This window comes from Sphingomonas bisphenolicum, from assembly GCF_024349785.1.
Classification (GTDB): domain Bacteria; phylum Pseudomonadota; class Alphaproteobacteria; order Sphingomonadales; family Sphingomonadaceae; genus Sphingobium; species Sphingobium bisphenolicum.
Window position 1 is genome coordinate 2,446,413 of sequence record NZ_AP018817.1, and the last position, 226,305, is coordinate 2,672,717.

219 protein-coding genes, 6 tRNA genes and 1 pseudogene (2 of these 226 running past the window's edge) are annotated in these 226,305 nt (G+C 64.5%); 110 read left to right on the forward strand and 116 right to left on the reverse strand.

Annotation, left to right across the window (positions count from 1 at the left end; translation table 11 throughout):
- From SBA_RS12100 to SBA_RS12165, 14 genes are all read right to left on the reverse strand, one after another.
- A protein-coding gene (locus tag SBA_RS12100; protein ID WP_261934612.1) for a hypothetical protein crosses the window boundary here: on the reverse strand, positions 1–73 show its 5' portion. 152 nt of this gene lie to the left of the window's left edge; only the first 73 of its 225 coding nucleotides appear in the window; the start codon lies at positions 71–73; the stop codon falls past the left edge of the window.
- Between the two features lie 113 nt (positions 74–186).
- Entirely contained in the window at positions 187–699 is a 513-nt protein-coding gene (locus SBA_RS12105; RefSeq protein WP_261934613.1) for a hypothetical protein, read from the reverse strand.
- Between the two features lie 60 nt (positions 700–759).
- Entirely contained in the window at positions 760–1,026 is a 267-nt protein-coding gene (locus SBA_RS12110; RefSeq protein ID WP_261934614.1) for a hypothetical protein, read from the reverse strand.
- Positions 1,027–1,064: 38 nt separating this feature from the next.
- Positions 1,065–1,376: a hypothetical protein gene (locus SBA_RS12115; RefSeq protein ID WP_261934615.1), complete on the reverse strand. Its 312-nt coding sequence runs from the start codon at positions 1,374–1,376 to the stop codon at positions 1,065–1,067.
- Positions 1,373–1,960: a host-nuclease inhibitor Gam family protein gene (locus SBA_RS12120; protein WP_261934616.1), complete on the reverse strand. Its 588-nt coding sequence runs from the start codon at positions 1,958–1,960 to the stop codon at positions 1,373–1,375. The genes SBA_RS12115 and SBA_RS12120 overlap by 4 nt, the downstream gene beginning before the upstream one ends.
- A complete protein-coding gene (locus SBA_RS12125) occupies positions 1,957–2,124 on the reverse strand; it encodes a hypothetical protein (protein WP_261934617.1) in 168 nt (55 codons plus the stop codon). Before SBA_RS12125 ends, SBA_RS12120 begins: the two co-directional genes overlap by 4 nt.
- On the reverse strand, positions 2,121–2,348 hold the full coding sequence (locus tag SBA_RS12130; protein ID WP_261934618.1) for a hypothetical protein: 228 nt from the start codon (positions 2,346–2,348) through the stop codon (positions 2,121–2,123). The genes SBA_RS12125 and SBA_RS12130 overlap by 4 nt, the downstream gene beginning before the upstream one ends.
- A gap of 24 nt (positions 2,349–2,372) precedes the next feature.
- The gene (locus SBA_RS12135; protein ID WP_261934619.1) at positions 2,373–2,621 is read right to left on the reverse strand and encodes a hypothetical protein; all 249 of its coding nucleotides are present in this window, start codon (positions 2,619–2,621) and stop codon (positions 2,373–2,375) included.
- 123 nt (positions 2,622–2,744) lie between these two features.
- Positions 2,745–2,927, reverse strand: coding sequence for a hypothetical protein (locus tag SBA_RS12140; RefSeq protein WP_261934620.1), 183 nt, complete (start codon positions 2,925–2,927; stop codon positions 2,745–2,747).
- On the reverse strand, positions 2,924–3,586 hold the full coding sequence (locus SBA_RS12145) for a hypothetical protein (protein ID WP_261934621.1): 663 nt from the start codon (positions 3,584–3,586) through the stop codon (positions 2,924–2,926). Before SBA_RS12145 ends, SBA_RS12140 begins: the two co-directional genes overlap by 4 nt.
- The gene (locus SBA_RS12150; RefSeq protein WP_261934622.1) at positions 3,525–4,004 is read right to left on the reverse strand and encodes a LexA family protein; all 480 of its coding nucleotides are present in this window, start codon (positions 4,002–4,004) and stop codon (positions 3,525–3,527) included. The genes SBA_RS12145 and SBA_RS12150 overlap by 62 nt, the downstream gene beginning before the upstream one ends.
- Positions 4,005–4,160: 156 nt before the next feature.
- Positions 4,161–4,349, reverse strand: a complete 189-nt coding sequence (locus SBA_RS12155; protein WP_261934623.1) for a hypothetical protein — start codon at positions 4,347–4,349, stop codon at positions 4,161–4,163.
- A 10-nt stretch (positions 4,350–4,359) separates the two neighbouring features.
- Positions 4,360–5,502, reverse strand: coding sequence for a hypothetical protein (locus SBA_RS12160; protein WP_261934624.1), 1,143 nt, complete (start codon positions 5,500–5,502; stop codon positions 4,360–4,362).
- 17 nt (positions 5,503–5,519) lie between these two features.
- Complete coding sequence (locus SBA_RS12165) at positions 5,520–6,002, reverse strand: helix-turn-helix domain-containing protein (protein ID WP_261934625.1); 483 nt, start codon at positions 6,000–6,002, stop codon at positions 5,520–5,522.
- 44 nt (positions 6,003–6,046) lie between these two features.
- On the opposite strand from SBA_RS12165, the gene SBA_RS12170 reads away from it, so the two are divergent.
- Both SBA_RS12170 and SBA_RS12175 read left to right on the forward strand, forming a co-directional pair.
- Positions 6,047–6,322: a DNA-binding protein gene (locus tag SBA_RS12170; protein WP_261934626.1), complete on the forward strand. Its 276-nt coding sequence runs from the start codon at positions 6,047–6,049 to the stop codon at positions 6,320–6,322.
- Entirely contained in the window at positions 6,319–6,600 is a 282-nt protein-coding gene (locus tag SBA_RS12175) for a hypothetical protein (protein ID WP_261934627.1), read from the forward strand. Before SBA_RS12170 ends, SBA_RS12175 begins: the two co-directional genes overlap by 4 nt.
- Here the strand turns inward: SBA_RS12175 and SBA_RS12180 are convergent.
- Positions 6,563–6,748 (reverse strand): hypothetical protein, encoded by a 186-nt coding sequence (locus SBA_RS12180; RefSeq protein WP_261934628.1) that lies wholly within the window; start codon positions 6,746–6,748, stop codon positions 6,563–6,565. The two genes, SBA_RS12175 and SBA_RS12180, sit on opposite strands and share 38 nt — an antisense overlap.
- Positions 6,749–7,186: 438 nt before the next feature.
- Here SBA_RS12180 and SBA_RS12185 point away from each other — a divergent pair, with 438 nt between their 5' ends.
- From SBA_RS12185 to SBA_RS12245, 13 genes are all read left to right on the forward strand, one after another.
- Positions 7,187–7,645 (forward strand): hypothetical protein, encoded by a 459-nt coding sequence (locus tag SBA_RS12185; RefSeq protein WP_261934629.1) that lies wholly within the window; start codon positions 7,187–7,189, stop codon positions 7,643–7,645.
- 110 nt (positions 7,646–7,755) lie between these two features.
- Positions 7,756–7,914: a hypothetical protein gene (locus SBA_RS12190; protein ID WP_261934630.1), complete on the forward strand. Its 159-nt coding sequence runs from the start codon at positions 7,756–7,758 to the stop codon at positions 7,912–7,914.
- On the forward strand, positions 7,911–8,309 hold the full coding sequence (locus SBA_RS12195) for a helix-turn-helix domain-containing protein (protein ID WP_261934631.1): 399 nt from the start codon (positions 7,911–7,913) through the stop codon (positions 8,307–8,309). The genes SBA_RS12190 and SBA_RS12195 overlap by 4 nt, the downstream gene beginning before the upstream one ends.
- Positions 8,299–8,520: a hypothetical protein gene (locus tag SBA_RS12200; protein ID WP_261934632.1), complete on the forward strand. Its 222-nt coding sequence runs from the start codon at positions 8,299–8,301 to the stop codon at positions 8,518–8,520. Before SBA_RS12195 ends, SBA_RS12200 begins: the two co-directional genes overlap by 11 nt.
- A 2-nt stretch (positions 8,521–8,522) precedes the next feature.
- Entirely contained in the window at positions 8,523–8,789 is a 267-nt protein-coding gene (locus SBA_RS12205) for a hypothetical protein (RefSeq protein ID WP_261934633.1), read from the forward strand.
- The gene (locus tag SBA_RS12210) at positions 8,786–9,076 is read left to right on the forward strand and encodes a hypothetical protein (RefSeq protein ID WP_261934634.1); all 291 of its coding nucleotides are present in this window, start codon (positions 8,786–8,788) and stop codon (positions 9,074–9,076) included. The genes SBA_RS12205 and SBA_RS12210 overlap by 4 nt, the downstream gene beginning before the upstream one ends.
- Positions 9,073–9,471: a hypothetical protein gene (locus tag SBA_RS12215; RefSeq protein WP_261934635.1), complete on the forward strand. Its 399-nt coding sequence runs from the start codon at positions 9,073–9,075 to the stop codon at positions 9,469–9,471. The genes SBA_RS12210 and SBA_RS12215 overlap by 4 nt, the downstream gene beginning before the upstream one ends.
- A complete protein-coding gene (locus tag SBA_RS12220) occupies positions 9,471–9,629 on the forward strand; it encodes a hypothetical protein (protein WP_261934636.1) in 159 nt (52 codons plus the stop codon). The genes SBA_RS12215 and SBA_RS12220 overlap by 1 nt, the downstream gene beginning before the upstream one ends.
- Positions 9,630–9,807: 178 nt before the next feature.
- Positions 9,808–10,287, forward strand: a complete 480-nt coding sequence (locus tag SBA_RS12225; RefSeq protein WP_261934637.1) for a hypothetical protein — start codon at positions 9,808–9,810, stop codon at positions 10,285–10,287.
- On the forward strand, positions 10,284–10,469 hold the full coding sequence (locus SBA_RS12230) for a hypothetical protein (RefSeq protein WP_261934638.1): 186 nt from the start codon (positions 10,284–10,286) through the stop codon (positions 10,467–10,469). The genes SBA_RS12225 and SBA_RS12230 overlap by 4 nt, the downstream gene beginning before the upstream one ends.
- Positions 10,466–12,832 carry a ParB/RepB/Spo0J family partition protein gene (locus SBA_RS12235; RefSeq protein WP_261934639.1) on the forward strand — a complete coding sequence of 789 codons (2,367 nt, stop codon included), beginning with the start codon at positions 10,466–10,468 and terminating at the stop codon, positions 12,830–12,832. Before SBA_RS12230 ends, SBA_RS12235 begins: the two co-directional genes overlap by 4 nt.
- Complete coding sequence (locus tag SBA_RS12240; protein ID WP_261934640.1) at positions 12,829–13,149, forward strand: hypothetical protein; 321 nt, start codon at positions 12,829–12,831, stop codon at positions 13,147–13,149. Before SBA_RS12235 ends, SBA_RS12240 begins: the two co-directional genes overlap by 4 nt.
- A complete protein-coding gene (locus SBA_RS12245) occupies positions 13,146–13,379 on the forward strand; it encodes a helix-turn-helix transcriptional regulator (protein ID WP_261934641.1) in 234 nt (77 codons plus the stop codon). Before SBA_RS12240 ends, SBA_RS12245 begins: the two co-directional genes overlap by 4 nt.
- Before the next feature lie 98 nt (positions 13,380–13,477).
- On the opposite strand, the gene SBA_RS12250 is transcribed toward SBA_RS12245, so the two are convergent.
- From SBA_RS12250 to secA, 8 genes are all read right to left on the reverse strand, one after another.
- Complete coding sequence (locus tag SBA_RS12250) at positions 13,478–14,179, reverse strand: response regulator (protein WP_261934642.1); 702 nt, start codon at positions 14,177–14,179, stop codon at positions 13,478–13,480.
- A complete protein-coding gene (locus tag SBA_RS12255; RefSeq protein ID WP_261934643.1) occupies positions 14,176–16,842 on the reverse strand; it encodes a sensor histidine kinase in 2,667 nt (888 codons plus the stop codon). The genes SBA_RS12250 and SBA_RS12255 overlap by 4 nt, the downstream gene beginning before the upstream one ends.
- Positions 16,839–17,429: a potassium-transporting ATPase subunit KdpC gene (gene kdpC, locus SBA_RS12260; protein ID WP_261934644.1), complete on the reverse strand. Its 591-nt coding sequence runs from the start codon at positions 17,427–17,429 to the stop codon at positions 16,839–16,841. Before kdpC ends, SBA_RS12255 begins: the two co-directional genes overlap by 4 nt.
- Before the next feature lie 17 nt (positions 17,430–17,446).
- Complete coding sequence (kdpB, locus tag SBA_RS12265; RefSeq protein ID WP_224546202.1) at positions 17,447–19,480, reverse strand: potassium-transporting ATPase subunit KdpB; 2,034 nt, start codon at positions 19,478–19,480, stop codon at positions 17,447–17,449.
- A 12-nt stretch (positions 19,481–19,492) separates the two neighbouring features.
- Positions 19,493–21,196, reverse strand: coding sequence for a potassium-transporting ATPase subunit KdpA (gene kdpA / locus SBA_RS12270; RefSeq protein ID WP_261934645.1), 1,704 nt, complete (start codon positions 21,194–21,196; stop codon positions 19,493–19,495).
- A 12-nt stretch (positions 21,197–21,208) separates the two neighbouring features.
- Positions 21,209–21,298 (reverse strand): potassium-transporting ATPase subunit F, encoded by a 90-nt coding sequence (locus SBA_RS12275; RefSeq protein ID WP_224546205.1) that lies wholly within the window; start codon positions 21,296–21,298, stop codon positions 21,209–21,211.
- A 259-nt stretch (positions 21,299–21,557) separates the two neighbouring features.
- Complete coding sequence (locus SBA_RS12280) at positions 21,558–21,914, reverse strand: PilZ domain-containing protein (protein WP_224546206.1); 357 nt, start codon at positions 21,912–21,914, stop codon at positions 21,558–21,560.
- A 128-nt stretch (positions 21,915–22,042) separates the two neighbouring features.
- A complete protein-coding gene (secA, locus tag SBA_RS12285) occupies positions 22,043–24,778 on the reverse strand; it encodes a preprotein translocase subunit SecA (protein WP_261934646.1) in 2,736 nt (911 codons plus the stop codon).
- A 283-nt stretch (positions 24,779–25,061) separates the two neighbouring features.
- Here secA and SBA_RS12290 point away from each other — a divergent pair, with 283 nt between their 5' ends.
- From SBA_RS12290 to SBA_RS12305, 4 genes are read left to right on the forward strand one after another with little or no spacing between them, the layout of a single operon-like run.
- Entirely contained in the window at positions 25,062–26,609 is a 1,548-nt protein-coding gene (locus tag SBA_RS12290) for an ArnT family glycosyltransferase (RefSeq protein WP_261934647.1), read from the forward strand.
- Between the two features lie 32 nt (positions 26,610–26,641).
- Positions 26,642–27,868, forward strand: coding sequence for a bifunctional glutamate N-acetyltransferase/amino-acid acetyltransferase ArgJ (argJ, locus tag SBA_RS12295; protein ID WP_261934648.1), 1,227 nt, complete (start codon positions 26,642–26,644; stop codon positions 27,866–27,868).
- Complete coding sequence (locus SBA_RS12300) at positions 27,868–28,662, forward strand: inositol monophosphatase family protein (protein WP_390902334.1); 795 nt, start codon at positions 27,868–27,870, stop codon at positions 28,660–28,662. Before argJ ends, SBA_RS12300 begins: the two co-directional genes overlap by 1 nt.
- A gap of 11 nt (positions 28,663–28,673) precedes the next feature.
- Positions 28,674–29,282, forward strand: coding sequence for a glutathione S-transferase family protein (locus SBA_RS12305; RefSeq protein WP_261934649.1), 609 nt, complete (start codon positions 28,674–28,676; stop codon positions 29,280–29,282).
- A gap of 55 nt (positions 29,283–29,337) precedes the next feature.
- On the opposite strand, the gene trxA is transcribed toward SBA_RS12305, so the two are convergent.
- The 9 genes from trxA to SBA_RS12350 form a co-directional block, all read right to left on the reverse strand.
- Positions 29,338–29,658: a thioredoxin TrxA gene (gene trxA / locus SBA_RS12310; RefSeq protein WP_261934650.1), complete on the reverse strand. Its 321-nt coding sequence runs from the start codon at positions 29,656–29,658 to the stop codon at positions 29,338–29,340.
- A 28-nt stretch (positions 29,659–29,686) separates the two neighbouring features.
- Positions 29,687–33,124 (reverse strand): double-strand break repair helicase AddA, encoded by a 3,438-nt coding sequence (gene addA / locus SBA_RS12315; RefSeq protein ID WP_261934651.1) that lies wholly within the window; start codon positions 33,122–33,124, stop codon positions 29,687–29,689.
- A complete protein-coding gene (gene addB, locus SBA_RS12320; protein WP_261934652.1) occupies positions 33,105–36,074 on the reverse strand; it encodes a double-strand break repair protein AddB in 2,970 nt (989 codons plus the stop codon). The genes addA and addB overlap by 20 nt, the downstream gene beginning before the upstream one ends.
- Complete coding sequence (locus tag SBA_RS12325) at positions 36,067–36,777, reverse strand: nucleotidyltransferase family protein (protein WP_261934653.1); 711 nt, start codon at positions 36,775–36,777, stop codon at positions 36,067–36,069. Before SBA_RS12325 ends, addB begins: the two co-directional genes overlap by 8 nt.
- Positions 36,774–37,760: an aminoglycoside phosphotransferase family protein gene (locus SBA_RS12330; RefSeq protein WP_261934654.1), complete on the reverse strand. Its 987-nt coding sequence runs from the start codon at positions 37,758–37,760 to the stop codon at positions 36,774–36,776. The genes SBA_RS12325 and SBA_RS12330 overlap by 4 nt, the downstream gene beginning before the upstream one ends.
- Positions 37,757–38,176: a tRNA (adenosine(37)-N6)-threonylcarbamoyltransferase complex ATPase subunit type 1 TsaE gene (gene tsaE / locus SBA_RS12335; RefSeq protein WP_390902451.1), complete on the reverse strand. Its 420-nt coding sequence runs from the start codon at positions 38,174–38,176 to the stop codon at positions 37,757–37,759. Before tsaE ends, SBA_RS12330 begins: the two co-directional genes overlap by 4 nt.
- A gap of 31 nt (positions 38,177–38,207) precedes the next feature.
- The gene (locus SBA_RS12340) at positions 38,208–40,556 is read right to left on the reverse strand and encodes a sensor histidine kinase (RefSeq protein ID WP_261934656.1); all 2,349 of its coding nucleotides are present in this window, start codon (positions 40,554–40,556) and stop codon (positions 38,208–38,210) included.
- 172 nt (positions 40,557–40,728) lie between these two features.
- Entirely contained in the window at positions 40,729–42,147 is a 1,419-nt protein-coding gene (ahcY, locus tag SBA_RS12345; protein ID WP_224546218.1) for an adenosylhomocysteinase, read from the reverse strand.
- A 142-nt stretch (positions 42,148–42,289) separates the two neighbouring features.
- A complete protein-coding gene (locus SBA_RS12350; protein WP_261936728.1) occupies positions 42,290–42,850 on the reverse strand; it encodes a YqgE/AlgH family protein in 561 nt (186 codons plus the stop codon).
- 142 nt (positions 42,851–42,992) lie between these two features.
- Here SBA_RS12350 and SBA_RS12355 point away from each other — a divergent pair, with 142 nt between their 5' ends.
- Together SBA_RS12355 and SBA_RS12360 are read left to right on the forward strand one after the other, a co-directional pair.
- A complete protein-coding gene (locus SBA_RS12355) occupies positions 42,993–43,475 on the forward strand; it encodes a peroxiredoxin (RefSeq protein WP_261934657.1) in 483 nt (160 codons plus the stop codon).
- Between the two features lie 93 nt (positions 43,476–43,568).
- Positions 43,569–45,023, forward strand: a complete 1,455-nt coding sequence (locus SBA_RS12360) for an AMP nucleosidase (RefSeq protein ID WP_261934658.1) — start codon at positions 43,569–43,571, stop codon at positions 45,021–45,023.
- A gap of 5 nt (positions 45,024–45,028) precedes the next feature.
- Here the strand turns inward: SBA_RS12360 and SBA_RS12365 are convergent, their stop codons facing one another.
- From SBA_RS12365 to SBA_RS12395, 7 genes are all read right to left on the reverse strand, one after another.
- Positions 45,029–46,177 (reverse strand): GGDEF domain-containing protein, encoded by a 1,149-nt coding sequence (locus tag SBA_RS12365; protein WP_261934659.1) that lies wholly within the window; start codon positions 46,175–46,177, stop codon positions 45,029–45,031.
- 31 nt (positions 46,178–46,208) lie between these two features.
- Positions 46,209–48,032, reverse strand: coding sequence for a M2 family metallopeptidase (locus SBA_RS12370; protein ID WP_261934660.1), 1,824 nt, complete (start codon positions 48,030–48,032; stop codon positions 46,209–46,211).
- Between the two features lie 53 nt (positions 48,033–48,085).
- Positions 48,086–48,847, reverse strand: coding sequence for an alpha/beta fold hydrolase (locus SBA_RS12375; protein ID WP_261934661.1), 762 nt, complete (start codon positions 48,845–48,847; stop codon positions 48,086–48,088).
- A gap of 44 nt (positions 48,848–48,891) precedes the next feature.
- Positions 48,892–49,530, reverse strand: a complete 639-nt coding sequence (locus SBA_RS12380) for a DUF2238 domain-containing protein (RefSeq protein ID WP_261934662.1) — start codon at positions 49,528–49,530, stop codon at positions 48,892–48,894.
- Between the two features lie 8 nt (positions 49,531–49,538).
- Complete coding sequence (locus tag SBA_RS12385; protein WP_224546225.1) at positions 49,539–50,564, reverse strand: aspartate-semialdehyde dehydrogenase; 1,026 nt, start codon at positions 50,562–50,564, stop codon at positions 49,539–49,541.
- A 112-nt stretch (positions 50,565–50,676) separates the two neighbouring features.
- The gene (locus tag SBA_RS12390) at positions 50,677–52,896 is read right to left on the reverse strand and encodes a S9 family peptidase (protein ID WP_261934663.1); all 2,220 of its coding nucleotides are present in this window, start codon (positions 52,894–52,896) and stop codon (positions 50,677–50,679) included.
- A gap of 116 nt (positions 52,897–53,012) precedes the next feature.
- A tRNA-Val gene (locus tag SBA_RS12395) sits at positions 53,013–53,087 on the reverse strand.
- Positions 53,088–53,223: 136 nt separating this feature from the next.
- On the opposite strand from SBA_RS12395, the gene SBA_RS12400 reads away from it, so the two are divergent.
- Positions 53,224–53,352: an entericidin A/B family lipoprotein gene (locus SBA_RS12400; RefSeq protein WP_224546229.1), complete on the forward strand. Its 129-nt coding sequence runs from the start codon at positions 53,224–53,226 to the stop codon at positions 53,350–53,352.
- A 5-nt stretch (positions 53,353–53,357) separates the two neighbouring features.
- On the opposite strand, the gene SBA_RS12405 is transcribed toward SBA_RS12400, so the two are convergent.
- Positions 53,358–53,546: a hypothetical protein gene (locus tag SBA_RS12405; protein ID WP_224546231.1), complete on the reverse strand. Its 189-nt coding sequence runs from the start codon at positions 53,544–53,546 to the stop codon at positions 53,358–53,360.
- A 201-nt stretch (positions 53,547–53,747) separates the two neighbouring features.
- On the opposite strand from SBA_RS12405, the gene hslV reads away from it, so the two are divergent.
- Together hslV and hslU are read left to right on the forward strand one after the other, a co-directional pair.
- Entirely contained in the window at positions 53,748–54,290 is a 543-nt protein-coding gene (gene hslV, locus SBA_RS12410) for an ATP-dependent protease subunit HslV (RefSeq protein ID WP_201785510.1), read from the forward strand.
- Positions 54,291–54,333: 43 nt separating this feature from the next.
- Entirely contained in the window at positions 54,334–55,635 is a 1,302-nt protein-coding gene (gene hslU / locus SBA_RS12415) for an ATP-dependent protease ATPase subunit HslU (RefSeq protein WP_261934664.1), read from the forward strand.
- A 106-nt stretch (positions 55,636–55,741) separates the two neighbouring features.
- Here the strand turns inward: hslU and proS are convergent, their stop codons facing one another.
- From proS to phaR, 3 genes are all read right to left on the reverse strand, one after another.
- Positions 55,742–57,268: a proline--tRNA ligase gene (proS, locus tag SBA_RS12420; RefSeq protein WP_261934665.1), complete on the reverse strand. Its 1,527-nt coding sequence runs from the start codon at positions 57,266–57,268 to the stop codon at positions 55,742–55,744.
- Between the two features lie 101 nt (positions 57,269–57,369).
- Positions 57,370–57,714 (reverse strand): hypothetical protein, encoded by a 345-nt coding sequence (locus tag SBA_RS12425; protein ID WP_261934666.1) that lies wholly within the window; start codon positions 57,712–57,714, stop codon positions 57,370–57,372.
- Between the two features lie 4 nt (positions 57,715–57,718).
- Positions 57,719–58,309, reverse strand: a complete 591-nt coding sequence (gene phaR, locus SBA_RS12430) for a polyhydroxyalkanoate synthesis repressor PhaR (protein WP_224546238.1) — start codon at positions 58,307–58,309, stop codon at positions 57,719–57,721.
- Between phaR and SBA_RS12435 the strand changes: the two genes are divergently transcribed.
- Together SBA_RS12435 and SBA_RS12440 are read left to right on the forward strand one after the other, a co-directional pair.
- A complete protein-coding gene (locus tag SBA_RS12435; protein WP_224546240.1) occupies positions 58,308–59,396 on the forward strand; it encodes an alpha/beta hydrolase in 1,089 nt (362 codons plus the stop codon). The genes phaR and SBA_RS12435 overlap by 2 nt on opposite strands.
- Positions 59,397–59,443: 47 nt before the next feature.
- Positions 59,444–60,616 carry an acetyl-CoA C-acetyltransferase gene (locus SBA_RS12440; protein WP_224546242.1) on the forward strand — a complete coding sequence of 391 codons (1,173 nt, stop codon included), beginning with the start codon at positions 59,444–59,446 and terminating at the stop codon, positions 60,614–60,616.
- A 58-nt stretch (positions 60,617–60,674) separates the two neighbouring features.
- Here SBA_RS12440 and SBA_RS12445 read toward each other — a convergent pair whose 3' ends face one another.
- The 10 genes from SBA_RS12445 to SBA_RS12490 all read right to left on the reverse strand — a co-directional run bounded on the left by SBA_RS12445 (position 60,675) and on the right by SBA_RS12490 (position 71,929).
- On the reverse strand, positions 60,675–60,824 hold the full coding sequence (locus SBA_RS12445) for a DUF2256 domain-containing protein (protein WP_261934667.1): 150 nt from the start codon (positions 60,822–60,824) through the stop codon (positions 60,675–60,677).
- Positions 60,825–60,837: 13 nt separating this feature from the next.
- Positions 60,838–62,427, reverse strand: coding sequence for an MFS transporter (locus SBA_RS12450; RefSeq protein WP_261934668.1), 1,590 nt, complete (start codon positions 62,425–62,427; stop codon positions 60,838–60,840).
- Positions 62,428–62,508: 81 nt separating this feature from the next.
- Positions 62,509–62,880: a tRNA-binding protein gene (locus SBA_RS12455; RefSeq protein ID WP_261934669.1), complete on the reverse strand. Its 372-nt coding sequence runs from the start codon at positions 62,878–62,880 to the stop codon at positions 62,509–62,511.
- Positions 62,881–62,890: 10 nt separating this feature from the next.
- Positions 62,891–63,790 carry a class I SAM-dependent methyltransferase gene (locus SBA_RS12460; RefSeq protein ID WP_261934670.1) on the reverse strand — a complete coding sequence of 300 codons (900 nt, stop codon included), beginning with the start codon at positions 63,788–63,790 and terminating at the stop codon, positions 62,891–62,893.
- Between the two features lie 50 nt (positions 63,791–63,840).
- On the reverse strand, positions 63,841–65,841 hold the full coding sequence (locus SBA_RS12465; protein WP_261934671.1) for an acetyl-CoA carboxylase biotin carboxylase subunit: 2,001 nt from the start codon (positions 65,839–65,841) through the stop codon (positions 63,841–63,843).
- The gene (locus tag SBA_RS12470; RefSeq protein WP_261934672.1) at positions 65,841–66,593 is read right to left on the reverse strand and encodes an HNH endonuclease; all 753 of its coding nucleotides are present in this window, start codon (positions 66,591–66,593) and stop codon (positions 65,841–65,843) included. The genes SBA_RS12465 and SBA_RS12470 overlap by 1 nt, the downstream gene beginning before the upstream one ends.
- Positions 66,590–67,594, reverse strand: coding sequence for a biotin synthase BioB (gene bioB / locus SBA_RS12475; RefSeq protein WP_261934673.1), 1,005 nt, complete (start codon positions 67,592–67,594; stop codon positions 66,590–66,592). The genes SBA_RS12470 and bioB overlap by 4 nt, the downstream gene beginning before the upstream one ends.
- Positions 67,591–69,744, reverse strand: a complete 2,154-nt coding sequence (gene scpA, locus SBA_RS12480) for a methylmalonyl-CoA mutase (RefSeq protein ID WP_224546256.1) — start codon at positions 69,742–69,744, stop codon at positions 67,591–67,593. The genes bioB and scpA overlap by 4 nt, the downstream gene beginning before the upstream one ends.
- A 102-nt stretch (positions 69,745–69,846) precedes the next feature.
- Positions 69,847–70,284: a methylmalonyl-CoA epimerase gene (gene mce, locus SBA_RS12485; protein ID WP_224546257.1), complete on the reverse strand. Its 438-nt coding sequence runs from the start codon at positions 70,282–70,284 to the stop codon at positions 69,847–69,849.
- A gap of 112 nt (positions 70,285–70,396) precedes the next feature.
- Entirely contained in the window at positions 70,397–71,929 is a 1,533-nt protein-coding gene (locus SBA_RS12490; RefSeq protein ID WP_224546258.1) for an acyl-CoA carboxylase subunit beta, read from the reverse strand.
- A gap of 136 nt (positions 71,930–72,065) precedes the next feature.
- Here SBA_RS12490 and SBA_RS12495 point away from each other — a divergent pair, with 136 nt between their 5' ends.
- Complete coding sequence (locus SBA_RS12495) at positions 72,066–73,496, forward strand: helix-turn-helix domain-containing protein (protein ID WP_224546260.1); 1,431 nt, start codon at positions 72,066–72,068, stop codon at positions 73,494–73,496.
- Position 73,497: 1 nt separating this feature from the next.
- On the opposite strand, the gene SBA_RS12500 is transcribed toward SBA_RS12495, so the two are convergent.
- Both SBA_RS12500 and SBA_RS12505 read right to left on the reverse strand, forming a co-directional pair.
- On the reverse strand, positions 73,498–74,340 hold the full coding sequence (locus SBA_RS12500) for a putative phage abortive infection protein (protein ID WP_261934674.1): 843 nt from the start codon (positions 74,338–74,340) through the stop codon (positions 73,498–73,500).
- Between the two features lie 36 nt (positions 74,341–74,376).
- Positions 74,377–75,273 (reverse strand): LysR family transcriptional regulator, encoded by an 897-nt coding sequence (locus tag SBA_RS12505; RefSeq protein WP_261934675.1) that lies wholly within the window; start codon positions 75,271–75,273, stop codon positions 74,377–74,379.
- A 103-nt stretch (positions 75,274–75,376) separates the two neighbouring features.
- On the opposite strand from SBA_RS12505, the gene SBA_RS12510 reads away from it, so the two are divergent.
- Together SBA_RS12510 and SBA_RS12515 are read left to right on the forward strand one after the other, a co-directional pair.
- Positions 75,377–76,156, forward strand: a complete 780-nt coding sequence (locus tag SBA_RS12510; protein WP_261934676.1) for an SDR family NAD(P)-dependent oxidoreductase — start codon at positions 75,377–75,379, stop codon at positions 76,154–76,156.
- 88 nt (positions 76,157–76,244) lie between these two features.
- Positions 76,245–76,958 carry a 2OG-Fe dioxygenase family protein gene (locus tag SBA_RS12515; RefSeq protein ID WP_261934677.1) on the forward strand — a complete coding sequence of 238 codons (714 nt, stop codon included), beginning with the start codon at positions 76,245–76,247 and terminating at the stop codon, positions 76,956–76,958.
- Between the two features lie 17 nt (positions 76,959–76,975).
- On the opposite strand, the gene gor is transcribed toward SBA_RS12515, so the two are convergent.
- Entirely contained in the window at positions 76,976–78,322 is a 1,347-nt protein-coding gene (gene gor, locus SBA_RS12520) for a glutathione-disulfide reductase (protein WP_261934678.1), read from the reverse strand.
- A gap of 158 nt (positions 78,323–78,480) precedes the next feature.
- A pseudogene (gene pgi / locus SBA_RS12525) lies at positions 78,481–79,997 on the reverse strand (glucose-6-phosphate isomerase).
- Positions 79,998–80,173: 176 nt separating this feature from the next.
- Between pgi and lepB the strand changes: the two are divergent.
- The 4 genes from lepB to SBA_RS12545 all read left to right on the forward strand — a co-directional run bounded on the left by lepB (position 80,174) and on the right by SBA_RS12545 (position 83,423).
- Positions 80,174–80,998 (forward strand): signal peptidase I, encoded by an 825-nt coding sequence (gene lepB / locus SBA_RS12530; protein ID WP_261934679.1) that lies wholly within the window; start codon positions 80,174–80,176, stop codon positions 80,996–80,998.
- Positions 80,995–81,678 (forward strand): ribonuclease III, encoded by a 684-nt coding sequence (gene rnc, locus SBA_RS12535; RefSeq protein WP_224549554.1) that lies wholly within the window; start codon positions 80,995–80,997, stop codon positions 81,676–81,678. Before lepB ends, rnc begins: the two co-directional genes overlap by 4 nt.
- A gap of 63 nt (positions 81,679–81,741) precedes the next feature.
- Positions 81,742–82,650 carry a GTPase Era gene (gene era / locus SBA_RS12540; RefSeq protein WP_224549553.1) on the forward strand — a complete coding sequence of 303 codons (909 nt, stop codon included), beginning with the start codon at positions 81,742–81,744 and terminating at the stop codon, positions 82,648–82,650.
- 56 nt (positions 82,651–82,706) lie between these two features.
- Positions 82,707–83,423, forward strand: a complete 717-nt coding sequence (locus tag SBA_RS12545) for a GGDEF domain-containing protein (RefSeq protein ID WP_261934680.1) — start codon at positions 82,707–82,709, stop codon at positions 83,421–83,423.
- 2 nt (positions 83,424–83,425) lie between these two features.
- Here SBA_RS12545 and topA read toward each other — a convergent pair whose 3' ends face one another.
- On the reverse strand, positions 83,426–86,017 hold the full coding sequence (gene topA / locus SBA_RS12550) for a type I DNA topoisomerase (protein ID WP_261934681.1): 2,592 nt from the start codon (positions 86,015–86,017) through the stop codon (positions 83,426–83,428).
- Between the two features lie 278 nt (positions 86,018–86,295).
- Between topA and SBA_RS12555 the strand changes: the two genes are divergently transcribed.
- Positions 86,296–86,751 carry a PA2169 family four-helix-bundle protein gene (locus SBA_RS12555; protein ID WP_261934682.1) on the forward strand — a complete coding sequence of 152 codons (456 nt, stop codon included), beginning with the start codon at positions 86,296–86,298 and terminating at the stop codon, positions 86,749–86,751.
- Between the two features lie 47 nt (positions 86,752–86,798).
- Here SBA_RS12555 and dprA read toward each other — a convergent pair whose 3' ends face one another.
- Both dprA and plsY read right to left on the reverse strand, forming a co-directional pair.
- Positions 86,799–87,881, reverse strand: coding sequence for a DNA-processing protein DprA (dprA, locus tag SBA_RS12560; protein WP_261934683.1), 1,083 nt, complete (start codon positions 87,879–87,881; stop codon positions 86,799–86,801).
- Positions 87,881–88,489, reverse strand: a complete 609-nt coding sequence (gene plsY / locus SBA_RS12565; protein ID WP_261934684.1) for a glycerol-3-phosphate 1-O-acyltransferase PlsY — start codon at positions 88,487–88,489, stop codon at positions 87,881–87,883. The genes dprA and plsY overlap by 1 nt, the downstream gene beginning before the upstream one ends.
- A 218-nt stretch (positions 88,490–88,707) precedes the next feature.
- On the opposite strand from plsY, the gene SBA_RS12570 reads away from it, so the two are divergent.
- The 3 genes from SBA_RS12570 to hemA all read left to right on the forward strand — a co-directional run bounded on the left by SBA_RS12570 (position 88,708) and on the right by hemA (position 91,411).
- Positions 88,708–89,154, forward strand: coding sequence for a hypothetical protein (locus tag SBA_RS12570; RefSeq protein WP_261934685.1), 447 nt, complete (start codon positions 88,708–88,710; stop codon positions 89,152–89,154).
- A 42-nt stretch (positions 89,155–89,196) separates the two neighbouring features.
- On the forward strand, positions 89,197–90,000 hold the full coding sequence (gene murI / locus SBA_RS12575; protein WP_261934686.1) for a glutamate racemase: 804 nt from the start codon (positions 89,197–89,199) through the stop codon (positions 89,998–90,000).
- A 184-nt stretch (positions 90,001–90,184) separates the two neighbouring features.
- Positions 90,185–91,411, forward strand: a complete 1,227-nt coding sequence (gene hemA, locus SBA_RS12580) for a 5-aminolevulinate synthase (RefSeq protein WP_261934687.1) — start codon at positions 90,185–90,187, stop codon at positions 91,409–91,411.
- 21 nt (positions 91,412–91,432) lie between these two features.
- Here hemA and SBA_RS12585 read toward each other — a convergent pair whose 3' ends face one another.
- Both SBA_RS12585 and SBA_RS12590 read right to left on the reverse strand, forming a co-directional pair.
- Positions 91,433–92,077 (reverse strand): class I SAM-dependent methyltransferase, encoded by a 645-nt coding sequence (locus SBA_RS12585; RefSeq protein ID WP_261934688.1) that lies wholly within the window; start codon positions 92,075–92,077, stop codon positions 91,433–91,435.
- The gene (locus SBA_RS12590) at positions 92,074–93,324 is read right to left on the reverse strand and encodes a DUF3419 family protein (protein ID WP_261934689.1); all 1,251 of its coding nucleotides are present in this window, start codon (positions 93,322–93,324) and stop codon (positions 92,074–92,076) included. The genes SBA_RS12585 and SBA_RS12590 overlap by 4 nt, the downstream gene beginning before the upstream one ends.
- Before the next feature lie 144 nt (positions 93,325–93,468).
- Between SBA_RS12590 and SBA_RS12595 the strand changes: the two genes are divergently transcribed.
- The 6 genes from SBA_RS12595 (at position 93,469) to SBA_RS12620 (ending at position 100,453) form a co-directional block, all read left to right on the forward strand.
- The gene (locus tag SBA_RS12595; RefSeq protein ID WP_261934690.1) at positions 93,469–94,461 is read left to right on the forward strand and encodes a ligase-associated DNA damage response exonuclease; all 993 of its coding nucleotides are present in this window, start codon (positions 93,469–93,471) and stop codon (positions 94,459–94,461) included.
- A gap of 94 nt (positions 94,462–94,555) precedes the next feature.
- On the forward strand, positions 94,556–96,154 hold the full coding sequence (locus SBA_RS12600) for a cisplatin damage response ATP-dependent DNA ligase (RefSeq protein ID WP_261934691.1): 1,599 nt from the start codon (positions 94,556–94,558) through the stop codon (positions 96,152–96,154).
- 28 nt (positions 96,155–96,182) lie between these two features.
- Complete coding sequence (locus SBA_RS12605; protein WP_261934692.1) at positions 96,183–96,530, forward strand: GFA family protein; 348 nt, start codon at positions 96,183–96,185, stop codon at positions 96,528–96,530.
- A gap of 84 nt (positions 96,531–96,614) precedes the next feature.
- Positions 96,615–97,820: a saccharopine dehydrogenase family protein gene (locus SBA_RS12610; RefSeq protein WP_261934693.1), complete on the forward strand. Its 1,206-nt coding sequence runs from the start codon at positions 96,615–96,617 to the stop codon at positions 97,818–97,820.
- A 113-nt stretch (positions 97,821–97,933) separates the two neighbouring features.
- Positions 97,934–99,106, forward strand: coding sequence for a carboxynorspermidine decarboxylase (locus SBA_RS12615; protein ID WP_261934694.1), 1,173 nt, complete (start codon positions 97,934–97,936; stop codon positions 99,104–99,106).
- A 147-nt stretch (positions 99,107–99,253) separates the two neighbouring features.
- Positions 99,254–100,453, forward strand: coding sequence for a type III PLP-dependent enzyme (locus tag SBA_RS12620; RefSeq protein ID WP_261934695.1), 1,200 nt, complete (start codon positions 99,254–99,256; stop codon positions 100,451–100,453).
- 108 nt (positions 100,454–100,561) lie between these two features.
- Here the strand turns inward: SBA_RS12620 and SBA_RS12625 are convergent, their stop codons facing one another.
- Genes SBA_RS12625 through SBA_RS12655 form a run of 7 tightly spaced genes read right to left on the reverse strand, consistent with a single transcriptional unit; the run spans position 100,562 to position 108,443 of the window.
- Positions 100,562–101,767, reverse strand: coding sequence for a class I SAM-dependent RNA methyltransferase (locus SBA_RS12625; protein ID WP_261934696.1), 1,206 nt, complete (start codon positions 101,765–101,767; stop codon positions 100,562–100,564).
- Positions 101,764–103,155, reverse strand: coding sequence for an NAD(P)H-hydrate dehydratase (locus tag SBA_RS12630; protein WP_261934697.1), 1,392 nt, complete (start codon positions 103,153–103,155; stop codon positions 101,764–101,766). Before SBA_RS12630 ends, SBA_RS12625 begins: the two co-directional genes overlap by 4 nt.
- Positions 103,152–103,547 carry a hypothetical protein gene (locus SBA_RS12635; protein ID WP_261934698.1) on the reverse strand — a complete coding sequence of 132 codons (396 nt, stop codon included), beginning with the start codon at positions 103,545–103,547 and terminating at the stop codon, positions 103,152–103,154. Before SBA_RS12635 ends, SBA_RS12630 begins: the two co-directional genes overlap by 4 nt.
- Positions 103,526–104,242: an N-formylglutamate amidohydrolase gene (locus tag SBA_RS12640; RefSeq protein ID WP_261934699.1), complete on the reverse strand. Its 717-nt coding sequence runs from the start codon at positions 104,240–104,242 to the stop codon at positions 103,526–103,528. The genes SBA_RS12635 and SBA_RS12640 overlap by 22 nt, the downstream gene beginning before the upstream one ends.
- Positions 104,239–105,138 (reverse strand): 4-(cytidine 5'-diphospho)-2-C-methyl-D-erythritol kinase, encoded by a 900-nt coding sequence (locus tag SBA_RS12645; protein WP_261934700.1) that lies wholly within the window; start codon positions 105,136–105,138, stop codon positions 104,239–104,241. Before SBA_RS12645 ends, SBA_RS12640 begins: the two co-directional genes overlap by 4 nt.
- Entirely contained in the window at positions 105,125–106,771 is a 1,647-nt protein-coding gene (locus SBA_RS12650; protein ID WP_261934701.1) for a tetratricopeptide repeat protein, read from the reverse strand. Before SBA_RS12650 ends, SBA_RS12645 begins: the two co-directional genes overlap by 14 nt.
- 19 nt (positions 106,772–106,790) lie before the next feature.
- A complete protein-coding gene (locus SBA_RS12655) occupies positions 106,791–108,443 on the reverse strand; it encodes an electron transfer flavoprotein-ubiquinone oxidoreductase (protein ID WP_261934702.1) in 1,653 nt (550 codons plus the stop codon).
- A gap of 132 nt (positions 108,444–108,575) precedes the next feature.
- Here SBA_RS12655 and SBA_RS12660 point away from each other — a divergent pair, with 132 nt between their 5' ends.
- From SBA_RS12660 to SBA_RS12675, 4 genes are all read left to right on the forward strand, one after another.
- Complete coding sequence (locus SBA_RS12660) at positions 108,576–109,301, forward strand: uracil-DNA glycosylase family protein (protein WP_261934703.1); 726 nt, start codon at positions 108,576–108,578, stop codon at positions 109,299–109,301.
- On the forward strand, positions 109,298–111,088 hold the full coding sequence (locus SBA_RS12665) for a lytic transglycosylase domain-containing protein (protein WP_261934704.1): 1,791 nt from the start codon (positions 109,298–109,300) through the stop codon (positions 111,086–111,088). The genes SBA_RS12660 and SBA_RS12665 overlap by 4 nt, the downstream gene beginning before the upstream one ends.
- Positions 111,088–111,615, forward strand: a complete 528-nt coding sequence (moaB, locus tag SBA_RS12670; RefSeq protein WP_261934705.1) for a molybdenum cofactor biosynthesis protein B — start codon at positions 111,088–111,090, stop codon at positions 111,613–111,615. The genes SBA_RS12665 and moaB overlap by 1 nt, the downstream gene beginning before the upstream one ends.
- 111 nt (positions 111,616–111,726) lie before the next feature.
- A complete protein-coding gene (locus SBA_RS12675; RefSeq protein ID WP_261934706.1) occupies positions 111,727–112,794 on the forward strand; it encodes a PA0069 family radical SAM protein in 1,068 nt (355 codons plus the stop codon).
- A gap of 69 nt (positions 112,795–112,863) precedes the next feature.
- Here the strand turns inward: SBA_RS12675 and dnaE are convergent, their stop codons facing one another.
- A complete protein-coding gene (gene dnaE / locus SBA_RS12680; protein ID WP_261934707.1) occupies positions 112,864–116,406 on the reverse strand; it encodes a DNA polymerase III subunit alpha in 3,543 nt (1,180 codons plus the stop codon).
- Positions 116,407–116,530: 124 nt separating this feature from the next.
- Here dnaE and SBA_RS12685 point away from each other — a divergent pair, with 124 nt between their 5' ends.
- Positions 116,531–118,339 carry a diguanylate cyclase gene (locus SBA_RS12685; RefSeq protein ID WP_261934708.1) on the forward strand — a complete coding sequence of 603 codons (1,809 nt, stop codon included), beginning with the start codon at positions 116,531–116,533 and terminating at the stop codon, positions 118,337–118,339.
- Here SBA_RS12685 and SBA_RS12690 read toward each other — a convergent pair.
- The gene (locus SBA_RS12690; RefSeq protein WP_224549508.1) at positions 118,336–119,013 is read right to left on the reverse strand and encodes an ABC transporter ATP-binding protein; all 678 of its coding nucleotides are present in this window, start codon (positions 119,011–119,013) and stop codon (positions 118,336–118,338) included. The genes SBA_RS12685 and SBA_RS12690 overlap by 4 nt on opposite strands.
- Positions 119,006–120,256, reverse strand: coding sequence for a lipoprotein-releasing ABC transporter permease subunit (locus tag SBA_RS12695; RefSeq protein WP_261934709.1), 1,251 nt, complete (start codon positions 120,254–120,256; stop codon positions 119,006–119,008). The genes SBA_RS12690 and SBA_RS12695 overlap by 8 nt, the downstream gene beginning before the upstream one ends.
- Positions 120,257–120,790: 534 nt before the next feature.
- On the opposite strand from SBA_RS12695, the gene SBA_RS12700 reads away from it, so the two are divergent.
- The gene (locus tag SBA_RS12700) at positions 120,791–121,264 is read left to right on the forward strand and encodes an Hsp20 family protein (RefSeq protein ID WP_224549506.1); all 474 of its coding nucleotides are present in this window, start codon (positions 120,791–120,793) and stop codon (positions 121,262–121,264) included.
- Between the two features lie 52 nt (positions 121,265–121,316).
- Here SBA_RS12700 and SBA_RS12705 read toward each other — a convergent pair whose 3' ends face one another.
- The 8 genes from SBA_RS12705 to ccmC all read right to left on the reverse strand — a co-directional run bounded on the left by SBA_RS12705 (position 121,317) and on the right by ccmC (position 128,316).
- A complete protein-coding gene (locus tag SBA_RS12705; protein ID WP_261934710.1) occupies positions 121,317–123,245 on the reverse strand; it encodes a potassium transporter Kup in 1,929 nt (642 codons plus the stop codon).
- A gap of 122 nt (positions 123,246–123,367) precedes the next feature.
- Positions 123,368–124,012 carry a tetratricopeptide repeat protein gene (locus SBA_RS12710; RefSeq protein ID WP_261934711.1) on the reverse strand — a complete coding sequence of 215 codons (645 nt, stop codon included), beginning with the start codon at positions 124,010–124,012 and terminating at the stop codon, positions 123,368–123,370.
- Positions 124,009–124,419, reverse strand: coding sequence for a cytochrome c-type biogenesis protein (locus SBA_RS12715; protein ID WP_261934712.1), 411 nt, complete (start codon positions 124,417–124,419; stop codon positions 124,009–124,011). Before SBA_RS12715 ends, SBA_RS12710 begins: the two co-directional genes overlap by 4 nt.
- Positions 124,416–124,943, reverse strand: a complete 528-nt coding sequence (locus tag SBA_RS12720; RefSeq protein WP_224549502.1) for a redoxin family protein — start codon at positions 124,941–124,943, stop codon at positions 124,416–124,418. The genes SBA_RS12715 and SBA_RS12720 overlap by 4 nt, the downstream gene beginning before the upstream one ends.
- Positions 124,940–126,868: a heme lyase CcmF/NrfE family subunit gene (locus SBA_RS12725; RefSeq protein WP_261934713.1), complete on the reverse strand. Its 1,929-nt coding sequence runs from the start codon at positions 126,866–126,868 to the stop codon at positions 124,940–124,942. Before SBA_RS12725 ends, SBA_RS12720 begins: the two co-directional genes overlap by 4 nt.
- Positions 126,869–126,998: 130 nt before the next feature.
- The gene (gene ccmE, locus SBA_RS12730; protein WP_224549500.1) at positions 126,999–127,445 is read right to left on the reverse strand and encodes a cytochrome c maturation protein CcmE; all 447 of its coding nucleotides are present in this window, start codon (positions 127,443–127,445) and stop codon (positions 126,999–127,001) included.
- The gene (locus SBA_RS12735) at positions 127,442–127,573 is read right to left on the reverse strand and encodes a hypothetical protein (protein ID WP_261934714.1); all 132 of its coding nucleotides are present in this window, start codon (positions 127,571–127,573) and stop codon (positions 127,442–127,444) included. The genes ccmE and SBA_RS12735 overlap by 4 nt, the downstream gene beginning before the upstream one ends.
- A 17-nt stretch (positions 127,574–127,590) precedes the next feature.
- Positions 127,591–128,316, reverse strand: coding sequence for a heme ABC transporter permease CcmC (gene ccmC / locus SBA_RS12740; protein ID WP_261934715.1), 726 nt, complete (start codon positions 128,314–128,316; stop codon positions 127,591–127,593).
- A 224-nt stretch (positions 128,317–128,540) separates the two neighbouring features.
- On the opposite strand from ccmC, the gene chrA reads away from it, so the two are divergent.
- From chrA to SBA_RS12755, 3 genes are all read left to right on the forward strand, one after another.
- Positions 128,541–129,737, forward strand: coding sequence for a chromate efflux transporter (chrA, locus tag SBA_RS12745; protein ID WP_261934716.1), 1,197 nt, complete (start codon positions 128,541–128,543; stop codon positions 129,735–129,737).
- 165 nt (positions 129,738–129,902) lie between these two features.
- Positions 129,903–131,363 carry an amidophosphoribosyltransferase gene (gene purF / locus SBA_RS12750; protein WP_224549494.1) on the forward strand — a complete coding sequence of 487 codons (1,461 nt, stop codon included), beginning with the start codon at positions 129,903–129,905 and terminating at the stop codon, positions 131,361–131,363.
- 85 nt (positions 131,364–131,448) lie between these two features.
- Positions 131,449–132,171, forward strand: coding sequence for an SDR family NAD(P)-dependent oxidoreductase (locus SBA_RS12755; RefSeq protein ID WP_261934717.1), 723 nt, complete (start codon positions 131,449–131,451; stop codon positions 132,169–132,171).
- Between the two features lie 3 nt (positions 132,172–132,174).
- Here the strand turns inward: SBA_RS12755 and SBA_RS12760 are convergent, their stop codons facing one another.
- Together SBA_RS12760 and SBA_RS12765 are read right to left on the reverse strand one after the other, a co-directional pair.
- Entirely contained in the window at positions 132,175–133,440 is a 1,266-nt protein-coding gene (locus SBA_RS12760; RefSeq protein WP_261934718.1) for an SAM-dependent methyltransferase, read from the reverse strand.
- Between the two features lie 36 nt (positions 133,441–133,476).
- Positions 133,477–134,853: a cryptochrome/photolyase family protein gene (locus SBA_RS12765; RefSeq protein WP_261934719.1), complete on the reverse strand. Its 1,377-nt coding sequence runs from the start codon at positions 134,851–134,853 to the stop codon at positions 133,477–133,479.
- A gap of 232 nt (positions 134,854–135,085) precedes the next feature.
- Here SBA_RS12765 and SBA_RS12770 point away from each other — a divergent pair, with 232 nt between their 5' ends.
- The 10 genes from SBA_RS12770 to SBA_RS12815 all read left to right on the forward strand — a co-directional run bounded on the left by SBA_RS12770 (position 135,086) and on the right by SBA_RS12815 (position 145,154).
- Complete coding sequence (locus SBA_RS12770) at positions 135,086–135,571, forward strand: RNA pyrophosphohydrolase (protein ID WP_224549486.1); 486 nt, start codon at positions 135,086–135,088, stop codon at positions 135,569–135,571.
- 54 nt (positions 135,572–135,625) lie between these two features.
- Positions 135,626–136,534 (forward strand): DUF481 domain-containing protein, encoded by a 909-nt coding sequence (locus SBA_RS12775; protein ID WP_224549484.1) that lies wholly within the window; start codon positions 135,626–135,628, stop codon positions 136,532–136,534.
- 59 nt (positions 136,535–136,593) lie between these two features.
- Positions 136,594–137,838 (forward strand): hydrolase, encoded by a 1,245-nt coding sequence (locus SBA_RS12780; RefSeq protein ID WP_261934720.1) that lies wholly within the window; start codon positions 136,594–136,596, stop codon positions 137,836–137,838.
- Entirely contained in the window at positions 137,835–138,854 is a 1,020-nt protein-coding gene (locus SBA_RS12785) for an arginine N-succinyltransferase (protein WP_261934721.1), read from the forward strand. Before SBA_RS12780 ends, SBA_RS12785 begins: the two co-directional genes overlap by 4 nt.
- Positions 138,851–140,134, forward strand: coding sequence for an N-succinylarginine dihydrolase (locus tag SBA_RS12790; protein WP_261934722.1), 1,284 nt, complete (start codon positions 138,851–138,853; stop codon positions 140,132–140,134). The genes SBA_RS12785 and SBA_RS12790 overlap by 4 nt, the downstream gene beginning before the upstream one ends.
- A 29-nt stretch (positions 140,135–140,163) precedes the next feature.
- Positions 140,164–140,379, forward strand: coding sequence for a hypothetical protein (locus SBA_RS12795; protein WP_224549477.1), 216 nt, complete (start codon positions 140,164–140,166; stop codon positions 140,377–140,379).
- Between the two features lie 143 nt (positions 140,380–140,522).
- Positions 140,523–141,407, forward strand: coding sequence for a PAS domain-containing protein (locus SBA_RS12800; RefSeq protein ID WP_261934723.1), 885 nt, complete (start codon positions 140,523–140,525; stop codon positions 141,405–141,407).
- A gap of 170 nt (positions 141,408–141,577) precedes the next feature.
- Positions 141,578–142,027 (forward strand): TadE/TadG family type IV pilus assembly protein, encoded by a 450-nt coding sequence (locus SBA_RS12805; protein WP_261934724.1) that lies wholly within the window; start codon positions 141,578–141,580, stop codon positions 142,025–142,027.
- Positions 142,024–143,649, forward strand: coding sequence for a pilus assembly protein TadG-related protein (locus SBA_RS12810; RefSeq protein ID WP_261934725.1), 1,626 nt, complete (start codon positions 142,024–142,026; stop codon positions 143,647–143,649). The genes SBA_RS12805 and SBA_RS12810 overlap by 4 nt, the downstream gene beginning before the upstream one ends.
- A gap of 53 nt (positions 143,650–143,702) precedes the next feature.
- Positions 143,703–145,154: a cobyric acid synthase gene (locus tag SBA_RS12815; protein WP_261934726.1), complete on the forward strand. Its 1,452-nt coding sequence runs from the start codon at positions 143,703–143,705 to the stop codon at positions 145,152–145,154.
- A 50-nt stretch (positions 145,155–145,204) separates the two neighbouring features.
- On the opposite strand, the gene SBA_RS12820 is transcribed toward SBA_RS12815, so the two are convergent.
- Positions 145,205–145,281, reverse strand: a tRNA-Arg gene (locus SBA_RS12820).
- 56 nt (positions 145,282–145,337) lie between these two features.
- A tRNA-Arg gene (locus SBA_RS12825) sits at positions 145,338–145,414 on the reverse strand.
- 113 nt (positions 145,415–145,527) lie between these two features.
- Here SBA_RS12825 and SBA_RS12830 point away from each other — a divergent pair.
- Positions 145,528–146,007, forward strand: a complete 480-nt coding sequence (locus tag SBA_RS12830; RefSeq protein ID WP_261934727.1) for a hypothetical protein — start codon at positions 145,528–145,530, stop codon at positions 146,005–146,007.
- A gap of 61 nt (positions 146,008–146,068) precedes the next feature.
- Here SBA_RS12830 and ppdK read toward each other — a convergent pair whose 3' ends face one another.
- From ppdK to SBA_RS12845, 3 genes are all read right to left on the reverse strand, one after another.
- Positions 146,069–148,768 carry a pyruvate, phosphate dikinase gene (ppdK, locus tag SBA_RS12835; RefSeq protein WP_261934728.1) on the reverse strand — a complete coding sequence of 900 codons (2,700 nt, stop codon included), beginning with the start codon at positions 148,766–148,768 and terminating at the stop codon, positions 146,069–146,071.
- Between the two features lie 146 nt (positions 148,769–148,914).
- Complete coding sequence (gene glyS / locus SBA_RS12840; RefSeq protein WP_261934729.1) at positions 148,915–151,320, reverse strand: glycine--tRNA ligase subunit beta; 2,406 nt, start codon at positions 151,318–151,320, stop codon at positions 148,915–148,917.
- Positions 151,320–152,219, reverse strand: a complete 900-nt coding sequence (locus SBA_RS12845) for a glycine--tRNA ligase subunit alpha (RefSeq protein WP_129926437.1) — start codon at positions 152,217–152,219, stop codon at positions 151,320–151,322. Before SBA_RS12845 ends, glyS begins: the two co-directional genes overlap by 1 nt.
- A gap of 161 nt (positions 152,220–152,380) precedes the next feature.
- Here SBA_RS12845 and SBA_RS12850 point away from each other — a divergent pair, with 161 nt between their 5' ends.
- The 6 genes from SBA_RS12850 to SBA_RS12875 all read left to right on the forward strand — a co-directional run bounded on the left by SBA_RS12850 (position 152,381) and on the right by SBA_RS12875 (position 158,202).
- Complete coding sequence (locus SBA_RS12850) at positions 152,381–153,322, forward strand: TraB/GumN family protein (protein ID WP_224549468.1); 942 nt, start codon at positions 152,381–152,383, stop codon at positions 153,320–153,322.
- Positions 153,319–154,209: a TraB/GumN family protein gene (locus tag SBA_RS12855; RefSeq protein ID WP_261934730.1), complete on the forward strand. Its 891-nt coding sequence runs from the start codon at positions 153,319–153,321 to the stop codon at positions 154,207–154,209. The genes SBA_RS12850 and SBA_RS12855 overlap by 4 nt, the downstream gene beginning before the upstream one ends.
- Before the next feature lie 200 nt (positions 154,210–154,409).
- Entirely contained in the window at positions 154,410–155,027 is a 618-nt protein-coding gene (locus SBA_RS12860) for a 50S ribosomal protein L25/general stress protein Ctc (protein WP_261934731.1), read from the forward strand.
- Positions 155,028–155,103: 76 nt separating this feature from the next.
- Complete coding sequence (pth, locus tag SBA_RS12865) at positions 155,104–155,673, forward strand: aminoacyl-tRNA hydrolase (RefSeq protein WP_261934732.1); 570 nt, start codon at positions 155,104–155,106, stop codon at positions 155,671–155,673.
- 88 nt (positions 155,674–155,761) lie between these two features.
- Positions 155,762–157,390 (forward strand): alpha-D-glucose phosphate-specific phosphoglucomutase, encoded by a 1,629-nt coding sequence (locus tag SBA_RS12870; protein WP_261934733.1) that lies wholly within the window; start codon positions 155,762–155,764, stop codon positions 157,388–157,390.
- Between the two features lie 128 nt (positions 157,391–157,518).
- Positions 157,519–158,202 (forward strand): DUF2490 domain-containing protein, encoded by a 684-nt coding sequence (locus SBA_RS12875; protein WP_261934734.1) that lies wholly within the window; start codon positions 157,519–157,521, stop codon positions 158,200–158,202.
- Positions 158,203–158,351: 149 nt separating this feature from the next.
- On the opposite strand, the gene SBA_RS12880 is transcribed toward SBA_RS12875, so the two are convergent.
- Entirely contained in the window at positions 158,352–159,095 is a 744-nt protein-coding gene (locus SBA_RS12880; protein ID WP_261934735.1) for a hypothetical protein, read from the reverse strand.
- 157 nt (positions 159,096–159,252) lie between these two features.
- Here SBA_RS12880 and SBA_RS12885 point away from each other — a divergent pair, with 157 nt between their 5' ends.
- On the forward strand, positions 159,253–159,474 hold the full coding sequence (locus SBA_RS12885; protein ID WP_224549578.1) for a hypothetical protein: 222 nt from the start codon (positions 159,253–159,255) through the stop codon (positions 159,472–159,474).
- 41 nt (positions 159,475–159,515) lie between these two features.
- Complete coding sequence (gene rarD / locus SBA_RS12890) at positions 159,516–160,373, forward strand: EamA family transporter RarD (protein ID WP_390902452.1); 858 nt, start codon at positions 159,516–159,518, stop codon at positions 160,371–160,373.
- 51 nt (positions 160,374–160,424) lie between these two features.
- Here rarD and SBA_RS12895 read toward each other — a convergent pair whose 3' ends face one another.
- On the reverse strand, positions 160,425–161,756 hold the full coding sequence (locus tag SBA_RS12895) for a dihydroorotase (RefSeq protein ID WP_261934736.1): 1,332 nt from the start codon (positions 161,754–161,756) through the stop codon (positions 160,425–160,427).
- Between the two features lie 155 nt (positions 161,757–161,911).
- Between SBA_RS12895 and ygfZ the strand changes: the two genes are divergently transcribed.
- Both ygfZ and SBA_RS12905 read left to right on the forward strand, forming a co-directional pair.
- The gene (gene ygfZ, locus SBA_RS12900) at positions 161,912–162,649 is read left to right on the forward strand and encodes a CAF17-like 4Fe-4S cluster assembly/insertion protein YgfZ (protein WP_261934737.1); all 738 of its coding nucleotides are present in this window, start codon (positions 161,912–161,914) and stop codon (positions 162,647–162,649) included.
- On the forward strand, positions 162,646–163,398 hold the full coding sequence (locus SBA_RS12905) for a glutaminyl-peptide cyclotransferase (protein WP_261934738.1): 753 nt from the start codon (positions 162,646–162,648) through the stop codon (positions 163,396–163,398). The genes ygfZ and SBA_RS12905 overlap by 4 nt, the downstream gene beginning before the upstream one ends.
- Here SBA_RS12905 and SBA_RS12910 read toward each other — a convergent pair.
- A complete protein-coding gene (locus SBA_RS12910) occupies positions 163,395–163,838 on the reverse strand; it encodes a DUF983 domain-containing protein (RefSeq protein WP_261934739.1) in 444 nt (147 codons plus the stop codon). The genes SBA_RS12905 and SBA_RS12910 overlap by 4 nt on opposite strands.
- Before the next feature lie 160 nt (positions 163,839–163,998).
- Between SBA_RS12910 and ychF the strand changes: the two genes are divergently transcribed.
- From ychF to SBA_RS12935, 5 genes are all read left to right on the forward strand, one after another.
- Positions 163,999–165,099, forward strand: coding sequence for a redox-regulated ATPase YchF (gene ychF, locus SBA_RS12915; RefSeq protein WP_224549453.1), 1,101 nt, complete (start codon positions 163,999–164,001; stop codon positions 165,097–165,099).
- Between the two features lie 4 nt (positions 165,100–165,103).
- Positions 165,104–165,634: a DNA-deoxyinosine glycosylase gene (locus SBA_RS12920; protein ID WP_224549452.1), complete on the forward strand. Its 531-nt coding sequence runs from the start codon at positions 165,104–165,106 to the stop codon at positions 165,632–165,634.
- Positions 165,635–165,705: 71 nt separating this feature from the next.
- A complete protein-coding gene (locus tag SBA_RS12925) occupies positions 165,706–166,986 on the forward strand; it encodes an alkaline phosphatase family protein (RefSeq protein WP_261934740.1) in 1,281 nt (426 codons plus the stop codon).
- A 58-nt stretch (positions 166,987–167,044) separates the two neighbouring features.
- Positions 167,045–167,512 carry a MaoC family dehydratase gene (locus SBA_RS12930; protein ID WP_261936730.1) on the forward strand — a complete coding sequence of 156 codons (468 nt, stop codon included), beginning with the start codon at positions 167,045–167,047 and terminating at the stop codon, positions 167,510–167,512.
- 83 nt (positions 167,513–167,595) lie between these two features.
- Positions 167,596–168,222: a LysE family translocator gene (locus tag SBA_RS12935; protein ID WP_261934741.1), complete on the forward strand. Its 627-nt coding sequence runs from the start codon at positions 167,596–167,598 to the stop codon at positions 168,220–168,222.
- Between the two features lie 4 nt (positions 168,223–168,226).
- Here the strand turns inward: SBA_RS12935 and SBA_RS12940 are convergent, their stop codons facing one another.
- Positions 168,227–168,736 carry a hypothetical protein gene (locus tag SBA_RS12940; protein ID WP_261934742.1) on the reverse strand — a complete coding sequence of 170 codons (510 nt, stop codon included), beginning with the start codon at positions 168,734–168,736 and terminating at the stop codon, positions 168,227–168,229.
- Positions 168,737–168,740: 4 nt separating this feature from the next.
- Positions 168,741–170,531: a DNA mismatch repair endonuclease MutL gene (gene mutL / locus SBA_RS12945; RefSeq protein ID WP_261934743.1), complete on the reverse strand. Its 1,791-nt coding sequence runs from the start codon at positions 170,529–170,531 to the stop codon at positions 168,741–168,743.
- Between the two features lie 160 nt (positions 170,532–170,691).
- On the opposite strand from mutL, the gene SBA_RS12950 reads away from it, so the two are divergent.
- The 7 genes from SBA_RS12950 to SBA_RS12980 all read left to right on the forward strand — a co-directional run bounded on the left by SBA_RS12950 (position 170,692) and on the right by SBA_RS12980 (position 177,324).
- Entirely contained in the window at positions 170,692–171,738 is a 1,047-nt protein-coding gene (locus SBA_RS12950) for a rod shape-determining protein (RefSeq protein WP_066601439.1), read from the forward strand.
- Between the two features lie 17 nt (positions 171,739–171,755).
- Positions 171,756–172,670, forward strand: coding sequence for a rod shape-determining protein MreC (gene mreC, locus SBA_RS12955; RefSeq protein ID WP_224549444.1), 915 nt, complete (start codon positions 171,756–171,758; stop codon positions 172,668–172,670).
- Positions 172,667–173,194 carry a rod shape-determining protein MreD gene (gene mreD / locus SBA_RS12960; protein WP_224549442.1) on the forward strand — a complete coding sequence of 176 codons (528 nt, stop codon included), beginning with the start codon at positions 172,667–172,669 and terminating at the stop codon, positions 173,192–173,194. The genes mreC and mreD overlap by 4 nt, the downstream gene beginning before the upstream one ends.
- A complete protein-coding gene (gene mrdA, locus SBA_RS12965) occupies positions 173,191–175,275 on the forward strand; it encodes a penicillin-binding protein 2 (RefSeq protein WP_261934744.1) in 2,085 nt (694 codons plus the stop codon). The genes mreD and mrdA overlap by 4 nt, the downstream gene beginning before the upstream one ends.
- Complete coding sequence (gene rodA, locus SBA_RS12970; protein ID WP_261934745.1) at positions 175,272–176,384, forward strand: rod shape-determining protein RodA; 1,113 nt, start codon at positions 175,272–175,274, stop codon at positions 176,382–176,384. The genes mrdA and rodA overlap by 4 nt, the downstream gene beginning before the upstream one ends.
- A 106-nt stretch (positions 176,385–176,490) precedes the next feature.
- A tRNA-Lys gene (locus SBA_RS12975) sits at positions 176,491–176,566 on the forward strand.
- Positions 176,567–176,940: 374 nt separating this feature from the next.
- On the forward strand, positions 176,941–177,324 hold the full coding sequence (locus SBA_RS12980) for a c-type cytochrome (protein ID WP_261934746.1): 384 nt from the start codon (positions 176,941–176,943) through the stop codon (positions 177,322–177,324).
- 7 nt (positions 177,325–177,331) lie between these two features.
- Here the strand turns inward: SBA_RS12980 and SBA_RS12985 are convergent, their stop codons facing one another.
- Entirely contained in the window at positions 177,332–178,093 is a 762-nt protein-coding gene (locus tag SBA_RS12985; RefSeq protein ID WP_261934747.1) for a competence/damage-inducible protein A, read from the reverse strand.
- Positions 178,094–178,173: 80 nt separating this feature from the next.
- Here SBA_RS12985 and map point away from each other — a divergent pair, with 80 nt between their 5' ends.
- From map to SBA_RS13005, 4 genes are all read left to right on the forward strand, one after another.
- Entirely contained in the window at positions 178,174–179,004 is an 831-nt protein-coding gene (gene map, locus SBA_RS12990; RefSeq protein WP_261934748.1) for a type I methionyl aminopeptidase, read from the forward strand.
- Positions 179,005–179,247: 243 nt separating this feature from the next.
- Positions 179,248–179,586: a P-II family nitrogen regulator gene (locus SBA_RS12995; RefSeq protein WP_066601956.1), complete on the forward strand. Its 339-nt coding sequence runs from the start codon at positions 179,248–179,250 to the stop codon at positions 179,584–179,586.
- A gap of 84 nt (positions 179,587–179,670) precedes the next feature.
- Complete coding sequence (gene glnA, locus SBA_RS13000; RefSeq protein ID WP_224549923.1) at positions 179,671–181,083, forward strand: type I glutamate--ammonia ligase; 1,413 nt, start codon at positions 179,671–179,673, stop codon at positions 181,081–181,083.
- Positions 181,084–181,171: 88 nt separating this feature from the next.
- On the forward strand, positions 181,172–182,233 hold the full coding sequence (locus SBA_RS13005; RefSeq protein ID WP_261934749.1) for an NAD(P)H-dependent flavin oxidoreductase: 1,062 nt from the start codon (positions 181,172–181,174) through the stop codon (positions 182,231–182,233).
- A 45-nt stretch (positions 182,234–182,278) separates the two neighbouring features.
- Here SBA_RS13005 and SBA_RS13010 read toward each other — a convergent pair whose 3' ends face one another.
- Entirely contained in the window at positions 182,279–182,935 is a 657-nt protein-coding gene (locus SBA_RS13010; RefSeq protein ID WP_224549921.1) for a histidine phosphotransferase family protein, read from the reverse strand.
- A 97-nt stretch (positions 182,936–183,032) separates the two neighbouring features.
- Entirely contained in the window at positions 183,033–183,434 is a 402-nt protein-coding gene (locus tag SBA_RS13015; protein WP_261934750.1) for a M67 family metallopeptidase, read from the reverse strand.
- Between the two features lie 17 nt (positions 183,435–183,451).
- Here SBA_RS13015 and SBA_RS13020 point away from each other — a divergent pair, with 17 nt between their 5' ends.
- Both SBA_RS13020 and rpoH read left to right on the forward strand, forming a co-directional pair.
- Positions 183,452–184,405, forward strand: coding sequence for an RluA family pseudouridine synthase (locus SBA_RS13020; protein WP_261934751.1), 954 nt, complete (start codon positions 183,452–183,454; stop codon positions 184,403–184,405).
- Positions 184,406–184,480: 75 nt separating this feature from the next.
- Positions 184,481–185,395 (forward strand): RNA polymerase sigma factor RpoH, encoded by a 915-nt coding sequence (rpoH, locus tag SBA_RS13025; protein WP_224549917.1) that lies wholly within the window; start codon positions 184,481–184,483, stop codon positions 185,393–185,395.
- A 95-nt stretch (positions 185,396–185,490) separates the two neighbouring features.
- On the opposite strand, the gene SBA_RS13030 is transcribed toward rpoH, so the two are convergent.
- Together SBA_RS13030 and SBA_RS13035 are read right to left on the reverse strand one after the other, a co-directional pair.
- Positions 185,491–185,970, reverse strand: a complete 480-nt coding sequence (locus SBA_RS13030; protein WP_261934752.1) for a GNAT family N-acetyltransferase — start codon at positions 185,968–185,970, stop codon at positions 185,491–185,493.
- Positions 185,967–186,530, reverse strand: coding sequence for a TetR/AcrR family transcriptional regulator (locus SBA_RS13035; protein ID WP_261934753.1), 564 nt, complete (start codon positions 186,528–186,530; stop codon positions 185,967–185,969). The genes SBA_RS13030 and SBA_RS13035 overlap by 4 nt, the downstream gene beginning before the upstream one ends.
- An 88-nt stretch (positions 186,531–186,618) precedes the next feature.
- On the opposite strand from SBA_RS13035, the gene SBA_RS13040 reads away from it, so the two are divergent.
- Both SBA_RS13040 and mtgA read left to right on the forward strand, forming a co-directional pair.
- Complete coding sequence (locus tag SBA_RS13040; protein WP_224549914.1) at positions 186,619–187,911, forward strand: MFS transporter; 1,293 nt, start codon at positions 186,619–186,621, stop codon at positions 187,909–187,911.
- A gap of 33 nt (positions 187,912–187,944) precedes the next feature.
- Positions 187,945–188,640, forward strand: a complete 696-nt coding sequence (gene mtgA, locus SBA_RS13045; RefSeq protein ID WP_261934754.1) for a monofunctional biosynthetic peptidoglycan transglycosylase — start codon at positions 187,945–187,947, stop codon at positions 188,638–188,640.
- 129 nt (positions 188,641–188,769) lie between these two features.
- Here the strand turns inward: mtgA and SBA_RS13050 are convergent, their stop codons facing one another.
- The 6 genes from SBA_RS13050 to SBA_RS13075 form a co-directional block, all read right to left on the reverse strand.
- Positions 188,770–191,376, reverse strand: coding sequence for a TonB-dependent receptor (locus SBA_RS13050; RefSeq protein ID WP_261934755.1), 2,607 nt, complete (start codon positions 191,374–191,376; stop codon positions 188,770–188,772).
- 368 nt (positions 191,377–191,744) lie between these two features.
- Positions 191,745–193,013: an ATP-dependent Clp protease ATP-binding subunit ClpX gene (clpX, locus tag SBA_RS13055; protein ID WP_066601934.1), complete on the reverse strand. Its 1,269-nt coding sequence runs from the start codon at positions 193,011–193,013 to the stop codon at positions 191,745–191,747.
- A gap of 140 nt (positions 193,014–193,153) precedes the next feature.
- Positions 193,154–193,789 carry an ATP-dependent Clp endopeptidase proteolytic subunit ClpP gene (clpP, locus tag SBA_RS13060; RefSeq protein ID WP_261934756.1) on the reverse strand — a complete coding sequence of 212 codons (636 nt, stop codon included), beginning with the start codon at positions 193,787–193,789 and terminating at the stop codon, positions 193,154–193,156.
- A gap of 77 nt (positions 193,790–193,866) precedes the next feature.
- A complete protein-coding gene (locus SBA_RS13065; protein WP_261936731.1) occupies positions 193,867–194,856 on the reverse strand; it encodes a glycosyltransferase family 2 protein in 990 nt (329 codons plus the stop codon).
- Positions 194,857–194,993: 137 nt separating this feature from the next.
- A complete protein-coding gene (gene tig / locus SBA_RS13070) occupies positions 194,994–196,601 on the reverse strand; it encodes a trigger factor (RefSeq protein ID WP_261934757.1) in 1,608 nt (535 codons plus the stop codon).
- A gap of 59 nt (positions 196,602–196,660) precedes the next feature.
- A tRNA-Leu gene (locus SBA_RS13075) sits at positions 196,661–196,745 on the reverse strand.
- A gap of 125 nt (positions 196,746–196,870) precedes the next feature.
- On the opposite strand from SBA_RS13075, the gene SBA_RS13080 reads away from it, so the two are divergent.
- The 3 genes from SBA_RS13080 to SBA_RS13090 all read left to right on the forward strand — a co-directional run bounded on the left by SBA_RS13080 (position 196,871) and on the right by SBA_RS13090 (position 198,827).
- Entirely contained in the window at positions 196,871–197,068 is a 198-nt protein-coding gene (locus SBA_RS13080; protein WP_224549910.1) for a hypothetical protein, read from the forward strand.
- A gap of 207 nt (positions 197,069–197,275) precedes the next feature.
- On the forward strand, positions 197,276–197,881 hold the full coding sequence (locus SBA_RS13085) for a sigma-70 family RNA polymerase sigma factor (RefSeq protein WP_224549909.1): 606 nt from the start codon (positions 197,276–197,278) through the stop codon (positions 197,879–197,881).
- Positions 197,799–198,827 carry a FecR family protein gene (locus SBA_RS13090; RefSeq protein ID WP_390902335.1) on the forward strand — a complete coding sequence of 343 codons (1,029 nt, stop codon included), beginning with the start codon at positions 197,799–197,801 and terminating at the stop codon, positions 198,825–198,827. The genes SBA_RS13085 and SBA_RS13090 overlap by 83 nt, the downstream gene beginning before the upstream one ends.
- A 3-nt stretch (positions 198,828–198,830) precedes the next feature.
- On the opposite strand, the gene SBA_RS13095 is transcribed toward SBA_RS13090, so the two are convergent.
- The 6 genes from SBA_RS13095 to SBA_RS13120 all read right to left on the reverse strand — a co-directional run bounded on the left by SBA_RS13095 (position 198,831) and on the right by SBA_RS13120 (position 205,318).
- Positions 198,831–200,573 carry an MFS transporter gene (locus SBA_RS13095; protein ID WP_261934759.1) on the reverse strand — a complete coding sequence of 581 codons (1,743 nt, stop codon included), beginning with the start codon at positions 200,571–200,573 and terminating at the stop codon, positions 198,831–198,833.
- Between the two features lie 2 nt (positions 200,574–200,575).
- Complete coding sequence (locus tag SBA_RS13100) at positions 200,576–201,322, reverse strand: FkbM family methyltransferase (RefSeq protein WP_261934760.1); 747 nt, start codon at positions 201,320–201,322, stop codon at positions 200,576–200,578.
- The gene (locus tag SBA_RS13105) at positions 201,319–202,482 is read right to left on the reverse strand and encodes a glycosyltransferase family 4 protein (RefSeq protein ID WP_261934761.1); all 1,164 of its coding nucleotides are present in this window, start codon (positions 202,480–202,482) and stop codon (positions 201,319–201,321) included. The genes SBA_RS13100 and SBA_RS13105 overlap by 4 nt, the downstream gene beginning before the upstream one ends.
- Entirely contained in the window at positions 202,479–203,783 is a 1,305-nt protein-coding gene (locus SBA_RS13110; RefSeq protein ID WP_261934762.1) for an MATE family efflux transporter, read from the reverse strand. The genes SBA_RS13105 and SBA_RS13110 overlap by 4 nt, the downstream gene beginning before the upstream one ends.
- Positions 203,780–204,532, reverse strand: coding sequence for a class I SAM-dependent methyltransferase (locus SBA_RS13115; protein WP_261934763.1), 753 nt, complete (start codon positions 204,530–204,532; stop codon positions 203,780–203,782). Before SBA_RS13115 ends, SBA_RS13110 begins: the two co-directional genes overlap by 4 nt.
- Positions 204,533–204,616: 84 nt before the next feature.
- A complete protein-coding gene (locus tag SBA_RS13120) occupies positions 204,617–205,318 on the reverse strand; it encodes an NAD-dependent deacylase (protein WP_224549900.1) in 702 nt (233 codons plus the stop codon).
- Positions 205,319–205,424: 106 nt separating this feature from the next.
- On the opposite strand from SBA_RS13120, the gene dapB reads away from it, so the two are divergent.
- The 4 genes from dapB to SBA_RS13140 all read left to right on the forward strand — a co-directional run bounded on the left by dapB (position 205,425) and on the right by SBA_RS13140 (position 207,494).
- Positions 205,425–206,189 carry a 4-hydroxy-tetrahydrodipicolinate reductase gene (gene dapB / locus SBA_RS13125; protein WP_224549899.1) on the forward strand — a complete coding sequence of 255 codons (765 nt, stop codon included), beginning with the start codon at positions 205,425–205,427 and terminating at the stop codon, positions 206,187–206,189.
- Positions 206,190–206,193: 4 nt separating this feature from the next.
- Positions 206,194–206,856 (forward strand): endonuclease III, encoded by a 663-nt coding sequence (gene nth, locus SBA_RS13130; protein ID WP_261934764.1) that lies wholly within the window; start codon positions 206,194–206,196, stop codon positions 206,854–206,856.
- 101 nt (positions 206,857–206,957) lie between these two features.
- Entirely contained in the window at positions 206,958–207,344 is a 387-nt protein-coding gene (locus SBA_RS13135) for a hypothetical protein (RefSeq protein ID WP_261934765.1), read from the forward strand.
- 73 nt (positions 207,345–207,417) lie between these two features.
- Positions 207,418–207,494, forward strand: a tRNA-Arg gene (locus SBA_RS13140).
- On the opposite strand, the gene SBA_RS13145 is transcribed toward SBA_RS13140, so the two are convergent.
- The 4 genes from SBA_RS13145 to SBA_RS13160 all read right to left on the reverse strand — a co-directional run bounded on the left by SBA_RS13145 (position 207,495) and on the right by SBA_RS13160 (position 213,856).
- Positions 207,495–207,992 (reverse strand): methylated-DNA--[protein]-cysteine S-methyltransferase, encoded by a 498-nt coding sequence (locus SBA_RS13145; RefSeq protein ID WP_261934766.1) that lies wholly within the window; start codon positions 207,990–207,992, stop codon positions 207,495–207,497.
- Positions 207,993–208,067: 75 nt separating this feature from the next.
- Positions 208,068–209,480, reverse strand: coding sequence for an efflux transporter outer membrane subunit (locus SBA_RS13150; protein ID WP_261934767.1), 1,413 nt, complete (start codon positions 209,478–209,480; stop codon positions 208,068–208,070).
- Positions 209,481–209,485: 5 nt separating this feature from the next.
- On the reverse strand, positions 209,486–212,659 hold the full coding sequence (locus tag SBA_RS13155) for an efflux RND transporter permease subunit (RefSeq protein WP_261934768.1): 3,174 nt from the start codon (positions 212,657–212,659) through the stop codon (positions 209,486–209,488).
- 3 nt (positions 212,660–212,662) lie between these two features.
- Positions 212,663–213,856, reverse strand: coding sequence for an efflux RND transporter periplasmic adaptor subunit (locus SBA_RS13160; RefSeq protein WP_261934769.1), 1,194 nt, complete (start codon positions 213,854–213,856; stop codon positions 212,663–212,665).
- A 123-nt stretch (positions 213,857–213,979) separates the two neighbouring features.
- Between SBA_RS13160 and SBA_RS13165 the strand changes: the two genes are divergently transcribed.
- Together SBA_RS13165 and SBA_RS13170 are read left to right on the forward strand one after the other, a co-directional pair.
- Positions 213,980–214,567 (forward strand): TetR/AcrR family transcriptional regulator, encoded by a 588-nt coding sequence (locus SBA_RS13165; RefSeq protein WP_261934770.1) that lies wholly within the window; start codon positions 213,980–213,982, stop codon positions 214,565–214,567.
- Positions 214,568–214,714: 147 nt separating this feature from the next.
- The gene (locus SBA_RS13170; protein WP_261934771.1) at positions 214,715–214,873 is read left to right on the forward strand and encodes a hypothetical protein; all 159 of its coding nucleotides are present in this window, start codon (positions 214,715–214,717) and stop codon (positions 214,871–214,873) included.
- A gap of 30 nt (positions 214,874–214,903) precedes the next feature.
- On the opposite strand, the gene SBA_RS13175 is transcribed toward SBA_RS13170, so the two are convergent.
- The 3 genes from SBA_RS13175 to SBA_RS13185 form a co-directional block, all read right to left on the reverse strand.
- Positions 214,904–217,795 (reverse strand): M16 family metallopeptidase, encoded by a 2,892-nt coding sequence (locus tag SBA_RS13175; RefSeq protein ID WP_261934772.1) that lies wholly within the window; start codon positions 217,793–217,795, stop codon positions 214,904–214,906.
- A gap of 146 nt (positions 217,796–217,941) precedes the next feature.
- Positions 217,942–219,327: a DEAD/DEAH box helicase gene (locus SBA_RS13180; RefSeq protein WP_261934773.1), complete on the reverse strand. Its 1,386-nt coding sequence runs from the start codon at positions 219,325–219,327 to the stop codon at positions 217,942–217,944.
- Between the two features lie 311 nt (positions 219,328–219,638).
- Complete coding sequence (locus tag SBA_RS13185; RefSeq protein WP_261934774.1) at positions 219,639–220,109, reverse strand: pyridoxamine 5'-phosphate oxidase family protein; 471 nt, start codon at positions 220,107–220,109, stop codon at positions 219,639–219,641.
- Positions 220,110–220,208: 99 nt separating this feature from the next.
- Here SBA_RS13185 and SBA_RS13190 point away from each other — a divergent pair, with 99 nt between their 5' ends.
- From SBA_RS13190 to SBA_RS13225, 8 genes are all read left to right on the forward strand, one after another.
- On the forward strand, positions 220,209–220,784 hold the full coding sequence (locus SBA_RS13190; RefSeq protein WP_224549933.1) for a NifU family protein: 576 nt from the start codon (positions 220,209–220,211) through the stop codon (positions 220,782–220,784).
- Between the two features lie 99 nt (positions 220,785–220,883).
- Complete coding sequence (tsaB, locus tag SBA_RS13195; RefSeq protein WP_261934775.1) at positions 220,884–221,510, forward strand: tRNA (adenosine(37)-N6)-threonylcarbamoyltransferase complex dimerization subunit type 1 TsaB; 627 nt, start codon at positions 220,884–220,886, stop codon at positions 221,508–221,510.
- Positions 221,507–221,986: a ribosomal protein S18-alanine N-acetyltransferase gene (rimI, locus tag SBA_RS13200; RefSeq protein WP_224549883.1), complete on the forward strand. Its 480-nt coding sequence runs from the start codon at positions 221,507–221,509 to the stop codon at positions 221,984–221,986. Before tsaB ends, rimI begins: the two co-directional genes overlap by 4 nt.
- Positions 221,987–222,098: 112 nt before the next feature.
- Entirely contained in the window at positions 222,099–222,530 is a 432-nt protein-coding gene (locus SBA_RS13205; RefSeq protein ID WP_224549882.1) for a MucR family transcriptional regulator, read from the forward strand.
- A 137-nt stretch (positions 222,531–222,667) separates the two neighbouring features.
- Positions 222,668–223,090 (forward strand): Fur family transcriptional regulator, encoded by a 423-nt coding sequence (locus SBA_RS13210; protein WP_066601774.1) that lies wholly within the window; start codon positions 222,668–222,670, stop codon positions 223,088–223,090.
- A gap of 4 nt (positions 223,091–223,094) precedes the next feature.
- A complete protein-coding gene (locus tag SBA_RS13215) occupies positions 223,095–223,865 on the forward strand; it encodes a lysophospholipid acyltransferase family protein (RefSeq protein ID WP_261934776.1) in 771 nt (256 codons plus the stop codon).
- An 8-nt stretch (positions 223,866–223,873) separates the two neighbouring features.
- Entirely contained in the window at positions 223,874–225,238 is a 1,365-nt protein-coding gene (gene miaB, locus SBA_RS13220; RefSeq protein ID WP_261934777.1) for a tRNA (N6-isopentenyl adenosine(37)-C2)-methylthiotransferase MiaB, read from the forward strand.
- Positions 225,239–225,359: 121 nt separating this feature from the next.
- On the forward strand, positions 225,360–226,305 hold the 5' portion of the coding sequence (locus SBA_RS13225; protein WP_261934778.1) for a PhoH family protein. The gene runs 59 nt beyond the window's last position; only the first 946 of its 1,005 coding nucleotides appear in the window; its start codon is at positions 225,360–225,362; the stop codon falls past the right edge of the window.

A 226,305-nucleotide genomic window follows, 5' to 3' on the forward strand; every position in this document is an offset into this window, starting at 1 on the left:
GGCCAGGCGGCGCGATGCCGATGCGCAGGCACTCGCGGCACCACGGCTCCTCGATGAGCACGCGCTTGCGCATCTCATCATGGGTCGCGTCGTAGCCGCGCTGCTGCCTGCTCTTGCCCTTGCTAGTTGCCCACGGGTCCGGTGGCCGCCAGCCTGGCGGCCTGAACCGTGGGGCCTGACTGGGCATCAGGCTGCGACGGTCCGACCGAACAGGATGATGGAATAGGTGACAGCGGTTCCGCTGCCGCTGTTGGCAACCAGAAGGATATCGCCGGTGGCCGGCGTCACGGTCCAGCCCTTTTTGTTGGTGGCCAGATAGACATCGTCGGGACCGAGCGCATGCTTGGGCGTGGTGCCGCTGAGCGGCCCGTTAAAGGCGTTGCTCGCCGCACCGAACAGAACCACGTCATTGGTGTTGCCCGCATCGGCGACAACGACAATCGCCGTGATTTCTGCCGCAGTGACCGTGCCGCCCAGCAGCCCGGCCAGCGCGCCGGCCAGGTCAAGATTCTCGGTCGATGATGCCGCGATCGTGCGGGTGTCGGCCCATAGCACGTCGGCCTTGCCGAGCGCATCGGTGCCGGCGGCGATCCGCACCACCTTTTCGAGGGTCACGGGCGCGATGGGATTGCCGAGGTCGGCCGAGCCGATCAGCTTGGCGGCGACCTGAAGGGAAAGGGTGGCGACGACACCGGCCATGATGGATCCTTTACAGATGACGGCGGCGGCGCTGCGCCCGCCAGAAAATCGGGTGAGCGATCAGGCGATCAGCTTGGCCACATTGGCGCGGACGCGCGCGGCGCGCTCTGCCTCATCCGTGGCCGCGACTGCAGCCGCAGCGAGGTCGCTCGCTTCGGAGCGCAGCTGGCGGGCCTGATCGTGCAGGCGGTCGGCCTTCGCGTTCTGGCTGGCTTCCGCCGCAGCGAGCCGATCGGCGACCTTGGACAGGACGGAAACGATGACATCCACCGACTTGGTCGGAAGAAGAAGGGCGATGATACCCGCGACGATGCTGGAAATATTCATGGCGATGGTCCTCGTGATGGGCCGGCACACCGCCGGGCCTATGCTTCCTTCACCGTCTGCGCTTCGATCTCGACGAGCAGCTGCTCGCCTGTATCATCGATGGCGCCGACAGCCAGCTGCGCCAGGACATGGCCCGGCACGTGAATCGAATATTCGTCCAGCGCCTCCAGCCAGGCGCGCGCCGACAGCCCGCCAACGGCGACGATCAACCGATGATTGGCGATGACGAAGATGCTGCAGGACAGGTCGCGGCTGTCGATCGACACGACATCCATGGTGCAGCCGGCGATCTCGGCCGACTGCTCCAGCCTCCGGATCAATCTCGTGCCGGCGACAATCTGGTCGCTCACGGCTCCACGGCCCGATCCTGGCCGACACGCTCCAGGTAGAAGCTCTCGCCCTGCTTGATCGAAAAGCCGAGGATATGGAGTGGCGTGATCTCTTCCAATGGGCGATCGAGCAAATCGGGTTTACCGGCGGACAACAGGAAGAGCTGGTCGCGCTCGGCTTCCAGCGCCTTCAGGATGGCCACCTTGTCGGGCGAATGCTTGGTCCGTACATAATCGCTGAGCTCGGCCGCGCGCAGCGTCACCGCCATGTCGTCATCCTTGCCATGGGCAAAGGCGACACTGGCCTTGTCCAGCCGATAGCCAAGATAGCAACCGCCAAGCTCGATCGACTTGCGCTTGCCACCCGTCAACGCGTCATAATGCGCGGCGAAGAATGGCTTCAGCTGCTTCTCGATGTCCTTGAGTTCGGCGGTGATCGGGACAAGCTCGGTGTCCGCCACCTGGTTCGCTAACGCGATCACTTCGTCCCGCGTCTGGATGATCAGCGCCGCCTGCGCGCTGCGCTCGACGAAACGGGCGCACAGCGCTGTCGCCTGCTCAGGGGTTTGCGGCGCTCGCTGTGCGGGGGATCGAACGCGGCTCATCGTGGCCGGCTCCGCAGCGTGCGATCGACCATGTCCTGCGCGCGACGGGCTGAATCGCTCAGCGCCAGGTCAGCCAGCAAAGTGCGCATCAGCCGCTTGGACAGGCGCATCTCGCCATCGCCCTGCGCCATCTGCTGCAGCTGGGCGACGTCGGCCTGGGTCATGCCGGCATCGCCCCTGTCTGATCGACCGAGCGCAATTCGATCACGCGCGGCCAGCGATAGCCGATTGGCGCATTCTCGGGCTCCGGGCCAAGGATCAGCCCGCCGCGCGCGACGCGCACCGGACGTTCCTTGCCCTCCGCATCCTTGACGATGCGGTATGGCGTCCGCGCATAGCCGCGCGCTTTCAGGCCGCGAATCTCGATCCGGCGGAGCAGGCTGCTCATAAAGGTCTCCTGATTGACGCCCGGTCAGAACCAGGCGCTGGACTTTGCGCCCTGCGTTTCGATGGCGAGCGCCGGCGCCGATGGCGTGCGGCCGCCGCGGAAGGGGGCGACGATGGAGGCGGCGATGGCCTGGGCCCGCTCTTCAAGGTCGGCATGACGACGGTCATGGCGACGATCGGGGGACAGGCGGGCATCGCGGATCAGCAGGTCCAGCTCGTGGCTGGCACCTTCCAGCTGGTCGGCTATCGAAGGCCGGGTAGGCATCTTGGCCATGGCGAGCCTCCATCGACGCAAAAGCCCGCCGGTGTGGGGACCGACGGGCTCAGGACGCAGTTCTTGCGGGGTCGGATTTGGCACTTCCGTGGCCATTTGGGCAGGCTCGTTTTTGTAACGGCATCATTTTTCTTCAGGGCGATCGTCTTTCTGATCAGCCAGGATCGCCATTAAATGAAACAGGCCTGACCAATAGGGTCGAAACTGCAGGTTGATCCGTATCTCCTGCCCTTTCGGTACCGTCATGGCGGACGATGTCCCGACCTTGATGCCATCTACCTCAATGGCAAACGCCGGCGTCTTCACAGGATGCCGGCATGGGCTGCGGCTAGATCCGCTGGTGTCACTTCCCGCCGCACGTCGCTGTGGATCCGCATCCAAAGATGCAACGCGTCGACCAGCAGCTTGCGCGCCCGCCGCGCATGCATGCCATGGTTGGCCGCGGCGCGCGCCAGGCCGACATCATGCACCACGATATCGAGGACCGCCGCCGCCTGCCCGCCCAACTGGGTTCGCCAGCGCGAATAAGCCATCTCGTTCCACACCGCGCCTAAAGCCTCGTAAAACGCATCGCCATGTCGGCTGCTGTCCACCCGAGTTTCCATGCTGCAGGTACGCACCATTGCGTCGGCCATGATCTGTGTCGCGATCGCCGCGATCTCCTGCGACCAGGCCAGTTCGTCGTCGGTCAGATAGCCGGATGTATGCAACCTGGCGACTGCGCCCGGTCGGCGCCGGCGGTGCGCTTCGTGCGTCTCGACCGTGCCGTTGTTCTTGTGGCTCCACCGCTTGACTGTGTCGTCGCGATCCTTGCGCAACTGGCGCTGCACCCGCGTCGTGCGTTGCGCGGCCGCGCGCGCGATCGCCGCGCCCGCCTCGATCGCCACCGGCGACCGAGCCCAGCTACCCTTGGCCCCGCTCCCCGCCCCGTCTGCCCCCGCCGCGTCCGTCCCCGTCACCTGCATGCCGCTCATCTCCTGATTGAGCGGCACCATGCGCGCGCGCGATGCCGAACGGCAGGCTCGTATTTGTAACGGTCAGCCGGCCGGCCTCGTCCAGGTCGAGCAAGGGCGCGCCCGGATGGATCAACTCAAGCCGCGTCGGGTTGACCGCCCAGCCCTGCGCCTCGAGCAGCTGCAGCGCTTCCTCATGGCTCTCGGCCGGTCGGACGCCCCGCGTTTTGCCCGGTTCGCGAATAACGCGCCCCTCTTTGGCCAGCTTGCGGATGGCGTCCTGCACGCGCGATCGGTTGGTATTGCAGGCCGCAGCGATCTCGCTGAGCGACGGTCCCACGCCATGCGCACGCCAGTATAGCCTGATGAAGGCCAGCACCTGGTTCTTCCTGCTCGCCATCGCTGGCGAGAGGCGGGGTAACTCGTCCACGATGCCCTCCCGTTTCAAGAGAAGAACATAGGGAGAAAAGCACGAGGATTCCAGCGTTAGCATTCGGGACTGAATTGCGACCGCAACCGAATATGAAGGCCGCCAACAGCGACTATTACAGTTGGCTGACGTTAGATGGATAATTCCGGAAGATCATTATTTATACATGGCACGGCGTTCACCAGCCCAGGCGGCAAACTCCATGATGCCCATTTTCATAGGCTGCAGCGAGAACAGTCCTTCAACAGTGTAGACCACGTCGTTGTCAAGGATGGCTACGACCTCTCGCCATCGCGATTCGCCCCTGCGATAAGCGTTTCGAACGGCGATTTCGTTCACGTTCATGGCATCACTGCTAGCCTATTACGTCGTTGTTGGGAAAAGCCGGGTGCCTTGTCCGCACTAGTGGAGCGAGCGTGCCCCCCCGTTTGAACTTACGGAGTTCTGGTTCCAACCTTTGCCAAACCGTATCATACTGCTTTAATCGGTTATCGCAAAAATCCAAAAATCCAGGAACATGGTCTTTTTGGGGTAGGTGACCACGAAACAGCGATAGCCACGAAGGGATAATTGACGAGGCATTCGCAAGATGAGCGTCAGCCTCTTTTTCGGTCGTGCCACTTCGGAAACTGATATTAAGGGTGATGGCAGATATGATGCTCGCCATCCGGATAGCAGGATGAGGATGCGATCGAGGCTCTAAATCCCACCATAAACTGCTTTCTACCGATGCAAAATATGCCCCACATAAGAAGAAAGCAGCGACAACACAGGTAACGGCGTCGCCTACATCACCAATTGAATTTCTATTTGGGATTTTCCAGGCCGTCCTGCCATCAATCGTGAACATTTCCGGGTTTAGGGCAATTTTTAAGACATGCGTAATGGCGGTGCTGTCCGCGTCCCACTCTAGGGTTTCACGCTCCATTCCTTTGGTGGATTCAAGGTGCCCATCGTCCATTTCAATAATGAGGGCCAATTTACGTTGGGATCCAATCCAGCTCGTATGTCCATTAGAAATATGCGCAAACTCGTGCTGAATTATAAAGTGTGCAGCCAAACGGGTTATATGAAGTGCCAGGCGATCCCGCTCAATATCTTCGAGCGGATCGTCGCATAAATCTATTTCGTTGGTCAGCACCTGCCTTGGGGGTCCAGAAAAATGCCGTGATTTAACTATGTTATTTTCGGCTCCGATATGGGGTAGTAAAAGCCCCTGCGACACGAGTCCTCGCGCTGTCGCCCTTATCAGTCGAACTGTATCACGATAGAGACATATAACGTCCGCGTCATCGAAGCTGGCAGCAAACGCGTTAAGCCCTGGCCGGTCAACCAAATGAATATCTAAGATCATTGGCTCACCAGAACGCAAACAGTTACCGATAAACGGGGTCATGTTAGCGTAGAACTCCGCCACTGCATCCAACCAATCAGGATGATCATCATACGCTAACAACTGCATGCCCTCAGTTGCGGCAAACTCTTCGAATGTGGGCATATTCTCTCGCTCCGCAATCAAACGTCTCGTTCGGCTTTGAACTCTGGTTGGCTTTCATGAACCGTGCCAGCTGCGGCTGGCCCGACCCCGCCGACACCCTGGACTGCTGCCACGATCTGCTCGACGACTGCGGCCGGCGTAAAATGGACCGCCCCCTCGGGCGCCATGCGCATACCGCTGAGCAGGATCGTACACTGGCTGATATCGTCCAAGGCGCGAAACATCGACAGCAACATTGATTCGCGCTGATCGAGCCGATCGCCTCCACGTTGGCCGGTGAGAATGTACGAAACATCGAGGCCATGGCGGGCAATGAGCTCCAAATATTCGCTCCGCATTTCGCGTTCGCCGTTTTCGAAGAAGCTCTGCCGATTGCGAGAAATGCCTATTCTCGCACAGAATTTTCCTTGATGAGGCTCCACGCGCACGCGCTCTTCACGCAGCCGAGACGCATACGGCTCCGTTTTTGAAGAATCTGATTGACGATTCTCCATTTTCATAGAATATTGCACCATAGTTCCACACTTTGAGTGCATCGCACATCATGACCGAGTCTCCAACTGCCTCCGCTGCGCGGAGCGACGACGCACGCGGGTTTACGCCGCAGGCCGTCGCTCAGGCGAAAGCGCGCCTCACTGCGCAGGGGGTCACCTATGCGCAGTGGGCGGACGAGCATGGTTTCTCGCGCCGGCTGGTCTACGAAATTCTGGCCGGCCGCCGCGCCTGCAGGCGGGGCGTGTCGCACCGCGTGGCGGTCGCGCTCGGCCTGAAGAACCCGCAGGCGGCGGCAGCACAGCGGCTGGAAGGGGTGCGGCCATGACCCCTGCTGAAGCCGCACGACATCGCGATCTGGCCGACTCTTTGGCCCAGTTTCTCTATCCGCATGGCGAATGGCCCGTATCGCGTGGGTCATTCCTTGAAGATCGCCTGGCGACTCTTGAAACCGCCGTGCTGATCGCGCGGATCGACGGTTCGGGCAATCTGCCCATGATGAAGGCCATGCGTCAGGTGTTGCAGGGGCTGGCGGATGTCACCCGCCTTCAGATCGCGGCGGCCTCTGCTATTCAATCCGCAGAGCTTGACGGACATCGGCCGTGAGTTCCGCCGCGTCTTCAGCCCCGGCGACTTGGCTCGCCGCCAGCTCGATCTGGCTGCAAACCTCTTCCACTGTTTCCCGGCTGATGATGCCAGATGTCGCGAGCCCGGTGAGAAGTCCGCGGGCGATCGCAAAGATAGCAGGGTCCATGATTTCCGTCCTTCGTGTGTGTGTAGGAATTCACACGATAGCCGGCCGGGGTCGGGCGTCCAGCCCGGCCCCCAAAGGACAGGTGCGCCGGGCGTCCAGCCCGGTCCCTGAAGGCGCGATGCCCCATGATCTTGCGCAGCGGTCACTCCTCCGAGCTATGCAGCTCGCATTTCCCCGTCTTCCCCAAACGCCGCGTCCCTTTGGGATGCGCCAACAGCCCGTGGCCCCCGGCTCCCGTCTGCGACCCTATGCCGGGGCCATCACTGCCGCCGCCGATCCCATTATTGACCGCTCGGTATCGGCGGCGGCCTTCTTCTTACCGACAGGGCGCGCCGGCCGCCCTGGACCTGTCGCAGCCTGGCCGGGCGCGAGGTTCATCCCCTGCCTTCGGGTCGCACTGACGACGCGGGGAGCCGGCAGCATTTTCGGGTGGCGCGCATGACCAAGGTGCGCGCACCCATCTCGATCGACACCGCCCTCGCCCGCATCGCCGGTCAAGTCGATGGCGGCTGGGAGGCCATGGCCGTCCATGTCGGCTATCAGCCCCGTACGGTGCGCGCCTGGGGCGACGCCGATCGCGACGAACACATAAGCCTGCGGGCCGCAATCTTGCTGGACGTCCTTTTCCAGCAGCATGGCGGCACCGGCGCGCCTCTTTATGAAGCGCATGGCGACATGGTCACCGCCGCGCAGGCGATCGCCTTCGCCGACAAGTTGGAACTGCAGCGCGAGACGATCGCCTTCATGCAGGAAAACACCGACGCCGAAACCGCGCTGCTGGAACTCAGCCTGCCCGACGCCGGCCCGGCCGAGGAGGCCAGGGCTCAACGCGAAATGCTGCAGGTTCGCCAGAAGGCGGATGAAATCCTGACTCGCCTCGGCCGTCATCCCCCCTGACGGCCGGGGCGGGGACGCCCGCCGGCAATCAAAACACGATCAAGAAATAGACCGGCCCGGCGCTCCTGATGCGCTTTCGGGCAGGCTTTCGTGCTGCCCGGAGACTGGTGATGAAGGATCGGAAAAAATGGGCTGACGCCATGTTTCGTGGCCGACAGAACGCCACGATGGCGCGCTACGCAATGCCGCGCGATTTGCGGCCAACATTCGCTCTGCTGGCCCGCAACAGCTTCGCCACCGCTCGCTTTCACCGGACCTTCGGCCTGTGACGCCCGGAACCTATCTGCAGAAGCGCCGCATTGCTGCAGACCTGTCGATCATGGACGTGGCGGCGATGGTCCACACCAACCCGCGCCTGGGCGGCATCGACAAGGTTGCCTGGATCGACCGGATCGAGAAGGACATCGCGGCGCTCAGCCCCGATGTCATCGCCACCCTGGCGGACGCCTTCCGTTTTTCGCGCACCATCCTGCTGCAACTCATCACCATCCGCAGCTTCGGGCCTGACGCCGTCGATCCCGAACCCCGCATCTGCATCATCTGCGGTTGCAGCCAGAACGACGCGTGCGTCGATCCCGCCGCCGACACCGGCTGCGCCTGGTCGGATCGATGCGCGGATCTCTGCACCGCCTGTATCGGAAAGGATCTGCCCCATGCGGCATGACGCTATCCACCCCATGGGCTGCGCCTGCGAACGCTGCGCCCCAAGCCGGGCCAGTCAGGCCCACGGCGCCCGACCCTATCCCGCACCGGCCGTCGATCCACGCGACCTCGATGCGCTGCGCAAGGGGATGATCGCCGGCCTGTGGGTCGGCGGTCTCCTCGCGGCCGGCAAGTTCGGCCCGTCCATCATCGACTGGATGGCAGGGCAGTGACCATGGCCCTCACCGATCAGGATATCGAGGCGATCGCCATCGTCAGCCAGGCCATGTCATCCGGCTTCATCCTCGCCGGCGCCACCATCATGGCGCCTTTCGCAAGCGACCCGAAGATCAGCCCGCTGGGCATGCTCCTGGGCGTTGCACAGTCGCACATCGACGGCCTCGCCTCGGCGCTCGCCACCCTGGAACCGACCACGCGCGACAACCTCATCGCGTCCGTGCCGGCGCAGCTGAAGGCGATCATCGAAAGGGCGGGATCATGATCGAAGGGATCGCGCCTTTTTCGTCGCCCGTGCTCCTGACGGATGACGGCAGCGCATGGGTGCCCGACGCATTTGCCGCCGGCCACTATCGGTTGCTGCCCATCTGTAAAGGCATCGAAATGGGATGGGCGCCGGTCGAGCAAATCTCCAAGGCCATCATCGTTTTCGCGGGCGGCACGCCCATGTCGCCCACCGGTGAAATCGTAGCTACCGCACTGTCTCGCGACGGCTTGTCGCGCCTCATCGCCGATCTGCAGTCGATCGACCGGCAGTGGAGTGCCATGTGATGGGCGGCAAGCGGATCCTCTCAGACCAGCAGCTGGACGAGATGGCCGCGCTTCGCGAGCGCGGGTGGAGCATCGACCGGATCGCCGAATATTTCACGGCCGCCGGCACGCCGATCAGTGCGTCCTCGATCAACTGGCAATGCATGCGGGTAGGCGCCGACGCACCGCCCAGGCTGCGCGGCAAGCACACACGGCCTGGTGCTCCCTATGTTCGATATGGCTTCACGGTTCGCCCATGGACCGATGAAGATGATGCCCTGCTGGTCGAGCTCGAAGTCGCGGGCAAGAAGATGCGGGAAATATGCCGCCGGCTCGGCCGCGCCAACAGCAGTGTGCGCGGTCGGTTGCTAACCCTCGCCCGCCGCGACGCTCGCCGCGAAGAGAAGGCTGGCTGATGCGTCCGCGTCTTACCCCCTACAGCCCTGCCGAGCTACGCGCCATGCGCGCCGAAGGCGACAGCGTCGCGCAGATCCATGCGCGCGCCTATCGCCTGGACAGGTCGATGAGCAAGGATCGCATCCGCGCAATCCTGTTCGAACAGGCGGCCGCATGATGTGCCAGGGCCTGCACCACCGCCTCGCGCAAAGCCACGCCCGCCTTCGCCGCGGCATGGTGTGGTGCAAGGCCTGCGGCCGATCGGCGCCGGTCGATCCTGCTGGCGCTCTTCGCCACGGCTGGCCGCGTTGCTGCGGCGCCACAATGACCATCGATGCACCGGAGGAGCGCCTATCATGACGATTATCACGCCACAGGTCTGGCAATGCGACCGCTGCAATCATGAGACGCCGCCACTCCCGACCCGTCCCCAAGGCTGGACCCATATCTCCGTAGATATTGGAATGGTGAAGCGCTCCGATGTGCCAACGGGAGTCCGCGGAAACGAGGATCTGTGCCCCGACTGCACGCAGAATTTCTTCGATTTTCACCGGGCGCCTTGGGTCGCAAAGAGCGCACCGCCCGCTTCTGGCCGCACCGACCGCGAACTGGTCGACCGCGGGAACGCGCTCGCGCAGCGGATCGCGCGCGAGATCTTCGGCTTGCAGACGCCCGATGAACTGCGCGTCTACGAGATGCAGGATCCGCGCATGAAGCACGCGTGGAACGCCGCGACGATCGCCTTCGAGGAATTGCTGAGCACACCACTGGCGGACGCCTTGGAGAATGTGCTCGCCGATGATCCCGCGACGGCCGGCGAGGATGAGCCGACATGACCCCCAACCCGGGGCATCGTCCGGCGGAGGCCAAGGGCAAACGCATCAGGGTTTGGCTGGCGCATGGCGGCATCGGCGCGACCTATGACGACGCGCCTTCGCCGGGCTGGTCCGCGGACGATTGCAACTGGTCGATCCAGGGCTGGCCCTTCGACATAGCCTTTTATGCGGTGCTGCGATGATGCGCGCCGCGGCCGCCCTTTGCAGCTGCGCCGAATGTCGCGCGCTCGATATCGAATTTCCCAATGAGGGGCGCCAGCTCGCGCTGATTGCATCCCGTCCAGATCGCTCGTCTGCCAATCCGCACTCACCCACGGCAGACGATGCGCCCCCGCGCCGGGCGAATGCCCTGTCCCGGCGCGGGGAAACTTCCCCACCAAACCTCCCCGCAAAGGAGAATCTGCCCAGGAGAAGCCCCATGTCTGTTACGACAATGACGATCGGCGAGCTATGTGTTTCGCCGTACAACTGCCGCACCAACGAGGTTGACGCCAATGCTGTCGCCGGCATGGCGGGATCGCTCCTGAAGCGCGGTCAGCTTTATCCCTTGGTCGTTCACCCCATGACCCCCGCGAAAGGGAAAAAGCGTCAATATGGCGCGCTTGCCGGCGGCCGACGATACCGCGCGTTTAGCCTGCTCATCACCCAGGGCAAGCTCCCCGCCGACCATCCCATCGATGTCATCGTCAGGGACATTACCGACGAGGGCGAACTGCGCGAACTGAGTCTCGCTGAAAATCTCGTGCGCGTAGAACTCAGGCCCTACGAAGTCTTCGCCGCGGTCGCACGCGCCCATACCAAGGGGCGGTCGCTGAAAGAGATCGCGGAAACCAACGGCCAGACGATCGAGACCGTGCGCGGGTGGGCACGCCTCGGCGGCCTGCACCCAACGATCTTCGCGGCGCTTGAAGCCGGCACAATCAGCCAGGAACAGGCCAAGGCCTATGGGGCGACCGAGCATCAGCATTTGCAGTTGAAGGTGTTCGAACAGATCGAGCGGTCGGGCATGTCGTCCAGCGCCGCCGGCATCCGACGTCTGCTGAAGGTCGGCGACAGCGAACTGTCCAAGCTGCTCAGCTTTGTCGGAGAGAAAGCCTATGGCGAAGCGGGCGGACGCTACGAGCTCGATCTCTTCGCCGACCAGGCCGACGAGCGCGGCCGCGTGGAAGATGAAGAGTTGCTGATGCGGCTGGCCGATGAGAAGCTCGAGCGCACACGCACGCTGCTTCGCCAGCAGGTTCAGAACCATACGCCCAGTCGTATCCTCCGGTTCGAAGCCAACCCGCCACGCGATTCCAATTTTGGCGGCCCGGCACGCGATCTGGAAATCAGCGCGGATCCGGCAGACGTCGACGCGGCCGATGCGGAACGCTCGGCCTTCATCCAGAATGAAATGGCGGAACTGGAGCATCAGGCCAGACAGTTGCTTGCCGACCCGGGACTTGAACAGGCCGCATGTGCCGTGGGCATCGCCGCCATCGATGAGGACTACGAACCGCTAGAGGCGGAACTGGCCGCCATCGACTTGCGCCGCAGCCTCACCCTTCCTGCAGGCGACATCTTCGCCACCCTGGAGATCGAGCAGGATGGGAAACTCGAAACCCGTTTCTGGTGGGCCAGCCGCAAGGCGAAACGCGACGCGGAAAAGCCGCCGACGCCGGCCCGGCCGATATCGACCGGGCCGATCGCCAAGGCCGCTGCGACCGCGGCGAGCGCAGCGCTGCGAGATTTGATGCTAAGGCCAGCGCCCGGCGGCAGGGCGATCGAGCAAAGCACGGGCTTTGACGAACGGATGAAGGCTGATGCGGCGATCAGGGAAGACTATGGCCTGACAGCGGATGCCCTGCAGATTATGCGCAGTTTACGCCGCGAGGTGCTGCGCTGCGCGCTCCTCGACGATGCCGAACGCGACGGCGTCGTTGGCCGGGATTATGCCATGTGGAGCCTGCTGCGGTTCGAACTGAGCGGCGGCTACGGCCACCAGGTCGGCACACGCCGACTTGCCCCCGGCTATGAGCCGTCGATGGAGCATTCGCAGGCGGTACTGCCGCATGTGAAGCGGTCGCTTGCCGGGATGCGGTGGCGCAAGGAACTGGCCCAGCTCGGTGCCCACGCCAGCATGGCCGACAGAGATTTAGTCGCTGCCTTTCGAGCATTCAGTGCGGAGAGTGAGGAATGGAAGAACAAAGCGGTCGCTTTCCTCGCCGGCACAATGCTGGAGCGCAGTCTCGCCGCGCCAGGCTACCAGATTCCCCTTCATGATCTTCTCGCCGCGCGCGCGGATCTTAAGGACGCGGACATCCATGCTTATGCCGAGCCCACCGAAGAGCTCATCGGCCTTTTGCCTAAGGCGCACCGTCTGACCATTGCGCAACGGCATGTCGACAAAATGGCGTTCGGTACATGGGCAAAGCTGAAGGCTTCCGAACTGACAGCGCCTGTTACCCGCGCCCTGCGAAAAGGGAAGTGGGTCCATCCCCTGATGCGCTTCGAGCGGCTGCCATCGTCGGCCGCCCCGACCAAGGTACAGGAGGCAGCGGAGTGAGCAGCTTTGTCGAGTTCCTGCTGGCCGCCATCATCGACAGGTTGCCGCGGTCATCTGAAGACTGGCAGCCAGGTGACCTGGCTGTGTGCCTTGGAATTGAGGGCGGGATGAAGGATGCAATTGAACCGGCGCAGGGTGATGTGCTGCGGGTATCACGCATCTGCATGGGGGGATTGTTCCTGCACTTTGAAGGCAAGCCCGACACTCGCCATTGGCTGGCCGCGTTCTTCCGGAAGGTAAAACCAGACACCGAGCCTGCGGCCGATGAGGAATGGGTGGAGCAGCTCCAGCGCTTCAGGCGGAAGGTGCCGGCATGAGTCCCGAGGTCACGCTCGTGACGGACGTCGCGACGATCGCACCCGACGATCGCATCCTAACCTTGCAGCAGGTCAGGCAGATCGTCCCCAAAGACAAGGCGACGATCTATCGCTGGATCCAACAGGGAATCTTCCCCGACCGCTACCGGATCGGCCCGGGCAGCGTCGGCTGGCTGCAGTCGGAGGTCATGGCGTGGCTGGCCAGGCAGACCCGAAAACCACCCTCCTGACGGGGTCACAGTTGGGGGTCTTAGTATTTATCGGGGAAAACAGAAGCCATGTTTCAAGCCATTTTCAGCACTCAATTCGAAACCCACCGCTTCCGCCATCATCCCCCCTCGCCATCCGTCTTCAGCCGATAGCCGATGCCCGGTTCGTTGCCGATGATTTGCGGCCGTTGCGGATCATCCTCCAGCTTGTGGCGCAGTGTGCGGACCAGGACGCGCAGATATTCGACATGATGGTCGACCTCGCGCGGCCAGACCTGCGCCATGATCTGGCCATGGGTGATGACCCGGCCGGGAAATTTCGCCAACTGGACCAGCACGCCATATTCCTTGGGCGTCAGATGCACTTCATGGCCCCTCTTGCGCACGATCCGCGCCAGCAGGTCGATCTCCACATCACCAGCCTTCACCGCAGTCGCCCCGCCATCCCGCGTCAGCCGGTTGCGCAGCGCGACGCGGAGCCGCGCCAGCAGTTCGTCGGTGTCGAACGGCTTGGTCAGATAATCGTCGGCGCCCAGATCCAGCGCCGCCACCTTCTGCTCGGTCGCCTCGCGCGCGGACACGACCACCAGCGTCGCGTCGGACCGCTGCTTGATCAGCGGTACCAGTTCCAGTCCGTCGCGATCGGGCAGCCCCAGGTCGAGGATAACGATATCGGGCGACGCCTCGCGCAGCCGGTCGAGCGCCTCGCGCGCATCCTGCGCCTCCACCGTCTCATAATCGGCGCGAGCCAGCGCGCTATGGATCAGGCGGCGGATATGTAGTTCGTCATCGACGATCAGCACTTTATGGCGGGTGGTCATGGTCGGTCGTCCTGGGGCATATCCTTGATGATGCAATTTTCGGGGATGCGGAGGGTGAAGCAGGCGCCCGGCGGATCATCGATATTGGCGGCCTGCGCAGTCAATCCCATGGCTTGCGCGAACCCCTTGACGATGGCGAGGCCCAGACCCGTGCCATGTTTGGCGCGATCGGTCCCCTCGATACGGGTGAAACTGTCGAACAGGCGGCTTTCCGCACCCGGCGGGATGCCCGGCCCCTGGTCGATCACCGACAGCAGCAGCGCGTCGGCCGTCCGGCCACCGTGGATGGTGACGGGCGTGCCGGGATCGCCATAGCGCCCGGCATTGTCGAGCAGGTTCAAGAGAATATGGTGCAACAGGACCGGATCGACCCGGACCAGCGGAATGTCGGGCGGAATATCGACCTTCACCTCCCGACCGGCGAGCGACTGGCGGGTGTCCTGCACCGCACTGGCGACCGCGTCGAACAGGTCGGTCGCCTCGATCCGCATCGGCAGCGCCCCGGCCTCGACCCGCGCCATGTCCAGCAGGTTGGCGACGAAACGATTGAGCCGCAGCGCCTCCCCCTCGATCAGTTCGGCCAGCGGCAGCGCATGATCCCGGCGCAATTCCTGCGCCGCCGACAATATGGTGGTCAGCGGGGTGCGCAGATCGTGACTGACCGAGGACAGCAACGCCGCGCGCAGCCGGTCGCGCTCGCGCACATGGCGCACGTCCAGCATCTGTTCTTCCAGCGCCATCCGATCGAGCGCGATCGCCGCCTGGTCGAGCAGGCTGATGAGCAGCGGCATCTGGTCGGGGCGCAGCGCCAGCCCGGCGTCGTCGCGCGCGATGCCAAGCACCCCCAGCACGCCCCGCTGGGTATGGAGCGGATGGAACAGCCAGTCGGACGCGGTCAGGGTGGACGATCCGCGCCCGGCTGGCTGGACATTGTCCATCGCCCATTGTGCTGCCGCCTTCTCGATCTGCTCCATCCGGTCTTCGGGGGGAAAGGCAGCGCGCAGGGTCGGCCCGATAGCGGATGGGGTAAGCAACACCGTGCGCACGTCGAGCAGGCGGGCGACTTCGGCGCAGACGCCCTGCATGAGTTCGTCCTGGCTGGCCGCGACAGTCAGGTGGCGGGAAAAGCCCGCCAGCGCCGCATTCTGCCGCGCGCTTTCCCCCGCGAGATTGGCCTGCGCGCGCACGCCCGCGGCAAATTGCGCGGTCACGATGGCGACGCCCAGCAGCACGAGGATAGAGATGATATTTTCCGGGTTGCTTACCGTCAGCGTGCCTGTCGGCGGCAGGAAGAAGAAATTATAGGCCAGGCTCGACGCCAGTCCGCCGAACAATCCGGCGCGCAGGCCATAGGAGGCGGCCGCGAACATGACGGGGACGAGGTAGAGCAAGGCGATGTTGCCCAGGTCGATCGCCTCGACCAGCAGCCGGCTGATCGCCGTCATCGCCACGACCGCGAGCAACGTCAGGATATAATCGGCTGGCCTGCCCCACCCGCCCGTCATCGCCCTGGAACGGACCTGCGTCGGCGCATCCTCGTCCGATGGCAGTACATGCACCGCCACCCGTCCGATGTCGCGCACCAGCCGGTCGACCACCGATCCATGCCGCAATTCGAACCACCAGGACCGGGTGGATTTGCCGATGACGATCTGCGTCGCGCGCGCCTCCACCGCAAAGCGGCGCAGCCCTTCGACCACATTGCGTGCCGGGATGCTGGCGGTCGCCGCCCCCAGCCGCGACGCCAGCGCCAGCGTTTCGGCCAGTCCCTGCCGCTCCGAATCGGACAGGATCGCGCTGCGACGGGTTTCGATATGCACCGCGGTCCAGGGCGCGCGCAGCGCGTCGGCCAGCCGCTTGGCGGCGCGGACCAGCCCCGGCGCGCTCGGTTGCTCGCTGATCGCAACGACCACCCGCTCCCCCACCGCAAAGCTGCCGGCCAGCGCATGGGCGCGGACATAGTCCAGCATCTGTGCGTCCACCGCCTGCGCCGCCCGGCGCAGCGCCAATTCGCGCAGCGCGGTAAGGTTCGACTTTGAAAAGAAATGGGTGAGCGCCCGGCTGGCCTCCTGCGGGATATAGACTTTGCCGTCCTTCAGCCGCTCGATCAGTTCGTCGGGGGGCAGGTCCACCACCTCGATTTCCGCATCCTCCAGCACGCTATCGGGTACGGTCTCGCGCACCCGGACGCGGGTGAAGGAGGCGACGACATCGTTCAGGCTTTCGAGATGCTGGATGTTCAGCGTCGAATAGACGTCGATCCCCGCCGCCAGCAATTCTTCGACATCCTGATAGCGTTTGGGATGGCGACTGCCCGGCGCATTGCTGTGCGCCAGTTCATCCACCAGCGCCAGTTGTGGACGCCGCGCCAGAATGGCGTCGATGTCCATCTCGGTCAGGCTGTGATTCTGGTGGGGGACGATTTGGCGCGGGATCAGTTCATGGCCATGGACCAGCGCTTCCGTTTCGCGACGGCCATGGGTCTCGACGATGCCGACCACCACATCCGCTCCGGCCCTGGCGCGCTGCGCCCCTTCGGTCAGCATTTCATAGGTCTTGCCGACGCCGGGCGCGGAACCCAGGAAGATTTTCAGACGCCCGCGGCCTTCCTGCGCGGCGGCGCGCAGAAAGGCTTCGGGGTCCGGGCGCGCAGCGTCGTTCACCGCGCCTGCTTAGCGCCAATCGTGTCCAGCCGTCGATTCAGTTCGAACAGATTGACCCGCGCTTCGCCCAGAAACCCCAGCAGCGGCCGTTCGACGCTGGCCGAAACCAGCAACCGGACCTGCCGCGGGTCCATGCCGCGCGCCTTGGCGACGCGATCGACCTGATAAAAAGCCGCCTCTGGACCGATATGAGGGTCAAGTCCGGAGGCGGAGGCTGTCACCAGATCGGACGGAACGGGGCGATCGGGTGTGGCAGTCTTATAGGATGCGATATCGGCCTTCACCCGGTCGACCAGCGCCTGGCTTGTAGGGCCGAGGTTGGAGCCGGAAGAGGCGAGGCCATCATAGCCCTTGCCCGCCGCCGACGGGCGGCTGTGGAAATAGCGGTCCGACGTAAAGGCCTGGCCGACGATGGTGGAGCCGATGACGACGCCTTTGTCGCGGACCAGGCTGCCATTGGCCTGGGCCGGGAAGAGCGCCTGCCCTGCCCCCGTCAACGCCAGCGGATAGGCGATGCCGAGCAGTAGCGCGAAGAGCAAGGTCATGACGAGGGCCGGACGGATGGCGGATGTGATATCATGGAACATCGGAAAATCCTTTTCGATCAGGCGAGGCCGAGGCTGTTGACGGCCATATCGATCAGCTTGATCCCCACGAACGGCGCGACCAGTCCGCCCAAACCATATATGGCCAGGTTCCGCGCCAGCAGCGGCCCCGCGCCGATCGGCCGGTAGGTGACGCCTTTGAGCGCCAACGGCACCAGGCAGGGAATGACCAGCGCATTGAAGATGATCGCAGACAGGATTGCGCTTTGCGCCGTGCCCAAGCCCATGATGTTGAGTACCCCCAGCCCCGGATAGAGCGTCACGAACATCGCCGGGATGATCGCGAAATATTTGGCGACATCGTTGGCGACCGAGAAGGTGGTCAACGCCCCGCGGGTCATTAACAATTGCTTGCCCAGCCCCACTACCTCGATCAGCTTGGTAGGATCGCTGTCCAGGTCGACCATATTGCCCGCTTCGCGCGCCGCCTGCGTGCCCGTGTTCATCGCCACGCCGACATCCGCCTGCGCCAGCGCTGGCGCGTCGTTGGTGCCGTCGCCGCACATCGCGACCAGCCGTCCGCCCTGCTGCTCCTTGCGGATCAGCGCCAGCTTGTCCTCCGGCGTCGCCTGCGCCAAAAAATCGTCCACCCCGGCCTCGGCCGCGATCGACGCGGCGGTCAGCGGATTGTCGCCGGTGATCATCACCGTGCGGATGCCCATCTGGCGCAATTCACCGAACCGTTCGCGGATGCCCGCCTTGACGATATCCTTCAGGAAGATCGCGCCGAGCAGCCGGCCATCCTGCGCCACCGCCAGCGGCGTACCGCCCGCGCGCGCAATCTCGTCGGTGATGCGGCGCAGTTCGTCCGCATCCGCGCCCCCGTTCGAAGACAGGGCGTTCAACACGGAATCCACCGCGCCCTTGATGATCCGTGTGCCGCCAGTTTCCACGCCGGAAATACGTGTCTGCGCCGTGAAAGGAATGACTTCCGCGCCGTCGGGCAAAGCCTGCGCCGTCTGGCCAAAACGCTCGCGCGCCAGCAAAACGATCGACCGGCCTTCCGGCGTCTCGTCCGCCAGGCTGGCGAGCAGCGCGGCTTCGGCGAGTTGCGCCTGGCTGGCGCCGCCCACCGGCCGAAATTCGGTCGCTTGCCGATCGCCCACCGTGATCGTGCCGGTCTTGTCGAGCAACAGCACGTCGATATCGCCCGCAGCCTCGACCGCGCGGCCCGACTTGGCCAGCACGTTGAACCGCACCAGCCGGTCCATTCCCGCAATGCCGATCGCGGACAGCAAGGCTGCGATGGTGGTGGGAATGAGGGTGATGAACAATGCCGCCAACACCGCGACCGGGATCGCTCCGCCGGCATAATGGGCAAAGCTGGGGATTGTCGCCACCGCGATCAGGAAGATGATGGTCAGGCCCACCAGCAACAGCGTCAGCGCGATCTCGTTGGGCGTCTTCTGCCGCTCGGCCCCCTCGACCAGCGCGATCATCCGGTCGAGAAAGCCCTGCCCCGGATTGACCGTCACCTGCACCTTGATCCGGTCGGAAATGACGCGCGTCCCTGCCGTTACGGCCGAACGATCGCCGCCCGCCTCGCGGATCACCGGCGCGGATTCGCCGGTGATGGCGGCTTCGTTGACCGACGCGACGCCCCATATGACCTCGCCATCGGACGGGATCAAGTCGCCGGTTTCAACCAGCACGACATCCCCCATCCGCAACGCGCTGGCCGGGACGGCGTCGAAAGTCTCGCCGTCCTTCTTCAGGCGCTTGGCCGTCAGTTCTGCTTTCGTGGCACGCAGCGAGGCGGCCTGCGCCTTGCCCCGCCCTTCGGCGAGCGCTTCGGCAAAGGTGCCAAACAACACGGTCAGCCACAGCCAGACGACCAGTTGCAGCTTGAAGCCGAGCGACAGGCTGTCCTGCCCCACCGCCAGCAGAATGGTGAGCAGCACCGCGACAATGGCGGTGGTAAACATCACCGGATTGCGGATCAGTTCGCGCGGGGCAAGCTTGCGAAAGGCGTCGCCGATCGCAGGCAGGATCAGGTCGGCGGTGAAGAGCGATTTGGACGCGGTGCGTGCCATGGTGATGCTCCGTTAAAAGGTCTGGCCGTGGATCATCGCGAGATGATCGGCGATGGGGCCAAGGGCGAGGCTGGGCAGGAAGGTCAGGCCGCCCACGACCAGCACGATGCCGATCAGCAGCCCGGTCCAGAGCGGTCCGGTGGTGGGGAAGCTGCCGGCCGTTTCCGGCGTGTGGCTCTTGGCTGCCAGTCCGCCTGCAATCGCCAGCATCGGAATGATGATGAAGAAGCGGCCGATCCACATCGCGACGCCCAACAAGCCGTTATAGAAGGGCGTATTGGCGCTCAGCCCGGCAAAGGCCGACCCATTATTCCCCACCGCGCTGGTGAAGGCATAGAGGATTTCGGAAAATCCATGCGGCCCCTTGTTCAGCGGTCCGGCTAGCCCTGCCTGCGTGACGCTGGCGATGGCGGTCATGCCCAGAATGACCAGCGGCAGCACGGCGATGGCCAGCACGGCGAGCTTGACCTCGCGCGCCTCGATCTTCTTGCCGACATATTCGGGCGTCCGCCCGACCATCAGCCCCGCGACGAACACGGCGAGGATGGCGAATAGCAGGAAGCCGTAGATGCCCGCGCCGACGCCGCCCACCACCACTTCGCCCAACTGGATGTTGAACAGCGGGACCATCCCGCCCAACGCGGTGAAGCTGTCATGCATGGCGTTGACCGCACCACAGCTTGCCGCCGTGGTGACGACCGAGAAGAGCGCCGATGCCGCGGTGCCGAAGCGGACTTCCTTACCTTCCATATTGCCGCCCGCGACGCCCAGGCCATGCAGGATCGGGTTGCCGGCGGCCTCCTGCCAATAGGCGATGGTGACGCCGACCAGGAAGATGGTCATCATCGCCGCCAATATCGCCCAGCCCTGACGCGTGTTGCCGACCGCCTTGCCGAAGGTGAAGGTCAGGCCAGCGCCGATGACCAGGATCGACAGCATCTGGACGAAATTGGTCAGCGCATTGGGGTTTTCGAATGGATGTGCGCTGTTGGCGTTGAAGAAGCCGCCGCCATTGGTGCCCAGCATCTTGATCGCTTCCTGACTGGCGACCGGGCCGAGTGCCAGCCCCTGCTTTGCCCCCTCCAGCGTCGTCACGTCGACCGATCCTGCGAGCGTCTGCGGCACACCGCTCGCGATCAGGAACAAGGCGTAGAGAATGCACAGCGGCAGCAGCAGATAGAGCGTCACCCGCGTCATATCGGCCCAGAAATTGCCGATCGTCGCCGCGTTCCGCCGCGCAAAACCGCGAAACAGCGCAAAGGCAAGCGCAATACCGGTCGCCGCCGACATGAAATTATGGATGGTCAGGCCCAGCATCTGCGACAGGTTCGACAACGTCGATTCCCCCGCATAGCTCTGCCAATTGGTGTTGGTGGCGAAACTGATGGCGGTGTTGAACGCCAGATGCTCGCTGGTGCCGGCAAAGCCCCTAGGGTTGAGCGGCAACAGCCCCTGCAAGCGCAGCACCGCATAAGTGAAGAGCGCCAGCACAAGATTGAAGAGCAGCATATGCACGGCATAGCGCCGCCAGCCCTGCTCCTGCGCCGGGTCGATCCCCGACAGGCGATAAAAGCCTCGCTCGACCGGGCCAAGCACGGCGTGCAGCGGCGTGCGACGCCCCTCGTACAGCGCAAACAGCCACAGGCCGACCGGTTTCGCAAGCGCCAGCAACAAGCCGATGAAGGCCGCGATGAGCAACCATCCCTGAAGGGTCATGTCGTCCCTCCCCTAAAAACGTTCGGGCCGTGCGAGCACGGCGGCGAGGTAGGCGAGAAGGCCGAGCGCGGCGATGGCTGCGAGCCAGAGGTCGAGCGTCATGACGGCCGCCCCCTCACGCATGGTCGCAAAGCGCGACATAGCCAAGGCTAGCCGCCGCCAGGATCAGGATGAGGCCGATCCAGAGGATGTCCTGCATGAAAATTCTCCCGCACGCCGTCGCCGCGAAGGCGGCAGGATCGGCTGCAGGAGGTCAATTAGGCGGTCAGCGCGGTGGAATGCGAGAGGAGGAGCGCGCCGCCGGCATAGTATTTTCGTATGATTTATGCGTCAGGAGTAAATCAGGCGCGAAAGCCCGTGGTCAGGCGTAGCTGCCCGGGCCGATGCGGTGCAGCGTGATCGGGGGATGATCGACCGCATGGACGCGCGCTTCGGCGATGACGGCGAGCGGGTCGATCGCATGGCTGAGCAGCAGGCCGCAGCGATCCGGACCTTCCCAGATCACCGTCCCGCACACTTCCAGCCCATCGGCAATCAGCGTCACGCGCTCGCCGATGGTCGGGAGCCAGGCGCCGACAATCAGCGCGCCATAGATGGAGATATTGCGGATCGTGACGGGCTGACTGATCCCATCCCAGTGCAGCATCGCGCCGACCTCGGCGGCCAGGCGGCTTTCGCGTCGGCGTTCGGCGCGGGCGCGATAGGAAATGCTGTCCATGGCCTTCTCTCCCGGTATGCCCCCGGGATCAGCCTACATTCGACCGATAAAGTTGCGAAAACACTAAGCCGGCTGGTTAACGACCGGTTGGCCGCAAAGGAGGACGGGATCGCCCGTCCCCCCTCAATTCAGGCCAGCGCGCCGTGGCAATGCTTGTATTTCTCGCCCGACCCGCAGGGGCAAGGGGCATTGCGGCTGATGTCGAGATTGGCGAACTCGCCGGGCTGGCCGTTACCGACCGGCGCGCGCGGGATGGTGGTGGTGATGCCGCCAAAGCTGCCGCCATCTATGTCCGCGCTGTTGTCCTCGCCCGAAAACGGGTCGATATGGGTGGTGATGAAGTCGGGCAGCACCGGCAGGTCGAACTGCGGCATCGGCGCCTCGTCCATGCGGAACTGCACACGGGCGATCGATCCGGTCACATCCTCGCGGATATTCTCCAGCATCCGCTCGAACAGGGCGAAGGCTTCCTGCTTATATTCGTTGATCGGCGTTTTCTGGGCATAGGCGCGCAGATGCACCACCTGGCGCAAGGCGTCGAGCGTCGAGAGATGCTCCTTCCAATGATGGTCCAGACTCTGGAGCAGGATCGATTTTTCGATCATGTGCCAGTCTGACGCATCGATCTCCTTGACCTTCTCCGCGACGGCTTCGTCGGCCAGCGCCGACAGCCGTTCCTCGATCATTTCCGGATCGACGGAATCCTCGGCCAGCCAGGCGTCGAATTCCGGTTCCAGGCCCAATATCTCGGCCGTGCGGGCCTTGAGCCGCTCCATATCCCACTGTTCAGGATAGGTGCCGGGCGGGCAGGATGCGCCGACCAGGTCGTTCACCGTCTCATGGCGCATGTCGGCGACCACGTCATCAACCGTGTCGGCGTCCATGATGTCGGCGCGCTGCTCGTAGATCACCTTGCGCTGGTCGTTCATCACGTCGTCATATTCGACGACCTGCTTGCGGATGTCGTAGTTGCGCGCTTCGACCTTGCGCTGGGCCGTCTCGATCGCCTTGCTCAGCCATTTGGACGGCGGCAATGCCTCGCCATCCTCCAGATTGGAGCGGATCATCTTGGCGAACATCGTGTCCGGGCCGAAGATGCGCATCAGGTCGTCGTCGAGGCTGAGGTAGAAGCGCGACAGGCCCGGATCGCCCTGACGGCCCGAACGGCCGCGCAACTGATTGTCGATGCGGCGGCTTTCATGACGCTCGGTCGCCAGCACGAACAGGCCGCCTGCGGCCAGCACTTCGGCCTTTTCGGCGGCGATCTCGGCGCGGATGCGCTCGATCGCGGCGTCGCGCTCCGGCCCCTCGGGCATGTCGCGCAGCTCGTCCTCGACTCGCAGCTCCAGATTGCCGCCCAGCTGGATGTCGGTGCCGCGGCCCGCCATGTTGGTGGCGATCGTCACCACCCCCTTGCGCCCGGCCTGCGCGACGATATGCGCTTCGCTTTCGTGGAAGCGGGCGTTCAGCACCGCGTGCGGGACGCCGTCCTGGTTCAGGAACTCGGACAGCATCTCCGACTTTTCGATCGACACGGTGCCGACCAGCACGGGCTGGCCCTTTTCGGCATGTTCCTTGATCGTCCTGGCGATGCCGCGGAACTTGTCCTCGATATTCTTGTAGAAGCTGTCCTGTTCGTCGACTCGCTGCACCGGCTTGTTGGTCGGGATGGTGACGACGTTCATCTTGTAGATTTCATAGAATTCGGTCGCTTCGGTCGACGCGGTGCCGGTCATCCCCGAAATCTTGGGATACATGCGGAAATAATTCTGGAAGGTGACTGACGCCAGCGTCTGGTTCTCCGGCTCGATCTGGACGCCCTCCTTGGCTTCCACTGCCTGGTGCAGGCCGTCCGACCAGCGGCGACCATCCATCATGCGGCCGGTAAATTCGTCGATGATGACGACCTTGCCGTCCTTTACGATATAATCGATGTCGCGGCGGAACATCACCACGGCGCGCAGCGCCTGGTTCACATGATGCACGACCTGCGTATTTTCGAAATCATAGAGGTTGCTGCCCTGCAGCAGCCCTGCGGTTTCCAGCAGACGCTCGATCTTCTCGGTGCCGTCCTCCGTCAGCGTGACGGTGCGCTGCTTTTCATCCTTCTCATAATCTTCGTCGACCAACTGCTTCACGATCGCGTCGACCGCGACATACAGCTCCGACTTGTCGTCGGTCGGGCCGGAGATGATGAGCGGCGTGCGCGCCTCGTCGATCAGGATCGAATCGACCTCGTCGACGATCGCATAGTTGAACGGCCGCTGGACCATCGACGCGCGATCATATTTCATATTGTCGCGCAGATAGTCGAAGCCCAGCTCGTTGTTCGTCGCATAGGTGATGTCCGCGGCATAGGCTTCGCGCCGCTGGTCTTCGCTGATGTTCGGCACGATGACGCCGGTGGTCAGGCCCAGGAAGCGATAGACCTGGCCCATCCATTCGCAGTCGCGACTGGCCAGATAATCGTTCACGGTGACGACGTGGACGCCCTTGCCCTCCAGCGCGTTCAGATAGGTGGCGAGCGTCGCGACAAGCGTCTTGCCCTCGCCCGTGCGCATTTCGGCGATTTCGCCGCGATGGAGGACCATGCCGCCCACCATCTGCACGTCGAAATGCCGCATCCCCAGTACCCGCACGCCGGCTTCCCGCACCGTGGCGAAGGCTTCGGGCAGCAGGGCGTCAAGCGTTTCGCCATTGGCCAGCCGTTCGCGGAACTTCGCCGTCTGGCCGACCAGTTCCTCGTCGCTCATGGCCTGCATCGTCGGTTCGAATGCGGCGATCTGGTCGACGGTCTTGCCCAGCGACTTCACATAACGTTCGTTGGACGATCCGAAGATGGACTTGGCGAGTGCGCCGAACATGCAATTTCCTAAGCTACCGAGGGGCGCACGGCTCCCTTGTGAGGAACGCGCGCGGATATGCGCCGCGATTTAGGCACGGCACATCCTTTAGTCAATCAGACTGCGGCTGAACTCGCCCCGTCATCCGCCCTGCCATGCGCGCTGTCGCACGCCCGTCACACTATTGCGCCAGGTGGCATTGGTCGGGCGGCTTTGATCGGGCGGTGGCGTCGTGCCAACGCGAAGGCTTTGCACTTCGCGCAAGCTGCGCCACAAGAGCGCGACAAGAGCAAGGGTCGCACATTTGTTTCGTTCAATCGTCCTGGCGCGCGCGCCCAGCAGCGCCCTGCCGATCGCCACACTGGTGGCGATGGCGCTGATCCTCTGGTTCGGCCTGACCGCGATCGCGACCCCGTTCGACCATGACGAAAGCCAATATGTCGCCGGCGCCTATTTCAGCAGCCGCCTGCTGATCTTCCGCGACTTCCTCTATCTTCAGCCGCCGCTGCACAGCTGGACCTTCGCGCCGCTCGCCCTGTTCTTCCCCGACCATATGGTGGTGGCGATGCGGCTGGCCACCGCCGTCACCGCCCTGTGCACCCTGGCGACCCTGTGGGCGGGCCAGCGGATCGCGGGCATTTCGCGCGACAGCGCCGCCATCGCGACCCTCCTCGTCGGGGCGACCGCCGCCTTCCAGTTCACCGGCGCCGTCGTGCGCAACGACATGCTGCCGACGCTGTTGTCGTCCATGGGGCTGCTCGTCAGCCTGCTCGCGATGCGCCATTGCACGCCCCGCTATTGGTTCGCGGCCGGATCGCTGTTCGGCCTCGCGATCGCGACCAAACTCAATTTCGCGCCGCTGGGGCTGATGACCGGTCTGTTCGTCATCAGCGCCGGCGGCCGTTGCGGCCTGCGCGCGGCTGGCTGGCTGGCGGCGGGCGCAATGGCGGGCATGACGCCGATGCTGGTCGCCTGGGCGCTGGCACCCGATGCCTTCTTCTATGGCGTGCTGACCTTCGGCGCGACCGCTCCCCATGCCTGGTATGCGGCCAATGGCGCATTCGATGAACTGGCGACCGTCGAAAAGCTGACCGACCTGCTCAAATATCTGTGGAAGGGGCCGGCACTTGCCGCCTTGCTCCTGCTGTCGGCCAACTGGATCATGACCCGGCGGCGCGTGCGCTCGCCTGGACGGCGTTTGGCGATCTGGATGACCGCAGGCGCGCTGATCGGCGCGGCGATGCCGACGCCGTCACAGGTGCAATATGTCATGCCGCTGCTGCCGCCGCTGGCGCTGGCGCTCGGCTATCTCCTCGACGACGCGCGGCGCTGGTCGTTCGCGCCGCGTCAGGCCTCGCTCGGCCTGCTCTGTCTGGCCGCCATTCCCGGCATGTTGCCCGCTACCCGGCATATGGTGGCGATGCTGCGCACGGGATCGCCGGTCCTGGAAGCGGATGCCGCCGCGCGCTGGGCCGGGGCGACGGTCCGCGCCATGGGCCGGGGCGATGCCATCGCCACCCTGTCGCCACACATGATCCTGGGCAGCGGTCTCGATCTCGACCCGCGCTTCGCCGCCGGTCCCTTCGCCTGGCGGACCGGATGGACGATGGGGCCGGTGTTGGCGCGGCAGGTCCACGCCATGATCCCGGCGACGCTGCCCGACATGGACCGCGATCCGCCCGCCGCCATCCTGACCGGCTATGAAGCGGGCACCCGCAAATTGCCGTTGCGGCCCGATGACCCGCTGGTTGCCTATGCCCGCCAGCACGGCTATCGCATGGTGACGATGCCCGATGGCGTAGGGCAACTGTACCTGCGCGATCATCCGTCAGGCCCGTCGCGGAAAGATTGACCCCTGCCCGATTTTGACGCATTTCGCGCGGCATGACCCAGCGCTCGCCCCTTGCACCCGCCTCATTCCCCGACTTGCCCGCCATTGACGGGGTGACGCTACGCACCGCCCGCGCCGGATACAAGGCGTGGACGCGCTGCGACCTCACCTATGTCGAACTGGACGCGGGCACGGCCGTCGCGGGCGTCACGACGCAGAGCAAATGCCCCTCGCCCGAAGTCGAATGGTGCCGGGACGCCATCCCGCTCGGCTCGGCGCGGGCGCTGGTGGTCAATGCCGGCAACGCCAACGCCTTCACCGGCCATCGCGGCCGCGCAGCGGTGGAGGCGATCGCGGCCAAGGTCGCCAATCACCTCGGCTGCCTGCCTTCCGACATCTTCGTCTCCTCGACCGGGGTGATCGGCGTGCCTTTGCCCATCGACAAGGCCGAAGCGGGCCTGGAAGCCGCCTTCACCGCGGCGCCTTGCAACTGGGAAGAGGCTGCGACCACGATCGGCACGACCGACACGTTCCCCAAGGGCGCCCATGTGTCGGTGATGATCGGCGACCAGCGGGTGGAACTGGTCGGCATCATCAAGGGATCGGGCATGATCGCGCCCGACATGGCGACGATGCTGGGCTATATCTTCACCGACGCGGCGATCGATCCGGCCCTGTTGCAACAGATGCTGTCGGCGGCGAACCGCAAGAGCTTCTCCTGCATCACGGTCGATAGCGACACATCGACCAGCGACACGGTGCTGGCCTTCGCCACCGGCAAGGCGGGCCATGCGCCGATCACCAGCATGGACGATGCCGGCGCCGACGCCTTCAACGCGGCGCTGCATGACCTCTGCCGCCAGCTCGCCCATCTGGTGGTGCGCGATGGCGAAGGCGCGACCAAGTTCATCGACATCATAGTCGAAGGCGCGGACAGCGACGCCAGCGCCCATCGCATCGCGCTGTCGATCGCCAACTCGCCGCTGGTGAAGACGGCGATCGCGGGCGAGGACGCCAATTGGGGCCGGGTCGTCATGGCCGTCGGCAAGGCGGGCGAACCGGCCGATCGCGACAGGCTGTCGATCCGCTTCGGCGCGACGCAGGTGGCGACCGGCGGCCTGGCGGTCGAGGGCTATGACGAAGCGCCAGTCGCCGCCCACCTCAAGGGACAGGATATCCAGATCGGCGTCGACCTGGGGCTGGGCGAAGGCCGGGCGCAGGTGTGGACCTGCGACCTGACCCACGGTTATATTTCGATCAACGCGGATTATCGCAGCTGATGCTGGAACTGCATGATCCCGTCGTGGCGCTGATGCGATCGGTGGGCCGCGACATCGTCATGCCGCGCTACCAGAATCTGGCCAGCGACGAGATCAGCGAAAAGGCGGCGAACGATTTCGTCACCATCGCCGACAAGGAAAGCGAGATCCGCCTCGCTGAAGGGCTGGCCGCCATCCTGCCCGAAGCCGGGATCATCGGCGAGGAAGCCTGCGCCGCCGACCCCGCCATACTCGACCGGGCGGGCGAAGGGCTGAACTGGATCATCGACCCGATCGACGGCACCGGCAATTTCGCGGCGGGCCAGTCGCCCTTCGGCATCATCGTCGCGCTGGTCGACGGCGGCACGACGCTGGCGGGCTGGATATTCGACCCGCTGACCGGACGGCTCTGCCACGCGATGCTGGGCGGCGGCAGCCATGTCGATGGCGAACGGGTGCAGGCCCGCGAAACCGGCGGCGCGCTGCCGATCGCGGCGCTGGCGACCTATTTCATGTCGGAGGAAGAACGCGCCGACATCCAGCGGCGGTCGCAGGCCAGCTTCACGCTGGTGGACATTCCCCGCTGCGCCGCGGAGCAATATCCCCGGCTGGTGCTGGGGCAGAATGACGTGTCGGTGTTCGCGCGGACCTTGCCCTGGGATCATGCGGCGGGCACTTTGTTCGTCAACGAAGCGGGCGGCTGCTGCCAGCGTACCGACGGCACGCCCTATGTCGTGGGCGACCTCCGCCGCGGGCTGATGGGCGCTTCTTCGCCCCGGCTGTGGGACAAGGCGGCGGCGACGTTGTTCGGATAGAAGGACATGTGATGCTGACGATCTGGGGCCGGTTGAACTCGCATAATGTGAAGAAGATCGTCTGGTTCGCCGACGAGATCGGCCTGCCTTATGTCCGCCACGATGTCGGCGGCGCGTTCGGCATGAGCGCGGACTATCTGGCGAAAAACCCCAATGCGCTGATCCCCACGATCGAGGATGGCGACGTCACCTTGTGGGAATCCAACGCGATCCTGCGCTATCTGGCGGCGCGATACGCCCCTGCCCTGTGGCCCGCCAACCCCGCGGAACGGGCGCAGGGCGACAAGTGGATGGACTGGCAATTCGCCTTTGCCGACGCCCAGCGCGACGCCTTCCTGCAATTGGTGCGGCGCCGGCCCGAACAGCGAGATGGACAGTTGCTGGCGACATCCGCTGCCGCGTCGGGCGCGGCGATGCGGATATTGGACCGGACGTTCGCAGTCCAGCCATGGCTTTCAGGTGTCGCATTCGGTGTCGCGGACGTGCCGATGGGCGTCTATGCCCATACTTTCTTCACGCTCGACATGGAGCGGCCCGACGTGCCGCATGTGCGTGCCTGGTACGACCGGCTGCGCGCGCGACCGGCCTATGCCCAGTCGGTGATGATCCCGCTGACATAGGGGCGGGCTGTGCCGGTCGTGCCAGACCGTTCGGCCCGGCACGACCGCATGAGCATTAGAGAACGCTTTCGATCCAGCCCTTGAGCGCGCTCTTGGGCGCGGCGCCGACCTTGGTCGCCGCCGCTTCGCCATTCTTGAACAGGATCATCGTTGGAATGCCGCGCACGCCATATTGGCCCGGCGCATCGGGATTTTGGTCGATGTTGATCTTGGCGATCGTCACCTTGTCGGCCAGTTCTTCGGAAATTTCTTCCAGAGCCGGGCCGATCATCTTGCACGGCCCGCACCATTCGGCCCAGAAATCGACGAGGACGGGCTTGTCCGAATTAATGACGTCATCCTGGAAGCTGAGGTCGGTAACTGCCTTGGTGGCCATGGGTGATCTCCTTTACTTGAAACGCTATCTAGGATGCGGGGGCATCAGGCTCAACGGGCCAGAGCGGCAAATTCTCCTGCGCGGGCACATAGTTCGGCTTGTACGCAACCAGCAGCGACGGCGGCAGGACGATCAGGCGCGGCGCGCTGGTGTAGAGCAGCCCCGCCTCGATCGGCCGGTCGGGGAAGATCACGCCCAGCGCCGCGACATAGGCGGCCATCTGGCGGATATGGGCGGTCGGCACTTCGGCCAGCGTCAGCGGCGCAATCCGCCCGGTCTTGAAATCGACCAGCTGGATGCGATCCGCGCCGATACACAGCCGGTCGATGGTGCCGGCGATCACCGCCTCGCCTACCACGGCCGCGATCGGCGCTTCGGCCAGCGCATCGGGGCCGAACAGGGCCGCGAAATCCGGCGCTTCGATCACCCCGATCGCCTGGTCGATGAGGTCATGGCGCTGCGCGGCATCCTCCACGCCCTGCTGGACCAGCCAGCGATCCGCCGCATCGCGTCGCCGCTCGGCGGACAGGTCGGGCAGCCGTTCGAACAGCGCGTGGAGCCAGCGCCCGCGTTCGGCCGCGGCCCGCATCGCCTGCGTCGGTGGCGGATAGGGCACGTCATCCTCCACCGGGGCGGACGGCGCGAGCGGCCGGGGCGGGCGCGATTCGGCGGGCGCCGGTTCGCGCAGCCATGCGGGCTGGACGACCGGCATCGATGCGCGCGCCTCTTCCGCCTCCGCCTTGCGCGGTTCCAGTTGCTCCGTCCCGCGCCAGCGGCGCACCCCGCCCCAGAGCGGATCGGCTTCCCAGTCCGTGCCCAGCGATATCATCGCCCCTTCGACCGCGGCGTACCAGCTTTCCGGCTTCACCTCCCCCTTGGCGCGGGGGCCGAGCGATCCGGCGACGATCAGCTTCTCTTCCGCACGGGTCAGCGCGACATAGAGCAGCCGCCAATGCTCCTCCCGCTCCACCTGCGCAGCGGCTTCGGCGACGTCGCCGATCGGCCTCTGCCGTTCGGGCTTGCGCGGGGCGAGGATCGGCAGGCCGTTCCACAGCAGCGAATCCGAACGGTTGCCCGCATCGGGATCGAGGCAGGCGTCGGCCAGAATGACGATCGGCGCCTGCAACCCCTTGGCGCCGTGGACGGTCAGCAGGCGCAGCATGTCGCCCTGCGCCGCGGCATCGCGGACAATCTCGACCTCGCCCCGGTCGAACCAGTCGATGAAGCGCTGGAGCGAGGGATGATCGTCGCTTTCGAACGCAAGCGCGGCGTTCAGCAATTCCTCGATCGGATCGACGGCCTCTGTCCCCAGCCGCTCGACCAGACGCCTGCGGCCGTGCATCGGTCCGGACAATATCGCCTCCAGATAGCGATAGGGGGTGGTGAAGTCCGCCACTGCCAGCAGATCGCGCAGCGGCTGCAACGCCCCATCGTCCATCGTCTGGTTCAGGTGCCGCCACAGCCCGGTCTTGCGACCGATCAGCCGCATCATCAGCTCGTCCTGGGTCCAGCCGATCAGCGGCGACACCAGCAATGACGCCAGGTTCAGCTCATCTTCCGGCTGCACCGCAAAGCGCAATGCGGCGAGCAGGTCGCGCACGGCCAGCGGCGCGTTGAGCCGCAACCGGTCGATCCCGGCGACCGCCACCTTTTCCTCATAGAGGCGCGCGACGATCAGCCGCGCCAGCTCGCTGCGGCGACGCACCAGGATCATGATGTCGCCCGCGCGCACTGGCCGCCCCCGGCTTTCCAGCATCAGCCCGTCGTCGATCCACTGCTTGATCTGCCGCGCGATCTTGCCGGCCAGAACGCGCTCCTGGTCGGCGGCCCAATCCTCCTCGCCTTCCGCGTCTTCCGACAGGCCCGCGACGACGGGCTTCCACAATTGCACTTCACCCGGATGGCGATTGGCGCTGACATGGCGCACCTCGCCGGGGTCCATGCCCAGCCGTTCGGCGCGGAGCGTGGAGATGGTGCGGTCCACCACGTCCAGCACCGCCGGGGTCGATCGGAAGCTGCGATCGAGCGACAGGTTGAAGAAATCATGGCCCGATTGATCGGCGTCCCGCTGGAACAGTATGCGCGCGGCGGCGAAATTGGCCGGGCTGGTGCCTTGAAAGCCGAAGATCGCCTGCTTGAAATCGCCCACGGTGAAGATGGTGCGGACCGTCTGGCCCGGCTCCCACTCGGTCGCGAAAAATTCTTCGGCCAAGGTGCGGACGATCCGCCACTGCGCGGCATTGGTGTCCTGCGCCTCATCCACCAATATATGGTCGATCCGCTGGTCCAGCTTGTAGCGTATCCATTCGGCAATGCCGGGCTGTTCCAGCAGGGTGGCCGTGCGGGCGATAAGATCGTCGAAATCGACCGCGCCGGCCAGCCGCTTGGCTTGGGCATAATCACGCGCATAGGCCCGCCCGGCATGGAGCGCCTGACCCAGCAGCGCGGCATAATCGGCGCGCAGCTTCATCGCGATCAGCGCGCCGCACCTGTCGTAGAGCCGCGCCGCCATCTCGATATAACCGTCGATCGGCGGCACCCAGCCCTTGGCGTCGATCAGGTCTCCGTCCGCCTTGCTCCAGGCACGATGGAGATCGACCAGTGTCGTCGCCCGCCCGGCCGGATCGAGCGCGCGCCAGGCGGCGATGCGATCGCACCGCTCCACCCCCCTACCCTTGCCCCATTCCACATTGGCGCGCACGATCCCGTCCAGCGTGGGTATGTCGAACATCGCGTCCGAGCATTGGCCGGCAAGCCATTGATCGATATCGCCGTCTGGCAGTTCTAGCTCCTGCGCCAGCCAAGGCCCGATCGCGTCCGGCAGTGCATCCAGCGCATCGCCCTTCGCCGCGCAGCGCAACAGAAACTGTTCGGCCCCGCCCTCGCCCAGCCGCAGGCTGATCGCCTGCAACGCGCCGATCAGCGCTTCGTCGCCGATATCATGCGCCCGCACCGCCATGTCGGCCAGCGTCTGGCGCGCGAGGCTGGACTGTTCGCGCTGATCGAGAGGGCGGAAGCCCGGCGTCAGTTCGGCCTCCAGCGGGAAAGCAGTCAGCAATTGCTGGCAAAAGCCGTGGATGGTCTGGATGCGCAGGCCGCCGCCGGTCGATTCCAGCACTTCGGCGAAGAGGCGACGGGCATAGTCGCGTGCCTCAGGCCCGGACTCCTCGCCCAGCGCCTCCAGGTCGTTGAACAGGTCGACCTCTTCCATCTGCACCCAGGCGGCGAGGCGATCGTGAATACGGTCGGCCATTTCCGCCGCGCCCGCCTTGGTGAAGGTCAGGCAGAGGATATTTTCCGGCCGGACCCCTTGCAACAGCAGACGAAAGACGCGCGCGGTCAGCACATGGGTCTTGCCGGTGCCGGCCGACGCCGACAGCCAGACATGGGCGTCGGGCGCGGCGGCGCGCGCCTGATCTCCCAGTAACTTCTGAAGCGCGCGCGCCTTAGCCATCGTCGCGGCCATACCATTCCTCCAGCCGCATAAGCTGGTCATAATCGCCATAATTGGCGACTTCGGGGTTGATCTCCGCGCGGAAGGGCGCGGCGCCGAGCAGGAACATGTTCGCCACCTCCTCGAAATGTTCATGCGCGTGCGCGGTGAACTGGTCGGTCACGATCTTGTCGCGCTTGCCCATCGGATCGACCGGCCGTTCGCGATAGCCGAACTGGTCGCCCTTCTTGGCGAGCGACCAATATTCGAAGTCGCCCGCTTGTGGCTTTGGTCCCAGCCCCTCGAACCCGCCCAGCTCCGCGATGATGCCGAGCAGCCCCAGTTGCAGCGAAAAGCCCGCCTTCACCTGCCGCGCGCTGGGCGGCTTGCCGGTCTTGTAGTCGATGATGCCGATGCGCCCGTCGGCCAGCCGGTCGATCCGGTCGGCCTTGCCCATCAGCGTGACGCCGGCGATGTCGGCCCGCCCTTCCTTCTCCACCGCCAATATGGTGCGGCCCTCCGCCTTGTCGCTGGCGACCTCAGCCGCGATCCAGCGGATCGCTTCGATCAGGCGCGGCTGCCACAGCGCTTTGAGCAAGGGATGGACTTCGGGCTGGTCGAACATGGCGCGGGCGCGCGCTTCCAGATCGGCAGGATCGAGCGTGCCCGCTTCCGCCCAGCGCTGGAGAATGTCGTGGACCGCTGTCCCACGCCAGGCCGGGCCGGCATCGGCATCGACCGGATCGAGCCGATTGAGGCGCAATACCCGCTTGGCATAGAAGGCATAGGGATCGGCCTTCAGCCGATCGACATCGGTGACCGGAATCACATTTGGCCGAACGGACGCAGGCGGCGCGGGGGCGGGACGGTTGGCGGGGCTATGCCGGACCGGCGCGTCGATCGCCTGCGCCAGCGCCGCATAGCGGTCCGCCGTCTTCCATTGCGGCCCGGCCATCGCCTTCAGTCGCAGCCAGAAGCGCGACGCCACCGCCGGCCCACCGCTGCCCCGCCGCGCGCGGGTGATGAGGACATGCGGCGCGCCCAGCGCACCGGCGAAATCATGCGCGGCGAGGCCGATGCGCGTCTCCAGCCCCGGCAGCCCCAATTCGCGCCGGATGCGCGGGGCGAGCCAGGGGTCGGGCGATGGCAGGCCGGGCCAGGTGCCTTCGTTGAGGCCACCCAGGATCATGAGGTCCGCCTGCATCAGCCGCGCCTCGATCAGCCCCAATATGCTGATGCGTGGATGGCCGCCCTGGGGCGGGCGCACCGATACGCCGCCCAGCATATGGTCTAGCAGCACCGGCAGCGCGCGCGGATCGGCCTGCCGCGGGCCTTCGGGCGCGGCGGCTTCCATCTCGGCGAACAGGTCGGCGGCGGCATGGCCCTGATGACCAGCCCAGATGGCATCGTTGGTCAGGGCGCCGGCCTGTTCGCGCAGCGCCGCCAATTGTCCGCTCAAGTCGGCAGCGGCGGCAAAGGCGCTTTCCAGCGGCTCCAGCAACGCGCGCGCCGTCGGCCACCAGTCGCGCACCTGCTCGCGCAACACTCGCTGCCGGTCGTCCGCGCGTGGATGCATCAACAGGTCGATGCCGACCAATCCCGCCTGCGGCCGTGGCCCGCGGAGCAACAGGTCGAGCGCGCGCACCCCCTCCAGCCAAGTCAGACGCCCCTCGCCCCGCATCACCAACGGATGTTTGAGCAGGGTCAGCAAAGCCACCGGCGCGAAGCGTTCCGCCACCGCCTGCGCCATGGCGATCAGCATCGTGCCGGGCGGCAGGCGCGACAGCGGCAGGCCCGCTGTATCGTCCGCCTCGATGCCCCAGCGCCGCAGATGCGCCGACACCCGCGTCGCCAGTTGCCGGTCGGGCGTGACCAAAGCGGCGGTGCGTTCCGGCGTCTCCAGCGCCTCGCGCAGCGCGATGGCGATGGCCTGCGCTTCCTCGCCCGGCGTCGCCACTTCCAGCGCCACAACCCCCGCCAGCGACCGGTCTGCGGTCTTGAGGTCGCGCCAGCGGCTCGTCAGCCGGGGCGGCAGCATCGCGTTGGAGATGTTGCGCCCACGCACCGCCCGCGCATCATGCTCGCTGCCCCAGCGCCATAAAGCGACATCGTCCCGTGTCGCACTCATGCGGTCGAGCAGGCGCTTCAGCGCATATTGGGGATGGCTTTCATGGCCCTGCGGCGCGCGGCCGGTGGGGGGATCGGGATCGAACGGCCCGATCGCCTGCCATGCCGGATCGTCCATATGCTGGTCGAGGCCGGCGAACACCACCATGCCCTTGGGCATCGCGCCGATCCGCCGCAGCAGGCTGGCGACGGCGGGGGCGGTGGTGGACAGGCCCGCCGCGACGACGAAGCCTGACGGCGGATGGTCCTTCCAGCGCGCCGCCAGCCGATCGAACAGTTGGTTGCGCCGATCCGCCAGGTCGATGCACCCGGTCCGCGCCAGTTCGCCGGGCCAGCGGGCGATCAAAATTTCGAACATCGTCAGCGACGTCTGCCAATGCTTTGACAGTTCGTCCGACAGCGCCAGCGTGCGCAACGCCGTCATCGGCACGCGCTCCACCTGCATCTGGTCCAGCACCGCGCCCAGCGCCTGTCCCAGCAGCAGCGCCTGTCCGGCATCGATACCCGGCTGCGCATCCTGCACCATGCGCGCCAGGATCATCTGGCGGCGCATCGGCGCGATCGCCGGCGGGACGGGGTCGGCCTCCCCCAGCGGGTCGAGCGCGCCGCCCACCTGCTCGCCCAGATCAGGATCGCCGATCGCGACCAGCCGGGGCAGCAGCAGCCCACCGCCCGATTGCCGGACGAAGGCGTCGCTCACCGCCCGGACCGCGCGGTTGTTGGGCAGCAGGACCATGGCCTGCGCCAGCGCCATGGGATCACCGCGATGCTGCGCCAGCAATCCCGCCGCCAGCGCGTCGGCGAAGGCGCGATGCGCGGGTATCGTGAAGAGCGCGGGGCGCGTCTTCTCACCCATGAGCGAGCATCGACTCCACCACCGGAATAGCCTGGGGCGTGCCGACGTCGAACCAGAGGCCCTGATGCGACACCCCGTAGAGCCGCCCGGCCTCGATCGCCCGGTTCCAGAAGATATTGGTGGAAAACACGTCGCCCGGCGGATCGACCAGCAACGACGGCGACAATATCTGCACGCCGGTAAAGACGAACGGCGCGACATGGGCGGTCTTGCGCCGGCTGAGCCGCCCGTCCGCATCCATATGAAAATCGCCCGGCCCCTTATGGCAATTCGCGCGCGCCAGCGGGACCAGCAGCAACAGCGCATCCATCCGGTCGGGGTTCCAGATCCGCTGCATCACGCCCAGCGTTTCCTGCGGCCCGTCGATCCACAGATTATCGCTATTGGCGCAAATGAAGGGCGCGTCGCCCAGCAGCGGCTTCGCCTTGATAAGGCCGCCGCCGGTTTCCAGCAGCCTGGTCCGCTCGTCCGAAATGGCGAAATCCAGCCCGCATTTGCGCGCCCTAAGATGCGCTTCGACAGTGTCGGCCAGATAATGGACGTTGACGATCACCTTCCTGATGCCGCCCGCTTCCAGCCGGTCCAATGCGTGGTCCATCAGCGGCTTGCCAGCCACCTTCACCAGCGGCTTGGGCCGGGTCGCAGTGAGCGGGCGCATCCGCTTGCCCAGCCCGGCGGCCATCAGCATGGCGGTGTCGATCATATGGGCGCGAACTCTTGCAGGGCGTCATGGCGCTGGTCGGCGGGGATGTTGGCAGCGAACCAGTCGGCGACGGGTGCCAGCGCCGGGTGGGCCAGATCGCGCTCCAGCAATCCCCACATACGCGGCAGGAAGGAGAGATAACGCGGCTTGCCGTCGCGTTTCCACAACCGGGTGAAGATGCCGATGATCTTGGCGTTGCGCTGCGCGCCCAGCACCGCATAGGCGGCGTCGAAGTCGGCGGGCGGGTTGGCCATCGCCTTGTAATGGGCCAGCATCGCCGCCTCGACTTCCACCGGCACGTCGCGCCGGGCGTCCTGCAACAGCGATACGAGGTCATAGGCCGGGTGGCCCGCCAGTGCGTCCTGAAAATCGAGCAGGCCCAGCCCGTGCGAGGCGACCCGGTCGATCAGCATAATATTTTCGGCATGATAGTCGCGCAGCACCGTCACGGTCGGGCTGGCCGACTGCTCCACGACGGGCAGCACCGCATCCCAGGCGCGGACATAGGCGTCGACATCGACATCCAGCCCGATCGCCGGGCAATACCATTCGGTCAGCAGCCCGGCTTCCCGCTGATAGACGGCGCGATCATAGGGCGGCACTTGCGCCGCGGGCAGGCGATGCAGGTCGGCGAGCAGGTCGATCGCACGAGCGTAGGTCGCCATTTCTTCGGCCGGATCGGCGTCCAGATGTTCCTTGACCCGCAGGTCGCCGAAATCCTCGATCAGAACGAGGCCCTGCGTCAGATCGCGCGCCAATATCCGCGGCGCGGCGAAGCCGTCGGCCAGCAGATGCTCGGCGATGGCAATGAACGGGCGCGGGTCTTCATGCGGTGGCGGCGCATCCATCAGCACGGCGCGACGGCCGCCGTCCAGCACGCGGAAATAGCGGCGGAAGGACGCGTCGCCGGCAAGCGGTACGATAGCGGCGTCACTCCATCCCGCGTTGGCGAGGAAGGCGGGCGCGGCGGCGGGTGGGATCATATCTGCGACCATCGCTCCGTCCAAGCGTCCGGCACGTCCGCTGTCAAGCGCCGCGCGTCATCGCCTGCAAAGTCGATGCTCAACCGCAGGGCATGGGGCCACAGGGCATCGCCCAGCCGGTCGGGCCATTCGATGATGAGCAGACTGTCCATCAGATAGTCGCCCAGCGCCAGTTCCTCGGCTTCGGCCGCATCGTCCAGCCGGTAGAGATCGACATGGGCGACCGGCAGGCGCACCTCCGGCACGTCATAGGGCTGGACGATGGCGAAGCTGGGACTGGGCGCTTCGCCTTCCAGCCCCAACGCCTCCAGCAGACCGCGCACCAGCGTCGTCTTGCCCGCGCCCAGCCCGCCTTCCAGCGCGATCACATCGCCGATCCGCGCATGGCCGGCGATCCGCCGGCCCAGGCCCAGCATCGCCGCTTCACCGTCGAGGTGCACGACCGCTTCAGCCACGCGGCAGTTCGATCACGGCCATGGTCCCCTGCCCGGCTTCCGACACCAGTTGCAACGTGCCGCCATGCGCTTCGGCCAGTTGCCGCGCCAGCGGCAGGCCGATCCCCGCCCGGCCGCCGTTGCGCGCCTGTCCCGCGCGCGCCGCCGGATCGAAGATCGCCGCCTGCTGCCCGGCCGCAATGCCGGGGCCATTGTCCGACACAACGATCCGCGCCTTGTCCGCCATGCCGTCTCCATGCAGCAGGATGCGGGCGCCCTTGCCGCAATAGCGGATCGCATTTTCCAGCAGATGATCGATCGCCTGGCCGATCCGCCGGGCGTCGCCCTGCACCGCGCCCAGACTGTCTTGCAGCGTCAAATCGATTTCCATGCCCTTGGCGGTGGCATCCATCATCATCCGGCTGGCGCTGGCCCGCACCACGGTGGCCAGGTCGACGCGGACATGATCGATAGGCAGCGTGCCGACTTCGCCCTGGGTCAGGTCCAGCACATTGTCGATCAGCATCGACAGGCGGGCCGTACTTTTGAGGATGCCATCGACATATTCGGCGGCCGATGGGCTGAGTTCCCCCGCATAACCCGCGCTCATCATCTCGGCGAAACCAGAAATAGTGGTGAGCGGGGTGCGCAGTTCATAACTCATATTGGTGACGAAGGCGGTCTTGACCTTATCCGCCTGCTCCAATGCTTCGTTCCGGTCGCGCAGCACCTGTTCCACCCGGCGGCTGTCGGTCACGTCCAGCATGGTGAACAACGCATTGCCGTCGGGCAGCGGGATCGCGGCGAATTCGAAGATGCGCCCATCGGCGAAACCGACATGGCCGATACGCTGCTTGCGCTCGATCGTGGCGGCGCGCACCAGTTCGCGCACCAGATTGGCCTGTTCCGGCTTGGCCAACTGGGTCTGCACCGCCCGCATCAGATCGTCGATGCGCGGATGCCCCGCCAGCAGATCCTCACTGGCGCCCCAGATGACGCGGAAGCGGCTGTTCCACATCTGCAACCGCCCGTCGGAGGAGAAGACGCCGATCGATTCGAACAGATTGTCGAAGGTCGCCGTCCGTACCCGCAGCAGCGTGTCGCGCGCGCTCGACAATTGCACTTGCTCGGTCCGGTCCTCGAAGATCAGCAGCAGGCCGCCATCGGGCAAAGGCTGGGCATAAACGCGCAAATGGGTGCCATCCTGCAGCAGCCAGTTTTCCTCCAGCGGATCGGGCGACAGGAACCATTGCCGCCGCTCCGCCCGCCAGGCCGGAAAGTCGCGATGTTCGGGCAGCCGCCGCGCGTCGCGCATCTGGTCCAGCACCCGCTCGAACAGCGGGGCGTCGGCCAGCGCATCCTGATGCAGGCCGAACAGGCTGATGAAGGGCTGGTTCCAGAAGCGCAAGGCCCGGTCGGGGCCGAAGCGGGCGACGCCGGCGGACAGCCGGTCGAGCAGGTCGCGCTGCGCCGCCTCCAGCCGCCGATGCTCGACCCGCGCCTGTTCCAGTTCATGCTGGTCGACGGCATAGCCCGCGACGCCCGCCGCCCCCAGAGGCACATCGACAACGCGCATCGTGCGCCGTTCGCCATCGATCGTAGCGGGCACCATCCGTTCGATCGGTTCGTCGCGGGTGATCGCTTCGGCGGCGGCGGCCTCCGGCGTCAGGCCCGCGACGGTTTCCACCAGTTCGGTGCCATGGGCGATGACATCGCCCGCCCCCTGCCCGTCGACCGCGCGGACATAGGCGCTGTTGACCAGGCTGAGGCGCAGGTCGGGGGTGCGGTGCCACATCGGGAAGGGCGCGGCCTCGACCAGCCCGGCCAGCGCCTCCAGCGCATCGCGCAACTGCTCGACATGGCCGCGCAGCGACTGGATTTCCGCCTGGCTGTCGGTCGCGTCGAAAATCCATAGGATGACGCCGCCGCTGGCCGCGATGCCCGGCCCGGCCGGCGCGCCGCGTACCAGCAGCAGGCGCGACGATCCTTGGCCGCGCACCGGCAGAGCGAAGCTCTTGCCCGCACGCTGGGCCGAGGCGATCTCCTGCGCCAAAGCAGCCGCGTCTTCCGGTTCCAGCCCGCCGTCAGGCGCCGTGAGTTCGGAGGCGAAGGTCGGTACGCGCGGCTTTCCCAGCCATTTGGCCAGGCGATCGGCCGCTTCCAGCCGCCCATCGGGGTGGACGATGATCGGCGCGGCCGGCGCGGACGCCAGCAACATGGTCAGCCGATCGAGCTTGCCCTGCGCATGCGTGCCCTCACGCCGCATCCGCTGGCCGCTGACCAGCGCCCAGACGGCAGCGCCCAGCCAGCCGGCCAGCACCACGCCGAAAATGATCGCGGCATAGGGGGACAATGTCGTCATGACATTCTTGTCCGTGCGCGCTGAGCCTGGCTGTCCCTGTTCATAAGCCGGTTGGGCCTAACCCAGATCGATCGCATGGCCAAGAAGGCGCACGAGAAAAAAGGGAGGCGTCGCCGCCTCCCTCTTCCGTGTCTTGCTGTAGCGCCCCGTTGTTCAGCAGCGCCCGCGCCATTTAGTAGCGGTAGTGATCGGGCTTGAACGGGCCTTCGACCGGCACGCCGATATAATCGGCCTGACGCTGGCTCAGCTTTGTCAGCTTCACACCCAGCTTTTCCAGATGCAGTTCGGCGACCTTCTCGTCCAGATGCTTGGGCAGGACATAGACGTCGTTGCCGTAGGTCTCGCTCTTGGTCCACAGTTCGATCTGCGCCAGCGTCTGGTTGGTGAAGCTGGCCGACATCACGAAGCTGGGATGGCCAGTGGCGTTGCCCAGATTGACCAGGCGGCCCTTCGACAGGACGATGATCTTCTTGCCGTCGGGGAATTCGACTTCGTCGACCTGCGGCTTGATTTCGGTCCACTTCATGTTGGACAGGCCGGCAATCTCGATCTCGCTGTCGAAATGGCCGATGTTGGACACGATCGCCATATTCTTCATCGCGCGCATATGATCGACGGTCAGCACGCCTTCATTGCCGGTCGCGGTGACGAAGATGTCGGCGCGCGGCGCGGCCTCTTCCATCGTCACGACTTCATAGCCTTCCATCGCCGCCTGCAACGCGCAGATCGGATCGACTTCGGTCACCAGGACGCGCGCGCCGCCGTTGCGGAGCGAGGCCGCCGACCCCTTGCCGACATCGCCGAAGCCCGCGACGCATGCAATCTTGCCCGCCAGCATGACGTCGGTCCCGCGACGGATCGCGTCGACCAGCGATTCCTTGCAGCCATAGAGGTTGTCGAACTTCGACTTGGTGACGCTGTCGTTCACGTTGATCGCCGGGAAGGGCAGCTTGCCCTTCTTCGCCAGTTCATACAGGCGATGGACGCCGGTGGTGGTCTCTTCCGACACGCCCTTGATGGCGGCGACCGTCTTGGTCAGGAAACCGGGACGTTCGGCCAGCACGCGCTTGAGCACCGAGCAGAAGATTTCCTCTTCCTCGTTCGACGGCGTGAACAGTTCCTCGCCTGCCTCGACGCGCGCGCCCCACAGCGCGAACATGGTGGCGTCGCCGCCATCGTCCAGGATCATGTTGCAGACGCCGGATTCATCGGTGTGCCAGTCGAAGATGCGCTCGACATAGTCCCAATATTCCTGGAGCGTCTCGCCCTTGATCGCGAAGACCGGCACGCCCGACGCGGCGATCGCGGCGGCGGCATGGTCCTGCGTAGAATAGATGTTGCAGGTCGCCCAGCGAACTTCCGCGCCCAGCGCCGTCAGCGTCTCGATCAGCACGGCGGTCTGGATCGTCATGTGCAGCGATCCGGTGATGCGCGCGCCCTTCAGCGGCTGCGACGGGCCGAACTCGGCGCGCAGCGCCATCAGGCCGGGCATTTCGGTTTCGGCGATGTCCATTTCCTTGCGGCCAAAGGCGGCAAGGGCGATATCGGCGATGACATAATCCTGCGCCTGGGTGGCGGGTGCAGTGGCCACGAGCGTATCTCCGTCAGCTTAGAATGGAGCCACGCCAGCGACAAGGCGGGCGGTGGCGATGGAATGCGCCTTACCAACCGGCAATGCGCATGGCAACTCATATAAAGATTTCTTTATGTACCTGCCGAAGAACATCGCTCCTTCAGGCCGATCCGGCGCCGGGGACGAGGTGGGACGCATCCACACCAGCCGCAGCGTAGGCCGCCGCCCATTTGCGGGACGTCGGCACGTCGAACAGCAGGTCGGGATCGCCATCGGCGAGAAACCAGCTTTCCCCGCCCATTTCCTGTTCCAGTTGCCCCGCCCCCCAGCCGGCATAGCCGAGCGCGACCAGATAACGGCTTGGCCCCCTTCCCTGTGCGATCGCCTTCAATATGTCGAGCGACCCCGAAAGCCCCCACCGACCGCCCACCTGCACCATGTCCTGGCCGCCCCAGTCGAGCGAATGGAGGACGAAGCCACGCCTTGGTTCGACAGGCCCTCCGCGCAGGACCGGCGTGTCGGCCACCTGGCTGCCGTCGATATCGAAGCTTTCGAGCAGTTCACGCAGCGAAACGCCCTCTATCTCCTGATCGACCGCAATGCCGAGCGCGCCATTATCATCATGGACGCATAGCGCCACGACCGAATGGTCGAACCGCATGTCCGCCATGCCGGGAAGGGCGAGCAGGAAATGCCCGCCATAGAAGCGCGTCTGGATCATGTCCTGAATATAGCCCGCCTCCGGCCCTTGCCAAGGACGCATGGTCGCATCGGCAGGGCGTCGTGACATATAACTGGCCGGGCGTCTTGACAGCGGCCGTGCCAGCGCCGACCTCCCGCCCGTCATAGGCCAGGAGACAGACATGACCATTTCCAAAGGCGATCGCCTTCCCAGCACCACCTTCACCCAGATGACCGAAAACGGCCCCGAAGCCGTGGCTTCGGACGACTATTTCGCCGGCAAGACCGTCGCCATCTTCTCGGTTCCCGGCGCCTTCACCCCCACCTGTTCGGCCAAGCACCTGCCCGGCTTCATCGACAAGAGCGAAGCGCTCAAGGCGAAGGGCGTGGATGAAATCGCCTGCACCGCCGTCAACGACGCCTTCGTCATGGGCGCCTGGGGCAAGTCGGCCGGCGCGGACGGCAAGGTCACGATGCTCGCCGACGGCAATGGCGATTTCGCACAGGCCGTGGGCCTGACCATGGACGGCAGCAAGTTCGGCCTGGGCCAGCGCGGCCAGCGTTTCTCGATGATCGTCAAGGATGGCGTGGTCTCGGAGCTGAACGTCGAAGCGCCCGGCGACTTCAAGGTCTCCTCGGCCGACCATATGCTCGAACAGCTCTAGTTATAAAGGCGATCGGGCGGCGGATTTCAAGTCCGCCGCCCGATCTGCACGCTGCGTCTTCCTTCCGTCACGCAAAGGCGGTAACAGGGGGCGATGACACAAAGCATCGGCAGCGCAACGGTCACGCAACTTGACCGTATCTATCAGACATCCATCGAAAATCTGCGCGAAGCGATGCGGGCCTACGCCCGCGACGGCAGCGTCCCGCCGCCAGAGGCCAAGGCCGACCGGCGCTACTGCTATCCTGAGCTGCGCATCGTCTATCATGGCGACAGCGATGCGCCGCCGCCGGGCCGCTCCTTCGCCCGCCTCTCCAAGCCGGGACGCTACGTCACCACCGTAACCCGCCCCGCCATGTTCGCCGACTATCTCGCCGAACAGATCGACCTGCTCGTCCGCGACTATGGCGTCGATGTGGAGGCCGGGCTGAGCGAACAGCAGATCCCCTTCCCCTATGTGCTGGACGGCCTGGACATGAGCGCGCTGGATGGCACGCCGCCGACCGAACTGGCTCGCCACTTCCCCGCCACCGAACTGGCGGAAATCGGTGACGAGATCGCCGACGGCCTGTTCATGCCCGATCCGAACGGCGATCGCCCGCTTGCCCTGTTCGACGGATTGCGCACCGATTTCTCGCTGGCGCGCCTGAAACATTATACCGGCACGCCGGCCGAACATGTGCAGCGCTATATTCTCTTCACCAACTATCACCGCTATGTTGACGAATTCGTCGCCTGGGCCTGCGATGAGCTACAGCGTGAAGGCAGCCGCTACACGGCCTTGTCGGGTGCCGGCGGCGTCTATGTGACCCCGGAAACCGCCGACCCGGCGCGGATGATCGCCGACAGCGCCTGGCGCCGGCACCAGATGCCCGCCTATCACCTGATCGCGCCGGACCGCAGCGGCATCACCCTGGTCAATATCGGCGTCGGCCCGTCCAACGCAAAGACCATCTGCGATCATCTCGCCGTCGTGCGTCCGGAAGCCTGGCTGATGATCGGCCATTGCGGCGGCCTGCGTCCCAGCCAGCGGATCGGCGACTATGTGCTGGCCCACGCCTATCTGCGCGACGATCATGTGCTGGACGAGATGCTGCCGCCCGAAATTCCGGTGCCGGCGATCGCCGAAGTGCAGGTCGCCATGGCGCAGGCTGCCGAAGCCGTGCTGGGTCACAGCGATCCGGAGGATTTCAAGCGCCGCCTGCGCACCGGCACGGTCGTCACCACCGACGATCGGAACTGGGAATTGCGCTATTCCAGCTCGGCCCTGCGCTTCAGCCTGTCGCGCGCGGTCGGCATCGACATGGAATCGGCGACCATCGCGGCCCAGGGCTATCGCTTCCGCGTTCCCTACGGCACTTTGCTGTGCGTATCCGACAAGCCGATCCATGGCGAACTCAAGCTGCCGGGACAGGCCAACCGTTTCTATGAGGAAGCCATCGCCAGCCATTTGCGCGTGGGCCTGATGACCTGCGAACTGCTGCGCGAGGAAGGGGCAAAGCTGCACAGCCGCAAGCTGCGCGCCTTCAACGAACCGCCGTTCCGCTAAGTGGTTTAAGCCGCTTCCTGCCAGATGCTGATGCGGTCCTTGCCGTCCTTCTTGGCGGCATAAAGGGCTGCATCCGCCCGCGCGACCAAATCTTCCATCTGGATGTCGGCGGCGGCCAGTTCGGACACGCCGAAACTGGCGCGCAGCCAGACGTCGGGAAATCCCGGCAGCGCCAGGTGACCGACCTCGCTACGCACGCGTTCCATCACGTCTGCGGCGGCGCCGGCGCTGGTGTTCATCAGCAGCAGCCCGAATTCGTCGCCGCCCATCCGCCCCACGACATCGCCGCGACGCACCGCGCTGGTGAGCAACTGAGCGAAGCCTTTTAGCGCCTGATCGCCCGCAATATGGCCATGGCCGTCATTGAGCGCCTTGAACCCGTCGAGATCGCATACGACCAGCGCCAGCGGCAGGCTCTGCCGCCGGGCAAGCGCCATCGCCCGCGCCGCCGCCTCGTCCAGACCCCGGCGGTTCAAGACCTGGGTCAGCGGATCATGACGCATCTGCGTGCGCAGTTGCTGGGCCAGGTCGCCCGCGACCACCAGCACCGCCGTGACGGCGGTGGCCACATAGATGGTCGGCATGAAGATGCTGAAGATCAGGCGATAGAGATCCTTCCCCATCTCGGGTCCGCGAATCATCATGGCCGACCCCGCCAGCGCCAGCTGGACGATGACGAAGGCCAGCAGGGCGAGGAAGAACACCAGTTCCGGGGGCGTGAAAGACCGGTCCCTGGGCCAAAGCGACACGGCGCTCGCCGCCAGCAATGCGCCGACATAGGCGGGAATGATCAGGCCCTGCATGATCTGGCTGCCGGCCGGACCGATGGCGAACGCCATGGCCAGGATCACGATAATAGCGGGAATCACGAATCCGGCCAGCCGCAACGGTTTCCCCGATCGCTGGCGAATGCCGATCGCCAGCAACGATCCGCTGATGATCAGTCCGACGCCGGTGACGATGAACCAGCCGGGACTTTTGAGGAAGAAGCCGCAGGCATTGGCCGTCCATTGCACCATGCCGATGCCGTAGGAGGCGGTCCATGTCAGGACATGCCGTTGTCGACCGAAATGCAGCCACGCCACAGTCAGCGCGACGGTCATGACGGCAGCGGTGCCGAACAGCAGGGACAGGAGAATGGCTGGTGCGTTCATACACCAGCCATTTACCAAGATTTACTCCGGCTTACCAGCCACAGGACTTGCCTTTATTTTGCGTAATCAACCACTTCTGCAATGGTGCGAAATAATTGACCAGCGCCTTGCCTGACATTTCGCGACTGCCGGTAAAGGCTTGCAACGCGTCGGGCCAAGGCTTTGACGCGCCCATTTGCAACATGGCATCAAGTTTCGCGCCTACAGCCTTGTTTCCGTAGAAAGAACAGCGATGCAGCGGCCCTTTCCAGCCGGCCTGCTTGCACGCCGCCTCATAGAATTGGAACTGCAGCACCCGCGCCAGGAAGTAGCGCGTATAGGGCGTGTTGCCGGGAATATGATATTTGCCGCCGGCGTCGAACTTCGTCTCGTCGCGGGATACGGGCGGCGTGATGCCCTGATATTGCAGGCGCAGGTCGGTCCAGCCTTTTTCATACTGGCTCTGCGGAATCGATCCGTCGAACACGCCCCAGCGCCATTTGTCGATCAGCAGGCCGAAGGGAAGGAAGGCGACCTTGTCCATCGCCTGACGCAGCAACAGGCCCAGATCCTTGTCCGCGCCCGGCACCTTGGCCGGATCGAGCAGGCCGATCTTCACCAGATAGTCGGGCGTGATCGACAAAGCGACGAAATCGCCGATCGCTTCATGGAAGCCGTCATTGGCGCCATCCAGATAGAGCTGGCTATGCTTCTGATAGGCGCGCTGGTAATAATTATGCCCCAGTTCATGATGGATGGTGACGAAATCATCGCCATTCACCTTCGTACACATCTTGATGCGGATGTCGTTCTTGTTGTCTATGTCCCAGGCGGAGGCATGACAGATGACCTCGCGGTCGCGCGGCTTGGTAATCTGCGACCGCTCCCAGAAAGTCTGCGGCAACGGCTCGAACCCCAGCGAGCTGTAGAAACCCTCGCCCGTCTTCACCATCCTGACCGGGTCATAGCCCTTGGCCTTCAGCAGATCGGTCGTATCGAAGCCGAGATCGCCCGCGCCCTGCGGTGCGACGACGTCGTAGATATTGCCCCATTCCTGCGCCCACATATTGCCGAGCAGGTCGGCGCGGATCGGCCCGGTCTTGGGCTGCACCGCATCGCCATATTTCTCGTTCAGCTTGGTGCGCGTGTAGCAATGGAGATCGTCATAGAGCGGCTTGACCTCCGCCCAGATCTTGTCGGTCAGCTTGGCGAAATCGTCGGCCGGCATGTCATATTTGGACCGCCACATCGCGCCGGTATCGGCAAAGCCCAGCTCCTTGGCCCCTGCATTGGCGATATCGACCAGCTTGGCATAGTCGGTCCGCATCGGCGCGCCGACATTGTCGTGCCAACTGACCCACATTTCCCTGAGTTCGTCGGGGTTGCGGTTGATCCCCATCTGCTCTTCGATATCGCTGCCGTTGATCGGCTGGCCTTTCAGCGTCCCCTTCCCCTTGCCATAGGCGGACTGCAGCTTGGTCGCGAGATCGTTCAGTTCTTCGGCGGCGCCCGGCGTCGTCGGCGCGGGCAGCGTCAGCGCGGTGCGCAGCAGCGTCAGCCGACGCTTCGTCTCCATGCTCAGCCCCGGCGCGGTCGCGTATTTCGCCGCCTCCAGCGCATAATCGACCCGCTGCTTGGTGTCGATCGCGCCGAAATAGGACGCGATCGCGTCGGTATCGTCGGTGATGTAGGTCGCGTTGATCCATGCCGCGCGGCCGCTGACGATCGACTGGTCGAACAGCGCCTTCTCCGCCTTGGCGAGGAACGCGTCGGCTTCGGCCGCGGTGGGCGCGGCGGCAGCGGGCGCCTGCTGCGCCAATACCGGCGAAACAACGAGGGCGGCCGCAAGCGCGGCCATCGATATAGCGATTTTCATGAGGTTCCCCTGATCGGTTATGACGGGGAAGGTGACTTGGCTTGGCGATACAGTCAAGCCGTCAGGAAATCGACCATCGCCTGCCCCAGTTCCTTGCGGGTGACCGCATTCATATGATTGCCCGGAACCTCGACATAGCGTCCGTTTGGCAATGTTTCGGCGAGTTCCTGCGCAACGCCATTGTCGCGATCGTCCGCGCCGCAGATTACTGCGGTCGGCTGCCGGAACCCGGCGATGGTCGCTTCGTCGGTATCGACAAAGGTGTTGAGAATGTGCAGCATCGCCACCGGATCACCCTTGGTCGTCTTGAGGAACGCCTCGGTCATCCATTCCGACGTGCCGCGCTCGAACGTGCCCAGGTTGTTCAGCACATTCTTGTAATAGCCGCCCTTGTCGAGCGTCTTGGTCAGCCCGCGCAACCCCATGCCGGCCAATATCACGCGCCGCGGCGTCGCGCCGCGCGCCAGCATCCGCACCGTCGTCCGCGCGCCCAGCGAATAGCCGCCCAGATCATAGTCGGTCAGTCCCAGTTGCGCGACCAGCCCCAGATTGTCATCGGTCAGCGCGTCGGGCGGATAGGCGGTGGGATCATGCGGCTTGGCGCTTTCGCCGTGGCCGCGCAGGTCCGGCAGGATCAGGCGGAATCCCGCCTCCACCAGCCTGGCGGCATGGCCGTAGCGGACCCAATTGGTGAAGGCGTTGGAGAAATAGCCGTGGATCAGCACGAGATCACGCCCCTCTCCGACCATATGCACTGCGATCGGCAATCCGTCGAAACCCTTGATGTCGTGGCGTTCGATCGGCAGGTCGGTCATCGGGGCATTTCCTTATCGGGCTGGGACGCCCTGCCGATATGGCGTCATCCCCGGCGGCGCAAGAGCGCGATCAGCGCCAATGCGCTGCCGACCTGCGCGGCGGCCATGTCCTTCTGCGCGTCCCAGACGTCGCCCTGCTGCCCATTATAATAGTCCGCCGTTTCGCCCGCGGCCATGATCGTGAGCAGCCATTCGAATATCTCGTAAAGCGCGCTGCCCAGGCCGATCGCCGCGAACGCGAAGGCCAGGCTCCACCGCAACGGCAATCCGCCATGACGCCGCGCAGCTTCCGCGATCGGCAGTGTCAGCAATGCGCCGAAGCCAAAATGCACCAGCCGATCATAACCATTGCGGGTCATGCCGAAGAGACTGGAAATATCATGCCCGCTCAGCGCCCGCGCCCAGTCGTCATAGGGCACATAGCTATAGATCCAGCGCGCGCCCACCGTATGAAGCAGCAGGAACAGCCAGATGCAGCCGATTGACGATGTGGAAAGCGGCCAGCGGCGCAGCAGCCAGGGCGCGGTCAGGACCAGCGCGACAGTCGGTCCATGCTGGAGCGGCGCGAGATCGGGATAGGGCTGGGCGATATTGGCGAGGCCAATGGCTGCCGCCAGCAAGACGATCATCCGGCGCTGTGCGATCGGAAGAGCTTTCCACATCGCGACAGCGCCGGCAATCATGAGAGGCGTCAGCCCTTTTTGAGGTGACGACGGCCGAGCAGTTCGGCGATCTGCACCGCGTTCAGCGCTGCGCCCTTGCGCAGATTGTCGCTGACGCACCACAGGTTGATGCCGTTCTCGATCGTGGAATCCTCGCGCACGCGGCTGATGAAGGTCGCGAAATCGCCCACGCATTCGATCGGCGTGATGTATCCGCCGTCCTCGCGCTTGTCGACCAGCATGATGCCCGGCGCTTCGCGCAGGATGTCCTGCGCTTCCTTGGCCGAAATCTCATTCTCGAACTCGATGTTGATCGATTCGCTATGGCCGACGAACACCGGCACGCGCACGCAGGTCGCGGTCACCTTCACCTTGGGATCGAGGATCTTCTTGGTTTCCGCGACCATCTTCCATTCTTCCTTGGTCGAACCATCGTCCAGGAAAACGTCGATATGCGGGATCACGTTGAAGGCGATCTGCTTGGTGAACTTCTTCGGTTCGGCCGGATCGCCGACGAAGATGTTGCGGCTCTGCTCGAACAGTTCGTCCATGCCCGCCTTGCCTGCGCCCGACACCGACTGGTACGTCGACACGACCACGCGCTTGATCTTGGCGGCGTCATGCAGCGGCTTCAACGCCACGACCATCTGCGCGGTCGAGCAGTTGGGGTTCGCGATGATGTTCTTCTTCTTGTAGCCGTCGATCGCATCCGGGTTCACTTCGGGCACGATCAGCGGGACGTCCGGGTCCATGCGATAGAGCGAGCTGTTGTCGATCACGACGCAACCGGCGGCCGCCGCCTTGGGCGCATAGATTTCCGTCGGGCCGCTCCCCGCGGCGAACAGGGCGATGTCCCAGCCGGTGAAATCGAAATGCTCGATATTCTGGCATTTTATGGTCTTGCCGGTCTCACCGAAATCCACGGTCAGCCCCTGCGACCGCGACGAAGCGACCGCCGCAATCTCGTCAATAGGGAACTCGCGCTCGGCGAGAATGGTCAGCATTTCGCGGCCCACATTACCGGTGGCACCCACGACGACGACCTTGTAACCCATGACTAAAGTCTCCACTCCAATGCATAATTGCGGAGTGCGCGCCATAGCGCTGTCGCTACATTTGTCCAGAAAGAAGGGCTTCGCTGCTGCAAAGCCCTTCATCGACGCAATTTTATTCCGAAGTCGGCCCGCCGGCATGCTCCGCCAGGAAATGCTCGATCGTCTTCCACAGGTGGACGCTGATGCCCGGCCCGCCGACGCGATGGGTCTGGCCCGGATAGGCCATCATCTCGAACGGCACCGCTTCGCCCTGCATCTTCGCCATCAGCGCGGTCGCATTGTCGAACACGACATTATCATCGGACATGCCGTGGATCAGCAGCAGCGGATCGGTGATCTTCACCGCCTCGTCCACCGCGCCCGATGCCGGATAGGCGCTGGTCTTGTCCTGCGGCTGGCCCAGATAGCGTTCGGTGTAGTGGGTGTCGTAGAGCTGCCATTTGGTCACAGGCGCACCCGCCACCGCCGCGGCGAACACGCCCGGTGCCTTCTCCAGCAGCTTGAGCGACATATAGCCGCCATAGGACCAGCCATAGGTCGCGATCCGCCTGGGGTCCACGAACGGCTGGGCCTTCAACCATTCCACGCCCTTCAACTGATCCTCGACCTCGACCGTGCCCATGGCGCGGTAGAGATGATCCTCGAACGCCTTGCCGCGATCGGGGGTGCCGCGATTGTCGATCGCGAAGACGATCCAGCCGCGATCCACCAGATATTGGTTGAGCGCGCCGGACCATGTGTTGGTTACCTGCCGTCCGCCGCCCGGGCCGCCATAATGGATCATGAAGACGGGGTAGCGCTTCCCCGGCTCCATCTTGGGCGTCATGATCTTGGTGTACAGCGTCGTGCCGTCCGCCGCCTTCACCGTGCCGAACACCGTCTTCACATGGCCCGCGACATAGGGCGCATAGGGATGGCTGCCCGTCAGCGCATTTTCCGACAGCCATTGCAACTGCTTGCCGCCGCTGTCGGCCAGATAGACCTGCTTGGGCTGATCGCTATTCTGGCGCGTCACAACGACCCGGCTCGCCGCCCCGTCCATGACGGCGTCGTTCCACCAACCCTTGGACGTCAGCGCCCGCGCCTGCCCCGCCTTGCCCAGAGTCGTCACATAAAGCTGCTGCTCCAGCGGCGTTTCGCGATTGCCGGTGAAATAGACCAGCGACTTGGCCTCATCCACGCCCACGACATCGCGCACCTCCCAGTCGCCGCTGGTGAGCGCCGTCCATTTGCCGCCGCTCACGCGATACAGATGCCCATGCCCGCTCTTCTCAGACCACCAGAGGAAACTGCCATCCTTCAGCGCATGAAAATTGTTCGACAGGTTGATCCAGCTTTTCGCCGTCTCGGTCAGCGCCACCCTGGCCTTGCCGGTCGCCGGGTCGACCGCCAGCAGGTCGAGCCGCTTCTGGTCCCGGCTCTCCCGCTGGACATAGAGCGTCTTGCCGTCCTTCGACCAGTCGACGCGGGCGAGGTAGATATCCTTGTCCGCGCCCAGCTCGACCTGGACCTGGCCCGACCCGTCAGGCTTCATCACGAACAGGTCCACGATCGCATTGGGCGTGCCGGCGGCGGGATAGCGTTGCTGATAAACCTTCGTCCCCTCCCCGCCGATCGCGGTGCGGGTGACGATGCCGACCGGGCTTTCATCGACGCGGGCGACCGCTATCCGCGCGTCGTCGGGCGACCACCAGTAACCGGTGCGCCGGTCCATTTCCTCCTGCGCCACGAACTCGGCCACGCCCCAACTCAGCGTATCGCTGGCGCCCTGCGTCAACTGCCGTTCCGCGCCGCCGATCGGCTGGGCGAACAGATTGCCACCGCGCACGAAGGAGACATAGCCGCCCTTGGGGCTGACCACGCCATTCAACTCGCCATCGGGTGTATCGGTCAGGCGCGTGACCTTGCCATCCAACCCGGCAAGATAGAGGTCGCCATCCACCGGCACCAATATGCTCTTCCCGTCTGGCGCCCAGTCATAGCTGGTGATGCCGGTGCTGCCCGCCACGGAGCGATCGCGCTCGCGCTGCATCTTCTCCGCTTCGGAAAGCTCCGCGCCGCTGCCGGTCCTCTTCGAATCGACCAGCATCCGTTCCGCGCCCGTCCTGCTGTCGATCGCCCACAGGTCGAGCCGTTCCTTCTCGTCGGCGCGAGGCTTGAGCAGCGTCACCAGCGATCCGTCCGGCGACAATTTCAACGCGCGCGGCTGTGGCCCCGCCAGGTCGGGGCTGGCGAACACGCGCTCCAGCGTCAGTTGCTCCTGCGCGCTGGCGGGAAGAGGGGAGAGCAGCAGCGCACCGAGGGCTGCGCCGGCTTTCAGATAGGGGGGCATGATCGTCCTTTCCGGTCGGCGCGCAAACGCGCCGCATGATGGCGCAGATTTAGCGCGTCGGATTAGAAAAGATCAATGCCGGGAAATTATCTGTCCTGCCATGATCGCTTGGATCATGGTGGGCGCGACAGGGATTGAACCTGTGACCCCACCCGTGTGAAGGGTGTGCTCTACCGCTGAGCTACGCGCCCCCTGTAAGGAGGAGGCGGCCTTTGGCATCGGTGGCGCGCCCTGTCAACATCCCCGCATCGATTTGATGCAAAAGCGTTTCCGCCCGCGCGTATCGCCGCCTATAAGGGGCTTTCGAAATTACGGAGTTGCGCCTTCATGCCCAAAAGTCTCGCCCTTCTGATCGGAAGCCTGCTGCTCACGGCGCTGGCCGCCTGCAATACGGTGCAGGGTGTCGGGCGCGACATCGAATCGGTCGGGCGCGCCGGCAAGGACGCGATGCATTAAACAGACTATTGGAGGATGCGGCCGATCGCGGTCGCATTCTTGCGCAAGCGCACACCATCGCAATCGGGTTCGCCACATTCGCAGGCTTCGATGGTATAACGCACGCCACACATGACCAGCACGTCATGATCGAACGAATAGTTGGAAATTCCCGCGCGCTCGACCTTTTCCTGTGCTCTGGCCTTGAGAGTCATGCGTGTCCTCCCCCGTCATATGTGGGATAGCGATCATTGATGTTGCGGTGCATCAAGTCAATTGACCGGCATTTGTTCCTGCACGATTTGTAAGAATATTGTCGCTGAAATGACACGCTTCATCCCGTTGCATCGCGCGACTTGCACGCGGCGGCACAGCGTCCCATATGCCGCGTCATGACCGACCAAAGCAGCTCTTCCATGCCCGTCTGGCATGGCACCACCATCATGTCAGCCCGCAAGAATGGAAAGGTCGTCGTCGCCGGCGACGGCCAGGTGTCCATGGGCCAGACCGTGATGAAGCCCAATGCCCGCAAGGTCCGCCGCCTGCATGACGGCAGCGTGATCGGCGGCTTCGCCGGCGCCACCGCCGACGCCTTCACCCTGTTCGAACGGCTCGAAGCCAAACTGGAGCGCCATAACGGCCAGTTGATGCGATCCGCGGTCGAACTGGCCAAGGACTGGCGCACCGACAAATATCTGCGCAACCTGGAAGCGATGATGATCGTCGCCGACAAGGATGTCACCCTGATCCTGACCGGCAATGGCGACGTGCTGGAGCCGCTGAACGGCGTTGCCGCGATCGGTTCGGGCGGCAATTTCGCCCTCGCCGCCGCGCGCGCGCTGATGGAATATGAGGAAGACGCCGAAACCCTCGCCCGCAAGGCGATGGCCGTCGCGGCCGACATCTGCGTCTACACCAACGACCAGTTGACCATCGAAACGCTGGACAGCGCCGCCTAAACTAAAAAAGCCCCTCCCTTGAAAGGGAGGGGGGAGTTTTTTGATGAACGACAACCTGACCCCCAAAGCCATCGTCGCTGCGCTCGACGCACACATCATCGGCCAGCAGGACGCCAAGCGCGCCGTTGCGGTCGCGCTGCGCAACCGCTGGCGCCGCCAGCACCTGTCCGCCGATTTGCGCGACGAGGTGACGCCCAAGAATATCCTGATGATCGGGCCGACGGGCTGCGGCAAGACCGAGATCAGCCGCCGCCTCGCCAAGCTGGCCGACGCCCCCTTCGTCAAGGTCGAGGCGACCAAGTTCACCGAGGTCGGCTATGTCGGCCGTGACGTCGAACAGATCGTCCGCGATCTGGTCGAGGAAGCTGTGCGGCTGGAGAAGGACCGCCGCCGCGAAGCCGTGCGCGAAGCCGCCTCCGAAGCCGCGATGAACCGCCTGCTCGACGCGCTGACCGGCAAGGAAGCGAGCGAGGCCACACGCCTCTCCTTCCGTCAGAAGATCGAAGCCGACCAGATGAACGAGGTCGAGGTCGAGGTGGAAGTCGCCGACAGCCCCTCCATGCCGATGGAAATCCCCGGCATGGGCGGACAGGTCGGCATGATCAACCTGTCCGACATGATGTCCAAGGCGTTCGGCCAGCAACAGAAGAAGCGCCGCAAGATGCGCGTCGCCGAAGCCTGGGACAAGCTGGTCGAGGAAGAGCAGGACAAGCGGCTGGACCAGGATGACGTCGCCCGCGTCGCCATCACCAGCGCCGAGCAGAATGGCATCGTCTTCCTCGACGAGATCGACAAGATCGCGGTCAGCGATGTGCGCGGCGGCTCCGTCAGCCGCGAAGGCGTGCAGCGCGACCTGCTGCCGCTGATCGAAGGGACGACCGTATCGACCAAATATGGCCCGCTCAAGACCGACCATATCCTCTTCATCGCGTCGGGCGCCTTCCATGTCGCCAAGCCCAGCGACCTGCTGCCCGAACTCCAGGGCCGGCTGCCGATCCGCGTCGAACTCAAGGCGCTGACCGAGGAGGATTTCGTCGCCATCCTCTCCGATACCAAAGCCAGCCTCGTCGCCCAATATCGCGCGCTGCTGGCGACTGAGGAGGTGACGATCGACCTGACGCCCGACGGCATCCGCGCCGTCGCGAAGATCGCCGCCGACGTGAACAGCGAGATCGAGAATATCGGCGCCCGCCGCCTCCAGACGGTGATGGAAAAGCTGCTGGAGGATGTCAGCTTCGAAGCCGAAGACCGCCGTGGCGAAACGCTCGTGATCGATGCGGCCTATGTCGAGAAGCAATTGTCAGCGGTCGCCCACGACACCGACCTCAGCAAATATGTTCTGTAATTAGGCGAAAACGGGATGAGAGGGGAAACCATCCTCTCATCCCGCTCCGATTTACCAAATCTCCGTTCGCTCGGAACGAACGACCCACTGATTAAAAATCAGTTGCTCAGTAACTGCGCCCAACCAGTACGCGCTCCACGGCCTGCCCGCCGGTGAAGATACACGCGCCGTCCGCCGCGTCCGCATCCAGCGGCACGTTGCGCAGCGTCAGCTTCTCGCCCTTGAGCCACTGCACCACCTTCTCCAGCGCCTCGCCGGTCGGCCTGGCCCACTGGACCAGCGCCCAGCCGGGCCTGGCGCTGGCGTTGAAATAGGCTTTCAGCGCGTCTAGCGTGCCGATCGAGCGATCGATGCTGCCGTCCAGCCGGCCTTTGGCGTCGGCGAAGAGGGACGCCTGAATATCCTCCAGCATGGCGGTTGCGCCCGCCACGAAATCGCCCTTGGCGACGATCTGGCTGTCGAGCTTGCCATCCTCGCGATAGAGGCGATCGCGGCGGATCACCGACACATTGCCGCCCGAAACATCGCGGCCGCCCACTTCGATCACGATCGGCGCGCCCTTCTTCACCCAGCCCCAGCGCTTGGTCGCGGCCTTGGCCGGCCGCTTGTCGAGCAGCGCGCGGACGGGCTCGCGGAAGGCGTCCAGCTCATTGAGGGACGCCACCAGTTCGCCGCAATAATCCAAAATCGCGGCGTCCTCGTCATTGTCGCGCAGCATCGGCACGACGACGACCTGATAGGGCGCGACGCGCGGCGGGACGCGCAGGCCATCGTCGTCGCCATGCACCATGATGAGGCCGCCGATCATGCGGGTGGACATGCCCCAGCTCGTCGTCTGCGCCAGTTCCTGTTGCCCTTCGGCATTCTGGAACTTGATATTCTGCGCCTGGCTGAAAGTCGTGCCCAGGAAATGCGAGGTGCCGGCCTGCAGCGCCTTGCCATCCTGCATCATCGCCTCGATCGAATAGGTCGCGACGGCGCCGGGGAAGCGTTCATTCTCCGGCTTCTCGCCCGCGACCACCGGCAGGCCGACGCAATCCTCGGCGAAGCTGCGATAGACTTCCAGCATCTTCATCGTCTCTTCCATCGCCTCATCGACGGTGGCGTGCGCGGTATGGCCCTCCTGCCACAGGAACTCGCTGGTGCGCAGGAACATGCGCGTGCGCATTTCCCAGCGCACGACGTTGGCCCACTGGTTGATGAGAACCGGCAGGTCGCGCCAGCTCTGCACCCAGCGGCTGAACGCCGCGCCGATCACGGTCTCCGACGTCGGCCGCACGACCAGCGGCTCCTCCAGCTTGGCTTCGGGGTCCGGCACCAGCTTGCCGTCCTTCTGGATCAGCCGGTGATGCGTGACGACCGCCATTTCCTTGGCGAAGCCGTCGACATGCTCGGCCTCCTTCTCGAAATAGGAAAGCGGAATGAACAGCGGGAAATAGCAATTTTCATGCCCCGTCGCCTTGATCCTGGCGTCGAGCAAGGTCTGGATGCGCTCCCAGATGCCATAGCCCCAAGGACGGATGACCATGCAGCCGCGCACGCCGCTTTCCTCGGCCAGGTCGGCCTCCGAAATGACGGCCTGATACCAGGCGGAAAAATCCTGTTCGCGGGTGACGGAAAGGGCGTGTTTCACGGGATCGAAAACCTGACGTAAAAAGGGAATGGCGCGCCATAAGCCAGAGGCGGCCTCCCTGTCGACCCCCGACGACAGGGCGCGTGCCGATCGGCAGCGCGTCAGGCGGTCGCCGCGCCCATCTCTTCCAGCCAAGCCTTCGCCTGCCTGGGTTCGCCGACCGCATCGGCCGCGGCGGGACCGCGCGCCGCCATGAAGCGCTGATGCAGCGCAAAGGGCTCCAGCCCCAGCGTATCGCGCATCCCGTCAATCTCGTCCGCCAGTTCGCCCAGCGCCGCTATGACGGGCGCGACGCGCGCGCGCGCGACCTTGTCCTTCTGATGGTCGAACAGGCCCCATTGCCCGTTCGCCGCCACCCGCAGGGCCGCGATCAACGCATCGCGATACTCAGCCTCCACCTCTTCGCGGCGGACGTCCAACCGTTCCAGCCTGTCCGCCTTCGCCATCGCTTCAGGTCAGCTTGTCGATCTTGGCGTTGAGCGCGGCGAGTTGGGCCTTGAGATCGTTGATCTCGTCGTCCTTGCTGCCATCGGTCGCCGCCGGCGCTGCGGCAGGCGGCGTCATGCCCGGGATACCCGGCATACCAGGCACCCCGTTGCCGAAGGCGCTGGCCGCCGCTTCGAACATCTGCATGTTGCGCTTGGCGATATCGGCCAACGGGCCGCCGCCGAACGCGCCCTTCATCGCTTCCTGGAACTGCTGCTGGTTCTTGCGGAATGCATCCATCGACGCTTCCAGATATTGCGGCACCATCGACTGCATGGAATCGCCGTACATCGCGATCAACTGGCGCAGGAAATTGACGGGCAGCATGTTCTTGCCGCGCTGTTCCTCTTCCATGATGATCTGGGTCAGGACGTTATGCGTGATATCCTCGCCGGTCTTGGCGTCGACCACGGTAAACTCGCGCCCCTCGCGCGTCATCTGCGACAAAAGGTCCAGCGTGATATAACTCGAAGTTTCGGTATTATAGAGCCGCCGATTGGCGTACTTCTTGATGACGACCGGTTCCGATTCATTTGCGGTCTTAGATTTGGCCATGGATTCCTCTCCCACACCTGAACATCTCGCATTAGCACAGGGCGATGCCGCACCGCAACATGGACCGCGGCCTTTACCCCTTTTTCTCAATATTTTATGGCGCGAAACGCAGGACGATCCCGAACTTCGCCGCCGGGCGTTCGCGGGATTGCGCAAATATCAGGATGCAGCGCGTCCGCCCGCCCCGCCGCCGGCGCGTTGCGTCAGCACCGCCGGCCCTGCCCGATTGCTGCAGCATGGTGCGGAAAATGGCCGTTCTCCCGTGGTTTTCATCCCGTCTCTCATCAATCCGCCGCGCGTATTGGACCTGTCCGAAAGCAGATCCTTGCTGCGCCACATGGCTGCAGCAGGCCACGACGCGCATCTGGTCGATTGGGGCCCGCCGATGCCGCACGATGCTAGGCTAGGTCTCGACGGCCATGTTACCGAGCGGCTGCTGCCGCTGCTCGCCGCTCTCCCCAGACCGCCGATCCTGGTCGGCTATTGCCTGGGCGGCAGCCTCGCGCTCGGCGCAGCGACCATGGGCGCCTTTCCCGCCGTCGCGACCATCGCCGCGCCCTGGCGGTTCGACGCCTTTCCCGCCGCCGACCTGGACTTGATCGGGAGCCTGTGGAACGGCGCCCGCGCCATGAGCGAGCGGATCGGCTACGTCCCGATGGAGGTGCTGCAATCGGGCTTCTGGGCCATGGACCCGGCGCGCACCATAGGCAAATATGCGGCTTTCGCCGACATGGAGGCCGGGTCCGACGCCGAGCGCGCCTTCCTCGCGGTGGAGGACTGGGCCAATGGCGGCGCGCCGCTGACCTTCGCGGCGGGGCGCGACCTGTTCGACCATTTCTACGCCGGCAATGTCAGCGGACGCGGCCAATGGCGCATCGACGCGCGCACCGTGGACCCGACCGCGCTCGATTGCCCGACCCTGTCGATCGTGTCGACCAGCGACCGCATCGTGCCCGCCGCCGCCGGCCCTCGCTTGCGCGAAGAGCGCAGCCTTTCGCTCGGCCATGTCGGCATGGTCGTGGGCGGACGCGCCCGCGAAACGCTTTGGGAACCGCTGTCCCACTGGCTTTTCAGCCATGGCGGTTGATGCTATTGCGCCTGCGAAAACAACCACTGGAATCGAGGATCAAGCCTTTGTCAGACATCGTCATCACCGCCGCAAAGCGCACTGCCGTCGGCAGCTTCATGGGCGCCTTCGGCTCGACCCCCGCGCACGAACTGGGCCGCCAGGCGATCATCGCCGCGCTCGCGCAGGCCGGCGTCGCGCCCGATGAAGTGGACGAAGTGATCCTGGGCCAGGTGCTGACCGCCGGCCAGGGGCAGAACCCCGCACGGCAGGCCGCGGTCAACGCCGGCATCCCGGTCGAGCGGACCGCCATCGGCCTCAACCAGTTGTGCGGTTCGGGCCTGCGCGCCGTCGCCCTCGCGGCGCAGGCGATCCGCGCCGGCGACGCCAGCATCATGGTCGCGGGCGGCCAGGAAAGCATGTCGCTCGCCCCCCATGCGCAATATCTGCGCGCTGGCAGCAAGATGGGCAATGTCAGCCTCATTGACACGATGATCCATGACGGTCTGACCGACGCCTTCAACAATTATCATATGGGCATCACGGCCGAAAATCTGGCCGAGAAATACCAGATCAGCCGCGAAGCGCAGGACATCTTCGCCGTCGCCAGCCAGAACAAGGCCGAAGCCGCACGCGCATCGGGCCGCTTCGCCGACGAAATCGTGCCGGTCACGATCAAGGGGCGCAAGGGCGACACCATCGTCGATGCCGACGAATATATCCGCGCCGGCGCCACTATCGAAGCGATGGAAAAGCTCAAGCCCGCCTTCAAGAAGGACGGCACCGTCACCGCCGCCAACGCCAGCGGCCTCAATGACGGCGCCGCCGCGCTGGTGCTGATGACTGCCGACGCCGCCGCCAAGCGCGGCGCGACCATCCTCGGCCGCATCGCCGGCTTCGCCACCTGCGGCGTCGATCCGGCGATCATGGGCATCGGCCCGGCCCCGGCCAGCCGCAAGGCGCTGGAAAAGGCCGGCTGGTCGGTCGCCGACCTCGATCTGATCGAAGCCAATGAAGCCTTCGCCGCGCAGGCGCTGTCGGTCGGCCAGGAACTGGGCTGGGATGCGGAGAAGGTCAACGTCAATGGCGGCGCGATCGCCATCGGCCACCCGATCGGCGCGTCGGGCGCGCGCGTGCTGACCACTCTTCTCTACGAAATGGCCAAGCGTGACGCGAAGAAGGGCCTCGCCACCCTCTGCATCGGCGGCGGCATGGGCGTCGCCATGTGCATCGAGCGCTGATTTCCTCCTGAGTTACCAAAAGGCCGCCGCTCTTGACGGAGCGGCGGCCTTTTGCCTGTCAGCCCTTCCTGGCTGCGGCCCGGCACCGGTCTGAACAATAGACCACATTCTCCCAGTCACGCTCCCATTTCTTCCGCCAGGCGAAGGTGCGCTGGCAGACCGGGCATGTCTTGGTCGGCAGATCCCGTTTGGCGACCCCGCTTGGCATCGTTCCAGTCCCTTCAGGCGTCGAGCGATCGGTCCTTCGTCTCCGGCAGCGCGACCAGACAAGTGACCAGCGCCAGCGCCACGATCGCCAGCGTATACCATAGCCCGGCATAGGGATTGCCCGTCCGCGCGACGATATATTGGCTGACCAGCGGCAGGAACCCGCCGAAATAGCCGGTCCCGATATGATAGGGGATCGACAGCGAACTATAGCGGATGCGCGCCGGGAAATATTCCGACAGAAGGGCCGCGACCGGCCCATATGTCGCGCCCGACAGCGTCCACAGCAACAGCAGCGCTGCGAACACCATCATCGCGCGCGGCCAGTCCGGCGTCACCGCGCCGAAATCATAACCCCGCCGTTCCAATGCCGCATCAAGCCCCTCCGCGCTCAGGTCGCCGACCGCCACCCCGCCGATCGCCACCGCCGGCGTCGCGCCATCGCGCTTGTCATAGGGAATGCCACGCTTGGAAAAATGGTCGAGCAGCTTGCCGCACGCCGTCGGCTGCACCTTGGCGAAGGGATCGAACCGGCAATCGGGACCGCTCACCACCACCGGCGCGCGCTGCGCCGCCTGCGTCAGCGCGGGGTTCGCGGTCGCGCCCATGAACTGGTAGAGCGGCAGCGCCAGCAGCAGCACCAGCGCATAGCCGATCACGATCGGCTTCTTCCGCCCGATCCGGTCGGACAGCCAGCCGAAGAAGATAAACGCGCCCATGCCGATGAAGGCGCTGCCACCGACCAGCAATTGCGCCACCCCCGCCGCGACATGCAGGCCGTTCTGCAGGAAATAGAGCGCCTGGAACATCACTGTATAGGCGATGACGGTAAAGCCCGCCGCGATGCCGATCATCGCCACGAACATCCGCTTCCTGTTGCCCGGCGCGGTAAAGGCTTCCCGGATCGGGTTCTTCGCCTGCGTGCCCGCCTTCTTCATCGCCAGGAACACCGGACTTTCGCGCAGCATCAACCGCATCCACAGTGAGATCGCCAGCAGCACCAGCGACAGGACGAAGGGGATGCGCCATCCCCACGCGTCCCACGCCGCCTGGCCGACGATCGCCTGCGTGCCGACCACGACGATCAACGACAGGATGAAACCGCCGATCACGCCTGCCTGGATGAAGCTGGTATAAAATCCCCGCTTCCCCGCCGGCGCATGTTCCGCGACATAGATTGCCGCCCCGCCATATTCGCCGCCCAGCGCCAGCCCCTGCGCGATCCGCAAGCCGATCAGGATGATCGGCGCCGCTATCCCGATGCTCGCGGCGGACGGCGTCAAACCGACCCCCGCGGTCGCGAGGCCCATCAGCACGATGGTCGCCAGAAACGTATATTTCCGCCCCAGTCGGTCGCCCAGATAGCCGAACAGCACCGCCCCGATCGGCCGGAACGCGAACCCGATGGCGAACCCCGCCAGCGTATAGAGCAGTTCGACGGTGGGATTGTCGGTGGGAAAGAATGTCCGCCCGATGATCGGCGCCAGCACGCCATAGATGTAGAAATCATACCATTCGAACACGGTGCCGAGCGCCGACGCGGTAATGACCAGCCGGTCCCGCTTGGCATCCATCACATAATCGCTGCCGACCATGTCGGTCATTCCGCCCTCTCCCACCGTTCGCTTTCCTCTATGCGGAAGGGAGTGGCCGTCCGACAAGCGCGGGATGACGGGACGCGGAAATTAAAATAGTCGCGATCCGTTGGGCACCGGCCTGTCCGGCGCGAACAGCATCACCGCCCCTGTCTCATCGGCAAAGCCCAGCGTCAGCACCTCCGACATGAACGTGCCGATCTGGCGCGGCGGGAGGTTCACCACGGCGGCGACCTGTCGCCCCGGCAAGTCCGCCAGCGCATGGTTTTCGGTGATCTGCGCGCTGGACCGCTTCTGTCCAATTGCCGGACCGAAATCGATCAGCAGCTTGTAGGCGGGCTTGCGCGCCTGCGGATAAGGCTCCGCCGACAGGATCGTCCCGATCCGGATGTCGATCTTCAGGAAATCGTCGAAGCCGATCATGGTGCCGGCGGGCGCGGCCGGGTCGTGGGTCAGGTGCATGGATCGCCCCTCACAGCGGGTTGGTGGCCGACCATATCCAGGCAGCGGCCGGAAAGTCCACCGCATCGTCCTGCAACCGCGCCCGGCAGACCGCCTCTACCTGCGCGATCAGCCCCGCCCGATCCTGCGGCACGGCGGCCTTGAGCGCGCGTGCTGCCGGGCCGATCCGGCTAAAGAAATCGACTGCATCCGCCACAGGATCTTGGCCAGCCCCGGCGCGATAGGCGAAGTCCACCGCCCGCGCCTGAACGTCGGCCCATCCCGCTTCGTTCAGCAAAGCCTGGACGAACGCCTCGTCGGCAAAGGCGAAGGGACCGGGTTCATAGCCGGCCGGCGGCGGCGCGCTGCCCGACAGCGTCGTCATCAACTCGCGCGCCCAGCCATTGAGCGCCGCACCGCGGAAACAGGAAAAAACGAGCCGTGCACCCGGTCGCGCCGCCGCGCGCATGCCGGCGAAGGCCGCCACCGGATCGTCGAAGAACATCACGCCATGGCGCGACAACAGCAGGTCGAACGGACCGGCCTGCCCGATCGCCGCTTCCACAGGCGCGGCGAGAAACCGGCAGTTGGGCAGGCCCGCCGCCCGCTCCTGCGCCACAGCGACGAGGGCCGCGGAAATGTCGAAGCCGGTGACATCCGCCCGATCATTGGCCCTGGCCGCCGCGATCGCGGTGCCGCCTGCGCCGCAGCCGATATCGGCGACCGCGACCGGCGCACTGTCCATGGCCTCCCGGATCGTCCGATCCAGTTCCATCGACAGTGCGGCAAAGCTGCGGTCCGTGCGCTGCCACTCCCGCGCCCAGATGTCGCCATTGGCGCCGGCCCATGCGGCCCCATCGGTGCGGACCGTAGCGGACCGATCACCATGGTCGGATGGTGGCCTGTTCGATGTCTCGTTCGTCGTCATCATTCCCACAAAGCGGAAATGATAACGACAATCAAGATCATAGTGCTAACAGGTCATTCCATTTCCAGAATGATCGCGTCGACCGGCAGGCTTTCGCCCTGCGCCGCCGACACGCTCTTCACCACGCCCGCCTTCTGCGCGCGCAGGATATTCTCCATCTTCATCGCCTCGATGACCGCCAGCGGCTGGCCGGCCTCGACCTTGTCGCCCTCCGCCACATGCAACGCGACCAGCAGGCCCGGCATCGGGCAGATCAGGAACCGCGACAGGTCTGGCGGGATTTTCTCGATCATATGTTGCGCATGGGGCGCGGCATGGGCGGGCAGGATGCGCAGGCGGTGGCTGGCCCCATGCGCCGTCAGCAGGAAGCCCGACCGCACCGGCGCGATCCGCACCGCCAGGTCGTCTTCGCCAAACTCCGCCTCGATCAGCCGATCGCCCGGCGTATATTCCAACGCCATGTCGATCGCTTCGCCGTCTACGCTGACCTCATCGCCGTCGATCACCACATCATGGATCGCATCGCCGATCTTCACCTGCCAGCCAGTCGGCGGGCTAAGGCGCTTGCCCAATTGTCCGTCGATCCGCCGCGCCCGGTCCGCCTGCGCCATGGCCGCGAACGCACCGATCGCCGAGAGCCGGACCAGCAGTTCGGGCGACGCAGGCGCCCCCTGGAACCCGTCGGGATATTCCTCTGCGATGAAGCCGGTTGTGATGTTGCCCGACCGGAACCGCTCATGCTGCATCAGCGCGGACACGAAATCGATATTATGCCCCGGCCCCTCGATCTCGAACTTGTCGAGCGCCTCGATCTGCTTGTCGATCGCCTCCAGCCGAGTCGGCGCCCAGGTGATCAGCTTGGCGATCATCGGGTCGTAGAACATCGACACTTCGCCGCCTTCCTCCACGCCGTCATCGACGCGGATCAGCGCGCCGCTCTCGTCCGCCCCGGTTTCGGGCGGATTATAGCGGATCAGGCGACCCGTGGACGGCAGGAAGCCGCGATAGGGATCTTCGGCATAGACGCGGTTCTCGATCGACCAGCCGTTGATCTTCACATCCGCCTGTCCGAACGCCAGCGCCTCGCCATTGGCAACGCGGATCATCTGTTCGACCAGATCGACGCCGGTGATTTCCTCGGTGACGGGGTGCTCGACCTGCAACCGGGTGTTCATTTCCAGGAAGTAGAAGCCGTCCCCGGTCTTGTCCTCGCCGCTGACGATCAGTTCCACCGTCCCCGCGCTGAAATAGCCGACCGCCCGCGCCAGAGCGACGCACTGCTCACCCATCTTCTTGCGCATTTCCGGCGACACGAAAGGCGACGGCGCTTCCTCGACCACCTTCTGGTGGCGGCGCTGGATCGAACATTCGCGCTCGTTCAGATAGACGATATTGCCATGCTGGTCGCCCAGTACCTGAATTTCGATATGGCGTGGGCTTTCGATGAATTTCTCGATAAAGACGCGGTCGTCGCCAAAGCTGTTCAACCCCTCGCGCTTGGTCGCCTCGAACCCTTCGCGGACATCCTGCTCGCTATAGGCCAGCCGCATCCCCTTGCCGCCACCGCCGGCCGACGCCTTCATCATCACCGGATAGCCGATCTCGTTGGAGATGCGAACCGGATGATCGGTATCGTCGATCACGCCGACGAAACCCGGCACGACATTGACGCCCGCTTCCAGCGCCAGCTTCTTGGACTCGATCTTGTCGCCCATCGCCGCAATCGCATTGGCGGGCGGCCCCACGAAGATGATGCCCTCCGCGTCCAGCGCCTTACGAAAACTCTCCCGTTCCGACAGGAAGCCATAGCCCGGATGCACCGCATCGGCGCCGGTCTGCTTGCACGCTTCGATGATCTTGTCAGCGATCAGATAGGATTGGGCAGCAGGCGACGGGCCGATATGCACGGCTTCATCGGCCATCAACACATGCGGCGCGCGCGCATCGGCATCGGAATAGACCGCGACGGTCTTGATGCCCATCTTCTTGGCCGTGCGCATCACGCGACACGCAATCTCGCCACGGTTCGCGATCAGGATCTTGGTGATTGCCATTAGTTCGCCGCCCTATATTTTTGGATTATATCTAAAAAGCTATCGTTGGCTTCTTTCCAATCAGCACCAAAATGCGCACGCCGATGATCGTTGGCGCACAATGCGATCACATTATGTGGTTGATCTGGGCCCTGTTCACTCAACTTGATGACATGATGGCCTTCTAGGTATCGGCTGCCATCGGGCTTGAGGAAACCAGGTTGTCCGCAAGCCTCACAAACGCCATCGGCTCGTCTCAATACTGCTGCCCGGACCTTCGGATCACGCACATATTGTCCTGCCATACGCTCGCGATATTCAGGATCGGAGTTACCGATTTCATTTTGTACAATATCATTGATCGCGGACGACGCAGGGGCCACAAAACGCTTAACCGTATCGATCCGCCAAAAGCTGTGCTTATGCTTATTCAGCAACACACCTAAAGAAAGACAATAGCTCTCCAGGCGCTGTTCCACGTCACGATCGTGAACTGGCGTTCCCAAAATTCTTTTGATTACCAGATTGGTTTCGCGGCCATCCCGATCATCTTCATTTTTAATTTCCTGATGCTCGTCGACGGAATTATTGCGGTAGCCAATGAATTTAGAGGGAACGAATGCCAAAATGTCGTCATATTGGATTGGATAAAATACTCGCCCACCCTTGATCAATTCGATGGCTTCGTCGCGCGAAGGACCATCCGCATAGATTTCATCAAGAAGTGTGAAGGCATTTTGCTCAATGTCGCCGATGTTCCTTACGAACCTCACTCCGCCGCCTCCATCGCAACCTTCACTTCCGCCTGCATCGGCACGACGCCGAGCTTCGCGAACAGCGCGGCGTCCGCATTGTCCCCCGCATTGGCCGTCGTCAGCAGCTTGTCCCCGGTAAAGATGCTGTTCGCCCCCGCCATGAAGCAAAGCGCTTGGCACGCATCCGACATACTCTCTCGCCCGGCGCTCAACCGCACCATGCTCTCCGGCATCACGATCCGCGCCACCGCGACCGTCCGCACAAACTCGATCTCGTCGATCTTCGCGAGCGGCGTATCGGCCAGCATATCGCCCAGCACCGTGCCCTTCACCGGCACCAGCGCGTTGATCGGCACGCTTTGCGGATGGGCGGGCAGCACGGCCAGCGCATGGAGGAAGCCGACGCGATCCTCGCGCGTCTCGCCCATGCCGACGATCCCGCCCGAACAGACGTTGATCCCCGAATTGCGGACATTTTCCAGCGTCACCAGACGATCGTCAAAGGTCCGGGTGGTGATGACCTTCTCATAATGTTCGGGCGAGGTGTCGATATTATGGTTGTAATAATCGAGACCGGCTTCCGCGAGCATGTCGGCCTGGCTTTCGCTGAGCATCCCCAGCGTCATGCAGGTTTCCATGCCCATCTGGCGCACGCCCTTCACCATCTCGACAATGGCGGGCATGTCGCGATCCTTGGGGTTGCGCCAGGCCGCGCCCATGCAGAAACGCGAACTGCCCGCGTCCTTCGCCTGCGCCGCCGCCTGCATCACCGCCTGCACGCTCATCAGCTTCTCGGCCTTCAGGCCGCTTTCCGCCGAGGCCGACTGGTTGCAATAGCCGCAATCCTCCGGGCAGCCGCCCGTCTTGATCGACAACAGCGTGGACAGTTGCACTTCATTGCGCGGGAAATTCGCGCGATGGATCGTCTGCGCCTCGAACATCAGGTCGTTGAACGGCAGGTCGAACAGCGCGGCAATCTCTTCGCGGGTCCAGTCGGTGCGGGCAGTGGTATCGGTCATGCGGCTTCCTCGATCCCCGCAGGGGGCATGTTGTGGCCGAGCAGGCGCAGCACATCGGCGGCGCACTCCACGACATTGGAACCCGGCCCATAAATCCCCTGGACCCCTGCGTCACGAAGATAGTCATAGTCCTGCGGCGGGATGACGCCGCCCGCAATCACCTTGATGTCGGTCCGCCCCGCCTCGCGCAGCTTCGCGATCAGTTCGGGGATCAGCGTCTTGTGCCCAGCCGCCAGGCTGGACGCGCCGACCACGTCGACCCCGCTGTCCAGCGCCAGCACCACCGTTTCATCGGGCGTCTGGAACAGCGGTCCGGACACCACGTCGAACCCCAGATCGCCAAAGGCGGACGCGATCACATTGGCGCCCCGGTCATGCCCGTCCTGCCCCATCTTCGCGACGAGGAGTTTGGGCTTGCGACCGAGGCGCCGCTCGACGGCCTGCACGCCGTCAAGTACCTGTTGCCAGCGGCTGTCGCCGGCATAGGGCGCGGCATAGACGCCCTTCACCGGCGTCGGCTGCGTACCATAGCGGGCGAAACTGTCTTCCATGGCGGCGGATATTTCGCCCAGAGTCGCACGCGCGCGGGCGCATTCGACGGCCAGGGCGAGGAGGTTGTTCTCCAGGCTCGCGGGCGCGGCGGCGCCGTCGCGCAGCGCCTGCAACGCCGCTTCGCATCGGGCGCTGTCGCGCTCCGCCTTCACCTTGTTGATCCGGGCGATCTGGCCTTCGCGCACGGCGGCATTGTCGATGTCGAGCGTTTCGAGCAGATCCTCGTTCGCCAGCCGATATTTATTGACGCCCACGATCACGTCGTCGCCGCGATCGACCCGCGCCTGTCGCGCCGCCGCCGCCGTCTCGATCATCGCCTTGGGCCAGCCGGCCGCGACCGCCTTGGCCATGCCGCCATCGGCCTGCACCTTGTCGATGATCTCCTGCGCGGCGTCGACCAGTTGCTGGGTCAGCGCCTCGACATAATAGGAGCCGCCCAACGGGTCGACGACATTGCACATGCCGGTTTCTTCCTGGATCACGATCTGCGTGTTGCGCGCGATCCGGGCGGAAAAATCGGTGGGCAGCGCGATCGCCTCGTCCAGCGCATTGGTGTGCAGCGACTGCGTCCCGCCCAGCATCGCGGCCATCGCCTCGATCGTGGTGCGCATGACGTTGTTATACGGGTCCTGCTCGGTCAGCGACACGCCAGACGTCTGGCAATGCGTCCGCAGCATCTTGGACCGCTCGTCCTTGGCCCCCAGCGTCGTCATCGCCCGGTGCCACAGCACCCGCGCGGCGCGCAGCTTGGCGATCTCCATGAAGAAGTTCATGCCGATCGCGAAGAAGAAGCTCAGCCGCCCTGCGAACTTGTCGATGTCCAGGCCGCTGGCCACGCCATATTTCACATATTCCATGCCGTCCGCGATGGTGAAGGCCAGTTCCTGCACCTGCGTCGCGCCGGCCTCCTGCATATGATAGCCGGAGATGGAGATGCTGTTGAACTTGGGCATTTCCCGCGAGGTGTAACCGAAGATGTCGGAGATGATCCGCATCGAGGGTTCGGGTGGGTAGATATAGGTGTTGCGGACCATGAACTCCTTGAGGATGTCGTTCTGGATGGTCCCGTCGAGCAATTTGCGGTCGACGCCCTGCTCCTCCCCCGCGACGATGAAGAAGGCCAGGATCGGGATCACCGCGCCGTTCATCGTCATGGACACCGACATCTTGTCGAGCGGGATGCCGTCGAACAATATCTTCATATCGTCCAGCGTATCGATCGCCACGCCCGCCTTGCCGACGTCGCCGGTGACGCGCGGATGGTCGCTGTCATAACCGCGATGGGTGGCCAGATCGAACGCGACCGACAGCCCCTTCTGCCCCGCCTTCAGGTTGCGATGGTAAAAGGCGTTGGAGGCCTCGGCGGTCGAAAAGCCCGCATATTGCCGGATGGTCCAGGGACGGCCGGCATACATGCTGGCCTTCACCCCGCGCGTGAAGGGCGCAAAGCCAGGCAGACCGGGATCGACGGCGACATCCTCGGCCGTGTAGAGCGGCTTGACGGCGATCCCTTCCGGGGTCTGCCACGTCAGATCCTTGCCCTTCACCTCCTTGGTGGCGGCGGCGGTCCAGTCATCCAGCGTCGGCTTTTCGGTCATTGCAATCTTAGTCCCTGTCACCAACATCCGTTCGATTCGAGCTTGTCGAGAACGGACCTGGCATGTTGTTCTCGACAAGCTCGAACCGAACGGGGTTGCTTATCAATGCGCCTCTTTCGGCGTCTCCATGATCTCGGTCAGCACCCCGTTCATATCCTTGGGATGCACGAAGAAGATCGGCGTGCCATGCGCCCCGATCCGCGGTTCGCCCAGGACGCGGGCGCCCCTGCCCTCGAACCACGCCTTGGCTTCATGGATATCGGCCACTTCATAGCACATATGATGCTGCCCCCCGGCCGGGTTCTTGGCGATGAAGGCGGTGATCGGCGAGCTGGCGTCGAACGGCTCGATCAGTTCGATCTGCGTCCCTGCCGTGCCATTCTCACCGGGCGTATCGATGAAACACACCTTCACCCCCTGCGCGGGCAGGTCGAACGGTTCATGCGCGATCGTCGCACCCATCACGTCGCGATAATAAGCGATGCTCGCTTCGAGCGACGGCGTGGCGACGCCGATATGATTGAGACGGCCGAGTTTCATGATTTCATCCTATCCTCGTCATTCCCGCGCAGGCGGGAATCCATCTCCCAACCCATCCCCAAATGCGTCGTTCCAAGATGGAACCCCGCCTTCGCGAAGATGACGTCAATGTTTAAAGCGGAATATTGTCATGCTTCTTCCACGGATTCTCCAGCGCCTTGTTCTTGAGCTTGCGTAGCCCCAGCGCGATGCGCTTGCGGGTCGAATGCGGCTGGATCACCTCGTCGATGAAGCCCTTGCTCGCCGCCACGAACGGATTGGCGAAACGCCCCTCATATTCCGCTGTCCGTTCGGCGATCTCGTCCGCGGTCTTGCCGCGGAAGATGATCTCGACCGCGCCCTTCGCCCCCATCACCGCAATCTCGGCGGTCGGCCAGGCATAGTTGAGGTCGCCGCGCAGATGCTTGGACGACATGACGTCATAGGCGCCGCCATAGGCTTTGCGCGTGATGACGGTGATCTTGGGCACGGTCGCCTCGGCATAGGCGAACAGCAGTTTCGCGCCATGCTTGATGATGCCGCTATGCTCCTGCGCGGTGCCCGGCAGGAAGCCCGGCACATCCACGAAAGTCACGATCGGGATTTCGAACGCATCGCAGAAGCGCACGAAACGGGCCGCCTTCTTCGATGAATTGATGTCCAGCACGCCCGCCAGCACCATCGGCTGGTTGGCGATGATGCCCACCGTCTTGCCCTCGACCCGGCCGAACCCGCACAGGATGTTCCCGGCATGGGCGGGCTGCACTTCGAAGAAGTCGCCTTCGTCCACCACCTTGCGGATCAGTTCGTGCATGTCATAGGGCTGGTTGGCGTTCGCCGGGATCAGCGTGTCCAGGCTCGGTTCGATCCGGTCCCACGCATCCGCGCTCGGCCGCTCCGGCACCGGCTCCTTGTTGGACGCGGGCAGGAAGTCCACGAAATCGCGCACCGCCAGCAGCGCCTCGATATCATTTTCGAACGCCACGTCCGCGACGCCCGACTTGGTCGTATGCGTCACCGCGCCGCCCAGTTCCTCCTGCGTCACCACCTCGTTCGTCACCGTCTTGACCACGTCGGGGCCGGTCACGAACATGAAGCTGCTGTCCTTCACCATGAAGATGAAGTCGGTCATGGCGGGCGAATAGACCGCGCCGCCCGCGCACGGCCCCATGATGACGCTGATCTGCGGCACCACGCCGCTGGCCAGCACATTGCGCTGGAAAATTTCCGCATAGCCCGCCAGCGAAGCGACACCCTCCTGGATGCGCGCGCCGCCGCTGTCATTGAGGCCGATCACAGGCGCGCCGACCTTCAGCGCCATGTCCATGATCTTGCAGATTTTCATTGCATGCCGTTCCGACACCGCGCCGCCATAGACGGTAAAGTCCTGGCTGAACACGAACACCAGCCGGCCGTTGACCGTACCCGACCCGGTAACCACGCCGTCGCCCGGAATATGCTGCTCGTCCATGCCGAAATCGACGCAATTATGCTCGACATACATGTCCAGCTCTTCGAAACTATCCTCGTCCAGCAACACGTCCAGCCGCTCGCGCGCGGTCAGCTTGCCCTTGGCGTGCTGGGCGTCGATGCGGCGCTGGCCGCCGCCCATGCGCGCACCCTCGCGCTTGGCTTCGAGCTGTTCGATGATGGCGAGCTTCGACATGCGGGCATCTCTCCGATTTGCGGCGCCAGATAGAGGATGGTGCCGCCTTGAACTTTCCCTACGCGGGCTTTCCCTTTTTTCGCAAATGCAAATTTGCTAATTTGCAAATCACGACTTCGCAAATTAAGATCGGTTTATGGCACGTGGCAACCGTATTTTCGCAGGCCCGCGACTACGCCAACTGCGTCTGGACCACCGGATGGACCAGGCGACGATGGCGCAGGCGCTGGGCATATCCGTATCCTATCTGTCGCAGATGGAAAATGACGATCGTCCCCTGACCGCGAAGGTCAAGGCCGCGCTCGCCAGCGCCTTTCCCACTGACTGGGCCAGTTTCGACAGCCGCGAGGATGAGCAACTGCTCGGCGCCTTCACCTATGCGCTCGGCCATCCCGAACTGCCCGGCAACCAGATGGAGCCGGAACGGATCGAGAAGCTGCACCTGCAATTCCCCGAATTCGCCGCCCGCTATGTCGATCTCTACAATGCCCATATGCGCGCCAACGAACGCATCAACATGATCGAGGAGGCGATCGCCAACGATCATGAGGTGCAGGCCCGCCTCCCCTGGGAAGCCGCGCGTGACTGGTTTCACGAAGCGGGCAACTATGTCCACAGCATCGACTGCCTGGCCGAGGACATGGCGGAAAGCTTCACCGCCGGGCACATCCTGGACAAGGGCGCGCTGGACGAAGGGATGCTGGTGGAGGCGCTGGCCCGCCGCCACGGCATCGAAACCCTGATCGCCGATACCCCCGGCTCCTCGCTGCGCAGCTATACCCGCGCCGACAAGCGCCTCTTCGTCAACGCCGCGCTGCCGACCGAAAGCCGCAAATTCATGCTCGCCCACCAACTCATGATGCTGGAGGGGCAGGCGGTGATCGCCGACGTCGTGAACAGGGCCGCGCTGCCCGTCCCCGGCGCCGACCGACTGCTGGCGATCGGCCTGGGCAATTACGCCGCCGGCGCGCTGCTCATGCCCTACGCCCCGTTCCGGGAAGCGGCGCGAGCGATGCGCCACGATATCGACCGGCTCGCCCGCACCTTCGGCGTCAGCTTCGAACAGGCCTGCCATCGCCTCTCGACCCTGCAACGGCCGGGGCTGCGCGGCATCCCCTTCTTCTTCTGCCGCGTCGACATGGCCGGCAACATTACCAAGCGCCACAGCGCGACACGCCTGCAATTCGCCCGCTTCGGCGGCGCCTGCCCGCTATGGAACGTCCACGAAGCCGTCGCCGTCCCCGACCGCATCAACGTGCAACTGGGCGAAACCCCTGACGGCGTGCGCTATGTGTCGATGGCCAAGGGGCTGGTGAAACCATCGGGCAGCTACAAGCGCACCCCGCGCCGCTATGCCGTGGTGCTGGGCTGCGAAGTCGCCCATGCCGCCAACTTCGTCTATGCCGACGGCCTGCATTTGCAGGAGGAAGGGGCCGCCACCCCGATCGGCATCACCTGCCGCCTATGCCCCCGCCAAAGCTGCGACCAGCGCGCCTTTCCTCCGGCGGATCGGCCGATCCATGTCGATCCTGATAATCGCCAGATCGTGCCGTATTGGATCGGGTAGCTCAATCCCTCGGCATAAACGCTTCCGCGGGGTATATACTCATCAAAGTTTGGCGCGTTCCGCTTTCTGGATAATATTTTAGCAAGCGAAAATGACATACATGTTCAAACATGTCTTTAGACACATTAGAAGTTGCATTTAATGCAAGAACCGTCAATTCTCTACTCGTCAATTGACTTCTTAAAAGATTAGAGTATTGAAATTTTTCTTTGTCAATCAAGTATTTATCGCTCTTTATTCTATAAAGAATGGTGTATATTATTCTGAAATATGGACTTATTGTTGACTCAGATACTTTGTGAATTTTATCGTCATAAACACTTGCAATAAATTTTTTCTTTTCATCCGATTGAAGAGAGCCTCGATCAGGATTTTTCTTATACCAATAGGCATATTCCCTAATAATTGCATCGAATGCGATTAAATCTGTCTTTTTTTCTCCTAGTCTTGATTTAATTTTTTTTGCGCCATCAGGAGACATTCCCTTTCCACTATCCATAATTAAAGCGTGTGAATGGTGAAATTGGACTTGCTGCCTGAGTTCTCTCATCAATTTTAACAACTCGAAAAAAGAACTTTCAAATCGTTGTCGATGCAAATCAGCAGCTTGATCGCGCAACGCGCGCGCCTGCATTATCAATGTGAAGAAAACAACTGTGAAACCAAGTCCAGATGTGAATGCATTAATAACACCGAAGCTATCACCCCATTGCGCGGCACGCGTGAGTTGAGCGTCGTTAGCACCTGCTGTCCATGAAACGGCCCATTCCGCCCCATGATTCGCCCACGCCCCCCAAACCAACGCACAAATGACTACAGCAAATATTACTTGTGAAGGCTTCATTGCTTCCCCCTTTAAACCTTACGAGCACAACTCGTTTCACCCCTCCACCACCAACGCTCCCTCCAGAAAATCCAGAAACGCCCGCACCCGCGCCGCGCTCCGATCTTCCGCCGCGTAGAGCGCGTGGATATCCTCCCCGTCCCCCGCATCAAACTCTGCCAGCACCTCCACCAGGCGCCCTTCGCGCAAGTCGCTGGCGACATGAAACCGCCCATGCCGCGCGATCCCGCCGCCCGCGATCGCCATGCGCCGCACCACTTCGCCCGAATTGCCGAAGAAACGCCCCTGCACCGGCCGCTGCACTTGTCTGCCCCGCACCCGGAACGGCCAGCTATCCACCGACCGGCGAAAGCTGAACCGCAAACAGTCATGCCCGGCCAGATCGTCGGGCGTCCTGGGCGTCCCCCGCCGCGCCAGATAGTCCGGCGACGCCACGAGCACCATCCGGCTATGCCCCAGCTTCTTCGCGCGCAACCGCGTGTCGCGCAGCGGCCCGATGCGGATCGCGACATCCGCCCGTTCCTCGACCAGATCGACGATCGCATCGGTCAGCGTCAGGTCCACCGTCACCGCCGGATATCGTTCTGTAAAGCGCGGCAGGATCGGGATCAGGCATTCTATGCCGAACGAAGGCGAGGCGTTGATGCGCAGCAGCCCGCGCGGCCCCTGTCCCTCGCTGCTCAGGCTGTTTTCCACATCCATCATGTCGCCCAATATGGCGATCATCTTGTCATGATAGACCTGCCCCTCGCGCGTCAGCGCCAGCGACCGCGTCGTCCGGCGCACCAACGCCACGCCCAGCCGCTGCTCCAGCCGCGCGATCGACCGGCTCACCGCCGACGGGGTCAGTCGCAACATCTTGGCCGCCGCGGCGAAGCTGCCCTCGCCCGCCACCATCAGGAAATTCTCGACGTCGCCGAACCGGTTATCCATGATTTCAATGCACTTCTGAAGTGATAACGCGCAATCTAATCATTAATCGGAAAAAGTCTATCTAACTGTCCAGTTCGCCGTCTCATTCAACAAGGAAACAGCCATGGACCTGAAGCTCACCGGCAAGACCGCCATCGTCACCGGCTCCACCGCCGGCATCGGCCTGGCCATCGCCAAACGCCTCGCGCAAGAGGGCGTCGCCGTCGCCATCACGGGCCGCAGCGAGGCCAAGCTGGATGCCGCCGCGGCCGAAATCGGCCTGCCCGTCAACGCCGTCCTCGCCGACCCGGCGACGGCCGAGGGCGCCGCGGCCCTCATCGCCGCCGTCCCCGCGACCGACATCCTCGTCAACAATCTGGGCATCTATGAAGCGAAGGATTTCGCGGATATCAGCGACGCGGACTGGCATCATATCTTCGAGGTCAACGTCGTCAGCGGCGCCCGCCTCTCCCGCCATTACTTCCCGCAGATGCTGTCAAAGAACTGGGGCCGCGTCCTCTTCATCGCCAGCGAAAGCGGCCTGCTCCCGCCCGCCGAGATGATCCATTACGGCATGACCAAGTCGGCCCAGCTCTCCATCTCGCGCGGCCTGGCCGAACATACCCGCGGCACCGGCGTCACCGTGAACAGCGTCCTGCCCGGCCCCACCCGCTCGGAAGGGATCGTGGAATTCATCCGCTCGGTTGTCGACAACAAGGACGCCCCCGAAGCCGACCGCGAAGCCGAATTTTTCACCAAACTCCGCCCGCTCTCGCTCATCAAGCGGCTGATCGAGGCGGACGAGGTCGGCGCGATGGTTGCCTATCTCGCCAGCCCGCTCGCCGCCGCCACCAACGGCGCGGCGGTTCGGGTCGAAGGCGGCATGGTCCCGACGATCGCCTGACGACATCCCCACCTACGGGGTGGTGGAAAACCCACCCTGCGGAAACTGGCCCTGTCGCTCGTCTCTTGCCTCCATTAAGGAAGCGAAGATGAGCGACACGGACAGCCTATCCAGAATCGAAGACGCCCTGACGCAGGACGGCTATGCCCGCCTGTCCGGCGCCGCGATGTTCGATTGGTTGGACATCGCCGAACCCGACTGGTCGGCCTTCGCCGCTAGCTGGAACGACCTCGGCCCGGACCTCTTCATGGCCGATGGCGGCCGCTACCGTCGCCGCCGTCATGCCGCCTTCGCGCTGGAACGGGGCCGCTTCATCCGCAAGCCGCACCAGCCCCATTATCAGAGCCGCGATTACAACCCGCTCAATGGCGACGTCCAGCGCTGGTTCGATCCTGTCGAAGCGGCGACCGTCGCGAACCCCGTCTGCGATGCGATCTTCGCCTTCGCCGCCGACCATTTCGATCCAGCCCGCAAAGGCGACTGGCACATCGAAATGCACCAGTTCCGCATCGAGGCGAAACCGGGCGAAACCGGCCGCCCCACGCCAGAGGGGATGCACCGTGACGGCGTGGATCATGTGCTGGTCATGCTGGTCGAGCGCTGCAACGTCCGCGAAGGCGTGACCCGTATCGGTGCGCCCGACGGCACGCCGCTGGGCGAATTCACCCTGACGACGCCCGGTGACACGATGCTGATCGACGACCACCGCATCCTGCACGGCGTGACGGAAATCCACGCGGTTGACCCGGCGCAACCGGCCTGGCGCGACGCACTGGTCGTGACGTTCGTGGTCGAACGCTAACCCAAGCCGTTCGTAACCTATTTCAACAACACCAGCTCTTCCGCCATGCTGGGATGCAGCGCCACAGTGTCGTCGAAATCCTGCTTGGTGAGGCCAGCCTTCACCGCGATCGCCGCCGCCTGCAAAATCTCCGGCGCATCCGGCCCGATCATGTGCAGCCCGATCACCCTGTCCGTCGTTGCGTCCACGACCATCTTGTAGAGCGCCCGCTCCTCGCGCCCCGCCAGCACATTCTTCATCGGCCGGAAGTCGGACGTATAGACCTTCACCGTGCCATAATGGTTCTTGGCCTGCGCCTCGGTCATGCCCACGCCGGCCAGCGGCGGATGGCTGAACACGGCCGACGGCACGCAGCTATAATCGACCTTCCGCTTGTTGCCGCCGAACACGGTATCGGCAAAGGCTTGGCCTTCGCGGATCGCCACCGGGGTCAGTTGCAGCCGGTCGGTGACGTCGCCCACGGCGTAGATGCTCTCGCAACTGGTCTGGCTATAGTCGTCGACCTTGATCGCGCCCTTGTCGTTCAGTTCCACCCCGGCCGTCTCCAGCCCCAGCCCCCCGGTCAGCGGCTTGCGCCCGGTGGCGAACAGCACCACGTCGGCCGCGACCGGATCGCCCTCCTCGAAGCGGACGCACAAAGTACCGTCCTCATTCTTCTCGATCCGCTCCATCTTCGCATTGAAGCGGAAATTAATCCCCTTGGTCATGGAAATCTGGAGCAGCCGGTCGCGGATCTGCGTGTCATAGCCGCGCAGCAGGTCGCTGCCACGATTGACCATCGTCACATGGCTGCCCAACTGGTGGAAAATCCCGGCAAATTCATTGGCGATATAGCCGCCGCCGACGATCACGATCCGCTTGGGACATGCGTCCAGATGGAACACCTCGTTGCTGGTGATGCCATGCTCGGTGCCCTCCAGTTCGGGGATCACCGGCCAGGCGCCGGTCGCGACCAGGATCGTCTTGGCCGTCACTTCGCGCCCGCTGGCCAGCCTCACCCCATGCGGCCCGGTGATGGTCGCACGTTCGCGGATCACCTCGACCTTGTGGCTGCTCAGCGTGTTGCCATACAACCCTTCCAGCCGATCAACCTCGGCCAGAACATTGTCGCGCAGCGTGGTCCATTCGAACCCACATTCCGGCACGTCCCAGCCGAAACGGCGCGCGTCCTTCAGATCCTCGGCGAAATGCGCGCCATAGATGAGCAGCTTCTTGGGCACGCAGCCGCGAATGACGCAGGTGCCCCCGACGCGATATTCCTCGGCAACCGCAACCTTCGCCCCATGCGCCGCCGCGACCCGCGACGCCCGCACGCCGCCCGATCCTGCACCGATGACGAAAAGGTCGAAATCATAGTCACTCATGCCGGGCCTCCGATGGGATAGGCGCGGATATGGCGGGTGAAGGCGCCAGTTACAAATGGGAATATTCTTGCTGGTAGCCAAACCACCTCCGTTCGCTTCGAGCGCGTCGAGAAGCGTTGCGCCCTCGCTTCTCGACTGCGCCCGAAACCAACGACAGTTTACGCCTCGCCCAGCGCGATCTCGATCAGCGCCATGGTCGACGGATCGAATCCGGTCGCCCCGTTCGCCTCGATCGACTTGGCGATCTCCTTGCCCAGCTCCACGCCGAACTGGTCGAACGGGTTGATCCCCATCAGCACCGCATTGGCGAAGGTGCGATGCTCGTAGAAGGCGATCAGCGCACCCAGCGCCTCCGGCGTCACATCCTCCAGCAGGATGGTTGTCGATGGCCGGTTGCCCGGATAGGCGCGCGCCGGATCGGCATCATTGTCCTTGCCGCGCAGCAGCGCCGCGCCCTGCGCGAAGCAATTGACCAGCAGCGCGCGATGATGCGCCGGGTCCAGCACATGGCCCGGCTCGATCGAAGCGACGAACTCCACCGGCGATAGGATCGTCCCCTGGTGCAGCAACTGGAACACTGCATGTTGCGCGTCGGTGCCCACCCCGCCCCAGGTGATCGGCGCGGTCGGGCCGTCCACCGGACTGCCGTCGCGCTGCACGCTCTTGCCGTTGCTCTCCATCTCCAGTTGCTGGAGGTAGGAGGGCAACAGCGCCAGCCGCTCGTCATAGGCGAATAAGGCGCGGGTCTGGCATCCCATGACGCGCGTATAATATTGATCCACGAACGCGGCGATCAGCGGCGCATTTTCGCTTGGGGGGACAGGCGGAAATGCCGGTCCATCGCCGCCGCGCCCTCCAGCAGGCTCTCGAACGCGTCCCAGCCCAGCGCCAATGCAGCCGGGAAACCGATCGAGGACCAGAGCGAATAGCGCCCGCCCACCGACTCTGCGAAGGGCAGGATGCGGGTTTCATCGACACCCCATTCCATCGCCTTGTCGGGCGCGGCGGTCAGCGCGATCACCTTGCCATAGGGATCGTCGACCCCGGCCTCGACCATCCAGTTGATCGCGCTTGCCGCGTTCAGCATCGTCTCGCTGGTCGTGAAGGTCTTGGACGCGATCGCGATCAGGGTGGCGTTGGGATCGAATCCCTCGACCGCCCGCTCCAGCGCCGTGCCGTCGACATTGGACACGATCGCCACGTCATACCGCACGCCGTCGCCGTCCAGCGCATCGACGATCAGCTTGGGGCCGAGCGCCGAGCCGCCGATGCCGATATGCAGGATATGCCGGATGTCGCCCAGCGCGCCCGCCTCGATCGCGTCGATCAGGCCGCGCATCCGCTGATGCAGCATCTTGGCATGGGCGACGCTGTCGGCATTGCCTTCACCCCGTTCGGCGGGATGTTCGGCGGCGCGGCCCTCACTATTATTGACCGCCTCGCCCGCGAACAGGGCGTCGCGCTGCGCCGCAAAGCCCTGTTCGTCGGCCAGCTTCAGGAAACCCGCCAGCACATCGTCGGTCAGATGGGTCTTGGACCAGTCGAACCGGATCGGCCCCTGGGTCAGGACCAGCTTGCCCAGCCGGTCGGGATCGGTGACGAAAATGGACTTGAGGTCTGCTTGCGGAAGTGCGGCGATGGACGCCAAGGACCTGGGCAGTGCAGGGCTGGTCATGCGATATCCTCTTGTGACGTTGGTCGATATCGACGCTGCACCGGTCGATTCCTGCTATGTCTAGCGCAAAGCCCCGTGCTTTGCATCGCCAAGGACTGCTTGACGCGCTCCGTCACAGGCCCCAAAAGCCGCCACGGCCGCTTTGTGGGCCTTTCCAAGGGATCAGACGACACTCCATGACTGCCAAATCGGAAACGCGGGACTTTCTCTGGTTTCTCGCCAAGCTCGGGCTGTTTGTCTTCATCCTGCGCAGCTTCATCATATCGCCGTTCAACATCCCGTCGGAATCGATGCAGCCGCGGCTGCTGATCGGCGACTATCTGCTGGTCGCCAAATGGCCCTATGGCTATTCGCGCTATTCGTTGCCTTTCTCGATTCCCCTGATCCCCGGCCGCATCCTGGCGTCCACGCCCCAGCGCGGCGACGTGGTGGTGTTCAAGGCGCCGCCGAACCAGAAGAACGACTATATCAAGCGCGTGATCGGCCTGCCCGGCGACATGATCGGCGTGCGCGGCGGGACCGTCTATCTGAACGGTCAGGCGATCCCCAAGCAGAAGGTCGCTGACCTCGTCATCCCGGTAACGCCGAACATGGAGGACGCCGCCGCGCGCGAAGGCGCCGCTTCCCCCTGCTATCGTCCCGATTTCGAGGAAGCCGCGGCCGGCGGCGGCAAACAATGCCGCTACCCCCAGTTCCGCGAAACCCTGCCCGGCGGCAAGAGCTACAACGTCCTCGACCTGCTGCCCGATGGCGCAGCGGACGATCGGGACACGGTGCTGGTGCCGCAGGGCCATCTCTTCATGATGGGCGACAATCGCGATCGCAGCGCCGACAGCCGCTTCCCCGCGGTCGAAGGCGGCGGCATCGGCCTCGTCCCCGAAGAAAATCTGGTGGGCAAGGCGATGATTTCGGTCTTTTCGACCGACGGCAGCGCCAACTGGCTGCTGCCCTGGACCTGGTTCACCGCCGCGCGCTGGAGCCGTATCGGGGAAGGCTTTTGAAGCCGACTACGCATGGGCCGGACACTGCGGGCTGGTTGAAGGACCTGATCGGCCGCGTCCCGATAAATCCGGCGCGGTTCGATCAGGCGCTGACCCATGGGAGCGCCAAGGCGGTCAATTATGAGCGGCTGGAATTTCTGGGCGACCGTATCCTGGGCCTGCTGATCGCCGAATGGCTGTTCGAACGCTTCACCGACGAACCGGAAGGCAAGCTCTCCCGTCGCTTCAACGCGCTGGTGTCGGGCGAAACCTGCGCCGAAGTGGCCCGCACGGCCGGCGTTCCCATTCATCTGGTGCTGGGCAAGCAGGCGCGCGACGATGGCGCGGCCGACAGCGACAATGTGCTGGGCGACGTGATGGAGGCGCTGATCGGCGCCCTCTATCTGGAAGGCGGACTGGAAGAAGCGCGCGCACTTGTCCGCCGTCTGTGGGGCAATCGGGTCGACACCCAGACCAGCGCCCCGCGCCACCCCAAATCCTATCTTCAGGAATGGGCCGCGGCCAACAAGCGCAAGCCTCCCGAATATGTCCTGACCGACCGTTCCGGCCCGCACCATGCGCTGCGCTTCACCGTCACCGTCGCCATCAAGGGCGCGGGCGAAGCCTCTGCCACCGGCGCCTCCAAGCAGGAAGCCGAAACGGCGGCGGCCAAGGCGCTGCTGGAGAAGCTGACGGGTTGACCCCGATTGTGCTACACCATGCTCACCCGCAGGCGGGAGCATCTGGAACAGAATGGAATAAAATTGACGGTTGAATCAGAAACCCAGCGCTGCGGCGTTATCGCCGTGGTCGGCGCGCCGAATGCGGGCAAGTCCACGCTGGTCAACGCGCTGGTAGGGCAGAAGGTGGCGATCACCAGCCCCAAGGCGCAGACAACGCGCACCCGCGTCATGGGTGTCGCGATCGAGGGCGACGCGCAGATCGTGCTGGTCGATACGCCCGGCATCTTCGCGCCCAAGCGGCGTCTGGACCGCGCGATGGTGCAGGCCGCCTGGGGCGGCGCGCAGGGCGCGGACCTCATCGCGATGATCGTGGACGGCAAGGCGGGCCTTGGCCCCAAGCTGGAGCCGATCATCGAATCCCTGAAACACCGCACCGAACGCAAGTGGCTGATCCTCAACAAGGTGGACATCGCCACCAAGGAAAGGCTGCTGGTCCACACGCAAAAGCTGAACGACCAGCTTGGCTTTGACGAAATCTACTTCGTGTCCGCCGCGACCGGCGATGGCCTGCCCGAACTCAAGGCTGCCTTCGCCAAGGCGATGCCGGAAGGGCCATGGCATTTCCCCGAAGACCAGGTGTCGGACGCCACCGACCGGATGCTGGCCGCGGAAATCACGCGCGAGCAGCTCTACCACCAGCTTCACGCCGAACTGCCCTACGCCGCTGCGGTCGATACCGAACAATATAAGGAGCGGGACGACGGATCGGTCGAAATCCACCAGCAGATACTGGTCGGCCGTCCCACCCAGCGCGCCATCGTGCTGGGCAAGGGCGGGCAGCGCCTCAAGGAAATCGGATCGAAGGCGCGCGCGGAACTCGCCACCCTGCTCGGCGTCAAGGTCCACCTCTACCTGCATGTCAAGGTCAAGGAAGACTGGGAAGATGATCGCGGCATCTATCGCGACATCGGCCTCGACTGGGTGGAATGATGAATTGCCAATAGGGTAAATTCATCCTTTACCTTATGCCGTTAGGTCCCCGTTTCATGGGACCGAAACAGAAAATCGCCTTCGCCGTAGGCGTCTCCGTTCTAGGGACGATCATCATCATGGCGATCGTGTCGATGATACCCGGCATGTCGATCCCGCTACGCTATTACAGCGTAGGCATTTTCTGTTCGGGCAGCATTTCCACCCCGGTGTGCGTGCTGCTCGTCCGCCAGGGGGAGGAAAACCGCCGGCTCCGCCACGAACTGGAACTGCGGGTGACGGAACTGGCGCAACTGGCCGATGTCGACGGCCTGACCGGCCTGCTCAGCCGCAGCGCCTTTTTCAACCGCGCCGAACGGATCCATGCGCAGCCGGGCAACTGGTATCTGCTGATCGACATTGATCATTTCAAACGCTTCAACGACGATCATGGTCATCAGACCGGCGACGCCGTCCTGCACGCGGTGGGATCGGCCATCGCGCAGGCGCTGGGTCCGGCCGATCTGAGCGGCCGCCTGGGTGGCGAGGAATTTGCCGTCTGCCTGACCGATTGCGACGCCGACCTGGCAACGCGACGCGCCGAACATGTCCGCGCGTCGATCCAGGCCTTGCGGGTCCGGGCGCTATCCGGCCGCGTCGTGCGCGTGACCGCCAGCATCGGCCTCAGCGCCGGCGACCCCGTCTTGCCGATCGAGGCCAGCCTGCACCGGGCTGACCTCGCCATGTATGCCGCCAAGACCGGCGGCCGCAACCAGGTGCGGCGCGCCGCCTGACCTTATTCCGCCGCAGCCACCTTCTTCTTTGCGGGGGCCTTCTTGGCGGCCGGCTTCTTCGCGCTGTCGCCGTCCTTCTTGACCACAGGTTTCTTGGCCGCCGCCTTCTTGGGCGCCGCCTTCTTCTTGCCCTTCTTGGCCGGTGCCGCAGCCGCGCGCGCGTCGATCAACTGCGCCGCTTCTTCCAGCGTCAACTGGTCCTTGTCCACCGTCTTGGGCAGGGTCGCATTGGTCGTACCGTCGGTGACATAGGCGCCGTAGCGGCCCTCCATCAGCTTGATCTCCAGCTCCGTGCGCGGATGCGCGCCCAGCACCTTCAGCGGCTCCCGCCCGCCGCTCGACCGCCCGCCGCGGGTCGCCGCCTCGGCCAGCTTCACGACGGCGCTGTTCATCCCGACCTCGAAAATCTCCGAGGTCGATGACAGCCGCCCATATTTGCCGTCATGCAACAGATAGGGACCGAACCGCCCGATATTCGCCACGATCGGCAAACCGGTTTCGGGATGCAGACCCACCTCGCGCGGCAGGCTCAGCAGCTTGAGGCCCCAGTCCAGCGTCAGTTCGCCATCGGGCAGATCCTTGGGGATCGACCCGCGCTTGGCCTCCTTGCCCTCGCCCATCTCGATATAGGGACCAAAGCGACCGGACTTCTTGACGATGTCCTGCCCGGTCTCGGGATGCTGGCCCAGAACCTCCGGCCCCGTATCCTCACCATCCTTGCCGCCCGGCTGCCCGAATTTGCGCGTATATTTGCACTCCGGGTAATTGGAGCAGGCGATGAACGCCCCGAACCGACCGCCCCGCAGCGACAACTGCCCATCGGCGCACAGCGGGCAGGCGCGCGGATTGCTGCCGTCCGCGCGCGGAGGGAACAGCATCGGTTCCAGAAACTTGTCGAGCGCCGCCGTGATGTCCGACGGTTTCTGCTCCATCACCTCGGCGGTCTTGGGCTTGAAGTCCTTCCAGAAGGCTTCCAGCACTTCCTGCCACTGGGCGCGGCCGCCGGAAATATCGTCCAGCTCGTCTTCCAGTCCCGCCGTGAAGTCATAGGACACATAGCGTTCGAAGAAGCGCTCCAGGAACGCCGTCACCAGCCGCCCGCTCTCCTCGGCGAAGAAGCGGTTCTTCTCGATCCGTACATAGTCGCGGTCCTTGAGCACCTGCAACGTGGACGCATAGGTGGACGGCCGCCCGATCCCCAGTTCCTCCAGACGCTTCACCAGCGACGCTTCGGAATAGCGCGGCGGCGGCTGGGTGAAATGCTGTTCTGCCGTGACTTTCTTCTTGGCAGGGGCATCGCCCTCGCTCATGCGCGGCAGCAGCTTTGAATCATCATCGTCGCTGTCGTCGCGGCCTTCTTCATAGAGCGCCAGGAAGCCTGGGAAGATCACCACCTGCCCCGTCGCGCGCAGCGTATGGCTGCCGCTGCCGTCCACCATGTCGATGGTGGTCCGCTCCAGCCGCGCCGACGCCATCTGGCTCGCCAGCGCACGCTTGAAGATCAGGTCGTAAAGGCGCGCATGATCGCCCGACCCCGCCTTGTCGCGGCCGAACTCGGTCGGACGAATGGCTTCATGCGCTTCCTGCGCATTCTTCGCCTTGGTCTGATACTGGCGCGGCTTTTCGGGCAGATAGCCCCCGTCATAGCGCTCCGCGATCGCCTTGCGCGCGGCGGAAATGGCGCTGCCGTCCATCTGCACGCCGTCGGTACGCATATAGGTGATCGCGCCATCTTCGTAGAGCTGCTGCGCGATCCGCATCGTATGGCTGGCCGAAAAGCCCAGCTTGCGCGCGGCTTCCTGCTGCAAGGTCGATGTCGTGAACGGCGCAGGCGGATTGCGGGTGAGCGGCTTCGTCTCCACCTTGTCGACGGTGAAGCGCCCGGCCTCCACATCGGCCTTGGCGGCCATGGCGTCGCCTTCCTTGCCGATGGTCAGGCGGTCGATCTTCTCGCCCTTCCAGCGCACGAGGCGCGCGGTAAAGCCCTGCCCGCCCTGTTCCATCTCGGCCGCGACCGACCAATATTCTTGGGGCGTGAAGCTTTCGATCTCCCGCTCGCGCTCCACCACCAGCCGCAGCGCGACCGACTGCACGCGCCCCGCCGACTTCGCGCCGGGCAGCTTGCGCCACAACACCGGCGACAGCGTAAAGCCGACCAGATAATCGAGCGCCCGGCGCGCGCGGTAAGCGTCGATCAGATCCTCGTCCAAAGCGCGCGGCTTGGCCATCGCGTCCAGCACTGCCGCCTTGGTGATCGCGTTGAACGTCACCCGGTCCACTTGGCTCGGCAGCGCCTTCTTGGCGCGCAGCACCTCCTGCACATGCCAGCTGATCGCTTCCCCTTCGCGATCAGGGTCAGTCGCCAGGATGAGGCGCGTCGCCTTCTTGGACGCGTCGGCGATCGCCTTGAGCTGCTTGCCCTTGTCGCCATAATTTTCCCACGACATGGCAAAGCCGTCGTCCGGGTCCACCGACCCGTCCTTGGCGGGCAAGTCGCGGATATGGCCATAGCTGGCGAGGACATGGAAATCGCCGCCCAGATATTTCTCGATGGTCTTCGCCTTGGCCGGCGATTCTACGATGACAAGCTGCATTATGACCCCGGAAATTAGTCTCTCACGTATACGCGCGAGTGTGGAAGCCGATGACGGTGGGCGTCAAGCGGGCTGTGCGTAAGGGAGAAGGCGCGCCAACGCCAGTATCTTGTCGGTCCGTCGTGGTCGCGGCACCGCTCAACGGCCCAGACCCAACTATCCCACTGATGCACATCAAGGCGGTCGCGACCCATGCGACTTTTACTGCTGCCCAGGGTTCTAGCCCTATCGCAGGAACGCCCAGACCGGCGAAATCCCTTATCTAGACAGGAATGACGATGTCCGATTCCAACAGCCATGACATTTCCACGCTCAACGGCCTGATCGCCACCACGCTCGACAGTGCGGATGGCTATACCGAAGCGGCGAAGGACAGCGATCATGGTCGCTTCACCGCGCTCTTTACCAGCCGCGCCGCAGAACGCCGCCAGATCGTCACCCGTCTCCAGCAGGAAGTGCGCACCCTTGGCGGCAACCCGGAAGATGACGGCACGATCCTGGCCGGCGCACACCGCCTGTTCCTCAACCTGAAGGCGACCCTGACCGGCAAGAATGACAAGGCGATCATCAACGAGGTCGAAGCCGGCGAGGATCATATCAAGGCCAAATATGAAGATGCGATCGCAGATAGCGATCTTTCCCCTGCGGTGCGCGCCGTGATCGAGCAAAGCTATGTGTCGGTGAAACAGGGCCATGACGAGATGCGGGACATAAAGCACAGCATGCAGCATTAATCGCGGCGCACGGGCGGCGGGGGCGACAACGCCTTCGCCGCCATGCCTCACTGCAGGCTCACCCGGCCGCCCGCGTGCCGCTCCAACATGCCCGCCAGTTCCAGTTCGAGCAGCACCGTCTGCACCACCGCAGGCGACAGGCCCGACTGCCGGATCAATTCATCGATCGGCACCGCCACCGGTCCCAGCAGCGCGATTACCATCGCCCGCTCCTGCGCCGCGACATCAATCGACACAGGTTCGCCGATGAAGTCGAAACTCCCCTGCCGCACCATGCGCGGGTCGATGCTGCCTACCGCTTCCAGCACATCGGCGGCGTTCTGGATCAGGATCGCGCCCTCGCGAATGAGTTGATTGCATCCCTGCGCGCGCGGATCGAGCGGCGATCCCGGCACTGCCATCACCTCGCGCCCCGCCTCTCCGGCCAGCCGGGCGGTGATCAACGACCCCGACCTGGGCGCCGCTTCCACCACCACCGTCCCTAGCGCCAGCCCCGCGATGATCCGGTTACGTGCCGGGAAATGGCGCGCCAGCGGCTGGACGCCGGGCGGATGTTCGGTGATCAGCAGCCCTTCGGTCGCGACCTGTTCCTGCAAGTCCCGGTTCTCGGGCGGAAAGGCGATATCGATACCGCTGGCGATGACGCCGATCGTGCCGCTGCCGATCGATCCGCGATGCGCCTCCGTATCGATCCCCCGCGCCAGCCCGGACACCACCACCGCGCCGCGCTGTCCCAGATCCTGCGCCAGCGTGCGCGCGAAACGGCAGGCGGCGGCAGACGCATTGCGCGCGCCGACCATGGCGATGCATTGCCCGCTCGCCAGCGCCGTATCCCCACGCAGGATCAGCGCAGGCGGCGCACCCTCGAACTGGTCGAGCAGGACGGGATAGTCGGGATCGCCCATCAGCAGATAGCGCGCGCCCAGCGCCCGGCTCTGCGCAATCTCCTTCTCCACCGCCCCCGCATCGGCCACGCTCGCGCGCCCGCCTCCACGCGCCGCCAGATCGGGAATGGCGCGCAACGCTTCCCCGGCCGTCCCGAAGCGGGCGAGCAGTTGCCGATAGCTGACCGGCCCGATCCGGGGAGAGCGGATGAGCCGCAGCCGGTCGAACCGCTCCCGCTCACGCATCAGGCGGAAGTACCCTTGGATCCGCCGATCTTGGGTTCCTCGCCCTTGGCCAGCCGCGCGATATTGGCGCGGTGCCGCCACAGCACGATCAGCGCCAGCGCGAGCGCAACCGGCACCAGGTCGATCCGTCCGAACGCCCACATGGCGACCGGCGCGCTGATCGCCGCCGCCATGCCGCCGACCGAAGACCATTTCGTCCCGAACAGCGCCGCCAGCCATACCGCCGCGAAAATGCACCCGGCCGGCCAGAATATCGCCGTCACCACGCCCATCATCGTCGCGACGCCCTTGCCCCCGGCGAAGCGCAGCCAGACCGGATAGCAATGGCCGATAAAGGCCATCGCCCCCGCCATCGGCCCGCCGCCATCGACCAGCGCCGCGCCGACCAGCACCGCCGCCGCGCCCTTGAGCAGATCAAGCAGCAAGGTCGCCGCCGCCAGCCCCTTGCGCCCGGTGCGCAGCACATTGGTCGCGCCGATATTGCCCGATCCGATCTGCCGCAGGTCACCCGCGCCGGTGAAGCGCGTCAGCAGCAGGCCAAAGGGGATCGAACCGAGCAGATAGCCCAGGAGCAGGACGAATGCGGGAAGAAGCCAGGGAGGTGTCATGAAATTCGCCGATAAAGCGTTTTCAAAGCAGGTGGAACATCTGCTGACTCGGAAAACGCATTAAATCAAAAGACCGGAGCATGAGCGCCGATGCAATCAGCTCCCATGCTCTAAATGTTGCCCGCGACCATAGCGTGACAGGCGCGCGGGGCAATGCCCAAAGGCTTGATTTGCGCCGTCATGGCCTTACCGTAACGCAAGACCTGCCGGAGCCGCCCATGACCGACACGCCGCTCGACGCTTTCACCCGCTCCTGGACCAGCATGGCGCTGGCCCCGCAGAAATTATGGCAATCGATCAATTCGGGCTGGTCGTTCGGCAATGTGACGATCAACGAAAGCAATAGCAGCGCGCCCCAGACCGAACAGGCGATCCTGGCGCAGGAAAGCTATGGCCGGCAGATCGGCAAATTGCTCGATGCCGTCGATCTGCTGGTAAAACAGCAGCCGGACTGGCAACAGACCAAGGCATTTGAGGAAGTCGACCAGCTCAAGACGAAGATCGACGGCGTGAAACATGACCTGGCGGTCAAGCGGATCGAGCAACTGCGCGGCGACCTGGACCTGCTGCGCGTCTCCACCGACGCGGCGGACAAGGCGCATTATGGCGCGTGGATCGCCGCGTTGCGCCAATTGCTGGACGACATGCCCGCCTCGGCGAACTGAACCCCCGTTGACACCTCCGCCTCCTGCCGCGACACAGCGGCCATGACGGTCGCCCCTGACGCTCCCATACTCTTCTTCGATTCCGGCGTAGGGGGCCTGTCCATCCTCGCCCCGGCGCGCGCGGCGATACCGACCGCGCCGATCGTTTACGCCGCCGACAGCGCCGGTTTCCCCTATGGGACCAAGAGCGAGGCGGAAATCGCCGCGCGCGTGCCCGCCCTGCTCGGGCGCCTCGTCGAACGTTACCGCCCGCGCCTCGCTGTCATCGCCTGCAACACCGCCTCCACGATCGCGCTCCAGCATGTCCGCGCCGCGCTGGACATTCCGGTCGTCGGCACCGTCCCGGCGATCAAGCCCGCCGCCCTTCTCTCCAAAAGCCGCGTCTTCGGCGTGCTCGGCACCGACGCCACCGTGCGCCAGCCCTATGTCGACCGCCTCGCGGCCGAACATGGCGCGGACTGCATCATGTTGCGTCATGGCTCGGCGGCGCTGGTGCAACTGGCCGAAGCCAAGCTGCGCGGCGAAACGCTCGATCCTCAAGTCGCGCGGGACGCATTGGCAGGCCTGCTCGATCAGCCCGGCGGAGACCGGATGGATATGGTGGTCCTCGCCTGCACTCATTTCCCGCTGGTGGAACGGGAACTCGCCGCCGCCGCCCCGCATCCGATGGGCTTCGTCCATGGCGGCGAAGGCATCGCCCGGCGAATCGCTTTTCTGACCAAGGACCAGCCATGGCCCACGAAAGCGACGCCTGGTGTTGCGGTGTTCACGCGGGTCGATGCAAAGGTCGACGCATTGCGCCCGGCTCTGGCCGGTTATGGCCTCGAACGGCTGAACGCCCTTTGATCCGGAGGGGGTAGGCCATTTGTCCAATGGCCGATCACTGTGATCGCTATATTGAGACACCTATCTGCTTACATTGCGAGCGGTTATCGCTGGTAATGACGGGGTCGCGCGGTTAAACGCGGCAGCGTGGGAAGAGGATGCGCAGCGACACGCAACGGCGCGCGGGCAAACGGGAAGAAGCGTAGTGAACTACAAACATATCTTTTCGCAGGCGATCGACCGTCTCCACGAAGAAGGTCGCTATCGTGTGTTCATCGATATCCTGCGCAATCGTGGGTCTTACCCCAACGCCCGCTGCTTCCACGGCCATAACGGCCCCAAGCCGATCACCGTCTGGTGTTCCAACGACTATCTCGCCATGGGCCAGCATCCCAAGGTCGTCGCCGCGATGGAAGAGGCGCTGCACGATGTCGGCGCCGGTTCCGGCGGCACCCGCAATATCGGCGGCAACACCCATTATCATATCGATCTGGAAGGCGAACTGGCCGACCTGCACGGCAAGGAAGCGGCGCTGCTCTTCACTTCGGGCTATGTCTCGAACGAAGCGACGCTCTCCACCCTTGCCAAGCTTCTGCCCGGCTGCATCATCTTCTCCGACGAACTGAACCACGCCTCGATGATCGCGGGCATCCGCAATTCGGGCTGCGAAAAGCGGGTCTTCCGTCATAATGACGTCGATCATCTGCGTGAGCTGCTGGCCGCCGAAGACCCCGAAGCGCCCAAGCTGATCGCCTTCGAAAGCGTCTATTCGATGGACGGCGACGTGGCGCCGATCGCGGCGATCTGCGACCTGGCCGACGAGTATAATGCGCTCACCTATCTGGACGAGGTCCATGCCGTGGGCATGTATGGCGCGCGCGGTGGCGGCATTTCGGAGCGTGACGAGGTCGCCGACCGCCTCACCATCATCGAAGGCACGCTGGGCAAGGCGTTCGGCGTCATGGGCGGCTATATTGCGGCGGACCAGATGATCGTCGATGTGATCCGCAGCTACGCGCCCGGCTTCATCTTCACCACCTCGCTCTCGCCCGTATTGGTTGCAGGCGTGCTGGCCAGCGTGCGCCACCTGAAGGCGTCGAGCGAGGAGCGCGAAGGCCAGCAGGCATCCGCCGCTCTGCTCAAGCGCCTGATGGCGGAGGCGGGCTTGCCCGTCATGCCCTCGGTCACGCATATCGTGCCGCTGATGGTCGGCGACCCGGTCAAGGCCAAGCGGATCAGCGACATATTGCTCGCCGAATATGGCGCCTATGTGCAGCCGATCAACTATCCCACCGTCCCGCGCGGCACCGAACGCCTGCGCTTCACCCCCGGCCCGGCCCATGACGAAGCGATGATGCGCGATCTGGTGTCGGCGCTCGCCGAAATCTGGGACCGTCTGGAACTGGAAAAGACCGAGCGTCGGGCGGCCTGAATCCAGGCGACCAGGATTCGGTCAGGGGCGCATCATGCCGGCGCGCAACGCATATCCGCGATAGAGCGATCGGCAATTAGGCAAGCCGCCCACAGCTAGCGCCGTCCGCTGGACCGCCGGTGCCAGATCGGCCCGCGGCGACACATGGAATTGCGCCAGCCAGCCAAATAGGGCGCGTTTCCACAGCGTCGGCAATTCGTCCTGCTGCCCGAAATCCACAATCTCCAGCTTGCCGCCGGGCGCCACGCAGCGCATCGCCTGCGTCAGCGCCTCTTCCCAGTCCGGGATCATCGACAGCGTGTAGCTGATGAACACGCGATCGAAGCCGGCCCGCCCGAACAGTGCCTCCGCATCGAACCCACAGGCGTCCCCCTGCGCCAGCGTCACCCGATCCGCCAACCCGGCCTTCGCCACGCCCGCCCGTGCCGTCTCCAGCATCGCCTCGCTGATGTCGACGCCATAAAGCCGCGTGCCCGGCCAGGCCTTGCCCACTGCGATCAGGTTGCGTCCGGTGCCGCAGCCAATCTCCAGCACGGTCCCGCCCGGCGGTGGAGCAAGGTCGGCGATCAGGCCATCGCGCCCCAGCAGATAATATTTGCGTGTCAGGTCGTAGATGTGCCGCTGGTAGCGATAGACCCCGTCCATCAGCCCCTTGTGATCGCTCACCGCGCATCCTTCAGCACATAGAGATGAACGCCGCCATAGATGGCCGACCGGTCGCGCGCGGTATAGTCGAGCGACTCGTCCGCCCGATAATCCCAGCGATCCAGCACATCCTCAGCGACCCGCCCCGGCAATATGCTGGGTTCCCCCGCCGTGCGGAACAGCACGCGCGCGCCGGGTTTCGCGGTCCGTGTGATCTGATCCCAAAGCGCGTTCAGTTGCTCGTCGTCCATCCAGTCCTGCGCGTCGAGCAGGATATAGCGATCGCACGAAGCTGCCGGCTGGCTGGCGAGAAAATCGGTAAAGTTGATATGCCGCACATCCACACGGCTCGCCCGCGCCCGCACCGCTTCATGGTTGGTCGCCTGCAGATAAGGCGGCAACGGCCCTTCGCCACCGGCATACCCCCGGCCAAAAGCCTGCACCGCGAAATAATTGTCCTTCAGGTCGAAGTCGCAGGCCAGTTTCTTCAGCCGCGTCTTCAGCACGCTGTCCATCCGGTCGTCGCCGGCCAGCGCCTCGAACTGGGCGGGCGGGATGCCGAGGCCAAAGAGCGACGCCGGCTGGCTGGTCAACCAGCGCACGAAGCCCTTGTCGAAGATCGGCGCCAGTTCCCGCTCGAAGATTTCGCGCTGCTCTTCGCGGCTCTGGGCATCCAGCATCCGCTTGGGATTGACGCCATGCAGCCTCGCCAGCAGATGCGCCGCGCCGATGAAGCGGCCGAGCAGGCCATGTTTGTAGATACCGCGCGCGAAACCGCCGATCCGCCGCCGCCCGATCAGGTCGCGCCCTTCCCAGTAACGCCGGGTCGCCTCGTCCAGTTGCGGCGCCACGACGTCGCGATAGGCGGCGATATTGGCCTTATTGTCCGCCTGAGCGAAAAAGCGGTGGAAGGCCGCATGGTCGGGCAGGCGCTGCGCCGCCATCAGCTTCAGCCGGTTGAGCGCGATATGCGCGGTGTTGAGATCGACCGCCGTGATCTTCGCCGGATCGGCGGTCAGATAGCTCAGCACATTGCAGCCGCCCGACGCGATCGTCACGACATGGCTATCGGGCGTGATCGCCAGCGCCTCCATGTCCACCGCCGGGTCTTCCCATATCTGGGCATAGACCAGACCACGAAAAGCGAAGGTGAAGGCGCGCTCCAGCAGCCCCTGCTTCGACAGATGCCGGTGGCGATGCACCGCGCTGGTGATTTTCCGATGGCCAGTCTTTTTCTGATGACCAGTCTGATCCGCTGTCGCTGCCATGGCTGCACTCCTCGCTGCCGGGTCGTTCCGGCGCGGATAGGGCAATGGCATGTCGCGGGCATGACGGGCGCGTTACGCCATGATGACGGCCTTCCGGGAAATCGCCTTGCGGAACCGGGGCGCCCTCTCCCATCTTGTGCAGATATGGCCCACTGGATCGAACCTCACCCGACCGGCATCTATGTCCGTCCTGCCGATGCCTGGATCGATCCGTCGCTACCGCAGGAGCGCGCGCTGGTCACCCACGGCCATGCCGATCATGCGCGTGGCGGCCACGGCCATGTCTGGGCCACGCGGGAGACGCTGGCGATCATGGCTCTGCGCTATGGCACCGCCAGCGGTACCGCGGTCGGCTATGGCGAGGAGGTGCGCATGGGCGGCGTCACCCTTTGCTACGTCCCCGCCGGTCATGTGCTGGGATCGGCCCAGATCGTGCTGGAGCATGGCGGCGAGCGGGTGGTGGTGACTGGCGATTACAAGCGTCGCCCCGATCCGACCTGCCTGCCGTTCGAGCCGGTGCCCTGCGACATCTTCGTGACCGAAGCGACCTTCGGTCTGCCCGTCTTCCGCCACCCGGATACCGGCAGCGAGATGGACCGGCTGCTCGCCGCGCTCCACGCCAACCCCGATCGCTGCGTGCTGGTCGGTGCCTATGCGCTGGGCAAGGCGCAGCGGGTCATCTGCGAACTGCGCGCGCGCGGCCATCATGATCCGATCTACATCCATGGCGCGATGGAACGGATGTGCGCCCTCTACGAAGAGTTCGGCGTCGCCATGGGCGAACTGCGCCCCGCGACCGGCGTCGCGGCCAAGGAGATGCGCGGCCACATCATCCTGTCGCCGCCGTCCGCGCTCAACGATCGCTGGAGCCGCCGTTTGCCCGATCCGATCACCGCCATGGCGTCGGGCTGGATGCGGGTGCGCCAGCGGGCGCGGCAGAAGAATGTCGAACTGCCGCTGGTCATTTCAGACCATGCCGACTGGGACGAACTGACGGATACGATACACGAAGTCGCGCCGAGCGAAACCTGGATCACCCATGGCCGCGAAGAAGCCCTTCTGCACTGGTGCATGACCCACCAGATTCGCGCCCGCGCCCTGGCGCTGGTCGGCCGCGAAGATGAGGATGAGGGGTGATGCGATCGCACACCCCACATCCGTTCGGTTCGAGCCTGTCGACACCCCTCACACAACGGTTCTCGACGGGCTCGAACCGAACGGGGGCAGAATAATGAGGCAATTCTCCCAACTCCTCGACGGTCTCGTCTACACCCGTTCCCGCAACGGCAAGCTGGACCTGATCGCCGCCTATATGCGCGACGCGCCCGATCCCGATCGCGGCTGGGCGCTCGCCGCGCTGACGGGCAATCTCGATCTCAAGGCCGTCAAATCCTCCGCCATCGGCGAGATGATCCGCGCCCGTACCGACCCCGTCCTCTATGAAATGAGCCGCGACTATGTCGGCGACCTTGCCGAAACCGTCGCCCTGCTCTGGCCCAAACGGGACGACCAGCCCGCCGAACTGGACGACGGCTCGCTCAGCCTGTCCGCCGTGATTGATCGCCTCCATGGTGTCAGCCGCGCCGCCGCGCCCGACACCCTGGCGCAGATGATGGATCATCTCGACTCCTCGGGCCGCTTTGCGCTGCTCAAGCTCGCGACCGGCGGCCTGCGCGTCGGTATCTCCGCCCGCCTCGCCAAAACCGGCTTCGCCCAAAGCTTCGACCTCGACGTCGACGATGTCGAACAGGTGTGGCACGCCCTCGCCCCGCCCTATACGGCCCTGTTCGACTGGGCGGAGGGCCGCACCGGCCGCCCGGACCCGGAAGGCACGCCCTATTTCCGTCCCTTCATGCTCGCCCATCCGCTGGAGGCCGACAGCGTCGACCTCACCGACTATGCCGCCGAATGGAAATGGGACGGCATCCGTATCCAGATCGTCGGCACCGGGGGCGAAACACGTCTCTACAGCCGCGCTGGCGACGATATTTCCGGCAGCTTCCCGGAAATCGCCGCCGCCTTCACGGGCCACGCCGTCCTCGACGGCGAACTTTTGGTAAAGGGGGAGGTCCAGGGCGCCGCCGAACATGGCGGTGCCGCGGCCAGCTTCAACGCCCTGCAACAGCGCCTCGGCCGCAAGGCGGTCAGCGCCAGGATGATGGAGGATTACCCCGCCTTCGTCCGCCTCTACGACCTGCTGATCGAAGGCGACACCGACCTGCGCGCTTTGCCGTGGACCGACCGCCGAGCGCGGCTGGAAGCCTTCATGCCCGGCCTCGACCCGAACCGCTTCGATCTGTCCGCCGTCATCGATGCCACCGATTTCCAAGCGCTGGCCGATATCCGCGCGGGCGCCCGCGACGCCGCGATCGAGGGCGTCATGCTCAAGCGCCGCGACAGTCCCTATGTCGCCGGGCGCAAGGCCGCGCTCTGGTATAAATGGAAGCGCGATCCCCTGACCGCCGACTGCGTGATGATGTACGCCCAGCGCGGCCATGGCAAACGCTCCTCCTTCTATTCGGACTATACGTTCGGCTGCTGGACTCCGGATGGCGAATTGCTGCCGGTGGGCAAGGCCTATAGCGGCTTCACCGACGAAGAGTTGAAATGGCTCGACCGTTTCGTCCGCCAGAATACGGTCGCCCGTTTCGGCCCGGTGCGGGAGGTCGAAAAGACGCTGGTGCTGGAAGTCGCGTTCGACTCGATCCATGACAGCAAGCGCCATAAATCCGGCCTCGCCATGCGCTTCCCCCGCATCGCCCGCATCCGCAAGGATAAGCCCGCGCAGGAAGCCGACACGGTGGAGGGGTTGAAGAAGTTGGTGAGTTAGCGCAGGATGGATCAAAAGGAGAACGGATATGCCCTATACCGGAAGCTGCCATTGCGGCGCCGTGACCTTCAGCGTCGCGGCGGACGCGCCCAGCGAAGCTATGACCTGCAACTGTTCCCATTGCAGCCGCAAGGGCTTCGTCCTGACCTTCGTGCCGGCGGATCAGTTCACGCTCGATAGCGGCGCGGACGAACTGAACGACTATCTCTTCTACAAGCACGCGATCACGCATCAATTCTGCAAGACCTGCGGCACGGAAGCGTTCGCGCTCGGCAAATCGCCCAACGGCCCGATGCGCGCGATCAACCTGCGCTGCGTGCCGGCGGTCGATATCGACGCATTGACGATCAACAAGGTCGACGGCGCCAGCTTCTGACAGTCTGACTTTGCGCTGTCACGTGACGTCCCTATATGGGCGCTTTCGCGCGTCGGGCGCGACCATAGTGATGGAGCAGTTGAATTGAGCAAGGTTCTGGTCATCGGCGCAGGCGGCGTCGGGTCTGTCGCGGTCCACAAGATGGCGATGAACAGCGATATTTTCAGCCATATCACGCTCGCCAGCCGCCGTCTCGTCAGTTGCGAGAAAGTCGCCGAATCGGTTCTGGCGCGCACCGGCGTGACCATCGACGTGGCGCAGGTCGATGCCGATAATGTCGAGGAAACCATCGCCCTCATCCAGAAGGTGCAGCCCAAGCTGGTCGTGAACCTGGCCCTGCCCTATCAGGATCTGGCGATCATGGACGCCTGCCTGGCCACGAAGACCGACTATCTGGACACCGCCAATTACGAACCGCGCGACACCGCCAAGTTCGAATATAGCTGGCAATGGGCCTATCAGGAGCGTTTCAAGGAGGCGGGCATCATGGCGCTGCTGGGTTCCGGCTTCGATCCCGGCGTCACCAGCGTCTTCGCGTCCTACATCAAGAAGCATCTGCTCGACCGGATCGACACGCTCGACATTCTCGATTGCAACGGCGGCGACCATGGCCAGCATTTCGCCACCAACTTCAACCCGGAAATCAACATCCGCGAAGTGACCGCCCCGTCGCGCCACTGGGCCCATGGCGAATGGGTCGAAGGCCCGGCGCTCAGCCACAAGCAAGCCTTCGATTTCGATCAGGTCGGCGAAAAAAACATGTACCTCATGTATCATGAGGAACTGGAAAGCCTCGCCAAATTCTATCCGGAAATCAAACGTATCCGCTTCTGGATGACCTTCGGCGACGCCTATTTGAAGCATCTCGAAGTGCTCCAGAATGTCGGCATGACCCGGATCGATCCGGTCATCTACAATGGCCAGGAAATCATCCCGCTCCAGTTCCTCAAAGCCGTGCTGCCCGAACCGTCGAGCCTGGGGTCGACCACCAAAGGCAAGACCAATATCGGCGACATCGCGACGGGCGAAAAGGATGGCGAAGCCAAGACCGTCTATGTCTATCAGGTGTGCGACCATGAGGACGCCTATGCCGAAACCGGCAATCAGGCGGTCAGCTACACCACCGGCGTCCCCGCGATGATCGGCGCGGCGATGATGCTGACCGGCGCGTGGAAAGGGGAAGGCGTGTTCAACATCGAACAGTTCGATCCCGATCCCTTCATGGACATGCTGAACAAGCATGGCCTGCCCTGGCAGGTGAAGGAACTGGACGCGCCACTGGCCTTCTAAAACTGTGTCATCCCAGCGCAGGCTGGGATCTCTCTTTTCTTCTGTGGCGCCACAAAGAAGTGAGACCCCAGCTTTCGCCGGGGTGACGGCGCGGCAGGATGGAGTATTACCCCATGGAAACCCGCGCCGGCGATCCCGCCGCCTTCGCCCGCTTCGACCTCTACCGCGTCCCCTCGCCCGCCTTCGTGGTGGATGAGGCCGCGGTGCGGCGGAACCTTGCCGTCCTGCGCGACATAGGCGATCGTGCCGGCATCAAGGTCTTGGGCGCGCTCAAGGCCTTCTCCATGTGGTCGCTTGGGGGCGTGCTGGGCGAATATCTCGACGGCGTCTGCGCATCGGGCATCTACGAAGCCCGCCTCGGTCGGGAGGAGTATAAGGGTGAGGTCGCCACCTACTGCGCCGCCTACAAGCCAGACGATCTGGCCGAAATCCTCAAAATTTCCGACCATGTCATCTTCAACAGCCCGGGCCAGATCGCGCGGCTCAAGCCCGTGATCGACGCCGCCCGCGCGGACGGCCGCATCTTCGACATCGGCCTGCGCCTCAACCCTCTCCACCCGGAAGGGGAAGTGCCCAAATATGACCCGTCGCAGCCGCACAGCCGCCTCGGTTTCCCGGTAAACCAGTTACGGCCGGAGCATCTGGAGGGGGTAGACGGCCTGCACGTCCACAATCTCTGCGAACAGGATTTTGAGCCGCTGGCCCGCACCTGGGCCGCGATCGAACCCTATGTCATGCCCCATGTCGGCGGCCTCAAATGGCTGAACTTCGGCGGTGGTCACCATGTCACCCGCGCCGATTACCAGATCGACGACCTCATCGCCTTCTTACAACAGGTGAAAGCGCAGACCGGCCTCACCCTCTATATCGAGCCAGGCGAGGCTATGGCGCTGGACGCGGGCATATTGATCGGCGAAATCCTCGACGTGATCGACAACGGGATGCCCGTCGCCATCACCGACATCAGCGCCACCTGCCATATGCCCGACGTGATCGAGGCGCCCTATCGCCCCGCCATGCTGCATGAGCCGGACGAAGGCGCGGTCACCCGACTCGGCGGCCCATCCTGCCTGGCTGGCGACATCATCGGCGACTATCGAGTCCCCGGCGGCGCGGAGCCGGGCGCGCGCATCGCCTTCCTCGATCAGGCCCATTATTCGATGGTGAAGACCAACACCTTCAACGGCGTGCCCTTGCCAGCCATCTGGCTGTGGCACTCGGAAACCGATGAACTCAAGGAAATCCGCGCCTTTTCCTATAGCGATTTCAAGACCCGTCTCTCGTAACGCACGTTTCGTAGCCTCCTGCGCAACAAAATTTTCACATGCGCTTTACAGGGGGGACCCCTCCGCATATATCGACCGTCCGCTGCCCCATGGGACTTCCACCGCAAGGCAGCTTTTCGCCCTGAACTACACTGGAGGTCCCTTGAATTGCACAAGCATCCTAGCGCGCTGGGGGTAGCGACCACCCTCAAACCGGCAGCACCGGTAACGCTGATTCGCCCCGAAGCCGCTGCTCGGGCCGCCCGATTCTTCGTCGAGAAGTTTCCGGGTCGCTCGCTCTATGCGGTCAAGGCGAACCCGTCACCCGATCTGATCCGCACGCTGTTCGCCAACGGTGTCACGCATTTTGACGTGGCGTCGATCGCGGAAGTGCGGCTGGTCGCCGAAACGCTGGCGGGCGAAGAGGGTGTCAAACTCTGCTTCATGCACCCGGTCAAGGCCGAAGAAGCGATCGCGGAAGCCTATCATCGCTACGGCGTGCGCACCTTCTCGCTCGACACGATCGACGAGTTGGACAAGATCATGCGCGCCTGCGACGATGCGACCGATCTGGAGCTGTGCGTGCGCCTGCGCGTGTCGTCAGAACATTCCGAACTTTCCCTCGCCTCCAAGTTCGGCGCGGAACTGGGCGAAACCCGCGAATTGCTGATGGCCACGCGTCAGGCGGCCGATGCGCTGGGCATCTGCTTCCATGTCGGAAGCCAGGCGATGAGCCCGCAGGCCTATAGCGATGCGATCGAACGTGTCCGCGCCGCGATCGTGGACGCAGCCGTCACGGTCGACATCATCGATGTCGGCGGCGGCTTCCCGTCCATCTATCCGGGCATGGAGCCGGTCGCGCTCGAAAATTATTTCGAAGCGATCCATCGCGGCTTCGAAAGCCTGCCGGTCAGCTATTCGTCGGAACTGTGGTGCGAACCCGGCCGCGCGCTGTCGGCGGAATATAGCTCGATCATCGTGCGCGTCGAACGCCGTCGCGGCACCGAACTCTACATCACCGACGGCGCCTATGGCGCGCTGTTCGATGCCGCGCATATCGGCTGGCGCTTCCCCGTCGCGCTGCTGCGGGAAGAGGAGAGCGAGGAGGAACTGACCGCCTTCTCCTTCTACGGCCCGACCTGCGACGACATGGACCATATGGTCGGCCCGTTCATGCTGCCGGCGGACGTGACTGTGGGCGACTATATCGAAATCGGGATGCTCGGCGCCTATGGCGCGGCGATGCGGACCGGGTTCAACGGCTTCACGTCGGAAGCCACGATCGAGGTGGAGGACGAGCCGATGGCCAGCCTCTACACCGAAGTCGTGCCGGTCCGCCGTCGCGCAAACGTCATCAAGCTGGGCTAAACCGACTCCGGTTCCCCGGAGAGGATGTCTGTTCCCGGCCAGCCACGAGCCGGAACATAGAGAAACTGCCAATCCCTCGCCGCTCCCCCCTCGCGGCGAGGGATTGTCTTATCTGCGGAAGATGCCGACCAGTTCGACATGGGTCGTCCAGCGGAACTGGCCCACCGGCTTGACACTGTCGAGCCGATAGCCGGCCGCCGTCAGATGCGCCGCATCGCGCGCGAAGCTTGCCGGATTGCAGGACACATAGGCGACGACCGGCACGGCCGACGCCGCCAGTTGCAACACCTGCTCGCGCGCGCCCGCTCGCGGCGGATCCAGGATCACTGCGGCAAAGCGGTTCAACTCTTCGGGGGTCAGCGGCCGCCGGAACAGGTCGCGATGATCTGCCGCCAACCGTCGTTGCGCCCGCCCGGCCGCGAGCTTGAGCGAAAGGATCGCATCCCGCGCGCCCTCGCCGGCATAAACCGGACGCCCGTCGCCCAGCGCCAGCGCAAAGGTGCCAAGGCCGGCGAACAGATCGGCGATCGCCCCCGTCTCCGGCAGCGCATCGCGCACCGCGCCGACCAGCGCCGCCTCGCCATCGGGCGTCGCCTGCAGGAAGGCGAAGGGCGGAAAACCCACCGGCACGCCGCCGAAGCTGATCGTCGCCGCCTCCGGCTCCCAGCGCGTTTGCGCGCCATCGCCCTCATCGATGGTCAGCCGCGCCAGCCCGTGCGCCCGCGCAAAGTCGCCCAGCGCCTCGTCCGCCGCCAGCCCCTCGACCTTTACCCCCTCCAGCAGCAGATCGACGCCCTGGTCGACCAGCGACATCTTCACATGCGCAGCCCGTTTATCGGGCAGGATCGTCGCCAGCAGCCCCCGCAGCGGCGCCACCAGAGCGAACAGCCGCGGATCGAGCACCGCACACATCTCCAGGTCGATCAGCCGGTGACTGCCCCCCTCGGCAAAGCCGATGGTCACGCGCTTGCCCGCCCGCGCGGCCCGCAACGCCGCGCGCCGCCGCGTCATCGGCGGGGAGATATGGGGCGGCAGTACGGTAACAGGCACCACGCCCTGCCCCGCCAACGCGCCGGTCACCCGCGCCGTCACGAAATCTGCATAGCTTACCTCGTCCAGTTGCTGGATCTGGCACCCGCCACAAGCCGGGAAATGAGTGCAGGCCGGATCGACATGATGCGGTCCGGCGATGACGAACCCACCGGGGCCGATCCGGTCGCCCGGTGCGGTCAGCGGGAAATGGCGGCCGTCGGCCGTGATGCCATCGCCCTTGGCGGCGATGCGGATGATGATGTCTAGATCGGTATCTGTCACAATCGCGCGGCGATAGCCGCTGGCAGCGCGCCAAGCAAATCATCCGCGACAAAGGCCGGCCCGGCCCGCCGCGCCGCCTCGCCATGCAACCACACCGCCTCGCACGCCGCGCGAATGGGATCGCCCGTCGCCGCCAGCCGCCCGGCGCACAGCCCCGCCAGCACATCGCCGGTCCCCGCTGTCGACAGCCAGGTCGAAGCGCCCGTCGCTACCGCTGCTCGCCCGTCCGGCGCGGCGACCACGCTGTCCGCGCCTTTATACACCACGACCGCATCCGATTGTCGTGCCGCGACCAGCGCCCGATCGATCTTGCTGCCGGGCAAGTCCCCGAACAGCCGCCGGAACTCGCCCTCATGCGGCGTCAGGATCGCGCCCGCAGGAATGGCGCGCGCGCCCTCTCCGCCCAGCAAGGTCAGCGCATCGGCGTCCAGCACCAGAGCATGACCAGCGTCCATCGCCGCCGCCAGCCGCGCCCGGCCATCGGCGTCCCGCCCCAGTCCCGGCCCGACCAGCACGACGTCGATCCGTTCGTCCGCCAGCGCCTCGCCGATCCCCTCGGGCGCTTCGATCCGCAGATTGACGACGGCGTGCGGGCCGACGATCGGTCGATCGACAGCAAAGCGCCGCACCGACCCCGCCCCGGAATGGGCCGCCGCGATGCTGGCCAGCAGGCTAGCACCCGGCATCGCGCCACCGACCACCGCCACCAGGCCGCGCGTATATTTATGCGCGTCGGCCGCCGGCGCCGAAAGAATGGGCGCGCCCAACCGATGCACTGCGCTCGACACCGTTATGCCTATATCCGCCAGCACCAATCGCCCGCTATGCCCCGCCGCCGGTTGCAACATATGCGCAGGTTTGCAGGCGCCCAACGCGATGCAGGTGCCGAAACGTGGCACGGCGGACAGGATCGCGCCGCTATCGGTCTCGACCCCGCTCGGCAGGTCGATGGCGTGGCTGACCGCCGCCGTGCCGACCAGCGCACAGAGCCGCGCCGCCACGGCATCGTCCAGCCCGCGCGTCAGCCCGGTGCCGAACAGCGCATCGACCAGTTGCGTCGCCGGCGCGGCGGTCATCATATCCTCGACCGGTCCGCCCCATGCCGCCCGCGCACGCTGACCCGACACGGTGCGGCTTTCGCCCAGGGCCGCTACCCGCACCGGCGCACCTCGGTCGCGCAATATCCGAGCGATGACATAGCCGTCGCCGCCATTATTGCCCGGCCCGCACAATATCAGCGCATCGCGCCGATGCCCAACCCGCCAGATGATCTCCGCCGCCGCCGCGCCCGCCGTCTCCATCAATCCATAGTCGTCGATGCCCGCGTCGAAAGCCGCCTGCTCCGCCGCGCGCATCTGCGCGGCCGTCAGGATCGGCCCGCCGGTCATCGCCCGGAACCGGCGATCCGCGCCGGCAGCCGATAGCGATCGTCGCCCGTGACGACTTCTATCCGCTTGTCGTCCAATATGCTCAGCGTCGCCGCCTCCGCGCCATCGGCCGCCTCCAGCCCGCGCCCGTCCGCCAGCACGCGAAAGCGCCGGAAACCACCATCAGGATGCCGGAGCGTCAACATGGCGCCGACGCGCTCGACCAGGCAATCGCGCGCCCACGCGTCCGACCCCGCCAGCGCGCAATCCGCCTTGCCGTCATCGACCGGAGCCGCATCCGCCACAGCACCGGACTGGTTCCCGGAAGAGGGCGCCTCCCGACCGCAGCCCGCCAGCAGCACCAGCACCGCCAATGCTATGCCGCCCCATATCATGCCAATCGGCTCCTGCATGCCAGCACCGCCGGTCCCAATATCGACGCGAAGCGCGCTTGCCCCTCGGCATCACCGACCAGATCCTGCCGCATCTCCACGGCCAGATAGGGGATGCCATTGGATTCGGCATGGCGGTTCATCGTCGCATTGAGCAATGTACCGGCATAGGGCAACTGGTCGCCGACCTTCAGCCCCGCCGCCTCCAGCAAGGGAATCGCGATCCGCCCGGCGCGATCGTCCTGATTGTAGAGCACACCGATATCCCATGGCCGCTGCTGCCCCGGATCGCTCGCCAGCAGGGGCGTAAAACTATGAACCGACAGGATGAAGGGCGACCCCATGCCCTCCAGCAGCGTCGCGACCCGATGATGATAGGGATGGTGAAAGCGCATCATCCGGTCGGCCAGATCCGCATCGCGGTTGCCGGGGATCGCATGGCCATCGCTCATCACCGGCAGCAGGCCCGGCGCGTCCTCCTCGCGGTTGAGGTCGATCACCAGCCGCGACACGCCGCCCAATATCGCGGTGCAGCCCAACTGCCCGGCCAGCAACCGGCTGACTTCCGCCACGCCGATGTCGATCGCGATATGTTCGCGTAGCAACGCCGGGTCGATACCCAGTTCGATATCGTCCGGCACATGGGCTGACGCATGATCGCCCACGATCAGCAGATCCAGTCCGCCGCCGTCAATCTGATTATAGGCTTCGCTCATGCGCTCCTGATCCGCGTTTCCATCACCCACCAACCGGGATTGGCTTGCCGCACCGCCTGCGCCGCCGCCGCCAGAGCGCGATCGCTACGAAACAGCGCAAAGCAGGTCGCGCCCGATCCCGACATCCGCGCCAGCAGTAGATCCTCCTGCACCGCCAACATCGCCAGCACATCGCCAATGACCGGCGCGATCGCCAGCGCCGGCGCTTCCAGATCGTTGCGCGCCCCGTCGCGCAGCGCCTCCAGGCTGGACCCGTCGAGCGGACCACGATCCACCCGGTCCCAACCGGCGAATATCTGCGCCGTCGACACGCCGACGCCGGGATTGACCAGCAGCATCGGACATCCCTCCAGCCCGTCCACGGCATGGCGCGCCAGCCTTTCGCCGCGCCCCCCGACCATCTGCGTCACGCTGGCGACACAGGCCGGCACGTCCGATCCCAGGTCCAGCGCCAGCCCCGCCAGCTCCCCGGCCTCGATCCGCACATCCCACAATTGCGCCAGCAACCGCAGCGTGGCCGCCGCATCCGCCGACCCGCCGCCGATACCGGACGCCACCGGCAGATATTTGGTCAGCCGTATCGCCGCGCCGCGCTGCTCGCCCAGATAGGCCTGCAACGCCCGCGCCGCCCGCACCACCAGATTGTCCGCATCCGCGCCCAGCGCCGCCCCGAATGGCCCGTCGATCGCCAGGTCGATCGCGCCATCGTCGGTCGCCTGTCCCTGCAACCGGTCGCCATGCTCCGCGAAGACGAACAGGCTCTCCAGAGCATGATAGCCATCGTCGCGCCGCGCCCGTACATGCAGCGCGACATTGACCTTGGCATAGGCGATCTCGGTGACGGGCGCATCGACCAGCCCGATCTGCGCGTCCATTTTCCCGTCAGGGTGCGGCATATTCGGGCCTCATCCCCATCTTGCGCTTCGCCGCCAGCCGCGTGGCGACGTCGCCCTCGGCAAAGACCGACGCGGCCGCCCAGGCGTAACGCGCCTCATACCGCCGCCCCGCAACCCACAGAGCATCACCCAGATGTTCGTTGATCGTGCTGTCGGTCGGCGCCGCCGCCGCCGCGCGCTCCAATACCGGCACCGCCGCGTCGACATTGCCGGTCACGAACTGCGCCCAGCCCAGCGAGTCGGTGATCGACGCATCCTGCGGCTTGAGCGCGCTCGCCTTTTTGAGCAATTCCAGCGCCGCCTCGACATTCTGCCGCCGCTCGATTTGCGCATAGCCCAGATAGTTGAGGATCACCGGCTCATTGGGCGCGATCTTCGCCGCACGTTCCAGCACCGCACGCGCCTCGTCCCATCTTTTGCCCTGTTCCAGCGCGCTGCCCTCGAACAGCAGCAGCGTCCAGGGCAACTGGTCGCCTTCATAGCCGGCCTGTGCCGCCCGGAACGCCGTCGCCGCACCGTCGAAATCCTGCTTCTGCGCCAATAAACGCCCCAACCGCACCTGCCGCTCCGCCTCCGCGCCCGGCTCCGCCGCCTGCACGCGGGCCAGCGCCAGCGCGCCATCCATGTCGCCAGCCGCCGCCAGCGCGTCGATCAGTTCGGCCTGCGCGAGGGCGCCATACCAGCCATTGGCCGGCACCATCCCCGCTTCGGCGACGCCGCCCGCCGCATGGCCCTGCGCCGTCAGCAACCGGGCCGACACGATGTGGATTTCCGGACCGTCGGGATCGGCGAAGGTCGCGATCCGCGCCAGCCGCAACCCCAGCGCCGAACCGCTGGAATCGGACGACACGTCGACCGCCAGCCGCGCCAGCAAGCGCGCAAAGCCCTGCGCCGGCGTCGTCGCCGCGCCCGCCGCCTTCAACCCCTTGCCCTTTTCGATGTCGGCGCGCGCCCGCGCGAAGCTGGCGCTGCCGACCGGCAACAGGGTCAAGGCCTCCGCCTTCGCGCGCCGCGCCGCGAATTGCCCGGCAAAGGCGAGCCGCAACGCCGCGCCATCGCCACTGCGCACGGCCAGCGCCCGCCGCGTCGCTGGCGCCGCCGTCGCCAGATCGCCGCGCGCCAGCGCCTGCAACGCCATATGCTCGTCGGCATAGCGCAAACCCAGCGCCGCGAACCGATCCTTGCCGTCGATCACCGGCGGCGCATATTGCCCCTCGCCCAGCGATATCCAGCTACGGACGATGGGCGTGAGGAAAGCGAAATTGCCTTCCTCCAGCATCCGGTCGGTCAATGCGCGCGCGCTGGCCCAATCCTTGGCCGTCAGCGCTTCACCGATCAGCAGCAGCGTGCCGTCGCGCGGCAGCGCCCCCGCCCGGTCCAGCAACGCGGCCGACTGCCGCGCCAGCAACCGGTCCCCGCTCTCCAGCGCCTGCACATAGGATCGCCGGGCGATCTCGATCCGCGCCGGGTCTTGTTTCAGCGCCTCGCGATAGCTGGCGACCGCCAGCCCCAGCGCGCCGTCCCCGTCCGCCATTCGCGCCCTCGCATAGGCATGGAGCGCGCCATTTCCCACCATGGCGGGATCGACCGACGCCCCCGCCATGGTCGGAACCATCGCCGGGGTCGTCAGCATCAGCAACAGGGTCAGGCGCTTACATGTTCGGATAATTCGGTCCTCCGCCGCCTTCGGGTACGACCCAGTTGATATTCTGGGTCGGGTCCTTGATGTCGCACGTCTTGCAGTGGACGCAATTCTGCGCGTTGATCTGGAACCGGGGATTGCCCTCTTCCTGACCGACCACTTCATAGACACCCGCCGGACAGTAACGCTGCGCCGGCTCGTCATAAAGGGGAAGATTGTAGCTGATCGGGATCGCCGGATCCTTGAGCTGCAAATGAACCGGCTGGTCCTCCTCATGATTGGTGTTGGACAGGAACACCGACGACAGGCGGTCGAAACTCACCACGCCATCGGGCTTGGGATAGGCGATCTTCGCGCAGGCGTCCTTGGGCCAGATCTTCTCATTGTCGGCCTTGTGCTTCATCGTGAAGGGCAGGCCGATCTTGAGCGTGCGCATCCACATGTCGATGCCTGCCAGCAGCGTGCCGATCGTCCCACCGAACTTCGACAGCAAAGGCTCGGCATTCTTCACCAGCTTCAATTCGTCCGCGATCCAGCTCGACCGCAGGCGCAATTCATAATCGTCCAGAACGTCGCGGGCGCGCTCGTTCTGAATCGCCTCGAACGCCGCCTCGGCCGCCAGCATGCCGGACTTCATCGCCGTATGCGTGCCCTTGATCCGCGGCACATTCACGAAGCCCGCCGAACAGCCGATCAGCGCGCCGCCGGGGAAGGCCAGCTTGGGGATCGACTGCCAGCCACCCTCGTTGATCGCGCGCGCGCCATAGGAGACGCGACGCCCGCCCTCCAGATATTTGCGAATTTCAGGATGCTGCTTCCAGCGCTGGAACTCTTCGAACGGATAGAGATGCGGGTTGCGATAGCCCAGTCCCACGACGAAGCCCAACGCCACCTGTCCATTGGCCTGATGGTAGAGAAATCCCCCGCCATAGGCATCGGTCAGCGGCCAGCCCTGCGAATGGATCACCAGCCCCGGCCGATACATAGCGGGATCGATGTCCCACAATTCCTTCATGCCCAGGCCATAGACCTGCGGCTCGCTGTCGGCGTCGAGGGCGAACTGGCGCTTCAATATCTTGGTCAGGTGGCCGCGCGCGCCTTCGGCGAAGAAGGTATATTTGGCGTGCAGTTCCAGGCCGGGCTGATAGTCGCCCTTCCGGTTGCCTTCGCGGTCGATGCCCATGTCGCCGGTGGCGACGCCCTTCACGCTGCCATCCTCATTATAGAGGATTTCGGCCGCCGCGAAGCCGGGAAAGATTTCCACGCCCAGCCCCTCGGCCTGCTCGCCCAGCCAGCGGCACAGATTGCCCAGCGATCCGGTATAGGTGCCCTTATTATGCATCCACCCCGGCGTCATCATGTGCGGCATGGCGATCTTGCCGGTTTTGGTCAGGAACCAGTGCTGGTTGTCCGTCACCGGCACATCGGCCAGCGAACAGCCCATCTCGCGCCAGTCAGGCAGCAATTCGTCGAGCGCCTTGGGATCGATCACCGCCCCGGACAGGATATGGGCGCCGATTTCCGACCCCTTTTCCAGAACGCAGACCGCGAGTTCCTGGCCCGCATCATTCGCCAATTGCTTCAATCGGATGGCCGCCGACAGACCGGCCGGCCCACCGCCGACGATCACGATGTCATAGGGCATCGATTCCCGTTCGCTCATTCATCCCTCCATTGGGGCGATCGGCGGGCTGCACCCCGTCCTCTCCAATCGCCGCATTAGTCCAACACTTTACCATCGAAGGCGATGAAGCACCTTGACCCCCTCGTCAACCTCTGGCCCTAACTGTTCGTGATGCGGGGATTATTGCAGGATGATGCGGCGACCGCCGACGCCTATCTGGCGTGGTGGCAGCTCGCAGGCGTTGACAGCGCCATAGGCGAATCGCCAGTGAACTGGCTGCGCCCCGTCGCTGCGCGCCCATCCGGCATGGCGGCCGCCGCGATCGCAGCGCCCGTCAAGGAGAAGCCGCGAACGCTCGAATCGTTCCTTGACTGGCTCGCCAATGATCCGTCCCAGCCCGAACGGCGCTGGGCCGGCACACGGATCGTGCCGGTGGGCAAAACGCCGGCAGCGCTGATGGTCGTCACCGACCTGCCCGATCCTGCCGATATCTCCGAAGGCCGATTGCTCGCCGATCGCGCCGGCCAGTTGTTCGATGCGATGCTGCGGGCGATCGGCCTCGATCGCGACGCCATCCATCTCGCCTCGCTCTTCACCGCCCGCCCGCCCGGCGGCATGGTGGAGGCGTCCGATCTTGCCCTCGCAGCCGATCGGATGCGCACCCATGTCGCGCTGGCCCTTCCGCGCCGGCTGCTGCTGCTGGGCGACCGGACGATCCGTGCGCTGATGCCGACGGACGGTGCCGCATCGCCCGATAGTTTACGCCAATTTAATCATGATGGCGGCATTGTGCCCGCCGTCGCCACATTTCACCCCCGGTTGCTGCTGACCCAGCCGACAGCCAAGGCGGAATGCTGGCGCGCCCTGCAAAGCCTGATCGAGGAAGCCCGTCCGTGATTCGCGCCGCGACCCAAATTTCCCGTTTCGCCCTGATTGCCATGGGCCTGGCCCCCGCGCTTCCCGCCAGCGCCGAAACCGCCCCGGTCCTGCCGACCCTCTCGACCGAATCTTCGCCGCTGCAACTGAGCGATGGGGACAAGGCCCGCTACCGCGCCTTGTTCGCCGCGATCCAGGCGCAGCAATGGACCGACGCCAAGGCGATGGTCGCCGCGCTCGATCCGCAGGACGCCGTCCGTCCGCTGGCGCTGTCCGAAATCTATCTGGCGAAGGGATCGCCGCGGGTCGAATTGTTCGACCTGCTCGACCTCATCAACAAGGCCGCCTGGCTGCCCAAGGCGGACCAACTATCCCGCCTGGCGCAGAAGCGCGGCGCGACTATCCTGCCGACCCTGCCCCAGATTCAAAAAATGGTCTGGCTCGGCGCAGCCCCGCGCCGCCAATATGTCGCCGCGACCAAGACCGATACGCTGGCACAGGCGCTCGCCGGCCAAATCCAGACCCATGTGAAGAATGACGACCCGATCGGCGCGGAAGGCCTGCTGGCCACCGGCGAAGCGGGCCTGACGTCCGAAGGGCTGACCGAGGTGCGCCAGCGCGTCGCCTGGGCCTATTATATCGAAAATGACGATGGCAACGCCCGCCGCATGGCCGCGCGCGCGCTCGAAACCCGAACCGGCGGCGACTGGACGGTGCAGGCGCACTGGACCACTGGCCTTGCGTCGTGGCGCCAGAATGACTGCCGCACCGCCGCACCGGCCTTCGCCAATGTGGCCGCACTGGCGGGCGACGCCGACATGCGCGCCGCCGGCGCCTATTGGGCCTCGCGCGCCTATATGGTCTGCGGCGAAGCGGAGAAGGTCGCCGCCTATCTCAGGCAGGCGGCCCGTTCGGACGAAACCTTCTACGGCCTGCTCGCCCGCGAATCGCTCGGCCTGCCGCTCGGCGCCGCGCCGGTCGGCAGCCGCTTCGGCGCGCTCGAATGGCAGAAGCTCCGGGCCAGCCCCAATGCCCGCGCCGCGATCGCCCTGTCCGCGATCGGCGACAACGGCCGCGCCGACGAACTGATCCGCTATCAGGCCAAGATCGGCGGCAGCGACCAATATGACGCGCTGCTGCGCCTTGCCAGCGCCCTGAACCTGCCCGCGACCCAGCTCTGGCTCGCCCATAACGGCCCGGCGGGCAAGCAGCCCGACAGCTTCGCCCGCTTCCCCGCGCCCGACTGGCGCCCCGATGGCGGCTGGCGCGTCGATCCCTCGCTCATTTACGCCCACACGCTCCAGGAATCGGGCTTCCGCTCGGACGTCGTCAGCAGCGCGGGCGCACGCGGCCTGATGCAGGTCCGTCCCGGCACCGCCGGCGATGTGGGCCTCACCAACGCATCGCAACTCTTCGTGCCGTCCACCAACATGGAATATGGCCAGCGCTATCTGGAATCGCTGCGCGACATGAGCGCGACCGGCGGCCTGCTGCCCAAGGTGATGGCCGCCTATAATGCCGGCCCGCAGCCGGTCGATCGCTGGAACACGCAGGTCCATGACAAGGGCGATCCGCTGCTGTTCATGGAATCGCTGCCCTATTATGAAACCCGCGCCTATGTGAACATCGTCATGCGCAACTACTGGATGTACCAGATCCAGGCGAAGGGCAGCGCCGATTGCCTGACCGGCATGGCGCAGGGCATGTGGCCGACCTTCCCCAATGCCAAGGGCGTGAAGCTGGTACGGCTCAGCAAGGCCGACGGCCGCGCCCAGCCTTCCGCCGCCATGGGTGGCGGTTCCGACTGATGCCGATCGACGAGGGCCGGGCCTTCATTCCCGTCCGGATCGCCGTCCTCACCGTCTCCGACACACGCGGCATCGCCGAGGACCGCTCCGGCGATGCGCTGATCGAACGGCTGGAAAGCGCCGGCCATATCCTCGCCGCCCGCTATATCGAGCGCGACGATCGGTCCGCCATCGTCGCCCGCCTCCATGCCTGGATCGACGATCCGCAGATCGACGTCATCCTCACCACTGGCGGCACCGGCGTCACCGGCCGCGACGTCACGCCGGAAGCGCTCGCCCAGGTGCAGGACAAGGAAATCCCCGGTTTTGGCGAGCTGTTCCGCTGGCTCAGCTACCAGAGCATCGGCACCTCCACCATCCAGTCGCGCGCCACCGCCTGCGTCGCCCGCGGCACCTATATCTTCGCGCTGCCCGGCTCGACCGGCGCGGTGAAGGACGCCTGGGACGGCATCCTCGTCACCCAACTCGACAGCCGTTTCCGCCCCTGCAACTTCGTCGAACTGATGCCGCGGCTGATGGAGCTGTAAGGCCGGTCCGGCATTTCATTAGTTAGCCAATTAATGAAATGCTGGATGCCGTACTGCTGTTGCACTTGTGGTCTCAATTGACACGTTGTTCCTTATATGTTCTTATGTGCCATGGCGATCGAAAGGGGCAGAGGCGCAACGCTGAACGGCGACAGCCACCGCTTCAACCTCCCCCAGCGGGAGGCCGACGGCGACTGGCTCGATACGGTCGAGCAACTGGACGGCCCTGTCCCGCGCCGCCGCACCCAGGTCACGGTTGAACATCCCCGCACGATCCTCACGCGCAACGCCAGCCCCGACATCGGCTTTTCCCAATCGATCAACGCCTATCGGGGGTGCGAACATGGCTGCATCTATTGCTTCGCGCGCCCGTCCCATGCCTATCACGACCTGTCCCCCGGCCTCGATTTCGAAACCAGATTGTTCGCCAAGCCCGATGCCGCAAAGCTGCTGCGCGCCGAACTGTCGAAGCGCAACTATGTCGTCGCGCCCATCGCCATGGGCACGAACACCGACCCCTATCAACCGATCGAAAAGGATTGGCGGATCACGCGGGATATATTGGAATTGCTGGTCGAAACCCGCCACCCGACCTTCATCACCACCAAGTCCGACCGCATAGTGCGCGACATCGACCTGCTCGCCGATCTGGCGCGCGACCGGCTGGTTGCCGTCATGCTCTCCGTCACCAGCCTTGACCCCGCCATCGCCCACACCCTGGAACCCCGCGCGCCGCATCCGCTGCGCCGGATCGAAGCGATCCGCCAGCTATCGGCCGCCGGCATCCCCGTCACCGCCAGCATCTCGCCGGTCATCCCCGCCATCACCGACCATGAGATCGAAGCGCTGGTCGCCCGCGTCGCGCAGGCGGGCGCACGAGAGGTCAGCTACATCCCCGTCCGCCTGCCGCACGAGGTCGCGCCGCTGTTCCGCGCCTGGCTAGACGCCCATTATCCCGATCGCGCGGCCAAGGTGATGGCGATCATCCGCGACCTGCGCGGCGGCCGCGACAACGACCCCGATTTCGGCACCCGGATGCGCGGACAGGGCGTCTGGGCCGACCTCATCCGCACCCGCTTCAGCAAGGCCCGCAAACGCGCAGGCCTTGGCGCGGAACGGCTGACCCTGCGCACCGACCTCTTCCGCCCACCCGAAGGCGCACAGATGCGGTTATTTTAGCCTCCGTTGTTCGGACGGCTTTGGGTGGCCGACTATGGTCCCAAAACGACAGCGCAAAACCCGCCGCAATCACCCCACCAACCGCATCGCCGTTCGCCGCGTGCGCGTCTTGTAGCCGTCCGCCTTCACATCCATCCGCTCGAAGCAGTGGATCGACAGCCCCTTGATCGTAGAGATCGCATCTACCTGATCCGCGCCCAGGCTATAGGTGTCGCCCAGGAACAGCCGCGCCGCCTGCCCCTCGCCCACCGGCGCGCGCAGGAATACCTCGCTCCGTCCACCGCTTGCACCAGCGAGCAAGGTCGCCAGCGCCTCGACCGCCTGCGGGGTCTCCACATCGACCGTCAATTCCATGCGCGACGCGCTGGCGATCGCCCGGAACGGCTCGACCCCCCGCACCGTCACGCGCGGCGTTTCCTCGCCCGGCAACCGGTCCAGTTCCACGACCAGCAGCGCGCAATCGCCATCGGCCGCCAGTTCCTCGATCGCCTTGCAAGCGCCCTCATCGAAGCAACTCGCCTGAAACTGGCCGCTCTGGTCGGAGAAGGTCGCGTTGGCGTAGCGCGCCCCGCGCTTCGTTTCGCGCCAGCGCACATCCTCGACCATCGCCGCCATGATCGTCATCGCCCGCCCTTCGGCATTGGGCGCGGGCATGGGCGCCTGACACACGGCGCCATAGCTGCGCGCACCTCGCGCATCGGCGAGATGCTTGTAACGATCGACCGGATGGGCCGAGAAGTAGAAACCGAACGCCTCCTTTTCCTGCGCCATGCGGTCCGCCACGGTCCAGGCCTGATGCGGCGGAATGCGGACGTCGGCATGCGGCGTCTCCACGTCGCCGAACAAGCCGCCCTGCCCGCTTTCGCGCGCCGCTGCATTGCTCGACGCCACCGACAAAATGGTTTCCGCCGCTGCATGAACGCCCGCTCGGTCGGCATGGACGCCATCGAACGCCCCCGCCGCCGCCAGGCTTTCCAACTGCCGCCGATTCAGCAACCGTGGTTCGATCCGGTCGGCGAAGTCGTCCAGCGACTGGAACGGCCCCGCCGCCTCACGCTCGGCGACCAACTGCTCCATCGCCTTCTCGCCCACACCCTTGAGGCCCCCCAGCGCATAGCGCACGGCGAAGCCCAGTCGCTTGTCCTCGCCCTCACACGGCACGGCCTCGACGGTGAAGTCGGCCTGGCTGCGGTTGAGATCGGGCGCCAGGCAGGTCAGCCCCATGCGCCGCATATCGTCCACGAAGACCGTCAGTTTTTCGGTCAGATGGATGTCGAACGCCATCGACCCGGCATAGAATTCCGCCGGATAATGCGCCTTCAGCCAGGCGGTCTGATAAGCGAGCAGCGCATAGGCGGCCGCGTGCGATTTATTGAAGCCATAGCCGGCGAACTTGTCGATCAAGTCGAACAGTTCGTTCGCCTTGGCCGGCTTGATGTCGCTCGCGGCACAGCCCTCGACGAAGCGCGAGCGCTGCGCGTCCATCTCCGCCTTCACCTTCTTGCCCATGGCGCGGCGCAGCAGGTCGGCGTCGCCGAGCGAATAGCCGGCCAATATCTGCGCGGCCTGCATCACCTGTTCCTGATAGACGAAGATGCCGTAGGTTTCTTCGAGGATCGGCTTCAGCAGAATATGGGGATATTCAATCTCTTCCTGGCCATTCTTGCGACGCCCGAACATCGGAATATTGTCCATCGGGCCAGGGCGGTAGAGCGAGACGAGGGCGATGATGTCGCCGAAATTGGTCGGCCGTACTGCGGCCAGCGTCTTGCGCATCCCTTCCGATTCCAACTGGAACACACCCACCGTGTCGCCACGCTGGAGCAGATCGTAAACCGCGCTGTCGTCCCAGGCGAGCGTATCCAGACCGACGGTCACGCCCCGCGCGGTCAGCAACTGCACCGCCTTCTGCAACACCGACAGCGTCTTGAGGCCGAGAAAGTCGAACTTCACCAGCCCCGCGCCCTCGACATATTTCATGTCGAACTGGGTCACCGGCATGTCCGATCGCGGATCGCGATAGAGCGGCACCAGTTGCTGCAACGGCCGGTCGCCGATCACCACGCCCGCCGCATGGGTGGAGCTATGACGCGGGAAGCCTTCCAGCTTCATTGCATAGTCGATCAGGCGGCGGACCTGATTGTCATTGTCATATTCCGCCCGGAACTCGGCGACCCCATTCAACGACCGCTCCAGCGTCCAGGGATCGGTCGGATGGTTCGGCACCAGCTTGGCGAGCCGGTCGACCTGGCCATAGCTCATCTGCAATACGCGGCCGGTGTCCTTGAGCACGGCGCGCGCCTTCAGCTTACCGAAAGTGATGATCTGCGCCACATGGTCCGCGCCATATTTCTGCTGGACGTAACGGATCACCTCGCCGCGCCGGGTTTCGCAGAAATCGATGTCGAAGTCGGGCATCGACACGCGTTCCGGGTTCAGGAAGCGTTCGAACAGCAGGCCGAGCTGCAACGGATCGAGATCGGTGATCAGCAGCGCCCAGGCGACAACCGATCCGGCGCCGGACCCACGGCCCGGACCCACAGGAATATCATGGTCCTTCGCCCATTTGATGAAGTCGGCGACGATCAGGAAATAGCCCGGAAACCCCATCTGGATGATGATGTCCGTCTCGAACTTCAGGCGCTCGACATAGGGTTGGCGCGCCTCGTCCGCGATGATGCCCAGCTTCGCCAGACGCGCGTCCAATCCTGCGCTCGCCAGATCGCGCAGCATCCGGGCTTCGCCCTCGATATCACCGGCCAGGCTGGGCAGGATCGGCTTGCGCTTGGGCGCGGCCACGGCGCAGCGCTGCGCAACTACCAACGTGTTCGCCAGCGCCTCGGGCAGATCCTCGAACAGCCGCTTCATCTCGCCCGCCGGCTTCATCCAGGCGTCGGGCGAACTGGTGCGGCGATCGGGCATGTCGACATAGGCGCTGTCGGCGATGCACAGCATCACGTCATGCGCTTCATGAAAATGCGGTTCGGCAAAGCAGGTGGGATTGGTCGCTACCAGCGGCAGGTCGCGATGATAGGCCAGGTCGAGCAGTTGCGGTTCCGCCTTGCCCTCGATCGCGTCGAGCCGGCGGCATATCTCGACATAGAGCCGCCCCGGAAACAGCGCCTCCAGCCGCGCGACATAGGCAATGGCCGCATCGGGCTGATCCTCCGCGAACAGCCGCGCCAGCGCGCCCTCGCCCCCCGCTGTCAGCGCGATGACGCCATCGGTCCGCCCTTCTAGCGCCTCTATCGTCACATGGGGCACTTCCTCGACCGGCCGGTCGAGATGCGCCATCGACACCAGTGCGCAGATATTGTCATATCCGGTCGCGTCCTGCGCGTAGAGCGCCAGCCAGTCGTGCATCGGCGCCGCATTGGATGGTCGCCCCGGCCGCAGCACGCCCAGCATCGCGCCGATGATTGGCTGAACGCCCTCATCCTTGCACCCGTCGGAAAAAGCCATCGAACCGTACAGCCCGTTGCGGTCCGTGATCGCCGCCGCCGGAAAGCCCAATGCCTTGGCCTGCTTGGCGATCTTCTTGGGGTCTATCGCCCCTTCCAGCATGGTGAAGGAGGAAAAGACGCGCAGTGGTACGAAGGGAGCATGAGGCATGTGGGCCAATCTAGGGGCGAAGCCTGATTCGTCCCAGCCCTTGGGCAACGAAATCTGTGGGTAAACCGCTTGCGGGCCATCCTTAACGGATTGCCAACCTGTCGCCACTATCGTCGGCCGCATCATGCGTCTCTCCACGATCACCAACTGGGCCTATGGGGCCACTGTCGCCCTCACCCTCTTTTCGGGCGCTACCATGTTAATGGCGTCCAGTGCGGAAGAGCGCGAACGCGCCGCCGTGGCGCAGCGCGCCACCTTCGACCAGGCGACGGCCACGCTGGAGGAGGATGTCTATCGCCTGACCGAGCAGGCCCGCGGCTTCGTCATCAGTGGCGACCCCAGCCATCTCATCGCCTATCGCCGGGAAAAGGAGGCGCTGCGTTCGGTCGAGCAGCGGATCGCCCATCTGCGCGACGCCGGCGCCAATGAGAGTGAATTGGCTGCCCTGCGCCAGGCGATGCACTGGTCCGACGCGCTGACCGATGAACAGGATGCCGCAATCCGGGCCGCTCAGGCCAAGGACGACAAGACCGCCCGCACCATATTGTTCGGCGACGAATATGGCCGGGAACTGGACCGGGTCGCCGCACAGGTCGGCAAGTTCCAATATATGCTCGACCAGCGCACCGACCATGCGGTGGCGCGCGCGACCGATACCGCGCGCCAATGGCGCACCATGTCCGAAATCATGCTCGGCATGACGGCGCTGCTCTTCCTGTGCGTTCTCTATTTCGTGCTGAAGCAACGCATCCTGCGACCGGTCGTGCGGCTGAGCGATGTCGTCACGCGTCTTGCGGCACAGGATTATGACGCCATTCCACCCGATTCCGCCCATGTCGACGAAATCGGCGACATGGCGCAGGCGATCCGCATCTTCCGCGAAAACGGGCTGGAACGACAACGGCTGGAGCAGGAGCGCGACGCCGACCGGATGATGCGCGACCTGATATCGCGGTTGACGCAACGATTGCAGGGCTGCGACAGCGTCAGCGACCTGGTCGATGTGGTGCGCCGCTTCGCCCCGGAAATCGCGCCTGATTTTCCGGGCCGGCTCTATATCCACGACGCTCGCCGCAACGCCATGACCCAAGCCTGCGACTGGCTGTCGCCCGCGCAATCGCGCATCGAATTTCCGCCTTCAGCCTGTTGGGCGCTGCGTCGTGGCCAGACCCACAGGCCGACCGGCGACATGGTCGATATTCCGTGCGAGCATCTGGGCGTTTCAGAAAGCGTCAGCACCATCTGCATACCGCTCGCCGCGCAGAGCGAGAGCATCGGCATGCTCTATTATGAGGAGCCGACCGACAGCAACGCCGACCATCTGGAGCGGACCGGAAAATATCTGGAAATGCTGGCCGAAAATGTCGGCCTGGCCCTCGCCAATCTCCGCCTGCGCGACACATTGCGCGAAATGGCCATGGCCGACGCGCTGACCGGCCTGCCCAATCGGCGCCAGTTCGACACCATGCTCCAGACGCTGGTCCATGACGCCGATCGCCACGGCACGCCGCTGGCTTGCCTGATGGTCGATATCGATCATTTCAAGCGTTTCAACGACAATTATGGCCATGATGCCGGCGACGCCGTGCTGCGCGCCGTGGGGGCGGTGCTGGGCGACTCGCTGCGCGAACACGGCCATGCCTTCCGCCTGGGCGGCGAAGAATTCGTCATATTGATGCCGGGCTTCAACCTCGATCAGGCGCTTGGCCGTGCGATGCAGATTCAGCGGCGCATTCAGGAACTGCGCCTGGGACATCATGGCAAGGAACTGGGACCGATCACGGCCTCCTTCGGCCTGTCCGCCTTCCCCGATCATGGCCGGCCCGACCGACTGTTGCAGACCGCCGACGCCGCGTTGCTGCGCGCCAAGTCGGAAGGCCGGGACCGGATACTGGTCGCGACCGTGCGCGATGGCGCTTCCGCAGCGGCTTAAGCGCCTTCCAGGACGCCTTCGTGCAGTCGGACCACCCGGTCCATCTTCTGCGCCAGCCGCTCATTATGGGTGGCCACCAGCGCGGCGGAGCCTTCGCCCCGCACCAGCCGCAGGAATTCGGACAGAACGACGTCCGCAGTCCGCTCGTCCAGATTGCCGGTCGGTTCGTCCGCCAGCACCAGCGCCGGCCTGTTGGCCAGCGCGCGGGCGACGGCCACCCGCTGCTGCTCGCCACCCGACAACTGGCTCGGCCGATGGTCGAGCCGATGCCCCAGGCCCAGCGAGGTCAGCAGCAGTTCCGCCCGCGCCTTCGCCGCCGCCATCTCCACGTCGCGGATCACCTGCGGCAGGACGACATTCTCGGTCGCGTTGAAATCGGGCAGCAGATGGTGAAACTGATAGACGAAGCCCAGCGCATCCCGGCGCAGCCGGGTACGCCCGTCATTGTCCAGCTTCGCCGCTTCCTCGCCCGCGATGCGGATCGACCCGTCGAACCCGCCTTCCAGCAGGCCCACCGCCTGCAACAGCGTCGACTTGCCCGAACCGGACGGCCCCAGCAGCGCGACGATCTCGCCCGGCCCGACGGTCAGGTCGATGCCGCGCAACACGTCGATGGTCACGCCGCCCTGGGTGAAGCTGCGGGCAAGGCCCGTCACTTTGAGGATATCATTCATAGCGCAGCACCTGGACGGGATCGGTATTGGCGGCCTTGAAGGCCGGATAGAGCGTGGCGAGGAAGCTGAACACCAGCGCCATGATGCAGATCACCGTGATCTCGATCGGATCGGGCTGTGACGGCAATTCGGTCAGGAAGCGGATCGAGGGATCCCACAGATTCTGCCCCGTCACGAACTGGATCGCATTGACCATATTCTGGCGGAAGAAGAGGAAGGTGAAGCCCAGCACCATGCCGGCCACCATGCCCAGCGTGCCGATGGTGACGCCGACTGTCATGAAAATCTTGACCAGCCCGACGCGGCTTGCCCCCATCGTCCGCAATATCGCGATGTCGCGTGTCTTGGCGCGGACCAGCATGATGAGCGAGGACAGGATGTTGAACACCGCCACCAGCACGATGATGGACAGAACGACGAACATCGCGACCCGCTCCACCGCCAGCGCCTCGAACAGCGATGCGTTCATCTGCCGCCAGTCCGTGATGACCGCGCGTCCGGCGACCTTGCCGGCCAGCGGTTCCAATATCTGGCCCACCCGGTCGGGATCGACCGTCTCGACCTCGATCATGCTGACGACATCGCCCAGCAACAACAGCGTCTGCGCATCCTCGATCGGCATGACGACCATCGCCTTGTCATAATCATAGACGCCGACCTCGAAGATCGCGGCGACCTGATAGGCGACCTGCCGCGGCACCGTGCCGAAGGGGGTGGAACGGCCGGCCGGGTTGTAGATGGTGATGGTGTCGCCCAGTTGGACGCCCATATTTTCCGCCAGCCGCGATCCGATCCCCACCTTGCCGCTATTAGGCGTCAGATTGTCGAGGCTGCCGGCCAGCACCTTGCCCTTGAGCGTCTTGTTATTGCGAATGTCGGCGACCGTCATGCCGCGCACCAGGGCAGGTTCGAACCGGCCCTGGAAGATCGCACCCAACGGCTGCTCGATCATCGGCGTTGCCTTCGTGACGCCGGGGGTCGCGCGGGCCTGTTTGAGGATCGACTGCCAGTCGGGCAGGCGTCCGCCATAGCCCTGCACCACGGCATGGCCATTGAGGCCGACGATCTTGTCGAACAGCTCGGCGCGGAAGCCGTTCATGACGCTCATGACGATGATGAGCGCGGCGACACCCAGCATGACCGCAGCCAGGCTGATGCCCGCAACGAGGAAGATAAACCCTTCCCCCTTGCCCGGCAGCAGGTAGCGCTTGGCGATCATGCGTTCGTAACGGGATAGAATCATGTGGCGCGAACGGCCCCTTGCAGGATGGTCTGCCTGACGCTCTAGGCATGGAGCCGTATAACGGCAAGCATTGCCCGATTGTTGCATCACGGCCACAGCGACGAACGGAAAATAGCACGGCCCGGATTTTGGCCGTGACTCGGCCCTGCGTCGGTCATAGCAAGACAATCGAAGCACAGGTGAAAGGCCGTGGTTCAGGGATACTGCATCCCGCTTCGAGCTTAGGGGGCTGAGAAGCGGTCGAGGCAGGCCAAGGGGGAGACGAGCAATCGTCCATTAAACACCCGGATCGTGAAAACACGATCCGGGTGTTTTTTATTACGCCTTCTTTACGGCGTGATGTCGGCGCGGACTATGGGACAAAGCGTCCACCCCCCGTCTTTCCCGGCCATGGGATCGGGCCGTGCCACCCTCTTGAAACCCCCGACGATCGAACCATATCCAGCGTGTCCGGTCGCCTTCATGGGGCCGGACACAGTATCGCCGAACGCCTGAATCAGGGTTCGGTCCGTTCATTCTGCTCTTTGGGAGATTATGACAATGCGTGGTTTCGACCTCACCCCCTATCGCCGCTCCACCGTCGGCTTCGATCGCCTGTTCGACCTGATCGAAAATAACGCCCGGCTGGCGCAGGGCGACAATTATCCGCCCTTCAACATCGAACGCCTGTCGGAGGATCGCTATCGCGTGACACTGGCCGTCGCCGGCTTCCGCCCGGAAGAGATCGACATTACCGCCCAGCAGAACCTGCTTCAGGTGATCGGTCGCAAGGACGACGCCTCGCCGGCGGATCGCTCCAAATTCCTGCATGTCGGTATCGCCAACCGCAGCTTCGAACGCCGCTTCGAACTGGCCGATTTCGTGCGGGTGGAAAAGGCTGACCTGGCCGACGGCCTGCTGACGATCGAACTAGTGCGCGAAGTGCCCGAAGCGATGAAGCCCAAGAAGATCGCCATCAACGGCGGTCAGTTGGTCGACATCAGCGTCAAGGATCGCGACGCCGCCTGACCCCGGCATCGATGCTAAACACGAAGGGCGCGACCGCAAGGCCGCGCCCTTTTCATATCTCGACCTGGCTACCCAATTCGACGACGCGGTTGGTGGGCAGGCGGAAAAACTCCATCGCGCTTTCCGCGTTGCGCAACATCCAGGCGAATATCTTCTCCCGCCACAGCGGCATCCCCGGCTTGGCCGAAGGCAATAGCGTCTGGCGGGCAAGGAAGAAGCTGGTGTCCATCATCTTGAACGCCTGCCCGCAGCCCGTGACATTCTTGAGCGCGGCAGGAACATCAGGTTCCTGCATGAAACCATATTGGAGGACGAGGCGGAAGAAGCCCCGGCCCAGATCCTCCAGCTTGCAGCGGCCATCATCCTCGACGACCGGCACGTCCTTGATCTTGACCGTCAGCAGGATGACGCGCTCATGCAGCACCTTGTTGTGCTTGAGGTTATGCAACAGCGCGTGCGGCACGCCATCGGGCGTCGACGTCATGAACACTGCCGTGCCGGGCACGCGCACCGCACTGTTGGCGGCGGATGCGACGAAGACCGGGATCGGCATCGCCGCTTCTCGCAAACGGTCCTGCACCAGGCGACGGCCGCGCGACCAGGTGGTCAGCAGGGTGAATACGACGAAGCCGATCAGCAGCGGAAACCAGCCGCCATCCGGCACCTTGGTCAGGTTCGCCGCCAGATAGGCGCCATCGACGAGATAGAAGACCGCCAGCACCGGCGCGGCATAATACCATTTCCAGTGCCACAGCCGGTACATCACGACCGTCAACAGCACATTGTCGATGAACATCGCACCGGTCACCGCAATGCCATAGGCCGCGGTCAGATTGGACGATGTCTGGAATGTCAGCACCAGCAGGATCACCATCACCATCAACCCCCAGTTGATGAGGGGGATATAGATCTGGCCGGCGGTGGAGGCGCTGGTATGTTCGATCCGCAAGCGCGGCATGAAGCCCAACTGAATCGCCTGTTGCGTCACGGAGAAAGCGCCCGAGATCACCGCCTGCGACGCGATGATGGCGGCAAGCGTCGCCAGCACGATCAGCGGCAACTGCCCCCATTGCGGCGCCAGATTGTAGAAGGGGCTGTGCAGCGCGGCCGCACCCTCGCGAAACAGCAGCGCGCCCTGCCCCATATAATTGAGCATCAGCGCGGGCAGGACGAAGGCGAGCCAGGACACGCGAATCGGGTTGCGGCCGAAATGGCCCATATCGGCGTAGAGCGCTTCGGCGCCGGTCACCGCCAGCACCACCGACCCGAGCGCCAGGAAAGCCGGCAGCGGATCGGTGACGAAGAACATCACCGCCCAATAGGGGTTGAAAGCATAGAGGATACCGGGGGTCTTGATGATCGAAACGACACCCAGCGCCGCAATCGTGACGAAATAGGTCAGCATGATCGGGCCGAAAAAGGCCGCGACCTTGTTGGTGCCCAAACCCTGTATCCAGAACAGGCCGAGCAGAATGACGATCGCCACGGGCAGGATCGCCGGCGCCAGGGCGGGATTATAGACCGTAAGCCCCTCCACCGCCGACAGGACCGAAACTGCCGGGGTGATCATCGAGTCGCCGTAGAAGAGGGCGGTGGCGAACACACCCAGCAGCACGATGCCGCGCGACCAGCGCTGCGTCTTGGTCTGGCCGTTGATCAACGCCAGCAACGCCAGGCTGCCGCCTTCGCCCTTATTGTCGGCGCGCATGATGATGCTGACATATTTCATCGTCACGACCAGCATCATCGACCAGAACATCAGGCTGATGACGCCCAATATATGATCGGGATCGAGGTCCAGATGATGGTGGCCGGCGAAGGTTTCGCGGAACGCATAGAGCGGGCTGGTGCCGATGTCGCCGAACACGATGCCGATTGCACCGACGACCAGCTTCAACGTGGCCTTCTGCCGCGCATGACCATGTCCGCCATGCTCCTCGTCATCGGAAGCCGGCGCGGTGTTGGGAAGGAGGTCAGCCATGAAGGATCATGTTCGTATCGACACCCAATCGGGGGCGACTGCGGAATAGTCCGCACGTCCCCCGTAAACCGCCGCGCCCTATCACGGCTCCAGGAAGCGCGCAATGCGAACGCTGCACTGCATCATGGCCCCACCGGGGCGTCTGCAGCCAGCATGGAGTCGATACGCGCGATATTGGCGTCCAGTTCCGCCTTCACCTGGCTACCGGCCGGGGCGCTGGCCGCCAGTGGCGCCCACACGTCGCGCGCCGCCTGCAACTGGCCGTTGCGGGCCAAAGCGAGACCGTAAAAATAGCGGGGCGCTGGCCCCTCCGGGTCGAGCGTCAGCGCGCGGCGATAGGCGAAGTCCGCGCCGGGTGAGACCACGCCGTCGGCATGGGCCACCAGGGCATTGCCCAGCCCCAGCCAGAGATTGGGATCGTCGGGGGTCGCGCGCAGGCCCGCCAGCAGGATATTGGCGGCTTCCCGCGTCTTGCCCTGCCGGCCCAGACCATCGGATAGCATGAGCCATTGCCCAGCCGGACCATAGCGTTCGGCAAGCCCGCGGCGCTGCTGCGCCAGCTTCTCGTCGAACTTGTCGCCCGCATTTTCCCTACTTACGCGCGGCGCGCCGGCCAGGCCCGGATTGCCCTGCCAGGCATAGCCAGCCAGCCCCAGCAGCAGGGCCGCCGCGCTGATCTCCCGCGCCGATCGCGGAATCCGGCCGAGCAGCAGTAAGGCGCCAAAGGCGACAACGGCAAGGCCGACCGCGATGAACCAGCCGGTCATGCCCGGTTCCTCCGTTTGATCCGGCCGCGCAGCAGCAGCAGGCCCAGGCCCAGCAGCAGCACCGGCGCGGCCCAGAGTGGCCAGAGGATCGGCGCGGCGGTGGGTTCATAGCTGACCCAGTCGCCATAGCGGGCGATCAGCCAGCTTCGGATCGCTTCGGGCTGCTCGCCCGCCATGATCCGTTCGCGAATCTGCGATCGCATGTCGCCCGCCATGCTGGCTCCCGAATCGGCGATCGACTGGCTCTGGCAGGTCAGGCAGCGGATGGTCTCCATCAGCGCCTTCGCCTTGCGCTCCAACGCCGGGTCAGCGATCTGCCGGTCGGCATAGGGCGCCGGCGGCAGCGCGGTCTGGGCGCTGAGCGGCGTGACGAAGAACGCCAGAAGGAGGGCAAAGATCAGCCTCATTGCGCGGCCCTCAATTTCTCAAGGATCATCGGTACGTCATCGGCACGGATATCGCCGATATGCTGGTAGGCGATCCGCCCCTTGCCATCGATGACGAAGGTTTCCGGAACACCCGACGATCCAAGCGCCATCTGCACCGCGCTGCGGGCGTCAAGGCCGATGCGGGCATAGGGATTGCCGTTGCGTTTGAGGAAGGCGTCCACGTCCGGGCGGGCATCGCGGATGGCGATGGCGTCGATCTGCGCCCCGGCCTTCTGGAGCGCTTCGAGTTGCGGCGCTTCGGCGGCGCAGGGGACGCACCAGCTCGCGAAAATGTTGAGCAGCCGGGGTTTGCCTGTGGCGAGTTGAGTGCTCGCCAACGCCGGACGATCGCTGGCGGCCGCGGGCAGGCTGAAGGCCGGCAGGAGCTGGCCGACCAGGCGCGAATGGATGACGCGATCGTCCGGCTTGAACAGGCCGCTGGCGAACAGGCCGACAAAGGCCAGGCACAACAGCAGCGGCAACCAGATCAGCAGCTTCCTCATAGCCGCGCCTCCCGCGCCCGCCATTTCATCAACCAGCCGCGCCGCTCGCGCCCGACCAGCGCCAGCGCGCCGCCCAGCGCGATCATGACGCCGCCGAGCCAGATGAGCGTGACGAAGGGCTTCCACCAGATGCGCAACTGCCAACGGCCGCCCTCCACCTCTTCGCCCAGCACGACGTAAAGCTGGCCGTCCCAGCGGGTCAGCAACGCCGCTTCGCTGGTGGTGGTCGGCGGCGAGGCGAAGAAGCGCGACTGTGGCCGGATCAGCACCGAAGAGCCGCCGCGGCGGGCGTCCATCTCCGCCTGCAACGCGGTCCAGTTATCGCCCGCGATCGGCGCGATCTGGCGGAAGCGGAGCGACCAGCCGGCGGTCTGGATCACGTCGCCGGGACGGGCGGCCACCAGCTTTTCGACCGTGAAGGCAGAATCGCAGGCCATACCGGCCAGGCTGACCGCGCAGCCCAGATGAGCGACGACCATGCCATAGGTGAAGAGCGGGGTGCGCAGCAGCTTGCGCTTCCATAATGGGGCGAGGCTGCCGACACCAACCGCGACCGCGATGACGAGGCCCAGAAAGGGCAGGATGCCGATGCGACCCCAGGCGAAAAGAGACAGGGAGATGGACACCAGTAGCGCGATGCACAGCGGGACCAGCAATCGTTTTCCAACAGCCTGCGCCTGGTCCTTACGCCAGCGGGTGAGCGGTCCTGCCGCCATCGCGACCATCAGCGCCAGCGCGATCGGCCCGGCGATCCGGTCGAAATAGGGCGCGCCGACCGATACTTTATGCCCGAAGGCTTCGGTCATCAGCGGATAGAGCGTGCCGATCAGGACGAGGCCCAATATGACCGTGAGCAGCAGGTTGTTGACCACCAGCATGGTTTCGCGGCTGACCAGTTCGAACGGCGCGCCTTCGCGTACCGATCCGATCCGCCAGCCGAACAAAGCCAGCGCGCCGCCGATATAGAGCGCGAGCAGGCCAAGGATGAAACTGCCCCGCGTCGGATCGACGGCGAAGGCATGGACGCTGGTCAAGATGCCGGAACGCACCAGGAAGGTGCCGACCATCGACATGGAGAAGGCGACCACCGCCAGCATCACCGTCCAGGCGCGCAGGGCGTCGCGGGTCGCCAGCACGGTGACGCTGTGGAGCAGCGCCGTCGCCGCGAGCCACGGCATGAGCGACGCATTCTCGACCGGGTCCCAGAACCACCAGCCGCCCCAGCCCAGCTCATAATAGGCCCAATAGCTGCCCGCTGTGATGCCCAGGGTCAACAACACCCAGGCCGCCAGCACCCATGGGCGCATGGCGCGGGCAAAGGCCGCATCAACCTGCCGCGTCAGCAGCGCGCCGATGGCGAATGAGAAGGCGACCGACAGGCCGACATAGCCGAGATAGAGGGTCGGTGGATGGAAAGCGAGGCCGGGGTCTTGCAGCAGCGGGTTCAAGCCCTGCCCGTCCGCCGGCGCCGGATCGATCCGCGCGAAGGGGTTGGAGGAGAAGAGCAGGAAGGCATAGAAACCCAGCGAGATCGCCGCCTGTCCGCCCAGCGTCGCCATATGGGCGTTGCGCTGCAGCGCGCGCTCGAACAGGGCGACGGCAGCGCCCGCCACGCCCATCACCGTCACCCACAGCAGCATCGAGCCTTCATGATTGCCCCAAGTGCCCGCGAATTTATACAGCCATGGCTTCATCGAATGGCTGTTGGTGACGACCAGCAGCACCGACATGTCGGAGCGCAGGAACAGGGTAATGAGCGCGGCAAAGGCGATCGCGGTCAACACGCCCTGCGCCACGGCTGCCGGCCGAACGGCAGCGAGGAGTTCCGTCTTTCCGCCCTTGAGACCGGCAAAGGCAAGAACAAGCTGGAGCAGCGCCAGCGCGGCGGCCAGCCAGAGCGCGGCGAGGCCGGTTTCGGCGATCATGCTCTCATTGCCTCAACGTCATGCTGACCTTGTTTCAGCATCCATCTCGCAACCGAGAGCGAAGGGAATTGCCGATCGATGGACCCTGAAACGAGTTCAGGGTGACGATGAGGGAGATGTCGGTTGGTAATCACCGCTCCACCTTCATCTCGTGCGTGCTCTCATTATAGCTCATGCCTTCCAGTTCGCGGGGCATGTAACGTTCGTCATGCTTGGCGAGCAGGTTGGTGGCGACGAACATGCCTTGGCCGTTGAACGATCCTTCGGCCACGACGCCGCTGCCTTCCTTGAACAGGTCGGGCGCGATGCCGCTGAAGGTCGCCGGGACGGTCGCCTTGCCGTCGCTCACATCGAAATGAATGGTGACGCCGTCGGCTGCGCGCTTCAAGCTCCCCTTGACCACCATACCGCCCAGGCGGATGGGCTTGCCCGGTTCGACGCCCTTGGTCTTGACGTCGTTGGGCGCGTAGAAATAGGCAGCCTCATCCTTGAGTGCGGAGGCCGCCAGCAGCCCCGCCCCCACCAGCGCCACCAGCGCCGCGAGCGCCAGGATCAGTCGTTGATGTTTCGCCTTCATGTCCGATCCGCAATCTGGTCGGCCCGCGTTTCAGCCCTGCGCATAGCGCGCCAGCTCGCCAGGCTGACGATCGCCGTACCCGCCAGCGTCACCGCATAGGCGGCGATCACGAAAGCCCATTGGTTCATCGCCCCACCCTCTTGCTCTATCCACGCGCCAGGCGTTGCATCCGCGCCTCGACCTTGTTCTGCGCCAGGATCGCCCGCATCCGCATCAGCACGATCGCGCCGAACAGCAGGGTGAAGCCCAGCAATGTCAGTCCCAGCGGCCAGAGCAAAGATCCGTCGATGCTCGACCCGCGCAGGGTGATGGACGGTCCCTGATGCAGGCTGTTCCACCACACCACCGACCGGTTGATGATCGGAATGTTGATCGCGCCAACCAGCCCGAAAATGGCGGTCACATTGCTGACGCCGCCCTGCTGCGCCTGCAGGGCGCTGGCATTGCCCAGCGCGATATAGCCGAGATACAGGAAGAAGAGGACCAGCATCGACGTCATCCGCCCGTCCCATTCCCACCAGGTGCCCCAGGTCGGGCGACCCCAGATGGAGCCGGTCATCAGGCAGATGGCGGTGAACAGCGCGCCCGGCGCGGCGATGGCGCGCCCGGCGACGGCGGCGAGCGGATGCTTCCAGACAAGCTGCATCAGCGCGGCAATGGCGATCCCGCTCCAGCCGCCCATGCCGAGCCAGGCCGCCGGCACATGGATATAGAGAATGCGCACCGTCTGCCCCTGCAGATAGTCGGCCGGGGTCAGGAACAGCCCGCAGGCGGAGCCGACGAGCAGCAGCAGCAGGCCGGGCCAGAACAGCCAGCCCGTCAACGGACGCGCGATCTTCAGGAAGCGGGCGGGATTGGCGAAACGATGCATCAGGGCTGCGTCTTTAGCCGCGCGCGCAAGGCAACGCCAGTAGGGCATTTTGCCGATAGCCTATGAACGAATCGCGTGAGCCGATTCCGGCCGGTGCGAACGCGTTGACATCCGCCATGCCGCTCGCCGATAGAGGATGAACCGGGCCGATGCGGACGCCCGGCCAGGCGATCGTCGCCCAAGTCCGCTCCATTCGTCGCATGTGCGGCGCGAAGGGGCGTGGGATGAATGATAAGAGCGATGCTTTTGGGCCGCCACGGCTCAGCCTGTGGGCGCTGTTCCTGAAATTCCTGGGGTTCGGCCTCCTCGCCTTCGGCGGCCCGGTCGCCCAGATCGCCATGTTGCGCAAGGTGCTGGTCGAACAGGAACGCTGGATCGCGCCGGGCCGGTTCAACCGGCTGCTGGCCGTGCTGCAGATATTGCCCGGCCCCGAAGCCCATGAATTATGCGTCCATCTGGGCATGGTCGCGCGCGGCCGCGCCGGCGGCATCGTGGCCGGCCTGGGCTTCATGGTGCCGGGACTGGTGCTGATGCTGGCGGCCGGCGCGGCCTATACGCGATGGATCGAAGGCAATATCGGCCTCGCGGGCCTCTTGCTGGGCGTGCAGATCGTCGTGCTGGCGATCATCCTGCGGGCCGTCGTGCGGATCGGCCAGCATGTGGTCGAAGATGGGCTGCTGCTCTGCATCGCCCTTGTCGGCCTCGCATCCCCGCTGCTCGGCGTGCCCTTCTACGTTCCGCTGGCCAGCGGCGGTATCGCCTATGCCTTCGCGCATCGCCCGATTCTGGCTATCGCCATCCTGCTGACGCCCGTCATACTCGCCGTGGCGCTGCTGCCTGTGGGCGGATCGGAACAGCTTCGCCCGCAAGCCATCGCCCATGCGGCGGTAACGCTGCCCATGCTGTTCGTGGCGGGCCTCAAGGGCGGCCTGCTGACGTTCGGCGGCGCGTACACCGCCATTCCCTATGTCCGCGCCGACACGGTCGGCCGCGGCTGGATCAGTGATGGTGCATTTCTCGACGGTATCGCGCTGGCGGGCGTTCTGCCCGCGCCGCTCGTGATATTCGCCACCTTTACCGGCTATATCGTGGGCGGCCCTGCCGGCGCGCTGGTCATCACCCTGGGCATGTTCCTGCCCGCGTTCGCCTTCTCGCTCGTCTTTTTCGAGCGGCTTGAAGCCGTGATCGCCAACCCGGCGCTCCATCATGGCCTCACGGGCGTCGCGGCCGCGGTCGTCGGCATCATCGCCGCCACCTTCATCCAGTTGGCCCAGGCGACGGCGATGCGGGTCGATCATGCCTGGGCGGCCATGGCCCTGGCCGGCGTCGCCCTGGTTCTTGTGTGGCGCGTGAAAGGGGCATGGGTCACGCCAGCGATCGTCGCTGGCGGCGCCATCGCGGGATGGCTGTTTCCCTTCTGACCGGGGCCCCATTTCAGCGTTCCAACGACGCAAATCCGGGAAACGGAACGTTTCGTTGCGCTTTTTTATGACAGGAGGGCGACAAAGCGGGCGGAAGTCCCTATATGCGCGCCCAAGGACGGCCCTGTGGGCCTGTCAGGAACGGCTATGGAACCGCTCGCACCCATGATTACGACAAACCCCTTCGACGACGACAAGTTGCGCGAGGAATGTGGCATTTTCGGTGTTTCCCGCGCGGAAACAGCGTCCGCCATCGTCGCGCTTGGCCTTCACGCCCTGCAACATCGCGGGCAGGAAGCCGCGGGCATCACAAGCTGGGACGGGCATGATTTCCATACCCATCGGGCGATGGGGCATGTGGCTGGGAATTTCGACCGGGACGAAGTGATTCGCGGTCTGCCCGGCGATACCGCCTGTGGCCATGTACGCTACTCCACCACCGGCGAAACGTCGCTGCGCAACGTGCAGCCGCTCTATGCGGAACTGAACTCGGGCGGCTTCGCCATTGCCCATAATGGCAATATCTCCAACGCGATGAAGCTGCGCCGCGAACTGATTCGCCGTGGCTCGATCTTCCAGTCGACCTCCGACACCGAAGTCATCATCCATCTGGTTGCGACGTCCAGCTATCGCACCCTGCTCGACAAGTTCATCGATGCGTTGAAGCAGGTCGAGGGCGCCTATTCGCTGATCGTCATGACGCCCGAAGGCATGATCGCCTGCCGCGACCCGCTGGGTATTCGCCCGCTGGTGATGGGCAATCTGGGCGAAACCACGATCTTCGCGTCGGAAACGGTTGCGCTCGACGTGGTAGGCGCCGACTATGTCCGCACCATCGATCCGGGCGAACTGGTCATCGTCACCAATGACGGACAGATCCGGTCGCATCGCCCCTTCGGCGACACGCATCCGCGTCCCTGCATCTTCGAACATGTCTATTTCAGCCGCCCCGATTCGATCGTCGACGGCTCCAGCGTCTATTCGGTCCGCAAGGCGATCGGCGCGCAACTGGCGATCGAGAACCCGGTCGAGGCGGACTATGTCATCCCCGTGCCCGACAGCGGCGTGCCCGCGGCGATCGGCTATGCCCAGCAATCGGGCATCCCGTTCGAACTGGGCATCATCCGCTCGCACTATATCGGCCGCACCTTCATCCAGCCGGGGGACAAGGTTCGCCATCTGGGCGTGAAGCTCAAGCACAACGCCAACCGTGCGCTGATCGAAGGCAAGCGGATCGTGCTGATCGACGATTCGATCGTGCGTGGCACGACCAGCCTCAAAATCGTGCAGATGATGCGCGAAGCCGGCGCGGCGGAGGTGCATATGCGGATCGCGTCGCCGCCGACCAAGCATAGCTGCTTCTACGGCGTCGATACGCCCGAACGCACCAAGCTGCTGGCCCACAAGCTGGACGTGGGCGGAATGCAGGACTTCATCCATGCCGACAGCCTGTCCTTCATCTCGATCGACGGCCTGTACAAGGCGCTGGGCGAAGCCAAGCGCGCTGACATCCGCCCGCAATATTGCGATGCCTGCTTCACCGGCGATTATCCCACCACGCTCACCGATCAGGATGACGTGGTGGTGACCAACCAGCTGGAACTGCTCGCCGAGCGCGTGGTCTGACGGCCTTGGGCGGTTCCTGACCGGGCCGCCCACTCCCTTTCATCCTTCATGCGGTTCCGATTGCGGTCGGGACGAGAGGAACATCATGTCCGAGCATCCCCTTTCTGGCCCACTTTCCGGCAAATTGGCGCTCGTCACCGGGGCGAGCCGCGGCATCGGCGCCGCCACGGCCGAAGCACTCGCCGCCGCGGGCGCGCATGTCGTGCTGACCGCGCGGACCAGCGGCGGGCTGGAAGAGGTGGAGGATCGCATCCACAAGGCCGGCGGCCATGCGACGATCGCGCCGCTCGACCTGACCGATGGCGAGAGCATTGGCCGGCTGGCGCAGGCGATCGGCGGACGCTGGCAGGCGCTCGACATATTGGTGCTGAACGCCGCGACGCTGGGCGCGCTGGCATCTGTTCCGGCGATCGACGCGAAGGAATTTGCGCGGCTGCTGACGCTCAACATCGCCGCGCCACAAGCGCTGATTGCGGCCTTCGACCCCATGCTGCGCGCCAGCGGCGACGCGCGGGTGGTGGCGTTGACCTCCTCGGTCGTGGCGCCGCGCGCCTATTGGGGCGCCTATGGCGCGTCGAAGGCGGCGCTGGAAACGCTGGTCGGCGCCTATGGCGAGGAGATGAAGAATATCTCCGCCATCCGCACCCATATCGTCGATCCCGGCGCGACCCGCACGGCGATGCGCGCCCGCGCCTTCCCCGGCGAAGATCCGGCGAGCCTCAAGGGGCCGGAAGTCGTCGCCAGCGCGATCGTCGATCTGGTCGCGTCCGATGCGCCGACCGGCCACAGGATACGAGTCGAAGGCTGACGGTTACGCCGGTTTGACCAGCGTCACCTGCGCCACATCGATGCCGCCGCCGCGAAAGCCGCCTTCGCAATACATCAGATAATAGCGCCACAAGGCCACGAAATGCTGGTCGAAACTGGCGGGCAACTGGCCTTCGTCGATCGCCCGGTCGAACCGCTCGCGCCAGCGGCGCAGCGTTTCGGCATAATCCGGGCCGAAGCGACGCACGTCCCGCCATTCCAGCCCCTGCTGCTCGGCCAGCGCGCGAAAGCGGCTTTCCGACATCAGCATCCCGCCGGGGAAAATATAGGCCTGGATGAAGTCGGCGCCCCGGGCATAGCGTTCGAAAATCGCGTCATCGATCAATATATACTGAATCGCCGCCTTGCCCCCTGGCTTGAGCAGGCGATGGATCGCGGCGAGATAGGCAGGCCAATAGGCCTGGCCGACCGCTTCCACCATCTCGACGCTGGCGATGGCGTCATATTGGCCCTGCGCGTCGCGATAGTCGGTCAGCAAAATCTGCGCGCCCGATCCCAGCCGGTCGCGGGCATAATCGGCCTGTTCGGTCGACAGGGTCAGTCCGCTATAGGCGATCGCGCACCGCTCCATCGCCTGTTCGGCCAGTCCGCCCCAGCCGCAGCCGATCTCCAGCAGCGACGCGCCGTCCGTCAGGTCCAGCCGGTCCAGGATCGCATCGACCTTGCGCCGTTGCCCCTGTTCCAGACTTTCGATCCGATCATCAGCATTGAGGAACAAGGCACTGGAATAATGCATATTTTCATCCAGCCAGAGCCGGTAGAAATCATTCCCCAAATCATAATGATAGGCGATATTGTGCCGCGATCCCGCCCGGCTGTTGCGCCGCAGCCAGTGCGTCGCGCGCCCGATCCATCGCCCCGGCCCGCGCGGCCGCGCCGCTTGCCCCAGCGCCGCCGCATTGCGCATGAACAGGGCGAAGAGCGGCACCGGATCGGGGCTGGCCCATTCCCCCGCCGCCCAGGCGCGATACCAGCCGGCCGATCCGCCCACGGCCAGCCGCACCAGCGCGCGCCAGGAGCGCAAATCCACCTCGCACTGCGGCCCCGGCGCCCGACCGCCCAGCAGGCGGCGCGTACCGTCGGGCAGCGACGCTTCCAGCCCGCCTTCTTCCAGGCCCAGGTCGATCCGGTCGAGCAAGCGATGGAACAGGGGCGCCAGCGCGCGGGACGTCCGGCTGGGGGCGCCGGATCGCGGCGGATGTTTGACCGATAGCGCGCGCCGGCCGCGCCGGGGAGTGATGGCGTTCATGACGCCAATCCTGCCGCAAGCCGGTCGCGGCTGCAATCACCCCTTGATGCGACGATAGGCGGTCAGAGCGCGTTCTCGCCCCTCACGATGGCCAATGATCTTCGCCGGATAGGCGGCCGGTCGCGCGCCATGGGCATCTGGATCGTGAATCGCCGCGTCGGGCAGGTCCGCCAGTTCCGGCACCCATGACCGGATATAATCGGCCGCGTCGAACTTGTCCGACTGGGTCAGCGGCGCCATGATTCGCGTGAACACATTGGCGTCGACGCCGCTGCCCGCGACCCATTGCCAATTGACGCTGTTATTGGCGTAATCGGCATCGACCAGCGTATCCCAGAACCAGCGCGCGCCATGTCGCCAATCGATCAACAGGTGCTTTATCAGGAAGCTGGCGGCGATCATGCGCACCCGGTTATGCATCCAGCCCGTCGTCCAAAGCTGCCGCATACCGGCGTCCACGATCGGATAGCCGGTCCTGCCCGTCTTCCATGCGGCGAAATCGGTCCGTGCTTCCCGCAGGTCGCGCCAGAGCAGCGCATCGAAATTGGATCGCGCATTTTCGGACCCATAAGCGGGCAAGCCGCAAATCTGGACATGTGCATAATCACGCCAGATCAACTCCTTGAGGAAGATCGTTGCATCATGGCCTGAAGATTCGACCCGGTGCCAGACATAGGCGGGCGACACTTCCCCGAAATGCAGATGCGGCGACAGGCGCGACGTTCCTTCGATCGACGGCAGATTCCGCGCGGTCGGATAATCGCCAACCTCGTCCATGAAATGCGCCACATTGGCGCGCGCGCCCTGCTCGCCCGGCGTCCAGTCCGCCCCGAAACTCTGCGCCCAGTCCGGCCTGGTCGGCAGCAAGGCCCAATCGTCCAGCGAATCGCCGTGCGGCCAGTGCGCCGGTCCATCGATCCGGTGCGGCGCGGGATGCGGCGCGGCGGGCGGCATATGCTCCGTAACGGCGCGCGAAAAGGGCGTGTAGATGCGATACATGCCGCCCGCCCCGGTCCGCACCGCGCCCGGCGGCAAGAGCAGGCCGCCGTCATGCAGGCTCAGGTCGAGCGTCTTGGCCACCGCCTTTTCCGCGTTGCGCCACCAGGGTTCGTAGTGATGCAGCGCATGGACCCTGGACGCCCCGACTTCCTTCGCCAATGCCGCCAGCACCTCCGCGCTGCGCCCACGACGCAGGATCAGGCGCGATCCCTTGTCCCGCAGGCTTTCGTCCAGCCGCGCAAGGCTATGGTGCAGCCACCAGCGCGCCGCGCCGCCCATCCTCCATTGACGCGGACCTTCATCATCAAGGACATAGACCGGAATCACCGGCCCTTCGCTGACAGCGGCGGCCAGGGCGGCCTGATCGGACAGGCGGAGATCCTGGCGAAACCAGAGGAGAAGGGGATCGGACATGCCGGGGCAATGCGCCCCTCCGCCGCCGGTTCCAAGCGGCCCTTGGGGCATATTGCCTTCGCCGTCCCGTCGATTGATCCGGCCATCGCGTCGCCGCAAATCGACAGGTGGATGATTCGGCCGATGGACGCGGAGCCCCGCCCTGCCTATTCTGGCTCCCGCGTCGTGTAGCGACGCCGATGACGATCTTTAGGCGGCAAGGACGTCGGGAACCGGAATTTTTGGGGATGACATGGCTTCGATGCCGAATGAAAATTTATTGCCATACCGGCCCTGCGTCGGGATCATGCTGGTGAACATGGACGGCAAGGTGTTCGTCGGCCAGCGGCTCGATAATGTGGTCGAGGCGTGGCAGATGCCACAGGGCGGCATCGATGAAGGCGAGGATGCCAGGGCGGCCGCGCTGCGCGAACTGCAGGAAGAAACCGGCATCCGCCCCGATCTGGTCGAAATCATCGCCAAGGCGAAGGACGAGCATTTCTACGATCTGCCGCCCGAACTGGTCGGCAAGCTGTGGGGTGGCAAATATCGCGGCCAGCGCCAATATTGGTATCTGGCCCGCTTCGTCGGTCTGGACAGCGACATCGATATCCAGACCAAGGACCCGGAATTCCGGGAATGGAAATGGACGTCGCCCGAAACGCTGCCCGACCTGATCGTGCCGTTCAAGCGCAAGCTGTATCGCGACATATTGCAGGAGTTCCGGGCGCTTATCTGACGGGGTAGGCGTTTGGGGGCTTAAAATCCCCGGTCGGTTGGCTATGACGGGGCGATGTATGCTCGTCTGATCCCCCTGTCGTTGCTGATCGTCGCCCTGCCCGCCACGGCGCGCGCGGCCGAATCGGCGCTGCTGCCACCGGCCGTCCGCGAAATGATGGAAGCTGCGATCGCCAACGGCAACGAAACCGAAATCGCCACCATTTCCAAGATCGCCAAACAGACCAACCCGGCCTCCGCCGACGAAATCCAGCGCATGGTCAACAGTTGGAAGGAGCGGACCAAGGCGACCCACGACACGGTGATTCGCGAAGCCCACTTCACCGAATTGTGGACCGGCCGGGTCGAGGCAGGCGGTTTCCGTTCCACGGGTTCGACCAGCGAGCTCGGGATCAGCGTATCCGCGACGGCGACTCGCGCCGGACTGCAATGGTCGCACAAGCTGACCGCCGCCGCCGATTATCGCCGCGCCAATGGCGTCACCTCGCGCGAACGCTATTTCGCCGGCTACGAACCCAAATATGAATTCGATCCGCGCGGCTTCGCCTACGGCCTCGCCCAGTTCGAACGCGACACCTCGATCGGCTATGACCAACGCTACACCGCCTCGGTCGGCGTCGGCTATAAGCTGATCGTCAGCAAGCCGGTCGATCTGTCGGCCGATATCGGTCCGTCCATTCGCCACGCCAAATATCTGATCGGCGAACGTGAGACGAAACTGGGCGTCCGCGGTTCCATGGCGCTGGCCTGGCGCGCCACGCCGACGGTGACGTTCAAACAAACCGCATCGGGCTATGCCGAAAGCGACGTCTATACGCTCAACGCCCTGTCCTCGGTAGAAACCAAGGTCAGCACACGGCTGTCGGCCGCTTTCTCCTACAATATCCAGTATGAATCCGAGACATTGCTGTCCAGCCGCGACCTCGACACGCTGAGCCGCCTGACCCTGACCTATGATTTCTGAACCACGCAATTTTATTGCGGGGGTGGAGACGCGCGCGGCGCTCTGATAGATCAGGGCGGATGACGGATTTTTCATCGCAGGAAAGGATGTTGCTCGACCGCGCTGCGGCCGCGCCGATGCTCGCGCAGACGCGGGCTTGGGCGGCGATCAACAGCGGATCGCGCAATCTGGATGGCCTCGCCCGCATGGCCGCAGTGCTGGTCGAGGCCTTTTCCACGCTGCCCGGCACGATCCGCCTGGTCGATCCCGCGCCGGTGGAGAGCGTGTCGCCGGACGGGCGAGTCCAGGCCATCGAACATGGCCGCCATCTCCATCTGTCAGTCCGTCCCGAAGCGCCCATCCGGCTGCTCCTCACCGGGCATATGGACACGGTGTTCCCCATAGATCACCCCTTCCAGCAGCAGCGCTGGCTGGAGCCTGGCATCCTCAACGGTCCCGGCGTTGCCGACATGAAAGGCGGGATCGCGGTCATGCTCGCGGCGCTCAACGCCATCGAAGGATCGGACGCGATCGCCACCCTTGGCTATGACGTCGTCATCAACAGCGACGAGGAAGTCGGCAGCCTGTCATCCGCGGCGCTGTTGCGGGAGATGGCGGCGGGCAGGCTGGCGGCCTTCACCTATGAACCGTCCGCCCTGCCCGACGGCACGCTGGCCGGCGCACGCGCGGGGAGCGGCAATTTCTCCATCATCGTGACGGGCCGAAGTGCCCATGCTGGGCGCAATCCCGATGACGGCCGCAACGCCTTGCTGGCGGCGGCCGACCTGGCGTTGCGGCTGAAGGCGGGCAGCGGTGCCGGATTTTCCTGCAACCCTGCGAAGATCGACGGCGGCAGCCCGAACAATGTCGTGCCCGACCATGCCGTGCTGCGGGTCAATTTCCGGCCGCGCACGCCGCAAGACGAGATCGCCGCCCGCGCCCTGATCGACCGGTCCATGGTCGATGTCGCGCGCGACCATGACGTCAGCCTGCATCTGCACGGCAGCTTCGGCCGGCCGCCCAAGCCGATGGACGCCAAGGCGCAGGCACTGTTCGGGCTGGTGCGGCAATGCGGCGCTGAACTGGGCCTCGACATCGGCTGGCGCGATACCGGGGGCGTGTGCGACGGCAATAATATCGCGGCCTGCGGCGTGCCGGTGGTCGATACGATGGGCGTGCGCGGCGGCAGCATCCATAGCGACGCCGAATTTCTGCTGACCGACAGCCTGCCCGAACGCGCGCAATTGTCGGCGCTGGCGCTGTGGCGGATCGCCCGGGGCCGGTTCGACCTGGATCGATATAAAAAAGAGGGGATAACCGCTTGAGCTTCATCATGCGCATCGCGCGCGCCGACGATCTGCAGACGCTCTATGAGATGGCGAAGCTGACCGGCGGCGGCTTCACCAACCTGCCGCCCGATCGCACCGCGCTGTCGGCCAAGCTGGAGCGCACCGAACAGGCGCTCGCACGGCAGGACGAGGGTATCGAGGACGAGTTGATCGTCATGGTGCTGGAAAATGTCGAGACGGGCCAAGTGCGCGGCACCTGTCAGATCTTTTCCACCGTGGGGCAAAGCTGGCCCTTCTACAGCTATCGTCTGGGCGTGCTGACCCAGCATAGCCGCGAACTGGGCCGCACTTTTCGGGCGCAAATGCTCTCGCTCACCACCGATCTGGAAGGGTCGGCCGAAGTCGGCGGCCTGTTCCTCCACCCGCGTGAGCGCGCCGAGGGGCTGGGGCTTTTGCTGGCGCGCAGCCGCTATCTCTACATCCGCGCCCACCGCAGCCGCTTCGGCGACAAGGTGCTGGCCGAACTGCGTGGCGTCATTGATGAAGCGGGCGGATCGCCCTTCTGGGACGGTCTGGCCGGGCGTTTCTTCGGCATGAATTTCCAGGAGGCGGACGAATTCAACGCGGTGAACGGCAACCAGTTCATCGCCGACCTGATGCCCAAGACCCCCATCTATACCGCGATGCTGACCGACAGCGCCCGCGCCGTCATCGGCCTGCCCCATCCCAATGGGCGCGCGGCGATGCGGATGCTGGAGACGGAGGGGTTCGACAATGCCGGCTATGTCGATATCTTCGACGGCGGCCCGACTATGGTCGGCCAGATCGACCAGTTGAAGACGATCGCCGCGGCGCGAGACGTAACTTTGTCCGCCACCCATGAAAAGGGCGGGGACAAGATGCTGATCGCAACCGGCAAGCTGGCCGATTATCGCTGCACCTGGGGCTTCGTGCAGCAAAATGACAGCGGCGCGGTGTCGCTCGACGCGGCCAGCGCGGCGCGGCTCGGCCTCGAAACCGGCGGTTCCTTCACCATGGCAGGGCGGGCATGAACGTCAGGGAAATCAATTTCGACGGGATCATCGGTCCCAGCCACAATTATGCGGGCCTCAGCCTCGGCAATCTCGCTTCCGCGCGCAATGCCGGCGCAGTGGCGCATCCCCGAGCGGCGGCGCTCCAGGGGATCGAGAAGATGCGCGGCAATATCCGCCTCGGCCTGGCTCAGGGCATCTTCCTGCCGCAATGGCGGCCCGACGTCGCCTGGCTGACGAAGCTCGGCACCGATGTCGGCGACGCCGATCCGCATATCCGGGCTGCCGCCATGTCCGCTTCCTCCATGTGGGCCGCCAACGCCGCCACCATCTCGCCCGCCAGCGATACGGCGGACGGGCGGACGCACCTGACCGTCGCCAATCTCGTCACCATGCCGCATCGCAGCCATGAATGGCCGCAGACGCTGGCGCAGCTCCGCATCGCCTTTTCCGACACCCGCGCCTTTGCCGTCCATGATCCCATCCCCGCCCCCTTTGGCGACGAGGGCGCAGCCAATCATATGCGTCTGGCGGAACGCCACGACCAGCCGGGCGTGGAAGTGTTCGTCTATGGCCGGTCGGGCGGCGCTTTCCCCGCCCGCCAGCATATGGAGGCGAGCAAGGCGGTCGCCCGCATCCATGGCCTCGATCCGGCGCGCACGCTGTTCGTCGAGCAGTCCGAAGCCGCGATCGCCGCGGGCGCCTTCCACAATGACGTCGTCGCGGTGGCGAACGAGCGGGTGCTCTTCACCCACGAACAGGCGTTCGCCGACAAACAGGCCTTCTACGCCGATCTGCGGGCCGCCCTGCCCTGTGTCGAGATCGTGGAGGTGCCTGCCTGCGCGGTCAGCCTGGCCGATGCGATCACATCCTATCTCTTCAATGCCCAGCTCGTCACCCTGCCCGACAGCGGCCCCTCGACTTCGCTCGGGACAGGCATGGCGCTGGTGCTGCCGACCGAGGCGCAGCAGACGCCCGCGGTCTGGAGCTGGCTGGAGCAGATGATCGCCGGCAATGGCCCGATCCGCCGCCTCATCCCGGTCGACGTGCGCCAGTCCATGGCCAATGGCGGCGGCCCCGCCTGCCTGCGGCTGCGCGTCGTTGCCGATCCTGCCGATATCGATCCCCGCTTCCTGGTGGACGAAGCGCGGCTGGATAATATTGCGCGGATCGTGTCCCAATATTGGCCAGAATCGATCGCGCCCGAGGATTTGAGCGACACACGGCTGATTGCCCGGATCGAGCAATCATGGTTAACGCTTGTTGACCATTTGCAGCTGTCGGGCGATCTTTCACCCTGACGGCGGGGGCAACGCCGGATGGAATCGACATGGAACGGATCAAGCGCCTCTTCATCATCAAGACCAAGTTCGAGGCGTTTCTGGTGATCTATGCGCTCGCGCTGGGCGCAGCCGAGCGCGGCCATGTCTATATGCAGCAATATCCAGGCGCCGGCGGCCATCTGCTGGCGCTCGCCTGTTCGGGCGCGGTCTTCATGGCGGGCGGCAAGATCATCGACGCGCTGGACTATCAGCGCGGGATATAGAGCCTTTTTCCAAGCCGGCAGAATCACCTGCTGACTCGGAACTCTGGCGCCCGCCCTCGTTCCGAAACGGATCGAACTCGACCAGCATGACAGCCTTCCCTGACTTATCCTGCCTCCATCACTGATGATGGAGTGCCGACAGGATGCTGGACGATCGACGCAGGCGCAGCGTGCCCGCCGCCGAACTGGTGCGCAATTTCGCCCATTGGCGCGAGGTTGGATCGCATGAGCCGGTGATGGTCACCCATCATGGCCGCGAAACCCATGTCTTCATCGGGCTGGACCGCTTTCGCACGATGACGGTCGGCGACGATGGCGCGGTCGCGCCCGACCGCACTTTCGAACTCGCCGCGCGGATGCATCAGGGGCTGATCCTGTGCCGCGCCGACCTGACCATCGATTATGTCAATGGGGTGGCGCTCGCGATGGCCAGGCGATGGGACCGGCGTCTGGAGGATCAGTCGCTGTGGGACGCCTTTCCCGAACTGGCCGGCACGCTGACGGAGGCGCATATCCGCCACAGCCTGGCTTCGGGCGAGGCGAGCGCGGCCGATATCCCCTCCCCCTTTCGCGGTGACGTCTGGCTGCATGTCCAGACCTTCCCCTTCGCCGGCGGCGTCGGCCTGCTGCTGCGGGACATCACCGCCGACATGCAGCGCCACCGGCTGGCCGACGTCAAATCGGCGATCCTCAAGGCAATGGGGGTGCATGGCGGGGTCGGTTATGTCCGGGTGTCGATGCGCGGCTTCATCGATGTCGTGAACGACAGCTTTTGCGCGATGGTCGGCCTGACCGCCGATCGGCTGTCGGACGTGCCGGTCGCCGACCTGGTCGCGCTGCCCGCTCGCCCCCACTTCCGCGAGCAGATGGAACGCGTGCTGCGTGGCGAAGGCGACATGCGGTTCGCCACCCAATTGCTGACCAACGACGGTTCGCTGGCGCCGATCGACGCGGCGATCGCCCGGCTGCACGGCATTTACGGTACGGAGGGCGCCGTAATCGTCATTACTCCCACGAACGCCGCCTGAATGCGCGACAACAACGTCCATATCGGATGATGTCCGGTGGGCGTGCGCAACTTTTGCGGAGAAGGCCAGTTTTTGTCTGCCGGGCGCTCGTCTCCACTATGTAAAACCCGCCAAATGCCCGACAGGCGAAGCATACGCGATATTGAACCGCGCCCCGTAGCATCGCTCTCATGTCTTACGATAGCGCCTGCTCCTTCACCCGATCGCGTCGACCGCTGGTCGCGCTGCTGCGCCATCAGGCCGGCAGCAGCCTGATCGAAGCGGCCTTCGCCCTGCCGCTGCTCATCCTGCTGCTGATGGGGATATTGGCCTATGGCAGCTGGTTCATAACCGCCCATAGCCTGCCACAGGCCGCCAATGATGCCGCCCGCGCGTCGGTGGCCGGGCTGAACGCGACCGAACGCCGCACGCTGGTCGACCAGAGCGTCGTTGCCGCGCGCGCCGCCTTCCCCGCCCCCGCCGCCCAGACGATCGGCGTCAGTACCGGCGAAAGCAGCGGCTATTATACGGTGACGCTGCGCTACAGTCTCTCCAGCGCGCCCTTGTTCTCGGCCATGCCCTTCCCGATGCCGGGCAACGTGCTGGAACGAAGCGCCGTCGTGCGGATCGCCAGCCAATGACCGGCGCGCGCTTCGACCGGGCGCTGGCGCGGGACCGGCGTGGCGGCGTGACCTTCATCCTGGCCGGATCGCTGTTCATGCTGGCGGGCGCCGCCACCGTCGCGGTCGATCTGGGATCGGTCTATCTGGCCCGTCGCCAGTTGCAGGGCGTAGCGGATGCCGCCGCGCTGGCCGCCGCCGATGGCGGACGAACCGCCGCCGAACAACTGGTCGGGCGCAGCGGGATCAACGGCGCGGCCCTCGCGACCTTCGACACCGGCAGCTATTCCGCCGACGCCTCCCTTCCGATGGACCAGCGCTTCCGAGCAGGCGATGCCAATGGCGGCGCCATGCGGGTGGAGGTGCGCCGCCGCGCGCCTCTCTTCTTCGCCCGCCTGCTGGTCGGCCGGGACGGCATCGACCTCAGCGCCCGCGCCACCGCCGCCCGCACCGACGCCGCCGCCTTCTCGCTCGGCACCGGCCTTGCTTCGCTCAGCGGCGGACTGCCCAACATACTGCTGTCCAATCTTGCGGGCACCGAACTCAACCTGTCGGTGATGGATTATAACGGGCTGGCCAGCGCCAATCTCGACCTGCTGCACATGGCCGATGCCCTGCGCGTACGGACCGGGCGCGACGGCGAAGCCTATGGGGCGCTGTTCGACAGGGAAATCCCCTTGTCCGACCTGCTCGGCGCGATGGCCGACAGCGCCGGGGCCAGCCCCGCCGCCACGACCCTGCTGGCGCTGTCCAGCCGCATTCCGGGCCGCGCCGTCCGTCTCAGCGACATTGTCGACCTCGGTCCGATGCGGGGCGCCGCCAATGCCACCGGACAACCCAATATCCTGCTCGACGCCTTCTCCATGCTGCGCATGGTGCTCAGCCCGCCATCGGGGACGACAATCCCGATGGACCTGCGCGTCACCGTGCCGGGCCTCAGCAGCACGCGGCTGATGCTGGTGACGGGCGAGGGACAGGCCCGCTCGCCGCTGATGAGCATCACCGCCAAGCGCGACGTGGTGCTGCGCACCGCCCAGACCCGCATCTATCTGGAAAGCTCCGTCGCCACTGCACTGTCCGGCATCGCCTCCGTACGAGTGCCGCTCTATGTCGAACTGGCGGCGGCGGAGGCGCGCCTGTCGGATATCCAGTGCGGCAGCGATGGCGGCGTCACCCTGGCGGTCACGCCGTCGGTCGGGACCGCGGTGCTGGGCGATGTCGATATGAGTGCGCTGACCAATTTTTCGGTCCCCGCCAACCCGCGCGCCGCCATGCTGGCACAGACGCTCGGTACGCGCGTCACCGGCTATGCCAATATCAGCCTGGGCGGCACCCAGACCCATAGCGTCCATTTCTCGCCGTCGGAGATCAGCGCGCAGCAGGCCAAGACCGTCAGCACGCAGGATCTGACGCAGGGCATCGCCGCCAGCCTGGCAGGCCAGACCCAGATACAGGTGTCGCTTCTAGGCATCACCATCGGCAACAGCCCGCTCAGCCCATTGGTCGGCGCGGTGCTGGGCACCACCGCACCACTGCTGGACGGCATCCTCAACAGCGTCACGGCCACGCTGGGCGTCCGGGTAGGGTCGGCGGAGGTGCGCGTCCATCAGCGCCGCTGCGGCATGGCGGCCATCGTCGCCTGATCCGTACCTTGATCCCCCTTGCCATGCCCGCGCTGCACCGTCAGGAGCAGGCCATGGGCGCTATCATGTTGCAGGGAACCGGATCGGACGTCGGCAAGTCGGTGCTGGTGGCGGGGCTGTGCCGCGCGCTGGCGCGCCGGGGCTATCGGGTGCGCCCGTTCAAGCCGCAGAATATGTCCAACAACGCCGCCGTCACCAGCGACGGCGGGGAGATCGGCCGGGCGCAGGCGTTGCAGGCGATCGCCTGCGGCGTCGCCCCCCATACCGATATGAACCCGGTGCTGCTCAAGCCGCAGGCCGATCGAACATCGCAACTGATCGTTCATGGTCAGGTGCGCGGCGCGCTGGGATCGGGCAATTTCCGCAGCGCGCGCGGGCCGTTGCTGGGCGCGGTGCTGGAAAGCTACGAACGGCTGCGCAGCCAGTGCGATATCGTGGTGGTCGAAGGCGCGGGATCGCCGGCCGAGATCAACCTGCGCGCCGGCGACATCGCCAATATGGGTTTCGCCCGCGCCGCCGACGTGCCGGTCATATTGGTCGGCGACATCGACCGCGGCGGCGTGATCGCCGCGGTGGTCGGCACCCGCGCGGTCATCGATCCCGACGACGCGGCGATGATCCGCGGCTTCCTCATCAACAAATTCCGGGGCGACCCGGCGCTGTTCGAGGATGGCTATGCCCAGATCGAAGCGCTGTCGGGCTGGCGCGGATTTGGCGTGGTGCCCTGGCTCGACGCCGTCGCGCGATTGCCAAGCGAAGATGCGGTGGTGCTGGAACGTCGGACCTTCTCGACCGTCGCGCCGCTGGTCGTCGCCTGCCCAGTGCTGCCGCGCATCTCGAATTTCGACGATCTCGATCCGCTCAAGCTGGAGCCGACCGTCGACCTGCGCATGATCGGGCCGGGACAGGCGATCCCCGGCGACGCGGCGCTGGTCATCCTGCCCGGATCGAAGGCGACGGTCGCCGACATGCGCGCCATGGTCGCGCAAGGGTGGGACATCGACATCCGCGCCCATCACCGGCGCGGCGGCGCGGTGCTGGGCCTGTGCGGCGGCTATCAGATGCTGGGCCGGACCATCGCCGATCCCGAAGGGCTGGAGGGACCGGCGGGATCGGTCGCAGGGCTGGGGCTGCTCGATATCGACACGCGCCTGTCCGGGGCAAAGACGCTGGAGCAAGTGCGCGGCCGCGCGCTAGACGCCGATTTTACCGGCTATGAAATGCATATGGGCGTCACCGACGGCCCGGACTGTGCCCGCCCCTTCGCCCTGATCGACGGCGCGCGCCCGGACGGGGCGATCAGCCGCGACGGGCGGGTGATGGGCAGCTATGTCCATGGCCTGCTCGGCAGCACGGCGCTACGCGATGCGTTGTTGCGGCGGCTGGGCGGCGGGTCGGCGGGGCGGGACTATGACCAGTCGGTCGAGGACGCGCTGGACGAGGTGGCTGCGCTGCTGGAAAGCCATGTCGATATCGACGCCATGGTGGCGCTGGCGACCGCCTGACGCTAAACAAAAAAGGCGGCCAGACGCCGCCTCTTTATTCGATCGAATGATGGTGCACCCAGAGCGATTCGAACGCCCGACCCTCAGATTCGTAGTCTGATGCTCTATCCAGCTGAGCTATGGGTGCGCAGGAAAGACGAACGGACCGCGGCTGTAAGCCCGGACCAAAAGCCCTTCGAAAAATGGTGCACCCAGAGCGATTCGAACGCCCGACCCTCAGATTCGTAGTCTGATGCTCTATCCAGCTGAGCTATGGGTGCGTGGAGACGCGCAGATAGAAGCGCTTGGCCGATTGGGCAAGCCCCTTTTTTGCACTTTTATGGCCTGGCAACTTTTATCCACCGTCCCTCGTTCAATGCGGCAGGAGGACGCCATGATGAGCTTCAATCTGAACGAGGTTGCGTTGCTGCTGGTGGTGCTGGTCATCGGCTGGCTGCTGGGTCTGATGATGAGCGGTCGCGGCAAATATCGGCGGCTGTGGCAGGACGAACAAGCGGTGCATCGCAGCGCGATCAAGGAGCGGGACGCCCGCATAGAGGCCTCCCATGCCCGGATCGCGGAGCTGGAACGCCAGTCGGCGGGACCGATCGGCGCTGGCACGGCGACGGCGGTCGCGGGCGCAGTCCATGGCCGCGACGATCTGAGCAGGATCAGCGGCGTAAGCCAGGCCCAGGAACTGTCGCTGAACGAAGCCGGCTATCATCGCTATGGCCAGATCGCCGCGCTCAATGCCGAGCAGGAAGCGACCTTGGAGGCGCGACTGGGCCTGAAACCGGGCACCATCGCGCATGAAGACTGGCGCAAGCAGGCCAGCGAGCTGGAGAAGGGCCACAATCGCGGCCTGTTCGGCTGAGCCTGCCCACAGCATCAGCCCAAAGAAAAAGGGCGGGGTTGATGCCCCGCCCTTTTTGCCGTCACTTCCGGGCGAGTGCCGCCTGCGCTGCGGCCAGTCGGGCGATCGGCACGCGATAGGGCGACGCCGACACATAGTCGAGGCCCGTCGCTTCGCAGAAGGCGATCGAGGCGGGATCGCCGCCATGTTCGCCGCAAATGCCGAGCTTGATGTCCGGACGGGTCTTGCGACCGCGCTCCGCCGCCAGTTCGATCAGTTCGCCCACGCCTTCGACGTCGATGCTGACGAAGGGATCGCGGGCAAAGATGCCCTTGTCCACATATTGCGTCAGGAACCGGCCGGCGTCATCGCGGCTGATGCCGATCGTCGTCTGCGTCAGGTCGTTGGTGCCGAAGGAGAAGAATTCGCCGACTTCGGCGATCTCGCCCGCCTTGAGCGCGGCGCGCGGCAGTTCGATCATGGTGCCGACCAGATAGTCGACGCGCTCGCCCTGCTCTTCGAACACTTCGGCTGCGACGCGATCGACGATCGCCTTCATCAGCTCCAGCTCCTTGGCGGTCGCGACCAGCGGGATCATCACTTCGGGGATCGGCGCTTCGCCGCCCCGTGCCTTGACGATCAGCGCCGCTTCGAAGATCGCGCGCGCCTGCATCTCGTAGATTTCGGGATAGGTCACGCCCAGGCGGCAACCGCGATGGCCGAGCATCGGGTTGAATTCATGCAGTTCCGCCGCGCGGCGCTTGAGCGTGTCGACGCTGACGCCCGCACCCTTGGCCACTTCCTCGAACTCCGCTTCGCCATGGGGCAGGAATTCGTGCAGCGGCGGATCGAGCAGGCGGATGGTGACGGGCAGGCCCGCCATCACCATGAATATCTGCGCGAAATCGTCGCGCTGTTCCGGCAGCAGCTTGTCGAGCGCGACGCGGCGGCCCTTCTCGCTGTCGGCCAGGATCATTTCGCGGACCGCGGTGATGCGCGCCGCGTCGAAGAACATATGCTCGGTGCGGCACAGCCCCACGCCCTCAGCGCCGAATTCGCGCGCGACCTTGCAGTCCTGCGGTGTTTCCGCGTTGGCGCGGACCTTGAGGCGACGGACCTTGTCCGCCCACACCATCAGCGTACCGAAATCGCCAGCCAGTTCGGGCTGCACGGTCGGCACTTCGCCCGCCATCACTTCGCCGGTCGACCCGTCAATGGTCAGGATGTCGCCTTCCTTCAGCTCGCGGCCGCCGACGCGCAGGATCTTGGTCTTGCCGTCGATCGAAATGCCGCCCGCACCGGACACGCAGGGACGACCCATGCCGCGCGCCACCACGGCCGCGTGCGACGTCATGCCGCCACGCGCAGTCAGGATGCCCTTGGCCGCATGCATACCGTGAATATCTTCCGGGCTGGTTTCGACGCGCACCAGGATGACGGCGTCGCCCAGTTCGGCGCGGCGCTCGGCGGTGTCGGCGTCGAACACGATCAGGCCGCTGGCCGCACCCGGCGACGCGGGCAGGCCCTTGGTCAGCACATCGCGCGGTGCCTTGGGATCGAGCGTGGGATGGAGGAGCTGATCGAGCGCGGCGGGATCGACGCGGGCAACCGCCTCTTCTTCGGTGATCAGCCCTTCATGCGCCATATCCACGGCCATTTTCAGCGCGGCCTTGGCGGTGCGCTTGCCCGACCGGGTCTGCAGCATCCACAGCTTGCCCTGCTGCACCGTAAATTCGATGTCCTGCATGTCGCGATAATGGGTTTCGAGGATCTGGAAGACGTTCGCCAGTTCGGCATAGGTCTCCGGCATCGCCTCTTCCATCGACAGCGGCTTGGCCCCGGCCCGCTCGCGCGCGGCCAGCGTCAGATATTGCGGGGTACGGATGCCCGCGACCACGTCCTCGCCCTGCGCGTTGATCAGATATTCGCCATAATAGGCGTTCTCGCCGGTCGACGGATCGCGGGTGAACGCCACGCCCGTCGCCGAGGTTTCGCCCATATTGCCGAACACCATCGCCTGCACGTTGACGGCGGTGCCCCATTCGCCGGGAATGTTGTTGAGGCGGCGATAGACCTTCGCGCGCTCCGACTGCCAGGAACCGAACACGGCCGAAATCGCGCCCCACAACTGGTCATGCACATCCTGCGGGAAGGGCTTGTTCCACAGCTTTTGCACCAGCGCCTTATATTCGGCGACCAGCGCCTTCCAGTCGGCGGCCGTCATCTCGGTGTCCAGGCTGTAGCCCTGGTCTTCCTTGGCGATCTCCAGCGCTTCCTCGAACGCGCCATGGTCCAGTTCCAGCACGACGTCCGAATACATCTGGATGAAGCGGCGATAGCTGTCCCAGGCGAAGCGCTCGTCGCCGCTGGTCGTCGCCAGGCCGATGACGGTTTCGTCATTGAGGCCCAGGTTAAGGACCGTATCCATCATGCCCGGCATCGACGCGCGCGCGCCCGAACGGACCGACACCAGCAGCGGATCGGCCGCATTGCCGAAACGCTTGCCTGTGATCCCCTCGATATGGGCGATGCCGCCAGCGACTTCCGGCGTCAGGCTTTCGGGATATTTGCCGCCATCGACATAATAGCGGGTGCACATTTCCGTGGTGATGGTGAAGCCCGGCGGCACCGGCAGGCCGATCGCGGCCATGCCGTCCAGATTGGCGCCCTTGCCGCCCAGCAGGTTGCGGTCGCCCTGCCCGCCATCATCGACACCGCCGCCGAAACGATAGACATAGCGCGTCGCGGTGCTGTTCATGATGGCCTCTTCCGTCGTAACCATGTGATCCGGCTCTCCCTGCACTGATTGCCGTGAATATTGTGCGCTGCAGCAGCCTTTACAAAAGCCAGGTGCAAATTGCACCCGCCTTTATCAGGATTTTGTCGTCATTCCGTCATTTTTATGGACGGATATGTCCGACTTATCCGTCATCCCGCAATTTTCGAAAAGTCCGCGACGCCATGCACCGCCAAACGCACCCGGTCGAGCAGCGCGAGACGCGCCGCACGTTTTGCGGGATCGGCGTCGTTGACCGTGACGGTGTCGAAAAAGGCGTCGATCGGCGCGCGCAACGTGGCGAGCGCGGTCATGGCGTCTTCGAACCGTTCGTCGGCGACGGCCTGCATCGCGCGCGGTTCGGCAGCGTCGAGCGCGGCGAGCAGCCCAGCTTCGGCAGGTTCCAACTGATATTCTCCCCTCCCTTCCAGGGAGGGGTCGGGGGTGGGTGGCGAGCGGAGCGAGCCCTCATCCTGCGAGATGTCGGAGCCGCCTTCGGCGGCACCCACCCCCGGCCCCTCCCTGAAAGGGAGGGGAGCAGAAAGGACAGCCCCCTCCTTCTTGAGAATATTGGCCGCCCGCTTGTACCCGGCGAGCAGGTTGGCCCCGTCATCGGTCGCGACGAAGGACTGCAAAGCATGGACGCGCGCCAGCAGGCGAACTAGATCATCCTCGCCGCCAAGCGCGAACACCGCGTCGATCAGGTCGTGGCGGACCCCGGCTTCCTTCTGCTGCACTTTGAGGCGATCGGCGAAGAAGTCGAGGACTTCAATCGAGGCCATTTCTGAGGCCAAGACATATTTGCGCGCATCATCGTTCGTGACGCTGGTTGCACCGTCAATCAAGCGGTCGAATATCTCTGACCATCCAAAATCAGTCTTTAACGCACCGATGGCGTCCAAAACTGGCAACACTTTGGCAAGTGGCGGAGTCTGCCTTTGAAACGCGACATTCGCAGCGGCTAATTTGACAACCAGCAGCATCGGTATCGAGACATTTGCTTGTGCGGTCTGGGTAAGAATAGCAATTGCGGCGCGGCGCAAAGCGAACGGGTCTTTCGATCCGGTAGGCTTTTCACCGATCAAGAAAAAGCCAGCTACGGTATCCAGCTTATCCGCCAGACTCACCGCCACCGTCACCGGCGCGGTGGGCACATCGTCGCCCTGCCCGACCGGCTTGTAATGGTCGCGGATCGCGTCGGCCACCGCATCGGGCAGGCCTTCGGCGCGGGCGTAATAGCCGCCCATGACGCCCTGCAATTCGGGGAACTCGCCGACCATCTCGGTGACCAGGTCGGCCTTGGCAAGGCGCGCGGCCTGTTCGGCGAGGTCGGCCAAAGCCTCCTTCGTCATGCCAGCGCAGGCTGGCATCTCACTGCCTTGTACGCCTTCGGAAGAAAGGGAGGCCCCAGCCTCCGCTGGGGTGACGCTTGCGGGGGTAACGATCCCCTCCTCCACCAGCCACCGCGCCAGCTTCGCGACCCGCTCCACCTTGTCGGCAACGGTGCCCAGCTTCTCGTGGAAAGTGATGCGCGCCAGCTTCTGCGCATGGTCCGCCAGCGCCGTCTTGCGATCCTGCTCCCAGAAGAAGCGGGCATCGCTCAACCGCGCGGCCAGCACCTTGCGGTTGCCCGCGACGATCGCCGCGCCGCCGTCCTTCGCCTCGATATTGGCGGTGCAGATAAAGGCGGGGGCCAGCTTGCCCGCGCTATCGCGCAGCACGAAATATTTCTGGTTGATGCGCAGCGTAAGCTGGATGACTTCGGGCGGCACTTCCAGGAAAGCCGGGTCGAAATCGCCCAGCAGCGGCACCGGCCATTCGGTCAGGCCCGCATTCTCCGCGACCAGCCCCTTATCCTCGATCACGCTGTACCCATGGGCGGCAGCGGCTTCGTCGGCCTTCGCCGCGATGATCGCCTGCCGCTCCTGATGGCTCACGATCACATGGCAGGCGCGCAGCTTCTCGACATAGTCGTCCGCGCCGCCGATCGTGATCGCGCCGGGATGGTGAAAGCGATGGCCCAGCGTCGCATAGCCGGACCGCACATCCTCGACCACGATATCGACCAGTTGCTCGCCCAAAATGGCGACGATCCCCTGCAATGGGCGGACCCAGCGCAGGCTTTCGGTCGTCTGGCTTGCCACGCCCCAGCGCATCGCCTTGGGCCAGGGAAAGGCGCGGATGACGGCGGGCACGGCCTGCGTCAACACATCCATGGTGGCGCGGCCGGGCTTGTTCACGACGGCGAACCAGACGCCGTCCCGGTCTTCCAACTGGTCCTGGGTCAGGCCGGTCTTGCGCAGAAAGCCTTCGAGCGCCTGGGGCGGCGCGGATGTGCGCGGACCTTTATGCTCTTCGCTCACCGCCGCGGTTTCCACGGGCAGGTCGCGCGCGATCAGCGCCAGGCGACGCGGCGTCACGAAACTGTCGATCGCAGCGGGCTTGAGGCCGGCCCTGGCCAGTTCTTCGGTGAACAGGCGCGCCAGATCCTCCGACGCCTTGACCTGCATACGCGCGGGAATTTCCTCGCAGCGCAATTCGAGGAGGAAATCAGTCATCACGCGGTCCACCCCGGAAATTTGGCGCTCCAGGCGTCGGCATTGCTGGCGATCCACGCCTCGCAACTGCCCTTCGCCATGTCGCGCACCTGACCCATATAGCTGGCGCGTTCCTGCACGGAAATCACGCCGCGCGCCTGGAGCAGGTTGAACACATGGCTCGCCTTGATCGCCTGGTCATAGGCGGCGAGCGGCACGTTCGCTTCGATGCAACGACCATATTCGGCCTGGCAATCCTTGAACCAGCGAAACAGCTTGTCCGTGTCCGCAACCTCGAAATTCCATTTCGACATCTGCTGTTCGTTGGCCAGAAACACGTCGCCATAGGTGACGCCGGCGTCGTTGAATTTCAGGTCGTACACGCTGTCGACGCCCTGAATATACATGGCCAGCCGCTCCAACCCGTAGGTCAGCTCACCCGCGACCGGCTTGCAGTCATATCCGCCCATTTGCTGGAAATAGGTGAACTGGGTGACTTCCATCCCGTCGCACCACACTTCCCAGCCCAGACCCCAGGCGCCCAGGGTAGGGCTTTCCCAGTCGTCCTCGACGAAGCGGATGTCATGGACCAGCGGATCGATGCCGATTTCCACCAGCGACCCAAGATAGAGTTCCTGCAAATTCGCCGGGCTGGGCTTCATGATCACCTGATATTGGTAATAATGCTGCAACCGGTTGGGATTTTCGCCATAGCGCCCGTCGGTCGGGCGACGGCTGGGCTGAACATAGGCGGCGTTCCAGGGCTGCGGCCCCAGCGCCCGCAGCGTGGTCGCGGGATGGAATGTGCCCGCCCCCACTTCCATGTCATAGGGTTGGAGGATGACGCAGCCCTGTTTCCCCCAATAGGCATGGAGGGTCAGGATCAGGTCCTGGAAGGAAAGCGCTTTGCCTTCGGCCACGAAACGTCCTTATCGAAATCGCTGAATTACGTGGCCGCGCCTTGGCCCATGGGGCCGATAGGGTCAAGGGCCAAGGGTTAGGGGCCAAGGGTTAGCGGAAGCCGCCCTAAACAGGGTTAAGCGGCTTGCCCTCCCGCCCCGCGCTCCCCATTGAAGGGAGCATGAAATTGCTACCCACCCTGTTGCGGGCCTTTGGCGCCGCATGGCTGCTGATCGGCGGCGTCCCTGCCCATGCCAAACCCGCCGCCGCCCCCGCCTCCAGCATCGCGACCGCCACCCCGGCGCTGTGGGCGGTGCAGGATGCCGACACCACCATCTATCTGTTCGGCACCGTCCATGTGATGAAACCGGACATCGACTGGTTCCATGGCGACATAAAGCGCGCCTTCGACCGGTCGGACGAACTGGTGCTGGAGATTATCGAGCCGGACGACCCCCGCGCGATCGGCGCGGCCATGACGACCATGGCGATGGCGAAGGACGGGGTGAAGCTGTCCGACCGGCTGGCCCCCGATGCGCGGACGAGATATCAGGCGGCGATGGACGCCAACGGCCTGCCCTGGCGGACCTTCGACATGTTCAATCCCTGGATGAGCGGCATGGCGCTGTCGGTCGCCCCGCTCGAAAAGCTGGGCTATAAAAATGACCTCGGCGCGGAGAAAATCCTGCGCAGCGCGGCGCAGGCCTCGGGCAAGAAGGTCGATGCGCTCGAAACCGTCGAGCAGCAGGTCGGCTTCTTCGCCAGCCTGCCGATGGCCCAGCAGGTGCAGTTCCTGAACGCCACCGTCGACGGTCTGCCGGAAATGGAGAGCGAATTTGGCGACCTGCTGCGCTACTGGCAGGCCGGGCAACCGGACAAGCTGGCCAAGTCGATGAACGAATCGCTCGAAGCGACGCCGGAACTGGCGCAGGTTCTGCTCACCGGCCGCAATGCCCATTGGGCCAAGTGGATCAAGGCGCGGCTGGACCAGCCCGGCACCGTCTTCGTCGCCGTGGGCGCGGGTCATCTCGCCGGCAAGGGCAGCGTGCAGGACCAACTCAAGACATTGGGCCTGCGCGCCCGCCGCCTGAAGCCAACCCCCGTGAAAGATGGAAAGCCATGATGCGCGTCGTCACCCGCCTGCTCGCTTTGTTCGCGCTGACGCTGGTCGCAGCCTGTGGACAGAATGACACCCCCAAACAGTCCACCGCGCAAGGCGGCCCGGCCCTGTGGCAGGTGCAGCGCGGCGAACTGAAAGGCTGGCTGTTCGGCACGATCCACGTCCTGCCCAAGGGTGTCGCCTGGGACACACCCACGATAAAGGACGCGATGACCGCCTCCGACCGTCTGATTCTGGAAGCTGCGGACCTGCAGGACGAGCAGAAAACGCTGTCCCTGTTCGAGAAAATGGGCCGCAGCGCCGACCTGCCGCCGCTGGAACGACGCGTGCCGGACGAGGAAAAGACGGCATTGGTGAAGGCGATGGCCGACGGCGGCACCAACAGCCAATTGCTGTCGGGCTATGAAAGCTGGGCCGCCGCCATGCTGCTGTCCGCCGCCAGCCAGCAGGGGCTGGGCGTCAGCCAGGATGACGGCGTCGAGCCGGTGTTGATCGAAACGTTCAGGAAAGCCGGCAAGCCGATCGGCGGGCTGGAGACGGTGGAACGGCAATTCGCCGCCTTCGACACCCTGCCCGAACCGGCGCAGTCCCGCCTGCTCGTTCAGACCGTCCATGAAGCCAAGGGCATGAAGGCGCTCTACGACCGTATCCTGACCGCCTGGTCGAAGGGCGACATGGAGGCGATCGCCAAGGAGGACCAGATTGGCGAGCAGCCCGACCCGATGGTCGAGGAAGCCGTTCTGGTCGCCCGCAATCGCGACTGGGTAAAGGCGATCGAACCGATGCAGGGCCGCCCCTTCATCGCGGTGGGCGCGGGCCACCTGACCGGCCGGGAAAATCTGATCGACCTGCTCAAGGCCAGGGGGTTCACGGTGACGCGGGTGCAGTAACGCCTCCCCCACCACCGTTCGGTTCGAGCTTGTCGAGAACGCGTCCATCGTTCTCGACAAGCGCGAACCGAACGGACCTTGCGCAATATCGCCCCCACCCTTGCATTCCCGCCCTTTTCTGCTAAAGGGCCGCCTCCCGCTATGGTCATCCCTGGAGGCGTGGCGGGAAAGTACATCAATTTTGCTTTTGGAGACACGCAATGAGCGAGCAGCTTACGCTGTCGGCCGAGGCACGCGATCGGGCAGGCAAGGGAGCCTCCCGCGCCCTCCGCCGTGAGGGCCGCGTACCCGCCGTCATCTATGGAATGAACGAAGAACCCCTGTCGATCCATGTCGAGGAAAAGCTCCTCAACAAGCAGCTCGGCACCGGCCACTTCTTCAATTCGGTCATCATGGTCGAAGTCGGCGGCAAGACCGTCCGCACCCTCGCCAAGGACGTGGCCTTCCATCCCGTCTCGGACCGTCCGCTGCACGCCGATTTCCTGCGCGTTTCGGAACATGCCACCGTTCACGTCCATGTGCCCGTGCGCTTCGCCAATGAAGACGCCTCGCCGGGCCTGAAGAAGGGCGGCGTGCTCAACATCGTCGCGCACGACATCGAACTCGAAGTCGATGCGGCCGAAATCCCCGACGAAGTCGTGGTCGACCTGACCGGCCTGGAAGTCGGCGATTCGATCCACATCAGCGCCGTGACCCTGCCCAAGGGTTCGAAGGCCCTGCATGCGGACACCGACTTCTCGATCGCGACCGTCGTCGCCCCGTCGGCTCTCAAGAGCGCCGAAGGCGAAGCGGACGCCGAGGCGGCCGAAGGCGAATAAGCCTTTCTGCCTCCGGGCTGGAAATTCCGATCCCGTCCGCCTACCCGGCGGGCGGGATTTTCTTTGGAGCATGACCATGCAAATCTGGGCCGGCCTTGGCAATCCGGGGCAGCAATATGCGATGCATCGGCACAATGTCGGCTTCATGGTCGCGGACCTGATCGCGGACCTGCATCGCTTTTCGCCGCCGAAGAAGCAGTTTCAGGGCTGGGTGCAGGAAGGACGGATCGGGCCGGAAAAGGTCATCCTGCTCAAACCCGCGACCTTCATGAACGAAAGCGGCCGCTCGGTCGGCGAAGCCATGCGCTTCTACAAGCTGACACCGCAGGACGTCACCGTCTTCCACGACGAACTCGACCTGGTGCCCATGAAGGTCAAGGTGAAGCGCGGCGGCGGCAATGCCGGGCATAACGGCCTGCGCTCGACCGACGCGCATATCGGCAATGATTTCCGCCGGGTGCGGATCGGCATCGGCCATCCGGGCCATAAGGACAAGGTCCATGGCTATGTGCTGGGCAATTACGCCAAGGGCGAGATGGACGCCCTGACCGACATGCTGGCCGCAATCGGCGCGGAAGCCGAATGGCTGGCGAAGAATGACGACGCCCGCTTCATGAACGAAGTGGCGCTGCGGCTGGCCGCCTGAAAAGCTTAACCCGATTGCGCGTCGCAACATTGCCGGGCCATAAGGCCCATAATATCGCAGTGCGCAAACGCAGTTCAGGGGATATTGGGTGATTTACACCGTTGCCACGACGCCGTTCGACGACCAGAAGCCCGGCACGTCCGGCCTGCGCAAGAAGGTCCGCATTTTCCAGCAGCCCCATTATGCCGAAAATTTCGTCCAGTCGGTGTTCGACAGCCTCGACGGTTTTGCCGGGCAGACGCTGGTGGTGGGCGGCGACGGCCGTTACCTGAACCGCGACGTCATCCAGATCGTCCTGAAGATGGCGGCGGCCAACGGCTTCGGCCGGGCGCTGGTCGGCCAAGGCGGTATCTTGTCCACCCCCGCCGCCTCGCACCTGATCCGCGCATCCGGCGCGTTCGGCGGCCTCGTCCTGTCGGCCAGCCACAATCCGGGCGGCCCGGACGAGGATTTCGGCATCAAATATAATATCGGCAATGGCGGCCCCGCGCCGGAAAAGGTGACGGACGCCATCGCCGCCCGCTCGCTCGTCATCGACAGCTATAAAATCCTCGATGCCGCCGATGTCGATATCGACACGATCGGCGAAAGCCAGTTGGGCGACATGACGGTCCAGGTGGTCGATCCGGTGGCGGCCTATGCCGACCTGATGGAAAGCCTGTTCGATTTCGCCGCGATCCGCGCCCAGATTGCAGGCAGCGTCACCCTCGCCTTCGACAGCATGAGCGCGGTCACCGGCCCCTATGCGGTCGAGATTTTCGAGCGCCGCTTGGGCGCGCCGCAGGGCACGGTGATGAACGGCACGCCGCTCCCCGATTTCGGCCATCACCATCCCGACCCGAATCTGGTCCATGCCAAAGAACTGTACGACCGGATGATGGCCCCCGACGCGCCCGACTTCGGCGCGGCGTCGGACGGCGACGGCGACCGCAACCTCATCATCGGCCGCCATTGCTATGTGACGCCCTCGGACTCGCTCGCGGTGCTGGCCGCCAACGCCCATCTGGCGCCCGGCTATGCCGCTGGCCTCAAGGGCATCGCCCGCTCCATGCCGACCAGCGGCGCGGCCGACCGGGTCGCGAAAAAGCTGGGCGTGCCGCTCTACGAGACGCCGACCGGCTGGAAATTTTTCGGCAACCTGCTCGACGCCGGCATGGCGACCATCTGCGGCGAGGAAAGCGCCGGCACCGGCTCCGACCATGTGCGCGAGAAGGACGGCATCTGGGCCGTCCTGCTCTGGCTCAACATCCTGGCCGTCCGCCAGCAAAGCGTCGCCGCCATCATGGCGGACCATTGGGCGACCTATGGCCGCAACTATTATGCCCGCCACGATTATGAAGCCATCGCCAAGGACAAGGCCGATGCGCTGATGGCGGCGCTGCGGGGCAAGCTGGCGACGCTGGCCGGCACCGCAAGCAGCGGCGGCACGGTCAAGGCCGCCGACGATTTCGCCTATACCGACCCCACCGACCAGTCGGTCAGCCGCAACCAGGGCGTCCGCATCCTGTTCACGGACGGATCGCGCGTGGTGTTCCGCCTGTCCGGCACCGGCACGGAGGGCGCCACCCTTCGCGTCTATATCGAGCGTTATGTCGGCCCGGACGGCGACCTCGGCCTGGAAACCGGCGACGCCCTCGCCCCGCTGATCGCCGCCGCGCAGGAGGTCGCCGACATATCCGGCCATATCGGGATGGAGCAGCCGAGCGTCATCACCTGACACCCGGCTTCAAACATGCCGGGCCGAACATAAACTAACGCACGGGCAACAAGATGGACATGCGTACGGATTAGAGAAAGGTCACCCGTCCGTCGGCGGTCCGTTCCTCTTCCGATCCCAGGAAATCCATGCGCCGCCTCGCCCTTTGCCTGTCCGCCTGCCTCGCCCTGCTGTCGAACCCAAGCCGCGCGGCCACCAGCCAGGATGAGCAATTCTGGCTCAACCTGACCGCCATGGGATCGGTGAAGGACGAACTGGTCTATTTCGCGGAGATCCAGCCACGTATCGGCGACGGCGTCTCGCGGGTCGACCAGTCGCTGTTTCGCGGCGCTGTAGGCTGGAAATTCTCCCCCAGCTTAACCCTCTATCAGGGCTATGCCCATGTCGTCGCACCGATCGAGGGCGGCAAGGATATCAACGAGGAACGCAGCTTCCAGCAATTGAGCTGGACGCTCGGCAAGCCCTGGAGCGGCGAACTCTCGTCCCGCACGCGCCTCGAACAGCGCTGGCGCTCGGACGGCGACGACATGGGCTGGCGGCTGCGCGAGATGCTTCGCTACGAAAAACCGCTGCGTGCCGACAGCGACGCCGTCAACGCGCTGGTCTATGCCGAGGGTTTCGCCGCGCTCAACGACACCGACTGGGGCGCACGCAGCGGCTTCGACCAGCTACGCAGCTTCGTCGGCGCGGAAATCGGCCTGCCCGGCGCATCGACACTGGAAGTGGGCTATCTCAACCAGATCATCAATCAGCGCGCGGGCAACATGCGCGTCAACCATGTGGCGTCCGTAACGCTCTTCGTCAGGCACTGATGCACTTCTGCGCAAGCCTTTGATAACAAAGAAAAATAGGATGAAAGCGCACAACGGTTCATGGCAAGTCGATCAAAAATCAAATTATTACAGTGATTTAAGACGATAGACTCCGCCAGAACTGTCCAACTTGCCGTCGCACAACAGGCCTACCGCCCGTTATCAGCGATGATATCGACACTGGTCTTGCCGCCCGGCGCATCGGTGAAGAGGATGAAATAGGCGCTGCCGTCGGACCCGCGGGTGCCGCCCAGCACATGGTCGCCGCCCAAGATCTTATGTTCGCCATCATAGCCGGCGCGGCGGGCCAGCGTGTAATAATAATCCATCACACCCTGCCGCGGCGCAGGCGTCACGAAGCTGGCCGCACGCAGGGTACAGCCACCGGCCTCCGCTCCCGCCGCCTCGGTGAGTTGCGCCCCAGGGAACAGGCCGAAGGGCTCGGGCAGTCGCTGCGCCCATTCCATGCCATAATTGAATTTCTTCGCGCAGTTGCCGTTGCCGCCACGGCGCCCGGCCTGTTCGCGCGCGACCGCGCCCAGCGTCACGGTCGACGCCATCGCCTCGCCCTCGCTCGCCGCCGGGGCCGCGATCAGCTTGCCGCCGGCCAACTTTACCGCCTCCGCCTGCGCTGCGCCAGCGTCTCCGGCCAGCACCGGCACCGCGCCATTGGCGGGCCGATCGGCGGGACGCACGGCATTGCGGTTGGCCTGACCCACCAACTGCGGATCGACGACGATCGGATCGGCCAGCGCCCCCTTGAGCGCCGGGTCGGTCGCATTGTCGGTCAGTTGCGCATCGAGCGCGGCGAGGCTGGCATCCTTGTCCCCCTTGCCGCACGCGGCCAGCGCCAGCACCAGAGAAACCATCGCTAAAGACCGGACACGCGCCATGCTTCACTCCTTCGTAAACAAGCCATGAAGAGGGCAAGTTAATATTCCATTAGGATATTTGGTGAATCTGCCGATTTTTGCGCAGATGGCCAGCTCTTATCGAATGGCCTTGTCCCGCTGTCTTGCTCTGGGACAGTTGGTCGGCCATGATGGGCCGATGCTCAATATATTGTCAGGCTTCATCGGCCTTGTCACCCTCATCCTCATGATCCCCGCGATCATTCCGCTGCTGGGCGCGCTCAATTGGATATTGGTGCCGCTGGCCCTGTTCGGCGCCCTTGTCGGCATGATGTCGTCGAAAAATGGCGGGCGGAACTTCTGCCTGATCGTCGCCGCTTTCGGCGCGCTGCGGCTGTTTCTGGGCGGCGGCATATTCTGATCCGGGATCATCCGGAAGCGCGCAAGGGTCTGCTCGCAGCACTGGCCGCCTATGGCCTATGGGGGCTGCTGCCGCTCTTCTTCCGCCTGCTGCACCATGTCGATCCTGTGGAGATCGTGACCCAGCGCATCCTCTGGTCGCTGCTGCTGATCCTCGCCATCATCGCCGCCCGCAAAGGGCTGCCCGCCTTCCTTGGCGCCATGGGCGACCGGCGACTGGTGGTGCCGCTGGCGGGATCTGCGATGATGATCGGGGTCAACTGGCTGACCTATGTCTGGGCGGTCAACGGCGGCCATATCGTCGCGGCCAGCCTGGGCTATTTCCTCAACCCGCTGGTGAACGTCACCCTGGGTGTCCTTGTGCTCAAGGAAAAGCTGCGGCTCTCGCAAATGCTGGCGATCGGCGTCGCCGCCATCGGCGTCGCCATTCTTGCCGCGTCGGCGCTGACCACGCTGTGGATCAGTCTGGCGCTGGCTTTCAGTTTCGCCTTCTACGCCCTGCTCCGCAAGCTGACGCCGGTGGCGCCGATGACCGGGCTGGGCGTCGAAACCGCGCTGCTCACGCCGCTCGCCATCGCTTATCTGCTATGGGAAATGGGGCATGGCGGCGTCGGTTTCGGGCAGGATATGCCGACCACGGCGCTGCTCATCATCTCCGGCGCGGTGACCACGGTGCCGCTGGTGCTGTTCGCCGTCGCCGCCCAGCGCCTGCCGATGGCCACGCTCGGCCTGATGCAATATCTCGCGCCCACGCTGCAATTTCTGTGCGGTATATTGCTGTTCGGCGAAAAGCTCAGCACCGGCCAGATGGCGAGTTTCGGACTGATCTGGCTCGGCCTCATCTTCTTCGCCAGCGACGGGATCGCCAACGCGCGGCGCAACCGGCTGGCGACGGCATAAATCTCCATCCGTCCGTTTCGAGCCGGTCTCGAAGCGGACGGATGGACGATATCAGGCGAACTGGGTCGCCTCGAACCGCACCGCTTCACCCACCGCCGCATTGGCCAGCGCATCCTCCCACATCACGCGATTGCCGCGAATGATGGTGCCGACCGCCTTGCCGGTCAGTTGATCGCCCTCGAACGGCGACCAGTTGCAGCGCGACGCGAGCCAGTCGCTGCCCACCGTCCAGCGCTTCTTCAGATCGACCACGGTGAAGTCGGCGTCATAGCCGAGCGCGATCCGTCCCTTGCCGACAAGCCCGAACACCCGCTGCGGTCCCGACGAGGTGAGTTCGATGAAGCGCCGCAGCGACAGCCGCCCCTCCGCCACATGGTTGAGCAGCAACGGCACCAAAGTCTGCACCCCCGGCATCCCGCTGGGCGATGCGGGATAAGTCTTGGCCTTTTCCTCGATCGTGTGCGGCGCATGGTCGCTGCCCAGCACGTCGGGCACGCCCTGATTGAGCCAGAACCACAGGCCGTCGCGATGCGCGCCCGACCGGATCGGCGGGTTCATCTGCGCATAGGTGCCAAGGCGCGGATAGGCGTCCTCGCCCGCCAGCGTCAGATGCTGCGGCGTCACTTCGCAGGTCGCGATATCCTTGTTCTGCGCGATATATTCCAGTTCGGCGGGCGTCGTGATGTGCAGGATGTGGATGCGACGGCGCGCCTTGCGCGCCAGCGCGATGATGCGTTTCGTGGCGATCATCGCGCTTTCATCGTCGCGCCAGACGGGGTGGGTCGACGGATCGCCTTCCAGCGCATGGACCTTGCGCGCGTTCATCCGCGTCTCGTCCTCGGCATGGATGGCGACGCGGCGCGTGCCGCTGGCCAGCACGCGCGACAGGGCGTCGTCATCGTCCACCAGCAGGCTGCCGGTCGAGGCGCCCATGAAGATCTTTACCCCAGACGTACCGGGGATGCGTTCCAGCTCCTTTAACTGCTCGGCATTGTCGGCGGTCGCCCCGACATAGAAGGCATGGTCGCACCACATGCGATGATGCGCGCGCTTCAGCTTGTCATGCACCCGCTCCGCGGTGTCGGTGTTGGGATTGGTGTTGGGCATTTCGAATACGGCGGTCACGCCGCCCAGCACCGCGGCGCGGCTGCCCGATTCGAGGTCTTCCTTATGCTCCAACCCCGGCTCGCGGAAATGGACCTGACTATCGATGCAGCCGGGCAGAACGTCGAGGCCGGTGCAGTCGATCACCTCGCCCGCATCGCCCAAGCTAGCGCCGATCGCCACGATCTTCCCGGCCCGCACGCCCACATCCACGCTCTCCGCGCCGCCCGGCGTATGGACGGTGCCGTTCTTGAGGATCATGTCGAAGGTCTGGGTCATGGCGTAGGTTTCCGCTTTATAAGTCCGTTCGCCTTGAGCGAAGTCGAAGGGCACTGCCGAACGCAGTGAGGCCTTCGCTCCGCTCAGGCAAGGGCTTCGACTTCGCTCAGCCCGAACGGGTTGGTAATTTGACGTGACTGTCCTACCTAAAGCCGATGACCGGCACCACCCTATGCGACCGCGCGATCCTGAGAATTTCCGGCGAGGAGGCGAAACCCTTCCTGCAAGGGCTGCTCACCCGCAACGTCCTCACCCTTTCCCCCGACCAACCGCGCTGGACCGGGCTGCTGACGCCGCAGGGCAAGGCCTTGTTCGATTTCATCCTGTGGAGGGATGGCGACGATGTGCTGATCGATTGCGAAGCGGCGCAGGCCGACGCACTCGCCAAGCGACTGACGATCTATCGCCTGCGCCGCAAGGTCACGATAGTCCGTGAGGAAGGGCTCGCTGTCCATTGGTCGCCCGACGCCACCGACCAGCCGCTCGACCCGCGCCTGCCCGCGCTCGGCCATCGCTGGATCGCGCCCGCCACGCCGGGCGACGCTGCCCCCGCTTTCCGCGCGCATCGCCTGGCGCTGGGCGTGTTCGAAGGCGCGGCGGAACTGGGGCAGGACCAGACGCTGTGGCTGGAAACCAATGCGGAGGAACTGCACGGCGTCGATTATGACAAGGGCTGCTATGTCGGGCAGGAGAACACCGCCCGGATGCATTACCGCAACAAGGTGAGCCGTCGCCTCGTCGCCGTGCCGATCGCGCAGGCGGACGAAAAGCGCCAGCGCGCCGCCTTGCCCGATATGGGCCTGTCGATCGAGTTGCGCCGGGTCGAAACGCTCGATCCCGCTATCCTTCCCTCATGGCTGGCTGCCGCGATCGAAAGCCAGGCGGCGGAATGAATCGCATCCTGTTCGCGCTCGTCAGCGCCTTTCTTCTGGTTCCCCCCGCCCAAGCCGACACCCCCTGGACGCTGGTCGCCACCCATCCCCATGACGCGACCGCCTTCACCGAAGGTCTCTTCTACCATGACGGCGCGCTCTACGAGAGTACCGGGCTGGAGGGCCAGTCGGACATCCGCAAGGTGGCACTGAAGACCGGCAAAATCCTGCAACGCCGCATCATCGACCCGCCTTATTTCGGCGAGGGCATCGTCAACTGGGGCGACAAGCTGGTGAGCCTGACTTGGCGGCACCGCCGGGGCTTCGTCTGGAACCTGGCGGATTTCGCACCGCTATCCGACTTCCGCTATGATGGCGAGGGCTGGGGCATGACGCAGGATGGCCGCAGCCTCATCATGAGCGACGGCACCGCGCAACTGCGTTTCCTCGATCCCGACAGCCTGGCCGAACAGCGCCGTATCACCGTCACCTGGAACGGCCGGGCGGTCGATCGGCTGAACGAGTTGGAATATGTGAAGGGGGAGGTGTGGGCGAATATCTGGTACGACACCCGCATCGCCCGCATCGATCCCGCGACCGGCGCCGTGATCGACTGGATCGACGTGTCGCGCCTGCGCAAGGCCGCGGGCGTCACCGATAGCGAAGCCGTCGCCAACGGCATCGCCTACGACGCGGCGAAGGACCGCGTCTTCATCACCGGCAAAAACTGGCCGAAACTGTTCGAAATCAAGCTCGCGCCCAAGCCCTAGCCGCGCGGCTCTCCGCCGTGCAGCTTGGCCCACAGCGCCGCAGTGCCGGCCTCCTGCGCGCTGTTCGTGAACTGGGCGGCGATCAGCCAGCCCTTGATCGGCCGCATCGGCAGAAGCGTCGTCAGGATCAGCACCGGCACCCCGACGGCCAGATGCACCCAAAGGCCCGGCCGCGCCATGATCTCCAGCATGATGATGAAGATGACGCCCGGCACGCAGGCGAAGAGTTGCACGAACACCGCCGGGCCATCGGCCGGATCGGCAAAGCTATAGTCCAGGTCGCACACCTCGCAATGGTCGCGCATCGTCAGGAACCCGGTGAAGATATGCCCTTCGCCGCAGCGCGGGCAGCGACCGAATGCGCCCGTTTCATGCGCAGGGCGCTTTTTCCACGCCCGACCCTTTTCGTCGATCCAGTGGGTTTCTCTGCTCTGTTCCATATCATCTCCAGCCATCATCCCCTATGTCGGCAAAGCGCCGCCGATTGCAATTGCGCCTTTTGTCCCACCCCTTCTGGCCCACGAACGCGCCAAGGCTGGCCATCGGGCGCACAAACCGCTATCGGGCGCGCCAATGTTTCCGATCTTATAAGGCAGTCAAATGGGTTTTCGTTGCGGTATCGTCGGCCTCCCCAATGTGGGCAAGTCCACCCTGTTCAACGCGCTGACCGAAACGCAGGCAGCGCAGGCGGCCAACTATCCTTTCTGCACGATCGAACCCAATGAAGGCCGCGTCGCCGTGCCCGACGACCGGCTGGACACGATCGCAAAGATCGGCGGCAGCGCGAAGATCATCGAAACCCAGCTCAGCTTCGTCGACATTGCCGGGCTGGTGCGTGGCGCGTCGAAGGGCGAAGGGCTTGGCAACCAGTTCCTGGCCAACATCCGCGAAACCGACGCGATCGTCCACGTCCTGCGCTGTTTCGAGGATGACGACATCACCCATGTCGAGGGCAAGGTCGATCCGATCGCCGACGCCGAGACGGTCGAGATGGAATTGATGCTCGCCGATCTGGAAAGTCTGGAAAAGCGCGTCCCCAACCTCGCCAAGAAGGCCGCGCAGGGCGACAAGGAAGCCAAGGCCGCCGCCGCCGTGCTGGGCCAGGCGCTCGACCTGCTGCGCGAGGGCAAGCCCGCCCGCCTCACCATGCCGCGCGATGTCGAGGAAGAGCGGCTGTTCAATCAGGCGCAGTTGCTGACCGCCAAGCCGGTTCTCTATGTCTGTAATGTCGAGGAAGACGCCGCATCGGACGGCAACGCCTTTTCCGCGCGCGTGTTCGAAAAGGCGAAGGCCGAAAACGCCAGTGCGGTGATCGTGTCCGCCGCGATAGAGGCGGAACTGGTGACCATGCCGGTCGAGGAACGCGCCGAATATCTCGAAGCGCTGGGCCTGACCGAAGCCGGTCTCGCCCGCATCATCCGCGCCGGTTACGAACTGCTGGGCCTCATCACCTTCTTCACCGTAGGCCCGAAGGAAGCGCGCGCCTGGACGGTGGCGAAGGGATCGAAGGCGCCTCAGGCGGCGGGCGCGATCCACACCGATTTCGAGAAGGGCTTCATTCGCGCCGAAACCATGGCCTATGCCGATTACGTGCAATATAATGGGGAAGCCGGCGCCAAGGAAGCGGGCAAGTGGCGGTCGGAAGGCAAGGAATATGTGACGCAGGACGGCGACATCATGCTGTTCCGTTTCAACGTCTGATCCCATGGCGCTGCGGCTTGGCCAGATGCCTGCCCAGCGCAAGGCCGCCTTCCCGCCCAGCGTCGATGCCGATACGCGCGTCCTGATCCTGGGCAGCCTGCCGGGCGATGCGTCGATCCGGCAGGGCGAATATTATGCCCATCGCGGCAACGCTTTCTGGACTTTGGTCGGGGATGTGCTGGGCGAAGATCTGCGCGGCCAGCCCTATGCGATGCGGCTCAAACGGCTGCGCGCACGCGGCATTGGCCTGTGGGACGTAATCGAGAGCGCCGAGCGCGATGGCAGTCTGGACGGATCGATCCGTGGCGCGGAACTGCGCGACCTTGGCGCCTTCGTCGCGCGCCTGCCCGCGCTCCGGGCCATCGCCTTCAACGGCAAGACAGCCGCGCTACATGGTCGGCGACAGTTGGGCGAGCGGCAGGATATGCCCCTAATCGACCTGCCCTCCTCCAGCGGCGCCTATGCCAGCCTGTCGCGCGACGCCAAACGCGCCGCGTGGATGGCGATCGCCGATCATCTCGCTGCGGCTTCCTGATGTCTTCGTCACTTTACCGACATGGTCCGGCTGCTAAGCAGCGGGCAATGCCAAAACATGAAGAGTCGCTGATGTCCCTCCGCCGCCTGCCCCTCGCCCTCGCCCTGTCAGCCTCCGGTCTGCTGGGCGCCTGCGCGCCGATGCAGCCGCATCCCGTCGCCATCGCGTCTGCACCAGCGGAGCAGCGCGCGCCGATCACCTTGCTGGTGTCGATCGACGGTTTCCGCCCCGACTATCTGACCCGCAACGTGTCGCCCAACCTCAACGCGCTGGCCGCCGGAGGCGTCGAGGCGTCGATGCGCCCGTCCTTCCCGACCAAGACCTTCCCCAATCACTGGGCGATCGTCACCGGCGACCGGCCTGATCGCAGCGGCATCGTCGCCAACAATATGGAGGATGAGAGCCGGCCCAAGGACAAGTTCACCATGGCCAGCGACGATCCCTATTGGTGGAACGAAGCCGAGCCGATCTGGATCACCGCCGAGAAACAGGGTGCGCGCACCGCGACGATGTTCTGGCCCGGTTCCAACGTCGCCTGGGGCGGCACCAAGGCAGCCGAATGGCCCTATAGCATCAGCAACGGATCGCGCCCCAGCGACTGGGCGCAGTTCAACGAGGCGATCAGCGCGACCCAGCGGGTAAATAGCGTCCTCGACATACTACGCCGCCCGGCCGACATCCGTCCGCGCTTCGTCACCCTTTATTTCGACGAGGTGGACACCGCTGGCCATGTCAACGGCCCCGATGCGGCGCAAACGACCCAGGCCGTGGCCGATGTCGACGCCCATATCGGCAACCTGATCGCCGGACTGAAGGCGATGGGCCAGCCCGCGAACATCGTCATCGTGTCCGACCACGGCATGGCGGCCAAGGCGAACGACCGGGTCATCGTCCTCGACAAGATCGCGAACCCGGCCGACTATCGCACCGTCGAAACCGGCCCCTATGCCAGCCTGGCCGCGGTCCCGGGCCATGAAAAGACGTTGGAAGCCGCGCTGTTCAAGTCGCGTGGCCATATGCAATGCTGGCGCAAGGGCGAAATCCCGGCGCGCTTCCACTATGGCACGCACCGTCGCATCCCGCCCTATTTCTGCCTCGCGGAAACCGGTTGGGTGTTCCAGAATACGACCCCGACCAAGCCGATCACCGGCGGCGACCATGGCTGGGACGATCGCGCTCCAGAAATGCAGGCGCTGTTCATCGCCAACGGCCCGGCCTTCAACACGGGGTTTCGCCCGTCGGCCGACTTCGCCAATGTCGACGTCTATCCACTGCTGGCCCGGCTGCTGGGCGTGACGCCGCAACCATCCGATGGCGATGCGGCTATGTTGCAGGGCCTGATCAAACCCTGACATTGACGTAAACGGAAACCGCTTCTAAGCCTTCATCCGTTGCAATGGGAGACGGATGATGGCGGAAGAAATTGTCTATTTCGAGGACATCGCGATCGGCGACGGCTTCGACTTCGGCCCGCTGACGGTATCGCGCGATGAGACGATCGCCTTTGCGGCAGAGTTCGACCCGCAACCCTTCCATCTGTCCGACGAAGCGGCCGCGCAGACCCATTTCGGGACGCTGTCCGCCAGCGGCTGGCACACCACCGCCCTGTTCATGAAGATGTTCGTCGCGGAAATGCAGCGGCAGCCCGGTCGCCAGGCGGCCAGCCTGGGGGCGATGGGCGTGGACGAATTGCGCTGGCTGCGCCCGGTACGGCCCGGCGATACGCTGCGTGGACGCAGTGAGGTGATCGACAAGAAGGCATCGCAAAGCCGCCCGGAAATGGGCATCGTCCGCAACAAAGTGACGATCTTCAACCAGGACGACAGGCCGGTCCTGACCATGATCCCGATCGCCATGTGGCGCACGCGGCCGCAATAGGGGCCAGCCCGCGCCAGCCGGACCTTTGCCCGTGCGTCGCATCCGGGCATGGATATCCCGCCAATCCCAGGGGGAGAATGACCATGCCCAGCGCGCCCCATCTTGCCGCCTTCGCGCTGATCTCGCTGGGCATGGTGCTGACGCCCGGCCCCAATATGCTCTATCTCATCTCCCGCTCCATTGCGCAGGGACGGATGGCCGGAATGATATCGCTGCTGGGCGTGGCCTGCGGCTTTCTCTTCTACATGGTCTGTGCGGCGTTCGGGATCACCGCGCTGCTGATGGCGGTGCCCTTCGCCTATAATGCGTTGCGGATCGGCGGCGCGCTCTATCTGCTGTGGCTGGCCTGGAGCGCGGCGCGGCCGGGCGGGCGATCGCCCTTTCAGGTGCGTCACCTTCCGATCGACGGCCCGCGCAAGCTGTTCGCCATGGGCCTGATCACCAACCTGCTCAACCCCAAGGTCGCGATGATCTACCTTTCGCTGCTGCCGCAATTCGTCGATCCGGCGCGCGGGAACATCCTGGGCCAGTCGCTGGTGCTGGGCGCGACGCAGATCGTCATCAGCCTGACGGTCAATGGCGTCATCGCCTGCCTGGCCGGATCGATCGCCGGATTTCTGGGCAGCCGGCCGCTGTGGCTGACGCTCCAGCGCTGGTTCATGGGCACGGTGCTGGGCGGCCTTGCCGTGCGGATGGCGGTGGAGCGATAGCGTTTCAGTTCGCTGCCGCCACCGGCTGATTGGCCTTGGCATCGGCGGCCATGATACGGACGGTCGGTGCTTTGGCCCCGGCAATCTGCACGATATGCCGCCCGGCCGGCAGGTCGAACCAGACGATCTTGCGGATGCCCGAACAGGCCGGGCCATGGCCATGCTCGACCGAGTCCACAGCCACCTTGCCGGCAACGACATCGACCCAGGCCGGCCCATCCAGCGCAATGCCGATGCGTGCGGCCTGTCTGAGCGACAGGGTGAAGAGCCCGCCATGCCCCTCTTTATCGCGCTTGCCCGGCGCTGCGGCGAATTGGACATAATCGGCGGGCGTCAGATCGGCGACGACCGGCTTGCCCAGCATGAGCGCGGGTGCGCCCTGTACCTGCGCCCCGGCCTGCGCCCGCCCGCTCTGGGTCCAGCTCGTCCAGGGTTCCGCCAAGGGTGCCGGGGCTGCACAGACCGGTTCGGCAACAGGCGCCGCAGCCAGCAGCAGGGCAAAGAGGATCGTCATCGGCTCATTTCCTCCCGAATAATTTCTCTATGTCGCCATGGCCCAGTTTCACCCAGGTCGGTCGCCCGTGATTGCATTGGCCCGATCGCGGCGTCACTTCCATCTCGCGCAGCAGAGCGTTCATTTCCGCGACGCTCAGCACCCGCCCTGCCCGCACCGATCCGTGGCAGGCCATGGTCGCGGCCACCAGATCGAGCCGCTCCTTGAGCGACAGCGCGCTGTCATAGGCGACCAGATCGTCGGCCAGATCGGTGACGAGGCCCTGCACGTCCGATTGCCCCAGCATCGCCGGAACCGATCGGACCAGCATCGCCGATGGACCGAATCGCTCCAGGTCTAGGCCGAAATCCTTGAGTTCCGCGATGCGCGCCTCCAGCCGGTCGCAGGCCGGTTCGTCCAGTTCCACCACTTCGGGGAGTAGTAGCGCCTGCGAGGCGACGCCTTGCCCCTCCATCGCCCGGCGCATCCGCTCCAGGGTCAGCCGTTCATGCGCGGCATGTTGATCGACGATGACCAGCCCATCCTCTGCTTCCGCCACGATATAGGTGCGCGCCACCTGACCACGCGCCACGCCGAGCGGAAAGCTGCCGCCTTCGGGCGCAGGCGCTGCGGCGGGTTCGGCGCGCGCCTGCGGCGGCGGGGTGATGAAGGACGGGCGGCGATCGGCGAAAGCGGATGGTGCAAACTGGCTGTAGCTCGCCGGCGAGGAGGCCGGCGCCTCGAAGATCGGCATCGCACCGATCGGGGTGGGCGAGACCGGTTCGGGCTTCCACGCCGCCAAGGCCGCCGGGTCGGCATTTTGCACCGCGCGAAACCCCTCCGCATCCAGCGCGCGGCGCAGGCCGGATACGATCATGCCGCGGATCAATGCAGGATCGCGGAAACGCACCTCGGTCTTGGCGGGATGGACGTTCACATCCACTTCCAGCGGCGGCACGTCGAGGAACAGCGCCACGACCGGATGCCGGTCGCGCGCCAACATGTCGGCATAAGCGCCGCGCAGCGCGCCGATCAGCAAGCGGTCGCGGACCGGTCGCCCGTTGACGAACAGATATTGATGATCGCCCACGCCGCGATTGTAGGTCGGGATCGACGCGACGCCGGACAGGCGGATGCCTTCGCGCTCCAGCGACACGATCACATGATTGTCCGCCAGCGCCCGGTCCGTCAGCGCCGCGACCCGTTCCTCGCGCGCCTCCTCGCCCTGCACGCCCAGCACCCGGCGACCGTCATGTTCGACCGAAAAAGCGACGGCGGGATGTGCCATTGCGAGACGACGGACAATGTCGAGGCAGGCGGCATATTCCGCCTTGGGCGAGCGCAGGAACTTGCGCCGCGCCGGCACCTTGCCAAATAGCTGCTCCACTATGACCCGGGTGCCGGGTGGCAAGGCGGTCGGACCCTCCGCCACCAGTTGGCCATTGTCGACCGTGCGGTTCCATCCATCGGCCCCACGCGGCCGGCTGTCGATCGACAGGCGCGCCACGCTGGCGATCGAGGGCAGCGCCTCCCCGCGGAAGCCCAATGTGGCCACATTTTCAATGGCATCGTCGGGCAGCTTCGACGTGGCGTGGCGCTCCAGCGCCAGCGCCATATCGCCCGAATCCATGCCGCAGCCATCGTCGCTGACCTCGATCCGATCCAGCCCGCCATTGGACAGGCGGATGGCGACGCGAGTCGCGCCCGCGTCCAAAGCGTTTTCGACGATCTCTTTCAGCGCGCTGGCGGGTCTTTCGACCACTTCACCGGCAGCGATACGATTGACCAGATGTTCGGGCAGACGGCGTATTGACATTGATTAGGGACTAGCCCAATCGAGCGCTTTCCGCGAGCCGCGAACCTGAATTTTTTGCACTGCAAGGCGCAAGAAAGAAGAGATGAACGGCAAGAGCAGAACAGCTTTCCGACCGGTCCCCAATCGCGTCGCGGGGACGGCGGGCGATACAGGATAAGGCATGTCGATCTTCTCGCGTCTCTTCAAATTCACCTCGCAGGATATGGCCATCGACCTCGGCACCGCCAATACGGTGGTCTATGTGCGCGGCCGCGGCATCGTACTGAACGAGCCGTCGGTGGTGGCGGTCGAGACGCTGAACGGCGTCAAGCGAGTGAAAGCGGTCGGCGTCGACGCGAAGCTGATGATGGGCAAGACCCCGGATTCGATCGAGGCCATCCGCCCGCTGCGCGACGGCGTGATCGCCGACATCGACGTCGCCGAGCAGATGATCAAGCATTTCATCACCAAAGTGCATGGCGGCAAGCACAGCCCCTGGCGCGCCCCTGAAATCGTGATCTGCGTGCCGTCGGGTTCGACCAGCGTGGAACGGCGCGCGATCCGCGACGCCGCCAGCAATGCCGGCGCCAGCCAGGTGTTTCTGATCGAGGAGCCGATGGCTGCCGCGATCGGCGCCGACATGCCGGTGACCGAGCCGATCGGGTCGATGGTGGTCGACATCGGCGGCGGCACGACCGAAGTCGCCGTGCTGTCGCTGCGCGGCCTGGCCTACACCACCTCCGTCCGTGTCGGCGGCGACAAGATGGACGAGGCGATCGTGTCGTTCGTCCGTCGCCACCACAACCTCTTGATCGGTGAAGCCACGGCGGAACGGATCAAGAAGCAATATGGCGTCGCCCAGCCGCCCGAAGACGGCGTCGGCGAAACGATCCATATCAAGGGCCGCGATCTGGTGAACGGGGTTCCCAAGGAAATCTCGATCAACCAGGGCCAGATCGCCGACGCGCTGGCGGAACCGATCAGCACCATCGTCGAAGGTGTCCGCATCGCGCTGGAAAACACCGCGCCTGAACTGGCGGCCGACATCGTCGACCAGGGCATCGTCCTGACAGGCGGCGGCGCACTGCTCAAGGGGCTGGACGACGAACTGCGCGACGAAACCGGCCTGCCGGTGACCATCGCCGAAGACCCGTTGACCTGCGTCGCCATCGGCACCGGTCGCGCGATGGAAGATCCGATCTTCCGGGGCGTGCTGCAAACCGCCTGATCGAGAAGGACGATTAGATGGCGCGGCCACCCAGCCGACGCCCCGGTATCAACCGGAAGGCGCAATATAGCCTTTTCGCCAGCTACGTCGTGGCGGTGACCGGTGCAGCCGTAGGCCTGTTACTGGTGGTGGTCGCGATCTTCGACCCCACCGGTTTCTCTGCGATCCGCATTGCGACGGCCGAAGCCGGTCGCCCGGTGTCCAACGCGCTGAAAGGCATGGTGAGCGGCGTCAGTTCGATTGACGAAGTGCTGGCCGCCTACTGGCGCGCCGGATCGCAGAATGTCGCGCTGCGCCGGCAGGTGGAGGCGGACCGCAACCGCATCATTGAGGCAAAGGGCGTCGCGCAGGAAAATCTGCGCCTGAAAAAGCTGCTGAAGCTGGTCGATGCCGACGCCAGCCAGGTGTTGACGGCGCGACTGATCGCGTCATCCGCCACCAGCACGCGCCGTTTTGCGCGTCTCAATGCGGGGCGCTGGCAGGGCGTCCGCCCCGGTATGCCGGTCCGAGCGCCCGAAGGGTTGATCGGCCGCATCCACATCGTCACGCCCAACAGCTCCGACGTGCTGCTCCTGACCGATACGAGCAACATCGTACCGGTGCGGCGGACGAACGATAATATCCCCGCCATCTCCACGGGCCTGGGCGACGGGACCGTCGAGATTCGGGCGCTGACGGCCGGTCGCAACCCTTTCAAGCCGGGCGACCTGCTGGTAACGTCCGGCATCGGCGGCGTCTATCAACCCAATATACCTGTCGCAGTCGTTGTCCGCGCGCAGGGCGAAATCGCCTATGGCGTGCCGCTGGCGAACCCTGGACGGGTCGACGCGGTGGTGGTCGAGCGCGCCTTTGAGGAAGCGGTCACCCGGCCCGGCCCGGCAGCCACCCCTGTGGCGGACGAAGGTGTGGCCGACAACGGCGCCACGCCATGATCGACCCGCATCTGCACCATGTGCCAAGATTGGGTCGACACCCCTCGCGGTTCCGCCTGGCGGGTACCCCGGTCATCACCGTGATGTTGGGTTCGTTCCTGACGGCGCTGCCGGTTATTGCGCAATCCCCGGTCATGCCGCCCTTCGGCCTGCTGCTGCTTCTGTCCTGGCGATTACTGCGGCCCGACCTGTGGCGCACCTGGATCGGCCTGCCGCTGGGCCTGTTCGACGACATGATGAGCGGGCAACCGATTGGTTCGGCCATGTTCCTCTGGACCGTGGCGCTGATCGGCATCGACACGATCGAGCATCGCATGGTCTGGCGCAGCTATCGACAGGACTGGCTAATCGCGGCGCTCGCCATTATCTTCTGCATCGCCGGGGGCCTGTTCTTCGCAAGGATCACCGGTGGAGGTAATGTGCGTTTCTTGCTGGTCGCGCCACAGATGGTCTGGACGATATTGCTGTTTCCCTTCGTCGTCCGGCAGTGCGCGCGGATCGACCGCTGGCGCGTCATGGCATGAAATTCCTTACCCCCAAGCGCAAGATCATCACCGAAGCCGCCCAATCCTTCACCTTCACGCGCCGCGCGATGGTGGTGGGCGGCCTGCAAGGCGCGATCGGCGCCGTGCTCATCGGGCGCATGGCCTGGATCAGCGTGGCGGAGAATGAGAAATATAGCCTTCTGTCCGAGAGCAACCGCGTCAACCTGACCCTCATCCCGCCGCGCCGGGGCTGGATTGTCGATCGCAACGGCCGGCCGCTGGCCAACAACCGCACCGATTTTCGCGTCGACCTGATCCCCCAGCGGGTTATCGATGCCGAGACGACCATTCGCCACCTGGCGCAATTGCTCAATCTGGAGCCGGACGAGGTCGATCGCATCCGCGAGGATCTGGAAAAGTCCGCTGGTTTTCGCCCGGTGCAGGTCGCAGACAAGCTGACCTACGACCAATATGCCGCGATCAGCGTACGTCTGCCCGATCTGCCCGGCGTAGCGCCCAGCCAGGGTTTTTCCCGCCATTATCCCGCTGGCGCGACGGTGGGGCATTTGCTCGGCTATGTCGGCGCGGCCACGGCGGAAGATTATAAGGCGCGCAAGGATCCGTTATTGATCACGCCCGGCTTCAAGCTGGGCAAGGACGGGCTGGAAAAGGCGTTCGACCGGCATCTGACCGGCAAGGCCGGCGCCAAGCGGGTAGAGGTAACGGCCCGCGGCAAGATCGTGCGGGAATTGACGACGCGCCCGGACACGCCCGGCAATTCGATCAAGCTCACGATCGACGCTGGATTGCAGGAATATGCCGGCCGCCGGCTTGCCACCCAGAGTGGTTCGGTGGTGGTGATCGACTGCCACAATGGCGATGTGCTGGCGCTGGCGTCGATGCCCAGCTTCGATCCCAACAGCTTTTCCGACGGCATCAGCCATCTGGAATATGAGATGCTGTCGAAGGACGACCATGTTCCGTTGCGCAACAAGACGCTGCAGGGCCTCTATCCACCTGGTTCGACGGTCAAGCCTATGGTCGCACTGGCACTGCTGGAGGCCGGCATCGGGCCACAGGAAACCATTAGCTGCGGCGGCGCGATCCGGGTCGGCAACACCCTCTTTCACTGCCACAAGCGGCGGGGCCACGGCCCACTCAACATGCGCGGCGCGATCGCCCAGAGCTGCGACATCTATTTCTATCAAATGGCGCAGCGCATCGGCATGGACCGGATCGCCAGCATGGCGCGACGTGTCGGCATGGGTCAGAAATTCGACCTGCCCTTCCCCAGCCAGAGCTATGGCACGGTGCCGGACCCGGCGTGGAAGGAAAAGAAATATAATCAGAAGTGGCAGGTTTACGACACGGTCAACGCCACCATCGGCCAAGGCTACATGCTCATCAACCCGCTGCAGATGGCGGTGATGGCGGCGCGTCTGGCGACCGGCAAACAGTTGATGCCCAATTTTATCCATAACGCCAACCGGCCTCAGCCCGCGACGGTCGGCGCGACCGATGAGCATCTTGTCATCATCCGCGATGCGATGAACGCGGTGGTCAATGGCGGCGGCACCGGCGGCGCGGCGCGCAGTTCGATCCCCGGCGTCATGATCGCTGGCAAGACCGGCACCGCGCAGGTCCGGCGCATCACCATGGCCGAACGCGCCGGCGGCGTGCGCGGCAACAGTTCGCTGGCATTCAAGCTGCGCGACCACGCCCTGTTTCAGGGCTTCGCGCCCTTTGATAATCCACGCTACGCGATCGCCTGCATCATCGAACATGGCGGGCATATGATCCGCAACGAGGACGCACCGATGATCGCCAGCGATACCCTGTCCTATCTGTTCGATCCGGCCAAGGCGATGGAGAAACTGGAGATGCTGGAAAAGGGTTGGGGCGGTACGCCCGTCGAGCGCCAGGCGCGCCAGATGGCCGCCTTCCGCCTCGCCAAGGCGATTGAGAAGGGGGAGGTTTCGCCCCCTTCTGATAATGCCGCGGACGATGTCGGTACTGCGGCGACGCCCTCCCCGACCGCACCGGCGCGGGCGCCGGAGCGCGATGAGAGCGAAGACGATGTTCCGCCACCGCCCGGCGCCAATGTGACCGGTGCGCCATGAGCATCGTTCCGCAGCCACTGACCGAATTTCCCTGGCGCATACTGGCGCTATTGCTTGCGATCGCCGGCTTCGGCACGATCGTGCTCTACAGCGCGGCGAGCGGGAGCGTCTTTCCCTGGGCGGCCATGCAGGCGGCGCGTTTCTGTATCTTTTCCGCGATGGCGCTGGCGCTCAGCCGCATTCCGGTGGAGATATTCGCGCGCTTCGCCTTCCCGGCCTATGGGGCGGTTCTGGCGGCCCTGTTCCTGGTGGAACTGATCGGCGGCGTCGCCGGCGGCAGCCAGCGCTGGATCAATCTCGGCTTCATGCAACTCCAGCCGTCCGAATTCATGAAGCCGATCATCGTCCTGACGGTCGCGCGCTTCTATGCCATGCTGCCAGTGGGCGAAATTCGGCGCTGGAACGCGATATGGCCGGCACTGGTCCTGATCGGCCTGCCTTGGGCGCTGGTACTCATTCAGCCCGATCTTGGTACTGCGACGATGATCGCGGCGGGCGGCGTGACGGTCATGTTCCTGGCCGGTCTGCCACTGCGCCTGTTCATCGGAACGGGACTGGCCGGGGGAGCGGCGATCCCGATCGCTTTCAGCTTCCTGCACGACTATCAGAAGAATCGCGTCCTTATATTCCTCGATCCCGAAAGCGATCCACTGGGCGCGGGCTATCATATCAGCCAGTCCAAGATCGCGATCGGATCGGGCGGCTTCTGGGGCAAGGGCTTCCTCCACGGTACGCAGAGTCACCTCGACTATCTGCCCGAAGGCCATACGGATTTCGTCTTCGCCACTATGGCCGAGGAATGGGGATTGCTGGGCGGCGCGCTGCTTATCCTTGCCTTCATGCTATTGTTCCGATGGGGCATCCGGGTCGCCATGCGGACCCAGGACAAATTTGCGCGGCTCGTTGCGGCGGGACTGACCACCACCATCTTCTTCTATGTGGCGATAAACCTGATGATGGTCATGGGCTTGGCCCCGGTGGTGGGCATCCCCCTGCCCTTCATGTCCTATGGCGGTTCTTCGATGCTGACGGTGATGCTGTGCATCGGCATCATCATGGCCATCGATCGTGCGGGCAAGCGACGTACAGGGACGGGAAACTGGGCCTAGATCGCCGCAGCCGAAAAATTTCCGGTCTTTGGGTGATTTATGGTTTGCAAACAGCCAAGCGACTGCTAACAGCCCGCCCACACCGGAGCGCCTGCGGCGCCGGAATGGACGCATAGCTCAGTTGGTAGAGCAGCTGACTCTTAATCAGCGGGTCCTTGGTTCGAGCCCAAGTGCGTCCACCATTTTCCCTTAGGCTGCTTCCAACACGGAGCTTCAGGCGTCGTCGGCATCGATGCAGAGCTGCAACAGACGGTTGTAGCGGCGGCGACAGCTTTCGTGGCGTAAAGCTCAATCGCCCCCTTCCCCGACATGGTAGCGCAACGAACTGCTGTGCTGGAAGGTCGACACCCCATGGGAAACGCGGCGACTGAGTGTGCGACAAACCGTAGGGCCTATGGACCCGGACGGCGATCGGCAGCGGAGGGCTGGATACACTATTAGCGACGCCAGTTGACGTCCATACGCTTAAACCCCCATTCAGACAGAAAGCCATAAAGGCGCATCAGCGGAGGAAAGGCAAAAGCCCCACCGCCTCATCTTTCAAGGGAAACGCTTCATGCCACTTGCGACCGTATCGAGACTGTTCGTCCTGACTGCCCTGTGCGCAGCCAGTTCCCCTGCACTCGCGCAGACGGGAGATGCGGCCAAGGGGAAGACGGTGTTTGCGCGATGCGCCCTATGCCACGATGTGAAGCCCGGACCGAAGAAGATGGGGCCGTCCCTTGCCGGCATATTCGGCCGCACATCCGGCACCATGGCAGGCTTCACTTATTCGCCTGCGATGCAGAACGCGAAGATTCGCTGGGACGCCAAGAGCATCGACACATTCCTGACCAAGCCGAGTGGGCTGGTCCCGGGAAATCGCATGGCCTTTGCCGGCGTGCCCAACGCGGTCGATCGCGCCAACCTGATCGCCTATCTGAAGGCCGAAGCCAAGTAATCGACCGCTAAATCCCGCCCGCCGTCACGGTCCAGCCGCCGCGCTCCAGCGCGGTGCTGAGATCGGCGGTGCAGGCGTCCAGCATCGCCGCATCGGTCGAGCGAATCACGAAATTGGCGCCTGTGCGGCCCTCGCGGAAAAAGGGATAGCTGCCGATCTGGCAGCCTTCATGGGCGCGTTCGGTCGAGGCGAGGAGGTCGGCAATCTCGCTTTCCGCCACCCAGCAGCCGATCGTTGCGGATAGCAGCGGGAGGCCGCCTTCCAACGTTCCCGTCAGGCTGTCGAGCATGCCGGCGGTGATATAGGGCACGCCGGCCATGATGAAGATGTTGCCATGGCGGATGCCCGGCGCGCCGGACATGCGATTTTCGATCAGGTCCGCGCCTGCTGGCACCCGCGCCATGCGAAGCCGCGCATCGGTCAGCCCGCCGCGTGTATCGTAATAGCCCGAAAGGATGGCGCGCGCGCCTTCGTGGATTTCCACCTCTACGCCCAGCGCCGCCGCGATCGCGTCGACCGTGATGTCGTCATGAGTCGGCCCGATGCCGCCGGTCGTGAACAGATAGTCGTTGCGCGCGCGGAGCGTATTGACGGCCTCGACGATCGAATCCCGATCGTCGGCCACCACGCGCACTTCACGCAAGCGAATGCCCTGAACGCCGAGCCAACTGGCGACCTGGCCGATATTCTTGTCCTGGGTGCGGCCAGAGAGGATTTCGTCGCCGATCACGATCAGCGCTGCGGTCCAGATGCGGGTCGGATCGGCCATGCGCCAGCCCATAGCCTGCGCCGCACGCCCTGACTAGTCGCCCTCTCGCATTATGCCGCCGTTGCGCTTATAAATGGTACATGACCGACTATATGACGATGACGGCCGATGCGCCGATTTCCCGCTCCGCCGCGATCAAGCTTTATGACGAATCCGGTTTCGCCGGCATGCGCAAGGCCGGTAGGCTCGCCGCCGAGATACTGGACGCGCTCGTGCCGCATGTGGTGCCGGGCGTGACCACCGGCGAACTGGACGATATCGTGCGCCGCATGTCGCTGGACGGCGGCGGAGTGCCGGCGACGCTGGGTTATCGCGGTTATACCCATAGCTGCTGCATCTCGCTCAACAATGTGATCTGCCATGGCATCCCGGGCGACTATCGGCTCAAGGACGGCGATATCCTGAATATCGACGTCACACCGCTGGTCGATGGCTGGCATGGCGACACCAGCCGCATGTTCATCGTCGGCGAAGCCGCCATCAAGGCGCGGCGGCTGGTCGAAGTCACCTATGAATGCCTGATGCTGGGCATCGAGCAGGCCAAGCCTGGCAATCATCTGGGCGACATCGGCCATGTGATCCAGCGCCATGCCGAAAAGCATCGCTATGGCGTGGTACGCGATTTTTGCGGCCATGGCCTGGGCCAGGTGTTTCATGACAGTCCCGAGGTCGTCCATATCGGCCGTCCCGGCACCGGCCCCGAACTGCGCCCCGGCATGTTCTTCACGATCGAGCCGATGATCAACATCGGCAAACCCGGCGTGAAGATGATGGACGACGGATGGACCGCCGTCACGCGCGACCGCACCCTGTCGGCGCAATTCGAACATAGCATCGGCATCACTGAAACCGGCTGCGAGATATTCACCAAGAGCCCGGCTGGCCTGGATTGTCCGCCTTACGCGCTCTAACAATCGAAACGCTGCCCAAAAAACGGGCAGAGAGTCACGATATTGCCCGGAATCCGGGCAATATGGACAAAGATTGCTGCATCGCCGAAAGCATGTCCTAGCGATTCGCCATTTGGCACGGTAATTGATTGTTAAGGGGAACGGCGCCTGCCTTTGGGGGGGATGACGATCGTTCCTTGAAGGAGAGTGGATGCGGGTCGCACCCGCATTCAGTGCGTGCGTCATGGGTTGGGATTACGAGTGATGAAAAAGATCGAAGCGATCATCAAGCCGTTCAAGCTGGACGAGGTGAAGGAAGCCCTGCACGAAGTGGGCGTGTCCGGCATCACCGTAACCGAAGCCAAGGGTTTCGGCCGTCAGAAGGGACATACCGAACTCTATCGCGGCGCCGAATATGTCGTCGATTTCCTGCCCAAGGTGAAACTGGAAGTCGTCGTCGACGATTCGCTGGCCGACCGGGTAGTCGAGGCCATCTGCTCCGCGGCACAGACCGGTCGAATCGGCGATGGCAAGATCTTCATTTCCGCGGTCGAGGGCGCCGTGCGCATCCGCACCGGCGAGCGGGACAGCGACGCGATCTGATTTAACGAATTTCCGCCGAGCCGGGCGGAAACGGACTTCAACTGCCCCTTCGGGGGGGTATTTTTGAGAGAAGGGCAAGTGCACATGGCCAACACGCCAAAAGACATCCTGAAGATGATCGAGGAAAAGGAGATCGAATGGGTCGATGTCCGCTTCACCGATCCCAAGGGCAAGTGGCAGCACCTGACCATGGTGTCGAGCGTGCTTGGCGAAGATGAATTGACCCAGGGCCTGATGTTCGACGGTTCGTCGATCGAAGGCTGGAAGGCCATCAACGAATCGGACATGATCCTCAAGCCCGACCTGGACGCCGTCTATGTCGATCCGTTCAGCGCCACCCCGATGCTGATCCTGTTCTGCGACGTCGTGGAACCCGACACCGGCGAACTGTACAGCCGCGATCCCCGCTCGACCGCGAAGCGCGCAGAAGCCTTCGTCAAGTCGGCCGGCTTCGGCGACACCATCTATGTCGGACCGGAAGCGGAATTCTTCATGTTCGACGATGTTCGCTTCGAAAGCGATTATTCGCAAAGCTATTTCAAGATCGATGATATCGAGCTGCCGACCAACACCGGCAAGGAATATGAAGGCGGCAATCTGGGCCACCGTCCCCGCGCCAAGGGCGGCTATTTCCCCGTCGCGCCGGTCGATCCCTGCACCGACATCCGCGCCGAAATGGTGTCGACCATGCTCGAAATGGGCCTGCCCTGCGACAAGCATCACCATGAAGTCGCCGCCGCGCAGCACGAACTGGGCCTGACCTTCGGTACGCTGGTCCAGACCGCCGACCGTATGCAGATCTACAAATATGTCGTGCAGATGGTCGCCCAGGCCTATGGCAAGACCGCGACCTTCATGCCCAAGCCGATCGCGCAGGACAATGGTTCGGGCATGCACACCCATATGTCGATCTGGGACAACGGCAAGCCGCTGTTCGCAGGCGAAGGCTATGCCGGCCTGTCCGACATGTGCCTCTACTTCATCGGCGGCGTCATCAAGCATGCCAAGGCGCTGAACGCCTTCACCAACCCGACCACCAACAGCTACAAGCGTCTGGTGCCGGGCTTCGAAGCCCCCGTTCTGCTGGCCTATTCGGCGCGCAACCGTTCGGCTTCCTGCCGTATTCCCTATGGCGCGGGCGCCAAGGCGAAGCGCGTGGAATTCCGTTTCCCCGACGCGATGGCCAACCCCTATCTGTGCTACGCCGCCCTGCTGATGGCCGGCCTCGACGGCATCGAGAACAAGATTCACCCCGGCCCGGCGATGGACAAGAATCTCTATGACCTGCCGCCCGAAGAACTGAGCCAGGTGCCTACCGTCTGCGCCTCGCTTCGCGAAGCGCTGAACAGCCTGGAAGCGGATTACGAATTCCTGCTGAAGGGCGACGTGTTCACCAAGGACCAGATCGAAGCCTATATCGAACTGAAGTGGCCCGAAGTGTATCGCTGGGAAATGGCGCCGTCGCCGGTCGAATTCGACATGTACTATAGCAGCTGATCCCTTCAGCGCTGCTTTTCGGAAAAGGCCCGGTCGCGACAGGCGACCGGGCCTTTTCCTTTGCAGCCGATGGTCCCAGATAGGGGGCATGAACCCGCTCGACACGCTGGGCCTTGCCCATCCGATCATCCAGGCGCCGATGGCCGGCCTATCCACGCCGGAGATGGCCGCGGCCGTCAGCAATGCCGGAGCGCTCGGATCGATCGCGATTGGCGCCGTCGATGCCTCAGCCGCGCGCATCATGATCGATGCGGTGCGCGCGAGGACGGATCGGCCGTTCAACGTCAATCTCTTCGTCCATGCGCCCGCCAGAGTCCAACCGGAAGTCGAGCGGCGCTGGATCGATGCGCTCGCGCCGTTATTTGCCGAACATGGCGCTCAGCCGCCACGATCGCTCCACGAAATCTATCGCAGCTTTGCCGAGGACGACGCGATGCTGGAGATGCTGGTCGATGCGCGGCCGGCGGTCGTCAGCTTCCATTTCGGATTGCCCGACAGCCGAAAAATCCTCCGGCTGAAAGCGGCGGGCTGCCTGCTGCTGGCCAGCGCGACCAAGCTGGAAGAAGCGCTAGCGGCCAAGGCGGCAGGTATCGACGCCGTCGTGGCGCAGGGTTTCGAAGCAGGCGGCCATCGCGGCATGTTCGATCCGGATGGACCGGATAATTGCCTGGGAACCATGGCGCTGACCCGACTGCTAGTAGAGCGAGCAGGACTGCCCGTCATCGCTGCGGGCGGCATCATGGATGGCCGAGGCGTACAGGCGGCAATCGACCTGGGGGCCGTCGCGGCGCAACTGGGCACCGCCTTCATCGCCTGTCCGGAAAGCGGCGCCGACGCCGCCTATCGCTCCGCCTTGTTCAGCCCGGCCGCGGCGCATACGGTCATGACACGCGTGATATCGGGTCGCCCAGCCCGCTGTCTTGCCAACCGTTTCACGGCCTGGGGCCAGCGCAGCGAGCGGCAACCGCCCGATTATCCGATCGCCTATGACGCGGGCAAAGCGCTCAACCAGGCCGCAAAGGCATCGGGCGAAGGCGGCTATGGTGCACAATGGGCCGGCCAGGGCGCTCCGCTCGCGCGTGCTTTGCCTGCCGCCGACCTGGTCGCGCTACTGGTCGCGGAAATGCAGGAAATGCACCACGCCAGATAGGCGGGAAGCCTGCGCTGAGACGGCGACTGCGACAGTTATACGCGATTATCGCTTGCGGTCGGGGATCGACGCACCGAACAGCAGGACCGGCTCGCCCGGCGGCGACAGGGCGATCTCTCCGCCCGATTCCGCCACCATCTGGCGCACCATCCAGGCGGCGGCAGTACGGGACGCCAGCCCGTCGATCGGCAAGGTACCGGCCAGTGCAGCGCGCAAGTCGGGATCGAGCACGACCTTGGGCCCTTCGCCCCGCACCACGATTTCAGTCAGGCCCGGCCGCTTTTCAGCACCGATGTCCAGTTGTCCGCCGCGCACCAGCGCATCGCCGGCGATCAACGCCAGGTTCAGCAATATCTTGGCGGCCAGCTTGTCGAGCATTTGTTCCTCGACCAGCCAGCCGACCTTGACCCGGCCTGTCGTCGCAAACATGCCCTCGATAGCCACCCGCGCCTCATGCGGGGGCACGGCATCGCCAAAGCCGCCGGCGGAGCCGAAAGCGAGGCGGAAGAATTTGAGCTTGTTCGCCGATGTCCGGGCGCTGTCGCCCAGCAGGTCGAGGCAGCGCTGGCGCATTTCCGGGTCGGTTTCGTCCGCCATCAGCTCCAGCCCGTTGTTGAGCGCGCCGACGGGGCTCAACAGGTCATGACACAGGCGCGAGCAGAGCAGGCTGGCAAATTCGATGCTGTCGGTCGGGTTGGTCATGCGAGGTCTGGGTCACCGGATTGTGATGGGAATAAGCGGGCCTTCGGCTAATGCGCCGCGCCGCGCGCCGATGCAAGCCCGGCTTGCCGCCTTTCGCTCACCGACTGTCGAGATGCATTTTGGTGAAATGGACGTTAACCGCCGTCCCCGGCCCCGCCCGCCATAAAGTCGCTTCTCCCACGCCGACAATGAGCCACAAATTTCCGTCGGGCGCGGCACAGGCCGCATCGGTCGCGGACGGCGCGGCAACGCCCGACGGATGAGAATGATAGTGGCCGATAACCTTCGGTCCACCCGCCCGGGCCGCCCGATGCGCGGCGATCAACGCCGCCGGATCCAGTTCGAAATGGCGGGCAGGATCGGCCGCCACATTGGCGGCGGGCACGATCGCCGCGATCCTGTCATCCGAACCCAGCAACAGACCGCACACTTCATGGGCCTCGGCCGCTGCCAGGGCCACGATCTGTTCCAACAGAATACTTGAAATTTCGACCCGCATTCCTACATCCCTAGCCAATGGGTCCGGGGGTTTCCATCATCGAAGCAGTCATTGGCGAAGCGCAGCATGGGATACGCCTTGATCGCGCGCTCGCGGATCTGCTCCCCGACCTGTCGCGCGAGCGGCTGAAGGCGCTGATCGGCGAAGGTCAGGTGCAATCCTCCAAGCTCGGCAAGATCAGCATATCGATGAAGGTTGCAGCCGGACAGGTCTTCACTGTCACCCTGCCCCCGCCGGTCCCGCTGGATACGGTGGCGCAGGATATTCCGCTCGCCATCGTCCATGAAGACGATGACCTGATCGTCATCGACAAACCCGCAGGGCTGGTCGTCCATCCCGCCGCCGGCAATCTGGACGGCACGCTGGTTAACGCGCTGCTGCATCATTGCGAAGGGCGCTTGTCCGGCATCGGCGGGGTTGCCCGCCCCGGCATCGTTCATCGGATCGACAAGGATACGTCCGGCCTGCTGGTGGTCGCCAAATCCGACAAGGCGCATGAGGGACTGGCCCGCCAGTTCAAGGATCACAGCATCGACCGTCTCTATGCCGCAATCGTCTATGGCTCGCCCAGCCCCGCCGCCGGGACGGTCGATACTTGGATCGGCCGATCCGACGCTGATCGAAAGAAGATGGCGGTTCATCGGGAAGGGCGCGGCAAACATGCCGTCACGCATTATCGCATCATCCAGCGATTGCGCGACGCGGCGGTGGTGGAATGCAAGCTGGAAACCGGTCGCACCCACCAGGTGCGCGTCCATATGCACCATATCGGCCACCCCTTGATCGGTGACCCGGTTTACGGTAGAGAAAGAAAAGGTTTCAAATCAATACTGGAAACGCTGGGTTTCAAAAGGCAGGCATTGCACGCCAAAAGCCTGGGGTTCATACATCCGGTAACAGCCGAGCGGCTTATGTTTCAAAGTGTATTGCCTGGCGATATGCAGGAACTGTTAAGCCAGCTCCACGTATAGGTTCTGACAAGTTTGCGACGGCGCAGGACGCCTCTTCTGGGTTCCGCCGCGCATGAAAGGGAAAGGTGAAGCGACATGGCTAACAAGAGCAATGTCCCCGCGGTTCCGGCGCTGGGCGGTGAAGCCAGCCTCAACCGCTATCTGTCGGAGATTCGCAAGTTTCCGCTGCTGACGCCAGAGCAGGAATATATGCTCGCCAAGCGGTATGAGGAGCATCAGGATCCCGAGGCCGCGGCCCAGCTGGTGACGTCGCATCTGCGCCTCGTGGCGAAGATCGCAATGGGTTATCGCGGTTATGGCCTGCCGGTCAGCGAGCTGATTTCCGAAGGCAATATCGGCCTGATGCAGGGCGTTAAGAAGTTCGAGGCCGAACGCGGCTTTCGTCTGGCGACCTATGCCATGTGGTGGATTCGCGCATCGATCCAGGAATTCATTCTGCGCAGCTGGTCGCTGGTCAAAATGGGCACCACCGCGTCGCAGAAGAAGCTGTTTTTCAACCTGCGCCGGATGAAGAACAATATCGAGGCGTTCGAGGATGGCGACCTGCGCCCCGAGGATGTGACGAAAATCGCAACCGACCTGGGCGTCAGCGAGCAGGATGTCGTGTCGATGAACCGTCGCATGGCGATGGGCGGCGACACGTCGTTGAACGTCCCCATGCGCGAGGATGGCGACGGGCAGTGGCAGGACTGGTTGCAGGACAATGACCCGCTTCAGGACGAGCGAGTCGCAGAGGAGCAGGAGCGCACCCAGCGGCACGAAATGCTGGTGGAGGCGATGACCGACCTCAACGATCGCGAAAAGCACATCCTGGCGGAACGCCGTCTGGCCGAAGAGCCCAAGACGCTGGAAGAACTGTCGCAGGTCTATGGCGTGTCGCGCGAGCGCGTCCGTCAGATCGAGGTCCGCGCCTTCGAAAAGCTGCAAAAGGCGATGATGCGCATCGCCGGCGACAAGCTGGGCAAGATGGCGCGTTTCGCGCTCGCCTGATCTCGCGATAGAATGGAATGAAGAAGCCCCGGATCGCTCCGGGGCTTCTTCGTTGGTGGAACAGCTTACTCCCGACGATGAGCCCAGTCTGACGTCTACTCTGCAGTCTTCCGTTCCATGGCGAGACTATCCCCGCCATAAGCCATCTTACCGACCGCGGGCAGGAAGCCATGCTTCCGCCAGAAAGCGTCGGCGCCATTGACCGCGGTCAGTGCGATCCGCGCGAAACCTGCGCCATTGGCCTGATCGACCACCAATCGCATCGCATCCGCCGCCGCACCGGTGCCACGCGCCTCTGGCAGCAGCGCCAGGTCGTGGAGATAATAATGGTCCGCTCCACCGGGAACAGCGAGGATGGGAATGTTGAGCCTCGGCGGCCGATCACCCCGCCATGGGTGACTGATCAGATAGCCCTGCGCCTTCCCGGCCCGCTCCAGCATCCAGCATCCGGCTGGGTAGAGCTGCAGACGTTCCCCATAAATATCGGGCCGTTCGGTATAGGCGCCATGCACCGCGTCGGAGATCGCCGCAACCGCCGGGATATCGGCCTTGCGCATCGGTCGCCAGAAGCTCATGCGGACAGCCCCAATGCCCGGCGGGCCGCCGCCAATATCTCGTCCGAGAGCGCCGGATCGCCAACGCCCCGCGCCAGCACCATGGCACCGACCATCTGTGCCATGCGGGCCAGCGCGTCCTGCCGGCTCAGATCCGGTCCGGCCTGTTCGAGGATGGCGGTCAGTTCCTCAAAGCCATTACGGAAGGCCTCCGCCAGGTCGCCACCGCGCCGCGCCGCATCTGGACCGAGGGCGATCAGGGCGCAGCCGGTCTCCGGCGCGTCGCGATTGCGGGCGTTCAGATAGTTACCCGCGATCGCTGCGGGCGCGTCGCCCTCTCCAGCCGCTTCCATCACTGCCCGCCACCGCAGGGCGCTGGCCGCCAACGACGCAGCGCAGGCTTCAGCGGCCAGCGCCTCTTTCGATTCGAACTGGTTGTAAAAGCCACCATGCGTGAGTCCGCATTCCCGCATCACCTCCCCTATGCCAACGCCCTCGACGCCCCGCGCGCGGAACAGGCGCGATGCTGCGTCGATCACCTTTTCCCGATTGCGCGCGGCCTGATCGCGGCTGACCTTCATGTCCTGCTTCCTTCAAATGGCCCCTTGACCTTATATATGATGGCCATCATTTAACGCCAGTCCGATCGTGACCCGAAGGGGGAAGTTGATGCTGTCGACCCTGTTTGCGCGCCGCCTGGCTGCGCGGAACATCCATTATGGCTGGGCGGTCGCGGGCACGACCTTCCTCACGATGTTGGTGGTGGCCGGCGCGGTCGGAGCGCCCGGCGTTCTGATCGTACCGTTGCAAAAGGAGTTCGGCTGGAGCGCGGCGGATATCAGCGGCGCGCTCGCCATCCGCTTCCTGCTGTTCGGCGGGATGGGGCCCTTCGCCGCCGCGTTCATGAACCGCTTCGGCGTGCGCCGCATGATGCTGATTTCGCTGTCCATCGTCATCGGCGGAATGTTGCTGTCGCTGGGCATGACGCAGTTGTGGCAACTGGTGCTGCTGTGGGGCGTGGTGATGGGCATCGGGACCGGCCTGACCGCGATGGTGCTGGGCGCAACGGTTGCGACGCGCTGGTTCGGGCAGCGGCGGGGCCTTGTCATGGGGCTGTTGTCGGCCAGCACGGCGACCGGGCAGCTCGCCTTTCTGCCGCTGCTTGCGGGCCTGACCGAAAGCCATGGCTGGCGCGCTGCGCTGTTGCTGGTGTGCGGCGCGATCGTCGTGGCGGCGGTCGTCGTGCTGCTGTTGATGCGCGACCGGCCCGCTGATCTGGAACTGGCGCCCTATGGAGAAACGCATGTCCAGCCTGCGCCTCCCCAGCCCGCCAGCTTCGGCGCGCTGCTGATGACGCCGCTGACCGTGCTGCGCGACGCGGCAAAGGCGCCGACCTTCTGGATACTCTTCTTTTCCTTCTATATTTGCGGGGCCAGCACCAACGGGCTGGTACAAACCCATTTTATCGCATTGTGCGGCGATTACGGGCTGGCGGCGGTCGGCGCGGCGTCGATGCTGGCAATGATGGGATTGTTCGATTTCGGCGGGACACTGGCGTCGGGCTGGCTGTCCGACCGGTTCGACAATCGATGGCTGCTGTTCTGCTATTATGGGCTGCGCGGGCTTTCGCTGCTCTACCTGCCCTTCAGCGACTTTTCGCTCTACAGCCTGTCGATCTTCGCAATCTTCTACGGCCTCGACTGGGTCGCGACGGTGCCGCCGACGGTGAAGCTGACGGCGCAGCGTTTCGGCGCAGAACGGGCGAACATCGTCTTCGGATGGATATTCGCCGGCCACCAATTGGGCGCCGCCAGCGCGGCGTTGGGTGGCGGGCTGGCCCGTACCGTCTGGCTCAGCTACATGCCCGCCTTCATCGGCGCGGGCATCCTCTGCCTGATCGGCGCGGGTCTGGTACTGCTCATCAATCGCGACCGGCGGCTGGAGACGCTCGCGACCGCTTGAGCCGGGGAAGCGGACCGCGCTACGACAGGCGGCATGACCGCACCAACCGTATCGCATCGCCGCCGTTCCCGCTGGATCATGATCCCCATCAAGATCCTGTTCGGCTTCATCGCCCTGTCGCTGTTGATGGTGGCGATCTATCGCTTCGTGCCGCCGCCGGTGACGCTGACGATGTTGTTCGACCCCAATGGCATCACAAAGGACTGGACGTCGCTGGACGCGATCGATCCGGATATGGCGCGGGCGGCGATCGCGGGGGAAGATGGGAAGTTCTGCAGCCATCACGGCTTCGACGTCGATGCGATCGCCAAGGCGGCGATCCATAATGCCAGCGGCGGCCGTATCCGCGGCGGATCGACCATCAGCCAGCAGACCGCCAAGAATGTCTTCCTGTGGCAGGGCGGCGGCTTCGTGCGCAAAGGGCTGGAAGCCTGGTTCACGGTGCTTATCGAGGCGATGTGGGGCAAGCGCCGGATCATGGAGGTCTATCTGAACGTCGCGGAGACGGGGATCGGCACCTATGGGGTACAGGCCGGCGCGATCCGTTATTTCCACCATGGCGCGGGCAAGCTGAGCAAGGCGGAGGCCGGCCGCATCGCCGCCGTGCTGCCGCTGCCCAAGAAGCGGGCGGCGGTGGCGCCGAGCGGCTTTACGCGGCGCTACGGCAATACGATCGCAGCGCGGATCGGCGTGGTGCAGCGGGACGGGCTGGATAGCTGCCTGCGCTGAAATTTCCCGAACTTCTTGCATGTGACATGTGAGAAGTCGGCGCTAGGCCCGGATATCCTATCTGTCTCCAACAAAAAGGGGGCACGGATTTCTCCGCGCCCCCCTTTTTTTTAAACGAGTGGTTGCGGCTTAGAAGCCGACGATCAGCGAAGCGCTGATCGCGCGCGGCGAACCGAAGTTCACGAAGGCCGACGAGCTGCTGGCCAGCGTGTCCAGACCGCCACTGAACGAGCCGACATAGAATTTGTCGAACAGGTTGCTGACGTTGAGCTGGATCGCGCCCTTTTCCATGCCGAGGCTGGCGAGCGAGTAGCGCAGATCGATATCAACGACGGTGTAGGCACCGAACTTCGCGCCGGGCGCGATGATCTTGGTCGTGCCATCGGTCAGCGTGACCGACTGAACTTCACCATTGATGTCGTTCATATAACGCGAGCTGGTCTTCTTTGCCTGCACGCCCAGGGTGAAGTCACCCAGATTGCCCTGGAGACGACCACCGAACAGATATTTCGGCGCGCTACGTTCACGCTTGCCAGCGGTGCGCAGATAGGCGTCGCCGCTCGCATCGATGTAGCAGAGGCCGGCCAGCGCAATGTCGCTGGTGGCGGCACAGCTGCCGGTACGGGCATCGTTCTGGATTTCAGACTTGATGTACGAACCGAACAGGTAAGCCGTAACTTCCTTGATCGGGCTGTACGAAATGCTGCTGTCGATGCCGTACTTCTTCACCGGACCCAGATTGGTGTCAGTGCCGTTGCCGTCAATGTCATAAGCGGTAACGAGGCGGTTCTTGTACTTGGAGTACCAGCCGGTAACAGCTGCCTGCACCTTCGACGAGCTATAGCGAATGCTGGCGTCGAAGCTGTCCGAGGTTTCAGGCACGCGGTAGGCCGCATCGCTGTCCGCCGGGAAGTAGAAGGCGTTGTAGAGCGCGTCGGTGCTGGGCACCGAGATGTTCTTGGCATAGCTGCCTGCGATGCTGATTTCCGGCGTGATCTTGAAGGTCGCACCGACGTTCGGCAGGAACTTGTCGTACTTCAGCTTACGCGACTGCGGCAGAGCCGAGCCGGTCGCCTTACCCGTCGTCGCATTATAGCTGTAGGGCTTCGCTGCGGTGTAAGCTGCAATCTGATCATCAGGAACGCAGTCGACGAAACCGCCCGAGCTGGTGGTGAAGCAGTTCTGCGTCAATTCACGCTTGAAGAAGGGCAGACGGCCGCCGATCAGGACGCTCAACCGGTCTTCGAAGAACTGGCCGCGATATTCGCCCGCGATCTGGTTCAGTTCGGCGATCGACTTGCGGTCACGCTTTTGCAGGGCGTTGCCGGCGGTGTCGGTCAGCGGATCGTTGATCGGGAAGACGTCCAGCGGATTGCCGCCCAGGTCGAGCAGGCCGGCATAGCCGGTCTGGCGGTGACGGGCGCGATCATAGCTGTACGACAGGCGAATACGGTGGGCATCGCTAATTTCATAAGCGAGGTTGGCGATGCCGACCCAGCGACGGGTGTTGGTCTGGCTGGGCTGGAGAACTGTGTAGCGGTCGGATTCAGTGCCCGACACGATACCGTCGCCGTTGGTGTCGGTGCCAAGGTTTCCGTCGCCGTTGAAGTCGCGACCGAAATAGAAGGAACCGCCATAATTGCCGGTATAGGGTACGCCGCCGATATAGTTATAGGCTTCGTAAGCCGACGTCGTACCGCCGCCATTGGCCTTCACCCACTGATAGGCGCCATCGACGCTGAACGTCAGGCGATCGGTCAGCGTATATTTGGAGTTCAGACGGACGTTGCCGGTGTTGGACGGATTGTAGCGACGTTCGAAATCGGTGCCGCAGCTATTGGTCACGCCCGTCAGGCTAACGTTGCAAGGATAGCCGCCGGCGATGTCATAAAAACGGCCCGACTTGTCGCCGGTGATGGCGTTGGCGCGCAGCGGCGAACCACCGAAATTGTTGCGGTTCTGGTTGTAGTGACCCGACAGCGAGATGAAATCGCCATTGTCGCCGATATCCTGCCAAATCTTGGCATTATACTGCTGCTTGTACACCTTACCATAGTTGGCGAAGGCTGCATCGTTCTTCAGGCGCGAAGCCGAGAACCAGGCCTTGGTGCCATGGCCGGTCAGGTCGCCCGTGTTGACGACGCCGAACATGCGGAAATAGGGCCGATCGCCCGCACCGCTGGCGGCGATGTTACCGTAGCTGACGCTGGCAAGGACGCCATATTCGTCGCTCGGCTCCAGCGTCTTGATGTTGACGGTGCCGCCAACCGCTGCGGCGGTCGGGCTGTCGACGTCGGTCGAACCCAGGTTAACATTGACGTTTTCGATCAGTTCGCCATCGACCTGCTGGTTGGTGTAAACCGCATAGTTACCGGAGTCGTTGAGCGGGATACCATCGAAGGTCTGCGAGATGCGGTCCGAGCTAAAGCCACGGATGGTGAAGCTGCCGCCCGACGAACCCCAGGGATCGTTGTTGGTGAAGCTGACGCCCGGCACCAGGTTGATGATTTCGTTGATCGTCTGGCCGGGGCGCTGCGCCTGGATGATTTCCTGACCCAGAACGACCTTCGCCTTGGGCGAGTCGGGAATCTTGACGCCGCCGACACCCTGGTCGATGCGCGCGCCGGTGACGATGATGCTGTCTTCGAAGTCCGACGAACCCGTGGACTGCGCGAAGGCGGCGGAGGGGGCGGCGACGGCGATGATCGCGGCGCTGCCCATCAGAAATGTCTTCATGTGACCCTTGTCCCTTTTCAAGAGTGGCGCGTCGCCGCACCCCTGCAAATAGTCTGCTCTTTCAAGCCGGCGCCGCTCTTGGCGGCTGCTGACGACGGCCCTGTGATGCGTCGATTGCAATTTTGTTACAATGCACCAACAGGACTGTCACAATCCTCCCCTGCCCCTTTCGCCTGCGCTTTGGGACCCCCGCCATTTGGTCATAAATTATTGAAGTTTAGTGACAAAATTCCGATGGCACACAGTAGTTTGACGGTGGTGCAATTTTGCAACGCAGCAAGAATTTTTGTGCAGCGCACGCTGGCGTAACGAAAAAGGGCCAGCGATCGCGCGCCGGCCCTTTAAAAAGCGGGTAAAAAAGGTGTGGATCAGGCCGCGTCTTCGGCCCGCTTTTCCTTCTCGCTGAACACGCGAATCGGCTCCTTGGTGCCCGCCACGACATCCTTGTCGACCACCACTTCACCGACGCCCTCCATCGAGGGCAGGTCGAACATGGTGTCGAGCAGGATCGCTTCGAGGATCGAACGCAGGCCGCGCGCGCCGGTCTTGCGCTCGATCGCCTTCTTCGCGATCGCCACCAATGCGTCATCGGTGAAGCTCAGCTCGACATTCTCCATGTCGAACAGCTTGCCATATTGCTTGACCAGCGCGTTCTTCGGTTCGCCCAGGATTTTCACCAGCGCCGAGACGTCGAGATCCTCCAGCGTCGCGATGACGGGCAGACGACCGACAAATTCGGGGATCAGGCCGAATTTGAGCAGATCTTCCGGTTCGCTCGACTTGAGCAGTTCGCCGGTCTTGCGCTCTTCGGGCGCGGCGACATAGGCGCCGAAGCCGATCGACTTGGCTTCCAGACGGTCGCCGATGATCTTTTCCAGGCCCGCAAAGGCGCCGCCACAGATGAACAGGATGTTGGTCGTGTCGACCTGCAGGAACTCCTGCTGGGGATGCTTGCGGCCGCCCTGCGGCGGGACGGAGGCGGTGGTGCCTTCCATCAGCTTGAGCAGCGCCTGCTGCACACCTTCGCCCGACACGTCGCGGGTGATGGAGGGATTCTCCGCCTTGCGGCTGATCTTGTCGATCTCGTCGATATAGACGATGCCGCGCTGCGCCTTTTCGACGTTGTAATCCGACGCCTGGAGCAGCTTTAGGATGATGTTCTCCACATCCTCGCCGACATAGCCGGCTTCGGTCAGCGTGGTCGCGTCGGCCATGGTGAAGGGCACGTCGAACGTCTTGGCCAGCGTCTGCGCGAGCAGCGTCTTGCCGCAGCCGGTCGGACCGACGAGCAGGATGTTCGACTTGGCCAGTTCGACCTCGCCCGGCTTCGATCCGTGGTTCAGGCGCTTGTAATGATTGTGGACAGCGACCGAGAGGACGCGCTTGGCGCGCTTCTGGCCGATCACATAATCGTCGAGCACATCGCAGATTTCCTGCGGGGTCGGTACGCCGCCATCCTTCCGCCCGACGAGACCGCCCTTGGTCTCCTCGCGGATGATATCGTTGCACAGTTCCACGCATTCGTCGCAGATGAACACGGTCGGTCCCGCGATCAGCTTACGCACCTCATGCTGCGACTTGCCGCAGAAGGAGCAGTAAAGCGTGCTTTTCGAATCCGAACCGGTAAGCTTAGTCATTCGCCATTCTCTCTTCCCCCCCGGTCTACAGTCACCAGAACCGCATTCGGTGAGGGATTTTCTGGTCCAAAGGCCATATTAGACCGGGCCGCGCGCGTTCCACAAGGGAAGAAAGTGGCGCGACCCGGTAAAGATAGTCTTTAAGCGTCGGCAGATTCCGGCGCGGCAGGGCGGCGGTCGAACACCTCGTCGACCAGACCGAAGGCCTTCGCCTCGTCCGCTTCGAGGAAAGTGTCGCGATCCATGGCCTTTTCCACCGCTTGCAGCGTCTGGCCGGTATATTTGACATAGAGGTCGTTCAGGCGACGGCGAATCCGCAGGATTTCCTTGGCCTGGATCTCGATATCCGACGCCATGCCCTGCGCGCCGCCGGACGGCTGATGCACCATGATGCGCGCATTGCCCAGCGCGATGCGCTTGCCCGGTTCGCCCGCGGCGAGCAGGAAGCTGCCCATCGAAGCGGCCTGACCGATGCAGACGGTGCCGACCTGGGGACGGATATATTTCATCGTGTCGTGGATCGCCATGCCGGCCGTCACCACGCCGCCGGGCGAGTTGATGTACATCCAGATGTCCTTTTTCGGATTTTCCGATTCGAGGAACAGGAGCTGGGCGACGATCAGCGAGGCCATATGATCCTCGACCTGGCCGGTCACGAAGATGATCCGCTCACGCAGAAGCCGCGAATAGATGTCGAAGCTGCGCTCGCCGCGGTTCGACTGTTCGATGACGATGGGGACCAGCGCGGCCATGGGATCATGCATGATGTTGGTCATTATACTCTTTCAGTCAGGTGCTTTTGCCCAGCCCCTACATCGGCACAAAAGGCGAATGGTTCAAGGGGGTCTTGGCGTCAGTCGCGCCGGGCGAAGTCGGACGGCGCGCGGAAGGCGAGATAGGCCAGCCGCCGCACTTCCCGGCGGCCACGTACGACCGTGTCGAGGATGAGGCCGCACATGGCCGACAGGGTCGCCAGAATCATGAGGCCGGTCACCAGGATCGCGGTCGGGAAACGGGGGACGAGGCCGGTATGGAGATAGGTGAGGATCAGCGGGGCGGCGAGACCCAGGCACAGCGCCGCCAGGAAGGCCGCGATGATGCCGAAAAAGAGGACCGGCCGCTCGATCCGGTAGAGGGTGATGATGGTGCGCAGGATGCGGAAGCCGTCGCGATAAGTGCTGAGCTTGCTGACCGATCCTTCGGGACGGGCGCCATAGGCGGTCATCACTTCGGCGACCGGCATGGCGAGTTCGAGCGCATGGACGCTGATTTCCGTCTCGATCTCGAACCCTGCCGACAGGACGGGGAAGCTCTTGACGAAGCGACGGGAAAAGACGCGATAGCCCGACAGAATGTCGGTGAAACTGCGACCGAAAAGCTGCTTGAGCAGGCTGGTCAGCGCCCAGTTGCCGAAACGGTGGCCGCGGCGATAGGCGGCGTCGGCCTCTTCGCGGCGACAGCCGACCACCATGTCGAGATTGTCCGCCAGCATGGCGGCGATCATCGCCGGAGCGGCGGCGGCCTCATAGGTCGCATCGCCATCGGCCATGATATAGATGTCGGCGTCCACGTCGGCGAACATGCGGCGCACGACATGGCCCTTGCCCTGCTGGCCGACGCGGCGGACGATAGCCCCCGCCCCGGCCGCCAGTTCGCGGCTGCCATCGCGGCTGTTATTGTCGAAGACATAGATGTCGGCGGCGGGCAGTGCGCGGCGGAAGCCCTCTACCGTCTGCACGATCGCGCCGGCTTCATTATAGCAGGGCAGGATCACGGCGACGCGCGGGGTCGCCATGGCCGTGTCGCCGTTCACCGCGCCATCCACTGGGGGATATTCCTTCATCGTCGCCATCTGCCCCTGTCCCATGTCGCCTGCATCGGACATCATCCTTAATATTTCGTCTGCCATGCCGGCCCGGAAATGAAAAGCGCCCGCACTTCCCAGGGAAGGCGGGCGCTCATTCTATCGGGTCGACAGGCTTATTCAGCCTTGGCGGCAGCCTTCTTGGGAGCGGCCTTTTTCTTGGGCTTTTCCTCGGTGGCCGCTTCCTCAGCGACGGGCGCTTCGGCCTCTGCTTCGGCAGGAGCGGCCTTCTTGGCGGCAGCCTTCTTCGGCTTGGCGGGGGCTTCTTCGGCTACCGCTTCGGCGTCGGCGGCCGGTTCAGCGGCCTTCTTGGTCGCAGCCTTCTTGGCCTTCGGCTTTTCGTCGTGATGGTCGTGGCCGCAGTTCGGGCCGTGGACGTGCGGCTTGACGTCGCCATCCTCGGCTTCGATCGCCGCTTCCAGTTCCTCGCGGCTGACGGCGCGGTCGGTCACTTCGGCCTTGTCGAACAGGAAGTCGACGACCTTGTCCTCATAGAGCGGCGCGCGAAGCTGGGCGGCGGCCATCGGATCCTGACGGACATATTGCACGAAACGCTCCCGGTCCTGCGGGCCGTACTGTTGCGCGGCCTGCATGATGAGGCGGTTCATTTCCTGGTCGTTGACGATGACGCCATTGGCCTGGCCGATTTCCGAGAGGAGCAGGCCCAGGCGGACGCGGCGCACGGCGATCGCGCGATAGTCTTCCTTTTCTGCTTCCATTTCGGCGATCGCGGCGGCCGGATCTTCCTCATGGGTGGCTTCATGCTGAAGCTGCTGCCAGATCTGGTTGAATTCGGCTTCCACCATGCTGGGCGGCACGTCGAAATCATGGGCAGCGGCGAGCTGGTCGAGCAGCTTGCGCTTCATATGGGTGCGGGTCAGGCCGTTATGTTCCTGCTCGATCTGCCCCTTGAGCAGTTCCTTGAGCTTGTCGAGGCCTTCCAGACCCAGCGACTTGGCGAACTCGTCGTCCAGCTTGGGCTTGTCGCCGTTCAGGATCGCCTGGACGGTGATGTCGAAGGTCGCGGCCTTGCCGGCCAGATGCTCTGCGCCATAATCTTCCGGGAAGGTGACCTCGATGGTCTTTTCTTCGCCCTTCTTGACGCCGGTGAGCTGCTCTTCGAAGCCGGGGATGAACTGGCCCGCGCCGATCTTGAGATTGACGCCCTCGGCCGAACCGCCTTCGAACGCTTCGCCGTCGACCTTGCCGACGAAATCGATCTTGAGCGTGTCGCCGTCCTTCGCCTTGTGGCTGGCGGCATGTTCTTCGAGCGCACCCTGCTGGGTCGCGATGCGGCCGGCGGCCTCATCGATCTGCGCATCGGCGACTTCGACGGTCAGGCGCTCCAGCTTCAGACCTTCGACGCTGGGCGCCGCGATATCGGGCAGCACTTCCAGCGCGACTTTGATCTCGGCATCCTTGCCGAATTCGAAGCCTTCGTCGAGTTCGACCGACGGCTGCATGGCAGGACGCAGCTTCTGATCGGCGATCAGCTTCTGAATGCTTTCCTGGATCGAATTGTTGAGGGCGTCACGCTGCAGCGATTCACCATGCATCTTCTTGACGAGGTTCGCAGGCACCTTGCCGGCGCGGAAACCGGGCATCCGCACCTGCGGTGCGATCGCCTTCACTTCCTTGTCGACACGGGCGTCGATATCCTTCGACGTGATGGTTACGGTGTAGGCGCGCTTAAGGCCCTCGTTCAACGTCTCGACAGTCTGCATCTCTTCTCTCAAACGCTTTCTTCAGCTGAATTTCGGTGGCGCTGCCGCGGTCGGCATCCTGGTGCGGGCGAAGGGACTCGAACCCCCACATCTTGCGATACCAGAACCTAAATCTGGCGCGTCTACCAGTTTCGCCACGCCCGCATCGGTCGCCGGTCGGCGCGGCATAGAGAAAAGCGCGAGAAGAGGCAAGCTATAGTGGAACGCCTGCGCGGAACCGCCGATGCTGCCCGAACGTAGGGGTCATGCGTTACACAGGAGAGACAGCGATGGCCACCCGCCCCGATACCGGACCCGATGGCGTTCCGCCACCCGACCGCATCGACCCCCAGTCGCCAGACGAGATGCCGGCCCCCGTCACGCCGGAGGAAACGCCGATGACCGAGCCGGATGAGATCACCCCGGTCGGCCCCGACTATGACCAGCCGGACAGCGCGCCGACGGAGCTGCCGCCACCGCCCGATTGAGCGGCGGCGTTGCCGGCAAGGCGCCGCGGGACATAAGTGTGCGCTCGCGGCCACATATCCACAATTAATTTGCCATGGCCGGAACTTTTTTGGTCGATCGTCCGGATTATGACGATCCGGCGTCTGGACAGTCCCCTGCATCCATGATTGAAATATGACATAGAAAAGAAAAGCGGAGAGGCCCGGCTGAAAAAACAGGGGGTCGTCGTGCAACGGGTTCGCGCTAAACTGGAATGGTTCAAGACGGTGATCCTGCCTCAGGAAGCCGCCCTTCGTGGCCGCCTCCGCAGGATCCTGCCGTCCACCCATGAACTGGAAGACATGGTCGCCGAGGTCATGACCCGCGCCTATGCCACGGAAAATTGGGAGAATGTGACGACAGGGCGGGCGTATCTGTTCACCATCGCCCGCAATCTCGTCATCGACACCGCCCGGCGCAACAAGGTCGTCAGCTTCGAGACCATCGCCGACCTCGAACTGCTGGGCGGCGAGAATAATATCGAAGCGCAGCTCCACGCCCGCGAAGCGCTGCGCCAGGTCGAGGCGATCGTCGAGTCGCTGCCTACCCAATGCCGCCGCGTCTTCATTCTTCGCCGCATCCACGAAAAATCGATGCTGGAAATAGCGGAGGAGATGTCCCTGTCCGTTTCTACTGTTGAAAAACATCTGGCCAAAGCCATCGCGATAGTTATGCGGGCCTGGGCGGAACGTGAGGAAACGGACTTCGAGCGTGCAGGCGTCGGAACCAGGTTCGAGCAACGGCGGCAGGGACGCGATGGAGGCGCAAGCCGCGCGCCTGCTGGCCAGGCTTAATAACGCCCCCACATCGGAGGACGAAGCCGAGATTTGCGCCTGGATCGAAAGCGATCCGCGCCACGCCGTTGCCTTCGCCCGCGCCGAAGCGGCATGGGAGGCCGCCGAGCGGCTGAAGAGCGCCGCTGCCGACATCACCCTGCCCCCGCTCGCCGCGATCGTCAGCGAGGAACAGCAGCGCCGCCTGTCGCGCAACATCATGATCGCCGCCGCCGTCGCGGTCCTGTTCTTCCTGGTCGCCGCCATCGTCACGGTCCGGACCTTCAGCGGCATGGATCGCTATCAGACCGGCATCGGCGAATATCGCGACATTGCGCTGGACGATGGGTCCACCCTTCACCTCAACAGCGACAGCGAAGCCGAGGTCCGCTTCACATCGAACGGACGCAAGGTGCGTATCATCAAGGGCGAGGCGTCGTTCGACGTCGCCCATGACCGCAAACGCCCGTTCGATGTCGAAGCCCGGTCCGCGGTGATTCGCGCGGTCGGCACCGCCTTCAACGTGCGGATGCGTCCGTCCATCGTCGAACTGACGGTGACGCAGGGTACGGTGACGGTGCATTCGGGCGGCGGCACGGCGCAGAAGGTGCCGGCCGGGAGCGGCGCGGTGATCCAGCCGCGCACGATCGCGCTGACGCATCTCGGCCCCAAGCTGATCGATCAGCGCACCGCCTGGCGCGAACAGATGGTCGAACTGGACGGCGAGACGATCGAGCAGGCGACGGGCGAGTTCAACCGCTATCGCGCCGCGCCCATATTGATCGGCGATACGCGCGTGTCATCACTGCGGATCGGCGGACGGTTCCGCACCAGCGACAGCCGGGAGTTCCTGTCGGCGCTGCAACTGAGCCTGCCGATCCGCGCCGTCCATGGCGAGGACGGATCGGTGATGCTGCTCTATCGCGATGAAGACCCGGCGCCGGCGGACAATAGCGCGGCGCTGTAGGCCTTACATCGCGTTGTCGGCGGCGTTCAGGGCGTCTTCGAATGTTTCGGGGAGCGGCGGCTGGACCGGGCGATCGCAGCCTTCCTCCTTCATATGCGCGCGCAGCGCATCCATCCGGCCGAGGTTCCAGCGGGCGAGCGGAACGCCCAGGGGGCGAAATTCGGCGCGGTCGAACAGTTCGACGACATAGGATTGGCACAACATGTCCACCTGCTCCAGCGTGAGCATGCCCAGGTTCATCACCATCGGCTTGCCCGGCACGCCGTTGCGCCCCCGCACCAGATCCGTGACGTAAAGGCCGCCGCGGGGATCGACCAGAACGACATCGGCCTCGCTCGAATCGATCAGCCGGTGGCTGGCCGCATAGGGTTCGACGAAGACATGGGTGCGCCATACGAGAAAGCTGCTGGCAAGGCCGGTGATGACGAGACCGATCAGCAGCGGCCGTAACGCCCCCTGCGGCCGGAAGCGCGCCCAGCCGAGACCGGCGAGCAGGCAGAAGGGGCCGATGAAGCCATGGGCATAGCGAAAGCCCCATCCATAGCCCTGCGCCAGCGCCAGCAGGCTGCCGGCGAGGCAGCCCAGCGCCAGCGGCAGCGCGATTTCCTGCCCGCGGATCATCGTGCGCCAGCGCATGGCGGCGATGCCGAGCATGGCCAGGGGGACCATCAATATGTTGTTCCAGGCGACGTAGCGGGTCAGGTTGACGAGTGGTTGCCAGCGATCGCCCAGCCGCTGGAACAGGCTGCCGACCTTATCCGCGACCCCGGCGGAGGGGCGGACGTCGGCAGGGGCGCCCAAAGCGTGCATCAGGAAGCCGGGCCAGAGTTTCGCCCAGATGACGACGATCGCCACCAAGGTCAGCGCGTGGAAGGCCGCGACCGTCCAGCGGCGGGCGAGCAGCATCCACAGGATGAAGGGCGCGATGAAGATCGGCGGGAAATGCCATTGGTGCAGCCCGGCCGCGATCAGCGCGACGAGGCCCGCGGTGATGTGGCCGACCACGCCGCCGCGCAGCACAAGCGCCAGCCAGACCATGTTGAGCGCGAAATGCCCTGTCATGGCATAAGGGGTCATCGCCGTGACCCAGAGCTGGCTGGACGAGAAACCGAGCAGCACCGTGACCCAGACCGCGTCCGGGCGATCGGGCATCAGGTGCAGCGCCACCCGCCACAGCGCGAACAGGCCCGCCATCAGCAGCGCCGGACCGGCCAGGTTGGGATCGCCCAACTGCCAGAACAGCGCCTGGATCGCGCTGTTCACCGGCAGATAGGCCGCCGTCCAATAATCCGCCGCGCCGAAGGGGGAGAAGAATTCGGGCATGATCGCCCGGCGATAGGGTTCCCATTCGACCGGGATCGGCCGAGCGAACAGTCCTTCGCGCATATAGGCGGCGGCGAAGCGGGCGACTTCCTCGTCCCGGCTGATCGCATAATCCTGAAACAGCGCATAATGGCCGCCCCACGCCGCCATGCCGAGCAGCACGATCAGCGGCACGACGATCCGGGCGGTGGGCCGGGGGAGCGCGATCCCCTTCCCCTCCGCCCAGGGCGCGGCCAGAGCCAGCAACAGCAGCGATCCGAGCAGCGCGGGAAAATCCTGATCCAGCAGCAGGATGACGGCCAGGCTGATTCCCTGCCGATAGGTGACGTGCCACAGGAAGGTCGCGCCCAGCCAGAGCGCCAGCCCGATCGCGCCCGCCAGAAACAGGCGGCGCGCGCTGACGATGCGGCTCCCCTGCCCCATGATCAGGCCTGAACCAGGGTCCGGTTGACGAAAATGCCGTCCATTTCGACCAGCCGGGGGAAATGGCCCTTATTATTGGCGAAGAAGGCGGAAGGGACGAAGCCGCGCGCCTCCAGCCAGTCGATCATCGCGCGATAGCCGGCGCCGCCTTCATAGATGGGCCGCACGCCCAGTTCGGTCTGAACGCCCAGCATCGTGGTCAGGGCATCGCCCGCGCCTTCGCAGACAGAGAGGTCGTGGCCCTGCGTATCCATTTTCAGGAAGGGGCGCGCAAAGCCGTGCTGCGCGATCAGTTCGGGTAGCAGCGTGTCGAGGCGGCGGCACTGCATCTCCACCGTCTTGGTCACCCTGTTGCGCTCGGCGAAGATCGCGTCCTGCCCGTCCGAGGGTTTTTTGAGCGAGCTGAACTGGTCGGCGGCCATGATGTTGAAGCTGGCCGTGCCGTCGAAATCGGACAGCGCCATATTGAAGACATGCCAGTTACGGTCGGACGCAGCCTGTTTTTGCAGTTCGGCGAAGACGTCCGGGTTCGGTTCGAACGACAGGATCAGGCCCTTATAGCTCGCATCCTTGCGCGCCATGGTTGCATATTGGCCGCGATTGGCGCCGACGTCGAACAGGCAATCGACTGCGAAAGCCGACAGGAAACGCTTCAAGGCCTGGATTTCGGGATATTGATGGACCCGCCCGGCCGCGGCGAGGCGCAGGGCCAGGGCGCGATCGCCCAGTTCGCGCAGATAGCGGTTCATGCGCGCGCGACCAGCCCTGAGCGCGCAGCCAAAATGGTGCGATAGATGCCGATCGTCGCAACGGCCATGTCTTTCCAGCTTCCCATCTCATTCCCGTAGTCGCGCGCCCATGCGCCATGGCTTTGCCTGATGGCCGCGCTTTCGATCAGCGGCAAGAGGGCTTGGGCCAGCGCCGGCGCATTTCCCGCTTCGGATCGGACGGCGACGCCTTCGGGCAACTGGCCGAACATGCCGGCGTCCGACGTCACCATCGCCTTGCCATGGTGGAGCGCGGAGAGGAAGGCGCCGCTCGAATCGATATGACGATAGGGGAAGGCAATCATGTCGGCGCGGACCATATGGGCATCGAGCCGGGATTCGGTAAGGAAGCCGAAATCGGTGACGAGGCGGTCGGCGAATCCCTCCTGTGTCACCGCATCGAGCAAGGGGGCGACGTCCATGAAGGGCTTGCCCGCCAGCGCCAGTTCGAAGACATGGCCGGCGCGCCAGAGCATAAGGCAGGCGTCGATCAGGACATCGACGCCCTTATAGGGACGAATCGTACCGAAGAAGAGCAGGCGCGGGACCGAGGGCGCGGGGATGGCGGCGAGGTCGGCGGAGGTGGCGGGAGCGAGGCGCATCGGCGGGTGCGGGGTGACATGGATGCGGGCGGGATCGATGCCCTGCCCCAACAGCGCGGCGCGGGTGGTGTCGCCATGCACGATGAGCGCGTCGAACCGGTCGAGCAGCGTGCGATAGCCGCGTCCCTGCACGCCGGCATCGGCATGATAGGCATCGGCGTTGTGGACGGTATGAACCAGTGCCGTGCGGCCCTTGAGGCGGTTGAGCAGCAGCGCGTCGGCAGGGGCGAGCGGGAGCCACTGGACATGGACGATGGCGGCGTGGATCAGGGGACCGATGTCGCCCAGCGCGCAGGCGAGGCCATATTCGGCAGCCTTGGCGATGCGGAAGGCGCGGCCTTCACCCTGCCGCGCGCGCAAGGCTTCGCTGCGGCGGAAGAAATGCGGCTTGTACACATAGCCCTGCGGCATGATCGCGTCGGTGGAACGCATCGGGCGGCCGAGCAGGGTGACGTCGGCGCCATCCCCCGCCAGCGCCGCGCACAGGCTGTCGTCATAGCGCCCGGTGAAGAGCGAGGGATCGAGCATCGCGATCTTCATGCGCGCGCCAGCCTGCGCAACGAGACGAGGTGCAGCCCGGCCGCGGCCAGCAGGGTGAGCGCATAGAGGCCGAGGAAGGCGAGATCGAAGCGGTCCGGCCAGAGCAGCAGCGCCAGCGGCGCGCTGGCCAGCGATCCGGCAAGAAACGGGAGCGAGCGGGCGAGCAAGGCGCCGAACCGCCCGAGCGCCGCCTGCACATAGACCGAGACGCAGAGCAGGGTCAGCGCGAACAACGCGAGGATGATGAGGGTGATGTCCGCCCGGTCGATCGTTGCGCGGCCGTCGAACAGGATCGCGAACAGGCGATCGCCCGCGAGCAGCAGCACGGCGGACAGGCCGAACGCGAAGACCATCGCCGCGCCGAGCGCACGGCCGAGCAACTGGCGCAGGCGGACGCGGTCGCCGGCATGATAGGCGCGGGTGATGCGCGGCAGCGCGGCCTCCACCGTCGCGCGGACCAGCATGGACAGCGACCGCGACATCTTGAAGAAGAAGTCGAAGACGAGCATCGGCCGGGGGTCGCTGGTAGCCAGCGCGATGGTGAAATAGGGCGCGTTGTAGGCGACGATGTCGGACACGGTAAAGGCGGCCGATGCGCCGATGTCACGCAGATAATGGGCACGGACATGGCCGCCGCCGACGCGGAAGGCGAGCCAGTGCCGGCGGTTCATGTCCAGGCGTCGATGGACATGGCCGATGGCGTAGGCGATCACGAGGATGCTGACGACCAGTTGCAGCGCTACTGACAGGCGCGGGTCCATGCCCGCCAGCATCGCCAGCAACAGCCCGATCGTCACCATGCGCCGTGCGCAATCCAGCCCTTCCCACAAAAAATTGCCGTCCACCGCCGCCAACGCCCGCTTGGCGAGCAGGGCTGGCAGGTTAAGGCAGGCCGAGAGGAAGAAGAGGAAGAAGAGCAGCGGCAGGCCCGTCGCCAGCCATCCCCCCGTCAACGCCGCAAGCAGGATCAGGCTGGCGCCCGCGACCAGCAGGCCGAGGAAGAGGAAAAGAACGCCCATCTCCTCCAGCCGGAAGCCGCCATCATCGTCATTGCCCGCGCCGCTGCCGAGCCAATGGCGGCGGAGACGCGCATAGATGATGCTGGTGAGGCCGAATTCGGCCGAAATGGTGAAATTGCCGAAGGCGACGAGCAGCAGGAACGCCTGGAACTCCGCGATCGGCAGGACGCGCACGAAGACGAAGGTGACGGCGAAGCCCCAGATCAGCACCAGCCCGACATTGGCGAGCTTCACCAGCGCCAGGAAGCGGGCTGACCCTTCCAGCCGCGCGAGGCGGCTCACCGTGCGGACTCTCCGCCCGGCTTGCGCGCGCGGAACAGACGGTCGTCCAGGCCGTGGAAATGGCGCGTGGCGACGTCGATCGTCGCGGCGTCGATTTCTTCCAGATCGAAATCGGCGGCGCGGATGCGGTCGGCGAAATCGGGGCCGTACTGGCGGACATGATCCCATTGGCCAAAGCGCCGTTCGCGTTCGCGCGGCGGGATGTCGAAGCTGCCGTCCTCGGTCGGCTTGTCCCATAATGGCACGATCAGCCAGGCTTCGCCGCCGGGCTTCAACGCCCGGTGGATGTTACGCAGCACAGCCATGTCATCAGGCACATGCTCCATCACATGGCTGGCGTAGAACAGATCGTAGCGATCCCTGTCGGCAAGATTCATCAGGTCGACGCGGGTCATGTTGGCGACGCCATAGCGCGACGGGTCGAGATCGGCGGGGGTGTAATCGGCAGCAGCCGAGAAGCGCCGCACCAGACTGGCTTCATTGGGCGCCATGTGCAGGATCGCGCCGTCCGTCGGCACCTTGAGCGCGCCTTGCTGGATCAGCCAGTTCATCAGCCGCTCGCGGGGGGATGCGCCGCATTCCGGGCATCCCCACTGCCCATTGTCGCCATACCGGAAGAAGCCGACCACGGCCGCGCCGCAGGCCGGGCAACTGCGCGTCGCGCGCGCCCCCAGCGCCTTGCGCAGTTGCAGCGCCGTCTTCGTCAGATGCTTGCCGGCGGCTTTGGCCACCCGCTGGACAGTAATCACCGATCGCTCCGCGCCGTCATGGGGAAAGGCCGCGCTATACTATAAGCGCCGGGCAATGCGAGGGGGTTTCGGGTTCCGGCCCGATCAGGCCAGCAGTTCGCGCACCAGATCGGGCACCAACATGCTGGCCGGCCCCAGCCGGGTTTCGTGGAAATAGACGCTGCCGGCCGACGGATCGAGATTGAGTTCCAGCGTGCGCGCGCCGACATGGCGGGCGGTCTGGACGAAACCCGCCGCCGGATAGACCGCGCCCGATGTGCCGATCGACACGAACAGGTCCGCATCGCGCACGGCGGCGTCGATGCGGTCCATATCGTAGGGCATTTCGCCGAAGAAGACGATGTCGGGGCGCAGGGCTGGCTTGCGGCAACCGTCACAGGCCGTGCCCGGTGGCAGCGGATCGGACCAGCGGACCGCCTTGCCGCAGGCGGCACAGAGCGCCGATTGCAGTTCGCCATGCATGTGGATGAGGCGCCTGGCCCCTGCCCGTTCGTGCAGGTCATCGACATTCTGGGTGACGATCAGCAGGTCGCCTGGCCACTCCGCGTCCAGCGCGGCCAGCGCCCGATGCGCGGCATTGGGGCGCACCTCGGCCAGTTTGGCGCGGCGTTCGTCATAAAAGCGGTGTACGAGCGCTTCGTCACGGGCCAGCGCTTCGGGGGTGCAAACGTCTTCTACGCGATGACCTTCCCACAGGCCGTCCGGGCCGCGGAAGGTGGCGAGGCCGCTCTCGGCGGAAATGCCCGCGCCGGTGAGGATGACGATGTTGTGGATGTCGGCGTTCATGGCCCGACTTCTAGTGATATGACCCATCCGCGCCAAGGCCGAGGGATGACAAAGTCGCGCTGCTCTGGCATCGGCGGGCCGACTATGGATAATGGAACGGACCATCATGACGACGATCGGGATTTTCGGGGCGGCGGGACGCATGGGCCGGGCGATTGCGCAGGCGGCGGCCGATGCAGGCCTGGGTATTGCCGGCGGCACCGATCGCGAACCGGCCGGCGAAATCGCGCCGGGCATCGCCATGACCGCCGACCCGCTGGCGCTGGCGGAGGCGAGCGAGGTGCTGATCGATTTTTCGGTGCCGGGTGCCCTCAGCGCGCATCTGGACGCCTGCATTGCGGCGCGCAAGCCGCTGCTGATCGGCACCACTGGACTGGAGGCGGTGCATCACGCCCTGATCGATGAAGCCGCGGCGCATATCGCGGTGCTGCAGACGGGCAATACGTCGCTGGGCGTCAACCTGATCGCCGCGCTGGTCGAGCAGGCGGCGGCGGGGCTGGGCGACGATTGGGATATTGAGATCGTCGAGATGCATCATCGGCACAAGGTCGACGCGCCATCCGGCACGGCGCTGCTGCTGGGCGAGGCGGCGGCGCGCGGGCGCGGGATCGCACTGGCCGAGCATAGCGAGCGCGGGCGCGACGGGATTACCGGCGCCCGAGCGCAGGGCGCGATCGGCTTTGCCGCGCTGCGTGGCGGGTCGGTCGCGGGCGATCATCAGGTGATCTTCGCAGCCGAGGGCGAGCGGATCGAGATCGGTCATCGCGCGGAGAACCGCACCATCTTCGCACGCGGTGCAGTGAAGGCGGCGCGCTGGCTGGTGGGGCAGCCGGCGGGGCGTTATGATATGAAGGGCGTATTGGGACTCTGAGGTCGTGAACAAGGCGCAGATCTTCGATTTCTTCAGCCGGCTGGCAGAGGCCAATCCCGCGCCGGTGACGGAGCTGGAATATGGCAATCCCTATCAGCTGCTGGTGGCGGTGACGCTGTCGGCGCAGGCGACCGATGTTGGCGTCAACAAGGCGACCCGCGCGCTGTTTCGCGCGGTCCAGACGCCCCAGCAGATGGTCGAGCTGGGCGAGGAGGGATTGAAGGCGCATATCAAGACCATCGGCCTGTTCAATACCAAGGCGAAAAATGTCATCGGCCTGTCGGAGATACTGGTGCGCGATTTCGGCGGCGAGGTGCCGGAGGATCGCGACACGCTGACCACCCTGCCCGGCGTCGGGCGCAAGACCGCCAATGTCGTGGTCAACACCGCCTTCGGGCAGGAGACGTTCGCGGTCGACACCCATATTTTCCGCGTCGGCAATCGCACGGGGCTGGCGCCGGGGAAGACCGTGCTGGCGGTCGAGCAGCAACTGGACAAGAAAGTCCGCGGCCCGTTTCGCCGGGATGCGCACCACTGGCTGATCCTGCATGGCCGCTATGTCTGCAAGGCGCGCAAGCCCGAATGCTGGCGCTGCATCGTCGCCGACCTGTGCCGGTTCAAGCCCAAGACGCCCGCACCCAAGACAGCGGCGGCCAAGGCGGCCTGAGCGCACATCCATTCTCCTCCTGTTCAGCCATGGCGCGCTAGGATCATGACGGAAATGCGCGCGCCGCGCCGTCGATTCGGCATGATATGAGGAGAGAAGCGATGTCCATTGTTGCCCCTGCCCGGCTCGCGCTGGGCCTGGCGCTCGCCTGCGCCGCCCTGCCCGCCATCGCCAAGGACAAGCCCGACCCCTATGTGGCCAAGGGCGAGCCGATCGATTGCGTCCAGATCCAGTCGATCCGGTCGACCGATGTGCGCGATGACAGCACGATCGACTTCATCATGAACGGCAACAAGGTGTATCGTAACAGCCTGCCCAATAGCTGCCCCAGCCTGGGCTTCGAAAAGCGCTTCCTCTACAAGACGAGCCTGTCGCAGCTTTGCTCGGTCGACATCATCACCGTGCTCTACAATGCCGGCCCCGGATTGCAGCAGGGGCCGAGTTGCGGCCTGGGCAAGTTCCAGCCGATGGAGAAGGCGCCGAAATAAGATCGGTTGAGGCGATTTTGACGCTGGCGCAGCGCGGTGGACTTTGCTACCCGCCCCTCCTGACCAGCGTCATGCACCCATAGCTCAGCTGGATAGAGCGTTGCCCTCCGAAGGCAAAGGCCACTGGTTCGAATCCAGTTGGGTGCACCATTATTCCGGATTTTCTAAAGCCTTGCGCTCGAAATCGAGCAGCCAGCGCTTGGTTTCGACGCCGCCGGCAAAGCCGGTCAGCGCGCCGTTCGCGCCGACCACCCGGTGGCAGGGGGCAATGATCGAGATGGGATTGCGGCCGTTGGCGGCGCCCACGGCACGCGATGCGGTGGGGCGGCCGACGGCGTGGGCGATGTCGCCATAGCTGCGCGTCTCCCCGAAGGGGATCGCAAGCAGCGCCGCCCAGATCGTCCGCTGAAACGCCGTGCCGCGAAAGTCCAGCGGCACCGTGAACGTCTGCAACCGGCCAGCGAAATAGTCCGTCAGCTGCGCCCTCGCCGCTTCCAGTATCGGATGATCGCTGCTGGCCGTGCGCGCGCCCAACCGGACGCGCGCAGGATCATCATCCTCCCACAATATCGCGACCAGGCCGGCGTAGCTCGCCACCAGTGTCAGTTCGCCGACCGGCGAGGGGAAAATTATGTGGGCCAGGGTCATCGATCGTCTCCGCTATGCTGCCAAGTAGATAGCGGAGATCGATCGGCGATGCTTCCCGCCGCCTGCTGCCAAAGCCTATTTGAGGCCGCCACCCATGGAACGATAGAGTTCGACCATGTTGCTGGCGCGGGTCAGGCGGGTGGCGAGCAGGCTCTGTTCCGCATTGTAAAGCGAGCGTTGCGAATCCAGTGTGGTGAGGAAACTGTCTACCCCGGCCCGGAAGCGCGCGTCCGACAGGGTGTAGGCAATCTTGGCCGAATCGCGCAGCGACGTTTGCGCCTCGAGTTGCTGGCTCATCGTGCCGCGCCGGGCGAGCGCGTCGGCGACTTCGCGGAAGCTCGTCTGCACGCTCTTTTCATAAGTGGCGAGCATCGCGTCATAGGTCGCCCGGGCATAGCGCAGATTGGCCTTGTTCTTGCCGAAGTCGAAAATCGGCAGGCTGGCTGTCGGCGCCACCGACCAGGTTTCGCTGCCTGCGGCGAACAGACCCGACAGGCCGGTGCTGACGGTCCCAAGCGCGGCGGTCAAGGAAATGCGGGGGAAGAAGGCCGCCCGCGCCGCGCCGATATCCGCGTTGGCGCTGCGCAATTGATGTTCCGCCGACGCGATGTCGGGACGGCGCAGCAGGATGTCCGATCCCACGCCGGACGGCAGATTGTCCAATGTCGCGTCGGATTGCGGCAGGGCGTCGGGCAGGTCCGTCGCCGGGACGGTGGTGCCGGCCAGCAGGTTCAGCGCATTCTGGTCCTGCGCCACCAGCGTCGTCGCCTGCGCGATGTCCGACCGCGCGCTGTCATAGCTGGTCTGCGCCTGGCGCACTTCCAGTTCCGACGCGACGCCCTTGGCGAAGCGGGCTTTATTCAACTCAAGCGTCTTGCCGAATGCGCTTTCCAGATCGCGGGCGATGCGCAGTCGTTCCTGATCCGCCGCCATCGTCAGCCAGGCGTTGGCGGTTTCGGCGATCAGCATGACCTGCGCGGCGTTGCGATTTTCGACGCTGGCGAAATATTGTTCCTGCGCCGATTTGGTCAGGTTGCGCACCCGTCCGAACAGGTCGATTTCCCAGGCCGAAATGCCGACCTGCGCCTGATAGACGTCCTGCCGCAACCGATCGCTCTGGCCGAACTGGACGAGCGGCTGTGACGAGAAGGTGGCCGTCCCCGTCCCCGCCACCGTCGGCAGCAGGTCCGCCCGCTGCACCCTATATTGCGCGCGCGCCTGTTCGACATTGGCCACGGCCAGCCGCAAGTCGCGGTTATTGGCGAGCGCGGTTTCGATCACGCGCGCCAGACGAGCATCGGTAAAGAAATCGCGCCAGCCGGTGTCCGCGGTTACCGCCATGCCCTGCCCGCCATCGACGGCATAGGCCGACCCTTGCGGACTCGTGGCGGGCACCGGCAGTTCCGGCCGCACATATTTGGGCGCCATGTCGCAGGCGGCCAGCGCCAGCGAGAGAGTGACGGCGCCCAGCGCTTTCATGTTGCGCATGGTCTTCAAGCCTCCTGCGGGGCATCGGGGGTCGCCCGGTCGCCGTCCGCCTCGTGATTATGATGTTCGCGGAACAGCCGCTTCACGACAGTGAAGAAGACCGGGACGAAGAAGATCGCCAGCACGGTGGCCGACAACATACCGCCGACCACGGCCCAGCCGATCGCATTCTGACCGCCTGCCCCCGCGCCCTTGGACAGGGCAAGAGGCAACACGCCGAAGATGAAGGCGAAGCTGGTCATCAGGATCGGCCGCAGGCGCAGCTTGCCGGCTTCCAGCGCCGCCTTGGCCGGCGACAACCCTTCGCGCATCTTCTCTTCGGCGAACTCCACGATCAGGATCGCGTTCTTCGCCGACACGCCGATGGTGGTGATGAGGCCGACCTGAAGATAGATGTCGTTGTTGAGCCCCGCCAGGGTGGCGCCGATCACCGCGCCCAGCACGCCCAGCGGCACCACCAGCATCACTGCGATCGGGACCGACCAGCTTTCATACAGCGCCGCAAGGCAGAGGAAGACGATCAGCATCGAGAGCGCATAGACATAGGGCGCCTGGCCACCGGAGGTCCGCTCCTCATAGGAAATGCCGTTCCAGCTATAGCCGACGCCCGCCGGCAGCTTGGCGGCGAATTCCTCCATCGCCTGCATTGCCGTGCCGCTCGACACGCCCGGGGCCGGCGCGCCCTGGATGTTCATCGACGGGACGCCGTTGAACCGTTCCAGACGGGCCGGACCCTGCACCCACTCGGTCGTGGCGAAGGCCGACAGTGGGGCCATCGTGCCGCTGCTGCCGCGAACGTGGAAGGCGTTGATGGCGTCTGGCGACGTGCGGAAGGGCGCGTCGGCCTGGACAAAGACGCGCTTCACGCGATCGCGGTCGATGAAGTCGTTGACGTAGGAGCCGCCCAGATTGGTGCTGATCGTGTCATTGACGTCAGCCTGGGCCACCCCCAACGCGCCCGCGGCCGCCTGATCGACGTTCAGCTTGAGCTGTGGCGTATCTTCCAGACCGTTGGGACGGACCTGCGCCAGGCGCTTGTCGCCCATCGCCATGCCGAGCAACTGGTTGCGCGCGGCGAGCAGCTTTTCATGGCCCAGATTGCCCTGATCGAGCAATTGGAAGTCGAAGCCGGACGCATTGCCCAGTTCCTGCACCGCCGGCGGGACGAAGGCGAAGGCCATCCCCGCCGAAATCTTACGGAACGCCTTGTTGGCACGCAATGCGATGGCAGGCACCTGATTGTCGGCGCCCTTCCGCTCCTTCCAGTCCTTCATACGTGCAAACACGATGCCCACATTCTGCCCCTGTCCCACGAAGCCGAAGCCGCCGATGGTGAAGACGGCGGAGACATTCTTCTTTTCGTCCACCAGATAATGGTTGCGCATCCGGGTCAGAGCCCGTTCGGTCTCCTCCAGCGTGGTGCCGGCGGGAAGCGAAACCTGGTTGATGATGATGCCCTGGTCTTCTTCGGGCAGGAAGCCGCTCGGCAGGCGCAGGAAGATGAAGGCCATGCCGATCACGATGAGGCCATAGGCCAGCATCGTGCGAACCCAACGACGCTCCACCTTCTCCACGCCCCGGCCATAGCGGACCACGCCCTTGTCGAAGGTGCGATTGAACCAGTCGAAGAAGCGGCCGAAGATCGAGCCGATCGGTCCGTTCCAGCTATGACCATGCGAAGCGGGTTTCAGGATGGTGGCGCACAGCGCCGGCGTCAGGATCAAAGCGACCATGACCGACAGGATCATCGAAGAGACGATCGTGATGGAGAATTGCCGGAAGATAACGCCCGTGGACCCGCCGAAGAAAGCCATGGGCAGGAACACCGCCGACAGGACCAGGCCGATGCCGATCAGCGCGCCGCTGATTTCGTCCATCGACTTCTTGGCCGCTTCCTTGGGACTGAGGCCCTCATCCTGAATCAGGCGCTCGACATTTTCGACCACGACGATCGCATCGTCGACCAGCAGGCCGATCGCCAGCACCATGCCGAACAGGGTCAGCGTGTTGATGGTGAAACCGGCCGCGCTGAGGATCGCCAACGCGCCCAGCAGCACCACTGGCACCGCAATGGTCGGAATCAGGGTCGCGCGCCAGTTCTGCAGGAACAGGAACATGACGACGAAGACCAGCAGGACCGCTTCAAACAGGGTATGGATGACCTGTTCGACCGACAGCTTGACGAAGGTCGAGTTATCGACCGGGAAGTCATATTTCACCCAGCTTGGGAAGTTCTTCGACAATTGATCGACGCGGCTCTTGACCGCCTCCACCGTGTCGAGCGCGTTCGCGCCCGGCGCCAGCTTGACGCCGAAGCCCGAGGCCGGATAGCCGTTGAACTTGACGCCGAACCCATAGGTTTCCGCACCCAGTTCGATCCGGGCGACATCCGACATCAGCACGACCGAACCGTCGCCGTTGCTGCGCAGGCGGATATTGCCGAACTCTTCGGGGGTGCGCAGGCGCGACTGGGCCGTGACCGTCGCGTTGAGCGCCTGCCCCTTGGGCGACGGCGATCCGCCGATCTGCCCGGCGGACACCTGCGCGTTCTGCGCGACGATCGCCGATTTGACGTCCCCGGTGGTGACGCCGAGATTGGCCATCTTGTAGGGATCGAGCCAGATCCGCATCGCATATTGCGAACCGAACAACTGCGTATCGCCCACGCCGGTCACGCGGCTGATCGGATCCTGCAGGCTCGACGCGATAAAGTCGGCGGCATCCTCCTGGTCATGAATGCCGTCGTCCGAATAGGCGGCCATGATGAGCAGGAAGCTGGAGGTCGACTTGCCAACGCGCAGGCCCTGCTGCTGCACTTCCTGCGGCAGCAGCGGCGTCGCCTGCGACAGCTTGTTCTGCACCTGGACCTGCGCGATGTCGGGATCGGTGCCCTGTTCGAAGGTCAGGGTGATATTGAGATTGCCCGACCCGTCGCTGGTCGAGGAGAAATAGCGCAGATTGTCGATGCCCTTGAGCTGCTGTTCGATGATCTGCGTGGTCGTGCTTTCCAGCGTCTGGGCATTGGCGCCAGGATAGCTGGTCTGGATCGTCACCGCAGGCGGCGCGATCTCAGGAAACTGCGCGACCGGCAGAGAACGGATCGCCAGCAGGCCGGCCAGCATGATGACGATGGCGATGACCCATGCGAAGATGGGCCGGTCGATAAAATAGCGGGCCATGATTTAGTGCGCCCCGCCCTGAACCGTTGACGCAGCATTTTGCGCGCCATTTTTCTGGCCAGGCTGAGCAGCGGTCACCTGCTGCGGCGCACCGGGCTTGACGACCGTGCCGGGGCGCAGATTCACCAGCCCTTCGACGATCAGCCTGTCGCCGGGCTTGAGCCCATCGGTGACGATCCACTTGTCGCCGACGGCGCGGTCGACCGTGACTTGGCGCACCTCGACCTTGTTGTCCTTGCCCACCACCATGGCGGTCGCACGACCACGCGGATCGCGGCTGATGCCTTGCTGCGGCGCCAGGATCGCCTGGGCGCGCTGTCCTTCGACCAGCTTGGCACGGACATACATGCCGGGCAGCAACAGGCCGTCGGGATTGGGGAAGGTGGCGCGCAAGGTCACGGCACCCGATGTAGGATCGACCGTGACTTCGGAAAATTGCAGGCGCCCCTCGATCGGATAGACGCTGCCATTGGGCAGAAGCAACTGGATGCGCGCGCCATCGGCTTCGCTGACACCCCCGCTCTTCATCGCCTGTTTGAGATCGATGATCTGCGCCGCCGACTGCGAGACATCGACATAGACAGTATCGGTACGCTGGATCGTGGTGAGCGCGTCCGCCTGCCCCGCCTGCACCAGTGCGCCGGGGGTGAAGAGCGAGCGGCTGATCCGGCCGGAGATGGGCGCGCGGATGCGCGTGAAATTCTGATTCACCTGCGCCGCCTGCATGGCGCCACGCTGCGCCGCAACATCGGCACGCGCCTGCTGCGCGGCGGCGTCGGCATCGTCATATTCCTGGCGGCTGACGGCATTGATCCCGACCAGATCCTTGTAGCGCTGGGCCTGCAGCCCGGTCGAGCGGATCGCGGCATTGGCGCGGGCGAGCGAACCCTGCGCCTGCGCCAGGGCGGCGCGATACGGCGCGTCGTCAATTTCGTAGAGAAGCTGGCCGGCGCGGACATTGCCGCCCTCCTGGAACAGGCGGCGACGGATCACGCCGCTGATCTGGGGACGCACTTCCGCAGTTTCAAAGGCCACGATCCGGCCGGGCAGCTCGTTCACCAGCGTCGCCGATTCGCGCTTGAGCGTGATTACGCCGACGGCGGGCGGCGGCGACGCAGGCGGGGGGCTTTCGCCGCATCCACTTAACGCCAGTGCCGACGCACACGCCAGCAGCCCGATGATTGTCCCCTTTTGCATCGTTTGAATATCCGTCTTTGAAATAGGGATCGAAGAGATGGAATGAACGTTCATTCCGCTTGCCGAGCAGGTACGATCATGGCAGTGCGATTTCAAGAGGCAAAAAAGGCCTAAGGGGTGGACATGGTTGCAGTGCAGCAAGAAAAAAATGGTCGGGTTCGCATTTTGGCGGCAGCAAGGACATTGTTCGACAGCCATGGATTTCATCAGACCGCGATGGCCGAACTGGCGGTCGCCGCCCAAGTCTCGGTCGGACAGATATATCGCCTTTTCAAGAGCAAGGAAGATATTATTGAGGCGCTGGTCCATGACGACGCCGATCAATGGTGCGGCGAAATGGCAGAAATCCAGATGCGGATGGATGCAGGCGAACTGACGATAGTCGAAACATTCGAGCAATTGCTGCTGCATACGATCGACGAGAAGGACGAGGCTCTTTCGTTCGACATATTGGCCGAAAGCTTCCGTAACGCCGCAGTCGCCGACACGATCGGTACCATGTGCCAGCGGTTCCGTACCTATATCCGCTATTTTGCCTGCGCAGCCAATGACAAGCTGTCCGGTGAAGCGCTGGACGCGGCGGAGGAAATGATCCTGGCCTGCCTGTTCGGCCTGGGACATCGTAGCCTCTCACGCCCCCGCCTGTCGGCAAGCAGCGCCGCCCGCCTCACTGCGGAGATGATCGTCACCGCGCTGGGCGGCGTTCGTTAATTTCGCGACCGACGCGCCCGATAATCGGGAGAGCCGGTCGCCGCATCTGCTCCACGTTTTGCCGCATCGGCGCACTATGCATGTCGCATCGCGGCAACTTACTGATGCCCCACGCCTTTACCTTTCGAACTTTTCGGGAGGCATTCCATGCATATGACGTCCGCTTTCGACCGCGCCTATTTTACCGCGCGACTGGAAAGGAACCGCCAACTGGCGGCCAAGTCGCATAATCCGGTCATTCGCGAACTGCATCTGGAATATGTCCGCCTCTACGAACAATTGATGGAGCAGCCCCAGCCGGCGTGACGCGCAGGCGCCGGATGCCGGGCGGCGCGATCAGCGCGCCGCCACCCCTTCGGGCAGGACGACCGTCGACCAGCTCTTCCCCGGCACCAGATATTTGGCCGCAAGCGCCTGCAACTGCGCCGGTGTGACCGAGAGCATGTCCTGCGACATATTCTTCATCGCCTCGACATAGCGGGCGTCATGGGTCGCACCCTCCATCTGGTTCATCCAGAAAGCATTGCCGGTGCTGGCCCGCATCAGCAACTGCCGCATCGGTGCAACCGCGCGCTGCAACTCGTCATCGCTGACGGGGGTCTTGGCGAGGTCTGCGGCCGTGTCCTTCACCACGCTGTAGAAATAGGCGATCTTGTCGGGCCGGACCTGGCTGGTGACCAGGATATAGCCGCCGCTTTCGTAGGAGAAGGGCCAGTTATTCTGGACGCTGGGCGAATAGGCAGCGCCCTCCGTCGAGCGCAGCTTGTCGAACAGGCGGTCGTTGAAGATCTGGGTCAATATCTCCAGCTGGCGCGCCTCCTTCTGCAGCTCGAAGCCGCCGGCGGTCGGCCAGGCCATGACCGCCGCCGCCTGTTCCTTGTCGCCCTTGTGTCGCAAGATGACCGGCGTATCGACATGGGCCGGGAAGCGCATCGCCCGGTTGATCGCGGGCACCGGCACATCCGGGCGGGCCGGCAGTGCGCCGAAGGTCGCGGCGACCGCCTGGATCGCCTCATCCGCCTTGACCTGACCGAAAATCTGCACCTCGATCGGGCCGGAGGCGAGGATCGGCTCCCAGGTGGCGCGGAATGCCTGCGGCGTCAGCGCCTCGATCTCGGCACGGGACGGGGTGCGGAAGCGGACGTCCTTGTCATGCAATAGCCAGTTGAGATCGCGGCCCAGCACCGAGTCCGGCGCACGCGACATGGCGTCATAGGCGACGATCGCGCCTGTCTTCACCCGCGCGATCGGCGCGGGATCCCAGCCGGGTTGCGCCAGCTTGGTCGCGAACAGGCGCAACTGGTCCCGATAATCGGCGGGACGGGTCACGACCTGCATTTCGAAAGCATCATCGTCGGTCGAGAAATCCATGCCCATGCGGCGGCCGTTGGTCAGGTCGTCCAGTTCGCGCTGGCCGAGCTTGCCAATACCGCTCGCCACCAGCGCATAGTCGGCGGCCCAGCTTGCGACCGGCCTGGTCGGCGAAAAGGCCTGCTGGCCATGGCCGAAGCGGACGTTGATCCGCACCTTTTCGGTTTCCGCGTCATTGGCGAAAAGGGTCAGCTTGACGCCGTTGGAGAAAGCGATGCTTTCCATGCCCTGGAGGCCGACCGGGGTGCGCGACACCACCGTTCCGGGCGGCCCGAGCTTGGGCAGGTCGTCCATGGTCACCGCCTTGTCGGCGAGGCGGGCGTTGGTCGCCGCCTTCACTGGCGCGGCGAGCGCAGCGGCGAGTTTCGCGTCAAGGCCGGGTTGCACCTTACCCGTCATCATCAGCGCGCGGAACACGCCGGCGGAGAAGAGGCGCCGCGTGGAATCGAGGATTTTTTCCGGCGTCATTGCGGACTTGCCGGCGCGAAAGATGTCGACGGCGGCCTGCGGACTGACGGTGGTCTCCCGGATGTCGACGGCGCTGACGAGATCGCTGGCCTGCTTGGCGCCCGGTTCCGTATCCGCATTCTCGACCTGGATGTTGAGCGCGGTATCCATCTGCGCATATTCGCGCTCGATCTCGGCCTGGCTGGGTGGCGCGGCCTTCGCATCCTCCACCACGGCGCGCACGTCGGCCAGCGCCTTCTCCCAATTCTCGCCCGTCGGAATGATGGTCATGAAGGTGCCGTCGACCGAGCGGCTGACATCCTGTTGCTCCACGCCCGCTTGCAGGAAGCTGCCGCCAGCGCGCGCCGCCTGCTCCAGCCGGCGGCTGATTATCTGCAGCGCGAGCATGTCGGTCAGCTTGTCCTGGTTGTAGACGATGGTGTCGGCATGGGGTGTCCAGGGACGCAGCCAGGCCAAAGTCAGGCCGAGCGGCACGCCCGGCTCCACCACCACTCGGGTCGCAGGCCGCTTGGCGTCCGGCGCGCCGAAATCGGGCAAGGGTGCGCCCTTGCCGGGCACCGTCCAACTGGCGAAATTATCCTTGATGAGTTGTTCGGCCTGCGCCGGATCGATATCGCCTGCGATCGCGATGACGGCGTTTTCGGGGCGATACCAGCGCTGGTGGAAGGCCTCCACCTTGGCCGCGGTCGCGGCGGTCAGCGTCGCCACGGTGCCGATCGGCGCATGGTCGGCAAGCGGCTGGCCGGCGAAGAAATGCAGCCGGCTGGCGTCGGACATGCGCATCTGCGGTCCGTCGCTCTCGCGCCGTTCGGCGAGCACCACGGCGCGTTCGGCGTCGACCGCGCTGTCCACGATATTGGGATCGGTCATCATCCCGGCGAGAATCTTCATGCTCTCGGTCAGGCTGGCCGGGGTCGCCTGCGGCAGGTCGAGCGCATAGGTGGTGCCGGTCGGCGTCGTTTGCGCGTTGCTGTCGCTGCCGAAAGTGACGCCCAGACGCTGCCAGATGCGCTTGGATTCGCCATCGGGAACATGGCGCGAGCCTCGCATCGAGAGATGTTCGATGAAATGGGCGTACCCCAGTTCCTCGGGCCGCTCCATCAGCGAGCCGGCATCGATCCGCAGGCGGACGGACACCTGCCCCGGCGGAACGCCATTGCGCCGGATGGCATAGCGCAGGCCGTTGGACAGCGTGCCGAATCGCCAGGCCGGATCGATCGGCACATCGCTGTTTTCATAGAGCCATGGCCGCACCTGCGCCTGCCCGCTGATCGGCCCCTGCCCGGCGGATGCCGGAACGGTGTCGGTCCGGGCCGCCAGGGGCGATCCCGACAGAAGCAGGGCGAGGACGGAGAGCGAAGCGGCCGAACGGCGGGGGGAAAAGCGCATAGGCATGGGAGCCTAGCGCCATTTTCCTGAATGACCACTGACAAAGCGGTCATGCATGGGGCTTAAGCCCGATATGCGCACCGTTCGCTTCGAGCGGGTGGAGAAGCGTTTCCCGACCTCGCCCGAAACGAATGGCGTCTATGGATTTAGCGCGGTGCACCGGTGCGCTGGACGGCGCCCTTGTGCGTGCCGACGCCGCCGCGACCGCGACCGCGACCACGGAAGGGCTTCTTCTCGCCGCCCTCGGCATCGGTGCGATGCGCGCGATCGGGGGCGCCGCGCTGCTGACGCTGACCATCCTGATATTTCCGCTGGCCGTCGGCGCGGCGCGCCTGCTGCTGCGGGGTCTGGCTCGGCCCCTTCTTGGGTGCCGCCGGCTTGGGCAAAGCCCGCACCGCGTCCATGAAATTCTCCGGCAGCGCGACGACTTCCAGCTTCACGCGGGTCGCCTTCTCGATCGCCTTCAGATAGGGGCGCTCGTCATCCGCCACGAAGCTGATCGCGATGCCGTCGGCTCCCGCGCGCGCCGTCCGTCCGATGCGGTGGACATATTGTTCGGCCACATTGGGGATTTCGAAGTTGATGACGTGGCTGACGCCCGACACGTCGATGCCGCGCGCGGCGATGTCGGTCGCGACCAGCAGCTTCACCTTGCCCTGACGGAACGCCTGCAGCGCGGTGGTGCGCTGGCCCTGGCTCTTGTTGCCATGGATGGCGAAGGCGTCGATGCCCGCGCCTTCCAGGAAGCGCACGACGCGATCGGCGCCATGTTTGGTGCGGGTGAAGATCAGCGCGCGGTCAATCTCTTCGCTCTTGAGCACCAGATGGAGGAGCGCCTGCTTCTCACCCTGGTTCACGAAATACATCTGCTGGCGGACGCGTTCGGCCGTGGTCGATTGCGGGGCGACGCTGACCTTGACCGGATTGTTGAGGAACTGTGCGGCGAGCGCCTCGATTTCCTTGGGCATGGTGGCCGAGAAGAAGAGGTTCTGACGGTCGGCGGGCAGCATCTTGGCGACGCGCTTCAACGGGTGTATGAAGCCCATGTCCATCATCTGGTCGGCTTCGTCGAGAACGAAGATTTCCGTGTCCTTGATGGTGAAGGCGCGCTGGTCGATCAGGTCGAGCAGGCGGCCGGGGGTCGCGACGACGACATCGACGCCGACGCTGAGCGCACGGATCTGCTTGCCGATCGGCACGCCGCCAAAGACGGTTTCGACCGACAGCTTGAGGAAACGGCCATAATCGCGAAAGCTCTGCGCGATCTGCGCGGCGAGTTCGCGGGTCGGCGCCAGCACGAGCATCCGGCAGCCCTTGACCGGCGTCGGCCTGGGGTTGCGGGCGAAATAATCGAGACTGGGCAGCGCGAAGGCCGCGGTCTTGCCGGTGCCGGTCTGGGCGATGCCGCACAGATCCTTGCCTTCCAGCAGGACGGGGATCGCCTTTTGCTGGATCGGGGTCGGGGTGACGTAGTTTTTGGAGGCGAGCGCCTTCATGATGGGCTCGGCGAGACCAAGGTCGTTGAATTGCATTAAAGAAAACTCACAAGTGGCCAGGACGCCAACTTGCTCTGCGGACGCAGGAAGGGCGCGAGGCGGGTTACGAAACGACCCGCGTGAAAAGGGAAGCCTCAAGCTTGGCGCAGACTCTCATTGGCCGGTCCGTGGTCCTCACCTGACCCCTGGAGGTCAATTGGGATTGCGGACGATCACGCTGCCAATCGCTGGGGGACCGGAAACGGCCCGTCTGCTGCGCTGCAACGCATATGGCGAAGTTGCAGGCAAATAGCAAGCGGCCGCGGATTTGCACCGCGGCCACCGATTTTCCGGTGAAGGAAAGGACGTCAGAGCGCCACTTCGGCGTGCTTGCCCTTCATTTCGTCGCGCACGTCGCCGCCGAACAGCATCTTGAAGACGCCCTTGATCGACATGTCCGACCGCCAGATTTCCGCGTTCCCCAGATCGAAGCGCAGCATCAGTAGATTGGGATCGTTGCGACCGCCCGGATACCAGGCCTCGACCTCTTTCGACCAATAGCGATCGATAATCGCCGCATCGGTTTCGGGCGTCAGCGTTCCTTCGATACAAGCGAAGAGATTATGGTCCTTGGCCGCATATTGCGCCATCGCCGGGCCGCCCGGCGCAAGCCGATTGTCGCGCGATGTGTAGAACCAGAAGCAGTGATTGGCATTCGGATCGAGTTGCGCGGTCATCGGCGCGCTATGCTCCGTGCTGTTTTGCAAGCCCAGCATCAGGAAGGGGCTGCTCGACAGTTCCGTCCAGAAACGATCTCGAATATCGGTGGTGTCGCCCATGATCCTGTCTCCTTGTTGCGTCGCCTCCTTCAATGGCCGGGATGCAGCGAAGTTCCCGAAACGCTTGATCTTGACCGCGGCAATCGCCACATGAGCATCATGCTGATCGAGACCGAACTGACGCCCAACCCGGCGACCATCAAATTCCTGCCCGGACGCGAAGTCATGGGCGTCGGCACGCGCGATTTCGCGACGCCGGAGGAAGCGGAAGCGTCGCCGCTGGCCGATGCGCTGTTCCGCCTGGGCGATGTGACGGGCGTGTTTTTCGGCGGGCATTTCATCTCGGTCACGATTGCGCCGGGATCGGAATGGTCCGACGTGAAGCCGGATGTTCTGGCAACGCTGCTAGAGCATTTCTCAGCGAACATGCCGCTCTTCACGCCCGGCTCCGCTGCGGGGATCAGCGTGCCGGCCGACGAGGAGAGCTTTGCCGACGCCCCGGAAGACGCCGAGATCGTCGAGCAGATCCGCGACCTGATCGATACGCGGGTGCGCCCGGCGGTGGCCAATGATGGCGGCGACATCATCTATCGCGGCTTCGACAAGGGCACCGTCTATTTGAAGATGCAGGGCGCCTGTTCGGGTTGCCCGTCCTCCACCGCCACGCTCAAGAACGGCATCGAGCAGTTGCTGAAACATTATGTGCCCGAAGTCACCGAGGTCCGCGCGGTCTGAGGCCTGTTCGCGACATTTGGCAAATCCCGAAGGATCGACTAACCGCAAGACGAATCCGCAAAGCATCAATGCTTGGGGCGGATGCTTGAGGGGGTTTGCTTGCGTCTTCTGGTGATCGACACCGCCACCCAGGCCCTGTCCGTCGCACTGCTGGAGGACGGGACGCCGATCGGCCGTTTCCACGAAGTCGTCGGGCGCGGCCATGCCGAGGCGCTGTTGCCCGCCATCGCCGCCTTACCCGATGGCGGGCGCGCCGACGCGATCGTGGTGGATGTGGGACCGGGCAGCTTCACCGGCGTTCGGATCGGCATTGCCGCCGCCCGCGCACTGGCTCTGGCCTGGAATATCCCGCTGCATGGCTATAGCGCGCCGTCGCTGATCGCGGCGAAGGCGGCGCAGGATCATGCCGGTGGCCCGATCGCCGTCACCATCACCGGCGGCCATGGCGAGTTGTTCTGGCAATGCTTTACCGCCGACGGCATACGCGCGACGAGCGCGATCGCCTCCACGCCGATCGCGCAACTGGCAGGACTGCTCGACGCGCCGATCCTCTATGGCACGGGCGCCGAAGCGCTGGTGACGGCGCGCGGTGATGGCGCAGCGACCACCCTCTATCCCGATGCCACCGACTATCCGCTGATCGCCGGGCTTGCGCCGCTGCCCCCTAGTCCGATCTATGGCCGTGGCGCGGATGCGATGACCATGGCGGAGCGCGCCGCATCATGATCCCCGACCTGCATCTGAGCGTTTATGACGAGGGCGAGCGCAATGCGCTGGCGGACGCGATGGAGGTCATGGCGCGCGCCTTCGACCCCGTGTTCGGCGAGGCCTGGACGATGCCGCAACTGGCGGGCGTGCTGATGATGCCGGGCACCTGGCTGACCATAGCGCGCGTGGACGCCGCGCCGCTGGGCTTTGCGCTGGTGCGGTCGGTGCTGGACGAATGCGAATTGCTGCTGCTGGCGGTCGATCCGATCTGGCGCGGACGCGGCATCGGCGAGACATTGCTGCGCCACAGCCTCCGCACCGCGCGCCAGCGCGGCATCACATCCATGAACCTGGAAGTGCGTTCGACAAATAAGGCCGTCAAACTATACGAGAAAAGCGGCTTCGAATATGTGCATCGTCGCCCCGGTTACTATCGCGGCAATGATGGTCAACTTCACGATGCACTCAGCTTTCGCATCGACATGCTGGCCTGACTTAATAGGGTCTTGCGAAATCCTACGCCAAGGTCTAGCGACCATATACCGCTCCTGAAATGCATTCCTTGGGCGGGTCGCACAACAATATAGCCTTGTAGGAAACAGGAAAATGGAAACCGAATCGGCCCAGAGCGAACTGCTCATTACTTTGACGTCGGACATCGTGGCTGCCCATGTCTCGAACAACAGTGTCGCCGTCTCCGACGTATCTACGCTGATTCAGAATGTTCACGCTGCGCTGTCGGGCCTGAGCCAGCCTGCGCCGGTGCCTGAAGTCAAGCCTGAGCCGGCCGTTTCGGTCCGTTCGTCGATCAAGCCCGACTATATTATCTGCCTGGAAGACGGCAAGAAGCTGAAGATGCTCAAGCGCCACCTGATGACCCATTATCAGATGACGCCGGACGATTATCGCGCCAAGTGGGGCCTGCCCGCCGATTATCCGATGGTAGCCCCCAATTATGCCGAACAGCGCCGCAACCTGGCGAAGAAGATCGGCCTGGGCACCAAGCGCCGCCGGACCCCCGCCACACGCGGCAAATAATTCGCGCGATCGATCTGCCAGATCGATCGAGACGCCGTCAAAGAAAGGGGCGCATCGCCGATGCGCCCCTTTCCTGTATTCATAAAAGTCGCTAGGTTCGATCCAACCTGTCGCACCAAGCCATTAAGCGAGCCTGCATGAACCGCAAAATCGACGTCGAAGCCCTGTGCCATGAAAAGGGACTGCGGATCACCGAGCAGCGCCGGGTGATCGCCCAGGTGCTGAGCGACGCCACCGACCACCCCGATGTCGAGGAACTGCATCGCCGGTCCGCGGCGATCGATCCGGGCATTTCCATCGCCACGGTGTACCGCACGGTGCGCCTGTTCGAGGAAGCGGGCATATTGGACCGGCATGATTTCGGCGATGGCCGCGCCCGGTACGAAGCCGCGCCGGAATCCCATCACGACCATCTGATCGACGTCGAAACCGGCAATGTCATCGAGTTCGTCGACCCGGAACTGGAACAGTTGCAGAAGCTGATCGCCGAGAAGCTGGGTTTCCGCCTGGTCGACCATCGCATGGAATTGTACGGCGTCGCCCTCGACCGGAAGAACTGACCGGTTGAGCGCGCTGCGCCGGACGATCCGCATCGCGGCATTGATCGCCAGCCTGCTCGTCTGCCTGATCCCGCACCTGCTCTGGCGCGTGGCGCGCCGCCCTTCGCCGTGGCCGCGACGCTTCCTGGCGATGGCCGCGCGATCGGTCGGCGCGCGCGTGCGGAAGGACGGGCACCCCCATGACGGCGACATCTTCCTGCTCGCCAATCATGTTAGCTGGCTCGACATATTGGCGCTGGCCGGCGCGACCGGCGCAGCCTTCGTCGCGCATGACGGTATCGCCCGCTGGCCGGTGATCGGCTGGCTGGCGGCGCAGAACAACACGCTGTTTGTCGCGCGCGAGCGGCGCGGCGCGCTGTCGGGCCAGATCGACGCCCTGCGCGCGGCGCTGATGGGGCATCAGCCGGTGGCGCTCTTTCCCGAAGGCACGACGAGCGACGGCAGCGGGCTGCTGCCGTTCAAACCGTCCTTGCTGGCAGTGTTACTGCCCCCGCCGCGCGCGGTGATGATCCAGCCGGTGCATATCGATTATGGACCGGCGACGGCGGAGATCGCCTGGCACGGCGAGGAGCCGGCAGGAACCAACGCCATGCGCATATTGGGACGCAAGGGAACGCTGCCGGTCACGCTGCGCTTCCTGGAGCCGTTCGACCCGGCGCAATGCGCCGATCGCAAGGTCATCGCCGCCAAGGCGCGCGAGCGTATCGCACTTAGTATAGAGCAACGTTCCAAGGCGCATCAGCGCCCTTCCGCTTCGCCCCTGCCGCCTGTATAGCTGGTGCGATGAATCGTAACGACGCCCCCAAAACCCTCGCCAAGACTGCCCCAGCGACTTTCCACGTCAAATCCTTCGGCTGCCAGATGAACGTCTATGATGGCGAGCGCATGGCAGAAATGCTGGGCACGCGCGGCATGACTGCCGCGGCGGAGGGGGCCGATGCCGACCTCGTCATCCTCAACACCTGCCATATTCGGGAAAAGGCGGTGGACAAGGTCTATTCCGATATCGGCCGGATGGTGCGCGAGGATGGCAGCCGCCCTATGATCGCGGTCGCCGGCTGTGTCGCGCAGGCCGAAGGCGGCGAAATCCAGCGCCGCGCGCGCAATGTCGATATCGTCGTCGGCCCGCAGGCCTATCACCGCCTGCCCGACCTGATCGACAAGGTCGGTCGCGGCGAGGAGGCTGTCGACACAGACATGCCGCTGGCGTCCAAATTCGGCGCCCTTCCCGCCCGCACCAAGCAGGCCCGGCCGACCGCCTTCCTGACGATCATGGAAGGGTGCGACAAATTCTGCACCTATTGCGTGGTGCCCTATACGCGCGGCGCGGAAATCAGCCGGTCATGGGACGCGATACTGGACGAGGCGAAGGCGCTGGTCGATGGCGGCGTGCGCGAGATCACGCTGCTGGGCCAGAATGTGAACGCCTGGACCGGCGAGGACGACAAGGGTCGGACGCAGGGCATGGACGGGCTGGTCCGCGCTCTGGCGAAGATCGCCGACCTCAAGCGCATCCGCTATACCACCAGCCATCCCAACGACATGAGCGACGGCCTGATCGCCGCGCATGGCGAGGTGGAGAAGCTTATGCCTTTCCTCCATCTGCCGGTGCAGTCGGGCAATGACCGCATCCTAAAGGCCATGAACCGCAGCCATAGCGTCGACAGCTATCTGCGCATCATCGATCGCGTGCGCGCGGTGCGCCCCGATATCGCCGTGTCGGGCGACTTCATTGTCGGCTTCCCCGGCGAAACCGACGCCGAGTTCGAAGATACGCTCAGGATCGTGGATCAGGTGGGTTACGCCCAATGCTACAGCTTCAAATATAGCCCCCGTCCCGGCACCCCCGCCGCCGACATGGATCATCAGATCTCCGCGGCGGTCATGGATGAGCGGCTTGCGCGGTTGCAGGCGGCGATCAACCGGCATCAGGTGGATTTCAACGCCGCTACGATCGGCCGCAGCACCGACATTCTTCTGGAGCGCAAGGGGCGTTATCCCGGCCAGCTGATCGGGAAGACGCCCTGGCTCCAGTCCGTCCATGTCACCGTGCCCGACCTTTCCATCGGCGACATGGTCGAAGTCGACATCATCAGCGCCGGCCCGAATAGTCTGGCCGGCGAACCCAGCAGGAGGCAGGCCGCTTGAACCAAAAAACCGTCGTTCCGGCATATGCAGGAACCCCTCTCCGACCGTGTCCACCAGGATCGAACGGCGGAAGATGGATACTCGCCTTTGCGAGCATGACGGATGGGAAAAGGGGCTGAGCATGGGCAAGAAACCGAACCAACATCATCGCGAGCCCGTCGCCGAAAAGGCGCGACTGGAAGTCACCTTCGAAAAGCCGCATCTGCTGGGCACCTTGTTCGGCCAATACGACCGCAATCTGGTGGCGATCGAAAATCGGCTGGGCGTCTATATCGCCGCGCGCGGGAACAAGTTGCAGATCGAGGGCGAGGCGCAGGCCGCCGCCCGCGCCCGCGACGTGATGACCGGCCTCTACAACCGCATCGTCGCGGGACAGGAAATCGACGCCGGCGCGGTCGAGGCGGTGATCGCCATGTCGTCCGAACCCACGCTGGACGGCATCATCCGCACCGATGTCGCCGAACCGCCCAAGGTGATGATCCGCACGCGCAAGAAGACGATCGTGCCGCGCTCCGCGACGCAGGTCACCTATATGGAGGCGCTCAATCGCAACGACATCATTTTCGCGCTGGGGCCGGCAGGCACCGGCAAGACCTATCTGGCCGTGGCGCAGGCGGTCAGCCAGCTCATCACCGGCAGCGTCGACCGGCTGATCCTGTCGCGTCCCGCAGTGGAAGCAGGCGAGAAGCTGGGATTCCTGCCCGGCGACATGAAGGAGAAGGTCGATCCCTATCTCCGCCCGATCTACGATGCGCTGCACGACACGCTGCCGGCCGAACAGGTCGAACGGCGGATCGCGAGCGGCGAGATCGAGATCGCGCCGCTGGCCTTCATGCGCGGACGGACGCTGGCCAATGCCTTCATCGTACTGGACGAGGCGCAGAACACGACCATCGCCCAGATGAAGATGTTCCTGACCCGCTTCGGCGAAGGCAGCCGGATGGTCATTTGCGGCGACCCCAAGCAGGTCGATCTGCCGCAGCCGGGCATATCCGGGCTGGCCGATGCGGTCGCGCGATTGCAGGGCGTGGAAGGCATCGCGATGGTGCCGTTCGGCATCGCCGACG

Coding starts and splice junctions, on each gene's coding strand:
- rpoH (WP_224549917.1), top strand. CDS start 184,481: ATGGCTAACAAGAGCAATGTCCCCGCGGTTCCGGCGCTGGGCGGTGAA.
- ccmC (WP_261934715.1), bottom strand. CDS start 128,316: ATGCATCGTTTCGCCAATCCCGCCCGCTTCCTGAAGATCGCGCGTCCG.
- mreD (WP_224549442.1), top strand. CDS start 172,667: ATGATCGACCCGCATCTGCACCATGTGCCAAGATTGGGTCGACACCCC.
- SBA_RS12775 (WP_224549484.1), top strand. CDS start 135,626: ATGTATGCTCGTCTGATCCCCCTGTCGTTGCTGATCGTCGCCCTGCCC.
- SBA_RS12800 (WP_261934723.1), top strand. CDS start 140,523: ATGCTGGACGATCGACGCAGGCGCAGCGTGCCCGCCGCCGAACTGGTG.
- SBA_RS12830 (WP_261934727.1), top strand. CDS start 145,528: ATGATGAGCTTCAATCTGAACGAGGTTGCGTTGCTGCTGGTGGTGCTG.
- trxA (WP_261934650.1), bottom strand. CDS start 29,658: ATGGCCACCAAGGCAGTTACCGACCTCAGCTTCCAGGATGACGTCATT.
- dnaE (WP_261934707.1), bottom strand. CDS start 116,406: ATGCCTCATGCTCCCTTCGTACCACTGCGCGTCTTTTCCTCCTTCACC.
- ychF (WP_224549453.1), top strand. CDS start 163,999: ATGGGTTTTCGTTGCGGTATCGTCGGCCTCCCCAATGTGGGCAAGTCC.
- dapB (WP_224549899.1), top strand. CDS start 205,425: ATGACGACGATCGGGATTTTCGGGGCGGCGGGACGCATGGGCCGGGCG.
- lepB (WP_261934679.1), top strand. CDS start 80,174: ATGACTGCCAAATCGGAAACGCGGGACTTTCTCTGGTTTCTCGCCAAG.
- SBA_RS12780 (WP_261934720.1), top strand. CDS start 136,594: ATGACGGATTTTTCATCGCAGGAAAGGATGTTGCTCGACCGCGCTGCG.
- SBA_RS12985 (WP_261934747.1), bottom strand. CDS start 178,093: ATGGCCGATCCGACCCGCATCTGGACCGCAGCGCTGATCGTGATCGGC.
- SBA_RS12370 (WP_261934660.1), bottom strand. CDS start 48,032: ATGAAAATCGCTATATCGATGGCCGCGCTTGCGGCCGCCCTCGTTGTT.
- SBA_RS12465 (WP_261934671.1), bottom strand. CDS start 65,841: ATGGCAATCACCAAGATCCTGATCGCGAACCGTGGCGAGATTGCGTGT.
- SBA_RS12305 (WP_261934649.1), top strand. CDS start 28,674: ATGCTGACGATCTGGGGCCGGTTGAACTCGCATAATGTGAAGAAGATC.
- SBA_RS12105 (WP_261934613.1), bottom strand. CDS start 699: ATGGCCGGTGTCGTCGCCACCCTTTCCCTTCAGGTCGCCGCCAAGCTG.
- SBA_RS12355 (WP_261934657.1), top strand. CDS start 42,993: ATGACCATTTCCAAAGGCGATCGCCTTCCCAGCACCACCTTCACCCAG.
- SBA_RS12805 (WP_261934724.1), top strand. CDS start 141,578: ATGTCTTACGATAGCGCCTGCTCCTTCACCCGATCGCGTCGACCGCTG.
- SBA_RS12700 (WP_224549506.1), top strand. CDS start 120,791: ATGACAATGCGTGGTTTCGACCTCACCCCCTATCGCCGCTCCACCGTC.
- SBA_RS13185 (WP_261934774.1), bottom strand. CDS start 220,109: ATGGGCGACACCACCGATATTCGAGATCGTTTCTGGACGGAACTGTCG.
- SBA_RS12275 (WP_224546205.1), bottom strand. CDS start 21,298: ATGACGCTCGACCTCTGGCTCGCAGCCATCGCCGCGCTCGGCCTTCTC.
- SBA_RS12515 (WP_261934677.1), top strand. CDS start 76,245: ATGAGCGACACGGACAGCCTATCCAGAATCGAAGACGCCCTGACGCAG.
- SBA_RS12650 (WP_261934701.1), bottom strand. CDS start 106,771: ATGCTGACGACCCCGGCGATGGTTCCGACCATGGCGGGGGCGTCGGTC.
- moaB (WP_261934705.1), top strand. CDS start 111,088: ATGCCGATCGACGAGGGCCGGGCCTTCATTCCCGTCCGGATCGCCGTC.
- SBA_RS12675 (WP_261934706.1), top strand. CDS start 111,727: ATGGCGATCGAAAGGGGCAGAGGCGCAACGCTGAACGGCGACAGCCAC.
- topA (WP_261934681.1), bottom strand. CDS start 86,017: ATGCAGCTTGTCATCGTAGAATCGCCGGCCAAGGCGAAGACCATCGAG.
- SBA_RS13205 (WP_224549882.1), top strand. CDS start 222,099: ATGGAAACCGAATCGGCCCAGAGCGAACTGCTCATTACTTTGACGTCG.
- SBA_RS12850 (WP_224549468.1), top strand. CDS start 152,381: ATGAAATTGCTACCCACCCTGTTGCGGGCCTTTGGCGCCGCATGGCTG.
- SBA_RS12635 (WP_261934698.1), bottom strand. CDS start 103,547: ATGCAGGAGCCGATTGGCATGATATGGGGCGGCATAGCATTGGCGGTG.
- SBA_RS12920 (WP_224549452.1), top strand. CDS start 165,104: ATGGCGCTGCGGCTTGGCCAGATGCCTGCCCAGCGCAAGGCCGCCTTC.
- chrA (WP_261934716.1), top strand. CDS start 128,541: ATGAATGATAAGAGCGATGCTTTTGGGCCGCCACGGCTCAGCCTGTGG.
- SBA_RS13080 (WP_224549910.1), top strand. CDS start 196,871: ATGGCCACCCGCCCCGATACCGGACCCGATGGCGTTCCGCCACCCGAC.
- SBA_RS12860 (WP_261934731.1), top strand. CDS start 154,410: ATGAGCGAGCAGCTTACGCTGTCGGCCGAGGCACGCGATCGGGCAGGC.
- SBA_RS12160 (WP_261934624.1), bottom strand. CDS start 5,502: ATGCCCACATTCGAAGAGTTTGCCGCAACTGAGGGCATGCAGTTGTTA.
- SBA_RS13165 (WP_261934770.1), top strand. CDS start 213,980: ATGGTTGCAGTGCAGCAAGAAAAAAATGGTCGGGTTCGCATTTTGGCG.
- SBA_RS12495 (WP_224546260.1), top strand. CDS start 72,066: ATGGCACGTGGCAACCGTATTTTCGCAGGCCCGCGACTACGCCAACTG.
- hslU (WP_261934664.1), top strand. CDS start 54,334: ATGAACGACAACCTGACCCCCAAAGCCATCGTCGCTGCGCTCGACGCA.
- SBA_RS12175 (WP_261934627.1), top strand. CDS start 6,319: ATGACCCCTGCTGAAGCCGCACGACATCGCGATCTGGCCGACTCTTTG.
- SBA_RS13120 (WP_224549900.1), bottom strand. CDS start 205,318: ATGAACGCCGACATCCACAACATCGTCATCCTCACCGGCGCGGGCATT.
- SBA_RS12645 (WP_261934700.1), bottom strand. CDS start 105,138: ATGCCGCACCCTGACGGGAAAATGGACGCGCAGATCGGGCTGGTCGAT.
- map (WP_261934748.1), top strand. CDS start 178,174: ATGACCGACTATATGACGATGACGGCCGATGCGCCGATTTCCCGCTCC.
- SBA_RS12930 (WP_261936730.1), top strand. CDS start 167,045: ATGGCGGAAGAAATTGTCTATTTCGAGGACATCGCGATCGGCGACGGC.
- SBA_RS12595 (WP_261934690.1), top strand. CDS start 93,469: ATGGCCCACTGGATCGAACCTCACCCGACCGGCATCTATGTCCGTCCT.
- murI (WP_261934686.1), top strand. CDS start 89,197: ATGACGGTCGCCCCTGACGCTCCCATACTCTTCTTCGATTCCGGCGTA.
- bioB (WP_261934673.1), bottom strand. CDS start 67,594: ATGACCGATACCACTGCCCGCACCGACTGGACCCGCGAAGAGATTGCC.
- SBA_RS12340 (WP_261934656.1), bottom strand. CDS start 40,556: ATGACGACATTGTCCCCCTATGCCGCGATCATTTTCGGCGTGGTGCTG.
- SBA_RS13160 (WP_261934769.1), bottom strand. CDS start 213,856: ATGCAAAAGGGGACAATCATCGGGCTGCTGGCGTGTGCGTCGGCACTG.
- secA (WP_261934646.1), bottom strand. CDS start 24,778: ATGTTCGGCGCACTCGCCAAGTCCATCTTCGGATCGTCCAACGAACGT.
- SBA_RS13040 (WP_224549914.1), top strand. CDS start 186,619: ATGCTGTCGACCCTGTTTGCGCGCCGCCTGGCTGCGCGGAACATCCAT.
- SBA_RS12505 (WP_261934675.1), bottom strand. CDS start 75,273: ATGGATAACCGGTTCGGCGACGTCGAGAATTTCCTGATGGTGGCGGGC.
- SBA_RS12695 (WP_261934709.1), bottom strand. CDS start 120,256: ATGATTCTATCCCGTTACGAACGCATGATCGCCAAGCGCTACCTGCTG.
- kdpB (WP_224546202.1), bottom strand. CDS start 19,480: ATGGCACGCACCGCGTCCAAATCGCTCTTCACCGCCGACCTGATCCTG.
- SBA_RS12120 (WP_261934616.1), bottom strand. CDS start 1,960: ATGAGCCGCGTTCGATCCCCCGCACAGCGAGCGCCGCAAACCCCTGAG.
- SBA_RS13095 (WP_261934759.1), bottom strand. CDS start 200,573: ATGGGGCAGGGGAGCCGCATCGTCAGCGCGCGCCGCCTGTTTCTGGCG.
- SBA_RS13035 (WP_261934753.1), bottom strand. CDS start 186,530: ATGAAGGTCAGCCGCGATCAGGCCGCGCGCAATCGGGAAAAGGTGATC.
- SBA_RS12735 (WP_261934714.1), bottom strand. CDS start 127,573: ATGAACCAATGGGCTTTCGTGATCGCCGCCTATGCGGTGACGCTGGCG.
- SBA_RS13175 (WP_261934772.1), bottom strand. CDS start 217,795: ATGCGCTTTTCCCCCCGCCGTTCGGCCGCTTCGCTCTCCGTCCTCGCC.
- SBA_RS12690 (WP_224549508.1), bottom strand. CDS start 119,013: ATGAATGATATCCTCAAAGTGACGGGCCTTGCCCGCAGCTTCACCCAG.
- mtgA (WP_261934754.1), top strand. CDS start 187,945: ATGACCGCACCAACCGTATCGCATCGCCGCCGTTCCCGCTGGATCATG.
- hslV (WP_201785510.1), top strand. CDS start 53,748: ATGCCCGTCTGGCATGGCACCACCATCATGTCAGCCCGCAAGAATGGA.
- SBA_RS13050 (WP_261934755.1), bottom strand. CDS start 191,376: ATGAAGACATTTCTGATGGGCAGCGCCGCGATCATCGCCGTCGCCGCC.
- SBA_RS12130 (WP_261934618.1), bottom strand. CDS start 2,348: ATGAGCAGCCTGCTCCGCCGGATCGAGATTCGCGGCCTGAAAGCGCGC.
- rimI (WP_224549883.1), top strand. CDS start 221,507: ATGATCCCCGACCTGCATCTGAGCGTTTATGACGAGGGCGAGCGCAAT.
- SBA_RS12590 (WP_261934689.1), bottom strand. CDS start 93,324: ATGGCAGCGACAGCGGATCAGACTGGTCATCAGAAAAAGACTGGCCAT.
- SBA_RS12135 (WP_261934619.1), bottom strand. CDS start 2,621: ATGGCCAAGATGCCTACCCGGCCTTCGATAGCCGACCAGCTGGAAGGT.
- SBA_RS12910 (WP_261934739.1), bottom strand. CDS start 163,838: ATGGAACAGAGCAGAGAAACCCACTGGATCGACGAAAAGGGTCGGGCG.
- SBA_RS12725 (WP_261934713.1), bottom strand. CDS start 126,868: ATGATCGCCGAAACCGGCCTCGCCGCGCTCTGGCTGGCCGCCGCGCTG.
- SBA_RS13030 (WP_261934752.1), bottom strand. CDS start 185,970: ATGAGCTTCTGGCGACCGATGCGCAAGGCCGATATCCCGGCGGTTGCG.
- SBA_RS12885 (WP_224549578.1), top strand. CDS start 159,253: ATGCTCAATATATTGTCAGGCTTCATCGGCCTTGTCACCCTCATCCTC.
- SBA_RS13150 (WP_261934767.1), bottom strand. CDS start 209,480: ATGCGCAACATGAAAGCGCTGGGCGCCGTCACTCTCTCGCTGGCGCTG.
- SBA_RS13015 (WP_261934750.1), bottom strand. CDS start 183,434: ATGCGGGTCGAAATTTCAAGTATTCTGTTGGAACAGATCGTGGCCCTG.
- SBA_RS12770 (WP_224549486.1), top strand. CDS start 135,086: ATGGCTTCGATGCCGAATGAAAATTTATTGCCATACCGGCCCTGCGTC.
- plsY (WP_261934684.1), bottom strand. CDS start 88,489: ATGACACCTCCCTGGCTTCTTCCCGCATTCGTCCTGCTCCTGGGCTAT.
- SBA_RS13010 (WP_224549921.1), bottom strand. CDS start 182,935: ATGACCAACCCGACCGACAGCATCGAATTTGCCAGCCTGCTCTGCTCG.
- ppdK (WP_261934728.1), bottom strand. CDS start 148,768: ATGGTTACGACGGAAGAGGCCATCATGAACAGCACCGCGACGCGCTAT.
- SBA_RS12760 (WP_261934718.1), bottom strand. CDS start 133,440: ATGAACGCCATCACTCCCCGGCGCGGCCGGCGCGCGCTATCGGTCAAA.
- SBA_RS12325 (WP_261934653.1), bottom strand. CDS start 36,777: ATGATCGACACCGCCATGCTGATGGCCGCCGGGCTGGGCAAGCGGATG.
- SBA_RS12200 (WP_261934632.1), top strand. CDS start 8,299: ATGCGGCATGACGCTATCCACCCCATGGGCTGCGCCTGCGAACGCTGC.
- SBA_RS12510 (WP_261934676.1), top strand. CDS start 75,377: ATGGACCTGAAGCTCACCGGCAAGACCGCCATCGTCACCGGCTCCACC.
- kdpC (WP_261934644.1), bottom strand. CDS start 17,429: ATGTTCCATGATATCACATCCGCCATCCGTCCGGCCCTCGTCATGACC.
- SBA_RS12450 (WP_261934668.1), bottom strand. CDS start 62,427: ATGACCGACATGGTCGGCAGCGATTATGTGATGGATGCCAAGCGGGAC.
- SBA_RS12125 (WP_261934617.1), bottom strand. CDS start 2,124: ATGACCCAGGCCGACGTCGCCCAGCTGCAGCAGATGGCGCAGGGCGAT.
- SBA_RS12155 (WP_261934623.1), bottom strand. CDS start 4,349: ATGAACGTGAACGAAATCGCCGTTCGAAACGCTTATCGCAGGGGCGAA.
- SBA_RS12390 (WP_261934663.1), bottom strand. CDS start 52,896: ATGCCCCCCTATCTGAAAGCCGGCGCAGCCCTCGGTGCGCTGCTGCTC.
- SBA_RS12220 (WP_261934636.1), top strand. CDS start 9,471: ATGCGTCCGCGTCTTACCCCCTACAGCCCTGCCGAGCTACGCGCCATG.
- SBA_RS12880 (WP_261934735.1), bottom strand. CDS start 159,095: ATGGCGCGTGTCCGGTCTTTAGCGATGGTTTCTCTGGTGCTGGCGCTG.
- SBA_RS13210 (WP_066601774.1), top strand. CDS start 222,668: ATGAACCGCAAAATCGACGTCGAAGCCCTGTGCCATGAAAAGGGACTG.
- SBA_RS12330 (WP_261934654.1), bottom strand. CDS start 37,760: ATGATCCCACCCGCCGCCGCGCCCGCCTTCCTCGCCAACGCGGGATGG.
- purF (WP_224549494.1), top strand. CDS start 129,903: ATGATTACGACAAACCCCTTCGACGACGACAAGTTGCGCGAGGAATGT.
- SBA_RS12380 (WP_261934662.1), bottom strand. CDS start 49,530: ATGATTGCCGGCGCTGTCGCGATGTGGAAAGCTCTTCCGATCGCACAG.
- SBA_RS12455 (WP_261934669.1), bottom strand. CDS start 62,880: ATGCACCTGACCCACGACCCGGCCGCGCCCGCCGGCACCATGATCGGC.
- SBA_RS12145 (WP_261934621.1), bottom strand. CDS start 3,586: ATGCAGGTGACGGGGACGGACGCGGCGGGGGCAGACGGGGCGGGGAGC.
- SBA_RS12905 (WP_261934738.1), top strand. CDS start 162,646: ATGAATCGCATCCTGTTCGCGCTCGTCAGCGCCTTTCTTCTGGTTCCC.
- SBA_RS12895 (WP_261934736.1), bottom strand. CDS start 161,756: ATGACCCAGACCTTCGACATGATCCTCAAGAACGGCACCGTCCATACG.
- SBA_RS12815 (WP_261934726.1), top strand. CDS start 143,703: ATGGGCGCTATCATGTTGCAGGGAACCGGATCGGACGTCGGCAAGTCG.
- SBA_RS12350 (WP_261936728.1), bottom strand. CDS start 42,850: ATGATCCAGACGCGCTTCTATGGCGGGCATTTCCTGCTCGCCCTTCCC.
- SBA_RS12705 (WP_261934710.1), bottom strand. CDS start 123,245: ATGGCTGACCTCCTTCCCAACACCGCGCCGGCTTCCGATGACGAGGAG.
- gor (WP_261934678.1), bottom strand. CDS start 78,322: ATGAGTGACTATGATTTCGACCTTTTCGTCATCGGTGCAGGATCGGGC.
- SBA_RS12570 (WP_261934685.1), top strand. CDS start 88,708: ATGACCGACACGCCGCTCGACGCTTTCACCCGCTCCTGGACCAGCATG.
- SBA_RS12980 (WP_261934746.1), top strand. CDS start 176,941: ATGCCACTTGCGACCGTATCGAGACTGTTCGTCCTGACTGCCCTGTGC.
- SBA_RS12490 (WP_224546258.1), bottom strand. CDS start 71,929: ATGTCGAAGCTCGCCATCATCGAACAGCTCGAAGCCAAGCGCGAGGGT.
- SBA_RS12445 (WP_261934667.1), bottom strand. CDS start 60,824: ATGCCAAGCGGGGTCGCCAAACGGGATCTGCCGACCAAGACATGCCCG.
- SBA_RS12995 (WP_066601956.1), top strand. CDS start 179,248: ATGAAAAAGATCGAAGCGATCATCAAGCCGTTCAAGCTGGACGAGGTG.
- argJ (WP_261934648.1), top strand. CDS start 26,642: ATGACCCAGCGCTCGCCCCTTGCACCCGCCTCATTCCCCGACTTGCCC.
- SBA_RS13005 (WP_261934749.1), top strand. CDS start 181,172: ATGAACCCGCTCGACACGCTGGGCCTTGCCCATCCGATCATCCAGGCG.
- SBA_RS12765 (WP_261934719.1), bottom strand. CDS start 134,853: ATGTCCGATCCCCTTCTCCTCTGGTTTCGCCAGGATCTCCGCCTGTCC.
- SBA_RS12165 (WP_261934625.1), bottom strand. CDS start 6,002: ATGAAAATGGAGAATCGTCAATCAGATTCTTCAAAAACGGAGCCGTAT.
- rodA (WP_261934745.1), top strand. CDS start 175,272: ATGAGCATCGTTCCGCAGCCACTGACCGAATTTCCCTGGCGCATACTG.
- SBA_RS12500 (WP_261934674.1), bottom strand. CDS start 74,340: ATGAAGCCTTCACAAGTAATATTTGCTGTAGTCATTTGTGCGTTGGTT.
- SBA_RS13190 (WP_224549933.1), top strand. CDS start 220,209: ATGCTGATCGAGACCGAACTGACGCCCAACCCGGCGACCATCAAATTC.
- SBA_RS13100 (WP_261934760.1), bottom strand. CDS start 201,322: ATGAACCGCTATCTGCGCGAACTGGGCGATCGCGCCCTGGCCCTGCGC.
- SBA_RS12640 (WP_261934699.1), bottom strand. CDS start 104,242: ATGAGCGAAGCCTATAATCAGATTGACGGCGGCGGACTGGATCTGCTG.
- glyS (WP_261934729.1), bottom strand. CDS start 151,320: ATGACTGATTTCCTCCTCGAATTGCGCTGCGAGGAAATTCCCGCGCGT.
- SBA_RS12225 (WP_261934637.1), top strand. CDS start 9,808: ATGACGATTATCACGCCACAGGTCTGGCAATGCGACCGCTGCAATCAT.
- SBA_RS12855 (WP_261934730.1), top strand. CDS start 153,319: ATGATGCGCGTCGTCACCCGCCTGCTCGCTTTGTTCGCGCTGACGCTG.
- ccmE (WP_224549500.1), bottom strand. CDS start 127,445: ATGAAGGCGAAACATCAACGACTGATCCTGGCGCTCGCGGCGCTGGTG.
- SBA_RS12110 (WP_261934614.1), bottom strand. CDS start 1,026: ATGAATATTTCCAGCATCGTCGCGGGTATCATCGCCCTTCTTCTTCCG.
- SBA_RS12300 (WP_390902334.1), top strand. CDS start 27,868: ATGCTGGAACTGCATGATCCCGTCGTGGCGCTGATGCGATCGGTGGGC.
- clpP (WP_261934756.1), bottom strand. CDS start 193,789: ATGACCAACATCATGCATGATCCCATGGCCGCGCTGGTCCCCATCGTC.
- scpA (WP_224546256.1), bottom strand. CDS start 69,744: ATGACCGAAAAGCCGACGCTGGATGACTGGACCGCCGCCGCCACCAAG.
- SBA_RS12545 (WP_261934680.1), top strand. CDS start 82,707: ATGGGACCGAAACAGAAAATCGCCTTCGCCGTAGGCGTCTCCGTTCTA.
- SBA_RS12605 (WP_261934692.1), top strand. CDS start 96,183: ATGCCCTATACCGGAAGCTGCCATTGCGGCGCCGTGACCTTCAGCGTC.
- phaR (WP_224546238.1), bottom strand. CDS start 58,309: ATGGCCAAATCTAAGACCGCAAATGAATCGGAACCGGTCGTCATCAAG.
- miaB (WP_261934777.1), top strand. CDS start 223,874: ATGAATCGTAACGACGCCCCCAAAACCCTCGCCAAGACTGCCCCAGCG.
- SBA_RS13145 (WP_261934766.1), bottom strand. CDS start 207,992: ATGACCCTGGCCCACATAATTTTCCCCTCGCCGGTCGGCGAACTGACA.
- tsaE (WP_390902451.1), bottom strand. CDS start 38,176: ATGCTGGGCCTGGGCCGGCGGATCGCCGGCCATGCGCGGATCGGCGAT.
- SBA_RS12950 (WP_066601439.1), top strand. CDS start 170,692: ATGTCGATCTTCTCGCGTCTCTTCAAATTCACCTCGCAGGATATGGCC.
- SBA_RS12710 (WP_261934711.1), bottom strand. CDS start 124,012: ATGACCGGCTGGTTCATCGCGGTCGGCCTTGCCGTTGTCGCCTTTGGC.
- SBA_RS13135 (WP_261934765.1), top strand. CDS start 206,958: ATGTCCATTGTTGCCCCTGCCCGGCTCGCGCTGGGCCTGGCGCTCGCC.
- SBA_RS12360 (WP_261934658.1), top strand. CDS start 43,569: ATGACACAAAGCATCGGCAGCGCAACGGTCACGCAACTTGACCGTATC.
- SBA_RS12660 (WP_261934703.1), top strand. CDS start 108,576: ATGCGGGGATTATTGCAGGATGATGCGGCGACCGCCGACGCCTATCTG.
- SBA_RS13105 (WP_261934761.1), bottom strand. CDS start 202,482: ATGAAGATCGCGATGCTCGATCCCTCGCTCTTCACCGGGCGCTATGAC.
- SBA_RS13065 (WP_261936731.1), bottom strand. CDS start 194,856: ATGAAGGAATATCCCCCAGTGGATGGCGCGGTGAACGGCGACACGGCC.
- SBA_RS12715 (WP_261934712.1), bottom strand. CDS start 124,419: ATGAGGCTGATCTTTGCCCTCCTTCTGGCGTTCTTCGTCACGCCGCTC.
- SBA_RS12365 (WP_261934659.1), bottom strand. CDS start 46,177: ATGAACGCACCAGCCATTCTCCTGTCCCTGCTGTTCGGCACCGCTGCC.
- SBA_RS12405 (WP_224546231.1), bottom strand. CDS start 53,546: ATGACTCTCAAGGCCAGAGCACAGGAAAAGGTCGAGCGCGCGGGAATT.
- SBA_RS12460 (WP_261934670.1), bottom strand. CDS start 63,790: ATGATGACGACGAACGAGACATCGAACAGGCCACCATCCGACCATGGT.
- mrdA (WP_261934744.1), top strand. CDS start 173,191: ATGAAATTCCTTACCCCCAAGCGCAAGATCATCACCGAAGCCGCCCAA.
- addB (WP_261934652.1), bottom strand. CDS start 36,074: ATGGGTGAGAAGACGCGCCCCGCGCTCTTCACGATACCCGCGCATCGC.
- SBA_RS12400 (WP_224546229.1), top strand. CDS start 53,224: ATGCCCAAAAGTCTCGCCCTTCTGATCGGAAGCCTGCTGCTCACGGCG.
- SBA_RS12790 (WP_261934722.1), top strand. CDS start 138,851: ATGAACGTCAGGGAAATCAATTTCGACGGGATCATCGGTCCCAGCCAC.
- SBA_RS12720 (WP_224549502.1), bottom strand. CDS start 124,943: ATGAGGAAGCTGCTGATCTGGTTGCCGCTGCTGTTGTGCCTGGCCTTT.
- SBA_RS12185 (WP_261934629.1), top strand. CDS start 7,187: ATGACCAAGGTGCGCGCACCCATCTCGATCGACACCGCCCTCGCCCGC.
- SBA_RS13020 (WP_261934751.1), top strand. CDS start 183,452: ATGGGTCCGGGGGTTTCCATCATCGAAGCAGTCATTGGCGAAGCGCAG.
- SBA_RS12245 (WP_261934641.1), top strand. CDS start 13,146: ATGAGTCCCGAGGTCACGCTCGTGACGGACGTCGCGACGATCGCACCC.
- SBA_RS12685 (WP_261934708.1), top strand. CDS start 116,531: ATGCGTCTCTCCACGATCACCAACTGGGCCTATGGGGCCACTGTCGCC.
- addA (WP_261934651.1), bottom strand. CDS start 33,124: ATGGCCGCGACGATGGCTAAGGCGCGCGCGCTTCAGAAGTTACTGGGA.
- SBA_RS12385 (WP_224546225.1), bottom strand. CDS start 50,564: ATGGGTTACAAGGTCGTCGTCGTGGGTGCCACCGGTAATGTGGGCCGC.
- SBA_RS12425 (WP_261934666.1), bottom strand. CDS start 57,714: ATGGCGAAGGCGGACAGGCTGGAACGGTTGGACGTCCGCCGCGAAGAG.
- SBA_RS12375 (WP_261934661.1), bottom strand. CDS start 48,847: ATGACCGACCTGCCGATCGAACGCCACGACATCAAGGGTTTCGACGGA.
- SBA_RS12600 (WP_261934691.1), top strand. CDS start 94,556: ATGAGGCAATTCTCCCAACTCCTCGACGGTCTCGTCTACACCCGTTCC.
- SBA_RS12250 (WP_261934642.1), bottom strand. CDS start 14,179: ATGACCACCCGCCATAAAGTGCTGATCGTCGATGACGAACTACATATC.
- mce (WP_224546257.1), bottom strand. CDS start 70,284: ATGAAACTCGGCCGTCTCAATCATATCGGCGTCGCCACGCCGTCGCTC.
- SBA_RS12235 (WP_261934639.1), top strand. CDS start 10,466: ATGATGCGCGCCGCGGCCGCCCTTTGCAGCTGCGCCGAATGTCGCGCG.
- tig (WP_261934757.1), bottom strand. CDS start 196,601: ATGCAGACTGTCGAGACGTTGAACGAGGGCCTTAAGCGCGCCTACACC.
- SBA_RS12925 (WP_261934740.1), top strand. CDS start 165,706: ATGTCCCTCCGCCGCCTGCCCCTCGCCCTCGCCCTGTCAGCCTCCGGT.
- SBA_RS13155 (WP_261934768.1), bottom strand. CDS start 212,659: ATGGCCCGCTATTTTATCGACCGGCCCATCTTCGCATGGGTCATCGCC.
- SBA_RS12615 (WP_261934694.1), top strand. CDS start 97,934: ATGGAAACCCGCGCCGGCGATCCCGCCGCCTTCGCCCGCTTCGACCTC.
- SBA_RS12205 (WP_261934633.1), top strand. CDS start 8,523: ATGGCCCTCACCGATCAGGATATCGAGGCGATCGCCATCGTCAGCCAG.
- SBA_RS12210 (WP_261934634.1), top strand. CDS start 8,786: ATGATCGAAGGGATCGCGCCTTTTTCGTCGCCCGTGCTCCTGACGGAT.
- dprA (WP_261934683.1), bottom strand. CDS start 87,881: ATGCGTGAGCGGGAGCGGTTCGACCGGCTGCGGCTCATCCGCTCTCCC.
- SBA_RS12555 (WP_261934682.1), top strand. CDS start 86,296: ATGTCCGATTCCAACAGCCATGACATTTCCACGCTCAACGGCCTGATC.
- pth (WP_261934732.1), top strand. CDS start 155,104: ATGCAAATCTGGGCCGGCCTTGGCAATCCGGGGCAGCAATATGCGATG.
- SBA_RS12810 (WP_261934725.1), top strand. CDS start 142,024: ATGACCGGCGCGCGCTTCGACCGGGCGCTGGCGCGGGACCGGCGTGGC.
- SBA_RS12795 (WP_224549477.1), top strand. CDS start 140,164: ATGGAACGGATCAAGCGCCTCTTCATCATCAAGACCAAGTTCGAGGCG.
- ygfZ (WP_261934737.1), top strand. CDS start 161,912: ATGACCGGCACCACCCTATGCGACCGCGCGATCCTGAGAATTTCCGGC.
- SBA_RS12755 (WP_261934717.1), top strand. CDS start 131,449: ATGTCCGAGCATCCCCTTTCTGGCCCACTTTCCGGCAAATTGGCGCTC.
- SBA_RS13170 (WP_261934771.1), top strand. CDS start 214,715: ATGCATATGACGTCCGCTTTCGACCGCGCCTATTTTACCGCGCGACTG.
- SBA_RS12170 (WP_261934626.1), top strand. CDS start 6,047: ATGACCGAGTCTCCAACTGCCTCCGCTGCGCGGAGCGACGACGCACGC.
- SBA_RS12190 (WP_261934630.1), top strand. CDS start 7,756: ATGAAGGATCGGAAAAAATGGGCTGACGCCATGTTTCGTGGCCGACAG.
- kdpA (WP_261934645.1), bottom strand. CDS start 21,196: ATGACCCTTCAGGGATGGTTGCTCATCGCGGCCTTCATCGGCTTGTTG.
- SBA_RS12940 (WP_261934742.1), bottom strand. CDS start 168,736: ATGACGATCCTCTTTGCCCTGCTGCTGGCTGCGGCGCCTGTTGCCGAA.
- SBA_RS12875 (WP_261934734.1), top strand. CDS start 157,519: ATGCGCCGCCTCGCCCTTTGCCTGTCCGCCTGCCTCGCCCTGCTGTCG.
- glnA (WP_224549923.1), top strand. CDS start 179,671: ATGGCCAACACGCCAAAAGACATCCTGAAGATGATCGAGGAAAAGGAG.
- SBA_RS12230 (WP_261934638.1), top strand. CDS start 10,284: ATGACCCCCAACCCGGGGCATCGTCCGGCGGAGGCCAAGGGCAAACGC.
- clpX (WP_066601934.1), bottom strand. CDS start 193,013: ATGACTAAGCTTACCGGTTCGGATTCGAAAAGCACGCTTTACTGCTCC.
- SBA_RS12280 (WP_224546206.1), bottom strand. CDS start 21,914: ATGGACAGCATTTCCTATCGCGCCCGCGCCGAACGCCGACGCGAAAGC.
- SBA_RS12435 (WP_224546240.1), top strand. CDS start 58,308: ATGGATTCCTCTCCCACACCTGAACATCTCGCATTAGCACAGGGCGAT.
- mutL (WP_261934743.1), bottom strand. CDS start 170,531: ATGTCAATACGCCGTCTGCCCGAACATCTGGTCAATCGTATCGCTGCC.
- SBA_RS12935 (WP_261934741.1), top strand. CDS start 167,596: ATGCCCAGCGCGCCCCATCTTGCCGCCTTCGCGCTGATCTCGCTGGGC.
- SBA_RS13180 (WP_261934773.1), bottom strand. CDS start 219,327: ATGCAATTCAACGACCTTGGTCTCGCCGAGCCCATCATGAAGGCGCTC.
- SBA_RS12180 (WP_261934628.1), bottom strand. CDS start 6,748: ATGGACCCTGCTATCTTTGCGATCGCCCGCGGACTTCTCACCGGGCTC.
- SBA_RS12630 (WP_261934697.1), bottom strand. CDS start 103,155: ATGACCGGCGGGCCGATCCTGACGGCCGCGCAGATGCGCGCGGCGGAG.
- mreC (WP_224549444.1), top strand. CDS start 171,756: ATGGCGCGGCCACCCAGCCGACGCCCCGGTATCAACCGGAAGGCGCAA.
- SBA_RS12655 (WP_261934702.1), bottom strand. CDS start 108,443: ATGAGCGAACGGGAATCGATGCCCTATGACATCGTGATCGTCGGCGGT.